The organism is Microbulbifer aggregans (assembly GCF_001750105.1).
Classification (GTDB): Bacteria; Pseudomonadota; Gammaproteobacteria; order Pseudomonadales; family Cellvibrionaceae; genus Microbulbifer; species Microbulbifer aggregans.
The window spans coordinates 3,310,244-3,540,929 of the sequence record NZ_CP014143.1; the positions used below are offsets into that span (position 1 = coordinate 3,310,244).

209 protein-coding genes, 4 tRNA genes and 1 pseudogene (2 of these 214 cut by a window edge) are annotated in these 230,686 nt (G+C 58.2%); 78 read left to right on the plus strand and 136 right to left on the minus strand.

Going from position 1 to position 230,686, the window contains the following annotated elements; all coding sequences use genetic code 11:
- The 4 genes in view from AUP74_RS14450 to AUP74_RS14465 are tightly spaced (at most 39 nt apart) and all read left to right on the plus strand, a layout consistent with a single transcriptional unit that may run on beyond the window.
- Positions 1-33, plus strand: partial view of an MFS transporter gene (locus AUP74_RS14450; RefSeq protein WP_069948163.1) — the 3' portion only. 1,299 nt of this gene lie to the left of the window's left edge; the window shows 33 of its 1,332 coding nt (coding positions 1,300-1,332); its start codon lies beyond the left edge, outside the window; it ends in the stop codon at positions 31-33.
- A 12-nt stretch (positions 34-45) separates the two neighbouring features.
- Positions 46-861 carry a hypothetical protein gene (locus tag AUP74_RS14455; protein ID WP_069948164.1) on the plus strand — a complete coding sequence of 272 codons (816 nt, stop codon included), beginning with the start codon at positions 46-48 and terminating at the stop codon, positions 859-861.
- Positions 862-900: 39 nt separating this feature from the next.
- Positions 901-1,767, plus strand: a complete 867-nt coding sequence (locus AUP74_RS14460; protein ID WP_069948165.1) for an isocitrate lyase/PEP mutase family protein — start codon at positions 901-903, stop codon at positions 1,765-1,767.
- A 14-nt stretch (positions 1,768-1,781) separates the two neighbouring features.
- Positions 1,782-3,254: an aldehyde dehydrogenase family protein gene (locus AUP74_RS14465; RefSeq protein ID WP_069948166.1), complete on the plus strand. Its 1,473-nt coding sequence runs from the start codon at positions 1,782-1,784 to the stop codon at positions 3,252-3,254.
- Positions 3,255-3,264: 10 nt separating this feature from the next.
- Here the strand turns inward: AUP74_RS14465 and AUP74_RS14470 are convergent, their stop codons facing one another.
- The 15 genes from AUP74_RS14470 to AUP74_RS14540 form a co-directional block, all read right to left on the minus strand.
- Positions 3,265-3,711, minus strand: coding sequence for a DUF2141 domain-containing protein (locus AUP74_RS14470; RefSeq protein WP_226999811.1), 447 nt, complete (start codon positions 3,709-3,711; stop codon positions 3,265-3,267).
- A gap of 65 nt (positions 3,712-3,776) precedes the next feature.
- Positions 3,777-4,694 (minus strand): hydroxymethylglutaryl-CoA lyase, encoded by a 918-nt coding sequence (locus tag AUP74_RS14475; RefSeq protein WP_069948168.1) that lies wholly within the window; start codon positions 4,692-4,694, stop codon positions 3,777-3,779.
- Between the two features lie 20 nt (positions 4,695-4,714).
- Positions 4,715-5,914 carry a CaiB/BaiF CoA transferase family protein gene (locus tag AUP74_RS14480; protein WP_069948169.1) on the minus strand — a complete coding sequence of 400 codons (1,200 nt, stop codon included), beginning with the start codon at positions 5,912-5,914 and terminating at the stop codon, positions 4,715-4,717.
- 48 nt (positions 5,915-5,962) lie between these two features.
- Positions 5,963-6,931 carry a hypothetical protein gene (locus tag AUP74_RS14485; RefSeq protein WP_069948170.1) on the minus strand — a complete coding sequence of 323 codons (969 nt, stop codon included), beginning with the start codon at positions 6,929-6,931 and terminating at the stop codon, positions 5,963-5,965.
- Between the two features lie 102 nt (positions 6,932-7,033).
- Positions 7,034-9,637 (minus strand): TonB-dependent receptor, encoded by a 2,604-nt coding sequence (locus AUP74_RS14490; RefSeq protein WP_069948171.1) that lies wholly within the window; start codon positions 9,635-9,637, stop codon positions 7,034-7,036.
- Positions 9,638-9,866: 229 nt separating this feature from the next.
- Positions 9,867-10,643, minus strand: coding sequence for a maleate cis-trans isomerase family protein (locus AUP74_RS14495; RefSeq protein WP_069948172.1), 777 nt, complete (start codon positions 10,641-10,643; stop codon positions 9,867-9,869).
- A gap of 63 nt (positions 10,644-10,706) precedes the next feature.
- Entirely contained in the window at positions 10,707-11,918 is a 1,212-nt protein-coding gene (locus tag AUP74_RS14500) for an MFS transporter (RefSeq protein ID WP_069948173.1), read from the minus strand.
- 33 nt (positions 11,919-11,951) lie between these two features.
- A complete protein-coding gene (locus tag AUP74_RS14505; RefSeq protein WP_083261016.1) occupies positions 11,952-12,785 on the minus strand; it encodes a maleate cis-trans isomerase family protein in 834 nt (277 codons plus the stop codon).
- Between the two features lie 72 nt (positions 12,786-12,857).
- Positions 12,858-14,072: an FAD-dependent oxidoreductase gene (locus AUP74_RS14510; protein ID WP_069948174.1), complete on the minus strand. Its 1,215-nt coding sequence runs from the start codon at positions 14,070-14,072 to the stop codon at positions 12,858-12,860.
- Between the two features lie 65 nt (positions 14,073-14,137).
- Positions 14,138-14,740, minus strand: a complete 603-nt coding sequence (locus AUP74_RS14515) for an isochorismatase family protein (protein WP_069948175.1) — start codon at positions 14,738-14,740, stop codon at positions 14,138-14,140.
- Positions 14,741-14,787: 47 nt separating this feature from the next.
- Positions 14,788-15,642 carry an alpha/beta fold hydrolase gene (locus AUP74_RS14520; protein ID WP_083261017.1) on the minus strand — a complete coding sequence of 285 codons (855 nt, stop codon included), beginning with the start codon at positions 15,640-15,642 and terminating at the stop codon, positions 14,788-14,790.
- Positions 15,606-17,048: an aldehyde dehydrogenase family protein gene (locus AUP74_RS14525; RefSeq protein ID WP_069948177.1), complete on the minus strand. Its 1,443-nt coding sequence runs from the start codon at positions 17,046-17,048 to the stop codon at positions 15,606-15,608. The genes AUP74_RS14520 and AUP74_RS14525 overlap by 37 nt, the downstream gene beginning before the upstream one ends.
- 11 nt (positions 17,049-17,059) lie before the next feature.
- The gene (locus tag AUP74_RS14530) at positions 17,060-18,343 is read right to left on the minus strand and encodes an acyl-CoA dehydrogenase family protein (protein ID WP_069948178.1); all 1,284 of its coding nucleotides are present in this window, start codon (positions 18,341-18,343) and stop codon (positions 17,060-17,062) included.
- Between the two features lie 57 nt (positions 18,344-18,400).
- On the minus strand, positions 18,401-19,147 hold the full coding sequence (locus AUP74_RS14535) for a hypothetical protein (protein WP_069948179.1): 747 nt from the start codon (positions 19,145-19,147) through the stop codon (positions 18,401-18,403).
- A 108-nt stretch (positions 19,148-19,255) separates the two neighbouring features.
- Positions 19,256-20,968 (minus strand): nitrilase-related carbon-nitrogen hydrolase, encoded by a 1,713-nt coding sequence (locus tag AUP74_RS14540; protein WP_069948180.1) that lies wholly within the window; start codon positions 20,966-20,968, stop codon positions 19,256-19,258.
- A 211-nt stretch (positions 20,969-21,179) separates the two neighbouring features.
- Between AUP74_RS14540 and AUP74_RS14545 the strand changes: the two genes are divergently transcribed.
- Entirely contained in the window at positions 21,180-22,508 is a 1,329-nt protein-coding gene (locus AUP74_RS14545) for an MFS transporter (RefSeq protein ID WP_069948181.1), read from the plus strand.
- 98 nt (positions 22,509-22,606) lie between these two features.
- Here the strand turns inward: AUP74_RS14545 and AUP74_RS14550 are convergent, their stop codons facing one another.
- The 3 genes from AUP74_RS14550 to AUP74_RS14560 all read right to left on the minus strand — a co-directional run bounded on the left by AUP74_RS14550 (position 22,607) and on the right by AUP74_RS14560 (position 25,031).
- Entirely contained in the window at positions 22,607-23,287 is a 681-nt protein-coding gene (locus tag AUP74_RS14550; RefSeq protein ID WP_069948182.1) for a hypothetical protein, read from the minus strand.
- A gap of 72 nt (positions 23,288-23,359) precedes the next feature.
- Positions 23,360-24,109 (minus strand): alpha/beta hydrolase, encoded by a 750-nt coding sequence (locus AUP74_RS14555; RefSeq protein ID WP_069948183.1) that lies wholly within the window; start codon positions 24,107-24,109, stop codon positions 23,360-23,362.
- Positions 24,110-24,224: 115 nt separating this feature from the next.
- Positions 24,225-25,031 (minus strand): SDR family NAD(P)-dependent oxidoreductase, encoded by an 807-nt coding sequence (locus AUP74_RS14560; protein WP_069948184.1) that lies wholly within the window; start codon positions 25,029-25,031, stop codon positions 24,225-24,227.
- Between the two features lie 120 nt (positions 25,032-25,151).
- Here AUP74_RS14560 and AUP74_RS14565 point away from each other — a divergent pair, with 120 nt between their 5' ends.
- The 4 genes from AUP74_RS14565 to AUP74_RS14580 all read left to right on the plus strand — a co-directional run bounded on the left by AUP74_RS14565 (position 25,152) and on the right by AUP74_RS14580 (position 28,993).
- Complete coding sequence (locus AUP74_RS14565; protein WP_069948185.1) at positions 25,152-25,784, plus strand: hypothetical protein; 633 nt, start codon at positions 25,152-25,154, stop codon at positions 25,782-25,784.
- Between the two features lie 156 nt (positions 25,785-25,940).
- Positions 25,941-27,389 (plus strand): FAD-dependent oxidoreductase, encoded by a 1,449-nt coding sequence (locus AUP74_RS14570; protein ID WP_069948186.1) that lies wholly within the window; start codon positions 25,941-25,943, stop codon positions 27,387-27,389.
- 112 nt (positions 27,390-27,501) lie between these two features.
- Positions 27,502-28,473: a hypothetical protein gene (locus tag AUP74_RS14575; RefSeq protein ID WP_069948187.1), complete on the plus strand. Its 972-nt coding sequence runs from the start codon at positions 27,502-27,504 to the stop codon at positions 28,471-28,473.
- On the plus strand, positions 28,463-28,993 hold the full coding sequence (locus tag AUP74_RS14580) for a flavin reductase family protein (RefSeq protein ID WP_083261018.1): 531 nt from the start codon (positions 28,463-28,465) through the stop codon (positions 28,991-28,993). The genes AUP74_RS14575 and AUP74_RS14580 overlap by 11 nt, the downstream gene beginning before the upstream one ends.
- Positions 28,994-29,108: 115 nt before the next feature.
- On the opposite strand, the gene AUP74_RS14585 is transcribed toward AUP74_RS14580, so the two are convergent.
- On the minus strand, positions 29,109-30,062 hold the full coding sequence (locus AUP74_RS14585; protein ID WP_069948936.1) for a hydroxymethylglutaryl-CoA lyase: 954 nt from the start codon (positions 30,060-30,062) through the stop codon (positions 29,109-29,111).
- A gap of 135 nt (positions 30,063-30,197) precedes the next feature.
- On the opposite strand from AUP74_RS14585, the gene AUP74_RS14590 reads away from it, so the two are divergent.
- The 4 genes from AUP74_RS14590 to AUP74_RS14605 all read left to right on the plus strand — a co-directional run bounded on the left by AUP74_RS14590 (position 30,198) and on the right by AUP74_RS14605 (position 33,927).
- A complete protein-coding gene (locus AUP74_RS14590) occupies positions 30,198-31,409 on the plus strand; it encodes a CaiB/BaiF CoA transferase family protein (RefSeq protein ID WP_069948188.1) in 1,212 nt (403 codons plus the stop codon).
- A 72-nt stretch (positions 31,410-31,481) separates the two neighbouring features.
- A complete protein-coding gene (locus AUP74_RS14595; protein ID WP_069948189.1) occupies positions 31,482-32,171 on the plus strand; it encodes a Crp/Fnr family transcriptional regulator in 690 nt (229 codons plus the stop codon).
- Positions 32,172-32,305: 134 nt separating this feature from the next.
- Positions 32,306-33,493, plus strand: coding sequence for a class I SAM-dependent methyltransferase (locus AUP74_RS14600; protein WP_069948190.1), 1,188 nt, complete (start codon positions 32,306-32,308; stop codon positions 33,491-33,493).
- Between the two features lie 38 nt (positions 33,494-33,531).
- Positions 33,532-33,927 carry a hypothetical protein gene (locus AUP74_RS14605; RefSeq protein WP_069948191.1) on the plus strand — a complete coding sequence of 132 codons (396 nt, stop codon included), beginning with the start codon at positions 33,532-33,534 and terminating at the stop codon, positions 33,925-33,927.
- Between the two features lie 59 nt (positions 33,928-33,986).
- Here the strand turns inward: AUP74_RS14605 and AUP74_RS14610 are convergent, their stop codons facing one another.
- Genes AUP74_RS14610 through leuC form a run of 7 tightly spaced genes read right to left on the minus strand, consistent with a single transcriptional unit; the run spans position 33,987 to position 42,560 of the window.
- Entirely contained in the window at positions 33,987-34,862 is an 876-nt protein-coding gene (locus AUP74_RS14610; protein ID WP_145924411.1) for an enoyl-CoA hydratase/isomerase family protein, read from the minus strand.
- Between the two features lie 28 nt (positions 34,863-34,890).
- Positions 34,891-36,276 carry an amidase gene (locus AUP74_RS14615; RefSeq protein WP_083261020.1) on the minus strand — a complete coding sequence of 462 codons (1,386 nt, stop codon included), beginning with the start codon at positions 36,274-36,276 and terminating at the stop codon, positions 34,891-34,893.
- A gap of 37 nt (positions 36,277-36,313) precedes the next feature.
- Positions 36,314-37,714 carry a phenylacetate--CoA ligase family protein gene (locus AUP74_RS14620; protein ID WP_069948193.1) on the minus strand — a complete coding sequence of 467 codons (1,401 nt, stop codon included), beginning with the start codon at positions 37,712-37,714 and terminating at the stop codon, positions 36,314-36,316.
- Between the two features lie 17 nt (positions 37,715-37,731).
- Entirely contained in the window at positions 37,732-39,126 is a 1,395-nt protein-coding gene (locus AUP74_RS14625) for an MmgE/PrpD family protein (RefSeq protein ID WP_069948194.1), read from the minus strand.
- Positions 39,113-40,480: an MmgE/PrpD family protein gene (locus AUP74_RS14630; protein ID WP_069948195.1), complete on the minus strand. Its 1,368-nt coding sequence runs from the start codon at positions 40,478-40,480 to the stop codon at positions 39,113-39,115. Before AUP74_RS14630 ends, AUP74_RS14625 begins: the two co-directional genes overlap by 14 nt.
- Positions 40,477-41,127, minus strand: a complete 651-nt coding sequence (leuD, locus tag AUP74_RS14635; protein WP_069948196.1) for a 3-isopropylmalate dehydratase small subunit — start codon at positions 41,125-41,127, stop codon at positions 40,477-40,479. Before leuD ends, AUP74_RS14630 begins: the two co-directional genes overlap by 4 nt.
- Positions 41,124-42,560, minus strand: a complete 1,437-nt coding sequence (gene leuC / locus AUP74_RS14640; RefSeq protein WP_069948197.1) for a 3-isopropylmalate dehydratase large subunit — start codon at positions 42,558-42,560, stop codon at positions 41,124-41,126. The genes leuD and leuC overlap by 4 nt, the downstream gene beginning before the upstream one ends.
- 102 nt (positions 42,561-42,662) lie before the next feature.
- Between leuC and AUP74_RS14645 the strand changes: the two genes are divergently transcribed.
- From AUP74_RS14645 to AUP74_RS14660, 4 genes are all read left to right on the plus strand, one after another.
- The gene (locus AUP74_RS14645; RefSeq protein WP_069948198.1) at positions 42,663-43,547 is read left to right on the plus strand and encodes a hypothetical protein; all 885 of its coding nucleotides are present in this window, start codon (positions 42,663-42,665) and stop codon (positions 43,545-43,547) included.
- 63 nt (positions 43,548-43,610) lie between these two features.
- Positions 43,611-44,384: a DUF3108 domain-containing protein gene (locus tag AUP74_RS14650; RefSeq protein WP_069948199.1), complete on the plus strand. Its 774-nt coding sequence runs from the start codon at positions 43,611-43,613 to the stop codon at positions 44,382-44,384.
- Between the two features lie 194 nt (positions 44,385-44,578).
- On the plus strand, positions 44,579-45,445 hold the full coding sequence (locus AUP74_RS14655) for an NAD-dependent epimerase/dehydratase family protein (protein WP_069948200.1): 867 nt from the start codon (positions 44,579-44,581) through the stop codon (positions 45,443-45,445).
- Positions 45,446-45,531: 86 nt separating this feature from the next.
- Positions 45,532-46,341 (plus strand): hypothetical protein, encoded by an 810-nt coding sequence (locus AUP74_RS14660; protein ID WP_069948201.1) that lies wholly within the window; start codon positions 45,532-45,534, stop codon positions 46,339-46,341.
- A 9-nt stretch (positions 46,342-46,350) separates the two neighbouring features.
- Here AUP74_RS14660 and AUP74_RS14665 read toward each other — a convergent pair whose 3' ends face one another.
- Positions 46,351-47,058, minus strand: a complete 708-nt coding sequence (locus tag AUP74_RS14665) for a hypothetical protein (RefSeq protein WP_145924412.1) — start codon at positions 47,056-47,058, stop codon at positions 46,351-46,353.
- 171 nt (positions 47,059-47,229) lie between these two features.
- Between AUP74_RS14665 and AUP74_RS14670 the strand changes: the two genes are divergently transcribed.
- The 5 genes from AUP74_RS14670 (at position 47,230) to AUP74_RS14690 (ending at position 53,272) form a co-directional block, all read left to right on the plus strand.
- The gene (locus tag AUP74_RS14670) at positions 47,230-48,210 is read left to right on the plus strand and encodes an alpha/beta hydrolase family protein (protein WP_069948203.1); all 981 of its coding nucleotides are present in this window, start codon (positions 47,230-47,232) and stop codon (positions 48,208-48,210) included.
- Between the two features lie 111 nt (positions 48,211-48,321).
- Positions 48,322-48,398, plus strand: a tRNA-Arg gene (locus tag AUP74_RS14675).
- Between the two features lie 423 nt (positions 48,399-48,821).
- Entirely contained in the window at positions 48,822-50,195 is a 1,374-nt protein-coding gene (ppnN, locus tag AUP74_RS14680; RefSeq protein WP_069948204.1) for a nucleotide 5'-monophosphate nucleosidase PpnN, read from the plus strand.
- A gap of 478 nt (positions 50,196-50,673) precedes the next feature.
- Positions 50,674-52,197 carry an adenylate/guanylate cyclase domain-containing protein gene (locus tag AUP74_RS14685; protein ID WP_083261023.1) on the plus strand — a complete coding sequence of 508 codons (1,524 nt, stop codon included), beginning with the start codon at positions 50,674-50,676 and terminating at the stop codon, positions 52,195-52,197.
- On the plus strand, positions 52,190-53,272 hold the full coding sequence (locus AUP74_RS14690) for a tetratricopeptide repeat protein (RefSeq protein WP_145924413.1): 1,083 nt from the start codon (positions 52,190-52,192) through the stop codon (positions 53,270-53,272). The genes AUP74_RS14685 and AUP74_RS14690 overlap by 8 nt, the downstream gene beginning before the upstream one ends.
- A gap of 167 nt (positions 53,273-53,439) precedes the next feature.
- Here the strand turns inward: AUP74_RS14690 and AUP74_RS14695 are convergent.
- The 11 genes from AUP74_RS14695 to uvrB all read right to left on the minus strand — a co-directional run bounded on the left by AUP74_RS14695 (position 53,440) and on the right by uvrB (position 63,730).
- A tRNA-Pro gene (locus AUP74_RS14695) sits at positions 53,440-53,516 on the minus strand.
- 128 nt (positions 53,517-53,644) lie between these two features.
- A complete protein-coding gene (locus tag AUP74_RS14700) occupies positions 53,645-54,007 on the minus strand; it encodes a MerR family transcriptional regulator (protein ID WP_069948206.1) in 363 nt (120 codons plus the stop codon).
- Positions 53,988-54,293 (minus strand): integration host factor subunit alpha, encoded by a 306-nt coding sequence (gene ihfA / locus AUP74_RS14705; RefSeq protein ID WP_067080158.1) that lies wholly within the window; start codon positions 54,291-54,293, stop codon positions 53,988-53,990. The genes AUP74_RS14700 and ihfA overlap by 20 nt, the downstream gene beginning before the upstream one ends.
- Positions 54,294-54,423: 130 nt before the next feature.
- On the minus strand, positions 54,424-56,796 hold the full coding sequence (pheT, locus tag AUP74_RS14710) for a phenylalanine--tRNA ligase subunit beta (protein ID WP_069948207.1): 2,373 nt from the start codon (positions 56,794-56,796) through the stop codon (positions 54,424-54,426).
- 109 nt (positions 56,797-56,905) lie between these two features.
- A complete protein-coding gene (pheS, locus tag AUP74_RS14715) occupies positions 56,906-57,919 on the minus strand; it encodes a phenylalanine--tRNA ligase subunit alpha (RefSeq protein ID WP_069948208.1) in 1,014 nt (337 codons plus the stop codon).
- 178 nt (positions 57,920-58,097) lie between these two features.
- A complete protein-coding gene (gene rplT, locus AUP74_RS14720) occupies positions 58,098-58,457 on the minus strand; it encodes a 50S ribosomal protein L20 (RefSeq protein WP_020413350.1) in 360 nt (119 codons plus the stop codon).
- Between the two features lie 36 nt (positions 58,458-58,493).
- A complete protein-coding gene (gene rpmI, locus AUP74_RS14725) occupies positions 58,494-58,691 on the minus strand; it encodes a 50S ribosomal protein L35 (protein ID WP_069948209.1) in 198 nt (65 codons plus the stop codon).
- Between the two features lie 180 nt (positions 58,692-58,871).
- The gene (gene infC / locus AUP74_RS14730) at positions 58,872-59,426 is read right to left on the minus strand and encodes a translation initiation factor IF-3 (protein WP_145924414.1); all 555 of its coding nucleotides are present in this window, start codon (positions 59,424-59,426) and stop codon (positions 58,872-58,874) included.
- Positions 59,427-59,436: 10 nt separating this feature from the next.
- Positions 59,437-61,371, minus strand: a complete 1,935-nt coding sequence (gene thrS / locus AUP74_RS14735; RefSeq protein ID WP_069948211.1) for a threonine--tRNA ligase — start codon at positions 61,369-61,371, stop codon at positions 59,437-59,439.
- Positions 61,372-61,502: 131 nt separating this feature from the next.
- Positions 61,503-61,579: transfer RNA gene (locus AUP74_RS14740), tRNA-Val, on the minus strand.
- A gap of 138 nt (positions 61,580-61,717) precedes the next feature.
- Entirely contained in the window at positions 61,718-63,730 is a 2,013-nt protein-coding gene (gene uvrB, locus AUP74_RS14745; RefSeq protein WP_069948212.1) for an excinuclease ABC subunit UvrB, read from the minus strand.
- Between the two features lie 254 nt (positions 63,731-63,984).
- On the opposite strand from uvrB, the gene AUP74_RS14750 reads away from it, so the two are divergent.
- Positions 63,985-64,060, plus strand: a tRNA-Asn gene (locus AUP74_RS14750).
- A 199-nt stretch (positions 64,061-64,259) separates the two neighbouring features.
- Here AUP74_RS14750 and AUP74_RS14755 read toward each other — a convergent pair.
- The 14 genes from AUP74_RS14755 to gyrA all read right to left on the minus strand — a co-directional run bounded on the left by AUP74_RS14755 (position 64,260) and on the right by gyrA (position 81,328).
- Positions 64,260-66,215: a polysaccharide biosynthesis protein gene (locus AUP74_RS14755; RefSeq protein WP_226999812.1), complete on the minus strand. Its 1,956-nt coding sequence runs from the start codon at positions 66,213-66,215 to the stop codon at positions 64,260-64,262.
- A 68-nt stretch (positions 66,216-66,283) separates the two neighbouring features.
- Positions 66,284-67,135, minus strand: coding sequence for an MraY family glycosyltransferase (locus AUP74_RS14760; RefSeq protein WP_158514573.1), 852 nt, complete (start codon positions 67,133-67,135; stop codon positions 66,284-66,286).
- 47 nt (positions 67,136-67,182) lie between these two features.
- A complete protein-coding gene (locus AUP74_RS14765) occupies positions 67,183-68,109 on the minus strand; it encodes an NAD-dependent epimerase/dehydratase family protein (protein WP_069948215.1) in 927 nt (308 codons plus the stop codon).
- A gap of 85 nt (positions 68,110-68,194) precedes the next feature.
- On the minus strand, positions 68,195-68,506 hold the full coding sequence (locus tag AUP74_RS17535) for a ComEA family DNA-binding protein (RefSeq protein WP_069948216.1): 312 nt from the start codon (positions 68,504-68,506) through the stop codon (positions 68,195-68,197).
- A gap of 127 nt (positions 68,507-68,633) precedes the next feature.
- Positions 68,634-69,341, minus strand: a complete 708-nt coding sequence (pyrF, locus tag AUP74_RS14775; RefSeq protein ID WP_083261025.1) for an orotidine-5'-phosphate decarboxylase — start codon at positions 69,339-69,341, stop codon at positions 68,634-68,636.
- Between the two features lie 70 nt (positions 69,342-69,411).
- Positions 69,412-70,605 (minus strand): lipopolysaccharide assembly protein LapB, encoded by a 1,194-nt coding sequence (gene lapB, locus AUP74_RS14780; protein ID WP_069948217.1) that lies wholly within the window; start codon positions 70,603-70,605, stop codon positions 69,412-69,414.
- Position 70,606: 1 nt separating this feature from the next.
- A complete protein-coding gene (locus AUP74_RS14785) occupies positions 70,607-70,915 on the minus strand; it encodes a LapA family protein (RefSeq protein WP_226999813.1) in 309 nt (102 codons plus the stop codon).
- Between the two features lie 100 nt (positions 70,916-71,015).
- Positions 71,016-71,324 (minus strand): integration host factor subunit beta, encoded by a 309-nt coding sequence (gene ihfB / locus AUP74_RS14790; protein WP_069948218.1) that lies wholly within the window; start codon positions 71,322-71,324, stop codon positions 71,016-71,018.
- A 141-nt stretch (positions 71,325-71,465) separates the two neighbouring features.
- Positions 71,466-73,145, minus strand: a complete 1,680-nt coding sequence (gene rpsA, locus AUP74_RS14795; RefSeq protein WP_069948219.1) for a 30S ribosomal protein S1 — start codon at positions 73,143-73,145, stop codon at positions 71,466-71,468.
- 182 nt (positions 73,146-73,327) lie between these two features.
- Positions 73,328-74,029 (minus strand): (d)CMP kinase, encoded by a 702-nt coding sequence (gene cmk, locus AUP74_RS14800; RefSeq protein ID WP_069948220.1) that lies wholly within the window; start codon positions 74,027-74,029, stop codon positions 73,328-73,330.
- A gap of 59 nt (positions 74,030-74,088) precedes the next feature.
- The gene (locus AUP74_RS14805; protein WP_069948221.1) at positions 74,089-76,320 is read right to left on the minus strand and encodes a bifunctional prephenate dehydrogenase/3-phosphoshikimate 1-carboxyvinyltransferase; all 2,232 of its coding nucleotides are present in this window, start codon (positions 76,318-76,320) and stop codon (positions 74,089-74,091) included.
- Positions 76,321-77,424: a prephenate dehydratase gene (gene pheA / locus AUP74_RS14810; protein WP_069948222.1), complete on the minus strand. Its 1,104-nt coding sequence runs from the start codon at positions 77,422-77,424 to the stop codon at positions 76,321-76,323.
- A 53-nt stretch (positions 77,425-77,477) separates the two neighbouring features.
- Entirely contained in the window at positions 77,478-78,557 is a 1,080-nt protein-coding gene (serC, locus tag AUP74_RS14815) for a 3-phosphoserine/phosphohydroxythreonine transaminase (RefSeq protein ID WP_069948223.1), read from the minus strand.
- 206 nt (positions 78,558-78,763) lie between these two features.
- The gene (gene gyrA, locus AUP74_RS14820) at positions 78,764-81,328 is read right to left on the minus strand and encodes a DNA gyrase subunit A (RefSeq protein WP_069948941.1); all 2,565 of its coding nucleotides are present in this window, start codon (positions 81,326-81,328) and stop codon (positions 78,764-78,766) included.
- Positions 81,329-81,583: 255 nt separating this feature from the next.
- Here gyrA and AUP74_RS14825 point away from each other — a divergent pair, with 255 nt between their 5' ends.
- The 4 genes from AUP74_RS14825 (at position 81,584) to AUP74_RS14840 (ending at position 85,257) form a co-directional block, all read left to right on the plus strand.
- Entirely contained in the window at positions 81,584-82,924 is a 1,341-nt protein-coding gene (locus AUP74_RS14825; protein ID WP_069948224.1) for a TRZ/ATZ family hydrolase, read from the plus strand.
- A gap of 116 nt (positions 82,925-83,040) precedes the next feature.
- The gene (gene ubiG, locus AUP74_RS14830) at positions 83,041-83,742 is read left to right on the plus strand and encodes a bifunctional 2-polyprenyl-6-hydroxyphenol methylase/3-demethylubiquinol 3-O-methyltransferase UbiG (protein ID WP_069948225.1); all 702 of its coding nucleotides are present in this window, start codon (positions 83,041-83,043) and stop codon (positions 83,740-83,742) included.
- Between the two features lie 15 nt (positions 83,743-83,757).
- Positions 83,758-84,432 (plus strand): HAD family hydrolase, encoded by a 675-nt coding sequence (locus AUP74_RS14835; RefSeq protein ID WP_069948226.1) that lies wholly within the window; start codon positions 83,758-83,760, stop codon positions 84,430-84,432.
- 69 nt (positions 84,433-84,501) lie between these two features.
- Entirely contained in the window at positions 84,502-85,257 is a 756-nt protein-coding gene (locus AUP74_RS14840; protein WP_069948227.1) for a YciK family oxidoreductase, read from the plus strand.
- Between the two features lie 13 nt (positions 85,258-85,270).
- Here the strand turns inward: AUP74_RS14840 and AUP74_RS14845 are convergent, their stop codons facing one another.
- Complete coding sequence (locus AUP74_RS14845) at positions 85,271-85,654, minus strand: VOC family protein (protein WP_069948228.1); 384 nt, start codon at positions 85,652-85,654, stop codon at positions 85,271-85,273.
- A 93-nt stretch (positions 85,655-85,747) separates the two neighbouring features.
- Positions 85,748-86,122, minus strand: a complete 375-nt coding sequence (locus tag AUP74_RS17340) for a hypothetical protein (protein WP_069948229.1) — start codon at positions 86,120-86,122, stop codon at positions 85,748-85,750.
- Between the two features lie 155 nt (positions 86,123-86,277).
- Between AUP74_RS17340 and AUP74_RS14855 the strand changes: the two genes are divergently transcribed.
- The 5 genes from AUP74_RS14855 to AUP74_RS14875 all read left to right on the plus strand — a co-directional run bounded on the left by AUP74_RS14855 (position 86,278) and on the right by AUP74_RS14875 (position 90,674).
- A complete protein-coding gene (locus AUP74_RS14855) occupies positions 86,278-86,697 on the plus strand; it encodes a hypothetical protein (RefSeq protein WP_145924415.1) in 420 nt (139 codons plus the stop codon).
- An 81-nt stretch (positions 86,698-86,778) separates the two neighbouring features.
- Positions 86,779-87,456 carry a YceI family protein gene (locus AUP74_RS14860; RefSeq protein WP_069948231.1) on the plus strand — a complete coding sequence of 226 codons (678 nt, stop codon included), beginning with the start codon at positions 86,779-86,781 and terminating at the stop codon, positions 87,454-87,456.
- A 235-nt stretch (positions 87,457-87,691) separates the two neighbouring features.
- Positions 87,692-88,813 (plus strand): sigma-70 family RNA polymerase sigma factor, encoded by a 1,122-nt coding sequence (locus AUP74_RS14865; protein WP_145924416.1) that lies wholly within the window; start codon positions 87,692-87,694, stop codon positions 88,811-88,813.
- A 145-nt stretch (positions 88,814-88,958) separates the two neighbouring features.
- Positions 88,959-89,468 carry an acyloxyacyl hydrolase gene (locus tag AUP74_RS14870; RefSeq protein WP_226999814.1) on the plus strand — a complete coding sequence of 170 codons (510 nt, stop codon included), beginning with the start codon at positions 88,959-88,961 and terminating at the stop codon, positions 89,466-89,468.
- Between the two features lie 159 nt (positions 89,469-89,627).
- Entirely contained in the window at positions 89,628-90,674 is a 1,047-nt protein-coding gene (locus tag AUP74_RS14875) for a glycosyltransferase family 4 protein (protein WP_069948234.1), read from the plus strand.
- Positions 90,675-90,859: 185 nt separating this feature from the next.
- On the opposite strand, the gene AUP74_RS14880 is transcribed toward AUP74_RS14875, so the two are convergent.
- A complete protein-coding gene (locus AUP74_RS14880; protein WP_083261026.1) occupies positions 90,860-91,963 on the minus strand; it encodes a glycosyltransferase in 1,104 nt (367 codons plus the stop codon).
- Positions 91,964-92,154: 191 nt separating this feature from the next.
- Here AUP74_RS14880 and AUP74_RS14885 point away from each other — a divergent pair, with 191 nt between their 5' ends.
- Entirely contained in the window at positions 92,155-93,075 is a 921-nt protein-coding gene (locus AUP74_RS14885; protein ID WP_145924417.1) for a TraB/GumN family protein, read from the plus strand.
- Positions 93,076-93,143: 68 nt separating this feature from the next.
- A complete protein-coding gene (locus AUP74_RS14890) occupies positions 93,144-94,421 on the plus strand; it encodes an OprO/OprP family phosphate-selective porin (protein WP_226999815.1) in 1,278 nt (425 codons plus the stop codon).
- A gap of 72 nt (positions 94,422-94,493) precedes the next feature.
- Here the strand turns inward: AUP74_RS14890 and AUP74_RS14895 are convergent, their stop codons facing one another.
- Entirely contained in the window at positions 94,494-98,048 is a 3,555-nt protein-coding gene (locus tag AUP74_RS14895; protein ID WP_069948237.1) for an indolepyruvate ferredoxin oxidoreductase family protein, read from the minus strand.
- A 284-nt stretch (positions 98,049-98,332) separates the two neighbouring features.
- Here AUP74_RS14895 and AUP74_RS14900 point away from each other — a divergent pair, with 284 nt between their 5' ends.
- Positions 98,333-98,803: an Lrp/AsnC family transcriptional regulator gene (locus AUP74_RS14900; protein ID WP_069948238.1), complete on the plus strand. Its 471-nt coding sequence runs from the start codon at positions 98,333-98,335 to the stop codon at positions 98,801-98,803.
- Between the two features lie 60 nt (positions 98,804-98,863).
- On the opposite strand, the gene AUP74_RS14905 is transcribed toward AUP74_RS14900, so the two are convergent.
- Positions 98,864-99,373 (minus strand): shikimate kinase, encoded by a 510-nt coding sequence (locus AUP74_RS14905; RefSeq protein ID WP_069948239.1) that lies wholly within the window; start codon positions 99,371-99,373, stop codon positions 98,864-98,866.
- 81 nt (positions 99,374-99,454) lie between these two features.
- On the minus strand, positions 99,455-100,177 hold the full coding sequence (locus AUP74_RS14910; protein ID WP_069948240.1) for an acyltransferase: 723 nt from the start codon (positions 100,175-100,177) through the stop codon (positions 99,455-99,457).
- 127 nt (positions 100,178-100,304) lie between these two features.
- Between AUP74_RS14910 and AUP74_RS14915 the strand changes: the two genes are divergently transcribed.
- Positions 100,305-100,922 (plus strand): class I SAM-dependent methyltransferase, encoded by a 618-nt coding sequence (locus AUP74_RS14915; RefSeq protein WP_069948241.1) that lies wholly within the window; start codon positions 100,305-100,307, stop codon positions 100,920-100,922.
- Here AUP74_RS14915 and AUP74_RS14920 read toward each other — a convergent pair.
- The 17 genes from AUP74_RS14920 to AUP74_RS15000 all read right to left on the minus strand — a co-directional run bounded on the left by AUP74_RS14920 (position 100,851) and on the right by AUP74_RS15000 (position 122,484).
- Complete coding sequence (locus AUP74_RS14920) at positions 100,851-101,960, minus strand: prenyltransferase/squalene oxidase repeat-containing protein (RefSeq protein WP_069948242.1); 1,110 nt, start codon at positions 101,958-101,960, stop codon at positions 100,851-100,853. The two genes, AUP74_RS14915 and AUP74_RS14920, sit on opposite strands and share 72 nt — an antisense overlap.
- Positions 101,957-102,709: a class I SAM-dependent methyltransferase gene (locus AUP74_RS14925; protein ID WP_069948243.1), complete on the minus strand. Its 753-nt coding sequence runs from the start codon at positions 102,707-102,709 to the stop codon at positions 101,957-101,959. The genes AUP74_RS14920 and AUP74_RS14925 overlap by 4 nt, the downstream gene beginning before the upstream one ends.
- A complete protein-coding gene (locus AUP74_RS14930) occupies positions 102,710-104,050 on the minus strand; it encodes a glycosyltransferase family 4 protein (protein ID WP_069948244.1) in 1,341 nt (446 codons plus the stop codon).
- Positions 104,051-104,227: 177 nt separating this feature from the next.
- Complete coding sequence (locus tag AUP74_RS14935) at positions 104,228-105,076, minus strand: OmpW/AlkL family protein (RefSeq protein WP_083261027.1); 849 nt, start codon at positions 105,074-105,076, stop codon at positions 104,228-104,230.
- A gap of 328 nt (positions 105,077-105,404) precedes the next feature.
- The gene (locus AUP74_RS14940; RefSeq protein ID WP_069948246.1) at positions 105,405-106,790 is read right to left on the minus strand and encodes a glutamine synthetase family protein; all 1,386 of its coding nucleotides are present in this window, start codon (positions 106,788-106,790) and stop codon (positions 105,405-105,407) included.
- 68 nt (positions 106,791-106,858) lie between these two features.
- Positions 106,859-108,208, minus strand: coding sequence for an aspartate aminotransferase family protein (locus AUP74_RS14945; RefSeq protein WP_069948247.1), 1,350 nt, complete (start codon positions 108,206-108,208; stop codon positions 106,859-106,861).
- 155 nt (positions 108,209-108,363) lie between these two features.
- Positions 108,364-109,791 (minus strand): aspartate ammonia-lyase, encoded by a 1,428-nt coding sequence (locus tag AUP74_RS14950; protein ID WP_069948248.1) that lies wholly within the window; start codon positions 109,789-109,791, stop codon positions 108,364-108,366.
- A gap of 63 nt (positions 109,792-109,854) precedes the next feature.
- A complete protein-coding gene (locus AUP74_RS14955) occupies positions 109,855-111,105 on the minus strand; it encodes a cyanophycinase (protein WP_158514574.1) in 1,251 nt (416 codons plus the stop codon).
- Between the two features lie 11 nt (positions 111,106-111,116).
- On the minus strand, positions 111,117-112,055 hold the full coding sequence (locus tag AUP74_RS14960; RefSeq protein WP_069948250.1) for a GlxA family transcriptional regulator: 939 nt from the start codon (positions 112,053-112,055) through the stop codon (positions 111,117-111,119).
- On the minus strand, positions 112,055-113,230 hold the full coding sequence (gene iadA / locus AUP74_RS14965) for a beta-aspartyl-peptidase (RefSeq protein WP_069948251.1): 1,176 nt from the start codon (positions 113,228-113,230) through the stop codon (positions 112,055-112,057). The genes AUP74_RS14960 and iadA overlap by 1 nt, the downstream gene beginning before the upstream one ends.
- A 9-nt stretch (positions 113,231-113,239) precedes the next feature.
- Entirely contained in the window at positions 113,240-114,676 is a 1,437-nt protein-coding gene (gene yfcC, locus AUP74_RS14970; RefSeq protein ID WP_069948943.1) for a putative basic amino acid antiporter YfcC, read from the minus strand.
- A gap of 183 nt (positions 114,677-114,859) precedes the next feature.
- Complete coding sequence (locus AUP74_RS14975) at positions 114,860-117,667, minus strand: TonB-dependent receptor domain-containing protein (RefSeq protein ID WP_069948252.1); 2,808 nt, start codon at positions 117,665-117,667, stop codon at positions 114,860-114,862.
- A gap of 598 nt (positions 117,668-118,265) precedes the next feature.
- On the minus strand, positions 118,266-119,660 hold the full coding sequence (locus AUP74_RS14980) for a Type 1 glutamine amidotransferase-like domain-containing protein (RefSeq protein WP_069948944.1): 1,395 nt from the start codon (positions 119,658-119,660) through the stop codon (positions 118,266-118,268).
- 196 nt (positions 119,661-119,856) lie between these two features.
- Positions 119,857-120,165: a DUF6122 family protein gene (locus tag AUP74_RS14985; protein ID WP_069948253.1), complete on the minus strand. Its 309-nt coding sequence runs from the start codon at positions 120,163-120,165 to the stop codon at positions 119,857-119,859.
- Complete coding sequence (locus AUP74_RS14990) at positions 120,166-120,837, minus strand: GntR family transcriptional regulator (RefSeq protein WP_069948254.1); 672 nt, start codon at positions 120,835-120,837, stop codon at positions 120,166-120,168.
- A complete protein-coding gene (locus AUP74_RS14995) occupies positions 120,834-121,940 on the minus strand; it encodes a hypothetical protein (RefSeq protein ID WP_069948255.1) in 1,107 nt (368 codons plus the stop codon). Before AUP74_RS14995 ends, AUP74_RS14990 begins: the two co-directional genes overlap by 4 nt.
- 103 nt (positions 121,941-122,043) lie before the next feature.
- A complete protein-coding gene (locus AUP74_RS15000; protein ID WP_069948256.1) occupies positions 122,044-122,484 on the minus strand; it encodes a VOC family protein in 441 nt (146 codons plus the stop codon).
- A 198-nt stretch (positions 122,485-122,682) separates the two neighbouring features.
- Here AUP74_RS15000 and AUP74_RS15005 point away from each other — a divergent pair, with 198 nt between their 5' ends.
- Together AUP74_RS15005 and AUP74_RS15010 are read left to right on the plus strand one after the other, a co-directional pair.
- Positions 122,683-123,855 (plus strand): hypothetical protein, encoded by a 1,173-nt coding sequence (locus AUP74_RS15005; protein ID WP_069948257.1) that lies wholly within the window; start codon positions 122,683-122,685, stop codon positions 123,853-123,855.
- Positions 123,856-123,955: 100 nt separating this feature from the next.
- Complete coding sequence (locus AUP74_RS15010; protein ID WP_226999816.1) at positions 123,956-124,681, plus strand: SIMPL domain-containing protein; 726 nt, start codon at positions 123,956-123,958, stop codon at positions 124,679-124,681.
- A gap of 65 nt (positions 124,682-124,746) precedes the next feature.
- Here the strand turns inward: AUP74_RS15010 and AUP74_RS15015 are convergent, their stop codons facing one another.
- The gene (locus AUP74_RS15015; RefSeq protein WP_069948258.1) at positions 124,747-126,078 is read right to left on the minus strand and encodes a metal-dependent hydrolase family protein; all 1,332 of its coding nucleotides are present in this window, start codon (positions 126,076-126,078) and stop codon (positions 124,747-124,749) included.
- 146 nt (positions 126,079-126,224) lie between these two features.
- Between AUP74_RS15015 and AUP74_RS15020 the strand changes: the two genes are divergently transcribed.
- Entirely contained in the window at positions 126,225-126,836 is a 612-nt protein-coding gene (locus AUP74_RS15020) for a glutathione S-transferase family protein (protein WP_069948259.1), read from the plus strand.
- Between the two features lie 33 nt (positions 126,837-126,869).
- Here the strand turns inward: AUP74_RS15020 and AUP74_RS15025 are convergent, their stop codons facing one another.
- From AUP74_RS15025 to AUP74_RS15040, 5 genes and pseudogenes are all read right to left on the minus strand, one after another.
- Positions 126,870-128,183 (minus strand): mechanosensitive ion channel family protein, encoded by a 1,314-nt coding sequence (locus AUP74_RS15025; RefSeq protein ID WP_069948260.1) that lies wholly within the window; start codon positions 128,181-128,183, stop codon positions 126,870-126,872.
- Between the two features lie 142 nt (positions 128,184-128,325).
- Positions 128,326-128,634, minus strand: a complete 309-nt coding sequence (locus tag AUP74_RS17445; protein ID WP_418287631.1) for a cation:proton antiporter regulatory subunit — start codon at positions 128,632-128,634, stop codon at positions 128,326-128,328.
- Positions 128,617-129,540: pseudogene (gene rimK / locus AUP74_RS15030) on the minus strand (30S ribosomal protein S6--L-glutamate ligase); the annotation flags it as partial. The gene AUP74_RS17445 and the pseudogene rimK, both read right to left, overlap by 18 nt.
- Before the next feature lie 402 nt (positions 129,541-129,942).
- Positions 129,943-132,765, minus strand: coding sequence for a M16 family metallopeptidase (locus AUP74_RS15035; RefSeq protein ID WP_069948946.1), 2,823 nt, complete (start codon positions 132,763-132,765; stop codon positions 129,943-129,945).
- 311 nt (positions 132,766-133,076) lie between these two features.
- Positions 133,077-134,150, minus strand: a complete 1,074-nt coding sequence (locus tag AUP74_RS15040; RefSeq protein WP_069948262.1) for a Glu/Leu/Phe/Val dehydrogenase dimerization domain-containing protein — start codon at positions 134,148-134,150, stop codon at positions 133,077-133,079.
- Between the two features lie 310 nt (positions 134,151-134,460).
- On the opposite strand from AUP74_RS15040, the gene AUP74_RS15045 reads away from it, so the two are divergent.
- The 5 genes from AUP74_RS15045 to AUP74_RS17085 all read left to right on the plus strand — a co-directional run bounded on the left by AUP74_RS15045 (position 134,461) and on the right by AUP74_RS17085 (position 140,158).
- Positions 134,461-136,410 carry a VacB/RNase II family 3'-5' exoribonuclease gene (locus AUP74_RS15045; RefSeq protein WP_069948263.1) on the plus strand — a complete coding sequence of 650 codons (1,950 nt, stop codon included), beginning with the start codon at positions 134,461-134,463 and terminating at the stop codon, positions 136,408-136,410.
- A 194-nt stretch (positions 136,411-136,604) separates the two neighbouring features.
- The gene (locus AUP74_RS15050) at positions 136,605-138,077 is read left to right on the plus strand and encodes an aminoacyl-histidine dipeptidase (RefSeq protein WP_069948264.1); all 1,473 of its coding nucleotides are present in this window, start codon (positions 136,605-136,607) and stop codon (positions 138,075-138,077) included.
- Positions 138,078-138,192: 115 nt separating this feature from the next.
- Positions 138,193-138,873, plus strand: a complete 681-nt coding sequence (locus AUP74_RS15055; RefSeq protein ID WP_069948265.1) for a zinc metallopeptidase — start codon at positions 138,193-138,195, stop codon at positions 138,871-138,873.
- 332 nt (positions 138,874-139,205) lie between these two features.
- Entirely contained in the window at positions 139,206-139,739 is a 534-nt protein-coding gene (locus AUP74_RS15060; RefSeq protein WP_069948266.1) for a hypothetical protein, read from the plus strand.
- A gap of 89 nt (positions 139,740-139,828) precedes the next feature.
- Positions 139,829-140,158 carry a YceK/YidQ family lipoprotein gene (locus AUP74_RS17085; protein ID WP_083261029.1) on the plus strand — a complete coding sequence of 110 codons (330 nt, stop codon included), beginning with the start codon at positions 139,829-139,831 and terminating at the stop codon, positions 140,156-140,158.
- 137 nt (positions 140,159-140,295) lie between these two features.
- Here the strand turns inward: AUP74_RS17085 and AUP74_RS15065 are convergent, their stop codons facing one another.
- The 3 genes from AUP74_RS15065 to AUP74_RS15075 form a co-directional block, all read right to left on the minus strand.
- The gene (locus AUP74_RS15065) at positions 140,296-141,312 is read right to left on the minus strand and encodes an L-threonylcarbamoyladenylate synthase (RefSeq protein ID WP_069948267.1); all 1,017 of its coding nucleotides are present in this window, start codon (positions 141,310-141,312) and stop codon (positions 140,296-140,298) included.
- A 151-nt stretch (positions 141,313-141,463) separates the two neighbouring features.
- A complete protein-coding gene (locus AUP74_RS15070) occupies positions 141,464-143,713 on the minus strand; it encodes a YbcC family protein (RefSeq protein WP_069948268.1) in 2,250 nt (749 codons plus the stop codon).
- Positions 143,710-145,146: an NADH-quinone oxidoreductase subunit L gene (locus AUP74_RS15075; protein WP_069948269.1), complete on the minus strand. Its 1,437-nt coding sequence runs from the start codon at positions 145,144-145,146 to the stop codon at positions 143,710-143,712. Before AUP74_RS15075 ends, AUP74_RS15070 begins: the two co-directional genes overlap by 4 nt.
- A gap of 101 nt (positions 145,147-145,247) precedes the next feature.
- Between AUP74_RS15075 and AUP74_RS15080 the strand changes: the two genes are divergently transcribed.
- The gene (locus tag AUP74_RS15080) at positions 145,248-146,135 is read left to right on the plus strand and encodes a LysR family transcriptional regulator (protein WP_069948270.1); all 888 of its coding nucleotides are present in this window, start codon (positions 145,248-145,250) and stop codon (positions 146,133-146,135) included.
- A gap of 41 nt (positions 146,136-146,176) precedes the next feature.
- Here the strand turns inward: AUP74_RS15080 and AUP74_RS17090 are convergent, their stop codons facing one another.
- The 12 genes from AUP74_RS17090 to AUP74_RS17095 all read right to left on the minus strand — a co-directional run bounded on the left by AUP74_RS17090 (position 146,177) and on the right by AUP74_RS17095 (position 155,041).
- A complete protein-coding gene (locus tag AUP74_RS17090; protein WP_083261030.1) occupies positions 146,177-147,028 on the minus strand; it encodes an alpha/beta hydrolase in 852 nt (283 codons plus the stop codon).
- Between the two features lie 400 nt (positions 147,029-147,428).
- On the minus strand, positions 147,429-147,803 hold the full coding sequence (locus AUP74_RS17315; RefSeq protein WP_069948272.1) for a hypothetical protein: 375 nt from the start codon (positions 147,801-147,803) through the stop codon (positions 147,429-147,431).
- Between the two features lie 190 nt (positions 147,804-147,993).
- Positions 147,994-148,563, minus strand: coding sequence for a hypothetical protein (locus AUP74_RS15095; RefSeq protein WP_069948273.1), 570 nt, complete (start codon positions 148,561-148,563; stop codon positions 147,994-147,996).
- A 171-nt stretch (positions 148,564-148,734) separates the two neighbouring features.
- A complete protein-coding gene (locus AUP74_RS17260) occupies positions 148,735-149,061 on the minus strand; it encodes a hypothetical protein (RefSeq protein WP_145924421.1) in 327 nt (108 codons plus the stop codon).
- A gap of 628 nt (positions 149,062-149,689) precedes the next feature.
- Entirely contained in the window at positions 149,690-150,247 is a 558-nt protein-coding gene (locus AUP74_RS17265; protein WP_145924359.1) for a hypothetical protein, read from the minus strand.
- Positions 150,248-150,930: 683 nt separating this feature from the next.
- Complete coding sequence (locus AUP74_RS15105; RefSeq protein ID WP_069948275.1) at positions 150,931-151,197, minus strand: hypothetical protein; 267 nt, start codon at positions 151,195-151,197, stop codon at positions 150,931-150,933.
- A 150-nt stretch (positions 151,198-151,347) separates the two neighbouring features.
- The gene (locus AUP74_RS15110) at positions 151,348-151,782 is read right to left on the minus strand and encodes a hypothetical protein (RefSeq protein ID WP_069948276.1); all 435 of its coding nucleotides are present in this window, start codon (positions 151,780-151,782) and stop codon (positions 151,348-151,350) included.
- A gap of 150 nt (positions 151,783-151,932) precedes the next feature.
- Positions 151,933-152,238, minus strand: coding sequence for a hypothetical protein (locus AUP74_RS15115; RefSeq protein WP_145924422.1), 306 nt, complete (start codon positions 152,236-152,238; stop codon positions 151,933-151,935).
- 180 nt (positions 152,239-152,418) lie between these two features.
- Complete coding sequence (locus tag AUP74_RS17270) at positions 152,419-152,832, minus strand: hypothetical protein (RefSeq protein ID WP_145924423.1); 414 nt, start codon at positions 152,830-152,832, stop codon at positions 152,419-152,421.
- A 158-nt stretch (positions 152,833-152,990) separates the two neighbouring features.
- On the minus strand, positions 152,991-153,317 hold the full coding sequence (locus AUP74_RS15120) for a hypothetical protein (RefSeq protein WP_069948278.1): 327 nt from the start codon (positions 153,315-153,317) through the stop codon (positions 152,991-152,993).
- Positions 153,318-154,299: 982 nt separating this feature from the next.
- Positions 154,300-154,641, minus strand: coding sequence for a hypothetical protein (locus AUP74_RS17275; protein WP_145924424.1), 342 nt, complete (start codon positions 154,639-154,641; stop codon positions 154,300-154,302).
- A gap of 112 nt (positions 154,642-154,753) precedes the next feature.
- On the minus strand, positions 154,754-155,041 hold the full coding sequence (locus AUP74_RS17095; protein ID WP_083261032.1) for a hypothetical protein: 288 nt from the start codon (positions 155,039-155,041) through the stop codon (positions 154,754-154,756).
- Positions 155,042-155,937: 896 nt separating this feature from the next.
- On the opposite strand from AUP74_RS17095, the gene AUP74_RS15135 reads away from it, so the two are divergent.
- The 4 genes from AUP74_RS15135 (at position 155,938) to AUP74_RS15150 (ending at position 159,243) form a co-directional block, all read left to right on the plus strand.
- Positions 155,938-156,873 (plus strand): integron integrase, encoded by a 936-nt coding sequence (locus AUP74_RS15135; protein WP_226999817.1) that lies wholly within the window; start codon positions 155,938-155,940, stop codon positions 156,871-156,873.
- A 206-nt stretch (positions 156,874-157,079) separates the two neighbouring features.
- Entirely contained in the window at positions 157,080-158,069 is a 990-nt protein-coding gene (gene rdgC, locus AUP74_RS15140) for a recombination-associated protein RdgC (RefSeq protein WP_069948281.1), read from the plus strand.
- Positions 158,070-158,089: 20 nt separating this feature from the next.
- Positions 158,090-158,557, plus strand: coding sequence for a GNAT family N-acetyltransferase (locus AUP74_RS15145; protein WP_069948282.1), 468 nt, complete (start codon positions 158,090-158,092; stop codon positions 158,555-158,557).
- Between the two features lie 119 nt (positions 158,558-158,676).
- Positions 158,677-159,243, plus strand: coding sequence for a DUF4136 domain-containing protein (locus AUP74_RS15150; RefSeq protein WP_069948283.1), 567 nt, complete (start codon positions 158,677-158,679; stop codon positions 159,241-159,243).
- A 92-nt stretch (positions 159,244-159,335) separates the two neighbouring features.
- Here AUP74_RS15150 and gndA read toward each other — a convergent pair whose 3' ends face one another.
- Positions 159,336-160,856, minus strand: a complete 1,521-nt coding sequence (gene gndA, locus AUP74_RS15155; RefSeq protein WP_069948284.1) for an NADP-dependent phosphogluconate dehydrogenase — start codon at positions 160,854-160,856, stop codon at positions 159,336-159,338.
- A 358-nt stretch (positions 160,857-161,214) separates the two neighbouring features.
- On the opposite strand from gndA, the gene AUP74_RS15160 reads away from it, so the two are divergent.
- Positions 161,215-163,020: an amidohydrolase gene (locus tag AUP74_RS15160; RefSeq protein WP_069948285.1), complete on the plus strand. Its 1,806-nt coding sequence runs from the start codon at positions 161,215-161,217 to the stop codon at positions 163,018-163,020.
- A gap of 20 nt (positions 163,021-163,040) precedes the next feature.
- Here AUP74_RS15160 and AUP74_RS15165 read toward each other — a convergent pair whose 3' ends face one another.
- Complete coding sequence (locus tag AUP74_RS15165; RefSeq protein WP_226999818.1) at positions 163,041-163,823, minus strand: crotonase/enoyl-CoA hydratase family protein; 783 nt, start codon at positions 163,821-163,823, stop codon at positions 163,041-163,043.
- A gap of 139 nt (positions 163,824-163,962) precedes the next feature.
- Between AUP74_RS15165 and AUP74_RS15170 the strand changes: the two genes are divergently transcribed.
- Positions 163,963-165,294, plus strand: a complete 1,332-nt coding sequence (locus AUP74_RS15170; RefSeq protein ID WP_069948287.1) for an erythromycin esterase family protein — start codon at positions 163,963-163,965, stop codon at positions 165,292-165,294.
- A 56-nt stretch (positions 165,295-165,350) separates the two neighbouring features.
- On the opposite strand, the gene AUP74_RS15175 is transcribed toward AUP74_RS15170, so the two are convergent.
- A complete protein-coding gene (locus tag AUP74_RS15175) occupies positions 165,351-166,631 on the minus strand; it encodes a Xaa-Pro dipeptidase (RefSeq protein WP_069948288.1) in 1,281 nt (426 codons plus the stop codon).
- 150 nt (positions 166,632-166,781) lie between these two features.
- Here AUP74_RS15175 and AUP74_RS15180 point away from each other — a divergent pair, with 150 nt between their 5' ends.
- The 5 genes from AUP74_RS15180 (at position 166,782) to AUP74_RS15200 (ending at position 171,220) form a co-directional block, all read left to right on the plus strand.
- Positions 166,782-167,105, plus strand: coding sequence for a hypothetical protein (locus AUP74_RS15180; RefSeq protein ID WP_069948289.1), 324 nt, complete (start codon positions 166,782-166,784; stop codon positions 167,103-167,105).
- A 27-nt stretch (positions 167,106-167,132) separates the two neighbouring features.
- Entirely contained in the window at positions 167,133-168,224 is a 1,092-nt protein-coding gene (locus AUP74_RS15185) for an alpha/beta hydrolase (RefSeq protein WP_083261033.1), read from the plus strand.
- Between the two features lie 212 nt (positions 168,225-168,436).
- Positions 168,437-170,041: an AbgT family transporter gene (locus tag AUP74_RS15190; RefSeq protein ID WP_069948290.1), complete on the plus strand. Its 1,605-nt coding sequence runs from the start codon at positions 168,437-168,439 to the stop codon at positions 170,039-170,041.
- Positions 170,042-170,103: 62 nt separating this feature from the next.
- Entirely contained in the window at positions 170,104-170,640 is a 537-nt protein-coding gene (locus AUP74_RS15195) for a DUF2058 domain-containing protein (protein ID WP_069948291.1), read from the plus strand.
- A gap of 7 nt (positions 170,641-170,647) precedes the next feature.
- Entirely contained in the window at positions 170,648-171,220 is a 573-nt protein-coding gene (locus AUP74_RS15200; protein WP_069948292.1) for a DUF1415 domain-containing protein, read from the plus strand.
- Here the strand turns inward: AUP74_RS15200 and AUP74_RS15205 are convergent.
- On the minus strand, positions 171,217-172,122 hold the full coding sequence (locus tag AUP74_RS15205) for a patatin-like phospholipase family protein (RefSeq protein ID WP_069948293.1): 906 nt from the start codon (positions 172,120-172,122) through the stop codon (positions 171,217-171,219). The genes AUP74_RS15200 and AUP74_RS15205 overlap by 4 nt on opposite strands.
- Positions 172,123-172,353: 231 nt before the next feature.
- Between AUP74_RS15205 and AUP74_RS15210 the strand changes: the two genes are divergently transcribed.
- The 9 genes from AUP74_RS15210 to AUP74_RS15255 all read left to right on the plus strand — a co-directional run bounded on the left by AUP74_RS15210 (position 172,354) and on the right by AUP74_RS15255 (position 183,611).
- Positions 172,354-172,779 carry an MAPEG family protein gene (locus AUP74_RS15210; protein WP_069948294.1) on the plus strand — a complete coding sequence of 142 codons (426 nt, stop codon included), beginning with the start codon at positions 172,354-172,356 and terminating at the stop codon, positions 172,777-172,779.
- 12 nt (positions 172,780-172,791) lie between these two features.
- Complete coding sequence (locus tag AUP74_RS15215; protein ID WP_069948295.1) at positions 172,792-173,289, plus strand: PH domain-containing protein; 498 nt, start codon at positions 172,792-172,794, stop codon at positions 173,287-173,289.
- 133 nt (positions 173,290-173,422) lie between these two features.
- Complete coding sequence (locus AUP74_RS15220) at positions 173,423-173,833, plus strand: hypothetical protein (protein WP_069948296.1); 411 nt, start codon at positions 173,423-173,425, stop codon at positions 173,831-173,833.
- A gap of 111 nt (positions 173,834-173,944) precedes the next feature.
- Positions 173,945-175,264 carry a tetratricopeptide repeat protein gene (locus AUP74_RS15225; RefSeq protein ID WP_069948297.1) on the plus strand — a complete coding sequence of 440 codons (1,320 nt, stop codon included), beginning with the start codon at positions 173,945-173,947 and terminating at the stop codon, positions 175,262-175,264.
- Between the two features lie 204 nt (positions 175,265-175,468).
- Positions 175,469-175,978, plus strand: coding sequence for a BLUF domain-containing protein (locus tag AUP74_RS15230; RefSeq protein ID WP_069948298.1), 510 nt, complete (start codon positions 175,469-175,471; stop codon positions 175,976-175,978).
- 107 nt (positions 175,979-176,085) lie between these two features.
- Complete coding sequence (locus AUP74_RS15235) at positions 176,086-176,799, plus strand: esterase/lipase family protein (protein WP_069948299.1); 714 nt, start codon at positions 176,086-176,088, stop codon at positions 176,797-176,799.
- Positions 176,800-176,917: 118 nt separating this feature from the next.
- Positions 176,918-177,913, plus strand: coding sequence for a mechanosensitive ion channel family protein (locus AUP74_RS15240; RefSeq protein WP_083261034.1), 996 nt, complete (start codon positions 176,918-176,920; stop codon positions 177,911-177,913).
- Positions 177,914-178,021: 108 nt separating this feature from the next.
- Positions 178,022-178,516 (plus strand): GNAT family N-acetyltransferase, encoded by a 495-nt coding sequence (locus tag AUP74_RS15245; protein WP_069948300.1) that lies wholly within the window; start codon positions 178,022-178,024, stop codon positions 178,514-178,516.
- Between the two features lie 100 nt (positions 178,517-178,616).
- Positions 178,617-183,611, plus strand: coding sequence for a tetratricopeptide repeat protein (locus AUP74_RS15255; RefSeq protein ID WP_083261035.1), 4,995 nt, complete (start codon positions 178,617-178,619; stop codon positions 183,609-183,611).
- A 36-nt stretch (positions 183,612-183,647) separates the two neighbouring features.
- Here the strand turns inward: AUP74_RS15255 and AUP74_RS15260 are convergent, their stop codons facing one another.
- The 3 genes from AUP74_RS15260 to AUP74_RS15270 all read right to left on the minus strand — a co-directional run bounded on the left by AUP74_RS15260 (position 183,648) and on the right by AUP74_RS15270 (position 186,687).
- Positions 183,648-183,977: a DMT family transporter gene (locus AUP74_RS15260; RefSeq protein ID WP_069948303.1), complete on the minus strand. Its 330-nt coding sequence runs from the start codon at positions 183,975-183,977 to the stop codon at positions 183,648-183,650.
- 65 nt (positions 183,978-184,042) lie between these two features.
- A complete protein-coding gene (locus tag AUP74_RS15265; protein WP_226999819.1) occupies positions 184,043-185,659 on the minus strand; it encodes an AbgT family transporter in 1,617 nt (538 codons plus the stop codon).
- A 20-nt stretch (positions 185,660-185,679) separates the two neighbouring features.
- Entirely contained in the window at positions 185,680-186,687 is a 1,008-nt protein-coding gene (locus tag AUP74_RS15270) for a tryptophan--tRNA ligase (RefSeq protein ID WP_069948304.1), read from the minus strand.
- Between the two features lie 402 nt (positions 186,688-187,089).
- On the opposite strand from AUP74_RS15270, the gene AUP74_RS15275 reads away from it, so the two are divergent.
- The 3 genes from AUP74_RS15275 (at position 187,090) to AUP74_RS17285 (ending at position 188,924) form a co-directional block, all read left to right on the plus strand.
- Complete coding sequence (locus AUP74_RS15275; protein ID WP_069948305.1) at positions 187,090-187,485, plus strand: hypothetical protein; 396 nt, start codon at positions 187,090-187,092, stop codon at positions 187,483-187,485.
- 105 nt (positions 187,486-187,590) lie between these two features.
- Positions 187,591-187,794, plus strand: a complete 204-nt coding sequence (locus AUP74_RS17280; protein ID WP_145924425.1) for a hypothetical protein — start codon at positions 187,591-187,593, stop codon at positions 187,792-187,794.
- A gap of 782 nt (positions 187,795-188,576) precedes the next feature.
- On the plus strand, positions 188,577-188,924 hold the full coding sequence (locus AUP74_RS17285; protein WP_145924426.1) for a hypothetical protein: 348 nt from the start codon (positions 188,577-188,579) through the stop codon (positions 188,922-188,924).
- A gap of 33 nt (positions 188,925-188,957) precedes the next feature.
- On the opposite strand, the gene AUP74_RS15290 is transcribed toward AUP74_RS17285, so the two are convergent.
- The 7 genes from AUP74_RS15290 to adk form a co-directional block, all read right to left on the minus strand.
- Positions 188,958-190,049: a tRNA-queuosine alpha-mannosyltransferase domain-containing protein gene (locus tag AUP74_RS15290; RefSeq protein WP_069948308.1), complete on the minus strand. Its 1,092-nt coding sequence runs from the start codon at positions 190,047-190,049 to the stop codon at positions 188,958-188,960.
- A 15-nt stretch (positions 190,050-190,064) separates the two neighbouring features.
- The gene (locus tag AUP74_RS15295) at positions 190,065-190,958 is read right to left on the minus strand and encodes an NAD(P)-dependent oxidoreductase (RefSeq protein ID WP_069948309.1); all 894 of its coding nucleotides are present in this window, start codon (positions 190,956-190,958) and stop codon (positions 190,065-190,067) included.
- Positions 190,959-190,961: 3 nt separating this feature from the next.
- Entirely contained in the window at positions 190,962-191,759 is a 798-nt protein-coding gene (locus AUP74_RS15300; RefSeq protein WP_069948310.1) for an undecaprenyl-diphosphate phosphatase, read from the minus strand.
- A 6-nt stretch (positions 191,760-191,765) separates the two neighbouring features.
- On the minus strand, positions 191,766-192,467 hold the full coding sequence (tsaB, locus tag AUP74_RS15305; RefSeq protein ID WP_069948950.1) for a tRNA (adenosine(37)-N6)-threonylcarbamoyltransferase complex dimerization subunit type 1 TsaB: 702 nt from the start codon (positions 192,465-192,467) through the stop codon (positions 191,766-191,768).
- A 228-nt stretch (positions 192,468-192,695) separates the two neighbouring features.
- On the minus strand, positions 192,696-193,442 hold the full coding sequence (locus AUP74_RS15310; RefSeq protein ID WP_069948311.1) for a hypothetical protein: 747 nt from the start codon (positions 193,440-193,442) through the stop codon (positions 192,696-192,698).
- 286 nt (positions 193,443-193,728) lie between these two features.
- Positions 193,729-194,739: a ferrochelatase gene (gene hemH / locus AUP74_RS15315; RefSeq protein WP_069948312.1), complete on the minus strand. Its 1,011-nt coding sequence runs from the start codon at positions 194,737-194,739 to the stop codon at positions 193,729-193,731.
- Positions 194,740-194,877: 138 nt separating this feature from the next.
- Positions 194,878-195,531 (minus strand): adenylate kinase, encoded by a 654-nt coding sequence (gene adk / locus AUP74_RS15320; protein ID WP_069948313.1) that lies wholly within the window; start codon positions 195,529-195,531, stop codon positions 194,878-194,880.
- 226 nt (positions 195,532-195,757) lie between these two features.
- Between adk and AUP74_RS15325 the strand changes: the two genes are divergently transcribed.
- Positions 195,758-196,753, plus strand: a complete 996-nt coding sequence (locus AUP74_RS15325) for a 2-hydroxyacid dehydrogenase (protein ID WP_069948314.1) — start codon at positions 195,758-195,760, stop codon at positions 196,751-196,753.
- 31 nt (positions 196,754-196,784) lie between these two features.
- Here AUP74_RS15325 and mazG read toward each other — a convergent pair whose 3' ends face one another.
- Genes mazG through cysM form a run of 3 tightly spaced genes read right to left on the minus strand, consistent with a single transcriptional unit; the run spans position 196,785 to position 200,780 of the window.
- On the minus strand, positions 196,785-197,600 hold the full coding sequence (gene mazG, locus AUP74_RS15330; protein WP_069948315.1) for a nucleoside triphosphate pyrophosphohydrolase: 816 nt from the start codon (positions 197,598-197,600) through the stop codon (positions 196,785-196,787).
- A gap of 27 nt (positions 197,601-197,627) precedes the next feature.
- The gene (gene relA, locus AUP74_RS15335; RefSeq protein WP_069948316.1) at positions 197,628-199,871 is read right to left on the minus strand and encodes a GTP diphosphokinase; all 2,244 of its coding nucleotides are present in this window, start codon (positions 199,869-199,871) and stop codon (positions 197,628-197,630) included.
- 18 nt (positions 199,872-199,889) lie between these two features.
- Positions 199,890-200,780: a cysteine synthase CysM gene (gene cysM, locus AUP74_RS15340; protein ID WP_069948317.1), complete on the minus strand. Its 891-nt coding sequence runs from the start codon at positions 200,778-200,780 to the stop codon at positions 199,890-199,892.
- Positions 200,781-201,796: 1,016 nt separating this feature from the next.
- Here cysM and AUP74_RS15345 point away from each other — a divergent pair.
- A complete protein-coding gene (locus AUP74_RS15345; protein ID WP_472436433.1) occupies positions 201,797-203,779 on the plus strand; it encodes a response regulator in 1,983 nt (660 codons plus the stop codon).
- A 17-nt stretch (positions 203,780-203,796) separates the two neighbouring features.
- Here the strand turns inward: AUP74_RS15345 and acpS are convergent, their stop codons facing one another.
- The 9 genes from acpS to AUP74_RS15390 all read right to left on the minus strand — a co-directional run bounded on the left by acpS (position 203,797) and on the right by AUP74_RS15390 (position 211,759).
- Entirely contained in the window at positions 203,797-204,192 is a 396-nt protein-coding gene (acpS, locus tag AUP74_RS15350) for a holo-ACP synthase (RefSeq protein WP_069948319.1), read from the minus strand.
- Positions 204,189-204,944 carry a DNA repair protein RecO gene (gene recO, locus AUP74_RS15355; protein WP_069948320.1) on the minus strand — a complete coding sequence of 252 codons (756 nt, stop codon included), beginning with the start codon at positions 204,942-204,944 and terminating at the stop codon, positions 204,189-204,191. The genes acpS and recO overlap by 4 nt, the downstream gene beginning before the upstream one ends.
- 45 nt (positions 204,945-204,989) lie before the next feature.
- On the minus strand, positions 204,990-205,418 hold the full coding sequence (locus AUP74_RS15360) for a GFA family protein (RefSeq protein ID WP_472436428.1): 429 nt from the start codon (positions 205,416-205,418) through the stop codon (positions 204,990-204,992).
- A 7-nt stretch (positions 205,419-205,425) separates the two neighbouring features.
- On the minus strand, positions 205,426-206,325 hold the full coding sequence (gene era, locus AUP74_RS15365; RefSeq protein ID WP_083261037.1) for a GTPase Era: 900 nt from the start codon (positions 206,323-206,325) through the stop codon (positions 205,426-205,428).
- Positions 206,326-206,430: 105 nt separating this feature from the next.
- The gene (rnc, locus tag AUP74_RS15370) at positions 206,431-207,111 is read right to left on the minus strand and encodes a ribonuclease III (RefSeq protein ID WP_083261038.1); all 681 of its coding nucleotides are present in this window, start codon (positions 207,109-207,111) and stop codon (positions 206,431-206,433) included.
- Positions 207,104-207,544, minus strand: coding sequence for a DUF4845 domain-containing protein (locus tag AUP74_RS15375; protein WP_069948322.1), 441 nt, complete (start codon positions 207,542-207,544; stop codon positions 207,104-207,106). Before AUP74_RS15375 ends, rnc begins: the two co-directional genes overlap by 8 nt.
- Before the next feature lie 61 nt (positions 207,545-207,605).
- Positions 207,606-208,361: a signal peptidase I gene (gene lepB, locus AUP74_RS15380; RefSeq protein WP_069948323.1), complete on the minus strand. Its 756-nt coding sequence runs from the start codon at positions 208,359-208,361 to the stop codon at positions 207,606-207,608.
- A gap of 29 nt (positions 208,362-208,390) precedes the next feature.
- Positions 208,391-210,196 carry a translation elongation factor 4 gene (gene lepA / locus AUP74_RS15385; RefSeq protein ID WP_069948324.1) on the minus strand — a complete coding sequence of 602 codons (1,806 nt, stop codon included), beginning with the start codon at positions 210,194-210,196 and terminating at the stop codon, positions 208,391-208,393.
- A 168-nt stretch (positions 210,197-210,364) separates the two neighbouring features.
- A complete protein-coding gene (locus tag AUP74_RS15390; protein ID WP_069948325.1) occupies positions 210,365-211,759 on the minus strand; it encodes a Do family serine endopeptidase in 1,395 nt (464 codons plus the stop codon).
- Between the two features lie 220 nt (positions 211,760-211,979).
- Between AUP74_RS15390 and mpaA the strand changes: the two genes are divergently transcribed.
- Positions 211,980-212,714 carry a murein tripeptide amidase MpaA gene (gene mpaA, locus AUP74_RS15395; protein WP_069948326.1) on the plus strand — a complete coding sequence of 245 codons (735 nt, stop codon included), beginning with the start codon at positions 211,980-211,982 and terminating at the stop codon, positions 212,712-212,714.
- On the opposite strand, the gene ycjG is transcribed toward mpaA, so the two are convergent.
- The 5 genes from ycjG to rpoE form a co-directional block, all read right to left on the minus strand.
- A complete protein-coding gene (gene ycjG / locus AUP74_RS15400; RefSeq protein ID WP_069948327.1) occupies positions 212,702-213,649 on the minus strand; it encodes an L-Ala-D/L-Glu epimerase in 948 nt (315 codons plus the stop codon). The genes mpaA and ycjG overlap by 13 nt on opposite strands.
- A 77-nt stretch (positions 213,650-213,726) precedes the next feature.
- On the minus strand, positions 213,727-214,167 hold the full coding sequence (locus AUP74_RS15405; protein ID WP_069948328.1) for a SoxR reducing system RseC family protein: 441 nt from the start codon (positions 214,165-214,167) through the stop codon (positions 213,727-213,729).
- Between the two features lie 4 nt (positions 214,168-214,171).
- Positions 214,172-215,230 carry a MucB/RseB C-terminal domain-containing protein gene (locus AUP74_RS15410; RefSeq protein WP_069948329.1) on the minus strand — a complete coding sequence of 353 codons (1,059 nt, stop codon included), beginning with the start codon at positions 215,228-215,230 and terminating at the stop codon, positions 214,172-214,174.
- A gap of 2 nt (positions 215,231-215,232) precedes the next feature.
- Positions 215,233-215,922: a sigma-E factor negative regulatory protein gene (locus tag AUP74_RS15415; protein ID WP_083261039.1), complete on the minus strand. Its 690-nt coding sequence runs from the start codon at positions 215,920-215,922 to the stop codon at positions 215,233-215,235.
- Between the two features lie 173 nt (positions 215,923-216,095).
- Positions 216,096-216,710 (minus strand): RNA polymerase sigma factor RpoE, encoded by a 615-nt coding sequence (gene rpoE, locus AUP74_RS15420; RefSeq protein WP_069948330.1) that lies wholly within the window; start codon positions 216,708-216,710, stop codon positions 216,096-216,098.
- A 177-nt stretch (positions 216,711-216,887) separates the two neighbouring features.
- Here rpoE and nadB point away from each other — a divergent pair, with 177 nt between their 5' ends.
- On the plus strand, positions 216,888-218,495 hold the full coding sequence (gene nadB, locus AUP74_RS15425; RefSeq protein ID WP_069948331.1) for an L-aspartate oxidase: 1,608 nt from the start codon (positions 216,888-216,890) through the stop codon (positions 218,493-218,495).
- Between the two features lie 10 nt (positions 218,496-218,505).
- On the opposite strand, the gene AUP74_RS15430 is transcribed toward nadB, so the two are convergent.
- Both AUP74_RS15430 and AUP74_RS15435 read right to left on the minus strand, forming a co-directional pair.
- Entirely contained in the window at positions 218,506-218,967 is a 462-nt protein-coding gene (locus tag AUP74_RS15430; RefSeq protein WP_083261040.1) for a protein YgfX, read from the minus strand.
- Positions 218,942-219,187 carry an FAD assembly factor SdhE gene (locus AUP74_RS15435; protein WP_069948333.1) on the minus strand — a complete coding sequence of 82 codons (246 nt, stop codon included), beginning with the start codon at positions 219,185-219,187 and terminating at the stop codon, positions 218,942-218,944. The genes AUP74_RS15430 and AUP74_RS15435 overlap by 26 nt, the downstream gene beginning before the upstream one ends.
- Before the next feature lie 249 nt (positions 219,188-219,436).
- Between AUP74_RS15435 and ygfZ the strand changes: the two genes are divergently transcribed.
- Positions 219,437-220,480 (plus strand): CAF17-like 4Fe-4S cluster assembly/insertion protein YgfZ, encoded by a 1,044-nt coding sequence (gene ygfZ / locus AUP74_RS15440; protein ID WP_083261041.1) that lies wholly within the window; start codon positions 219,437-219,439, stop codon positions 220,478-220,480.
- A 78-nt stretch (positions 220,481-220,558) separates the two neighbouring features.
- Here the strand turns inward: ygfZ and ung are convergent, their stop codons facing one another.
- From ung to AUP74_RS15465, 5 genes are read right to left on the minus strand one after another with little or no spacing between them, the layout of a single operon-like run.
- Positions 220,559-221,281: a uracil-DNA glycosylase gene (gene ung / locus AUP74_RS15445; protein ID WP_069948334.1), complete on the minus strand. Its 723-nt coding sequence runs from the start codon at positions 221,279-221,281 to the stop codon at positions 220,559-220,561.
- On the minus strand, positions 221,278-221,868 hold the full coding sequence (locus AUP74_RS15450; protein WP_069948335.1) for a uracil-DNA glycosylase family protein: 591 nt from the start codon (positions 221,866-221,868) through the stop codon (positions 221,278-221,280). Before AUP74_RS15450 ends, ung begins: the two co-directional genes overlap by 4 nt.
- Positions 221,865-222,848, minus strand: a complete 984-nt coding sequence (locus tag AUP74_RS15455; RefSeq protein WP_083261143.1) for an esterase-like activity of phytase family protein — start codon at positions 222,846-222,848, stop codon at positions 221,865-221,867. The genes AUP74_RS15450 and AUP74_RS15455 overlap by 4 nt, the downstream gene beginning before the upstream one ends.
- Positions 222,849-222,856: 8 nt before the next feature.
- On the minus strand, positions 222,857-223,339 hold the full coding sequence (locus tag AUP74_RS15460) for a YajQ family cyclic di-GMP-binding protein (RefSeq protein WP_069948337.1): 483 nt from the start codon (positions 223,337-223,339) through the stop codon (positions 222,857-222,859).
- 31 nt (positions 223,340-223,370) lie between these two features.
- Positions 223,371-223,907 (minus strand): YaeQ family protein, encoded by a 537-nt coding sequence (locus tag AUP74_RS15465; protein ID WP_069948338.1) that lies wholly within the window; start codon positions 223,905-223,907, stop codon positions 223,371-223,373.
- 87 nt (positions 223,908-223,994) lie between these two features.
- Between AUP74_RS15465 and AUP74_RS15470 the strand changes: the two genes are divergently transcribed.
- The 5 genes from AUP74_RS15470 (at position 223,995) to AUP74_RS15490 (ending at position 228,168) form a co-directional block, all read left to right on the plus strand.
- Positions 223,995-224,624, plus strand: coding sequence for a LemA family protein (locus tag AUP74_RS15470; protein WP_069948339.1), 630 nt, complete (start codon positions 223,995-223,997; stop codon positions 224,622-224,624).
- A gap of 18 nt (positions 224,625-224,642) precedes the next feature.
- Positions 224,643-225,392 (plus strand): TPM domain-containing protein, encoded by a 750-nt coding sequence (locus AUP74_RS15475; protein ID WP_069948340.1) that lies wholly within the window; start codon positions 224,643-224,645, stop codon positions 225,390-225,392.
- Positions 225,392-226,003, plus strand: a complete 612-nt coding sequence (locus AUP74_RS15480; RefSeq protein ID WP_226999821.1) for a TPM domain-containing protein — start codon at positions 225,392-225,394, stop codon at positions 226,001-226,003. Before AUP74_RS15475 ends, AUP74_RS15480 begins: the two co-directional genes overlap by 1 nt.
- Positions 226,004-226,032: 29 nt before the next feature.
- Positions 226,033-226,884: a PDZ domain-containing protein gene (locus AUP74_RS15485; RefSeq protein WP_069948342.1), complete on the plus strand. Its 852-nt coding sequence runs from the start codon at positions 226,033-226,035 to the stop codon at positions 226,882-226,884.
- A gap of 396 nt (positions 226,885-227,280) precedes the next feature.
- Complete coding sequence (locus AUP74_RS15490) at positions 227,281-228,168, plus strand: PDZ domain-containing protein (RefSeq protein ID WP_069948343.1); 888 nt, start codon at positions 227,281-227,283, stop codon at positions 228,166-228,168.
- 127 nt (positions 228,169-228,295) lie between these two features.
- On the opposite strand, the gene lysS is transcribed toward AUP74_RS15490, so the two are convergent.
- Positions 228,296-229,783 (minus strand): lysine--tRNA ligase, encoded by a 1,488-nt coding sequence (lysS, locus tag AUP74_RS15495; RefSeq protein WP_069948344.1) that lies wholly within the window; start codon positions 229,781-229,783, stop codon positions 228,296-228,298.
- A 96-nt stretch (positions 229,784-229,879) separates the two neighbouring features.
- The gene (gene prfB / locus AUP74_RS15500; RefSeq protein WP_145924428.1) for a peptide chain release factor 2 occupies positions 229,880-230,686 on the minus strand; it runs 289 nt beyond the window's last position. Within the gene, positions 229,880-230,686 belong to an annotated coding region that runs on past the window's edge; the region does not span the whole gene.

The window sequence follows — 230,686 nt, forward strand, 5'->3', positions numbered from 1 at the left end:
GTCCCGGAGTCCGCTATCGCAACCAGCCAATAACGAGTTATTGATATGGACACTACACAAAAACTGAGTAAAGAGTTTGTCGCGCATCTCGCCGATGAAATACATATCGATACCAGCGAGACTTTCGATGCGGTCATGACCACCCGAGACAAGGTGTGGGAAATGATCAAAAACAGCCTTTCCCTGAAGGAAGACAAGCGTTGTGCCGACCTGCACAGTTTCGATGACCTGAAGGGCGAACATGTGGGGCGGATGCGCACCTTCACTGGCGACACATCACCGGTAGACTGGATTATCCATTCCAATATCGGTATTCCCCAGAATACCTTCACCAACATCCACCTCACCATCTACCTGGATGACAGCGTGGAGGTTCCCCACCTGGGTATGGCATTCGGCACACTACCCAATGCGTTCTTCTACGTGGATCCCATGCCGCGCTACGAACCACTCAGCTACCCGGAGCACGTAGAGGAATACCTCTCGCCGCTGAACGACATCTACATGAGTCTGCAGGACGAACTGTTCGAGGCCGGCATCAAGCCGTTCAATGCCGCCATGCCCTTCATCCGCGCGTCGCTTTCACCAGTGGCTCTTGCCGGAGTGGTACCGCTGGACTTTTATCGGGAGAAGGTAGAGCCAAAGATTTTTGCCTATGTGGAATACTGGCTGAAGCTGGTGCACGCCGCCAAGAAAGTGGAAAACCCGGTTATCCGCACACAGCTCAAGCAACGTGACGCTCTGATTCGACGCAATATCGTGCACCTGGATCCGGCCAACCCCATTGCTGAACGCTTGGTAGGCAAGCCATTGGCGGACCGCCTGGTACGCATTCTCTGCGCTGAGGAACGCACCCAGTAACCGGGATTCCCATACTGCCCATACTGAGAGGAGCCAGGCATGGCTGAGACATTACGGAAAATGCTGGCAACAAAAGCGGTACTCTCAGTACCGGGCATCTATGACGGCCTGAGTGCCAGGCTGGTTGATTTGGCGGGGTTCGAGGCGGCTTTCCTCTCCGGCGCCTGCCTTTCTTTTGCACGCTTTGGCCGCCCGGATCTGGGGCTTGTCAGTGCCGCGGAGGTCGCCGAGACAGTCGCGGTCATCCGCGAACGGACCCCCCTGCCCCTTATCGTGGACATAGACACTGGCTTCGGCAATGCCCTCAATGTGCAACGCACCGTGAACACCTTCGAGCGTGCGGGCGCAAGTGCTTTGCAGATGGAAGATCAACTGATGCCAAAGCGCTGTGGGCATATGCGCGGCAAGCAGGTCATCAGTAGTGGAGAGATGGTCGGTAAGATTCACGCGGCGCTGGACGCGCGGCATAGTGAAGACACACTGATTTTTGCCCGCACGGATGCCCTTGGGGTGAACGGTTTCGAAGACGCCCTGGAGCGGGCCGAGCGCTATCTCGAGGCCGGTGCAGACGCGATATTTGTAGAAGCCCCAACAAGCCTGGAACAGATGCAGTGTATCGGCGAGCGCTTTGGTAGCCGCATTCCCCTGATTCACAACCTGGTTGAAGGCGGACGCTCTCCGGTTCAATCCGCCCGGGAACTGGAAGCGCTGAACTACCGCATCGCCCTGTTTCCCGCCTCGCTTCTCCACCTGCTGATCCCGACTGCGCAGAATATGCTGACGCAGTTACGCCGCGATGGCCACCTGGAAGATCTGCGCAACCAGATGATCGATCTTTCTGTAGTCAACGAGCTGCTCGGAGCCGAAGAGCTGCTGGCCAAGAGCAAACAATACGAGTATGAGTAAGACGGTAAGCCTTTATGAGCGGTAATTATCAGCTACCCGAACTGAAAAACTATATCGACGGGACGTTTTCGACACCCGCTGTTGACCGCGGTCACAGCCTACACGACGCCAATACGGGAGCGCTGCTGCAGCAGCGCCGAAGCTGCAACCACGAACAGGTACAGGCAGCCCTGCAGGCAGCAGATCGCGTCCACCGCGCCGGAACCTGGGAGAACACACCAGCCTCGGAGCGCGCCGAACTGCTGGACAAGCTCGCAGAAGAATTGGCCGGGGAGGAGACCGCGCGAACAATCAGCACCGCCGACAGTATCACCTCCGGTGCCGTCATCCGTACCACCCGGAAAATGGCCAACATTCTGCCGCTGGTTTTTCGGGGTGCCGCGGCCTATCTCCGGGAAGGACACCTGGACAAAAAGGTACCTGGCCCCTGTGGCGAAGTTGACTACCTGCGCAGACCCTGGGGGCCAGCACTACTGATTGCCCCGTGGAACGGCCCTACTGCCATCGGCTCTCATAAAGTAGCCAGCGCGTTGGCGGCGGGGGCGCCGTGTATTCTCAAGCCATCAGAATTTACCCCGCACTCCGCTATCATGATGGCGCGTGCAGCCCAACGGGCCGGCATACCCGAAGGTGTATTCCAGCTGACTCTGGGTGACCGTACCATCGGTGCACAGATGGTGGAGGACCCACGGATCAAGGCCGTATCCTTCACCGGAGGCCTTGCGGGTGGACGTGCGATTGCACGCGCCTGTGCGGATGACTTCATCCCCACCCAACTCGAGCTCGGCGGCAATAATCAGCTTGTGGTCTTTGCTGACGCCGATCTGGACCGGGCTGCCACGGGAGTTGTGTACGGCCTCACCAATCTCAATGGGCAGTGGTGCCGGGCTCTGGGACGCTTGCTGGTGCAGGAATCGGTCAAAGACGTGCTGCTGGATAAGGTGCTGAGCCTGCTGTCCACTATCCACCTAGGCCACTCGCTGGACGAGGAAAGCGATATGGGGCCACTGGTGCACCGCGGTCACTACGATCAGGTACTGTCGGATCTCGAGCGCCTGCAAAACCGTGGCGGGCATCTGCTCTCGTCCACCCCACTGCCGGACCTGGCCGGTAACTTTGTCGCACCGACCCTGGTCGATGGTTGCGACCCGGCAGACACGCGGGAGGAGATATTTGGTCCGGTAGCCGCTGTGCACAGTTTCCGCAACGATGACGAAGCACTGGCACTCGCCAATGGCACAGACCTCGGTCTGGCGGGCTATGTCTACAGCAGTGACGAGACAAAGGCGTTTGCCTTTGCCAGGAAAATGCGTACCGGTGGAGTCAAAATCAACGGCTATAGCCTGCTCAGCATTGGCGAGGGCACACCGCGGGGCGCCTGGGGGCTGTCAGGACTGGGGGAAGAAGGCCACGCTCAGTCGATAGAGTTCTTCACCGGCGCCCGAGTGATCGGCATATCACCCCAGGATGCCCTGGGAGGGCGCTAAGGCGCCCAGCTCAATCCACCAGGGCAATCTGCTCTTCTTGAAGCGGCTGTGAAATCTCGATGACGGCCTTGGAGAATTTAGGCGGCCCGAATCGCGGAACATGACCATTGGAGAGCCCCACGGGCTCCTTGGGAATGCCGATAAAATTACTGTCCATCTTGCCGTTGGCATTGTTGTCATGGTGAACACTGATCGCGTAGGACCCGTAGGGCAGCTTCAGCTCGATCGCCAAGGTGCCCTCTTCCATCCCTTCAAGCCCGACTACCTGTTCAATCACCTTGGTGTCGCCAAGGAAAGTGTCTTTGGAGTCGTAGACTGAGACGTACAGCTTGCCGACCTGTGACTGGATATTGGAAACCCTGAGCTTTACTGTCGCGGAGTTCTCATCCGCAAGAGCAGTGCAACTGAAGAGTGTAAATAGCAGGATTTGGAACAGCCGAACGTATGGATTAGTCATCGGTGAGATCCCCATTGGCACCGGCAGCCTGCCGGTGATCTTTTAGTTACGTCGCCAGGCAGACTTCAGATGAGCGGCGCACTTTTTTCGAGCTGCAACCGGCGCCAGGTATCCGCACGTCCCCCTGTGACAGTATGCAGCATCCCACCGACCAACGTCCCTGCATCCATCAGGGCCTCCAGGTCGATACCGGTATCAAAGCCCATTTGCTCCAGCAACATCACCACATCTTCACTGGCAGCATTACCCGTCGCGCCCGGCGCGAAAGGACATCCGCCAATCCCACCCACGGCGCTATCAAATTTTCGTACGCCCGATTCCAGTGCGGCATAGAGATTAGCCAGCGCCAGTGCCCGGGTATCATGGAAATGGCACGCAAGCCGTGCTGCACCGTACTCCCGCGCGAGTGCCCCCATCAGGCGGTTAACTGACTGCGGGTTGGCAGCGCCAATAGTATCGGCGATATTCACGTCAGCTGCCCCGAGGTCGAAGAGCTGGCCAGCGAGATCAAGCACCTTGCCCGGGTCAGTCTTTCCCTCAAACGGGCACTGCCACGCGACCGCAATACAACCCACCACCCGGATGCCATCCTTTTGAGCCACCCGGCAGATTTCCCCTGCCTGCTGCAGGGATGTCTCAATGGACATCCGCACATTACGCTGATTCATGGTTTCACTGGCACAGACAACCAGCACTACTGTATCGGCACCTGCGTTACATGCCAGCTGGTAGCCCTTAAGATTGGGAATCAATACCTGGCAATCAACCCCGGAATCCCTGGGCAACCCGGCGAGAACCTGATCGGTATTGGCCATCGCCGGCACGGCCTTGGGGGATACAAAAGCCCCCGCCTCCACCGACCGGACACCCGCTGCGATCAACGCCCGGATCAACTGAACCCGCTGCTCTACGGTCAATACCCGCGGCTGATTCTGCAATCCGTCTCGCGGACCCACATCATTGAGTAAAATCTTTTCACGCATCCTGTGCTCCGCCCCAAAAATCAGCCTGCATCACCGTCCTCTTTCAGAGCATCGATATCGGCCTGCGTATAACCACACAACTCAGCGAGGATTTGGTCCGTGTGTTCCCCGATATGGGGAGCCGGAGAGAAGGAGTCTTCGTGGGTTCGTGAGAGCTTGATCGGATTGCCGGGCGCTTTGGTCTTCTTGCCATTGGGGTGAGAGAGTTCAACCACCATATTGCGGTGCAGCACTTGCGGATCGCTGAGTGCGCGTTCAAGGTTATTGATCGGCGCACAGGGGATACGCTGCTTCTCCAGCTTTGCCAGCCACGCATCGGTGGTGTCAGTGGCGAATACTTCAGCGAGTCGCCCATCGATAAAGGCCTTATCCGCAAACCGTCCGGGCTGCCCGTCGTACTTCGGGTCGTCGAATTCCGGCACCATCACTACTTCCTTCAGATTCTGCCAGAAGTTGTCCGTGATCACGGCGATAATAATGAAACCATCGGCCGTGGAATAGCTGTTGTAAGGTACATGCACGAAATGTGCATTACCGATCGGGTATGGGTTCTTCCCACTGAGGAAGTGCATGGTGGCCATGTAGTTCAGCATGGAAATCTGGCAGTCCACCATGGAAATATCGACATGCTGGCCACGGTCACTGGTCGCGCGCTCTGCGATGGCAGCGAGAATCCCCATCACCGCAAACATGCCGCCTCCAAGATCGCCAATGGGAATGCCCGCACGCACAGGGTTTGCCGGGTCGTCTCCGGTAATGGACATTCCACCACCGTAGGCCTGGGCCACCTGGTCAAACGCCGGGCGTTTTGCTCCGGGACCATCTGAGCCAAATCCAGAGACACAACAGGTAATGATGCGCGGGTTGATTTCGCTCAGGCGCTCATAGTCGATACCCAGCCGCTCCGGCACGCCGGGACCAAAATTGCTGATGACCACGTCCGCCTCTTTGACCAGGTCATAAAAAACCTGACGGCCACGCTCACTCTTCAGGTTCAGCGCCACACTGCGCTTGTTGCGATTCAGGGTCAGGTAGTATGCGCCGAAACCATCGATAGAGTTTTCCGGGTCATTGGCGAGAAGTTTGCGGGTACCCTCCCCTGCCAGAGGTTCTACCTTGATCATGTCTGCACCGAGATCGGCAAGGATCATCGCGCCGTATGGTCCGGAGAGCATATGGGTCAAATCGAGAACACGAATACCCTTCAGTGCCTTATTCATCGGAAACACACCCCTGTACTTGCTAATTTTCTCAGGACACTATCGCTTTCAAATGGACTTTCCAGTTTGCGGATTGACCGGAACTTTCCAGAACAGGTACATCAGGCCGAAGTAACCCAGCAAGATTCCTGCAGTGGTGAGCGGGAAATCGGTGTAGTAAACCCATGGCTCTCGGAACAGCTCCCACAAGACGGCCTGCTCTGGCAGATACCAGAAGACACCACCTACTGCAATCGCGTAGCGAATCGCCAGACCGGCCTCTTTTTGTTTCATCTGCTTGGTAATGATAATCGCGGACCAGACCGCCACCAGGGCAAATGCCGCATAATTGACCGGATGATGCAGGCCCAGAATCCGTTCGTCATTGACCGCGAGCATTAATGTGTACATGAACCAGTTGACGAAGAACAATTCAGTAGCAGCCACCCGTGCATACTGCGGCTTATAGCCGGAGGTGGGCTTGCCCGGACGCAGGCCAAAAAGTTTGCGTACCCATAGAATCAGCCGGCAGCGAATGTCCTTGCTGAGCCCCATGTAAATCATCAGCATGAAGCAGAACAGAGTACTGCTCTGAAGAAAAAGGTGTGCGCCCATGAAGTACGGTCGCGGGACACTTGTATCACCTGAGAACAGTGCTGCGAGATCATCCTTCATCAGGTACGCGGGCCCGGACTCTGTCATTGCCAGGGCAAAGTTATTCTCTGTACCGATAAAATGCAGGTACATTTCAAACCAGAATACCCAGATCAGAGATCCACCGACAAAGCCCATCCAGGTGCCGCGCACCTCGTTCTGTTCCAGTCCTTTCCAAACCAGGACAAGTCCGAACAGGCCGATAACAAAGGCAACCGAGTAGGCGATAACCGAAGGAATGCCGGCATAGATCAGTGTCACGAGGTAGATATGCGCAACCATCTTTTCCAGTACCACCCAGGCGAGAGCGAGTAGGCCCAGATAGGGCGCACTGAGATAGCGGGATTTGGTTGCGGAGTTAGATTGAAGTACGGCGGTGGTCATTGCAGTTACCTCTTGTTATCACTGCATTTATTATTCTTTCTTGGCAACCTCTTTTACCGGCAACCCGCCCGCGACACAAGGTCGCGGGCGGACTTCCCGGAATCAGAAGTTGTAGCTGAGACGCAGACCCGTGGTTCGCGGTTCCGGCAATAGCAACTCTATCCCCTGGGGCGTAAAGGCTGCCCCCGGAAGATGTCCGTAATCCACATTATTGAGTCCGACTTTAACCTTGTCGTCATCCAGAAGATTATTGACATAGAGCACGAGATCGAGACTATCGAAGCTAAGGCCACCCTGGAAATCTACCAGCCAGTATTCCGGTAACCAGGCATTGTTGCCACGGTCGAGATAGCGCTTGGACTCATAGTTACCCAACAGCTCGGTGAAATACCCGACACCATTGGCAAACTCGCCGTCATACCGCATGGACAACATGGATGCGTGTTTGGCGGAATTCAGAAACTGCATGCCGGAGTAGTCGCCTTCGGCGGTGCCGGTCCACAGTTTGTCCAGCGTACCCGGCCTTCCCACATCGGCAATGGTGTAATCTTTCACTTCCGTGTCGCTCAGCACATAGCTGGCGAGGAAGGTCCAGTTCACCGTCGGGCGATAAATGGCACTCAGCTCGAGGCCCTGCAATTCACTTTTACCCGCATTGGTTACGACAGCATTCTGGGTGCCGGTATTTGGGTCGAATACGAAGTGAGAAATCTGCTGGTTGGTATAGTCATACAGGTAAATGGCGCCATTGACCTGCAGTCGGTTATCCAGCACATTGCTCTTGAAACCCGCCTCATAGACGGACAGCTCTTCGGGCTTGTACTCCCCGGTGGTGATAATGCCGTCACCGTCTGCCGTGGACATTCCGCCGGGCTTGAACCCTTCCGAGTAGGAGGTGTAAAGCATCAGGTTATCCAGTGCCTGCCAGTCCAAACTCACCCGTGGAACAAACGCGCGGTCAGTGCGGGAATAGGTCTGCTCACCGGGATCGGCCGGCATGAAGGTCACCGGATCCAGAACCGGAATGCCCATCAAGCCATTGAACTGTGTGCTCAGCGGCACACTGCGGTAGTCGATATCTTCCTCGAGATAGCGGCCTTCCGCAGTCACACGCCAGTCCTCGGCGAGGTTGTAGTTCAGCGAGAAAGCCACAGACACGTGATCGGTATCGCGCTTCATGGGAATCGGAAGCGGCACCGGTGACGTGCGATGATCCACCAGTCCAAAGCCGCCCATCCACTGATCCAGGTAAGCATCCCAGAATGTCTTGTCCACGCCCTCACGCAGCCACCACTGCTGGTTCATCACCGTATCCATGGTTTCGGACCAGTAGAGCGCGCTGGTTTGCCAGTCGAGTTTACCTGCGCTACCTGTCAGCCGGAATTCCTGACTGAACTGCGCGGATTCGAAAGTGGTGTCACTATTCGCATTTACCCCGTACTGGGTGTACTCACCGGGGAAGCCCGGCGGAATGAACATGCCGGATCCGGGACCCAGAGACTGGAGCGTAAAGTTCGTGCGGTCAAAGTCAGACTGTGTGCGGGAATCGTTGTAGTTGACCCCGGTGAGGGACAGGAACTCATAATTGTCCATCTCCAGCTTCAGCTCCAGCGAGGAGCGCGCACCGCGTACAGAGGTACCGGCAAAGTCGCGACCGGTCAGTGGATCGGGAGACAAGTCAATTTCGCTTTCTGAGGCACTGCTCAGTTCACCCACGATGACCGTGCCACATGCAGCCGGGCCCCCAACGAGATGGGCATAAGGGGAAGACATGGCACAGTCGGCGTCGGTGGTGCCGGTGCCGGCAATCGGCCGTATTTCCGCGTAAGGGCCAACGGAACCAAGGAGCGCAAAATCAAACGGAGAGGAACCGGTATGCACGACTGACTGGCGCTGCACGATGGGGCGCTGGGAATACTTGGCCTCACTGTATTCTGCTCGCCAGTAGGTGGAGAACTTCTCATCCGGGGTCCAGTTCACCGCTGCGGCAATGCCATCAGACTCTACGGTGCCGAGGTTACCCCCCGTATTGGGGTTGTCGTAGTAGCCATCGAATTCGGTTTTTGCCACATTGAGTGACGCAGCCAGAACACCGGGCACGATGGGCAGATTACCGCTCGCCTGCATCTTGCCATAGCCGTGCTCGGTGGCATCCACCGCAAAACGGGCTTCCGGCGCCTCGCCCGGGCGCTTGGTGATGTAATTGACTGCGCCGGAGAATGCAGAGCGGCCGTACACCGCGCTTTGCGGCCCCTTGACGACCTCCACCCGCTCCAGATCGAACAGGTCCAGGTTGGGCCCATTGCCACTGCCGCCAGTGGTCATGGATTCAGAGGAAACATCCACACCATCCACCAGCAACGCCACATTGGATCGACCACGGGAATTGGACAGCCCGCGCAGGGAAATTCGGGTGTCGTTGGGCAGCAGTCCGGTTTCGAAATCCAGTCCAGCCGTATAACGGGCAACCCCCTCCAGCGCAGAAATGCCTTTTTCCTGCATCTGCGCTCCGGTGAGCACGTCCACTGCTACCGGTACCGTTTGCAAAGATTCTTCCCGCTTCCGCGCGGTTACCACCACTTCCTCAATGGCAAAGTCGTCCCCGCGTGCGGCTTTTACTTCCCGAGTATGTTCTGTTTGCGCCATTGCACCCTGCACCGCGATGCAGGTGGCAATAGCGAGAGAGAGTTGGTTCCTGTTAAACATGGCCCCTCCATTATTCTTGTTTAGTTACAGCTCTGCGTTGGCAAATAAACCTACTGCTGTATATCGGCCACACTTTGGAATCGCCTGCCGACGAAACCTATTGTTATTATGTTATACTTTTATATCTTTTCAAAACTTTTTTCTGGTCAGGAAATCCAACTTTCATCTCCGGCGTACACACTGCCGCACACCCTGAGTTTACCTGGATAAGTAGCCAGGGGAAGACTGATCAAAATTCTTCGAGTAAGCGCCCCTTCCCCGTAATCCGATCCTCGATGCCACAGGCACGCAGCGCGTGCCATACAGTCGCAACGTTAATTGGGATCAAGGGTTTCTGAAGCCAGTGCTCCAGTATCGGGAATACATCCATCGTTGACAGGTTGGTGCCGCACTGGATGATTGCATCGACATCATCCCCATCGACCTCCCGAATGGCCTGCATGACCTCCTGAATGGAAGTTTCGGCAATGGCCGTGGCTGATGGCCTGTTCATGCCCTTGACCTTGACCACTTCAAAGCCGATATCGGAGAAGAAGCGCCTTACGTTGTCATCACCGACCGGCGGATAGGGAGTAATCACCGAAATCCGCTTGGCTCCAAAACAATTGAGTGCGTCTTTGGTGGCCCCGGCACCGGTGGTGAGTCCAAGCTCCCCGATCTGGTCACGGATTTCCCGCTCGAAGGCGATATTGCCCTCCAGCCCGCCCCAGAAAGTCTCGGCAGACATCCCCAACATGATGTGGGACACCTTGGCGGACAGGATATTGCGAATCGATACCGGGATTTCCCCGCGCATGATGTCAAGGAAACGCTCAAACACCGTATTTTCGTCATCGCCGGTGCGGGAAACCTCATCGGACCAGTTGCGCAGCTCGATCCAGAATCGGGATGGGTGCCAGGTAACACCGTCCAACCTGATCTGCTGCAGGTCGTATTCGACCCCGGTGTTGGTGGAAGGAATGATGACGCCGATCTGGGCGCGTCGAGCGATCTGATAATTGTCCATAGCAACTCCCGGAAATACTCAGGAAGTTATACCGGCCACCCTCGATGGCCGGGATGACAATTATCAAGAATTCCCGGTGGCGACTTCTGCGGCAACCGGGTCCACGAGCTGTGGCGTACGGAGGGTGAGTGCCAGTAACAGCAAGAGGGCCATCAACCCGGCACCAACATAGTAGGGAGCGTGAACGCCGACACCGGCAAAGACGGACCCCGTCAGGCCGGTACCCAGTGCCCTGCCCAGGGTACCGAGCGCGTTATAGATTCCCATTACGGCCCCGCGACTATGGGCTTCTGCTTCCTTGGAAGTCAGCGATTGCATGGATGTCAGCACCAGCGCGGCACCAATTGCCTGGCCCATCAGAGCCCCGGCTACCGCTGGCACACTGGCTGCAGAACCGGCGACCGAAACCAGCAGGGCCGAGATACCGAATATCACTGCACCGGCCCGCATCAGCCGCCGTTCCCCAAACCTTCTCGAAAGTGGCCCAATCAAGCCGCCCTGTACAATCACCATGGCAATCCCTGCGGCAAGCAGCACCGGAACCAGATCTTTGGGACCATGGGCGATATTGGTGGCGTCCGCCCAGATCGGAAACACTGACTCGACAAATCCTGCAGCCAGGTTGTAGACCGCCACAGCCGCCAACAACAGACACAGCGTCTGGCGGCCGGCGATCCAGGTCAGCATCTGCCTCGCTGACGGTGAGGCCCCTCCTGATTTCGCCGTATCCGGCAGACTTTCCTTGAGAAAGAAAACCACCACCATCAGAGCAGATAAAGTCAGCCCCGCAGACACCATCGCCGGCAACTGCAGGTTGGCATCGGCAAAACTGTCACCTGCGAGATACCCGCCCAGAGCCGGCCCGAGGATAAAGCTGATACCGAAAGCCGCACCCAGCATGCCCATCGCCTTGGCACGATCCTGATTGGTGGTGACATCAGCCACATAGGCCTGGGCCACCGAGAGATTCCCGGCCATGAGCCCGCTGAACAGGCGCGATAGCGCCACCATCCATACCTCGGTAGCAAAACCGAGCAGAACATATCCGCAGATGGCCCCCGCCAGGCTCAGCACCAGGATTGGCTTGCGTCCAAAGCGATCACTCAGCTTTCCCCAAATCGGGGTCGCAAAAAACATACCGACGACATACAACGCCATGCAGAAAGTCGCCATACCCGGGGTCGCCCCCAGCTGCAGCGCATAGTAGGCGAGGATAGGCAGCATGATCGCAAAACCAATCATATCCAGCAGGACGATAAACACGGCAATATACATGGTCGCTTCGCCTCCGGGCGATCAGTGAATTGCTCAGTGCTCTTCCAGCAGCCAGCCCATATTGTCAAATTGATCGCGAACACCACAGCTGCGCAGCGCATGCCAACAGGTTGCCACATTGATGGGCAGCACAGGCTTCTGCAGCATTTTTTCCATGGCCGGAAAAACGCCCAGAGTCGAGAGATTGGTGCCCACCTGGACGATCGCATCCACATCGTCTCCATCGATTTCGCGTACGATATCAAGCACTTGTGGCTCAGGTACGAGTGCGATCGCATCGTGGGCATTTGCACACCGCAGGCCCACCAGATGCTTGATGTTGTAACCGGCGTCCTCAAAGAAGAGACGCACATTTTTGTCCCCCACCGGCTGATATGGGGTGAGAATCGAGAGTGTCTTACCAGAGCCTTCCGGTACTCCCAGCGCCTCGAGGGCAGCGATCACCGCATTGGCACCGGTAGTCAGGCCGGTATCTTCCCCCACCATCTGCTGGATCCGATCCACAAAACCGTCGTTACCCTGGATTCCACCCCAGAAGGTCTCGGCTGACATGCCCATCATCACGTGGTCGGGTTTGCAGGTCATCAGACTCTCGATCGAACCGCCGATAGTTTCACGCAGTCTCTCCAGGAATCGCATGAAATTTGCATCATCGCTGAGATCCGGGTGATCGATCATGAAGCGAGTGGTGTGCCAGGTAACGCCTCGCGGTAGTATGCGCTGGCAGTCATATTCCACCGAGGTATTGGTCGAGGGGATCACGACACCGATCTTTGCACGGTGCCCGATATAGTTGTCTCGGTGACCATTGGTAACCTGTGAACGTTCACGGGTTTTGGAAAGGTCGATCTCAGTAGGAAAAGTCATTGGTGTCTCTCCGGGCACGGCAGCATGACCGCGCAACTATTAATTCCATTTTCAACCAGAAGCTATCAGTAGCTACGGCACAGTCAGGCTCTCGCGCACACAGTTGATCATCGACCTCTCGAGCAGGAAGGCTCTTGCCAGCTCTGGATCCGCTGCAGTTTCCATCAACATCTGCTGCCGCTTGCGCTGCACATCCGGATCGCGCGCCTCCATCAGCTTCTTGTTCTCTATTGTGTGGCGTTGGACAAATTGCACAGCAAGTTCACGACGCTGGCGATCGTAGAGGGAAAATGAGGCCTCTGGATCTGCGCCTGCAAGAAGCACTCGCTGTAATTTTTCCGCGAGATTGAAGGCATCATGCAGACCACCATTCATTCCCATGCCCCCCAGGGGGTTGTTGATGTGGCAGGCATCCCCTACCAACAGTACCCGTCCGCGGTAATAGGTCTCTGCGACACGCTGGTTGACGGCATAAATACTGCGGTGATGGATGTCGTAGTCGGTGTCACGTGGATAAAGACGCTTCAACCGCGACTGCACGAATTCGTCTGACAGGTAAAAAGCTTCCTCTTCCTCACTGGTGGGGAATACAGGAACCAGAACCCGCCAGAGTTTGTCGGTACGCAGGATCACGCACCACTCTTCGGGGTCTGACACATAATTCACATAGGAGAAGTCTTCGAATACTTCTTCGAAGGGAAAGCTGGTGCTGACCACCAGGAATTTCTCATCGTAGGTGAAACCCATGTAGCCGATATCGGATTGTTTTCGCACCACGCTACGGGCACCTTCGGCGCCAACAAGATAAGATCCCTGCAGGCGCTCCGTGCCGGAATCGCTCCCAACAATCGCGGTAACGCCAGTCTCGCCCTGCTCATAGGAGAGCAGCTCGCAACCGAAGCGCACCTCCGCACAATCGTATTTACTCAGGGCTTCACAGATAAAGTGGGTGAGCTCGTACTGCTCCAGCTGCAAACGGAAAGGAAAACGTGTTTGGTCCGCGATCAACGACATGTCGAAGGTAGCCACTTCCCCTGTGCCGCGGTCACGGTATTGATAGCGATCCGCCCGCAGGCCCCGCTCGAGCATTCTTGCAATAACGCCCTCATCCAGGTTTGCGATCATTTCCAGCGACGGCGGATGAAAAGTGGACGCACGCAGATCAATAGGGAGACTGTCACATTTTTCTAGCAGTCGCACAGGAATTCCCTGCTTTGCCAGGGACAATGCCAACACACAGCCGCTGGGGCCTGCACCGGCAATAATTACGGGATGCTCAATAGACATAACCACTCGCCAATCTTTATTGTTTGTTTTCTAGCACCGGGCTCAACAGCCAGACATGGCCCTGATCATGCCGTCTGGCATGAGGGCAAAAGGTCCATTGTTTCTGTCAACGACATAACATCGGCATACTTCGCATGCATATCGAACAAGTTGGCCTTGTGCGCCTCAGGGTTGCGATCACCCACAGCTTCCCGAGGTACAACTACCGGATAGTCGTACTGCAGGCCGTCGACCACAGTTGCCCGAACACAGCCACTGGTCGTCAGTCCGGTGACGACGAGCGAATCCACACCCTGCTCTTTCAGCCAGTCATCCAGGTTCGTCCGATGAAAACTGCTCGCCCACTGTTTGCCGATCACTGGTTCGCCCTGTCGCGGCGATAACCGCGGGTCCACCTGTACCCATTCAGAGTCTGGCGTGAGCAGGTTCAGGTGCTTGATGCGGTTGCGGAACACCGGGGCTTCACTTTCGTGGTGATACACCACTGTGGTAAACACCACTGGCAGGGCCAGAGAACGAAAGCGATCGAGTAACACGCGATTGGCTTTCACAACATCGGGGCAGTCGGTACCGAGTGGGCAGCGGCTGCTGGTAAAGCCAACGATCATATCCACCAGTAGCAACGCGGGCCGATTGCCGAGTCCCAGGCTGTTCCTCTGCAGATCCACGGATTAATCCCCCTTTTGAGAGTTCGGACAATGTCCAGATCGACTGATCAGCCAGCCTCGACAATTTCGAGAAAAAATTGCCGCAGAAGATCGGCTACCGCATCGGGCTGACGATCGCATACGTAGGTTCCCGCCTCTTCCGGCAACGCCGCCTCCCGGCCCTGCGGGAGCAAGCGCACAGAGGGAACCACAGCCGATCGCAATAAATCCCGACCGCCGGCAAATACCAACGTCGGACACTGGATGGTCGCCATCTGCCGGGCAACATCCTGCTCCGCCACCGCCCGGTAGGAGGCCTCGTAATAGTCACCGCAGGTAAATGCCAGCAGTGTCTCTCGCAGGGTCAGCGCCAGGTCCGCCTCCGGATCTTTGGCTCTCAAGCGCTGCCACATCTCCTGCCAGTGTGACCCTTTCTCATCGAGGCTTACTGCCTGCGCAGCGGATGGCAGAGCCTCCTTTTGGGCCTCAGTCAGCAGCGTAGGGCCGCTCAGCGCCAGGGCACGCACAAACTCCGGTTGGTCAAACGCCAACTGGACTGCGATAGCAGCTCCGGTGTGATGACCAAACACCAGCACAGGGCGATCGAACGTTCGGCTTACCGCCTTGAAAATAACCTCGGCGAAGGTGGCAATAGAGACATCCGCTGGTAGCGGATCACTGTTGCCAAATCCAGGTGTGTCCACCGCCAACACAAAAAAGTGTGGCGCCAGTAATGGCATCAGGCGCAGATACATGGCGGAGGAACTGGGGGTCTGATGTAACAAGATCAGCAACGGCAGGCTCTCGTCTCCACAACAGCGGTAATGCAGTTGACCGCTGTCGTGGGTCAGGTAACCCTTGCGGATAACTCCCGGCTTACCGTCCGTCAACGTGGCAAGCTCCCCACATCGACACTGATCCATTTCACCTCAGTGAATTCCTCAGTGCTGTAATGCCCTCCGCTGCGCCCCATTCCCGAGAGCCCTACGCCACCAATGGGGGCCAGCGCATTGCTCTGGAAGGTATGCATACCGATATGCACCGCGCCGGAGGCGATCCTGCGTGCGGCATGCAGACCCCACTGGATATTATTGGTCATGACTGCCGCTGATAGTCCGTAATCACTGTCGTTGGCAACAGCGATTGCCTCTTCGAGGTCATCTACAGCGACCACGCTGGCGACCGGACCAAAACTCTCCTCTCGCCAGGCGAGGCTATCGCGAGGCGGATCCAGCAAAATGGTCGGCTTGACGACCAATCCGTTCAGGACTTCACCCCCAGTCAGAATTTCCGCACCGGCCGCGACAGCCTCGCGAACATGCTCGAGCACTTTCTCTACTGCGCGGCTGTTGATCAGGGGGCCATATACGGTTCGCTCATCCCGCAGATCTCCAAGATAAAGGCCCTCAGCCTCTGCCTTGAGCGCATCGATAAACGATGGATAAATATCCCGCTCTACCACGATGCGGGAATTGGCCATACAGATTTGCCCGCTGTGGGTGAATATTCCCTGCGCTGCGATTTTGGCAGCCTGCTTGGGATCTGCATCCTTCAGGACCAGCAGTGCACTCTTGCCGCCGAGCTCCAACTGCATGCGCCGCATCCTGCTCAGACCAGCCTGCCCTACTGCGATTCCGGTATTGGTAGAGCCGGTCAGTGCAATGCAGCGTACAGCGGGGTGATTGATCAATTCCGCACCACATTCGGAGCCATACCCCGTCACTACATTGATCGCCTCTGACGGGACGCCCGCGTCCAGCAACAGGCGGCCGAAAGCCAGTGCCGTCAGGGGAGTTTCCTCTGACGGCTTGATCACCAGGCTGTTGCCCGCGGCCAACGGGAAAGCACACATCTTGGTCAGCAAGGACAGAGGCGCGTTATAGGGTGATACCACGCCCACCACACCCAGTGGTTCACGGATGACCATGGACATACGGTGGGGATCGTCGTTCGGGAATGTCTCACCATATAGCCGTCGCGCTTCGCCGGCGGCGGTGCGCAGCAGGTCTACGGTGTAAGCAATTTCTCCCCGTGCCTTGGTGATTGTGGAGCCGCTCTCGTCAATCAGCGTATCCAGAAAGCGCGTCTGTCCCTCGTTAGCCACAAGCTCCGCAGCGCGTAACAGCACAGCTTCACGCTCGGCGGGACGCAAACGGTACCAGGCGTCGAAGCCAATGGAAGCTGCCCGCACCGCATGATCAACGTCTGTGGCGCCAGCGCGGGGGACTTGCGCCAGAAGACTACCGGTGGCCGGAGCCGTTACTTCGAAGTAGCTCCCACTGGCTGCGGGCACAGCCTCTCCACCGATGAGCATATTGCGGTTCTGCATTCCAGTCTCACTCAGGTCTGTTGTTCCGCTGCCTTTTCCCCGACACCGAACAGGCTCTGCTCGGCGCCCTCAACCTCCATCTGCGCAGCCATTAACCGACCGCGCTCGGCCGGGAAGGCCTGAACGATGCCCATGGTCAGCTCACGCAGATAGCGCGCCGGATCACCCATGGTGCCTGAGGTGCCGCTGGCCTTGAGGGCATTGGCGGCAATACTGAAACCACACTCGGCCACAACGCCCTTGCACAACCGCCACTGTTTGACCACTTCGTGCTTGGAGGCAATCGGAGGCTCACTGGTTTCCAGCTGCAGCTGCCTCCGCAGCCACAAAATCGACGTCTGCAAGTCGACCATCATCTTGCCGATGAGCTCCTGCTGATAAGGAGCTGTGCCAATGGGTTTCCCGGTGTCCGCAAACTTTTTCTCTGTGAGGTGTTTCAGGACATTCTGGTAGGCAGTGTGTGCGGCACCGGCGTAGCCACATACTGCAGCCATCTGATTGCCGACAAAGCTGCCTCGGCTCATCTGCATGCAACGGGTGAACGCGCCAGGGATCGCGAGGGACATTTCGTCCGGAACAAAGTAATTCTCCAGCACGATGCCACCGGAGCTGGTACCGCGCATACCGATGGCATCCCACGGTGCCCGCGGGCGCACGCCATCGCCATCGCGATCGACGAAGAAGGTGCATAGCCCTTCCGCAGTGTCATATCCATCGAGGCTGGCGGTCACCAAATACTTGTCCGCAACCCCTGTGCCAGTGCCGAACGACTTGACGCCATTCAGAAGGTAACCGCCATCGACCTTGCGAGCCTCGGTACTGATGGTGACGGCGGCTTTTTCCGATTTCACCGATTCACTGGCAAAGTTCGCGAACCAGAAACCATCACGTCCCATGCCGTAAAGCACCCGCTCGGCAAATTGCCGCACTTGCCGGGCCTCCTCCTCAGAAAAGAGTCCTGCCTCAAGCGCCTCCATCGCCAGCAACCCGCGCGAGGCGGCACTGCAATGGAAAAAGAACGCGAGCGAGGTCGAGGGACAGGCGGAGCCCAAAGCGAAGCAGGCCGCCGCCAGATCTCTGAGACCACCACCGAGACCACCGTATTCCGTGGGTATGATCAGCCCGAGCAAGCCGGCCTCACTGAACTGGCGCACATGGGGCATATGAAACTGGGCGCTGGCATCCACCTCGCGCGCAGCTTCCCGCACCGCCGGCAGAACCGACTCCACAACTTCCGCGCGGGCGCGCTCGGCCTGGTTCATATCCTCGAGCAGTATTTCACCGGTGAGCTTCATTTTTATTCCCTACCCGTTTTCATCCTGTTTAATCAATCTGGCAAAGCCAGAAATTTCTTAGGTATTGTTTTTCAGCAGGGCACGCAGTGCTTCACTACTCTCGCTACCAATCAGCCCACCGATCTGATTCCAGACCTTGTCGACATCCGGGTCAAAAATAATCTCGCGATTGCGGCGATCTCGCTCTGCCAGCGCAGCACTGTCGACCGCCTCAAGTGCCTTGTCACTTACCCCTTTTTCCAGCACGGAAAACCAGTGTTCCAGGTATGCGTTGACAGTCCCATCGAGTGCCTTGAACGCATCCATGGTGGTGCGATGTACAAGCATCCATGGCGACATCACCGCCAACTGGCGAATATCCAGTTGTGCCTCGCTTAATCCTTCCATTGCACGTCCAGCTTTGCAGGCGTCTGTCAGGGGCGTATAGACCTCATCCATGTAGGCCAGGTTGGCCCCGAGGTCGAGACGGGGAACCAGATCGAGGTGGAATGCGCAGTGGCCGCCGGCACCAACCGAATCCAACGTGAAGTGTGGCACTGCGCTCTCGTCAGGAGTGAACGCAAATAACATATGGGAATCGAGGCCAATCTGCGGCACCACGATCGCACAGGTGACCAGCTGCTGCAGTGCCCCACCGGAAAAGACACGAACTTCACCAACTTTCCCCTGCGCCATCGGCACATGACTTTCGAGCGTCATGTACGGACCGCCATCGTCACCGGGGATTTCCGTGAGCCCGAGAGTTGCAATGATTCGGTCGCGGGTTTTCTGTGCCAGGGCCTCAGGAAGTGAAGCTGCGCTCATAGGTGACTCCGGGCTTCTTTTCGATGTTGTTGGTTAAGGATTGTGGGCAAGTCACCGCGGTGCCACATTGATAATTCTCAATAAGGCACCGCGCATTTTACCCCGCACTTATTGGCTGGTAATTGCGCCACACAACTTCCAGGGGCGACTGGCAACCAGGTCGGTGTTTCGGGAGACTTCCTTATTTCCGGCAGCCGCCGGGTGAATGGTGACGGCGAGCGATTGTGTGCCTGCCACCAGTCGATAAAGCTCGGGCTGACTGAGGAGGCCGTCGAAGGGGCGCTCTTTCCATGGTGTCATTACGGTGAAATCCCGCTGCAGGGCGGTCGCAAAACCCTGCCCCAGTGGCGAACTGATAGCGGCTGCCAGCAGGTTAATGCGGTTTTCCGCCGAGCGCTCCAGAAGCCCGGTTCGCAGCTCCCAGGCCTCCTGCGGCTCCAGAGGTACCACCGCGGTATCCACACCAGCCAGCGCCAGCAAACGGAAAGTTTCCGGATAGATACTGTCATCCGACGTGATCGCCGCGATACGGCCGAAGGGCAATTCCAGGGACTCGAACCCCACTGCCGGTATCGACCAGGCAAAGCGCTCACTGGGGTGCACCTGTCCCTGGCAGAACAAGACACCGGTCTCCCCCACCACCACCGCGCAATAGCGGAGCTGCCCGTCATCGCAGCGCATTGGCAGCGCCGTGGTAACGACTCCATCGCCGGCACAACACTGACGCAGTGACTCCACTATCTCACCCGAGAAGTCGAGTGCTGCGGGCAGATCCGCAGCAATGGCTTCTGCACTGAGAAGCGGCGGCACGGCTACCAGCTGGGCGCCAGCGACTACTGCTTCCCGCACCAGAGAAACCGCAGCGCGCAACCCATCCCGACCGTGCGTCAACGGATCGACAACAGTGGCAGCCACACTTTCAGCACCACACCATTGCGGATATGACTGTGTCGCCGGATCTGCGGCTATTGGCTGGTAAAGTTCCGGGCGGCGACTGGCAAAGATATCGGTACCATCGCCGCGGCGCTTGTCGTTCGCCAGCCCTGGCTGGATGTCGGCGTAGACTACCTCCTCTCGATCGGTAGACGCGCAGGCCAGCACAGTGCCATCCGGTGCAACGACCTGGCTCTCGCCCGCCCCACAGAGGAATTTCTGCGGTATGCCAGTGGCTTCACTCACAGGTACCAGCAGGGCTTCCGGCACCAGGGGCCCGACCTTATTGGCGGCAACAATAAACACATGATTTTCAGGCGCACGCACCGGCACATGAAGCGATCCTTCATCGCCAGCAAAAGAGTTGAGACTGTTGCATAGCAGCTCGGCGCCACGAAGTGCCAAAGTGCGCGGCGGCTCGTTGATCACACCGTCCATACAGGCATAGAGCCCGATGCGGCCCAGAGGTGTGTCCACTACCGGCCCCGGCTCTCGCGCCGACTCGAGAAAGTCATTTTCGTGACCGATATAGATCTGCTTGGTGTTGTCGGCAATCAGCTGCCCCTCGGGCGAGTACATCAAGCTTGAGCCGGTGATGGTGCCGTCATCTCGACGCACCGTGCAATTGACGACAACATGGATTCCCAGCGCACGTGCTTTCTCTGCTACTGCCTGCAGGAAGGCGCCATCGAGGGTGACTGATACCTCGGCGCAGTGCTCCTGGCTGTCGTACCAGGACAGGTGATTACAGAACTCCGGCAGCACCACCAGATCAGGCCGCACCTCGGCGGCCTGGTCCAGCATGCGCAACACCGTGCCCAGATTTTCCTCCACGTCGGTGCCCACATGGAATTGTGCCGCCGCCACTCGGATGGTTTTATTGTTCATGGGTGATCTGCCTCCCGGACAGCAAGGTCCCCGCCGGTCGGGGGAAAGCCAGTGAAAGCCACAGTTACGACTGGGCCACTACGATTTGTTATAAACTACTATCATTATATCTTTTTAACAATAATCCAAATATGATGCTGGGGCGTAAGGGGAAATAGGACCCCGACAGTACAAGTCAGCCACCTTTATACCCCATCAGAGAGGCGTCACTATGGCCAATCAACAGGCACGCCGGATTCTCGGCCTGCGTCTTGCGGATGACGTATCCGGCACCAACGTTCTGACCTTCTATTTCGCCTGTCTGGCGACCATCATGTTCGCCTCCTTCATTCCTCAGAGCCAACCCTTCCTGCTTACAGAATTTCTCGGCATCGCCCCGGAGCGGCATGGGATGGTCAGCGGACTGCTGAACTTCTGGGCGGAAATCGCCATCATCATCGCCGTGGCCATATTTGGCCCACTCTCGGATCGTTTTGGCCGCCGCCCTATTACCGGCTTCGGCTTCCTGGTGATGTCTGCCGGGATCGCGCTCTACCCCCATGCCCGGGACATCACGGAATTACTGATGGTGCGTCTTGCCTATGCTGTTGGCCTCGCGGCGGTTACCACCACCATCGTGGCGCTGATTGCCGACTATGTGCAGGATGAGAGCCGCGGGCGTGCCACCGGGCTGCAGGGCGTGATGAACGGCATCGGCGCCATGATCTGTGTTTTCCTGCTACTGCAACTTCCAGCCATCCTGCAAAAGGGCGGCGCCACAGCCCACGAAGCCGGCATCCAGACCTACAGTCTCGTCGCCGCCATCTCCTTCATCACCGGCGTTCTGATGCTGATTGGGCTGAAGCCCGGTGCGCGTACAAAAGGGGAACACAGCGAAAGCCTGCTGAGCATCACTAGAAATGGCCTTCACGCAGCGCGGGACCCCCTCATAGCGCTGGCCTATGGAGCCTCCTTTGTGGCACGCGGCAACCTGATGATTGTGGGGACCTTCTTTACCCTCTGGGTAACCAATTACGGCACCACGGAAATGGGGATGAGCCGTGCGGACGCACTGGCGCGGGCCGGCATGATCGTCGGTATCGCGCAGGGTTGCGCACTGCTAGCCGCACCGCTGTTTGGCATCCTGGCTGACAAAATCACCCGTGTGCGCGCCCTCAGCATCGCCCTGCTCGTCTCAGCGGTCGGCTACGGTTCGACGTTTTTTATTCATGACCCGTTCGCTACCGGGATGATCATTTGCGCAGCGCTGATTGGTCTCGGTGAGATCGGCTGTATCATCACCAGCGGTGTACTGGTCGCCCAGCAAGCTCCGCCATCTCATCGCGGTGCCGTCATCGGCTTCTTCACCCTGTCCGGTGCGGTCGGCATTCTGGTGGCCAGTGTGATCGGGGGATATCTATTCGATGCATGGCGGGCCTCCGGACCGTTTGTATTCTTCAGTGGAGTCGCGCTGTTAGTGCTGATTTGGGCCATCGTCCTTGAAAGACGTACAACACGAACCAGTTCGCAGAGCCAGTTGGTTGGTGACGTAGCGGCGTAAGAGAGACCTGCTCAGCAAAATAAAAAAAGCCCGCTGAAGCGGGCTTTTTTTGTAGCCTAAATTGAATCCAGAACTGCCCTGCTTACAGTCACCGGACCTTAGGACAATTGAAAAGCAGCCCGCTCCCCGGCCAGTGCGGCATTCCTCGCCTGGATGGCAGCTCTAAGGGTAGCGAAGAGGCTGATCACAAAGAGAAGCTCCGCTGTATTACCCGCAATGAAGCTCCAGTCGCGGCCGGCAGTAGCGCCATTGACTAAAAATATCTGCAAGGCACCAGCAAAAAGCCAGGGCCAGTTTGCCCTGCGCCACAACCAACCGCCGGCAACCACCACAACCAGGTTGACCAGGATAGTGGCAATAGGAGGCTGGCTGTCCGCAGCCACAAGGCGGGGGTAGTAATCTGCCGCTACCAGCTCCAGGGTAGCCAGGTCATAGAGGTAACCGTAGACCACAGCGAGCAACGCAAGAATCCATGCCGTGCCGAATAACCACGAGCGCGTCTGCGCACGCCTAATATAAAGACCCAGAACACTGGCAACAAAGACCAGTAAAAAAGGTAATAACATGGCATGCACCCAGAAACGCAGTGTGCTCATTGGCCAATAGATCGCGGATGTGTGCAGTGATGGACCCAGAGCAACCACCAGGTTGTCAAAAGCCAATGCCAGTACCAGGCAACGCAAGAACAGGAGAGGAAAGCCGGACGGCGGCAGCCGCAGGCTCCACAGGAACAGTCCGAGATGACAAAGTGCCAGCGCGGCAAAAATAGGGCTGAGCATGTGCTTGCCTCATAAAAAATAAGCGCCCTGCGACCCGATCAGAGTCCGCAAGGCGCCGATATGGCAGTGATCTCAGTTGAGCAGCACCCCGATTTCCTGCTCAACAATAGCCTGTTGCTGATCCCGGGAAATCTGTGCCGGGTTGTCACCATCCTGCAGGGTGTCCGTGTAGTAAAACTGAGTGTGGTTACCACCCTCGATACGGACGTATTTTGTATGGGACGGTAGTCGCGCCTTGCTGTCCTCAATATCCTGCTCGGTGGTTAAACCATCGACACCTCCCCAGATGGAGACCACAGGAATATCAAGCGTCGTCAGGTACGTCAGGTCATTGGAATAGGCTGCCAGAAGGAAGAGTGCATCGACCCGATCCCAGGAAGCGCGGTTGACGTTGACATAGTCAGCCGCAACGACACCACCCAATGAGTGGCCACCAATCACCCAGCCGTTTACCTCATCCCTCCAGTAGTGCTTCACATAATCAGCGTAGTGAGTGCCGAGGATTCCCAGATTAAAGGGCGGCGTTACCACAGCGGCATAGTACCCGAGATCGGCAAAGTGACGGGCGAGCGGGGCATAAGCGCGAGGATCCACAAATCCGCCCGGATAAATAATCAGCCCCCGGGAAGAGACCGGCTGGGCTGGCTCGAAACCGAAAAACAGGGAAACCCCGGTCCAGTCGCGCTTCTGGAACACTTTGACCGTGGATGAAGAGGTCATTGCGGCGTCCACTTCGGACTGGGCATCGGCAAAAGCGAGCGCGTGGAAACAAAAGATGAAAGCGAGAAGGCCTATATTCCGCGCAAAGTTGGTTTTGAACATGTCTCTCTCCCTGGTGAGTTTTTGTAGACAAAGCCTATGACTTTAAAAGCCCTAAACGCACAGCAATTTCGCCCCACAAACAGACCCCGGGACACAAACAGCCTGAAGGGACCATTCAGGCAGTACGGGATTCATAGTTCGAAAATAAATCCCGTTTGTTGAAGCCGGCCGTAAGGAAGCGCCAAAAGGCCTTGCGCCCGGTAAGCCATGCCACCCTGGTGCCTGATTTTTTTGCACTCAGCATTCCCTGCACCAGATATGGGGTGACCGTCTCGACGGTGTCGCCGAGGATATTGAGAATTTTTCGGGTTTTCTGCCATTCAGGCGATGAAAAATCGTAGTCGCCCACCAGCAGGTCCGTCACCACGATCCCGGGGCTCAGCGTATTGACCTGCACAGCGGTCCCTTTCACTTCCTTCTGTAACGCGGCGGTTAGGTAATTGAGCGCACGCTTGGTCGCGCCATAGGCGGCCATGCCGGCATTGGTCTGGCCGGTGCTGCCAAACCCCTCCATGTTCCAGATTTGCCCAGCCCCCTGTTTTTGCATGCCGGCCAACGCGACCTTGCAGGCCAAAAGCAGGCCGGTGAGATTGGTATCCACGATACGGCGCAGGTCTGCGGCGAATTGCTCGGCAAGGGGCTTGCGGACAATGCTCATGCCGGCGTTGTTGATCCAGATATCCACCGGACCGGCACTGCTAGCAAATGCCCACAGGCCCTCGAGGTCCTGCTCAGATGTGATGTCGCAGGCAATCCCTGCCACCGCATTGTCGCCGTGAATTGATCGCAGCTCCCGAACCGCCTCATCAACCTTGCTTTGGGACCGGGCACTGATAATCACCCGACACCCGCTCGCCAGGAAGTTTTCCGCAAGTCCTCGCCCTATACCGCGCGTACTGCCTGTTATCACTACCGTCTTCATGGATCCACCCCCGCTTTTTACACGCACCCTGTTTCAACGCACCGGTAACAGCTCTGGTCGCCGCCAACATTTTGAGCTATTGTTATATCAATAACATATTTAATTCAAGATCGTCACGATATGTCAAAGAGTTTGCCCGACATCAACACTCCCGCAGAAACCAGCTACCCCACCTTCCCGATCGGCTCGGTGGGTTACAACCTGATGCTGATGCGCGGTACCTGGCACGATCAGGTGGAGCTGTTTCACCTGGACGGCCGGCCGCTGGAAGACGATACCGCCGCAGGCAGTGGAACGCCTGGCCCCAGCCCTTTTGACAACCTGGTCTATCTGGACTTTGACGGCCACAGGCTGCAACTCACCAACGTCCACTTTCGCGGCCGCACACCAACCGCCAAAACCTTTACCGGCCAGTTGCGCGATAATCTGCTGGTGTTTGACCCGCTGGGCCCTGGGGCCTATGAAAATATCGGTGTGTCTGGAGGGGTAGGCATTCTGACTTTCAACGCCCTGCGCCTGAATACGGCCTGCAAGGTGTATATGGAGCCCGACTTCATCATGCTGACAGCACCCGGGCAGCGGGTGCGGCATACGGTTCTCTACCGGGATGGGGTCGCCACCCGTACGCTGACCGCTCGCGGCGTGCGCCTCTCCCCGACCTGTGACCGGCGCCACGAACTCGATCCACGTGGCAGCGACGGGCCTGTTCACGAAACCCCGTTCCGTTCCTCTATCTGGGCTCACCTCGGGTAACCATCAGGTTACCCGCCCCCTCTCTTCGCCAGCTTTTCCTTCATCGCTTGACAATTATCATCCACTGAGGAAAAACACCTTCTTATGCTGCGGACATAGTCCGTGGCGGTAGGCCTCTGTTGGCCGACAAAAACAATAACGATTGGGAAGTTACGAATGCAGGAGTATCGAGTCTGGGAGTGCCTGGTTTGCGGCTGGGTGTACGACGAATCCAAGGGTGCACCCGAAGACGGCATTGCCCCAGGGACTCGCTGGGAAGATATTCCCAGTGACTGGCAGTGCCCGGAATGCGGTGTGGGCAAAGAAGATTTCGAGATGATCCGGGTTTGCCATGCTGCGGCGGATGCAGCGGGCTCGGGCGAGCAGGAGAAAATTGCAAGCAGCCCCACCCCTGAAGCTCCTGCCGAAGCGGAAGCCGCTTTCGAGCACATCGACCACACTCGCGACCCGGTGGTGATTGTCGGTACCGGCCTGGCCGGCTACCACCTGGCAAAAGAACTGCGCAAGCTCGACCAGCGCACCCCGCTGGTGATCATCTCTGCCGACAATGGCGATAGTTACCACAAACCCCAGCTTAGTATGGCGTTTCACAAGGTACGGACCCCCGAGCAGCTCGTCAGTAACAGTGCGCGGGAAATGGCATTGAGTCTCCGGGCACAGATACTGACCTTTACCCAGGTCACGGCCATCGATTCAGCAAGCCGTTGCCTGACCCTCAAGGCCGGCCTACAGAGCCAGCGCCTGCATTACGACAAGCTGGTACTGGCACTGGGCGCGGAACCAGTGGAAGTGGCAGTTGGGGGCGATGCTGCGGGATGCGCTTTCCGTATCAATGATCTTCAGGACTTTCAGCGATTTTACACGGCCGCCGCCGGGACCAAGTCTGTACTGGTGATTGGCGGAGGACTGATCGGCTGCGAGTATGCCAATGACCTGATTCAGTCTGGATTCCAGGTGCATGTAATAGACCCCCAGACACACGCACTGGGCAGTCTCCTGCCGGACAATGCCTCCAGACTGGTCGAGAAATCGCTCAGCGAAGCCGGCGTGCAGTTCCATCTTGGTACGACGGTCATCTCCCTCGATTACTGTAGCGGCGGTATTCAGGCCGTTCTGGACAACGGCACACAACTTCAGGTTGACCGGGTAATCAGCGCTATCGGGGTGCGTCCACGGATCACGCTTGCACAGACGAACGGAATCCCGGTAAACCGGGGGATAGTCACCGATCGCTATCTTGCCACCGGAAGCGAGCACATCTACGCCCTGGGAGACTGCGCTGAAGTCGACGGCCACAATCTGTGCTATGTCGCACCCCTGCTGGCCGGCGCCCGCGCCCTGGCGCTTACCCTCACCGGAACACCGACACAGGTGACTTACGACAATATGCCTGTCAGCATCAAAACAACACTGTGCCCGGTCACCGTATCCGCACCGCCGCCCGGCACGGAAGGGCAATGGCAATATGATCGCGATGACGACAAAGGTGTGGCGGCCCGTTTTACTGACGGCGACCGGCAGTTGCTTGGCTTCGCTCTGGTCGGTGATGCCTGCAGCCAGTCGGCTGAGCTCAGCGAACAGGCGCCACCAATCATGCAGAATTGATTTTTGCCAAGGCGCAACCCCACACGTAGATTAGGATGACCCGAAGAGTGACCGAACCAGGCCCGAACCCGGCCATGGTGCGTCGCAGTCACGCAGAACCGGTAGCAGAAATATGAGCAACGACAAGAAACCCAGTAACTGGCAACAAGCCATCGAAGGTGAGTGGCACGGCCTGCCCTCACTGTTCGAAGCCGATGGCACGCACGTGGGCTACAACAAAGTCAGCCGCGCCAGCGAGTTTGAAAACGGTCGCACCACTTACTGGATGAATACCCGCTTTGATGCGACAGGTCCACTGAATGATCGCTTCGAAATTGGCTCGCCCTTCCGCTTTGGTGTAATCGACTCCGACATGGACCGGATTTATACCGGCCCTGACTTTTTCGGCAGTGGCCGCCCATATGGCCTGCTGGTGGATTCCAACTACTTTTCTCCCGGCTGGAACGTCAACCTGCGGACCATGAACCATGTGGTGCCCGAACTGGGAATCCAGGTCTACTCGTCTCAGCTATTTGAGGCCGATACGCTGGTGGGGGTTTTCAATGGGCTCTACGTCGTCACCCATGACCACCAAACCAATTCCACCACCCAGAAGCGCGTTGATGCATTTCTGGAGAAAGAAAAATCAGATGGTAAACGCCCGTTCAACCTACCGGTAAAACATGCTGGCAGATTCTCCGGGCGCTTTGAGGTGTATAACGACCAGCAGGAACTGGTGGGCCATAACGATGTTGTCATTCACCACAACCCCCTCAACCTGCTGCACTCGGAACAGACCATCGAAGTGAGCGGCGTAGTGAATGCCAGCTGGAAAGCCATGCGTACCCGCAATGGCAACCACCATCAATACCATGGCCCGGATATGTACGGCAATGGCATGTCATACGGACGCTATCTCTATTCCGTACGACATGTATACGGCGAGGCTTTCAAGCTGTGGTCGCGGGAAACGCAGGTGGATGAGGACTACACCCTGGTCTGCGCCTGGCAGTTTATGCAGTCACAGAAAGAAAAATATACCACCTTCGGCGTACTGCGCTGGGAACAGGGTGACCTGAAACTGGGAGCAAACCATGTCGATTGAAGCAGGACTACTGGCTCCGGCCATTCCCCATATTGCAGAACACCAGCATACTGTCGAACCCCTGCAATTGCGTCAGGTGTTCGGTCAATTCGCAACCGGAGTCACCATTGTCACCACCGGCAGTGAGACCGGTGAGGCTGTGGGGATGACAGTAAGCAGCTTTAACACCGTTTCTCTTGAACCACCCCTGATTCTCTGGTGTATCGACAAGAAAACGGGTTGCTTCGAGGCATTCAACCACTGCGAACATTTCGCCATTCATGTGCTGAGCCAGGAACAGGAGGCGCTCTCCAGCCTGTTCGCCCGCCGCGGTGTAGAAAAGTTTTCCAGCCTGGATCATCACTTCAGTGAACATGGGGTGCCGCTGCTGCATGAATACTGTGCCCGCCTCCAGTGCACACTGACAGCCCGCCATGAGGGTGGTGATCACCTCATCATGGTCGGCCGCGTAGACACCATGCACACCCAGGATCGCTCACCATTGATATTCCACCGCGGTCATTACGCCCGTATTGCCTGAATTCCACATCCCAACTCTGTCATACTTCGCCGGCAGTGATCCTGCCGGCCTTTTTATTACCCGCATACAAAAAAGGGAGCCCTTGTCAGGCTCCCTTGCGAAACAGTTTTCTCGCTCAGGCCAGTGCCCGGCGTTCGCTCGTCGCGTACTGGAACCCTTTCGGTAGCCCAGCATCGGGTATAAAACCGTAAAGCGGTTCCTCAGGCAGTGCATTGGAAAGGATTTCACGGGCTTGCATCAGCCGAGGGAAATTTATACCGGTTGGATATCCCATCGCCTCGAGCAGGAAGACCAGGTCCTCGGTGACGATATTGCCACTCGCCCCGGGAGCAAAAGGACAACCACCAATCCCGCCCATGGACGAGTCTACGGTAGTAATCCCCTCTTCTATCGCGGCGAGCACATTCGCCAATCCCTGGCCACGAGTGTTGTGTAAATGGACTCCGTGTAGCGCATCGCGTCCCAGATTTTCCCAGACACGACGAATCAGCCTGCGGACCTGTACCGGGTTCGCATAACCAGTGGTATCAGACAGTCCCACTTCATCACACCCTGCCGCAAGCAGGGCTTCCCCCAGACGCAATACAGCGTCTTCAGAGACCGGGCCCTCGAGTGTGCACCCGAAACATGTCGAGAGGCTCCCCTCGAAGCTTGGCCGCTGATCTGCGGGCATTTGTTCCAGCAAGGCGCGGATCCCGCGCACTTCTTCCAGAACCTGCGGGTGTGTCCTGCGCAGGTTCTTCAGGCTATGGGTCTCACTCACCGAGAGAGGAATGGTCAGCTTGTGCGCGCCCGCGGCCAATGCATCCTGTGCACCGCGCAGGTTGGGCACCAGCACCGCCACAGTCAGCCCCGGTATCGTTCTGGCATAGCGAACGATCTCGGCAGTATCGGCCAGTTGCGGCAAAATTTTGGCCGGGACAAAGGAGCCGACCTCGATTTCCCGGATACCCGCTGCAGCCAAAGCTGCAATCCAGCGCTTCTTGTCCTCTGTCGCCATGATGCTGGCAATACTCTGAAGGCCGTCACGCGGCCCTACTTCACTGATTTCAATTTGCTTATCGCTCAATGTCTTGTCGCCCCCCAATTACACTTACCGCAACGCCACCTGCCATTTCCGGACAGACTCTTGATCTATTGTTATATTATTATATCATATTCTTCAGCAGCGACGTAAACCTACGCTGGAAACTGGAGAGCCTCCATGGCGCATCAGGAAGTCTTGCCGCTAGCCGGTATCAAAGTGGTCGAATTTACCCACATGGTGATGGGGCCTGCAGCTGGGGGGATCCTCGCCGACCTGGGCGCGGACGTCACCAAGGTTGAGCCCTGCCAGGGTGACAACACCCGGCGTCTGCAGGGCTCCGGCGCGGGTTACTTTGCCATGTATAACCGCAACAAGCGCAGTCTGGCGCTGGACCTTAAATCTACCGAGGGCAAGGATGTCGCCCTGCGCCTGGTGGACGACGCGGATGTGGTCATCGAGAATTTCCGCCACGGGGCAATGGATCGACTGGGGCTCGGTTATGGAGAGCTGAGCGCTCGCAACCCTCGTCTGATCTACTGCTCACTAAAAGGGTTTCTCAGCGGTCCTTACGAGCATCGCACGGCGTTGGACGAAGTCACCCAAATGATGGGGGGACTTGCCTATATGACCGGCCTCCCCGATCGCCCCTTGCGCGCAGGAACTTCAGTGGTGGACATCACCGGCGGCATGTTCGGCGTCATCGCCATTCTCGCCGCCCTGCAGCAGCGCCACTCCACTGGGCACGGCCAGCAAGTGACCAGTTCCCTGTTTGAAACCACGGCCTACCTGGTGGGACAGCATATGGCGCAGCAGGCGGTTTCCGGCGAGGAGCCGCCCCCCATGTCGGTACGACGCAGCGCCTGGTCGGTATACGATATCTTCCATAGTGCCGAGGGTGAGCGGGTTTTTGTTGGTGTTGTGAGTGATACCCTCTGGCGCGCCTTCTGCAGCGAATTTAATCTCGATGATCTGGCCGCAGACCCCGCTTTGGCCAGTAACGCCGGGCGAGTGGCCGCTCGGGACCGCCTGTTGCCGCGTATCAAAGCACTGTTTGCCAGCTTGCCGAAAGCCGAGATGATGGCGCGGCTCGACCGTGCCGGCATCCCCTTTGCCCCCATCAACAAGCCCGCCGACCTCTTCGATGATCCACACCTGAACGCCGCTGGTGGTTTGGTGAAGGTCACCCTTGAAGATGGCCAGCGCATCAGCCTGCCTGCATTGCCTGTGGAATTCGATGGCCAGCGTCCCGGTGTTCGCCGCGATCTGCCCGCAGCAGGTGAGCATAGCGTGGAAGTGGCGCAGTCACTGGGATTGAGTGAGGCGCGGATCGATGCCCTCATTGAGCACGGGGTACTGAAGGGCAGCCGGCAGCCGGAGTCCACTAGCTGACTTTCCGCAACGTAGACAGGACAGAACTTTGCGTTTAGGCTGCTGGAAGATCAATTCTGAGGGCAGAGGACTGTGAACAGCCCCGTGCTGAAACCACCGGAGACATTTTTCCACTCCAAGCTATTTCGCGGCCTTGGCAATGAGGAACTGGCGGAACTGACGGCCATTTGTCAGCGCAAACGCTTGTCCGCAGGCGACAAACTGATCGAGCAGCATAGTGCTGCGCAAAATGTGTACGTGGTCGTTTCCGGAACCCTGATGATTGAGCGGCTGTCCCGCTCAGGCCGCCGCCAGGTTATCGCGTTCTCTTATTCCGGTGACTACATCGGATTTACCAACACCGAAGAATATGAATACAGCGTCGTGGCCCTGCGTGAGACTGAACTGCAGGTTTTCCCCCGTCGCGATTTCCTCACCCTGGTGGACCGCTTCTCCACGCTGAAGACGAATGCTCGTCAGATCGGCGGCAATGTACTGGCACAGACTCTCGACCAACTCTTCGCACTGGGACAGAAAAAGGCCCACGAGCGCCTGTGCTTCCTGCTCGCCCAGATCAGCCGCCGTCAATGCGGCACGCAAAATGCCGATATTGAACTGATTATGAGCCGTCAGGATATTGCCGATTATCTGGGCCTCACGATCGAAACTGTCAGCCGCGCCTTTGCCCGCCTTAAAACCATGCAGCTGATCGAAATCGTAAGCGCTCACCGCATTCGCGTTCTCGACCGCAGTGTGCTGGAAGAGCTGGCCAGCGTGAACTGACACCGGAATTCCTCCCGGCCAAGCTGCCATCTGCAGAGCTGGCCATGCGACCCGCCCAAGTTGACAATTGTCATGGGCAACCTCAAGCACATCGCTAGACTACGGGAAAATCCTCGCAAGTTGCGGAGTTTCCCATGGCAGATGCAGATCGGCAGGTGCCGCCCTCCTGGAACGTAGTCGGGCGTCACGGCGTCTTTCCAGAAGCCCGCCATGACGACGTGGCACGTTTCAACTTCCTGACCAATCTCAATATTCACCTGGCTTCCCAGGTGCTACCCGGTGTGCGCAAGGCTTATGATTATCGTGTTGAACGCGGTGCTACGCCAACAAACCGGCGCGAAGTGGGTGAATTACTCAAGCGCGAACCCATGTATCAGTTTTGGAGTAGCATGCGCCGCAACACCATGGAGATGCGACAGCAAAATAGTCGCGCCATGGTCTTCCGGCAACTACCCGAACTGGTAGAAAAAGCCCGCCAACTGAATCAGGACAGTGAGACTTTGCAGCTGGATAGCGCTGTGGAAATTCCCCGCTATATCAGCGCTGTGGATATTCACTGTATGCCCGGGGGCTATCACACCGAATACTGTGAAGACGATATCGCGGCGGGAGCCAATTACGACAGCGGGATTTTTGTCACCACTGCCGGCATGCTTGGCCGCTACAGTGATGGTGGCGGCCAGGCACTTGCCAAGTGGCTGCGTGACGAGGCGGAATCCGGTTTCCGGCCACGCCGCATTCTCGACATCGGCTGTACCGTTGGGCACAACATCGTGCCGCTGGCACAGGCTTTCCCCGATACCGAAATCCTTGCCATTGACGTCGCCCCGCCAGTGCTGCGTTATGCCAATGCCCGAGCAAAATCACTGGGCGTGGATAACATCACTTTCCGACAGGAAAACGCTGAGTCTATTAATGCCGAGGACGGCAGTTTTGATTTGATCATTACCTGTATGTTTCTGCACGAAACATCCAGTCGCGCCCTGCCGCGCATCCTTGCGGAAACCCACCGCTTGCTGGCTGATGGTGGCAAGGTGGTGCATATCGAACAGCCACAATTCAGCCCTGACATGCCGCTCTACGAACAATTCATGCGTGACTGGGATACCCGCAACAACAACGAACCCTTCTGGGGCACCCTGCACGACCTGGATCTGTTCGAGGCCATGGAGCAGGCCGGCTTCGAGCGGGAAAAAATCACTACCCAGGGGCTGTTTGCCGTGGTCGATGAGACGCTGTTTCCCAGCGCCGCCAAAGCGGCGACAGACAATGAGGACTACGGGCGTAAACCGGCCTGGCACGCTTATATTGCCAGCAAGTGACCTGAAACCGCGATCAACCAGTTATTCGGAGCGAGATCATGACGCTGGACCCGATCACCATGGCGGGCAACAAAGCCCGCGGCAAGCGCCCCTCCTATTTCAAGGAGGCTGACACAGACCGCCTGATGGCGATTCTAATGGCCTTGGCCGGAGAACTGGCTGTCACCCGCGAGCGGGTAGACACTCTCGAGCGATTATTGGCGGCGCGAGGCCTGCTAGAGCGGGAAGCAATAGAAAACTACGAACCGGACAGCGATGCGGCCCGGGAACGGGGACTCTGGCATCAGGACTTTATCGCCCGGATTCTGCGCGTTGTCCAACAGGAGATCGAACAGTTTGATGAAGACCGCCAGGCACGGCGGCAAGCGCGGGAAGAAAATGTCAGCGCCACGACTGAGCTCGAAGAGCTTATTGACGAGCTGGCAAGCACTTGACCTGAAAAAGGCGGGGCCATACTGCCCTCTTCTTTCCCTTCACAGCAACTTCCGCCAGTCTAGTCTTCTCCATCCTCAGGCCAGCGGAAGAAAGGCTTGCGGCGCTCACGGAAGGCCGAGCTGCCTTCGCGAAAATCACGCCCATCGAACGCTTCGTCGAACGCTTGCAGCAGTGCATTTTCCGCTGCCTTTCCATCCTCTCCTGTTGCACATTCAACGCCAGCAAGGAATTCCACAGTCGCTTTGCTCCAGCGCAGAGAGTACTGGGAGTTGTTCACCAGGCTCTCGACCAACTCTTGCTCCTTCTGCTGCAGTAGCGGCGTATCTGCCAGATGTTGAATCAATCCGATCTGCTGCGCGCGAGCTGCGGTCACGGGCAGCCCGGTCAACAACATATCTCTCGCATTGGCCGCCCCAACCGCATTTATCAACCGTTTGGTATCGGGCAGGCTGTACAGAATGCCCAGCTTTGCCGGGGTGATGGCAAAAGTCGCCGAAGTTTCCGCCAGCCGGATATCACAGGCCAGTGCCAGACCGCAACCGCCGCCATAACAGGCACCGCGAACGACAGCCAGTGTCGGGCGCGGCAACCGTTGCAGCTTCATTTGAACATCGCGTATCAGGGCGTTCTGTCGACGCATCTCCGCCGGATCATCCATTGCCACAGTCAGGTCATCGATACTTGCCCCTGCGCAGAACGCCCGATCGCCAGCACCCGTGACTACCAACGCCCTGATATCGCTATCAGCCGCAATACGATCGAGGAGCTCGGACAAGCTCTCCCACATGCTCACTGTCATGGCATTACGTTGAGAGGGATTATCGATGGTGACACGTGCCAGCGGCCCATCAGTTTGCAAGCGCACGGCCGCATCGTCAGAACCAGAGCCAGACTGTTCTTTCACAGGTTTTTTCTCGCGTAGCTCGGTTGTCACACCCAGTCTCCACCAATTAGTGAATTGATCACACCGTCACAAGAGCAACATTACTGTGAATCCATTCCTCGAGCGCGACACAGGTACTCAGCAGTCGCTCTTCGTCACCGGCCCGGGCGATGATCTGCAGTCCAAATGGCAGGCCATCATCCGCGACTCCAAGCGGAATACTGGCGGCAGCCAGCCCTGCCATATTGACACAACTGGTCAAGTTGGCCTGGTTGACAGGCACCTTGTCAGCGAAAGGAAACGCCGTTTGCAATGTGGTGGGCGTGAGCAGGAAGTCGACATCCTCAAGCTGAAGCTTCAACCAGGATCCGGCCTGCTCCACAATGTCCATTGCGCGTACCAGATCCGGTGCAGTGCGCTCAGCCCCCCACTGCAGCAAACGGCGTAGCTCGGGTGAAAACAGATCCGGCTGTGCCCGCAGCTCGCTCACGAAGGTGACATTGGCCTCGGCCTCACAAAGAAGCAGGCCGGCCCGACGCACCGTAGAAAAATCAACAATGGAGAAATCCCGACGCGCCTTGATTGCCCCAGGCAGGGACTCGGTAAAGTTCCGGAAAAAAAACGCAATTTCCTGATCAGCACCGACTTCATCGCAGCGATCAATCAGCCCCCAACGAATGGACGCCAATGACGGTGCGGGCATATTGCACTCAGTAAGAGGCTCTGTAGTTTCGGTCACCTCGTTGCCGCGAAGCATTGGCCACAGATCCCTGAGATCCCGGCTCGAACGCGCCAGTGGGCCCACAGTGTCGAGCTGTCGGCACAGGCGGGTGACGCCTGCAGCGTTGACTTGGTTTCGGCCCGGTTTCAGTCCGGAGACACCGCAATAGCTGGCAGGAATTCGCACGGAACCCATCGTGTCGGTGCCAAGAGCCAGTGCGCAGAGCCCGGCCGCCACGGCCGCAGCGGATCCTCCGCTGGAGCCTCCTGGCGTATAGCCCACACGCAATGGGTTCTCGCAACGCCCCCAGTGGGGATTATCATTGGTCGCCCCAAGAGCAATCTCATGCATATTCAGTTTGCCCAGAATAACCAGGCCGGCACTGCGCAACCTGGCGACAACAGGCGCATCCGCATCAGGGGTGGGAATGTCATCGTGGTACCCGAGTCCATTAGAGGTCGGCATGGCAGCGACATCGATATTGTCTTTTACCGCGATGGTCAGCCCATCCAGTTTTGACAGCGGCCGCCCTTCCCGGCGGCGCCTGTCCGAGGCGCGGGCCGCCGCCAGAGCTCCTGCCACATCGACAAAGGTATAGGCATTGATTGTGCTATTGGTGTCCTCGATTGCCGCCAGGGTTGTCGCCGTCAGTTTTTCACTGGTCAATTCCCCCCGCCGAAGTCGCGCTGCTAACGCATTAGCATCTTCCTGTAAAAGTGCACTGGGTAGTGATTTATGCAGCATTGTCAGCTCCCTGGCCCGGTCCGGGACTTCCGCAGTCTTAGCCGAAACGCCGATCGATCAGACGCAATGGCTTCTGGCGCCGTTCCAGCTCCGTCCACTGAGCGGTTTCGCCGGGCCAGACAAGTTCCACTCCCACCTCCAGCCCCAGCTTGCGTTTCAGTAGAGCACAGCTCTGCGCTGTGATCTGCGGATGTTCCGCCACCGGAGCGGTCACCTCGACCATGATCGTGAGCGTCTCTCGGCCAGTGTCATCGCGCTCGGCAATACAGACATATTCGCCGGTAAAACAGTCCATTTCTGCCAGCATCCCGCCTATCCCATGGGGATAAACGTTGATGCCGCGCAGCTTGACCATATTATCCGAGCGCCCCAGAAAGCCGCGAATACGCCGGAACGGTAAATGGAATGGATTTGCTCCCGGAATCTCCGCAGTGATATCACAGGTATTGAAGCGGATTACCGGATAAATGTCGTCCTTGTACAGGCAGGTGACGACCATATTGCCCGTCTCTCCGCTACTCACCGGCTTGCCGCTGTCCACGTCCAGCAACTCCAGGTAGTGAGCGTCCTCCCACACATAGAGCCCTTCCTGATCCGGCCCCTCGGCAGCTATGCAGCCGGTATCCGCGACGCCATACCAGTCGTACAGGGCGGCGCCGCCCCAGGCATCACTGAGTGCCGCGCGCGTTTCCTGCCCCAGATGGCCGATGATCATGTCGACCCGTAAATCCTCTCCCGGGACCAAACCACATTCTTCAGCCACACTGGCAAGTTTTTTAATGTAATCGGCAAACCCCACCAGGACATTGACGCCAAAGTCGTGCATCAGCTGCACTTGCTGGGCAGATCGTGTCTCGAGCCCTGTGCCTGCCGACAGAAACATTGCATTGGTATAACGAGTCACTGCCTCGCGAATGTAATGTCCTCCATTGATCATGCCATGCCCATAGGTGGACTGGACCGTCGCCCCGGGTTTGAGTCCCATAAAGCGGTAAGCCCGCGCCACCAGCATGGCCTGGATCTCTCGCCCGCGCGGTCCGAAGATGATTGGCTGTGGTCTGCCCGTAGTACCGCTCGTAGTGTGAAAGACCACCGGAGGCCGCTCTTCAGGGGCGAGCCCCTCCAGTCCGCTGAAGTCACCAATCGGTGGACATTGCTCCACACTCTCCATGATGTCGGACTTGGAAAACACCGGTAGTTTCTCGATGTCATCCAGACTCCTGATATCCCCGGGCTCGATTCCCGCTGCGCCCCACAGGCGCTGGTAAAACGGGATTTGCCAGCCGCGGACCATCAACTTGAGAAAGCGCTGATTTTGCAGCTCGCGCAATGCATCCCGGGACATGCCCGCATAAGCCTCCAGAAAACCATCGCCAAGCGGGTAGTCCGCCAGGGCCTGGTGCACATCAAAACTCTCGAAATAGCTTGGGTATGGCATGGAAACCGCACTCTTATTCAGCAGGTGGCATGGACGGACCGCGGCTCGGGCATGAGCAACTCAGTCAATTGGGTAACGGATGCCAGCTGATCCAGCTGGTCTATCTGCGTAATGATCTCGTGCGCCGCATCCGAGCCTATCGGCATGCGCGCCGACGCGAGACAACGGTAAAACTTTTCAAGCTGGCGTTCGCGGCACAAAGGGCTATCGGGGTGACCCAAAATCGATTTCAGCTCCTTGCGGTACTCAGCACCGCTGGCCAACTGTACGGTCACCACCTGGGGCGCCAGGGCATTGGGATCCTCGCAGTCCGAGGGGTGCATACTGATTCTGCGCGCTAGCGCCCCGCGCGCTGGGTCGGACAGAGCCGCGGCATCAAAGTCTGTCACCCCCACGTCGCCGGTTAATAACAGCGTCGCGGCTACGTAGCCAATACACAGCTTGGCATAGTTCGCACTCATCTCCTGTGTAGCCGGCCTATCCACCAGGCGTCGCACCAATGGCGGTGCCTCGATGCGGATACTCTCGATTTCCCGAACGCTAAACCCGTGCTCCACGCGTAGTTGCATCAGGGCATCCAGGGTGCCATGGGCAGCGCGTCCCGTTGGAAAAGGCTTATGGCTGACCCTGCTGATCTGCCATTCCCGTCCCAGCAGAGCGAAAGCCTCAGGCGCATTGCCGCAGGACTCCATAATGGAAAAATATCCGAAGTCGCCACTCAGGAACTGCTTGGGCCCCTCGAGTCCGAACCCTGCCATATCCACGGCGGTAACTGCATTGCGCGCATTGAATGCCACCTGCATTGGCAACACCGGTACACCCTCGCTATGCGCCTGCATGGTGCCGCCGGTCTGGCTGTAGGCAATCGACATGGCCTGTAAGATTTTTTCACGGCTGTAGCCGCGCAGATGCGCAAGACCCGCGGCTGCGCCGATACAGCCTGCGGTGCCCGGGCGGAAAAAGCGCATGGGACTGCTGGCACTCATCCCGAGCACAGTGGCGACATCCACTGCGAGAGCGACGGCCAGAAGCAACGCGCGACCGTCCACCTCGCGAGCCTCCGCATCGGCCAGTATTGCTGACAGGATGACGGCCATGGGGTGCACGACGGCCCGTTCATGCACGCAGTCGAATTCCTGGTTGTGGATCTGGTAGGCATTCACCATCGCCGCATTGGCCACGGGAAGCGAAACACCCGTGCCCCAGACGCTCGCCACGGAACCCTTTACTGCAGCACCCCAGCTATGTGCGGTCACCAGTAATTGGGCCGCCAGTGGTAAACGTGAGCCGCTAATGCCGACACCGATGGAGTCGAGAATAAAGGTCTTACAAGCGTCGACTGCGACTCTATCAAGGTCCTGGAATTGAGCCCCTGCCACATGATCCAGTAGCTTTTGCTCATAGCCGCCCACGATGATCTCCCAGAGTACGCACCAGGCTGAAGAGGCCGCTAAGATCGTCCTGTCGACATAGATTCAGCACTACTTCGACCACATCCCCGGCGGGTTTCTCTGGGATCGCTGCCGCGGCGAAAAGTGTCTGCGCCTTGTGGATGATGTCGCTCATTGAAAGGGGCCACTCCGGGTCACCCCATGCATCATTCAGGACGGTTTCCCGCGTACTGCCATCCCTAAGTGTCACCCGGGCCCTGGCCCCAAAGTGACCGGGGTAAGCCAGCTCGAACTCTTCACCGACCCGCAGCTCCACCCTGGACCTGAGCGCAATGACCTCTTCCCGCTGTAGATAATCCCGCTCAAAGTGACCGATGCCCGGCTCTCCATACAGCAAAGCCACCGCAGCGCAGTGCTGCAAACTGAAACGGGCCTCTGCGGGCGAAAGTGGCTGCAGACGATCGCAAAACTGCAGGGCGTCTGCATAAGTGCAGATTTGCAGCAGACTAACTTCGTCACTCGGCAAATCACCCAGTGCCCTCACTGCATCGATGGCCGGGTGGGTATGGCGACAGGCCGGCCAAGGCTTGAAGCTGCACTGGAAGAGCAACCAGTTATCGCTTGCGTTTTCGATGACGGCCAGAGGTAATGCCCGCGAAGAAGTCGCGGCAAAGAATCCCTGTGTCCCCTCCAGCAGGCTTGCGGGACCGCGCAACTGTTCGGAAGCCAGCAAAGCGGCCTGCACCCCTGCATGTGCCGCGGCAGCATTGTGCAGGTGCTTGGTCTCCACTGCTTCATGGCGCATTTGCCAGAAACCACCGGTACGGCTACCGGCATTGGCCAGCGCCCAGACGGTTTCCTCTGGACCGAGCGCAAGCATGTATGCCGCTGCTGCCGCCGCACCAAAACTGCCGCAAGTCGATGTGCTGTGGTACAGAGCATAGTGATCCCGGCCCAGGGCCCGACCGATGCGGATCATCGCCTCGTAGCCCACGACTATCGCTCCAAGTAACTTGCTGGGCTTCGCCCTGACCATCTCTGCGACCGCAAGGGCCGCGGGAATGATCACCGGCCCCGGGTGCAGGGTGGAGTTTCGATGGAGATCATCCATTTCGGATACACTGCCAAGAGCACCGTGGTACTGAAGCGCATCCTGCCAGCCCGTATCCTTCCCGCCCAGATTCCAGTTCTCACCGGCTGTCCCCCACTGTGCGAGATAACTTTGCAGTTTTCCAGCCATCTCACTGGTCGTCCCGTACACAGCACAGCCAAGCCAATCCAGCAGATGCAGCTGGGCCCTGGCCAGGGTCGACTCATCTATTTCACGAGAAAGTAGCGGAACCAGCTGTTGCAGAAGGGTTTCTGGTAACTTCATGACAGCATCCCCTCCACACAATCCTCCAACGGCGCATAAGCCCAGCGATGCGCCCTGCGACGCGCTTGTTCGAAACTATCGATCTTTATGTGGTGCTGCTGTGTCAAGGCTATGGGGTCGAGACCATTTAACAGCATGTGGCGAGCGGCCTCGTCGAGCACGAAATGCCACTCCCTTTCACCGCACCGGATCAAACACTGTTGGAGGTCGATGGTCACCAGATTCCCTTGTGGATCCCCACCCACCTGCTCTGCCAATTCATTGATGGTCCTTTCTTGCAGGCATACGGGCAACAGACCATTGCGAATGCAGTTGGTATGGAAAATCGCACCAAAACCACTGGCAAGCACCACGCGGATACCGTATTCCATTAACGCCCAGACAGCGTGCTCCCGGGATGAGCCACAACCGAAATTGTCGCCAGCAAGAATAATGGAAGCCCCCTCATATTCAGTTCGATTCAGCACGAATGACGGGTTGACCTCGCGGCTGCCTGGCAAGGTGTAGCGCCAGCCAGCGAACAACCCTTCACCCAGCCCGCGCTTGGAGACCTGCTTCATCTCCCGTGAGGGGATGATGGCGTCCGTATCGATATTCCGCTGCAGCAGAGGCACTGCGACGCCGGTATGAGAAAGAAACGGTTTCATGCAATCAATGACTCGCTATTTGCCAGCATCTCCGCTGAAGTGAATGACCCGGCAATCGCCGTCGCGGCCACCGTTTCGGGGCTGGCAAGGTGGGTGCGCGTATTGGGCCCCTGACGCCCCTCGAAATTGCGGTTGGTTGTGGAAATTACACGCTGGAATTCACCAAAAGTTTCACCCCCAGCGTAAAAGCACATCGAACATCCGGAGTCGCGCCACTCAAAGCCCGCTTCGGTAAAAATGCGGTCCAGCCCCTCCTGTTCCGCTGCCCTCTTCACCCGCCGGGATCCAGGCACGACAACGCCGCGTACACCGGGAGCGATGCGACGCCCGTTCACGATGGCTGCCGCCGCGCGCAGGTCGCTCAGGCGGCTGTTGGTACAGGAGCCGATAAAAGCCGCGTTGACTGCGATATCCACCATCGTCTGTCCGGCCTGCAAGCCCTGGTACTGCAACGCCTTAGCGGCCGCCTCCCGACGGTGAGGCTCAAGATGCTCGTCGGGGCCGGGAATGCGAGCGCTAATGCCAACAGCCTGCTCGGGGCTGGTCCCCCAGGTCACCACGGGCTCGATTTCCCCTGCATCGACAACCAACTCACGTTCAAAGGCCGCATTGTCATCGCTGCGCAAGGTTCGCCAGTATTCAACCGCATCGCGCCAGTGTTCACCCTTGGGAGCGAAATCCCGTCCGTCGAGGTAGGCCTCAACTTTTTCATCGGGCGCAATCAATGCGGTAAACGCGGAGAACTCCACTGCCATGTTGCACAGGGTGAAGCGGGCCTCCACTTCCAGCTGTCGTATCGCTGAGCCGGAAAACTCCACTGCATAGCCGGCAGCGCCATTCGCTCCAAAGCGTGCAATGAGGTGCAGTATCAAGTCCTTGGCGGTCACACCGGGGCGCAACGCCCCGTCCACGATCACCCGCATATTTTTTGGTTTGCGTACCCGCAAGGTACCGGTTGCCAGTGCGTGCTCTGCCTCACTTGAACCGATCCCCCACGCCAGAGCACCAATGGCTCCCTGAGTACACGTATGACTATCGGGGCAAACCAGGGTCAGGCCTGGCAATACCAGACCCTGTTCCGGGGATATCACGTGTACGATCCCCTGGTCAGCGTCATCGACATCGAAAAGCCGGATATTGGCTGTGCGGGTTTCACTGCGTGTCGCCCTGATAAAGTCAGCACCCGAGGGCATCAGTGTTTTATCACCGCGACCGGGGAAGGTATCGACAATATGGTCCATGGTGCAGAAGACGCGGCGGGCATCTCGCACGTCATAACCCGCTGAACGCAGACTCTGCAGCGCAACCGCCCCCGTGCGCTCATGGAGAAATACCCGATCCACGTACAGCAGAGTCTCCCCGTTTTCCAGATCGCAGACGGCGTGATCCGACCACAACTTGTCGAACAGGGTGCTCGCTCCCGATATCGCCATATTTAGCGCCCTCCTGTACCCTCAGAATCAGGTCAGATCTTTTATCTCATAATTTGATATATTATTATAACATTATAGCTTTGAGAACCGTAATTTATCCCGATGAGCACAAGCGAATCCCGCCCCGCCCTCGGCCCCTGCTCGGTGGCCACCCTCGCAAGCCCGGACGCACCGCGGCTGGTCGATGACTATTGCAGCCACCTGCACTGCCAGGTCCTTACCTGTGAAACTCTCACGGCGTCCATGACCCGCCAGTGGGGCTGCCCTGGACTCACTGGCAACCAGTATTGGCTGCTTGGAAATGCTCTCGGGCGCCCCTGGTTGCGCATCGTCGAAGATGCCTCTGCTGAGCCTGTCACCCCCCTATCTCGTGCGGGTTGGATGGCACTGGAAATACTGGTTGAGGACGTCGATGACCTCGCCGCCACACTGGAGGCCTCTCCGTTTCAGCTATTGCGACCCGCCGCCAACCTGGAACTCAGCGATAAGATCCGTGCCGCACAGGTTCAGGGCCCTGCGGGCGAGCTGTTGTACCTCACCCGCATCGCCGGTGAAGTCCCGCCTTTCCAGCTTCCCAAGGCTCGCTGCGCCGTCGACCACCTTTTTATTCCGGTGCTGGCCAGCACGGGTCGCGCAGCATCCCTGGCGCAATATGAAGCCTTGGCTCAGTACGATGGCTTGAGTTTTGACACCAGAGTTACAGTCATTAACCAGTTGCGCGGGCTACCAATGGAACAGCGACATCCGCTCGCGACTCTGCAGTTGGCAGACAATTCCCTGATAGAGATCGATCAGCTCGAAAATCTTGACGTTGCCCAGCAGCAAGGTGGCACTCTCGGCGGCGGCGTTGCCATGGTGACCTTTTTCATCGACTGCCTGCCTGCTGGCGTGGAGGCCTATCACCACAGCGCTGCTCCGTATGAAGGGCGCCGAAGTTGTACGCTCTACGGAAACGATGGCGAACGGATCGAGCTGATAGAGCGATAGCAATCGATATCAATACGCTCATCACTTCAGGAAGAACCAAAAAGCAATAACAAAGGAAAACCCATGCCTTACCGCAGTATTCGAGGACACATCCGTTACACCAGCCGCAAGCCTGACCGGCTCGGCCACGAGCGGGGTCGGGAGTTTTTCAGCATTTCCCAGCAAACGGATGGCGTCGACGTATTGCAGGCACATTGTGAAATCGATGATGCCCCCAGTGTTACCCGGGACATTGTGCAGGCCATGCGCCACTCTGACTCGGCACCGCTGGATTGCTCCGTGCGCCTGACTGTGGGAGACGAATTTGAAGGCAGCGGCTGGTTTCGCTTTACCGACAAACTGGCCGAATGCGAAACCTTCAACCAGCGCGACGGTCGCATCAGCCAGTGCATTGAGCTGGCCGCACCTGTGCAGTGGATGCAGTGCCACCCGATCGCGGGCGACGGCCTGCTGATGCGGCTTTATGACCTTTCCAAAGGCCCCGGTAAACAACACTTCCCCCACATGATGCTGTCCTCACCAGATCATCGCGGTGCAACCGGTCCCCTGCTGTTTAAAATGGGCTTCTCACTGGTTTACCTTGGGGAAACGGATATTACCGTTGAGGCTGGAACCTTCCGTGCACGACACTTCCAGGTGACCGACACCGCCGCAGACCTGCCCGAAGAGCACCCGCCCTACAATGTCTGGTGCACGGCTGACGATGACTATCTGCTCCTGCGAGCCGAAGTGGAGGGGTATATGCAAACCCGTTACGAGCTGGCAGAACTGCAATACTTTGAAACCACAGCCGGCATCACCAAGGCCCGGCAACCAGTGGCAGAACCGCTGGTTTAACCCGCTTCTTTTCATTCCATTTCAGTCCTCGGGTGGCGACTCTACGCGACCCGAGTTCTGCACTCGCATCCTCCCCCAATCCTGCAGCTCACTCTGCTTCTCTGCCTCACCGAATAAATTGACAATCATCAATGCAGCCCGACCCTGCCGCAAAATAACAATAGAGGGTTAAACAACATACTGCGGAGACAAGAATGAAAATACTGATACTGGGAATGGGGCATGTGGGGAAGGCCCTGGGCAGCAGGCTCCGCAGCAAGGGTCACCAGGTGGTCGGGAGCACGACCACCCCAGAAAAGGCACAGGGTCTGAGAGCGTTTGCAGACGAAGTAGTGGTACTCAAGGGGCACGAATCCGAGAAGGTCGCTGCGGCAGCCAGCGGCGTGGACCTGATCATCGTTACCGTTGCGCCAAACGTAAAAAATACCCGCACCCCGGAAGAGCGGCACCGGCACTACCGCCAGACTCTGGTTGAAACCTGCTCCAGCGCAGCTGCGAGTTGCGACCGCCTGATATTCCTGTCCTCGTTCTCCGTGTACGGCGACGGCGGTGAAGGTAGCAGTGCCATTACCGAGGAAACGCCTACCAGTAACCACGAGGAACCCTCCTCGCTGTATTACCAGAAGGCAGAACAGAAAATCCTCTCCCAGGCAGGGGGATGTGTCCTGCGCTTCCCGGATATGTATGGTGCGCCCGGGGATATGAGCTTCCCTGAACGGGTGAAGCTGGCACATTCCTATTTCGGTGGTAAAGCCTTGTTTGGTGCCGACGCCCTGCTGTACGCGATTCATTTTGAAGATGTGGTCAGCGCGGTCGTTCATGCCATCGACCACAAACTGCAAGGTATCTTCAATGTATGTGATAACGAGCGTATACCCGCCACGAACGCCAGGGTATTCGATGCCATCTGTGATCACGAAGGATTGTCACGACTCGAATTTCTGAATCAGATCAAGGCACCGAATCGAAGGATTTCGGCTGCCAAAATCTACCAAACAGGCTATCGCGTAGCGCACGGGGACCCGAATGCAAGCTACCTGACGGAAGCTGAGACCCACTGAGGTCTATCCCGGGACACATGGTTATGAGTAGCGCCTAGTGCCCGCCTAAACACTTTTCACCAATTGAGTACTCAATGAGGCAAGTTATGCATTCGGATACAAAAACCATCGACCAGTTCCTGGCAGAAAGCCCAGACGTGGATGTAAGCAAAGCCTGGGAACGTTGCTGGGGCATCCTAACCGACATCAAGGGAACCATTGCCAGCCGTTTTACCGGTCTACAGCTGGACCCGAACTGCAAAGACAGGGAGTACTACACCTCCCCCAACGGCGAGTTCGAAGGATCATTTCAGGCCTGGAGTGGCGGCGACTGCGAGTGGCTGGTGAATTCCTGGCTTGGCAACCGCAAAGCCAGCATTCTCGACATGAATGCCACTGCCTACCTGGGACAGAACACCGATGTACCCCACTTCGTCATGGTATTCGGCACCATCCCTAAACTCTTCTTCTACTTTGATTTTATGCCGCGGCGGAATCTATTAGTGGACAGTGACTATCTCGACAAGTACTACGCTCCCATCAACGAGGAGTACCTGGCCCTGCGTGGACACAGCAATTTCCAGTGGTCGGTCAGCCATGGCCCCTATATGAGAGCGCTGATCAATCCCTCCACCCAGAGCCTGATGGCAGACCTGAACAACGAGAACATCGACATTCTGGAAGCCTATGCCCGCAAGATGCTCGATCACTGGCTGGGCTGGTATGACAATGCAGAGCCATTACCAGAGAGCGAACGCACAGCATTGCGCCATGACGATCATCAATTGCGGCGCTTGTGCTACGAGCGCGACCCGATGAACAAGCTGGCCACCCGGGTGTTCGGAGAAGAGGGGGTTCAGGAGATGTTAACGCTGCGGATGGGCGCGGAGCAGATGCGCCGCGCTGTCAGTGCCTGAAGCAGAACCTCAGTCCATCAGGGGTGGGGCCTCGACCTCACCCCGCAATAGCTGCGCCAGGTATTCTGGTGCAATCATTGTGCAGTAGTGGGTACCCATGAAACTATTCGGCACTGGCATCAGGCGCCGGTATTCCACATGCAGGGCCTTGCTGCGTAAATTCAGGGTATCCCCCTCGCGATAGGCAACCTGGTACAGCTCCGGACGCAACCAGAAAGGTCCGATATACACATTGTTCTCGTCATCCAACGAGACTCGCTCCCGGGGCAGCAAGTCAGTATCGCCCTGCTCTTCCAGCGCCCGGTAGATATCTGTCAGCATCACGTCCAGCCATTGCTGGCACTGTCGATCCTGATCAGCGACTGTCAGCTCACCTGCCGATCCATGGGCGGTGCGAATACGCTCCGCGGTTTTCATCTTGCAGGCGACAGTGACCGGAAACTCCACGCGCTGGCCATCGGAAAATTGATAGCCCACATACTGGTGGCTCGTCAGCGGCTTAGCTGTGGGCTTCGACTCCTTGAAGCTGGTCCAGTAACTGCCCCGCTCGTAAAGTACATTGTCCACGGCCAGATCGGTACCGGCGATGAACTGCTGCACCCGAGCACAGAAAGCATCGTCTGACGAAAGCGGGTACGCGACGGTAGGCGCAGCAAGGAAACTGCCGGTCAATCCCAACAGGATAGGGAGAGCAGCAAGGCAACGGGATATCTTCACTTTATCAACCTCACGGGTTTGAATTTGAATTGATGCTACGAACCGATTACGCCAGAACCAGTAACACAGTTCATGGATACCCCACTTGATGTCGGCGCAAATTGACAATTATCAATCTGTGACAATAGATAGCTACCTAAGCTCACCTTCAGGGACCAAGAGAGACTTTTAATGTACCTGACACGCTGTATTTTCGATGCATTCAAAGTGGAAGCTCTCGCCCCTCCATACGATACGGGCATTGCCAGGATTTACTATCCGGCACGATACGGGGACTCTTTTGAAGAGCGGAATACTGGCGCCGTGCCCGTAGATGAGACACTGGCCCCCTGTCCGGTCCTCATTCTATTCCATGGTATCAATATCGATCCCAGTGGTTATCGCTGGCTGGCAGAAACGCTGGCCGCCGAGGGTATTGTTACCGTGTCTTACCAGCTCGTTGCAGAAGAAATGCCTGGACAGTTAGCCGCAACGCCGGGTATCGACCTGCAGGCGCTGACGCCCGAGCACTTTGGCAAACGCACGTCCGCCCTCGCCATGCCGGCACTCCTGTCCATGCTCGAGCGCCTGAACAACAGGAGCGTGTTGGCGGGGAAACTCGATCTGAAGCGGCTGGCCTTCGGTGGCCACAGTGCCGGCGGGACGCTGGCCCTGCTCAACGCCAACCGTGACTGGTTCCCAGCACTGCGTGCCGTCTTTGCCTACGGCGCACATACCGGCGGCTCCACCGCCCTGGGGTGGCCAGAGGAAACGCTGCTTCCGATCAGCAATGGCGTGCCACTTCTCATGATTGGCGGCGAGCAGGACGGCTGCATTGCCAACAGTGCACACCGCTATGAGTCCAATTCAGCCAGCACAACCGCGCGTATCGAACAGACCTTCGACATGGCCGTCCCAGACAATGGCGGCGACAATGTCCTGCTCCTGCTCAGGGACGCCAACCATTTTTCCGTGTGCACCCCTGCGGATGAAACCTGTGGCCGTGGCTTCATCGACCTTCCAGTAGAAACAGATGAGGCCCGTAACGTCGCCGGCCAGGCTGTCCGCCTGTTCTTGCGGGGATTCCTTTGCGACGACCCGGCAGCGCTCGGCGCGTACCGGGAAATGCAGGGCGTCGATCACAATATGATCAGCAAGCTGCTGCAAAAGTGAGCCTTCTTTGATCAACACACTCTGGAACCAGGCTAACCCTCTGATTCTCATAGAAAATCCAATTGCTCTCTTGACCTGAGCGGGCAACACCTCTATTGTTCGCCCCGCTGCGCGCTCGTAGCTCAGCTGGATAGAGTACCTGGCTACGAACCAGGCGGTCGGAGGTTCGAATCCTCCCGAGCGCGCCACTTACGAAGGGCCCGATCCGCAAGGATTGGGCCCTTTTTGTTTGTGGCTTGGACAGGAAGCCCCCGGACACAGTCAGCTCGCAATAGAGGGTGCTGCCCCCCATCTCCGGCAATCTACCCTCATGGCCCTCCCAGCAGAAGTAGCACCGAAGCACTTGGCGAGAGCCTTCCGAGAGCACCTGGCCCCTCCCTCATCATTCGGCATTTTCATCCTGACCGATTCCGGCCCGACTACCTCAGACGGCTTGTCCCGGCATGACAGTTCGAGGATCAAGAGGTGCCAATGCTTGCCCCGGCCTTTCATTACTCGGACTGATGGCGCAATATAAAACCGAGAGCATTCACAATCGTAGATTAGACTTCTATGTCACCTGAACAGTGCAACCTGTTCCATAGAAGCTTCCAGCACCACGCGAGGGTTGTATGTCCAATGATCTCGTCGATGCACAAGTCTCACCCACCGGGCAGTTCGATATTCTGTCCAAGTACGAAATCCACAAACTCAGCGACGAAAGCCGAGGCCCCCAGTACCAGATTTTTCGTAACTGCTCCCTGGCCGTACTGAACAGCGGTGGCTATCTGGATGACGGCAAGGAGCTTCTGGAAAAATATTCTGACTTCAATATTTCCGTTATCCCCACCGAACGCAGTGTAAAGCTCCAGGTCAGAAACGCTCCCGCCAGCGCATTTGTCGATGGCAAAATGATCCGCGGTGTCGCCGAGCACCTGTTTTCTGTGCTCCGCGATATTATCTATGTGAATAGTGAAATTACCGGCGATCCTCGCTACGACCTGGTTTCCGCTCGGGGCGTCACCGATGCGGTATTTCATATCCTGCGTAATGCCGACACTTTTGACCGGTCCCGCTCACCAAGACTGGTGGTGTGCTGGGGGGGACACTCCATTTCATCGGAGGAGTACGATTACACCAAAAAGGTGGGGTATGAGTTGGCGTTGCGCCACCTTGATATCTGCACCGGCTGCGGCCCGGGCGCCATGAAAGGCCCAATGAAAGGTGCAACCATAGGCCATGCCAAGCAGAGGGACCGGCGCGGGCAATACATCGGCATTTCCGAGCCGGGTATCATCGCGGCAGAGGCACCGAATCCGATCGTCAACCAGCTTGTCATCATGCCGGATATCGAGAAACGCCTGGAGGCATTTGTACGCACAGGGCATGGAATCATCGTATTCCCAGGTGGTGCCGGCACCGCCGAAGAAATCCTCTACCTGTTGGGCATTCTGCTGCACGAGGAAAACCGGCAGCAGCCGTTTCCGGTGATTTTTACTGGCCCTGCCAGCGCTTCAGACTACTTCATCCGTATTGACCAGTTCATTGGCTCAACCCTGGGAGAGGCGGCCAGATCCCGATACCAGATCATTATCGACGACCCTGCGGAGGTGGCACGGCAAATGGCGGCCGGCATTGAGGCCGTGCGGCAATACCGCAAAGAATCCGGCGATGCTTATTACTTCAACTGGCAGCTAAAGGTATCGACCGAGTTCCAACGGCCATTTGTCCCCACCCACGCCAACATGCGCAGCCTCGCATTGCACAAGAACCAGGAGCCCTATTTGCTCGCCGCCAATCTTCGCCGGGCGTTTTCCGGCATTGTCTCCGGCAACGTAAAGGACGAGGGAATTCGCAACGTAGAGAAAAACGGTCCCTATGAGCTGCATGGCGACCCCACACTGATGCGTAGCATGGATACCCTGCTGGAGTCGTTCGCAAAGCAGCAGCGTATGAAACTGCCCGGCAAGCAGTACATCCCCTGCTACCGGATCAATGCTGAATAAAGGCTTCCGCCGGCTCGAACAAGTGACAGCGACATGCGCCATGGGTTGTCTTCCACCGGCTTCCATGCACAGCTGGCATTGTTAGATGGGAAGCCTGATGAGGCTGTGAGGATCCTCTTTTTCTCTGACACTCGGAATCACTCGAAGGGGCTACAATTCTTCTGGGTAAGAAGCTTCGCCTGAAGAGAGTGCTATGGAAATCGTCACGTCGCCGACCAATAAAGCAGCTCGGAAATCACCCAAAGAGGCGAAATAACAACCACCCTTTACTTGCCACTAACGACGTGGATTACACGCTCCGCAGAGGAATTCCGTCGCTCGTATTCTAGAGTTTGTGGACATTCTTTCTATTTCGCGCCGGTCACTGTCGACTGACCGGTCAATAGCCAGAGCGGGTCATACAACCGTCCAAGAACTGGTATAGTGACGTAAGTCTCACTAGCCGGGTAAAGGTAACAATAAGAAGGAGAGCCTCCCGTTGATCAACAAGGCCAAAGGCACTTTGCGGCGCACCGCCAGCGGTCTAAGGGTGCGCCTGATCCAGCTATTACCCCGCCGCATCCCAATCGCATTCAAACTGGCACTGGTCATGACCCTGCTGCTGGTGCTGGGGATGACGAGCCTGGGCTTGTTTATCAGCGATAACCAGAACCGCCTGATTCGGACTCAACTGCATGAGTTCGGTAACACCATGGCGTTGCAGCTGGCTAAACTGGCCGGTGAACCGATTTTGTCGGAAAACAGCCTGAACCTGCGGATGCTTACCACCAACCTTGGCCAGGATGAGAAAATCCTCGGCGCAGGTATCTACTCGCGCGACGGCGAACTGCTGTCGGCGACCGGTATCCAGCCAGACCTGACCGGTTCCCCTTTCCAGACTGGCGGAGTTATCTCCCGCCCCTGGTTCCGAAACGCGGCTGATGGTTCCCAGGAACGGTTGCTCAGCTTTATCGCCCCGGCCACTTACCTCGACGTGCAGGTCGGCTCGGTAATAGTCACCCTGTCGGCATCGCAAATGGACCAGGCAGCAACCAGCGCCCGCGATGCCATTATCTACGCCACCCTGGCCATGACGGTACTCGCTTCCCTTCTGGCCTATTGGTTGAGCCGGCGCCTGTCACTACCGATCCACCATTTGATGAAAGCCACCCAGGCCATCGACCGTGGCGACCTGGCCACCCGGATCGACCAGCAGCGCAATGACGAAATCGGCTATCTGTTCGAAGGGTTCAACAATATGGCGGCGGGGCTGCTGAGGAAATCACAGGTCGAGCAGGTGTTCTCCCGCTATGTATCAAAAAACGTCGCCGACAAGGTACTGGCCAACCTGGACGAGGTCCGGCTGGTCGACCGCCCGATCGAGGCAACGGTGCTGTTCGCTGATATCACCGGCTTTACCGCGATGTCAGAAAAGCTGCAGCCCAGCCAGGTTTCCGAGCTGTTAAATGAATATTTCTCGTATATCTCACAAGCCTGCTCAATGTATGGTGGGGTCGTCGACAAGTTTATCGGCGACTGCGCGATGCTGGCGTTTGGGGTACTGGAGGACGATACCGACCACGCGTTCCACGCAGTCAGCTGTGCGGTGCTGATCCAGCAACTTGCGGCGCGCTTAAACGAGCAACGCCGTGCCAACGGCCGGCCCGAAGTACATTTCCGCATCGGCATCAATTGCGGTGCGATGCTGGCCGGCAACCTGGGCTCCGACGAGCGGATGGAATACACGGTGGTCGGTGATGCCGTCAACCTGGCATCCCGCTTGTGCAGCGAGGCTCAGTCGAATCAAATCATCATTCAAAAGAAAATGTTCACCATGCTCGAGCCCCGCATCATCGCCCGGTCCGAGCGGACACTGGCGGTCCGCGGCAAGTCAGCGCCGGTGGGGATCTATTCAGTGCAGGATATCCATCGCAATGATCAGGCACAGCTGCGTGCTAACCTGCAGAAAGTGCTCAACAGCCGGCCCCACCAACAGCGCCGGCAGGCAGTCGCCCATGTCTAGACACCGGTTAGCACTTTTATGGGTTTTGTTGGTATCACTGCTGCCGGCCTGCAGCCTGATGCCGACACAGCAGCAGGCGCTGGAGGGGTTCCCATCGGATGCAGTAGAGAATGCTCGCCAACAGTCCGAGCAACTCGAACATCTGCAGACCTTGGGTGGTGCGACAACAGCCCAGCAACAACAGATCCGGCAATTGCAGAACAGCCTGCGACAGTTTGAACGCAACGCAATTCACACGGCGAGCCGTCTGGAAAAACAGGACGACTGGCACGGCGCCGAGCGCGTTTTACAGGTTGCCACAGACGTACTGCCAGGCAGCCGGGCACTCAACACTGCACGGCAGCAGTTTTCAGAGCGGCGCCAGTTGCGTGAGGAACGGGTGCGTATGGAGCTGGCAATCCAGCGTGGCGAACAGCTGCTGAACGAGGCCGAGGCCTACCAGCGCCTGCAGCAGCTTAAAGGCCCCGACATGCTGACCTGGCTCGAGCTGAAGAACTTTCACCGCAAATGCCGTGGGACGGCACAGGCGCTGGAGGACCACGCACGACGGGCGCTGCAACGGGAAGACTATGCACTGGCTACCCGCGGACTGAAGGTGGCACGGCAACTGTACGGCAACGACCTTCTCCACGAAGCTGACCAGCGCGAAAAGATCGATCAGCAGCTGGCCCTGGCCAACCGCCACCTTGGCCAGCCGAAGCGCCAAGTGGCCAGCAGCTCCCCGAAAAAAGATCACAGGGTTCCCGTGCAGGAACTACAACAGGCACTGGACGCTGGCGACCTCCTCAGCGCGCGGCAGCACCTGAACCAGCTACAGCAAAAATCCCCGCAAGATCCGCAACTGTTACCCCTGCAATCGCAGTTTCGGACACAGCTCAACGCCCGCGTCGAAGCTGCCATCAAGCGGGGCAACGACCTGTACAGCGAGGGCAAAATCGAGCGAGCGGTGGAAATCTGGCGTGAAGCCAAAGTCCTGGATCCGGACAACAGCGAATTACTGACCAATATCGCCAGGGCCGAAAAAGTACTGGAGAACCTCAAGGCTCTGTCGGCATCGCCCGAAGGAGACCGTTAAGGCGCATTCAGATTTCTGTGCCCCCTCTCGCAGAGCGAGAAGTGCAGGCCCATGAACCAACCTGCACATCCGCAAACTCAAAAAGACTTTGAATCGCATTGATGGTCTTGGTTTTAAGTTTCGGACATAAAAAAGCCCGCTTTTAAGCGGGCTTTTTTAATGAATAATGGTCGGAGTGGCCGGATTTGAACCGACGACCACCACACCCCCAGTGTGGTGCGCTACCAGGCTGCGCTACACTCCGACGAAGGGGAATCAAGCGCCTAAAACATTGCTAAGTGCTTGATTTTTAAGGCATCGCATTGCGATGAGGCGCAAATCATACATCAGTGGGCGGGGAATGCAAGCCCGGATTTGTGCCGTTCTGAAACTTTAGTTGGGGGTCTCCAGCAGGGCCAGTACACCTTCCAGCTCGGCGATCATCTGTGGCAGAACCTGCTGCAACTGCACGCCCTGGACCTTCTCAGTACTGGACTCCATCTGCAGGCGGGCGCCACCGATGGTGTAGCCCTCCTCGTACAGGAGTGCGCGGATCTGGCGGATAAGGATGACATCCTGGTGCTGGTAGTAGCGGCGATTGCCGCGGCGCTTGACCGGACTTAGCTGGGGAAACTCCTGCTCCCAGTACCGCAGTACATGGGGCTTCACCGCACAGAGCTCGCTGACCTCGCCAATGGTGAAGTAGCGCTTGCCGGGGATCGTTGGCAGTTCGCTGTTATTGCTCGCTTCCAGCATGCTCTTCTACTCGCGCCTTGAGTTTTTGTCCCGGTTTGAACGTCACTACGCGCCGGGCGGAGATCGGGATCTCTTCGCCGGTTTTGGGATTGCGGCCAGGCCTCTGGCTCTTATCCCTCAGGTCGAAATTGCCGAAACCGGAAAGCTTTACCTGCTCGTTGTTTTCCAACGCGTTGCGGATTTCCTCGAAGAAAAATTCGACGATTTCCTTAGCTTCACGCTTGTTGAAGCCCAGCTCTTCGTACAGCTTTTCGGCGAGCCCGGCCTTGGTCAGTGCCTCTGTCATTGGTTCCTACCAATAAATTCAGAGGCGTCGACTCCAGATCGGAAGCGGCCCAAACCGCGGCGGCTTTCAACCCGGTAGCAGACGCTCTCGGGGTGCCATGCAACCTGCACCCCGGAGCGTTATTGCCGGATCAGCGCAAGCTGGCGTTGTATTTTTGTTCTAGTTGTTTGACTACCGCATCAACGGCGGCATTGATTTCGTCGTCGTTAAGGGTGCGCGACGGATGCTGAAAGGTCAAGCCCATCGCAACACTTTTTCTATTGAAATCAATGCCTTTGCCCTGATAGACGTCAAAAATCTTGAGGTCCGTCAAAGTTTCGCCGGCGGCCTCGGCCGCAGTTTCCACCATACTGGCGGCCGGTACGTCGGCGTCGATCAGCAGGGCCAGGTCACGTCGCACTTCCGGGAAGCGTGATAACGGCTCGAATGCCGGCAGTGCGGCCTCGCCGAGGGCTTCCAGGCTGAGTTCGAACAGGTAAGCGGTCTTGGGCAGTTCCAACTTCTTCTGCAGCTGCGGGTGCAGCGCACCGACCACACCCAGGTCACGCCCATCGCGGGTGATACGCGCAGTCTGGCCCGGGTGGAGGGCGCTGTGCTCACCGGCCTGGAACTGGAATTCCACCTCGCCGAAGTGGGCCAACAGAGCCTCAACGTCACCCTTGATGTCGTAGAAGTCGACAACGTCCTTGCCGCCGGTCCAGCTTTCGCCCTGGCGGCCGCCATAGATCAGGCCGGCAATCATGGGCTCCTGGCGGAGCTCTTCGCCGGGAACGAATCGCAGGCCGGTTTCGAACAAGCGCACGCGGCTCTGCTGACGGTTGAGGTTGTACTGCAGGGCCTTGCACAAGCCAGGCATCAGGCTGGTACGCATCACCGCCAGATCGGCGCTGATGGGATTCTGCAGGGCTACTGGCTCTGCCTTCGGGTCGAAGAGTGCGGCGGAATCGCGGTCGATAAAGCTGAAGGTGATCGCTTCATGGTAACCGCGGGCCAGCAGCGTCTGCTCCAGGGCCTCCTGGTCTACCAGGGACTCCTTTTGCGGCACGATATCGAGCGCCGCTGTGAAGCTCACACTGGGAATGCGGTTGTAGCCGTATACGCGGGCCAGCTCCTCCAGCAGGTCAGCCTCGATGGCCAGGTCGAAACGGAAGCTGGGGACCAGGAAAGTCCAGCTTTCACCGTCTTCACCTATTTTCTGCAGACCGAGGCGGGTCAGGATATCGACGATCTCGTCATCGGCGATCTGTACGCCGAGGCCAGAGGCAACGCGGGCACTGCGCAACGTGATATGGCGCTCGGCCGGCATGGCCTCCTCCAGCTCACGCAGGTGCACCGGACCCGGTTCACCACCGACGATATCCAGCAGCAGCTGGGTAGCGCGCTCTACCGCCTGCTCCTGCAGGCGATAGTCGACACCGCGCTCGAAACGGTGAGAGGAATCGGTGTGCAGGCCATAGGAGCGCGCCTTACCGGCAATTGCCAGCGGATTGAAGAAAGCGCTCTCAAGGAAAATGTCACGGGTCTGATCTGAGACCGCAGACTCTTCACCGCCCATGATGCCCGCCATGGCGAGGGGCTTTTTCTCATCGGCGATCAGCAGGGTGCCCTCTTTCAGCTCCACTTCCTGGCCATCCAGGAGGGTCAGCTTTTCGCCGTTTTCAGCAAAGCGCACCTTGATGCCGCCGTCCAGCTTGGCCAGATCGAAAGCATGCATGGGCTGGCCCAGTTCCAGCAGAACATAGTTGGTGACGTCTACTACCGGATCAATACTGCGCAGACCACTGCGACGCAGACGCTCCTGCATCCACAGGGGAGTTTCGGCCTTCACATCGATATTACGAATCACCCGGCCGACATAGCGCGGGCAGGCTTCGCCAGCCATCAGGGAGACCGGCACGCTGTCATCCAGCTTGGCCGCCACCGGCGCCATGTCCGGGCCCTGTACCGCACAGCGGTTCAGCACACCCACTTCCCGTGCGATGCCGGCAATGCCCAGGCAGTCGGAACGGTTGGGGGTCAGGTCAACCTCGATGGCCTCGTCTTCGAGCCCCAGGTATTCCCTCAGATCCTGGCCGGTGGACGCATCGCTGGGCAGCTCCCAGATGCCATCGCTGTCTTCACCCAGTTCCAACTCGGTCTGGGCGCAGAGCATGCCGAAACTCTCGACACCGCGGAGCTTGGCTTTCTTGATCTTGAAGTCGCCGGGCAGCTTGGCACCGACCAGGGCAAACGGGATCTTGATACCGGCGCGGGCATTGGGCGCACCGCACACCACCTGCATTTCGCCTTCCGGGTGGCCGGCAACCGTGCAGACGCGCAGCTTGTCAGCATCCGGGTGCTGCTCGCAGGCGAGGATCTCACCCACTACCACGCCGGAGAAATCGCCGGCGACCTTTTCGATACCATCCACTTCCAGTCCGGCCATGGTGATCTGGTCGGCCAGTTCCTGTGCGGTCAGTTGCGGGCTGACCCATTCCCGCAGCCAGGCATTGCTGAATTTCATAGTCTGTCTCTTTCTCTTCTTTCCTTGTGCGCCAGGGATTCAGTCTTCCGGCGCCGCGCGGCCTGCTTAGTTGGGGCTGCGCTTCAGCGTTCGTTTTGGTTTCCGGGTGTTAAAACTGCTTGAGGAAACGCAGGTCGTTATCGAAGAACAGGCGCAGGTCGTTGACGCCGTAGCGAAGCATCGCCAGGCGCTCTACCCCCATGCCGAATGCAAAGCCAGAGTAGGTATCGCTGTCGATATCGCAGGAGGCGAACACATTCGGATGCACCATGCCGCAGCCCATGACTTCCAACCAGCCGGTGCCGGAGCACACACGGCAGCCCTCGCCACCGCAGGCGGTGCACTGGATGTCCACCTCGGCAGAGGGCTCAGTGAACGGAAAGTAGGACGGACGGAAACGTACCGGTACGTCGGCTTCGAAGAAGGCCTTGAGGAACTGATCCACACAGCCTTTCAGGTGCGCGAAGCTCACGCCCTTGTCCACCACCAGCCCTTCCACCTGGTGGAACATCGGCGAGTGGGTCACGTCGGAGTCGCAGCGGTAAACGCGGCCCGGGCAGATAATCCGGATCGGCGGCGCCGTCTTCTCCATGGTGCGGATCTGTACCGGAGAGGTATGGGTGCGCAAGACAGTGGACGGATCGATGTAGAAGGTATCGTGCATGGCCCGCGCCGGGTGGTGGGCGGGAATATTGAGCGCCTCGAAGTTGTGGTAGTCGTCTTCGATCTCTGGCCCCTCTTCAACGGAGAAGCCGAGGCGCACGAACAGCTTTTCGATACGGCGCAGGGTGCGGGTCACCGGATGGGCACTGCCCTGCTCCTCACCACGCCCCGGCAGGGTTACGTCGATGGTTTCCTCGGCCAGCTTGGCGGCAATGGCAGCCTCCTCCATCGCCACGCGACGGGCGTTGATCTTCTCCTGCACCTGCTGCTTGGCTTCATTAATCTTGGCACCGGCAGCGGGGCGCTCTTCCGGGGAAAGCTTGCCCAGGCCTTTCAGCAGTGCAGTGAGATGGCCTTTCTTGCCCAGGTAGTCCACGCGCACCTGGTCCAGTGCCTGCAGGCCGTCCGCCTGTTCCACTTGCTCCAGTGCCTGTTCGGTGAGGGACTGCAATTCTTGCATGGAGTCGTTTCCGTCTGAATAAATGCGTTCTTTTTAGTGAGTTGCGCCGGCTTCAGTGCCGGCAGCCTCGGGTACTGCTCATCACGAGCGGCACCGGGAATCCTATAAAAAAATAGGGAAGGACTTTGCAGCCCTTCCCTATCTTTAATAGCGCTCAGTCTTTCAACTGAAAGACGACTTAAGCTGCCAGGGCTGCCTTGGCTTTTTCCACTACGGCAGCAAAAGCGGCTTTGTCGTATACAGCCAGATCGGCCAGGACACGACGGTCCAGAGCGATGTCGGCTTTCTTCAGACCGGCGATCAGGCGGCTGTAGCTCAGGCCTTCAGCGCGGGACTGTGCGTTGATGCGGGTGATCCACAGCGCACGGAAGTTACGCTTCTTGACACGACGGTCGCGGTAAGCGTACTGACCAGCCTTGATAACAGCTTGCTTGGCAACGCGGAATACGCGCGAACGCGCACCGTAGTAGCCTTTGGCCTGCTTCAGAATCTTCTTGTGACGACGACGCGCCTCTACACCACGTTTTACACGGGCCATAACTCTATCCTCTTAACTCTTTGCGAATGGAGCCAATTACTTGGCGCGCAACATACGATCGACCAGGGTGGCATCAGACTTGTTCATGGTCTGTGTGCCGCGCAGCTGACGCTTACGCTTGGTGGTCATCTTGGTGAGGATGTGGCTCTTGTTAGCGTGCTTGTGCTTGTAGCCCGCAGCCGTCTTCTTGAAGCGCTTGGCGGCGCCACTGTGAGTCTTTGCTTTAGTCGGCATTTTGTACTCCAGTTTTAATTAAGGTCACCTGTTGACAGGTGCCCGGTCGGTATTGGCCACTGGACAATCCGGCGGCATTGCGGGAGTGAGGAGGCAGCCGTCGCCCAATCACTTCCCAGGCAGGTTGCCGGCACTGGGCCGGCCCCTGCGAAACGAGTCCCCGCGGTTACCCGCCGGAACTCACTTCTTCTTCTTCGACGGCGCGATGACCATGATCATCTGGCGGCCTTCCATCTTCGGCCGCTGTTCCACCGTACCCAGCTCTTCGAGGTCTTTCTCGATGCGCTGCATCATTTCCATGCCCAGCTCCTGGTGGGCCATCTCGCGTCCGCGGAAGCGCAGGGAAATCTTGGCTTTGTCGCCCGCCTCCAGGAAGCGGGTCAGGTTGCGCAGCTTGATCTGATAGTCCCCGATATCGGTACCGGGACGGAACTTCATTTCCTTGATCTGCTGCTGCTTCTGCTTCTTCTTGGCAGCATTTTTGGCCTTCTTGGCTTCAAAAATGTGCTTTCCGTAGTCCATGATCTTACAGACTATCGGATCTGAATCCGGCGCGATTTCAACGAGATCCAGACTGGCCTGCTGAGCTAGCTCCAGCGCTTCATCCAGGGAAACAATCCCTACCTGTTCGCCGTCGGCGCCGATCAGGCGTACCTGCGATGCCTCAATCTGATCATTAATGCGGGCCTTCTTGGACCGTCCCTTGCTGTCTCGTTTAATAGCTATCGTCTCCAGTTACCAATAATCAATTGCGAGAATCTTCAATAGCAGTACGGCCGCGGCGGCTCACATCCTGCTCGAGGATCTCCAGGAACGACTCGAAAGTCATGGTTCCGAGGTCCTCTCCGCTGCGTGTCCGCACGGCGACCGTCTGGTTCTCGACTTCCTTATCGCCGATGACCAGCAGATAAGGGACACGCTGAAGCGTGTGCTCGCGGATTTTAAAGCCGATCTTCTCGTTTCTCAAGTCGGCTGCAGCCCGATAGTTCAGGGCCCCCAGATGCTGTTCCAGATCGCGGCAGTAATCGGCCTGGCGATCAGTGATGTTCAGCACCGCCACCTGCTGGGGCGCCAGCCAGGTGGGGAAGGCCCCCTCGTAGTTCTCAATCAGGATGCCAATGAAGCGCTCGAAGGAACCCAGCGCCGCACGGTGTAGCATAACCGGGGTCTGGCGGGAGCCATCTTCCGCCACATACTGGGCATCCAGCCGGCCCGGCATGGAGAAGTCCACCTGGATAGTGCCGCACTGCCAGACACGACCCAGGCAGTCCTTCAGGGAGAACTCGATCTTGGGCCCGTAGAAGGCACCCTCGCCCGGCAGCTCTTCCCACGGCAGGCCAGCGGCATCCAGCGCATCGGCCAGGGCCTTCTCTGCCTTGTCCCAGCTCTCATCGGAGCCCACCCGCTGCTCCGGACGGGTGGAGAGGCGGTAGATCACCTCCTCAAAGCCGAAATCCTTGTAGACCGCGTGCAGCAGGTCCATGAAGTCGGATACTTCCGACTGGATCTGGTCCTCGGTACAGAAGATGTGGCCATCGTCCTGCACAAAACCACGCACGCGCATCAAGCCGTGCAGGGAGCCGGAGGGCTCACTGCGGTGGCAGGAACCGAACTCCGCCAGGCGTAGCGGCAGATCGCGGTAGCTTCGCAGCCCCTGATTGAACACCTGCACATGGCAGGGACAGTTCATGGGCTTGATGGCGAACTGACGCTCCTCACTGGTGAGCGAGAACATGTCGTCACCAAACTTGTCCGCGTGTCCAGACTTCTCCCACAGGGTGAAATCCACCAGCTGCGGCGTCTTGATCTCTTTGTAGCCGGCCTTGCGCTGGCGCTCGCGCATGTACTGCTCGATGGTGCTGTAAATGGTCCAACCATTGGGGTGCCAGAACACCATGCCCGGCGCCTCTTCCTGAATATGGAACAGGTCGAACTTCTTGGCCAGCTTGCGGTGATCCCGCTTTTCCGCCTCTTCGATGCGGTGCAGGTAGGCCTTGAGGTCTTTCTTGTTGCCCCAGGCAGTTCCGTAGACACGGGTCAGCATTTCGTTGCTGGCATCACCGCGCCAGTAGGCACCGGCCACCTTGGTCAGCTTGAACGCCTTCAGGCGGCCGGTAGACGGTACGTGCGGGCCACGACAGAGATCCTCGAAGTCGCCCTGGCGGTAGAGGGAGATATCTTCGTCAGTGGGGATATCGGCAATAATCTGCGCCTTGTACTCCTCACCCATATCACGGAAGTACTGCACCGCTTCCTTACGCGGCATCAGGCGACGACTGACCGGGATATCCTCCTTGGCCAGCTCCTCCATGCGCTTCTCGATCTTCTCCAGGTCTTCCGGCGTAAACTGGCGCTCATAGGCGAAATCGTAATAGAAGCCATCTTCGATCACGGGGCCGATGGTGACCTGAGCACCGGGGTACAGCTGCTTGACCGCCTGGGCCAGCAGGTGTGCAGTCGAGTGACGGATAATTTCCAGGCCTTCCGGCTGGCGATCGGTGATGATCGCCAGCTGCGCGTCCTTTTCAATCAGGAAGCTGGTGTCCACTTCTTTGCCATCCACAACACCGCCGAGGGCAGCCTTGGCCAGACCTGGACCGATATCAGCAGCCACATCATGAACGGTAACGGATTCAGAGAAGACGCGATGGGAACCATCAGGGAGAGTAACAACGGGCATTGCCTGTCCTTTATCAGTGGCGATCCCTACGAAAGACCGCGTGACTGCTGCCCGAAGAAATGTCTGCCTTGCGGGCAGTGGCCCAGCCTATGGGCCAGAAAAAACCCGGCGCGATGCGCCGGGCGAGAATCTGGTAGACCCGAGCAGATTTGAACTGCTGACCTCCACGATGTCAACGTGGCGCTCTAACCAACTGAGCTACGGGTCTAGAGGTTTGCAGCGGGAGCACCCTGCTGCAGAGGACGCGAACTTTAGCACCCGTTTTCAGTGTTTTCAACAACTTAGTGGACCCTGACGGCAAAAATTTTCCCGCCAGCAGAACCGAGCTGGCAGAGCGTGGCCATGCCTATTGAGGCCCCTCTTTCAGCCGCGTGATCTCATCGCGCAGCTTCGCCGCCTCTTCAAATTCCAGATTCTTGGCGTGGTTGTACATCTGCTCTTCCAGGGCCTCCACTTTTGCCCAACGCTCTTTATCAGACAGAGGCTCAGGTTGAACCTTGTAGGCACCCTGTCCTTCCGCCACCTTGCGTCGCCCCCTGGCCGGCACACCAGGCGCGATGGCGCCCTCCATGATGTCCGCCACACTTTTACGGATGCCCTTGGGTGTGATGCCGTGCTCTTCATTATGAGCGATCTGCTTGTCGCGACGGCGCTGGGTCTCATCCAGGGCGCGGCGCATGGAGTCGGTCTCCTTGTCGGCATACAGAATCGCGCGCCCCTCCAGATTCCGGGCTGCGCGGCCGATGGTCTGAATAAGGGAACGGTCAGAGCGCAGGAAGCCCTCTTTATCTGCATCAAAGATGGCCACGAGCGCCACCTCGGGCATATCCAGGCCCTCACGCAGCAGGTTGATCCCCACCAGCACATCAAACTCACCGATGCGCAGATCACGGATAATTTCTACGCGCTCCACGGTATCGATATCCGAGTGCAGATAGCGAACCCGTACACCATTCTCACTCAGGTATTCAGTGAGATCCTCGGCCATGCGCTTGGTGAGCACGGTGATCAGCACACGCTGTTCGGCCTCAACACACTGATGGATCTCCGACAGGCAATCATCCACCTGGGTAGAAGCCGGGCGCACCTCCACCACCGGATCCACCAGCCCGGTCGGTCGCACCACCTGCTCGACCACAGCTCCAGCGTGCTCCTTCTCGTAGGGACCCGGGGTGGCGGAGACAAAGATGGTCTGGGGCGCAAGTTTCTCCCACTCTTCGAACTTCAGCGGCCGGTTGTCCAAGGCCGACGGTAGGCGGAAACCGTATTCCACCAGAGTCTCTTTGCGGGAGCGGTCGCCGCGGTACATGCCACCGATTTGCGGCACCGTGACGTGACTCTCGTCAATAAACAGCAGCGAATCATGGGGAAAGTAATCAAACAGGGTGGGCGGCGGCTGCCCCGCATCTCGCCCGGACAGGTAGCGGGAATAGTTCTCCACACCATTGCAGTAACCGAGCTCCTGCATCATCTCCAGATCGTACTTGGTGCGCTGCTCCAGGCGCTGGGCCTCGACCAGCCTGTCGTTATCACGCAACTGCTTCAGGCGTTCGCGCAACTCTTCTTTGATCTGGTCAATGGCGCTCACTACGGTCTCTCGTGGCGTCACATAGTGAGACTTGGGGAAGATGGTGATGCGGGGCACCTTCCGCAGCACCTCACCGGTCAGTGGATCGAACAGGGTCAACTCCTCGATTTCCTCATCGAAGAGGGATACCCGCACCGCCTCCAGATCCGAGTCCGCCGGGTAGATATCGATCACATCACCACGCACCCGGTAAGTGGCACGGCGGAAATCGGTATCGTTGCGGGTGTACTGCAACTCAGCCAGGCGACGCAGGATAGTCCGCTGATCCACCAGATCACCGCGATCCAGGTGCAGGACCATTTTGAGATACTTGTCCGGATCACCCAGGCCGTAGATGGCAGAGACCGTAGCCACTACGATGACATCACGGCGCTCAATCAGGGCCTTGGTGGCCGAGAGACGCATCTGCTCGATGTGCTCGTTTACCGAGGCGTCCTTTTCGATAAACGTGTCCGACGACGGGACGTAAGCCTCCGGCTGGTAGTAGTCGTAATAGGAGACGAAGTACTCGACCGCGTTCTTGGGGAAGAACTCCTTGAACTCACCGTAGAGCTGGGCGGCCAGGGTCTTGTTGTGGGCCATCACGATCGCCGGGCGCTGCACGCGCTCGACAATGTTGGCCATGGTGAAAGTCTTACCGGATCCGGTCACACCCAGCAGGGTCTGGTGACTGAGACCATCCTCCACTCCCTCTACCAGCGCTGCAATTGCGGCTGGCTGGTCTCCTGCCGGTTCGTACTTGCTGGCCACCTTGAACGGGCGTGACTCCATAAACTTTCACCCTTGTAGTCCTTAAAGCAATCGGGGATTGTAGGCCCTCCCCAAGGACGCCACAAATCAACCCCGCCAATTTGACCGAGCGTCCAACGTTGATTTTGGCGCCTTTTTGGGCAAGTCGCTCAAAAAAAGTAAAGCCTGACAAATCAATAAGTTAAAGTGCAAAAAAGGGGTTGACGCTCCCGGGGGGCGCCTATAATATACGCGCCATCTGAACGGCACGGCACACAAGCCAGCCGCTAAGAAATTCCGCCTTAGCTCAGTTGGTAGAGCAAATGACTGTTAATCATTGGGTCGCTGGTTCGAGCCCAGCAGGCGGAGCCAAATAAAGAAAAGCCCCTTAGCGAAAGCTGAGGGGCTTTTTTGTTTCAGCCCTAAAACTGCCGCGCCGCCGCCACAAAGCCAGAATAAGCCAGCAAAGGTGGCCCCGCACCTTGAGCGCCCGCCCCGTTAGCAACGCCAACACAAAAAAGGCCCACCGTATCAACCGGCAGGCCTTTTTGTGCCAGGAAAATTCGAGGGCTTATCCGACTTCACTCTCCCGGGTGATCGGCAGTCGTTCGACCTGCCCCGTTCGAGGCAGAGTTAGCGGCTGCTGCTGCTGCGCCCAGACTGCATCCACCAGCTGCTGCTTGGGCGCATAGTCCTGCACTGCCTCCCGCAGAATCCGATGCACGCCTTCACAATCGTGCCGGGCACAGGCATCGCGCAGATCACCGATCAACACCTGCAGGCGCTCAGTGGTAAGGCGCTCCTCTTCGGCCCGCATAATCATCGGGTGCTCGGTGCCAGCAACATTGTCACCAAGGAGCAGCTCCTCGTAGAGCTTCTCTCCGGGACGAAGCCCGGTAACCTGAATCTCGATATCTCCGTCGGGATTCTCTTCATCCCGGACAGTGTGCCCCATAATCTGGATCAAGCGACGGGCCAGGTCATAAATCCGCACCGGTTCACCCATATCGAGTACGAACACCTCCCCGTTGCGGCCCATACTCCCCGCCTGCAGTACCAGCTGAGCTGCCTCGGGAATGGTCATAAAGTAACGGGTGACCTTGGGATGCGTCACGGTAACCGGGCCACCGGCATTGATCTGGTCAGTAAACAGCGGAATCACCGAACCAGAAGAGCCCAGAACATTGCCGAATCGCACCATGCAGACCTTGGTCCGCCCAAAACGGCGCCCGAAGTCCTGGCAAATCAGCTCGGCAAACCGCTTGGTAGCCCCCATCACATTGGTTGGCCTGACAGCCTTGTCAGTGGAGATCAGCACAAATTGTTCCACCCCGAGGGCCTCTGCGGCCTCGAGTACCGAGAGCGTTCCAAGAACATTATTCTCCGCACCCAGCACCACATTCTGCTCAACGAGAGGGACATGCTTGTATGCGGCGGCGTGGTAGATTGTCTGAACGGCAAAGCTCTGGATGATCTCCGCCATCCGGGCGCGGTCGCGAACGTCACCCAAAAGCGTCGAGACAGGAATCTGCAACCCCTCATCCTGCTGGATCTGGTATAGCTCCCGCTCAATCTGGTAGATGGCGTACTCCGAGGACTCCACCAAAATGAGCTGAGCCGGCCCCCAATGGACAATCTGACGGCACAACTCGGCACCAATGGAACCGCCGGCCCCGGTGACCAGAACGGCCTTGCCGCTGATAGAGGAGGCGATCAGCGATTTCTCCGGCTCAACCGGCGCACGACCAAGCACGTTTTCGTAGATCTGCGACACATCAGCGGATCCACGCCCTGCGCCATCAACCAGCTCCTCCAGACCCGGGATCACCTTGACCACCAAACCGCGATCACGCAGTCCCCGGGTGATCTCCCGACGCCGCCGCTTGGGAACACCAGGCATGGCCAGCAAGACCTCAGAAATATCCCGCTCCGCCACTACATCCAGAATATCGCTGGGGTTGTAGACGAGAACGCCATCGATGAGGGTATTCTGTTTTGAGGCATTGTCATCGAAGAAAGCCACCGGCTTATAAAGCTCACCGTGCACCAGCGCCTTGTAGAGCTGCAGTCCAGCGGTGCCAGCACCGTAAATCGCGACCCGAGTCTTGTGGATCTCGAGGGCCATCTGATAGTAGAGGCGCACCAGCCAGCGCGAGCCGCCAACCGCGATCAGGGCGAAGCACCAGTAAATGACGGGTACCGAGCGGGGCACGCCGGCATAGGTAAGATAGGAGGCCACCGCCAAGACCACCGCAGAAGCGGTCACCCCTTGCAGTACTGCCACCAGAGCCTGTTGGCCCATATAGCGAATGACAGTGCGATAAAGGCCAAGGCGGAGAAATATGAAACTACTCGATGCCAGAGTGAAGCCGAGACAGAGCAACGTCTCCCTCTCGAACAACTGGGAAACCCCATTCCAACGAATGGTCATCGCAGCAGCGAACGCAACCGTCAGCATCAGCAGGTCATACCCCACCATCAGCGTCGGCTTGTAGTTTTTCTGTACAGTGCGCATCACTCGCTTCACTGCAGTCCCCCGTTAGGTGTCCCTAACTTCGCCCCCAGTAGCGAAGTCACTCCATATTAAAAGCGCATTTAAGCTACGCCGATTAGCGCAAGCAACAGCGCCATAGCCGATGCCAGCACCATTATGGCCAGCTCTGTCAGCAGCGCGCAACGAACTCCGACGAGTAGTGCTCGCCGCTGATACCAGTGCTCCCGGTGTGCCTCCCACCAGCGCTTCCCTGCCAACATCCTTTTCATCAGTGTCAGAGTCGCATCGAGCCAGAAAGGGGCAAAGACGACGAGCGGCAACAACAAACTGAAAGCGCCCTGCCGCCAACCGAACAAGCTGATGGCAACTGCCGCCAAGCCCAATACGGTGGACCCCACATCTCCAAGAAAAATCCGCGCGGGGGGCCAATTGTAACGCAGGAATACCAGAGTGCTGACCACCAGTAACCCGCAAATCCCCGCCAATTCACCATAGCCCCGCCAGAAACTGACCAGGCCGAGCGTGGCAAAACCAAAAACGGTCATGCTCCCGGCAAAGCCATCCATCCCATCCATAAAATTGTATAGATTTATCACCCAAACACCGCCAATTAGCAGGATGGGATACGACCACCAGGGCAACGTATCAGGGAGGGCCAGCAGAAGCAGCGATACCGAACCCATATGAACGGCAAAGCGCAGGCGAGCCGAAAGATCCCGCAGATCATCCAGGGCTGAAACCGCGATCAGCAGCAGAAAGGCCACTGAGACCATTGGCTGAACAGCCAGTGGGCTGATCGCCAAGGCCCCCGCCATACCGGCGACCAGCGCCCAGCCTCCCGTCCGGGGCACGGGAGCCGAATGAAGAGAACGGTGATTGGGCACATCCAGGGCAAACTCAAACAGATTGGACAGGAGCAGCCACATCACGCCAAGACTGATTGATGCCGCCAATATCAGTGGCAGGCCCCACTCCCCCATCAGAAACAGCCCTGTATCGCTCACACCTCACCCCGCAAATAATCCCCATATCGACTACGGGCCCGCCAATTCAGCGCGGCGCGCAGACGCGCGGCACTATAGAGCTCACAGCGCTCCACCTCAAGAAACCGACGCACCGAAGCCAAGCGAGCCAGGGGGCGTAACGGCGACAGCAACCAGCTCGTCAGGTGCCGATTGCTGCGCACTCTGCGGCCGCTGACCACTGAAGCGATTCCAGCCAGATCGTAAAAACATGGCTCTGCAGCAATGAAGGTCTGGCGATCGCAACCCGATTCACAGGCCACACCCTCAATCGCGGACACCAGGTCTTTGATGTGCACTGTTGAGCGCCGACCACTGGCAGGCAGCAGGGGACAAATCCGACCAAGCAGTCGCAAAACGGACCGCAACTTCGTCGCGGCACTGCCCGACTGACGCGGGGCACCCAGCTCCCCGTAGACCGCCGCAGGCCGGATCACATTCACCCGGCAAGAGCCCCGTGTCGAGAGCAGACGCTGCTCGGCAAGCCACTTACTGTGTCCATAACTATCAGTTGCAGGTTGCCCGGTATTTTCGCAGGCAAGGTGATCGGGCGGGGGGATCATCGCTTTCACACTGGAAAGATAAGTGAAAGACTCAGCGCCAGCAGACTCCGCAGCGCGCAGTACAGCCAGGGGACACTCGCAATTGAGAATTTTGGCCTGGTCAGGATTGCGCTCGCAGGCCTTGCGACTGGCAAGCCCCGCCGCGTAGACCACGCGATCACCGGGACGAAATAATTGTTCAAAGTCAGTGTCTTTGGTCAGATCAAGGGCAAGATGCTCACAACCATCAGGGCCATTGTCGGAACTAGAGATTGAAATGACCTCGCTACCTCGAGCGACGAGCTGCAGACACAGAGAGGCACCAATATAGCCGGTGCCACCGAAAACAACCCATCTCCCCATTTATTTTTTACACCGTGTTGAACAATTAACCCGGACACTAGCCGACCGCTCCACTGGATACTGTCGACTGTGCCCGGTTTGTAGACTAGAGCTGGATACGGGCGCGATTCTTCTCCAGAGTCGCCATACCGATACCTTTCACCTCCAGCAGCTGCTCCACGGAGGTAAAGGGCCCGTTATCTTCGCGATATTTCACAATCCCCTGCGCGCGGACTTCGCCGACACCATCCAGCTTGTCAGCCAGCTCCTGGGCCGAGGCGCTATTCAGGTTGACCGTGATTGCCGCGATTTGCACATCTTGTTTTGTATCGGCGTCTTCGGCGAGAGCAGTCGCTCCGGACAAGACGAATAAGAGTGCGGCGAAGATTGAAATCAGTGGTGAACGAAAGGCTTTCATAGGCTTTTCCCCTTGACGTTATCGTTATTGAGACGTCGGGACTGCTTTTACTTCCCCAAGCGCGGCCACTTTATCAGCTTAGAAAGGCCTTGGAAGCCATATCTCATTACACGCCATTACACGAACATCAGCCATTCAGCTCCGCCAGTATCTTTTTCAGCGCCTCCACCGGCTCAGGGGCGGCAGTAATCGGCCTGCCGATGACCAGATAGGTAGAGCCCCACTCCAGTGCCTGCACCGGCGTAACGATTCGCCGCTGATCATCCGCCGCCGCCCCTGCCGGGCGGATGCCAGGTGTCACCAGTGCAAAGTCCTCACCGCACTCGCGCCGCAATACCGCCGCTTCCTGGGCCGAACATACGACCCCATCCAGGCCACTCGTCTGGGCCAGGGAGGCCAGGGCCAGCACCTGATCCTGCAGGGGGCGACTCACGCCCACCTCCGCCAACTCCTCCGGTGCGGTGCTGGTCAGCACGGTCACACCAATAAGCAACGGCTTATCTTCCCCGTATGGTTCCAGAGCTTCTGCTGCAGCTTTCATCATCCGGGCGCCGCCAATGGCATGTACGTTCACCATCCAGACACCCAGCTCAGCCGCCGCCCGGACCGCCGCCGCAACGGTGTTCGGAATATCGTGAAACTTGAGATCGAGAAATACTTCGAAGCCTCTCTTCACCAGTTCCCGGACCACCTCAGGGCCAGCGATGGTAAACAGCTCCTTGCCTACCTTCACACGGCAAAGTGCAGGATCCAGCTGGTCCGCCATGGCCAGGGCGGCTTTGGCGTTATCGTAATCAAGAGCGACTACGACCGGAGAAGAAACATTCGATTGCAAAGGGGATACCTCTCTGGGGTGCGAATCACACCAATTGGTTTCTATCTGTGACCGGGACTCCGGGGCTTTGTTACTCGCCTTCAACCCCTTTCACCGAGCGCACCGTGTCCCAGTGCTTGCAGCTGGGACAGAGCCAGTGCAGCTGGTTACCGGAAAATCCGCAATTATTGCAGCGGTAATGGGGACGGCTGGCGATCAACTGGTCGACCAGGGTTTTCAGAAGCGAGAGGTTCTCCCGCGCCCTACCCTGGGTACTGTCGATGTGCAGGTCGAGAAAGTGTCCCAGCCCACGTAGCGATGGACGCAAAGCCAACTGCTTGCCCATGAAGGCGGCGGCCTCAGCCTCGCTGCGCTGTTGTTGAATACGCTCCGTCAGCGCGATCAGCACACTGTTGGACGGATGCTCACGCAGCAATGACTCCAGGTAGCTATCGAGCCCGGTCTCATCGCCCACCGCCTGATAACAGGTAATAAGTAGATCCAGGATCTCAGGAATGTAATCCGGGTTCTGCTTGGGGATACGCTGCAGGACCTTGATCGCCTCCTGCGGCCGCCCCAACTGATACTCCAACCTGCCCCACAACAGATTCGCCCGCACGGAACTGCGATCGTAGCCCAGTGCCGAGTCGATATGCTTTCGGGCACTCAGGTAGTCCTTTGCCGCGATCGCCTCTTCCGCCAGCTCGCAGCAAAAATGGGCCTGTATCGGCGCCCACTCGGAGGAGAGCCGCTTGAAGCGCCGCCCGTGCAGCAGGTTGACTGCGTGAATAGCCTTGGCCCACTCGCGCTCATCCCGATACACCTCCACCAGGTGCTCCAGGCTGGTACTGCGTAACTCGGAGGATGTCTCCACCAGCTCCTGCAGCAGGCGCTCTGCCCGATCCAGCCATCCAGCGGCGATATAATCCCGCGCCAGCTCCAGCTGGGCTTTTTGCTGACTGTTTCGAGCGAGACTGGGGCGCGCCAGAAGATTCTGATGAACACGAATTGCCTGGTCGTGCTCACCTCGCTTGCGCAACAGGTTACCCAGCGCCAGATGCGTGTCGAAAGTGGCGCTGCTGACCTCTAGTGAATCGATAAACTTGTCAATGGCATCGCCGTGATGCTCGTTCAGGAGGTAGTTGAGCCCCTGAGCGTAAGAGCGGGCCAGCGACTGCTGCTGCTCGCTGCAGTCCGGCTTCTTTTTCTTGACACTCCTGCGCCCGAGCAGCCAGCCGATGGCAATGGCAGCGAGCAGGAAGAAGAAGAAAGTCAGATCGGCCAAGTTAGTCTCCGGACACCTTACGACGCACCGTGTAAAGCTCCTGTTCAGTACGATGCAACTGGCGTTCCAGCCCCCGGGCTCGCCGGCGCTCGGCGTAGAACGGCAACAGGCTGACGATAAAGCCCAGAATGACTCCGGACAGGAGCGCCCCGATCAACCAGAAGCCGACACTGCCTTCCGGCATCGCATGACCGACAAAGCTCGGCGTAATCAACTGCGGATTATCAACCGCAAAATAGACACCAACGGCAATACAGAGAAGGGCCAGTACGCCGTAGAAAAGACGCAATAACCAGCGTAAGAAAGACAAGGTCGACCTCCACCAGCAGGAAGGAGTGATTCTCTCAGAACTTTAGTCTGCCCAAAACCTCTGACAGAGCTCCGGTGAGCGTGTGATCAGGGGTGACGCCCTATACCTCAGATACCGTCTCTTCATGCATGCTCTGGTTTACCCGATCACGCAATTCCTTACCCGGCTTGAAATGCGGCACATATTTGCCCGCTAGCTGCACCGCATCCCCGGTCTTGGGATTGCGCCCGGTGCGCGGTGCCCGATAGTGCAGGGAGAAACTGCCAAAGCCGCGAATCTCGATGCGCTCCCCCTGAGAGAGAACATCGGACATCGAATCCAACATCACCTTGACCGCCAGCTCCACATCTTTCACTGGCAGCTGGTCCAGCCTCAACGCGATCCTTTCGATCAGTTCCGACTTGGTCATGCGCCCCGCAACCTTGTGTAAGTCATTGATTATTCTAGATTAGAGCGGCAATCATCTAATAGAAAGCCGGACTGGGCAACCCAGTCCGGCTTTCGAATTGCCCCAGACAATCAGTCTAGGGCATTTAACAAGCAAAGACTATTAGTCTTTGTTGTTCATCTGGGCCTTGATCAGGTCACCGATAGTCGCCGGCTGAACCTGCTCAGCCTGCTTCTTGCTGTGATCCTTGATGGCCTGCTTCTCGTCGTCCTGATCCTTGGCTTTGATGGACAGGCTGATCACGCGGTTCTTGCGATCCACGCTGGTGATCTTGGTCTCCACCTCTTCGCCTTCTTTCAGGACATTGCGGGCATCTTCCACCTTGTCGCGGCTGATTTCGGAAGCGCGCAGAACGCCTTCTACTTCATCCGCCAGGGTGATTACCGCCTGCTTGGCGTCAACTTCCTTGATGGTACCGGTCACGATGGTACCGCGGTCGTTGGTTGCCACGTAGTCAGTGAACGGATCGGATTCCAGCTGCTTGATACCCAGGGAGATACGCTCACGATCGGAGTCGATACCCAGGATAACGGTCTCGATCTCGTCGCCCTTCTTGAACTTGCGCACAGCTTCTTCGCCGGCTTCGTTCCAGGAGATATCGGACAGGTGAACCAGACCGTCGATGCTGCCGTCCAGACCGATGAAGATACCGAAGTCAGTGATGGACTTGATCTTACCGGAGATCTTGTCGCCCTTAGCGTACTTACGCGCGAAGGCATCCCACGGGTTTTCCTGACACTGCTTGATACCCAGGGAGATACGACGACGCTCTTCGTCGATATCCAGGATCATCACCTCGACCTCGTCGCCAACAGACACGACTTTGGACGGGTGGATGTTCTTGTTGGTCCAGTCCATCTCGGAAACGTGTACCAGACCTTCCACACCCTCTTCCAGCTCGGCGAAGCAGCCGTAGTCGGTCAGGTTGGTGACAGTCGCCTTGACGCGGCTGTTCTCCGGGTAACGCTGCTTGATGGATACCCAGGGATCCTCGCCCAGCTGCTTCAGGCCCAGGGATACGCGGCTGCGCTCGCGATCGAACTTCAGGACTTTTACGTCGATCTCGTCGCCAACATTCACGATCTCGCTCGGGTGCTTGATGCGCTTCCAAGCCATATCGGTGATGTGCAGCAGGCCGTCGATACCGCCCAGGTCTACGAAAGCACCGTAGTCGGTCAGGTTCTTGACGATACCCTTGATGGTCATGCCTTCCTGCAGGCTGGCCAGCAGAGCTTCGCGCTCCTCGCTGGTAGCAGCTTCCATAACGGCACGGCGGGATACCACAACGTTGTTGCGCTTGGCGTCCAGCTTGATGACCTTGAACTCGAGCTCTTTGCCTTCCAGGTGCGCGGTGTCGCGAACCGGACGTACGTCTACCAGGGAGCCCGGCAGGAACGCGCGGATGTTGGCAACGTCGACAGTAAAGCCACCCTTGACCTTGCCACTGATAACACCCTTAACGACTTCGTCAGCAGCGTGAGCTGCGTCGAGGATCTTCCAGGCTTCAGCGCGCTTGGCTTTCTCGCGGGACAGACGGGTTTCACCGAAACCGTCTTCGACTGCTTCCAGGGCTACCTGAACTTCGTCGCCCACTTGCAGGTTTACTTCCCCGTTCTCATCAGCGAACTGGGAAGAAGGGATAACGCCTTCAGACTTCAGGCCCGCGTGAACGGTAACCCAGTCTTTGTCTACGTCGATTACCACGCCGGTCACAATGGAACCGGGGGCCATCTCTACGCTCTTCAGGCTCTCTTCAAATAAATCAGCAAAGCTCTCGCTCATTACATTACCTATATATATGGACCCAAGCCGGTGGCAACGTTGAAGTTTAGTCAACCGCCAGCCCAGGTCCCACCGCGCTGCCAGTACGCGGGTCGGATTACAACAGCGGCCGGGCAATTCTGGCTGATCCCGGCCGCTGTCGTTTTAAAATCTGTTTTCGTCTGCTTTACGACAGATCCGGGTCATCCCGGCCTGGAGATGCCGATCCGCTCGCGCACCAGCTGCAGCACAGTCTGCAGGACACTGTCGATCGCCACCCCGGTACTGTCCAGCTCAACCGCGTCTTTCGCGGGTGCCAGCGGGGAGGTCTCGCGGTTCATATCCCGGGCGTCCCGGGCGCGGATGTCCTCCAGCAGGTCGCGGAGGCTAACAGAAACCCCCTTCTCCCGCAACTGGGCCTCGCGGCGGCGGGCGCGCTCTTCCGCACTCGCGGTCAGAAAGACCTTGACCGGTGCGTCGGGGAAAACGGTCGTGCCCATGTCACGCCCATCAGCCACCAGCCCCGGGGCCTGCCGAAAGTCCCGCTGCCGCTGCAACAAAGCGGCCCGCACGCCGGGCATGGCCGCAACCTTGGAAGCGGCCATACTCACGCGCTCCATACGAATATCGTGACTCACATCCCGCCCCGCCAGCAATGCCGCCACTTCGCCGTCCCGCAGCTCAAAGCGGATATCGAGATTGGCAGCAATCTCGGTCAGAGTCGCCTCATCGGTCAGATCCGCACCCTGCTCCAACGCCGCCAATGCGGTCAGCCGGTAGAGAGCCCCGGAATCCAGCAAGGCAAAGTTCAGCCGGTCGGCCAGTAATCGGGCAATCGTCCCCTTACCGGAGCCGCTGGGGCCATCGATGGTAATCACCGGCGGCAACTCGCTCGTGTCACTCATAGTCAATATCACTGCCTCTATCCAATAACGCGTCGACCCGGGGCACCCCCATCACCGACTCATGCACCCTGCAGTCGCAACCCGGCCCGCCTTGCCAGCTCGGCAAACCCGGGGAAGGACGTCGCCACGTTGGCACAGTTCAGGATGCGAATGGTATCGCCTGCGCGCAGAGATGCCACTGCAAAAGACATGGCGATGCGATGATCGCCGAGGCTATCCACGGTACCACCACCAAATACGGCGCCCTCTCCGCCCCCCTGAATCACAATGCCATCGGGCGTTGGTTCCGCCCTGACACCCAGGATTTCCAGCCCGTCCGCCATCGCCTGGATGCGGTCGCTTTCCTTGACTCGCAGCTCTTCCGCCCCGGTCAACACCGTCTCGCCATCAGCACAGGCCGCCGCTACGAACAGGGCAGGAAACTCATCGATCGCCAGCGGCACCTGGTCTTCCGGGATACGAATCCCTTTCAGGGGCCGGTAGCGAACACGGATATCCGCTACCGGCTCGCCACCCACTTCACGGCGGTTGGCCAGCTCGATATCCGCACCCATCTGACGCAGGATGTTGATGGCCCCGTCCCGGGTTGGATTGATACCGACATGCTCGAGGAGCACGTCAGATCCCGGCGCAATAGCGGCCGCCACCATAAAGAAGGTGGCGGAAGAGATATCGGCGGGTACATCAATTTTTGTTGCAGTCAACTTGCCGCCACTGCGCAGACTCGCGCGGGCGCCATCACGCTGCACCTCATAACCGAACCCGGCCAGCATCCGCTCGGTGTGGTCCCGGGTGGGAGCCGGCTCCAGGGTACTGGTCTCACCCTCGGCATACAGCCCCGCCAGCAGCACACAGGACTTAACCTGCGCACTAGCCATCGGCAACTCATAGTCAATGCCCTTCAGCGGCTGGCCGCCCTTGACCAGCAATGGCGGCCGCCCTTCCGGGCCGGTCTCGATAACCGCTCCCATCTCACGCAGCGGTAGCGCCACCCGATTCATCGGCCGCTTGGTGAGCGACTCGTCGCCGGTCAGTGTTACATCGAAATCCTGACCGGCCAGCAGTCCCGCCAGCAGGCGCATGGAGGTTCCCGAGTTACCCACGTAGAGAGGTCCGGCAGGTGCCTGCAGCCCGTGCAGGCCGACACCGTGGATCACCACACGTCCATCGACAGGCCCTTCGATCACCACCCCCATATCGCGGAAAGCCTGCAAGGTGGCCAGGGCATCCTCCCCCTCAAGGAAGCCTTCCACCTCCGTCACCCCTTCGGCCAGGGAGCCGAGCATGATGGAACGATGGGACATGGACTTGTCTCCGGGAACCCGCAAGGTTCCACTGACAACACCCCCCGGTTGCGCGATAAAGGTCACTTCCTGAGCTTGCATGGTTTCTGTATACGCTTTTTTTGCCAACATTCTTGTAAAGTGATCCCGCGCCGCCTTGGCCCGGGTAAAGACACCCATCAGGTAATCGCTATCACCACGGTCGATCGCACCGCGAAGGGCATCGAGATTGCCACGGTAGAGGTCGATGGCGTCAAGGATGGCCGCCCGGTTTGCCACCATAATGTCCCGCCACATCACCGGATCACTGGAGGCAATCCGGGTAAAGTCCCGGAAACCGCCAGCGGCATAGCGAAAGATATTTTCGTTTTCCGCGTCGTGCGCCAGGGTATCAACCAGCCCGTAGGCAATGACGTGAGGCAGGTGACTGGTAGCCGCCAGCACCTCATCGTGCTCCCCCACCGGCATATTCAGCACCTCGGCACCCACGGCCTGCCACATGGCACGAATCCGACGCAGGGACTCCTCTGCCGTATTGTCCAGCGGAGTGAGGATTATCCGGTGAGCACGGTACAGATCCTCGCGGGCGGCGGTGACACCGCTCTTCTCCGAGCCGGCAATGGGGTGCCCTGGCACGAGGAACTCGGGCACCTTCCCCCACACAGAGCGCGCCGCCTCGATCACGCTGCCCTTGACACTTGCACCATCCGTCACCGTTACGCCGGCAGGCAGCCGTTCTTTCATCTCGGCAAACACGGCTTCAACGGCGAGGGTCGGCACCGCGACGAAGATCACGTCGCCGGACTCCAGCTGCGGCAGAATGTCTCCCAGATCAGTGACCGCGCGATCGCAGATGCCGAGCTCTACGGCCTGCTGACCGGTTCGCTCACGGCGGGCTACACCGATGACTTCACGGCAGGCACCTGCCGCCTTCAGTGCCAGCGCCAGACTGCCGCCAATCAGCCCCAGACCGACAACGACGAGCCGCCCAACCAATGGCTCAGTCACTCAGAGCACCCCCCGCGGGTAGGAACCCAGCACCTTCATATCTGAAGCGCAGGCACCGACCTCCTTGAGCGCCTCGGCAATATCCGGAGTATCCCGATGGCCGACGAAGTCGATAAAGAAGACATAGGTCCAATTGCCGGACTGCGAGGGGCGCGTCTCCACCCGGGTCAGATCAACGCTGTGGCGACGGAAGGGCTCCAGCAGATCATGCAGGGCACCCGGCTCGTTGCGCATGGAAACCATCAGTGAGGTCTTGTCGTCGCCGCTCGGCGGTACGGCCTGGGAGCCGATGATCAGGAAGCGGGTGGAATTATCGGGGCGGTCCTCGATTTTTTCCGCCAGCACCTTGAGGCCATACAGGTCCGCCGCCATGTCACCGGCAATCGCGGCCGCGTTCCACTCTCCTTTGACCCGCTTGGCTGCCTCGGCATTGCTTGCCACGGCCACCCGCTCGACATTTGGATAGTGGGAGTCGAGCCATTTGCGACACTGGGCCAGGCTCTGGGCATGGGAATAGATCCGGGTGATGGCGTCAGGCCGGGTGATCTCGGAGATCATCAGGTGATGGTGAATGCGCAGCTCCACCTCTCCGCAGATGAGGAGATTGGAGGTCAGAAAATTGTCGAGGGTGTGATTGATCACGCCCTCGGTGGAGTTCTCCACCGGTACCACACCGTAGTTGACCGCGCCGGCCTCCACCTCACGGAACACCTCGTCAATCGCCGCCAGCGGACGGCTATGGGCGGAATTGCCAAAATGCTTCAACGCAGCCTGCTGGGTGAAGGTGCCCTCAGGACCGAGGTAAGCCACTTTCACCGGCTCTTCCAGGGCGAGGCAGGCAGACATGATTTCGCGAAACAGCCTGGCCATTTCTTCATCGGTGAGCGGCCCCTGGTTTCGCTCCATTGCCCGCCGCAATACCTGCGCTTCACGCTCGGGACGATAGTAGAGCGCGTTTTGTCCATTCGCCTTTTTGACCTCGGCCACCTTAAGCGCACACTCGGCCCGCTCACTGATCAGCTGGGCGATCTCACCGTCGATCTGGTCAATACGATCCCTCAGCTGCGCCAATTGCTGATCGCTGTTTTCCTTTAGTTCAGACATCCTGCTGCCTTCTACTCCCGCTCGGATAACTATCAAAACGTGTAACGCTGTCGTCAGGCGACGCGCTTTTCAAAGTCCGCCATAAAGGCTACCAGGGCCTCCACCGCCTCCAGGGGTACGGCGTTGTAGAGAGACGCGCGCATGCCTCCAACAGAGCGATGCCCTTTCAGGTTGAGCAGCCCGGTCTCCTCAGCTTCGTTCAGGAAGCGGGCGTCGAGCTGCTCATCGGCAAGCACAAACGGCACATTCATGCGCGAGCGACTGGCCGGATCTACCGGGCTCGAGAAGAAGTCACTGCGGTCGAGGAACTCATACAGCAGACCGGACTTCTTCAGGCTCTGCTCATACATCGCCTCCACGCCACCCTGCGCCTTGAGCCACTGAAACACCAGCCCGGATAAATACCAGGCAAAGGTCGGCGGCGTGTTGTCCATGGAGCCCGCTTCAGCAGCGATCTTCCAGTTCAGGCTGCGCGGGATATCCGACATCGCACGATCCAGAAGGTCTTCGCGGACGATCACCACCGCGATGCCGGATGGACCAATGTTCTTCTGAGCGCCGGCATAGATCATGCCGAATTTCTCTATCGGGATTGCCTTCGAGAGAATATTCGAAGACATATCTGCAACCAGCGGCGCCTTCACCTCCGGAACGTAATTAAACTCCACGCCACCGATGGTCTCGTTCGGCGTGTAGTGGAAATAGGCAGACCTGTCGCTTTCCTGCCAGGCATCTGCAGCGGGCGCATAAGAAAAATTGCGGTCCTCGCTGGAGGCGACGACATTCACCTCGCCGTAGCGACTCGCCTCCTTGATGGCCTTGCCGGCCCACTGTCCCGTATGAATGTAGTCGGCCCGCTTAACACCGCCGCCAAACAGGTTCCAGGGGATAGCACTGAACTGCCCGGTAGCACCGCCCTGAACAAACAGCACTTTGTAGTGCGCGGGTATCGACAGCAGGTCACGAAAATCCTGCTCGGCCCGCTCGGCCACCTCAGTGAACTCCGGGGAGCGGTGACTGACCTCCATCACCGAGCATCCGCGACCACCCCAGTCCAGCAGCTCCTGCTGCGCCTGCAGAAGCACCGGCTCGGGGAGAGCGGCTGGACCCGCACAGAAATTAAACTTACGCATAAACAAGTTCCACAAACAGAAAGATACTTGCCCGGGCACTGGTCAAATTCAGTGGCCTTTGCAGTGATCGAAGGAAGTCGAGATAAAACGACGCACAACCGGGCGATCCCCAAAAGGTCTGTCACACTGCCAGGCAATTTTTAATGCGGCAGAGTCAAAAAAGGCCGCGAATCTTCGCAGCCTTTTCTGTCTTTAGGATGATGGGCTCACTCGCCGGCGCCCTCTTCCTCATCCTCGTCGTCACTCTCCTGGATCCGCGCCAGCCCGACGAGATTCTCGCCCTCCTTGAGCCGGATTACGCGAACGCCCTGAGTGTTGCGTCCGAGAACAGAAACCTCGTCCACCCGTGTGCGCACCAGAGTGCCCTGGTCACTGATCAGCATGATCTCCTCACCCGGATGCACCTGACAGGCACCGACCAGCTCACCGTTACGTTCGCTCTCCGCGATGGCGATCACGCCCTGAGTACCGCGCCCCTTGGTGGGGAAGTCTGCCGTAGTGGTGCGCTTACCATAACCGTTCTCAGTCACCATCATCACCGAGCCACCCTCTTCCGGGATGACCATCGCGATGACATACACGCCATCAGCCATGCGGATACCGCGCACACCGCGGGATACGCGACCCATGGAACGGACATTTTCCTCGGCAAAACGCGCGGCCTTACCGGCGCTGGTCAGCAACAGAACATCGCGGCTGCCATCGGTAATGGCTGTGGCAACCAGACGATCGCCCTCTTCCAGCTCGATTGCGCGCAGACCGACAGAACGCGGGCGCGCGAAAGCCGTGAGCGGAGTCTTCTTGACGGTGCCGTTAGCGGTGGCAAAGAAGATGAAGTGGTCCTCATCATACTCCGACACCGGCATCAGGCTGCTGATACGCTCATCTTCTTCAAGCGGCAGCATGTTGACCATCGGACGACCGCGAGAGGCCCGGCCGGCGGTCGGCACTTCATAAACCTTGAGCCAGTACACCTTACCCTTGTTGGAGAAACACAGGATGGTGTCGTGTGAATTTGCGATCAGCAGGTGTTCGACAAAGTCTTCATCTTTCACCTGGGTGGCAGATTTACCCATACCCCCGCGACGCTGGGCCTGGTAATCGGCCAGGGGCTGGCTTTTCGCATAACCGCCATGGGAAATGGTTACCACCTTGTCTTCCGGGGTAATCAGGTCCTCAACGGTCAGATCCTGGCGAGAGGCCACGATCTCGGTACGGCGCTCATCGCCAAATTCTTTACTGAGCACTTCCAGCTCTTCACGGATCACCTCCATCAGGCGCTCAAAGCTGCCCAGGATATGGAGGTACTCGGCAATCTGCTCCAGACGCTCCTTGTACTCGCCCAGCAGCTTGTCGTGCTCCATGCCGGTGAGGCGGTGCAGACGCAGTTCCAGGATCGCCTGAGCCTGTGCCGGGGAGAGATAGTAGGAGCCATCATCGCGCATGCCGAATTCTTCCGGCAGGTCGTCCGGACGGCAGGCATCGGCTCCGGCCCGCTCGAGGAACTGCTGTACCTCGCCGACTGCCCAGCCCTTGGAGAGCAGGGCCTCACGGGCATCCGCTGGGGTGGCCGAAGCCTTGATCAGCTCGATCACCGGATCGATATTGGCGATGGCAATCGCCAGGCCCTCAAGGATATGACCGCGCTCTCGGGCCTTGCGCAGCAGGTAGACCGTACGGCGCGTCACAACCTCCTGGCGATGACGGATAAAGTGCTCAAGCAGCTCCTTGAGGTTGAGCACCTTGGGCTGGCCGTCGACCAGCGCCACCATATTGATACCGAACACGCTTTCCAGCTGGGTCTGGGAATAGAGGTTGTTCAGGACCACATCACCCAGCTCGCCACGCTTGAGCTCGATCACCACGCGCAGGCCGTCCTTGTCGGACTCGTCGCGCAGCTCGGAGATACCCTCGATCTTCTTCTCTTTGACCAGCTCGGCAATGCGCTCGATCAGGCGGGCCTTGTTCAGCTGGAAGGGAATCTCGTGAATGATGATGACGTCGCGCTTCGACTTTTCATCATGAATCACCTCAGCACGGGCGCGCACATAGATACGTCCGCGACCGGTGCGATAGGCCATCAGGATACCGGCGCGGCCATTGATGATGGCGCCGGTGGGGAAGTCTGGTCCCGGAACGTGCTCCATCAGCTCATCGACGCTGAGCTCAGGGTTCTCGATTAGCGCCAGGCAGGCATTGATCACCTCGCCCATGTTATGGGGCGGAATATTGGTCGCCATACCCACGGCGATACCGGAAGAGCCATTAACCAGCAGGTTCGGCACCCGCGATGGCAGAACTTCCGGCATCTGCTCGGAGCCGTCGTAGTTGTCGATGAAGTTGACGGTTTCCTTGTCGAGATCGGACAGCAGCTCGTGGGCCAGCTTGTCCATGCGGATCTCGGTGTAACGCATCGCCGCGGGGCTGTCGCCGTCGATGGAACCGAAGTTGCCCTGCCCGTCCACCAGGGTGTAGCGCATGGAAAAGGGCTGGGCCATACGCACGATGGTGTCGTAAACCGCAGAATCACCATGCGGGTGGTACTTACCGATCACGTCACCGACCACACGGGCCGATTTCTTGTACGGCTTGTTCCAGTCGTTCTTCAGCTCGTTCATGGCGAAGAGCACACGCCGGTGTACCGGCTTCAAGCCGTCCCGCACATCGGGCAGGGCCCGCCCGACGATTACGCTCATGGCGTAATCCAGGTACGACTGCTTCAGCTCTTCTTCGATATTGATCGGAGAGATTTCTTTGGCTAACTCGGCCATATTTTCCGGCATTCCTTGAGAATCGTTATTACCGCCGCGTCGAACCCCGCTATCGCCTGACAGCCCGTCAGCGGCCATTAAATACCGCCTGCTCAGGCCCTGGACACTGGTGTCCGCTGCCAGCGGACCTCCGGGATTCAATCAAGCGCGCAATGTTACCATACTTGGCGCCGGGGAGGACGCCCGCCGGTCGACTTGTTACCGCAGCGGCCCGCCGCTAAAGTCTACCGCCCGTCCAAGATCACCGAGCAACCCATGGCCGCAGACGAACAAGCTTCTCACGTCGACACACTGATTCACGCCCGCTGGATCATCCCTGTCGTTCCCGGCGGAAAAGTGTATGAAAATTGCGCAATCGCAGTCCGTGACGGCAAGATCCTCGCCATCCATCCCTCAGCAGAGGCGGAGAAACGTTATCGGGCCGATCAGGTCGTCCACCTCGACCGACACGCGCTGATTCCGGGGCTGATCAATACCCACACCCACGCAGCCATGACCCTGCTGCGGGGCTATGCAGACGACAAACCCCTGATGGAGTGGCTGCAGGAGCATATCTGGCCGGCCGAGCAGAAATGGGTAGCGTCGGGCTTTGTCGCCGACGGGACCCGGCTCGCCGTGGCAGAGATGCTTCGCTCGGGAACAACGACATTCTCCGACCAGTATTTCTTCCCCGAGGACACCGCCCAGGTCGCTCGCGAAACCGGCATACGGGCACAGATAGCCTTCCCCGTGATTGACGCCCCCACTCCCTGGAGCCGCAACGGCGAGGACGCCCTGCAGAAAGGGTTGTCACTGCGGGATGACTACCGGGCCCACGACCGCCTCGATGTCGTCTTCGCGCCTCACGCTCCCTATACGGTGGGAGATGAGACTCTGGAGAAAATCGCAGTCTATGCCGCCGAGGCTCAGATCCCGGTGCAGATGCATTTGCATGAAACTGCCACTGAGGTTCAACGGGCCTTAAAGGAAGGGGGCGAACGACCGATCGAACGACTAAACAGGCTGGGGCTGCTCTCACCCCAGACCCTGTGCGTACACATGACGTCGGTAGAACCCAGTGACATTGAGCTTTTACGGGAGAGCGGTGCCCACGTAGCCCACTGCCCGCGCTCCAATCTCAAACTCGCCTCCGGTTTCTGCCCGGCAAGCGAGCTACTGGAAGCAGGTATCAATGTTGCGCTCGGCACCGACGGTGCCGCCAGCAATAACGGGCTCGACCTTTTTGCAGAAGCCAACACGGCGGCCCTGCTGGCCAAGGCCGTCAGCGGACGTGCCGATGCCCTGCCCGCCCGGCAGGTGCTTGCCATGGCCACCATCAATGGCGCTCGCGCCCTGGGACTGGAGGACAAGATTGGCAGCCTGGAGTCGGGCAAGTCTGCAGACCTGACGGCTGTCGACCTGGGTGGACTCGAGCAGCAACCCCTGCACGATCCGATTTCCCAACTGATTTATACCGCCAGCGCGCACAATGTCAGCGACGTCTGGGTCGCCGGCCGGCAGCTGCTGGCCGAGCGCAGGCTCACCACCCTCAATGAGACAGAGCTGGTGCAACGGGCTCAGGACTGGCGTGCTAGAATCGCCGGCTTGTCGATCTAGGGTCTCTTTCCAGAGGAAGGAGGGTCGCCTGATCGAGCCGAGGCTCGGTGTCTTCGCACTTGAGCTTCAGGAAGCCAAGGAAACAATCCATATCGGGGGACAACGACGGATATCCCATGACCAATGTAGATCCGGCAGAAATCGCCAAATTTGAACAGCTGGCCAGCCGCTGGTGGGATCGCCAGGGCGAGTTCAAACCCCTGCACGATATCAATCCACTGCGCGCCAACTATATTGACCGGCACGCCCCGGTAGTGGGCAAGAGGGTGCTGGATGTTGGCTGTGGTGGGGGCATTCTCACTGAAGCCATGGCGCAGAGAGGCGCAGACGTTACCGGTATCGACCTGGGCGAGGCGCCCCTGAATGTGGCCAGGCTCCATGCGCTGGAGAGCGAGCTGCAGATCAATTACCGACAGGTTTCCGTGGAAGAGCTGGCAGAAGAGCAGCCGGCCAGCTTTGACACGGTCACCTGCCTGGAGATGCTGGAGCATGTCCCCGATCCGGCCTCGGTTATCCGCGCCTGTGCCACTCTGGTAAAGCCCGGCGGAAACCTGTTCTTCTCCACCATCAACCGCACCGCCAAAGGATGGCTGTTTGCAGTCGTGGGAGCCGAATATGTCCTGCGCCTGCTGCCGAAGGGCACCCACGAATACAGCAAATTTATCCGCCCCTCGGAGATGGGCGCCTGGATCCGGGCGGCGGGCCTGGAGACAAGGGACATCACCGGAATGACCTACAATCCGCTCACGCGCACCTACAAACTGGATCCCAGGGATGTGGACGTGAACTACCTGGTGCACGCAACCAGGGCGCCCTGATCCAACGGAAGTAGCATGAAAGCAGTTTTATTTGATCTCGACGGCACGCTGTTCGATACCGCGCCCGACTTTATTGTGGTGCTGAACCAGTTGCGCCATCAGGAACAGTTACCGCCGCTCCCCGGGGAGGCGATCCGCGCCGTGGTGTCCAACGGCGCCAGGGCCATGGTCAGACTGGCCTTTGGCCGCGACGAGGGAGACCCGGGTTTTGACTCACTGCGACAGCGGTTTCTGGACCTCTACCTGGCGCACCTGGCCGAGCACACGGTGCCGTTCCCGGGTATCGAAGATCTGCTGAAAAAATTGGCCAACCACGATATCGCCTGGGGAGTCGTCACCAACAAACCCGCAGCCTATACGATCCCGCTCATGCGGGCGTTTTCCCATTTCCCCGAGCCAGGCGCCATTATCTGCCCGGACGATGTGGAGAATCGCAAGCCCCATCCGGAGCCAATCTATCTCGCCTGCTCTCGAATTGGCTGCAAACCGGAGCAGGCGGTCTATGTCGGCGACCACGAGCGCGATATCGAGGCCGGCAAGGCCGCAGGCATGCCGACCATCGCCTGTAGCTACGGCTATATCGATGCCGGAGACAGCGCCGCCAACTGGAATGCAGATCATCTGGTGGATAGTGCGGACCAGATCTGGCCCCTGCTCATGGAGCACTACATGACGAACAGCAACCGCTGACAGCATCCCAGATAGAAAAACAACGCATCCAGCGCACGAAAAGCCGACCAACGCAACAAAAGGATTCCCATGTCTGAGACCATCGGCAACTACACCCCTGCTCCAGACCTTCTCAAGAACAAGATCATCCTGGTGACTGGCGCCGGCGACGGCATTGGCCGGGCCGCGGCCAAGACTTTTGCCGCCCACGGGGCTACCGTGATTCTGCTGGGGCGGACGACTGCAAAGCTGGAAGCCGTATATGACGAGATCGAAGAAGCCGGCGGCCCCCAGCCGGCGATATTCCCCATGGATCTCAACGAGGCAAAGATCGAAAATTTCGAGCACTTTGCCGAAGCCGTGGACCAGGAATTCGGTCGGCTCGACGGCATCCTGCACAGTGCAGGAGTCCTCGGCCAGCGCACTCCCATCCTGAATTACCACTACGCGACCTGGGAACAGGTGATGCGGGTCAACGTCAACGCCGCCTTCGGCCTGACCAAGACACTGCTGCCGCTGCTGGAGAAGTCTGAGGCGGCCTCGGTGGTGTTTACCGGCTCCAGCGTCGGCCTCAAGGGCCGCGCCTTCTGGGGCGCTTACGCGGTTTCGAAGTTTGCCACCGAAGGCCTGATGCAGGTGCTGGCAGACGAGTTGGACGGCGTCTCCAACATTCGCGTTAACAGCCTCAACCCGGGTGCAACACGCACCAATATGCGCGCTGCGGCGTACCCCGCCGAGGACCCCAGAACGGTGACTCGGCCTGAGGACATCATGCCCACCTACCTTTACCTGATGGGAGATGACAGTCGCGGAGTCAGCGGCAAACAGTTCAACGCGCAGGGCTAAGCGCCCTGCCCCATCACGGCTCGCGAATCTCCGTGCGCCACGGCGGGTTGAGGCGGTCCTCTCCCGCCCAGTAGAGCTTCACTTTGTTGCCGCTGGGGTCGAATAGCACCGCCTCCCGCCAGCGCCAGCGCATATCCTGTGGCAGCTGGGCAAATTCCAGACCGCGCTGCTGCAGCGCCTCTACCAGCTCATCCAGTTTCTCGTGCTCAAAATAGATCACAGCACCGTTGCGATATTCCTCCTCACTGAGTTGCAATGAGAAAGTCGCACCTCCCTCTGTACATTCGAAGCGAGCATAGTGGGGTGTATCGACAATCTGGACAAAGCCCAGCCTACGGTAAAAAGCCGCCGCTTCTTCCATGTCGCGGACTGGAAGGGTTACCTGGTTCAGGTTCACAAAAAACTCCTGCTGCCTATCGACAGGCCGGCCAGCGTACAGGCAAAAAAATACCCGGGCACTGCCCGGGTATCGAGATCATCAATGGAGTGTTCACTCCTCGCTGTGATCGATCGCCTCCTCGGCTTCGTCGGCGACCTCTTCGGCCACTTCTTCAGCTTCGTCAGCCACGGTGTCCATGGCCTCTTCGGCGGAGTCCATGACCTCATCAGCCGCCTCTTCAGCGGTTTCCATCATGTGCTCCGGCGCATCGGCGAAAACGTCACCCTCAGAAGGTGCAATACCGGCATCCTTGGCTGCGACTACCGCTTCTTCACCCGTTTCCTCCACCGCGGCACCGGCCTCTTCAACGGCGGACTGGACCTCGCTGGCAATCTCAGCCTCAGCGCCTGCAGGCTCCATGTTCTGGTAGTAGAGATATCCACCGACTGCGGCGATCACGATTGCGGGAATAATGATTTTCTTCATTTTCCACCCCCTGAAAGTGTGAATTTATGGTTATAAGAGTCCAGTATTGTTCCACGGTGATGGGGGGCAAAAACGTGAATACCCGCACGTTTTCATTTGTCCGCAGCGGGGCTCTGAGGCAAAATTATGTGAAATCCACCTGACCAACTGTCAATATGAGAACACCTCTCTTTCTTGCACTTCTTTTGCTGGCATCCAGTGTCAGCGCGGACTCCTTCACCAAACAGATGCGCGGTTGTGCATCCATCGAGTCGGATCAAGAGCGTCTCGCCTGCTATGACGCATTGAGCCAGAGCCTGGACGAGCGGGCAGAGCAGATCTTCGGCCACGAGCAGAAACGGATCGTGGAAGAAGCACCGGAGAAAATCACCGCCCAGATAACGGAAGTCCAGGAAGGCGCTTACGACAAGGCGATTATCACCCTCGACAACGGGCAGATCTGGCGCCAGAACGACAGCGGCCGCGTTTCCTGGAAGAGCGGGGACAAAATCGTCGTGGAACGCGGCCTGTTCGGCTCTTTCTTCATGAAACCTGCCGAAGGCGGTCGCAAGATCCGCGTGAAACGCGAGCGCTGAAGCAACTTACTGTTAACAGAACTCCCTCACTAAGCTGCATAGCGAGCAAAACCCGCTCCCACCCTTAGTGAGGTTCTCGATATGGTATTCAGCCAGCCTTCTTCGAAAGGCATCCCGCGAACTCGCTACGGGCTGACCCTGGCCCTCGCTCTGATCGTAGCCCTGCTTGCCTGCCCTCTGGCGGCGCAGCAGGTGCTCCCCCTCTCCGCCTCTTCCGATATCCACTGGCGCGTGTACCGCAGCGGCCCTATGGCACACCTGGGACATAGCCATGTGATCCGCGCAACTGGCATTCGCGGAACCGTGACTCTGTACGAATCCCCGCGACCCTCAGAATTTGCGCTCGAGATCCCCGTGCAGCGGCTGGAGGTCGATCCACCGGCACTGCGCCAGCGCTACGGCGCCGAGTTCTCGTCGGAACTGAGCGCCAAAGATATCGCTGGCACCCGCGCCAACATGCTGGGGCAGCGTCAGCTGCAAGCCTCTCGCTTCCCGGTCATCCGCCTGTCCGGCAAGGCCAACCTGCCGGACACCCGGGAGCCGCAGCGGGTGCTCATTGCAACACAACTGCAACTGCGCGGCCTGACCATACCACTGACCCTGCCCGCGCTAGTCACTGTGAAGGGAAACAGTGTTCGCGCCAGCGGCAGCTTCACCCTGTCCCACCAGCAGCTGGGGCTGGAGCCATTCAGCGCCGCGCTCGGAGCCCTGCGGGTAGATCAGCGTATCGACTTTACTTTCGATATCCGCACAAAGTGACCACAGCAGCCTGAAAGTTTCCCCCCTGCCAGAACACAACATTCATCAACAGGAAAGCGCTGTCAAAACACCATAAACAGTTTACTTATTGAACTTCCAAGTCACCTTTAGCACGGCGCGAATTTCTACCCTCACCTATAGTCAAAAAGAAAGAGGCGCCAAGCGCAGCAGCTGTGCTGTTGTGCATGGCGATGGTGTACTCAACAGAAGGTGTATTCAGTTGTCCCGAGAAAATATGTACTCAAGGGATGAAGCATGGCTGAAGGACACAGACGAACTGGTTTCCGGTAGTCAGCCCGAAAAGGCAATGGCAAGTAGTGAACCGGAAACTGAACAGGTAAAACAGCAGGCCGAACCGTCCGGGGAATCCGGCAGTACGCCGATGCAGAGCTATCTCAAGCATCTGTACCGGCTCGACCTGCTCACTCCAGAGGAGGAACACACGACCACCTGCCTGTTGCGGGAGCTGGAAGACAAGATCATTGCACTGCTGCAAAAGCGCGGTGTGGAACTGGTCGACCTGCGCAGTGAAGGTGTAGAACAGCGAGGCAGCACCGGGGCCTACGACCACGGCCTGATCATCGCCAAGGCGGAGACACTGATGGAGAAAGGGAAAATCTCCCAGCGTGACCGCACCGCTCTGCGCAGCCTCCTGCGCCGCTTTCAGGAGCAGCGCAAGAAGCTTATTCAATGCAACCTCCGCCTCGTGATCGCGATCGCCAAACGGTTTCGCAATCCCGCGGTGCCATTTATTGATCTGATTCAGGAGGGCAATGTCGGCCTGATGAAGGCCATCGAGCGCTTCAAACCACAGATGGGATACCGCTTTTCCACTTATGCCTATTGGTGGATCCAGCAGGAAATCCAGCTGGCGCTGCGCCGCAATGACGACATCGTGCGACAACCGGCAAACGTTCAGGATGACCTGCGAGCGATTTATCGCGCGATCAGTGAACTTCGGTCCCGTGGCTCCGCCGCCTCCGACGAACACATCGCGACGCAGGCAGGCCTCGATCTGGAACGGGTACAGAGTCTGCTCAAGTTGCCCGGTCCCACCGGATCTCTCGACGATCCGGTAGCCGAGGACCAGAGCAGTACCAAACTGGATTACGCGCCAGCCGATGAGATCTACAACACGGATGAACTGGTCACCAACCAGGAGCTCGCCGAGCGCTTGCGTGAAGCTGTGGAACGTTTGCCCCCGCGCCAGCGTACCGTGCTCAATCTGCGCTACGGATTGATCTCAGACAGGGACTGCTCCTTCCGCGTCATTGGCGAACAGCTGGGGCTCAGTCAGGAGCGTGCCCGTCAGCTGCACTCGGATGCCATCCGGCAACTGCGGCGACAGTGGCGCTAACCCCGCTACCATAAACCGTTCCGCCGTCGGCACTTGCCAAGCGGTTGCAAGCAGCTAGGCTGTTATCTGCTTATTCTCAACAAACAGATAACAGCCTGGTCTGCCCGCCATGCGATTTTTCCCCAGCTTGCTATTTTGCATTTTGATGACAGCAAACCATGCCAGTGCCGAGCAGGAAGTAATTTTCAGCGCAGGCAAAGGGCTGGGCGATGCGCTGATCCAGCGAGATTCCATTTCCAGTGCGGAAATGGCCGGCATCAACTACGCGATCAATTTCGCTGAATTTCCTCTCACTACAGGACTCTGGCAATGGTGGGCTCAGGGCAGCTATTCCCACTTGCGCCTGAATTACCGCGGTGAGCGCCAGGAACAGAACGTGTTTGAACTGAAACCAGTTTTACGCTGGTATCCACGCCCACGTGCAGAAGGTTTTTTCGGAGAGGCCGGTGTCGGTGCAGCCTACCTGAGTGAAAAGAATTTCGGCGATATCGAACTCACCACCCATGGCAACTTTGCCCTGCACTTCGGCGCTGGTTATCGCCTTCAGGGCGGTTCAGTTGCGTCAGTGCGATACAGCCATTTCTCCAATGCCTATACCAACACACCAAATCCGGGTTTTGATTTCGCCTCGCTGAACTGGCATTTCAATTTCTGAACTCGCACGCGTCACCAAATAGTCATATTTCCATAAAACCTTTGTCATCGGTCACTGGCAACAATGTGTCCATAAAAAAGCGTGCCAAGGCGGCTACGCAATATACCGGCCCTGTCTAGCTCTCCGCGAGCCGACAAGCGCCGGACACGGAACTGACCAATGATCAAAAGAATTTGCCACCTGATCGCCAGCCGCGAGTTCGACGGTCTGGCTCGCCACGTGGCGGTATTGTCAGGCTGGCAAGCGCGCAACACAGAAGCTGAGATCGCTGTCATTGCTCACCCCCGTTACCGGGAGAGCCTCGATTCTTCCGTGCGATTTCTGGCACTCAACACCGATCGTGACCGCCACCATCCCAACCTGATCTGGCGCCTGGCCAGCCACCTCAGAGGTGGCGAATTCCAGATCGCGCATGGCCACGGCAGCAAGTCCGCCCAATTGCTCGCAGCGGTCAAGAAATACTCCGATGCACGCCAGGTCATCACCCGACACAATTTGCGTCACCCACGCGACAAGCTGTCCAGCGCTTTCGATGCCCGGATCGCCATCAGTCACTCCGTAGTCGCGAATTCCCGACTCGACTGGCATATCATTCCCAACGGTGCAGAGTCCGATGCCAACGCCTTGGCGATCCGCGAAAGACAAAACCTAGCTCACCCCCATCTGCTTTTTTCAAGCCGGCTGGTGAAGCTCTGCGGCCTCGACCACCTTCTGCTGGCACTCTCACGGCTCCCAGGGGTGAAGCTGACCGTCGTCGGTGATGGGCCCGAGAGTGACACCATGAAATCATTGAGTGAGGATCTGAATCTCACTGATCGCGTCCGCTTCATGGGTGACCAGGCCTCACTGACGGAGTGGCTTTCTAGCGTGGACCTGCTGATTGTGACCAGTTGTGCCGGCCCCCCCCCATTCGACTGGATCGAGGCACTCCTGCACCGCTGCCCGGTCATCACGCCCAATACCGGCGACGCTGATCGTTACCTCCCGGCGGACTACCTACTCGAGAATATTCATCCACTCTATCTGGAGCAGAAACTGCGCCATGCCCTCAACAATCGCCAGTCATTGCCTGCCCAGTTCCATGACAGTTTCCGGCGAGCGGCCACCGAGCTCACCCTGAACTCCATGGGGCAGGCCACCTGGCATGTCTATATGCAGTTATTTGACGGGATTACCGAGGGCCACGCGACCTCTGCCTCCCCGTGAGGGAAAGCCCGGTGCTGCAGATCACGCCCACAGGGCTGAGGAGTGGCGAGGGGAAGAAACGCGGGGAACTATCGACAGCCTCAGGGGGAGACGGGCTCGGAGAGCACTTCCGAAGTGCCCGATTTCACTATTGCTGCCGGCGAAAGCACCAGCATGCCACTGCCGCGCTCGCAGCCGGACGCAGGTCAGGCCCGAGCATAGAGGGCCAGCACACGCGCCGACATATCCTCGAGACTGAGACCATCCGAGACGACCTGGACGGGACGCTTGAGAACTTCCATGCTCGCCTCAAGCAAGGCCTCCGTGTCGCCGGCGTCTACGAGCCCCTGGGGGAAGCACTGTTGCAGCAACTCCGTGAGTCCCCCGAGGCGGTAGGCAATCACCGGGCAACCCATTGCCAGCGCCTCGGCGGCAACGCGACCGTATGCAAGTGGCCGCTCACCCAGGCAGAAAGTAATGCGGGCACTGGCATAGAGTTCGCGCATATCCCGGCGTGGCCCCATAAAGAGCACCTTATCACTCAAGCCGAGGTCCAGCGCCAGCCGCTCGAGTTTGCGCGCATACTTGACGTCACCCGGCGGCACCTCCCCCACGATCAATCCAAACACGTCGTCACGCTGCTGGCCCAGCATCGATAACAGCTGAAGAAACTCCCGGTGCCCATTACCGGGGCTCAGCGCCGCAGGCATCAACAGCCAGTTTCTCCCCTCCAGCTGGGGGAAGTCATTCAACAAGCGCTGGTGCCAATACCCCGACACCGGCGCAGAGCGATCAAACTCGCGGGTATTTACACCACCGGGCACGATCTCTGGGGCAGAGGCCAGTTTCCTGCTGAATTGTTTGCGCAGCCTTTCCCCTGCAAAGCCGGAAACCGCCATAACCTGTTGGCCCGCAGCCATGATGCTGTTAAAAAAACCACCCCCATACAGGCGGTGTACCGAAGTGACGAACCGGGGGCGTTGTCCCTCGGGAATACCGCGGACTGCGAGCCAGAGCAACCATCCGGGGAGCGGTGCGCGGGCGTGCACCACATCCACCTCAAGTTCCCGGATCAGCCTGCGCAGCCGCCGCACAAGCCTGAGAGACCACAGGGAGCGACGATCCAGTGGTATTTCAATGTGACGCGAGCCCCGTAACACCAGGCGATCCATCAATTCGCCACCTGCTGAGACTACGATCGACTCGTGTCCAAGGCGCACAAGTTCCTGGCCCAGATCGAGGGTGGCGCGCCCTTCCGGCGACTTATCGATTTGCGGCACCGCCTGTAATACCCGCATGATACTGATCAACCTTTGTACTTATTTTTTCCAAGATATCCCGCAGGCGATATTTTGCGCCATTCAGCAAATCCTGCCGAGTCATGCACCACATTTTTCACAAATGCTCCAGGTAAAACACCCCTCCCACTCGCTGAGACCGGCAGTGGAGCACTAAGATAATGGCCTGAAGGCAATAACAGAGATCAGACAGGAGACATACCATGCCCCCTCATATTGCCGACCGAGGTATGCACGCTCGATCGCTGCTGACAGCATTCGGACTGCTACTGCTTTTGCTGTTTTCCAACGCATCCCGGGCTGCCGGAGACCAGGGGTTGTTCTGGGTGGCAGAAAAAGGGGATCAGCAGGTCTACCTGCTTGGCTCCATTCACCTGGCGACTCCAGATTTTTACCCCCTGCACAGCAGGATTCTCGAGGCTTTTGAAAGCAGCGATGCGCTGGCGGTGGAGGCAGATATTTTGCAGGCTGAGCGGGATCCGGCGCTGCAACAGCAAATTATGCGGGAGTCACTTTACACCGGCGGCAGAAGCCTGCGAGAAGACCTGTCCCCGGAGACCTACCGGCGGCTGCAGCAGTGGCTCTCCAGCCGGCAATTACCTGAGGCCATGTTCATGCGCCAGCGCCCTGCCATCGCGATGATCACGCTCAGCATGATGGAAATGCAGGCCCGTGGACTCGATCCCAAGTTCGGCATTGATCGCCACTTTCTCCAAAGAGCTCACCGCCAGGGCAACAAGAAAGTGCTCGAACTGGAAGGCGTGCTGGAGCAGCTGGCGCTGCTCAACAATCTCGAAAACCCCGACCTGCTACTGCGTCAGACCCTCGAACAGCTGCAGGATATCGACAAGTTGGTTCCAGAGATGATTTCAGCATGGAAAAGCGGAGATCCCGAGGCCATGCATCGCCTGGTGATCGCCGATGAACTGCGGGAAAACCCCGAATTTGCCTCGCTGTATGAGGTCATGTTTTTTAAACGCAACCGTAATATGGCAGCGGGGATATCCGCGGCCAGTGAGAACCACGACACGCTATTTGTCATCGTCGGCGCAGGCCACCTGGTTGGCGAAAAAAGCATTTTGAAAGAGCTGGAAAAGCGCCAATTTAGGGTTAGCGCACTCTAGCCATTGCTAGACTCTGGATGTCCGCGTCATGCGGGCCCGCCAAAAACAGACGGTACATGGAGGTACCCGTGAACACTGCCCTGCCGATCAGCTTACTTCTCGGCGCCACCCTGAGCATTTCCGCTTGGGCAGACGAGGCAAAAACCAAAGGAGGCCTGGAGATTGTCTCTGACGATGGCAATTTCTCTGCGGAGCTTGGTGGCCGCATTCACTTTGATACCTACCTTTTCGATCCCGACATCGAGGATCCTGTCAGCACCACCGAATTCCGGCGCGCGCGAATCACCCTGCAAGGCGAGGCCTACACGTTTCAGTACAAACTGGAACAGGACTTCGCCGCCGGCAATACCTTGTCCGGGTACCGGGAAGTGTGGATTGGACACGACTTCTACGGGGGCACCATCCGAGTCGGCCAGTTCAAACCATTCCGGGCCATGGAGGAGTTGACCAGCTCCAACGAGATCCTGATGCTGGAACGCCCCTTTACCACCGCCACGGGTATTTTTGATGGTCGGCAATTCCAGCAGGGCATTGGCTGGAACAACCATTGGGCCTGCTACACCGCCGGAGTCATGGCCTTCAACTTACGCAACGCCGGCACACCCAGAAATGAAGGTGTCGGCGCGGCGGGCCGGTTTACCTGGGCACCGATCAATGAGGAGCTCAGCACCGTTCACCTGGGCTTCTCCTACAGCTATGAAAATGCGAACCGAAACTCGCTAGCACTGGAGGCGGATGCTGACTATGCCGGCCGACGCGGCCCCAGCCAGTTGATTGCCCTTACCCCGGGAGACCGGGTGTTCTTTTTTGGTAACGTTGATGATGAGGAGTTCTTCCAGGGGCGCCAGGGTGGCTCGGTCGATATTGCAGGGCTAGAGCTGGCCGGCACCTGGGGACCGTTCTACGCGCAGATGGAATATGCGTATGGAAACTATGATGGCGATTATTTCCTTTCTGAACTGTTTTTTGAGGAGTTGTTCGACGCTCCCCCAACTTTTGAGTGCGACCCGGACTTCGGCTGCTATATCGGTGACCAGGACGTGCACGCCTGGTACCTTCAGGGCAGCTGGCTGATCACCGGTGAGCACAAGCCCTACAACAGCAAAAAAGGCGTATTCAAGTCGGCCAAACCCACGAGCCCATGGGGCGCCTGGGAACTCACGGCACGCTACGAAGCCATCCAGAACGATGAAATCTCCGAGCTGGATGCCGACAGCTGGATTGTCGGCATCAATTACTACCACAACCCCAAAGTCCGCTTCATGCTCAACCTGCGCTTCGGCGATGACGACTTCACCGGCGACGGCACAGACCAGCTGGGCATTCGTGCACAGATGAGCTGGTGATTTTTTCAGTCTTACCGCGGACATAAAAAACGGGGCCGAGGCCCCGTTTTTTGTCACCAATTGCTGACCGAATCAGCCAACCTGCTGCGCAGTAGTCGGGTCGAAGACCTCCACCGTGCCGACAGTGGCACCGGCCCCACCGCGCGGGTTCTCAAACCGCTCCAGCGCCGCATCCCGGAGCGCACGCGCCTTCACCAGATTCTCGTCCTTGACCGGGCCGTAGCCACGAATCAGGTCCGGGTAACTGAGCAGCTCGATGGCCGCGGCGTGATTCTCCGCATTAAGGGCACCAGTCACGCGGTCGACCAGCGCCTCATATTCACTGATCAGCTCTCGCTCCATCTTACGCTCCGCGGTATAACCGAACAGATCCAGTGGAGTGCCGCGCAGGAACTTCAGTTTCGCCAGCACACGGAATGCCTTGAACATCCAACCGCCGAACTTCATCTTGCGCGGCCGCCCCAGTGCTTTGTCATAGCGCGCCAGCAGTGGCGGGGCCAGGTTGAACTCCAGGGTGTAATCGCCGGCAAAGTTCTCTTTCAGCTCCTCGATAAAGCGGCCATCGGTATACAGACGGGCCACTTCGTACTCATCCTTGTAGGCCAAGAGCTTGGCATAGTTTTGCGCTACCACCTCGGCCAGAGCCTCACTACCCGGCACCTTCATAATCTCTGCGGATTTCACCCGGTCTACCACGGTGCGGTAACGGGCAGCCAGAGCATCGTTCTGGTAACCACTCAGGTGGGCAGAGCGATGGGCGACAATCGCCTCCAGTCCTTCAGGGAGGCGCTTCTCCGTCTTTTCGGCTGACAACAACTGGTCCAGGGCTGGCCGGTTGCCCGCTGCGAGACGACCCGCTGCGAAGCCCTGCAGGTTGGCCTCGACTGCCACCCCATTCAGTTCGATGGCCTGCAGCAGGGATGCCTGATCCAGCGGAATCAGCCCCTTCTGCCAGGCAAATCCGAGCATAAAGATGTTGGCGGCGAGTGTATCGCCAAGCGCCGCGCTGGTCAGGCGGTGCCCCTCCACGGTATCCATTTCACTGACAGCATCACGGATAGTATCCAGCACCGCCTGCGGCGAGTGAGTATCCTCTCGGCCGAGAACCGACGCTGCCGTGGGACTCAGATGGGTATTCACCACTGCGCGGCTGTGGGTCTCATCCAGCTTGGCCAGACAGGCCGGCAGGTTGCCCGCGGCAATCAGGTCGCAGGCCAACAGCGCATCCGCGCGACCGTCGGAGATCCGCACTGCCTTCAGGTCCTCCGGGCGTTCACCAAAGCGAACATGGGAGTAAACTGCACCACCCTTCTGGGCCAGACCGGTCTGATCCAGGGTGCTGCTCGCCTTACCCTCGATATGGGCAGCCATGGCCAGTAGTGCACCGATCGTGACTACCCCGGTACCGCCAACGCCGGTCACCAGCAGGTTAAAGGGCTGCTCCAGTCCGGGCAGCTGCGGTCGATCCAGCTTTTCCGCCTCGGTGCGCAGCACATCGCCCACACCGGCACGCTTGTTCAGGCGTCCACCTTTGACGGTGACGAACGATGGGCAGAAGCCGTTGACACAGGACATGTCCTGGTTACAGGAGGTCTGGTTGATCCTGCGCTTGTCGCCAAGCGCCGTCTCCACCTTTTCTACCGCGATACAGCTCGATTGCTGCACGCAGTCACCACAGCCCTCACAGACCCGCTCGTTGATAAACGGGCGTCCCTCGGCCTTGGGCAGCAGGCCCCGCTTGCGCTTACGGCGCAGCTCGGTGGCGCAGGTCTGGTCGTAGATAATGACGGTACAACCCGGCACCTCGCGCAATTCCTCCATCACCCGGGGCATCTCGTCCCGATGGCGGATATCCACCTCGCCGGGGAACTTCAACGCGCCGTGGTACTTGTCCTTGTTGTCCATGACCAGCACCACTTTCTGCACGCCCTCGGCGAGCACCTGGCGACAGATCATGTCCGGATGCAACTCACCGTCATGCGGCTGGCCGCCGGTCATGGCGACGGCGTCATTGAAGAGAATCTTGTAGGTGATATTCACCTTCGCGGCGATGGACGCGCGAATGGCAAGAATGCCCGAATGGAAATAGGTTCCGTCACCGAGGTTCACGAAGACATGCTTCTCACTGGTGAATGGCGCCTGCCCTACCCAGTTCACACCCTCGCCCCCCATCTGGGTGAAGGTATAGGTCTCGCGATCCAGCCACTGGGCCATGTAGTGGCAGCCAATGCCCGCCAGAGCGCGGCTGCCTTCCGGCACCTTGGTGGAACGGTTATGGGGGCAGCCGGCGCAGAACATTGGCAGCCGGGATACGCTGGAGCCAGCCTGCCTAGAAATACGCTCTGCCAGGGCATTCAGTCGCATCAGGCGGTGGCCTGCGCGCTCGTCGAGCTTATCGCCCAGCAGTTTGCCCAGTACCTGCGCCACTACTGCCGGCGATAACTCGCCATACATTGGCATCAGCGGACGGTCGTTTTCATCGACCTTACCGATGATGCGGGGGAAATTGGGGTCCTTCAGATGAACGTTGTACAGCTCTTCTTTGAGCTGTACCTCCATCAGACTCCGTTTCTCTTCAAGAACCAGCAGGTAATCCAGGCCGCGGGCAAACTCCTGAATGCCGGGCACATCCAGCGGATAGGTCATGCCCACCTTGAGGATACGGATGCCCAGCTCGCGCGCCTGCTGCTCGTCGATGGCCATGTCTTCCAGGGCCTGCATCAGATCCAGGTGCGCCTTGCCGGTGCTGACGATTCCCAGCGTCGCTTCCGGGTTATCCAACATCACTCTATTCAGGTGGTTTGCGCGCGCGAACGCCAGCGCTGCCGGCCGCTTATAGCGCCACAGACGCGCTTCCTGCTCCAGCGGATTATCCTGCTTGCGGATATTGAGCCCGCCTTCGGGGCGCTCTACTTCGGGATAGGAAAACTGTACGCGGTCAGGATCCACCTCCACGGTGCACGCGCTGTCCATGTTCTCGGCCAGCGTGATCATCGCCACCCAGCAGCCACTGAAGCGGGACAGCTCCAGCCCGTAGTGGCCATAGTCGAGGACCTCCTGCACCGTGGCAGGATTCAGTACCGGAATGTGCATGTCGACGAAAGCGAATTCGGACTGACCGGGATAGGAAGAAGACTTACAGCCGTGATCATCACCGGCGATGATCAGGGCACCGCCTTTCGGCGAGGATCCGGCTGCATTGGCGTGGCGGAAAGCATCACCGGAGCGATCGACACCCGGGGTCTTGCCATACCAAATACCACAGACGCCATCGACCTCAGCACCGTCAAACAGGCCCACCTGCTGGGAGCCCCAGACAGCAGTCGCCGCCAGCTCCTCATTGACGCCAGGCTGAAAGCGAATATTGAATTCATCCAGGTGTTTTTTCGCGCGGGTGAGCTGCTGGTCGTATCCGCCAAGAGGCGAACCACGATAACCGGAAATAAAGGTGGCGGTGTTCAGGCCTCGGGCCCTATCCATCCGCATCTGATCCATAGGCAGGCGCACCAGTGCCTGGATACCTGAAAGGAGTACCTGACCCTTGAGGGTGGTGTAACGGTCGTCCAGAGAGACCTGCTTCCTGCGCGGTGACTCTACCTGCTGCGCGTTGCGCACTTCTTCACTCATATCACTACTTCCGGTTATGTCCCTAGTTCGATGGATCTCGGACTATTGATCGTTATTCTTCCGGCTTACCTGCCACGCCCGGGGAGCTGTCTGCGCCCTCGCTGGCGCGACTCTCTTGCCCCCGCCGGTCGCTGAAAGCGATAATCTTCGCCTTCACCCGCGACGGGCTGGTCAGTTCATACTAGATGCTTAAGGGCAATAGAGCATTGCTTTATTTACGCTTTAGCGCGTAAAATTATGACAGTCATCTCGATTAGAATGAAATTTGTAGGATGGGAGTTTTTATGAAGCGTTCGACAGACCTGGACGATTTTGACCGCAAGATTCTGCGAGCGCTGCAGGAGAACGCCGATTATTCCATGGCGGAACTCGGAGACAAAGTGGGACTTTCCCACACCCCCTGCTGGCGCCGCATCAAACGCCTCGAGGCCGAGGGCATCATCCGCGGCCGGGTGACACTACTCGACCCCCAAAAGCTCGACTTGGGAGTCACAGTACATTGCTACGTGACGATTCACAACCACGATGAAGACTCTCTGAACAATTTCGAGTCTGCGGTACAGGATGTTCAGGAGGTGGTTGAGTGCTACTCCACCAGTGGTAACAAAGACTACCTGCTGCGCGTGGTAGTGGACAGCGTGGCTCACTACGAGCAGCTGCTCAAGCGCACCCTTGTGCATCTGCCCAACGTCGCTTCCGTCAACTCCACCTTTGCACTGAAACAGGTGAAGTACACCACACAACTACCGCTCTGAGTGCGCAGCCTGCGCGGCGGCCCCGGCCGCCGCTCTGCCCTTCCATGGCGCCAGCCGGACTCACACGGCATTGAGTTCCTGCAGTACAGCATCCAGAACCTGCTGAAGACTGCGACCATCACACTCCACGGTAATATCCGCGTACTTGCGATATAGCGCCTGCCGCTCCTCAAACAGGTCGGCAAACGACTGCCCGGGCGCTTTGGCGATGCCACGGCTCTCGTAGTTGTGGATACGCCGACGGAGTTCATCCGCTGAGCAATTCAGGAAAACGATCGGCCCAAACCTGCCCAGGTTGGCCATCCCCTCTTCGCTGTAGACGGCACTACCTCCGGTCGAGATCACATGCCCAGGCAACTCGGCCGTAGCGATTACCTCCCCTTCAATACGCCTCAAGTTGAGGTAATCACTTTCATTCATGATGTCCTGGAGGGTTTTCCCCTCACGGGCCTGAATCAGGACGTCAGTATCGACGAAGTCCAGCGCCAGCTCCTTCGCCAGCAATACACCCACTGTGCTTTTACCGGCACCCGGCATCCCGATCAGGACAATACTCTTTTTGTTGTTCATTGCTTTTGCTTTGCCACTTCAATCAAAACGACGATTGCCCCGTTTACCCGATGAATGAGCCATACAACTCCTGCGTTTCCTTCAGTCACCGGATCGCGGGAATAAGACCGAACGCAGCCAGCCAAACAGGGAATTCCCTTCCAGCAACATGCGATCCAGATCATCCATATTGCGTGTCTGGCGGAAAGCATCCGCAAAAAGCGCTTCCCGGGTAATCATCCGTCGGCGAGGATTAATCGACTTGATCTCCCGAGCTGGATTACCCGCTACTACGGTGTTGGGCGGCACACTCTTGGTAACGACACTCCCTGCGCCGATCACGGAGTTGTCCCCGATCGAGACTCCCTTGCACACGATGGCACTATCACCGATCCATACATTGTCGCCCAATGTTACCGGAGCAGTGCAGCGAAAGGGGCGCGTGCGATTATACAAACCGTGCCAGTCGGAGTCGGAAATATAGACATTCGCAGCGATCATACAGGCATCTCCGATGGTAATGGATTCTGCCGCAGAGATACGCACACCCGGAGAAATCAGTACATAGTCACCAATCGTGATATACGCATCTCCACCGCGGTGCCCGAGGGTAGTGAGACGGATACAGTTATCCGGTGTCGATATGAGATGCGGGTAGTTACCAACGCGAATATTTTTTCCGAACAATCGCACCGATCCAGGATCCATAATTTCCGGCTCACAGCCAATCGCATCAAACTGCGGCACCAGGAAATGCCGCATTCGCCACTTTCTCAGGCGAAGTTGCCAGTGTTTCAGCCAGTAGGGACGATGGTCTTTACGCATTCAGGATAACCCCGGCGCAATTTCAAATGCAGAAATCGAAGTGGAGAAGAAAGCAGCACTGACTCGATTGCTTTTGCCACAACGGCGTTTTACTGTTGCAGCAAACTTGCCGGGGTTACATTTATCCATGTCTATTCAACTATCCGTCGATATCGACAACATCAAAGGTTTTCTCGCAGCCAGCGAGGGCGAGGCGCTTTTTCACCTCGCAACAAAGGCAGCACCACTGGGCGCCTGCCTGGAAGTCGGCAGTTACTGTGGTAAATCCTCTGTTTATCTCGGCTCAGCCTGCCGAGAAAGCGACAATATTCTTTTTGCCATCGATCACCACCTCGGCTCCGAAGAACACCAGCCGGGCGAGGAATATCACGATCCGGATCTGTTCGATAACGGCGCCCAACTGATGGACAGTTTTCGCACATTTCGCGCAAATATCCGCGCTGCAGAACTGGAGGAGTTTGTAGTTCCGGTTGTCGCGCCGTCGGCTATCGCTGCGCGCCGCTGGAACACACCTCTGGGTCTCGTGTTTATCGATGGCGGCCACTCCCGCGAAGCGGCATTGACCGATTACCGCTGCTGGGCCAGGCATATCGTGCCGGGCGGGTTTCTGGCCATTCACGATATCTTTCCAGACCCGGCCGATGGCGGACAGGCCCCGTTTGAAATCTACCAGTTAGCCCTGGCCTCCGGCCAGTTCGAACTCGTGGAGATGGTCGACACCCTCGGCATCCTGCGCCGAATCTGAAGCGAGGCCACCACCGGTAAAGAGATCGCTGGCAGGCGTAAGGTCGGCCAGCGCATCCGCAGCCAGGAGCATCGCCCCCACGGTCCAGGTGGTTTTTTCCTCCGGCCAGATCGCCCGATCAGGATACACATAACCCGTCCAGTACCCGCCATCACTATCAGCCCAGCGGTGCAATCCACGATAGAGACTGGCTGCCCGTTTTTTCTCACCCGCAGCCAACAGGGCCATGGTCAGCTCGCAGGACTCGGCCACCGTCACCCATGGCTCGTCACTGACGCAGCGACACCCCAGCCCTGCAACAACAAATTCATCCCAGCGCGCCTTTAACCGGGCACGGGCTTCTTCACCGTTGAATACACCGGTGAGCACGGGATAGAACCAGTCCATGGAAAAGCGTGCCTTGCTTTCCCAGGTGCGATCAAACCGGTAAGGCTTGCTCCGCAGTGCCTCGCCCAGGCATTGGTGTGCCTGTTTCCAGTCCGGGCGAGGGTGTCCGAGGGTTTCGGCCATTCGCACGGCACACTCCAGACTCTTGAAGATGGAGGAACAGCCAGTGACCAACGCATCCTTCATGGGAGCGCCGTCGCCATCCACCGCCCAGTGAATTTCACCCTCTTCCGTCTGCAGACCCAGGACAAACCCAATCGCCCGCTCGACGGTCGGCCACAGCGCCTGCAGAAAAGTGCGGTCGGCGGAAACCAGGTAGTGATGCCAGACACCGGTGGCAACGTAGGCAACAAAATTCGTTTCCCGGCGCTCGCGGTTGTGGATGCTGCCATCTTTGTAGGCCGCCCACCAGCTTCCGTCCTCCAACTGGTTATCCGCGAGCCAGCGGTATGCGCGCTCTGCAGCAGGCCACTCGCCGGCAATGCTGAGCCCCATGGCGGCCTCGACGTGATCCCAGGGATCGCCGTAGTGCCCCCGGAACCAGGGAATCATGCCATCTTCCTGTTGCTGGGCCAGGATGTAGTCAGCGCTCGCGCGCAGAAGATGTTCGGGGAACGGGGTCACCGCGCTTGCGGCCACAGAATTCGTCACGCGGTGGCCTCCAGTGGGCGAGAAGCTGTATCTGGCTGGGATACCGGCGGCTTGACGAAGTACAGCACCGTGCTCTTTCCAAGCAGCGGATTGAGAAGTTTTTCCAACCAGCGGGTAAGCCTGGGCTTTTTCATCAGATCCCACACCAACAGGCGGTGATAGGCATCCAACAGCCGGGAGTCGACTCGGTGCCACAGTAAGCACTTCAGCCACCAGTAAGGCGCATGCAACGCGTGAGCCCGGTGACGGGCGAAAAAACGGTGGCCCAGGGACTCGATACTTCCCCGTAACTGCCGTTCGCGGAAAATACGCACATGGCCCCCCTCAACCTGGTGGTACTCGTCGCTGAGCTGCCAACAGACCCACTCCGGGAAAAAACTGGGTACGCTGGCCGCAAAAATGCCGGCGGGCTTCAGCACCCGATCGATTTCCGCGAGTACAGCTTGGTAATCATTGATGTGCTCAAGCACTTCCGAGCAAATGACCACATCGAAACTGTTATCGGCAAACGGCAGGGACATACCGTCAGCAACACCGAGGAGCAACCGGCCGGCAACATCACCGCTCTCAGCAAAAGGCCGCGCTCGCTCGGATGCTGTGGCCACATCGTTGAAGTTCAAGTCCACACCAACCACTTCCACGACATCGGTCAGCCAAAGGTGGATAGCGTGACGGCCCTCGCCACAACCCAGGTCGAGCACCCGCTGCCCTGCCTGCAACTGCAGGTGATGGGGATCTACGGTGATCATTCAGGCTGCCTCCGCGCGATCGATCTGGCGGGCTGATTCACCGTCGGACTGAAGCGTCGACGGCGCTTCACTGATCAACCCCCGGTAATAGCGTGTAAGCCGTTCGGCGGCGAGCTTCCACGAAAACTGCCGCAAGATTCTGGCTCTGCCCTGCTCTGCCAGCCTGCTGCGAATGTCTTTATCCTCCAGCAGTGTTCGCAAGGCGCCCGCGAGCGCCTCGCTGTCGCCGGCGGGGACAACGATACCGGCATCGCCAACCACCTCTGGCAAAGCGCCACCGTCACTGGAGACCACCGGTACACCACAGGCCATGGCCTCTCCCGCCGGCAGGCCAAAGCCCTCATATAGTGAAGGACAGGCGACCACGGTCGCCTCGGCGTAATAATTCACCATCTCGTCATTGGAGATACCACTAACGAACTGCACAGAGTCACGTAGCTGCAGCTGCTCGAGCAGTTTTTCCGTATCGCCCCCTTCCTGCAGTCGTCCAACGACCAGGAGCTCCAGCTGCGGAAAGCTCTCGCGCAACTGCGCCACTGCGTCGAGAAGAAACCGCAGGCCTTTGAGTGGCTGGTCCGCTGAGGCCGTTGTCATGATGCGGAACGGGCGCTGTGCAATGTCTGGCCGGGGACGAAACAAGGCGGTATCGATCCCGTTGTGAACAAGGGTGATGCGATCCGTATTTACCCCGAACTGGTCGACAATATCCCGCCGCGACTGCTCGGAGACAGTGACGATGTTTCGAAGGCGACGAGCTACACGGATTTGCATACGCAGGAAATTGTGCCAGCGGCGCACCAGCAGCCGGTAGCGCCAGTCCGGCGCGGCATCCAATGCCAGCTGACGATCGCGAGTGATCGGATGATGGATGGTTGCCACAACGGGCAGCCCCTGTCGCTCGATATCCAGCAGGCCATAGGCGAGGCACTGGTTGTCGTGCACAATGTCGTACCGGTGCCCGTGGCGACGAAGATATTTGGCCACCCGGCGCCCGAACGTGTAGGGCTCCGCAAAGCCCCCGGTCAACTTGCTCCACCACTCGAAGAAGTCGGTCCAGGAAAGCAGATGACGCCAGCGCAGCGCCCTGGTGGGGTTTTCACACTCGAAAAGGTTGAGCCCGGGCATCTTGATCAGCTGTACGCGCGGATCCAGCTTGGGATACGGCTGACCAGAGATCACATCCACCTGGTGGCCGGCGTCCACCAGAGCTTTGCTCAGATAATGAAGATATACGCCCTGCCCTCCGCAGTACGGGTGACTGCGATACCCGAGCAGGCAAATACGTAAGGGCCGCGAATCCGCGGCGGTGGGACCGTCGGCAAAATTCCCCAAGGCGGTCATGGCTTCCCCGTGTCGTTAGTATTCTGCGGTGGCGGGTAAAAGCGAAGAATACACCGGGCGGACAGTGACCGCTAGGCGAAATCCGTTCGCTCGTACTGGCAAAACCTTTATGTTAAGGCAACAAAAAAAGCGAGAGTGCATCCTGCACTCTCGCTTTCATGGTGGCTGTTGCTCCGATCAGAAATTGAACTTGTAGCCGATGCCGAGATTGAAGGACCAGGCATCGAGATCCAGATCGGCGTCCCGCACTCTCACCGAGCTGACCACGGGATCATCAAATCCCGGAATGTCAGTTTCGGTATCGAAGCCGATGGAGAAGTCTGGCGAGGCATCCAGGTACATGGCAGAGGCATTGACAATCCAGTTGCTCTCGCGCCCGAGCACCACATCTACCCCGACCTGGGCCGCCCAACTGAAGTCACTGCCAACACCGATTTTGCCGGCACCCCAGCGATTGTCATTCGTGAAAACGGGACGGATGAAGTCTTCATCGACATCGGTGTACACCGCTCCCAAGCCCACGTAGGGCTGCCAGAGGCAAGTCGGATCCAGGAAATACCAATCAACAAACAACTTAGTGTAGTTGGTATCGAAATCCCCCAAGTCTTGAGTGAACTCACCGATAAACTCACCATCGAAGAACGCGTCAGAGAAGAGCGAACCCTCAAAGCTCACATCGTCCGCATAGTGGAGCTCTACTGCCCAGTGATCCAAAAACACATAGGTTGCACTGATAAACCAGCTGGTATCGTCATCGATATCGATAAAGGTACCGACATCCAGGGGGATTTCCTCGACCTCTTCCGTAGTCGGATCATCCAGGAATGAGGTAGTCACATTGCTGACAGTGTCTTCGTCCGGGTCGACATAGGCCGCCCCTACGCGAACCGCAAAAGTCCCTGCACCCCAGACTGGGGGAGTGGATTGAACCACCGGGTAACCTGAAGGGCCCGCCAACGCGGACTGAGCGGCGAGGCCGGCAAAACCCGCCACGGCCATGGGAATGAGGAGAGGCTTGAATCTCATTGGTAACTCCTTGTAACGCTAAATCGCTCCTTCGCCGCAGTCGCGGTTACTTCAGTATAGGCAGGGTTTTTCGGATTCAAGCAAGGCTCGACTAACAGAGAGGCCAAGGAAAGGAAAAAATTCTGTCAGAAAAATAGCAACCAAAAAAAATGCCCGCCAAGAGGCGGGCCAGGTTTCTCGAACACACTTTCAGGAGGAGAGTTGCAAGCGCCACTGCGCTTAACCTTAGGTATAGCAGAGGTTTGCTTTACGCTCGTCCTCGTGTCGTCAAAGCCATCGAATCGCACCGGGTTTTTAGGACCAGCGCACAATCCGCCAGGGCTAAATCTCACACCCGGTGCAGATAGCTCTGGTACTCCACGTCAGTCACGCGGGAGGCGATCTCCAGCAGTTCCTGCCGCTTTAAAAGAAGGAAGAGTTCGATAAACCGCGGGTCCAGGTATTTCTGCCATAGGGGGCTCTGCTCGAACCGCCGCAAGGCGCCACTCCACGTATTGACCAACTGCTCACTTTCGACCTGGTATGCATCTCCGGTCACCGGTTCTGGCGCTTCCAGGCGATTTTCCAGACCATAGCAGACACCGCTCAGGATCGCCGCCAGGACCAGGTAGGGATTCACATCTGCGCCCGCAATACGGTGCTCGATGCGACGCGCCGCCGGTGCACTCGCAGGCACCCGCAGGGTGGTGGTGCGGTTGTCATAACCCCAGCAGAGGTTCAGGGGAGCGTGGGAACTCTCCTGAAAACGGCGATAAGAGTTGGCGTGCGGCGCGAAAAATGCCATCGCGTCATTCGCAGTGGCCAGCATACCGGCCGCCGCCTGGCGCAACAGCTCTGAGCCTTCGTCGCTGCCATCGTTGAAGACATTGTTGCCCTCGGCATCGACCAGACTCATGTGCACGTGCATGCCGTTACCGGCCTGGTCCCCAAAGGGCTTTGCCATGGTGCTTACACGCAGGCCATGGCTGCGCGCGACACCCTTGAGCAGATGCTTGAATAACAGCGTCTGGTCCGCCACCTTCAGCGGGTCATCGCAGTGCAGGAGGTTGATCTCAAACTGTCCGGGGGCGCACTCAGAGAGAATCGAGTCCGCCGGGATGCCCTGGGCTTCACAAGCCGTGCGCACGTCAGTGAAGAAGTGGCGCTGGGCGTCCAGTTCCGACAGATCGTAGACATCCGTGGAGGGAACCAATTCGGCGTCGTTGTCACTCACCGGACGGGGGCGCGCCAGATGGTCAACGTCCTCACGCAACAGATAGAACTCCAGCTCTGTGGCCACTACCGCCCGGTAGCCCAGGTCCTCCAGACGCTTCACCACTCGCTGCAACTGGGCCCGCGGGTCGGCGTAGAGCGGCGAGCCATCGGCTTCGTAAAGCTGCATATGGAGCTGTGCCGTTTTCTCCCTGTGCCAGGGAGCCTGCGCCAGAGGAGAGACCGGCACGCAAACACCGTCACTATCGCCACTGGCAAACACCAGAGGGCTGTTTTCGATGTCACGCCCCCAGACATCGAGGCTGACCGCACTGCGGGGCATCTGCAGGCCACCGCCCAGCAGCTTCTCTGCCGACTCCGCAGGCAACCACTTGCCGCGGGGAATTCCGTTGATATCGAACACGAAACCCTCGACCCATTTCAGGTCGGGATTCTGCTCCAGAAAGTTTTGCGACTCACTGAGCACTTCAGGGGACGGGGAAAATTTTTGTTGTAATGACATACACTGCCCGGGAATTTTTACTTGCCATAACGCAATGCGGGCACCGGCGGTGCCCGCATTCAGCCATTCTACGCCAGAGCCTTGGCAGTATCATCCAGCGCCCGGTGCGCCTTCTCCACCAGCTCGTCGACCTGCTCGGTGGTGATGATCAGCGGCGGCGCGATAATCATGGTGTCACCGGTGGCTCGCATGACGAGACCATTCTTGATGCTCATATCGCGGCACACACCACCAGCGGTGCACTTGTCGTCGAAACGGGCACGGCTGCCCTTGTCCTTGACCAGTTCCAGAGCACCGACCATACCCAGACTGCGGGCCTCGCCCACGATCGGGTGATCCCCCAGCTCCGCCCAGCGCTTGGCCAGGTAGGGACCGGTGGTTTCACGCACGTTGTCGATGATCTTGTCGTTGCGCAGGACATTGAGGGTCGCCAGTCCGGCCATACAGGCTGCCGGGTGTGCAGAGTAGGTGTAGCCGTGGGTAAATTCGCCACCCTTGGCCTTGATCACCTCGGCCACACGGTCGCTGACCATGGTTCCGCCCAGCGGGAAGTAGCCGTTGGTCACAGCCTTGGCGAAGGTCATCAGGTCAGGCTTCAGGCCGTAGTAATCGGAGCCGAACCATTCACCAGTACGACCAAAGCCGAAGATTACCTCATCCATCACCAGCAGGATGTCGTACTTCGCCAGCACTTTCTTCACTTCAGGCCAGTAGGTCTCCGGCGGGATGATCACACCACCGGCACCCTGAATCGGTTCAGCAATAAAGGCCGCCACGTTGTCCGGGCCCAGCTCCTGGATTTTTTCATCCAGGCTGCGAGCGGCCTGAACCCCGAATTCCTCGGGAGACATATCGCCGCCCTCACCAAACCAGTACGGCTGCTGGATGTGGGTGATGTAGTCCAGCGCCTGGAACTGCTTGTGCATCCCGCTCATGCCACCGAGGCTGGCACCACCGATGGTGGAACCGTGGTAGGCGTTGGTGCGGGAAATGACGATGCGCTTGTTGGGCTGCTCTTTCAGATCCCAGTAACGGCGGATAATACGCAGGTTGGTATCATTGGCCTCGGAGCCGGAACCGGTAAAGAAGACATTATTCATGCCTTCCGGAGTCACTTCAGACAGGGCGTCGGCCAGCTCGATGGACGGAATAGTCGTGCACTGGAAGAAGCTGTTATAGAACGGCAGAGTCTTCAGCTGCTCGTAAATCGCATCGGCGATCTCGGTACGGCTGTACCCCAGGTTGCAGCACCACAAGCCGGACATGCCATCCAGCATACGGTGGCCGTCAATATCGGTGATGTAGGCACCGTCGGCATTGGTAATTACCCGGGTGCCCTGCTTGCCCAAGTCGTGGAAATCGGTGAAGGGGTGCAGCAGGTGCTCGCGGTCTTGTTGCAGCAGTTGACTCTTGTTCATCTCTCGCTCCTGGCTTTATCGGTAGAGATGCGCGCCGGTCGGTCCGGGCCTCGGCACAGACCTTTACGGGGGCACCTCCAAATTTGTGATCACATTTTAGAGGCGGCCCCGCTTCGAGTGCAAGATCTATCGAGCCGAATGAGAGAACTTTAAGGTCAGGCGAGCGCTTTTACCTCCTGTAAAGCTGGGCCCAACATGGCCTCAGGCCGCAGCAACCGCTCCAGTTCCGCTGGTGTCATCAGCTTCTCCTCAACGACTAGTTCGGCCACGCTGCGACCGGTCAGCAGTGCCTGCTGGGCAATCCTTGAGGTCACTCCATAACCGAGATGCGGGTTGAGAGCGGTTACCAGTCCGATGCTGCGCTCCAGATAACCCCGACAGACGCTCTCATTAGCGGTAATACCGACCACGCAGTCGCTTCTCAGGGATTCCATTGCCGCGCCCAGATAGCGGATCGACTCGAGCAATTTATAGCCAATCAATGGTTCCATAACATTCAGCTGCAGCTGCCCTGCCTCAGCAGCCATGGTGATGGCGGTATCGTTTCCGATGACCGTAAATGCCACCTGATTCACCGCCTCGGGAATAACCGGATTGACCTTACCCGGCATGATCGAGGAACCCGGCTGCCGCTGCGGCAGGTTGATCTCGTTCAATCCGCAACGCGGACCGGAGGAGAGCAGACGCAGGTCGTTGCAGATCTTGGAGAGTTTGACGGCCGTGCGCTTGAGCATGCCCGATAGCAGCACGAATCCGCCCATATCGGACGTCGCCTCCACCAGATCCTCCGCGGGGGTTACCGCCACGCTGCTGACTTCGCGCAGGTGTGCAATGGCCAGCTCACGGTATTCAGCCTCGGTATTCAGGCCGGTACCGATGGCCGTGCCACCCAGATTGACCTCCATCAGTAGTGCAGCCATCTCCCCAAGCCGCGATACCTCTTCACCGATGGTGGTAGCAAAGGCGCTGAACTCTTGTCCCAGAGACATGGGCACAGCATCCTGCAACTGCGTGCGCCCCATTTTCAGAACCCCGCAAAACTCTGCCCCCTTTTCGGACAGCGCCGTTTGCAGTGAGCGCGTCGCCTGCTCCAGCTGCCGCAACCCGAAGATCATCGCCAGCCGCAACGATGTCGGATAGACATCGTTGGTGGACTGGGACATGTTCACGTGAATGTTGGGATGCAGGTGCTCGTATTCCCCCCGCTGCCGCCCCAGAAGCTCCAGGGCCCGATTTGCGATCACCTCGTTGCTATTCATATTGGTGGAGGTGCCGGCACCGCCCTGGATCATATCGACACAGAACTCACCGTGGAGCTCTCCCGTGATGATTTCATCACAGGCCCTGTCGATCGCGTCAGCCTGCTGCTGATCCAATTTACCGAGATCGCGATTGGCCCTGGCACAGGCCTGCTTGACCATCACGAGAGCGGTTACCAGGTCGGGAAAGTGACTGATGGGAATGCCACTGATGTTGAAGTTTTCCAGCGCCCGCAACGTCTGCACGCCGTAATAAACTGCTGCTGGTACTTGTCGTTCGCCCAGCAGATCCCTTTCCACGCGATAATAGGTGGAATCACTCATAGCTATGTCCAGTTGAGAGAAGACGAGAGGAGGGGCGCGTGAGTACGCGCCCCGGAAGTGCTTTTACTGCTTGATGCTTACCGTGACCGGCTCGATGGAAAGGCGCACTCCCTGAATAGAGTACTGATCCTTGGTGCCAGACCCGTAGCGCCAGAAGCCCTGACTATCTTCAGCCTGCTCAAAACGGAACAGCACTCCGGGCCCATTTTCGGCAAAGGCATAACGGCGCAGTTCATCGGTTTCACTGTTGTCCAGAAGTGAGAATCCCAACAAATGGTCCAGGCGACCATTGGGCAGGGTCAAGCCAGCGCCCTGCTCCGCCCTGTAGCCAAACGCCTCTTTGCCGACAGTTGCGGCGCCCTCAAGGTTCATCTTCCCGCTGCGCCAGTTATAGCGGTCGCCCTCACTCAAGACCGAGAGGGAGAGATTCTTTACGGCGAAACGGGGGCTATTTTCTGCGAAATCTGCATGGCGGGCATCTACCAATACCAGGGTCCCGCGACCAAGCACTGTCATCTCCCCGGAATTGAGATCGGCCAACACCGCCGTATCCTCGTCAATACCATAACCGCGGCGCATTTCCGCTGCCATGGGCGGCTCCAGTGCCCGGATCAGTCGACCCAGACGACTCTTGCGATCAAAGTGCTGGTCGACAATACCCGCATCAAGAAAGCCGAGGCCGTTTTTTATCATCAGCTGGCCGGACTCCTGGGATTGCATGCCGGCATATTCCTCTGACCGGGGCTCAGTGAGCGCGCTCAGAGAGTCACCAGCCGCTATCATCGGGCTGCTCATAATGGCGGCGCCCGCACTGGTGCCACCGACAATGCCACCCTTCACCAGTTGCTTGCGGATGGCCGCCAGCAATGGGGAATCGGCTCCGTCTTTCTGAACGAGCGTGTCGGTAATACGGGTCTGGTCGCCGCCGACAAACCAGATACCGCCGACAGTCTTCAGTTTCTCTACCACTTTGGGGTCATAAGCACCCTCTGACCAGGTGCTTTCATCGACGCTGTCGGTCGAACTGTCATCCTTTACCGCCACCGGTAAAACATGTATTTCGCCGTTGAATCCGAACTTCCGCAAATCCTGTTCAAATTGCTGCGCATAGTACGCAGGGCGACCGGAAGCCGCCGGCACAATCGCCACATCGGGCCAACGGGACGGAATCGCATCGATATAAGCACGGTAGACTGCCTCGTTGTCGCTGCGCAATGCACCGCCCACGATCATCAGCTTGCCCGCAGTATGCCCCTGACAGGCAACCAGCCCCAGAGAGAGGAAAACGATTAACTTGGAAACCAGTAACTTCATTGTTGCTATTCTCAACCTGCGATACATGTACTATTACCTGCGCTCCAGCCGATGCCGGACTCCACAACAGAGACAAACTGTTGGCGCTCCGCCCTTGGGGTGCAGCCAAAATGATTACGAAATGCGCGACTGAAGTGCGACGGAGAACTGAAGCCACAGCGCTTGCCGATATCCTCGATACTGAGGCTGCTGTGGTGCAGCAGGTCACGGGCCAGAGATAGCCTGAGGCCAATGTAAAATCTCGCTGGCAACTGCCCGACAAATCGCTTGAAAACCCGCTCCAGCTTTTTGCTCGAAATACCCAGGTACCCCGCGATTTCACCAGTCGCCAATGGCTCTACAAGGTTATTGCGCATCAATGCCTGGGCCTCAGCAAGCATCGAGCGGTCCTCGACCTCACTCTGAAACTGCAGACCCGCGTCGTCCCCTTCCCCACTCCAGACCGGCAGGAGGGCGTCCAGCATCAATGGCAGATTGTCCTCGCTGGAGCAGGTCCAGACATTCTCATCCCGGGTAAACGGACCACCCTCAGACACCACCGGGCGACCGATGTGTCTCAGCTGGTGCCGTAATGATTCCCCCAGATTTGCCCGGTGACCATCCAGGAGGCCAGCCTGTGCCATCAAGAGCACACCGCTACCGATGCCGATCCGGTAGGTCGCCGCCCGGGCATGCCGCAGGATCTGCTCACAGGCCTCACGAGGGGCGTGGGTAAAATGCTGGCCACCACAGAAAATCAATGTGTGGGCAGCTAGCGGCAGGGGCGGCAATACCTGGGCCTGGACCTGTACACCATGCTCAGCAGCCACCATCTTTTCGCCACAGCTACTGAAAATCAGGGGAGAGGCTCCGCCGGCAAGGGTAAATCGTTCCATCAGCACACCGAGCGCCCCCATTGGAAAGCCCGGCAACAAAATAATGGCAACGGAAGTGGCGGCATCCTGTTTCATTACTTGGCAAATGCTCCCTGGAAACGCACCTGGCGATCGAAATATTGCCAACGACCCCGGGCCATCACGTGTTGTAGTTCAAAGCTGGTGGGATCCACGATGCTAAGATCAGCATCGAGGCCGGGAGCCACAGATCCCTTATGTCGTAGGCCAAGCACTTTGGCCGGATTGGCGGTAACCGAGTGCAGCGCTTTGACGAAATCGACCCTTTCATCGCGAACCGCCCGGCGGAACTCATCGAACAGACTGGCCACCGAGCCCACCTCGATATCCTGCAGCGTCCCGTTATCACAGAAGTTCGTCATCGATCCCTGTGCATCGGAGGACATCGTCAGACGGTCGGCGGGAGCACCGGACTCAAGGGCAACACGCAGTGCGCGGCTCGCACGCAGCTCGCCACTGGCGAGAATTTCTGGCGTGGTGGATGTAGTGAAATCGATAAAGCCGCCCGCATGCGCAAATTCGATCCCGTGCGCAAGCAAGTTGTCGTTGCGGTTCAAGTGGGTGGGATAAAACTGGCTGATAGGTAAATCCGAAGACGCCACTGCGTCGAACAGCGGCTGCAACCGTCCCTTGCAATCACCCACGTGAATACTGATCACACCACCCTTACCACTTAGCAAGCCAGCTACACGGGCATCAGAAGCGACCCTGACCAGTTCAGCAGTGGTTGGCTGAGAGGAGCGATGATCGGAGATGGCAAGCTCGCCGACACCAATGATGTTGTGCACCAGCATGATATCCGTGCGCACACTGCCCGTGAGCGTGTTCACCGGAAACTGGTAGGAACCGCTGTGCATATAGCAGGACAGCCCCTGCGCATCCAGGGCGCGTGCCTTGCCATACAGTTCATTCAGGGTGCGAGTGGTGGCATCAGTACCGAGCACACCAATGACCGTCGTTACACCGGATTTAAACGCTTCCCGTGGATCCAGCTCCGGGGTGCGGGAAGCAAAGCCGCCCTCACCACCGCCGCCGCTAATATGTACGAGAGAATCCACCAGACCGGGGATCAGCCAGGCCCCATCGGCATCTACCGTCTCGCCAATTGCCGCAGGTAGACTCAGGCCCTGGTCGATCTTTTCAATTTTTTCACCCGCGATCAGGACATCGCACACCCCGAGATCTCTCGGGGCAAATACGTGGGCGTTTTTAATAAGTACGATTCTTGACATAAATACTGCTTAAAATCCGGTTAGAGCGGCGATAACGACTGCCACAGAGGCCAGGGCGAACAGCCAGGCCATCAGCGGCAAAGCGAAACGGATCCATATTCCCCAATCGAGGCGCGCAGCACCGAGGCAACCCATCAGCGCAGCAGAGGTGGGAACCACTACATTGCTGAAGCCATCCCCCAACTGGAAGGCGAGAACAGCGGTCTGACGGGTAACACCAACCACATCAGCCAGTGGCGCCATGATGGGCATAGTAAGCGCGGCCTGTCCGGACCCGGAGGTAATGAAGAAATTGAATACGGTCTGGAACGCCAGCATGCACCAGGCAGAAACCGTGCCCGACACATCAGCCAGCCCTTCGCCAGCCCAATTCAGGATGGTATTGAGTACGCTGGGGCTGCTAGGCTCATCACCACCGAGGAGAAGTACGATACCTTTGGCAAAAGCCACCACCATGGCTGCCGGCAACAGTTGCTGGGCGCCCTCTTTAAAGGCCGCGGCAGCTTTATTTGCGGTCAATCCATTCAGGCCAAAGGCTATCGCCACAATGGCAATCACAATGCCCATGGTGAAGAACTGGCTGGCAATTTCCGGCAGGAAATACTCCCGCTCCACGACACCCCAGATCATCCAGGCGATACCTGCAACGAAGAGCAGCAATATCCAGCCGTCACCCCGCACCATCGTCTGCAGGGAATCGAGGGACTGCCGCTTACTGCGGTGCACCGCGTCCGACTTGAAAGCCAGAGAGGATTCAGGATTTTTCCGAATGCGCTGGGCATAGCGAAGCGTAAACAGCGCAAGGAAACTGGTCGCGATTGCCCACAGAATCATGCGGGGCACACTGCCGGACATCAGCGGCACATCGGCAATACCCTGGGCAATACTGACACCGAAAGGATTCATCCACGAGGTAGCAAAGCCCACCTGCGTCGCCACATAAGTAACCAGCAGCGCGGTAATACTGTCGTAACCCATGGCGACCAGGAGCGGCACCACAATCAGAGTAAAGGGGATCACCTCCTCACCCATCCCGAACACGGCTCCGCCAGCGGAAAACATGAAACAGAGGATGGCCAGGTAGAGGCTTCCCGCCTCGCGGTTGCGGGCGATCACCTGGAAAAGGCCTCGCTCGACAGAGCCACTGGCGAAAATCAAACCAAAGGCCCCGCCAGTGAGCAGGATAAATGCAAAGACACCGATGGAAGCGCCCCACTTGGAGCCGGAAACCATCCCCTCAAAGGCAAAGTTCAACAGCCCGATATTGCCACCTTCGGCGAATACCGCCATGCCTTGGGGTTCTTCTGTCACCTGTTGATAGGTGCTCGGATCCACAACCGTGCGCTCATTGACCACCATGGTCTCGTAAGTGCCGGCCGGAATCAGGAAATTCAGCGCAAACGCGAACAGTGCGACAAACAGCAAAATCAAATAGGTATCCGGCATGGCCCACTTGGGCTCTGCCGAAACGCTCTTATGCTTTTGGCACTCGACTTCAGATGCAGAAGCTTGCATAGAGATACACCAGAGGGAATTTTCTTATTCAGTCAGCCGGAGCAGCGAGCATTCACTTTGCCGCTCCGGCTACCGGGGCGGCGCCCTCAGGCACCGCCCTTCCTTCAGCTTCGCTTAGAAGGCGTAGCTGTAACGGAGGGTCATAAAGCGACCCATGGAGCTGTGATTGAAGTGATCCACGTTGGCACCGGTACCCAGTACCAGAGGCGGCTCTTCGTCCAGCAGGTTGTTGATACGCAGACTCGCATAGCTACCGTTGTTGAAGTCGCGGCTCAGGCTCAGGTCAAACACGGTCCAGGAATCCACTTCAACCTCAGCGTTGTCCGGCAGACCAACGGCCTCAAGAACCCGCGGGCTCGGGTCATCCATATAGCTATGGGTGTAGCGGGCACCAAGCTGGGCACTCCAGTCCTCATAGCGCCAGCGCAGGGAGGTGTTGGCCAGCCAGCGCGGGTAGGTGTACTGGCCGGCTTCACTCACGATTCCCAGAGCGTCGGAAGGCAGCTTGTCGAACTCAGTCAGATAAGTGCCATCCAGAACAAAGCGGAAGCTGCCCCAGTTTTCGGTATCGAAGTACTGGGTGAACGCCATGTCCACACCATTGGTTTTCTGCCAACCCAGATTGGTCAGCTCGAAGTGGGAATCGATCACGAAGCCATTGGCAACCTCGAGGCCCGGTTGACCGGTAGGCAATTCACCCTCGCCTACTACCGGGTATTCGCCACTCAGGGCGCGCAGGATGAAGTCATCCTCTTCTACGCCTACCAGGTTTTCGTGTTCGATATTCCAGTAGTCGATGGTCAGCTCGGTGTCAGCAAAAGGCTTCAGCAGGAAACCAGCGCCCCAGGTGGTCGCAGTCTCCGGCATCAGATCATCATTGCTCACTTCCTCGGACAACAGTGCCTCACCATCTTCATCGGCAAAGCCATCACAGGCCGCCGGGGTCACAGAACAATCCACTGTGTAGCTGCTCAGCAGAGTGCCAGCACCGACCTGCGCCAGAGACGGCGCACGGAACGAGGTGGACCAGTTACTACGGAAAATAATGGCATCGTTGAATGCGTGGCGCAGGGCGATTTTCGGGTTGGTGTCACCACCAAAGCTGTCGTAGTAGTCGTAACGGACAGCCACTTGCAGCTCGGTATTCGCCGCCACCGGAATCATCTGCTCCATGTACACCGCCCACTGGTCGCGTTCGGCGTCGGCGGAAGTGGAGCTAAAGCCGAGGATCGGCTCCGGATTCAGGGTAGTGGATACCGCATCCCCTGAAGGCGTGTCTTCTACGGTTTCGCGACGGAACTCCGCCCCCACAGCGACCTGGATGGCGCCAGCAGGCAGCTCGATCCAGGAACCCGACAGGTTGCCATCGATAGCGTAAAGGCTGGAAACACCCTCACGCTTCGCATCGGTACGCACGTAGTCGTTTACAACATCGAGCTGTTCTGCCTGTCCATCGAAGGGGTTGTACCACGCAGTGGTTTTACCATTGGCTTCACAGGTTTCGCCGCTGAAGCTTGCACCCGGACGAACCAGGTCCACATCCCAGCGATTAACGATTGTGCCATCGGTGCACAGGTTGCCCAGCGCAGCATTGTAGAAAGCTTCCGAGTTATAGAGGCCGGAAATGCCGCGCTGCTCGGACTCGCTGCGACCAACATTGGCTGCCACTTCCCAGTCCCAGCCATTCAGGTCACCACGCAGGCCCGAAACCAGGCGCATGGACTGGCTTTCTACTTCAACGGCACGCGGGTCGGGGAACTTACCCCAGGAAAAAATTGGGAACCCGTAAAAATCGCTGAATTCATCTGTCGGAGCGTCCGGGCTAAACGAGCCCTCTTCGACGATATCTGCCTTCAATTCTTCCGGCCACAGAGGGCTCTCCGGATCAAAAGGCGCACGGCTGAAATTAGCCGGAGAGCCTGTTCCCTGGGACTGGTTCATTTGCACCATGGCAGTGTTGAACCACTCCACGTTGTCGGTCAACTGATAGTTGAAGGTGCCGACCAGGCTGGCACTCTCGTACTCGTCTTGGGTAGCGACATACGCATTGGTATTGAACTCGCAGTATTCACCGAAGCTACCAAAGCCGAACTGATCTTCCGGGCAGCCACCAGTTGCCGGAGCTTCAGTCTGGTCGTAGTACATGGAGTACAGGTCGTTAAAGCTGGGATAGATCCCCTGCTGGCTCGGACGGATGGAGTTGGCGGTAATATCGCGGTCACGATCATACAGCGCATTGCGAGTAAAGAAGTCCGCCACCAGCATGGTGTGGCTGCGCTCGCCCTTGTGGCCCCAGACCCAGTTCAGATTGTATTTACCTTCATCGGAGCCTGCGGTGGAGTTACCGTGAGTCAGGGTAATTTCGCTGCCTTCAAAATCGTCACGCAATACAAAGTTGACTACGCCAGCAACCGCGTCTGCACCATAGGTTGCAGCGGCACCGCTCGGCAGAACTTCAACGCGCTCAATCGCAGAAAGGGGAATGGAGTTCACATCGACGAAGGACTCCTGTCCCTTGGCGAAGGAGCTGACGGAGACCCGGCGGCCATTCACCAGCACCAACGTTGAAGATGCACCCAGACCACGCAGGGAAACGCCCGCTGCACCCGGGGGAGTATTGCTGGACAGAGGACCAGCCGTGGCGGTGGAGAAAGTACCACTGCCGCCACCGGTCTGGGTCAGCTCCTGCAACAGTTCAATCGGAGAGGTCGCGCCGGATGCTTCAATTTCATCGCGGCCGATCTGAACAACCTGTACCGCCCCCTCAGTGTCCAGTCCCTTGATATGAGTACCGGTGACGACTACCTCTTCAACGGCCTCCTCTACGGGTCGCGGCGCTTCCTGTGCATAAACGCTACCGCTAACCAGAGAACAACCGATTGCCACGCGAATGGCCTGGTAGAGATGGGTTCTCTTATTCATTGTGATTCCCTCATTGTTGAAACCTTTGGCCTTTTTATTGGTGAATTCTTTGCAGCATTGCGGGCAATGCAGCCTAACGGAATCGGCTCACCGGTAACGGGCACAAGGCACCATGCTCAAGGCATAGCTATCTTGCGTTGGGTTGCTTGGCAATAAGGCGGGGAAACAGAAAATCCGACTTATAGCTTCCTTGTGCTCGGCAGCACGCTCAACACTTCAGAGCGTCCGGTCGTGCCGAAGGGAAGCTACTCGTCAAACCACTCGCTGAGGTAGTAGTTGGCAGAGCAGCGCTCGACAGCAGCAGTTATTACCACATTGCTTGAGTTCATAGCGCTTGGAGTTGGCTGGTTTAAGTTCTTATGAGCAAACTTCAGAGTTTTTGTATCACGGTGACAAAATGCTGTAAAGCCTTTCTGATAGAGCACAGAAGTCGGCGGTTTCAGTCAGTTAAAACCAAATTATCTTTCGCTTCAGAACAAAAAATATACGACCTCCCAGGTCTGACAGAGGGGGAACATCGTCACTAAAAGCGAAGCCGGCTTGGGAATTTCACCCAAGCCGGCTACAGGAAAGTGACCAGCCCTTCAGGGCTGTACTCTTACTGGTACGGCTGATTGATGTAGAAGCTATTATTGCGACCGTCAATACCGATCCGCTTGGGCGATACCGTCGTTGCCCCGGTCAGAATGTTGTACTCATCAAATTCGGATAGCTTGTAGCGCAGCACGTCTTCATAAATGACCGGAGAGCCACAACTGGCCTGAGTGCGTGAGCTGGTCGCATCCTCGGCCAGGACATAGACATTACCGCTGCCGTCCACGACACCCTGACCATCACTGGTGAAGAAGATCGAAGTGGCCTCGTCTACACCGATCCCACGGATGCCATTGGGCAAACCTGCCATAAAGGCCATCAGGCGCCCCATGCGATCACGCTCGGCAAAGTGGGTATCGACGATCACATCCTTCATGGTCGGGGCGCTGAGGAAGCTAGTGGAAATATTGATGTACTCGTGACACAGGTCCGTCACGGCTTCAGAAGAGTAGGCGCCCAGGACGCCATCCGGATCATAGATATGTTCCGATTGCACCGCGGCACCGGCAGAAGTACCTCCCAGAACGCCACCGCGAGCCAGTACCTCATCGAGGGCCGTCTGCAGCGCAGTGCCCTGCCACTGGTTGAGGTAGTCGGACTGGTCGCCACCAGCAATCCACACGAATTCGGCTGTGCGAACTGCCCAGGCCACATACTCACTTTCCGCATGCTGAGCCCGGTCCACAATCAGTGTCTCCACCGAGTCAGCACCCAGAATATTGAGCAGATAGTCATTGTAGGCGTCGGTACCCGATGTTCTCAGCACCACCACATCCCCACCGCCGATCAGCGGCTTCACACGACGGGTAAAAGCATTATCCACGTCGGTACCACCACCCATCACCAGCAGGCCACCACCGGACTGAGATACACAGACATCCGTGGCGTTGCCAGTAATAGAGCTGGTCAGCCCACCGGGCTTGGACGGGCGGGCACCCTGCTCACAACTGCCGCCGGTATCACCGCCCCCTGTGTCTCCACCACCGCTACCAGCTCCAGGTAACCCCGCCACATCCAGAGAATACGCGCCCTGTCCACGGTAACGGGTGACTTTCAGGGTATAGAGGCCAACACCATCGACACTGACACTGGCCGCTTCAGGCACACTGCTTGTTTCGGCCGAGTAAAGCCGCTGCTGCGGATCGTACAGGTACCAGTCGAAGTCATCGCTACTGTCATGGTCGAGCGAGATGTTCAGGCTAGCGGGTTCATTGATGTCGAAGTAATACCAGTCCTGATCACGGCGACTGTCGATATCTCCGCTGACTACCTGCGACGAACAGACGGGACCATCGGCGTCCGCCTCGGCATCATTGGATTCAGTTTCCTGGGAGATGCAGGCCAGTACCCCTTGGCTCGCCAGAGTGAGGGAAAACAGCAAAGCAGTTCTCGCGAACATGGTGCGCTCCTTGATGTGCAGTGCCGGCAGTTTCACCGGCTGGTTATTGTTCTGTCATCAAAGGTTAACTGCTTTGTGCTCAACCACCGCGAACCAGTCGCCCCGGGGTCAAAAACAGGCAAATTCAGGGAATTAGAAGAACATTTTGGAGGGCCTCGGCGCTCTCCCCAAGCGAGAACACCGAGTCAAGAGGTGCTTACAGGCCGCAACCCAGAGCATCCACCAGCATATGCAGCACCAATCCGATACCGAGCAAACGCACAGGCAACCAGGGCAGGAACATCATGGCCCCGTATAGCGAGATTGGCAGCATTGTGTGCAGAGGGTAGGCATTGATTGCACAGTTTGTCGGTGTTTCAGCAGCTGCAAAAAAGACGCGGTCCAGCGCCACCAGGTTGGCCGCCACCATGATGAGTGCGGCTCGCTTCCATTGCGAGCGGAAGAAAAACCAGGCCACCGCAATCGGCGCGGCCAGATGCAAAGTCCAGTTGAGGAAAGGGGGCATTCAGAGAAGCTCCTCAGCAGAAATGGAACCAAGACCCTCTTCGATGTCCTGTCGCACGGCGGTGCGCACCCGGTCAGGGTCTCCGGAGGCGATAGCCTCAATCAGGTCCTGATGTCGATCGGGAAGCTCCTGCACACCAAAGCGCTGGAACACCAGGTGCTGAAGCGGTGCAGTCTGCAACCAGAGACTTTCGATCAGGGAGAGAATGATATGTGGGTTGCCGAGCCGGTAGAGCGTGAAATGAAATTCGAGGTTGGCCGTCACGTACTCTTCGATATCCTTCTCGGCCAGGGCAGTGGTCACCCGTCCATCCAGTTCACGCAACTGCTCCAGCTCTTCCGGGCCGACATTGGGCAGTGCCTGCTCCGCCGCCTGACACTCCAGAGAAACCCGCGCAGCGCAAATCTCTGCCAGTTTCTCAGGGGTCATTGTGGGCACCGTTACACGGCGGGTATCGGAGAGTTCCAGCGCCCGCTCAGAGGTCAGTCGGCGCAGTGCTTCACGCACCGGCATCGGGCTGCAATCGAGTTCGGCGGCCAGTCCACGGATGGTAATGGCATGCCCTGGCAGAAACTTTCCCCGCAGGATGGCATCCCGAACCTGGTAGTAAACCCGCTCCTGCGTAGTGCGGTACTCTTCCTGGGGGACATTGAACTCCTGCGAGATGGTCATGCGGCACTCACCCTTGGCAGACGGTGGAGGACATCATCGGCCCCTACCTCAATTATGTGATCAGCAATCCTGCCAGTCTGCCACAGTTCATGAAAATCCTCCGCTACCTGTCGGCTGGCATCCACAACAGCGTGCCAATACTTCAGGCGCTCCTCCGTACTCAAACGGACGAAATCATCCCTATCCGGGATCTTGCCGTAGGGCAGACCCGCCACGAATCCGGGCGAGGGAGCGATCAGCAGCGTGTTCTCCATCGCGCCACCCCGCACCCAGCGCCATGTCAGGCTCTTGTCGAACCAGCCAGGTACCATGTATGGGAAGAAATGCGGGTACAGCGCCAACCCTTCGGGGCGCTCAAACCCCAGGTCGAAGTGGTAATCGGTAATCCCGCCATCGCGATAGTTGCCGGGAGGCGCACCATGCGGATCACGAATTCCCGCCATCACCAGCGGAATGGAGCCACTGGCGAGCACTGCCGGGCAGACGTTTTCCTGATTCAGGGTCACATCCATTGTGCGGAGATTGCGAAACCGCACCCGCGATTCAGCACCGGCGTGGAATACCACCCTGTCCCAGAAGGCACTGAGGCTATTGCGGGTCACGGCATTCGCCAGGGCTGAAGTGAGCAGGGCCGGCGCCAGCACGGCACGGCGCTCACTCGCCAGTGGTCCCCGGCCACGCACCGTCACGAAATGACTCTGCCAGATGGTGTTTTCAGCCACCTGACGGGCACCGTCACGCCCCAGTACGCCATCGAGTATTTTGCCGGCGGCTGCGGTGATCTCCGCCGGCATGGGCTTGCCGGAATCATAGATCTGGTTGATGTATCCGTGCTCGAGCCGCTCCAGTGCTGACATGGGGTCATCCATGGCGTAGCACATGTTGCGGAAACTACCGATGGAGGAGCCGAGAGTGACGATGGGATCCCGCCGTTCACGGAAAAACTCGCCGATCAAAACCCGGTCGAGCTGGCTGATCACCAGCCATTTGGGCCCACCCGACGCACCGATGAGGGTAGATACCTGCTGGGGTTGCAATCCCTCTTCACGAATACGCCGGGCCGCATTGGAGCCCGCCAGCAATACACAGCTTGGCTTTTTCACTAAAAATCTCTATTACACGCGACGACCTTGTCATCGCATATTCTCATTCTGTTTCGGTAGCGGCTCGGCAGGTAAGGCGCCTCTCCCCAGCGCCCTACCCGGCTTACCACTCGCCGGTGTTTTCCATGGATGCCCAGGGCTCCTGGGGTTCCAGGGACTCCCCCTTCTGCAGCAGCTCGATGGAGATGCCGTCTGGCGAGCGAACGAATGCCATGTGACCGTCACGGGGCGGACGGTTGATCGTCACACCTTCATCCATTAGTCGCTGGCAGATGGCGTAGATATTATCCACACGGTAGGCGAGATGGCCAAAATTGCGCCCGCCGCTGTAGCTTTCCGGGTCCCAGTTGTAGGTCAGTTCCAGTAGCGGTGCCTTGTTCTCGCGGGCGCTCTCCGCGTCGCCAGGGGCCGCCAGGAATACGAGGGTGAAGCGCCCCTTGTCATTATCCATACGGCTGACTTCCTGCAAGCCCAGCTTTTCGCAGTAAAACTTGAGAGACTCCTCAAGGTTCGCAACGCGTACCATGGTGTGCAGATATTCCATCGGATAACTCCTCATCAGGTTGGGAAAAGAGCGCATTAAACGGCGCCATCGCCGCCAAGGCCAATTGATTGCGTAGATTCCTTCAATAGACCAGGCGAATTGCTGACTGGGTGGCTCAACGCTGTGCGATTATAGTGGCGGAAAGGCTACAATCGCCGCAGCACAATAAAAGTTCACCGGACCGGACACCAGTTCCAAATGTATCAGAAATACTATCGAGAATTTTTACAGGCCTCAGCAGCGGCCCCGGATGCCAAGTACCCGACCCTGCATATGGCCTGCCACTCCCACCACTTTTGGCCCGACGTGACCCGGGAGGCCATGCTGGATTACTGGAGCGATGCTGCACAGCACGTCGACAGCAAGTGGGAACTGATTTTTGGTGAAAAAATCCCCGACTGGCAGCGCGCGGTTGCACAGACACTCAATCTCCCTGCCCCGGAACGCATCGCCATCGCGCCCAATACCCACGAGCTGGTCTACCGCCTGATCAGCGCGTTCGACCCGACCAGACCGCTGCGCATCCTGACGACAGATGGAGAGTTCTACAGCTTCGCCCGCCAGTTACAGAGGCTGGAGGAAGAGCCCAACGTCGAAATCACCCGCGTCCATCGGGAACCATTCGACACCCTGGCTGAGCGCTTTGAACAGGAACTTCACCGCGGTGATTACCAGCTCGCCTACGCAAGCCAGGTGTTTTTCGGCTCCGGTGTAGTATTCCCGCGCCTACTGGAAATCGCCGCCAACAAGCCAGAGCGCACCGAGTTCGTTATCGACGGTTATCACGGCTTTTATGCACTGCCCACTGATCTCGGCGCAGTGGCTGACAAGATATTCTACACCGCGGGCTCCTACAAATATCTCGGCGCCGGCGAGGGGCTCTGCTTTATGAGCATTCCCAAAGACTGCACCCTGCGCCCGCGCAACACCGGCTGGTTCGCCGAGCTCGCGGAGCTTGAAAACCGCGCAGACCGTGTGGGTTATGCCGATAACTGGCTGAGGTTCGCCGGCGCCACGATGGACTACACGGCACTGTACCGGGGGCTCGCGGTCATGCAGCAGTTCGCCCGCGATGGGGTGACAGTGGAGAAGATCCACCAGTACGTGAAACAAGCACAACAGCGCTTCCTTGAGACCATGGACAGCGCAGAGCACCCACTGTTAAACCGCGACAACCTGATTCATCACGACCTGCAGAATGGCCACGGACATTTCTTCACGTTCGACTGCACCACTGCAGAGAAATCCGGGCAACTCCAGGAAGAGCTATTGCAACGCGGAGTTCTGTGCGATCGACGCCAGCGCTTGCTGCGCCTTGGCTTTGCAATTTATCACGGAGAGAAAGAGCATTACCGGCAGGTTTTTGACTGATACTCGATCAGCGCACTCAGCCAGCGTTCAGCTTGCAGAGACTAGGATGAGTTTTTCGATGGCCCGTCAGCCGGGCTGCCATTTAATAAAGGAAGATGTCATGAAAATGGTAAAGATCTCTATCGCCGCCCTGCTCGCACTCGCCCTGACGGGCTGTGGCAATGACAGCGCACCGTCTGCCCACGGCACACTGGTCTCGATCTCTGCCAGCGGTGAAGCGACCAGGGTACCGGATGTCGCCGGCCTCAGTGCAGGAGTCGTCACCGAGGCAGAAGACGGTGACGCAGCCATGAAAACCAATGCCGAGCAAATGGAAAAGGTGATCAAGGCTATCCGCAAGGCCGGTATCGAAGAGAAAGATATCCAGACCTCCGGCATCAGCCTGACACCCCGCTACGAGTACCCGCCCAATACCGCCGGCAGCCCCAACCGCCCCGGTCGCACACTGGTCGGCTACATCGCCCGCAATACCGTCAACCTGAAGGTACGCGAGATTGGCAAACTGGGGGATGTGCTGAACGCGTTGACCGAAGCCGGCGCCAACCAGATCCACGGACCCAGCCTGGAAATCGGTGAGCCGGAACCCGTACTGGCCGAAGCTCGTCAACAGGCACTGGACAAGGCTCAGGCCCGGGCCAAGACCTATGCCGAGGCGCTGGGGATGAAGGTGCGTCGACTCGTCAGCGTCTCCGAGAGTGGTAGTGCAGGTATTCCCCGTCCCATGATGCGGGCGGAAATGGCCTCAGCGGACGCCCGTGCGCCGGTGGCACCGGGTGAAACTACGCTCAGCGTTAACCTCGATCTGGTGTTCGAACTGGAAGACTGACTCAAAGTCACAAACTCAAAAAAACAAGGCGCCAGAGGGCGCCTTGTTTTTTCATGTATCTAAAACTACTGGTCAGCCTCGGCGGCTTTAAATACCTTCCCACCTTTCATCACAAACTGCACCCGCTGCAGCTCGGAAATATCCTCCAGCGGATTGCCCTTCACCGCGATGATGTCCGCGTGTTTACCGGGGCTGATACTGCCCAACTCGTCCTCCATATGCAGCAACTGAGCCGCATTCCAGGTCGCGCTGCGGATCGCATCGGCCGGAGACATGCCTGCTCCGACCATCAGTACAAACTCCCGGCCGTTATCCCCGTGAGGGCTGACTCCGCTGTCGGTACCGAAAGCGACCTTGACCCCGCGTTTGTAGGCCTCAGAGAAGGTATCGCGGATCAGCGGCCCGATGGTGGCCGCCTTGGTGCGGACCACCTCGGGGAAGAAGCCATCGACTGCCGATTTCTCCGTAACCCACTCCCCCGCCAGCATGGTCGGCACGTACCAGGTATTGTGGCGGCGCATCAGATCCATGGTCTCGGTGTCCATATAGGTGCCGTGCTCAATGGAGTCGACCCCGGCGCGAATCGCCCGTTCCATCCCTTCCTTGCCATGGGCGTGGACCGCGACAGTGAAACCGTAATCCTTGGCGGTTTTGACGATGGCGTCCAGCTCATCGGCCATGAACTGGGGGTTCTGGCCGCTCTTGGCCACACTGAGGACACCACCAGTGGCGGTGATTTTGATCAGATCGGCACCATCCTTATAGCGCTGCCGCACTGCCTGCCTGGCACTGTCGGTGCCATTCACCACCCCGTCAGCCGGACCGGGACTTCCCATCAGGGTATGGCGGTGTCCATTGGTTGGGTCCGCATGACCACCGGTCGTAGCGATGGACTTACCCGCGGTGAAGATTCTCGGCCCGACGATGGTGCCCGCGTTGATCGCATTGCGCAGGCTAATGGTCACATTGTCCTTGTCCCCGAGATCGCGCACGGTGGTGAAACCGGCTTCCAGTGTCCGCCGGGCGGAATCTACGCCGCGCAGGGTGTAGTCAGCGGGGTTCCAGGTAAACGTCTCCATGTAAGCCCGCGAGCCAAACTCATAGACCAGGTGAGTATGCATATCCATCAGCCCGGGGAGCACCGTATAGTCCCGCAGGTCTACGAGCCGCTGCCGATCGCGCTTGGCAAACCCCGCCTGCACGGACTCCACGCGCCCATCGACGATATGGATTGTGCGATTCGACACCAGCTCACCGCTCTCACTATCGAACAGCTTGCCCGCGTAGACGGCAAGCTCCTCGGCAAGGGCCGTTCCCGAGGTAATAGAAGCGCAGGCAATGGCCAGCGCGGACAAAATCCGGGTGCGTAGGCTGTGGCGTTTGGTATTTGTTGTCATTGTGGGTGCCCTGTGACTGACATAAATTCTGGACAAGACGTAATCCGGTAGCAGCGCCACACCCGGCAAAGCCATATTGGCAACTGACGAGTGGCGCACCAAAAGTCCTACAATCTACCGCAATCGCGGAGCGGAGAGAAAGCCCAATGAAAATCTACGAATTCGCCCAGGCACCCAACTGTCGCCGGGTGCGCATGTTTCTCGCTGAAAAAGGCATCAAAATGGAGTATGTGCATGTAGATATTGGCAAGGGTGAAAACCTGGCCGAGGACTACCGGCGCAGAGACCCAAATGCCAAGGTGCCAGTTCTGGAGCTGGACGATGGCAGCCACATCGCGGAGTCTGTCGCCATCCAGCGCTATTTTGAGGAAATGCATCCCGAGCCGCCCCTGTTTGGCCGCGACGCCAAAGAGAAAGCGCTGGTGGAAATGTGGACCCGCCGCGGTGACTTCAACATGATGTTCAACGTGGGGATGTGTTTTCAGCACACCACCGGATTCTTTTCCGACCGCATGCGGGTATTTCCCGAATTCGGCGAGGAAAGCGGCAAGAAGGCGGTACAGTTTTTCTCTGTACTCGACCAACATTTGGAAGAGAATCGCTATCTGGTCGGCGACTATTTCTCGGTGGCCGACATTGGCATGCTCTGCTCGTTGGACTTTGGCAAAGCCGTCAAGCTGCGCCCAGACCCCGCACAATATCCTAATCTGGTTCGCTGGCGGGAAGAACTCAATGCCCGGCCCAGCGCTTCAGCCTGACCGGAGCCAGTGGTAGCGGTGCCCGGAACCCGGCTAGAGTTCCGGTACCGCCTTCTCGAGAATACGTACATCCCGCTGCGGGAATGGAATTTCGATACCGTGCTCTTGCAGCGTTTCCAGGATAATCAGCAGCAAGTCTCCCCCGACCCGGTTACGACCATCGTCCACCCCCAGCATCCAGAATTCCACGAACATATTGACGCCGTTATCTCCAAAGCTGTCGATCTCACAATCCGGCCGCTCTTCGATGGGCAGTTCATCCCCACTCAACACCTGCGGATGCTTCGCCACTGCCGCCTTCACGATCTCTACCGTTTCGCGCACATTGGTGCTGTACGACACGGAGAAATCAACCCTGTAACGCTGCTTCCTGTTTTTCTGCGTCCAGTTGACGAATGATTCAGAAACGAACTTCTCGTTGGGGACAACGATATCCTTGCCATCATAGGTCTCCAGAGTCACCGCACGCAGGCTCAGCTTGGTGACCGTCCCACACCGACTGTCGGCCAGTTCGATATAGTCACCGAGGGTTATTGAGCGATCGAGGATAATGATCAGGCCAGAGATAAAGTTGGAGGCGATGTTCTGTAACCCAAAACCGATACCGACGCCCACAGCACCACCGAAAACGGCCAGTGCTGTCAGGTTGATCCCCATCAGGTTCAGGATCAGGATAAAGACCAGCGTGAACAGGACAATTTCAAACAGCTTCGCAGCAACTTCACGGGTGCGGTAATCGAGAGCCTCCTGGTTGCGAATAATGGTCTGCCCGGTGGAATTCGACACCCGTCCGAGCCAGAACAGCAGCGAGCCGAAAATGATCGCCCGGGCAATACCATAGGCGGAGATGCGGATATTGCCGAGCTGGATCGCCATCGACTCCAGCACCTGCACTATGTCATCCAGAGCACCGATGACATACAGGAACAGGATGGGCGTGCCCACCCAGCGAAATACCGTGGCCACGGTGGGCCGGGTGATCACCAGTTTTATAAAGTCATTGAAGAGAAGCAGGATGGCGATGGCGAGTGCCGCCTGCACCACCCAACTCTCGCCGAGAACCTGGGGAATAAAAGCCAGGTCAATCCGCAGGAAGACGATTGCCAGTAGCGGGAACAGCAGTCTACCGCACCGGTAGACCAGCATGTGGATGGGTGCCTGTTTCGGCTTTTCCGGTGGGCGACGGAACCAGGGAACCAGCTTGACCAGACGATGGGCAATCACATAGGCCAGCGCGTAGATCGCGAGGATGACCCCCAATTGCCCGAGCACTTCCATTCGGTCGGTGGACGTCAGGACCTCACTGGCACTTTGTTTTAATTCATCCAGTAACTCTTGGGTTTCCATGCATCCATTCCGCAAGAGGACAGGCTGCCACCCAAGAGGTAGCAACACATCTTTTTGATTATTATGCCGCCCGCTTCACTCCACTCAAACTGCTTGCAGGTGTTCCCCACTGCCCGGTTGACCGGGGCCGGTTCGGGTCGACTCAATCGGAGACTTCGACCGCACCAGCCTGCACTGCATCCGCGGGCAGATCGGAAATCTCCGGCCGACGACGACGACGTGTCTTGACCGGGACCATGCCGCGCATGGCCTCCAACTTACCGAAACACAGCAGTTTGTCATTGGGTTCCAGTACACGCTCCGGCTTGGGATTGGGAATCACCTTGGCGCCACGGTAGAGGGTAAGCACATTGATATCGTGCTCGTAGAGCTGGGTGCCACGAATGGTCTTGCCGACAAACTTCGATCCTTCCGGGACATAGATTTCGGACACCCCATACCCCTTACTCACTGTCAGGCGCTGACGTACGTCGATCTCGGGGAAATCCACCTGAGCGGCGATGTATTCGATGACCGCGCCAGCCACATCGAGACCGGTACAGGTTTCAATGCCCTCCAGTCCCGGCGAGGAATTCACCTCCATGATCTGCGGACCGTTATGACTCTCCAGCATGTCCACACCGGCTACCTGCAAGCCCATAATCTGGGTCGCGCGCACGGCGGTTTCGACATATTCCGGAGGTAACTCGACCCGCTCCGCGATACCGCCGCGGTGGACATTGCTGCGGAACTCCTGCCCCTGGGCCACGCGACGCATCGCGGCGACGACGCGGTCGCCCACCACAAAGGCGCGGATATCACGTCCCTTGCTCTCGGCCACAAACTTCTGAATCAGCACGTTTTGTTTCTGGCTCTGCAGAAGCTCGATGATGGCTTCCGCCTGCTTGACGGTATCGGCCAACAGCACGCCGATACCCTGCGTGCCCTCAATCAGTTTGATCACCACCGGAGCACCGCCTACCCGCTCGATGGCCGGCAGCACATCGCGCTTGCTGTGTACGAAGGTGGTTCGCGGAATACCGATATGGTGCCGACTGAGTAACTGCAGGCTGCGTAGTTTGTCCCGGGAATTGTTGATACCGTGAGCAGTATTCGCGCAGAAAACATCCATCTCCTGGAACTGCCGCACCACGGCCGTACCGTAATAGGTGATCGAAGCGCCAATCCGCGGCAACACTGCATCGAAATCTTCGATCTGCTTCCGCCGGTAATAGAGGTCCGGCGCACCGCGCTCCAGATCGATGGCAAATTTGATGGAGTCCAGCACCTCTACATCATGCCCACGATTACGGGCCGCTTCGGTAAGGCGAGCAGTACTGTAACAATCGGGACTTCTAGAGAGGATGGCAAGTTTCATGAGGTCACCTTTTTATTTTGTGGCAGCTACCTAGGGCAGCTTGCCTAGATGCATGACCATGCATACGGCGCCCAAACGAAAACAGACGTCCATACACACAATTTGACGCAATTCCTGCCCGGTTATTTTGTTTGCACCATTGAATCAGCAGGAGCATTAATCCACAGAGAGAACGTTGATTACTACCCTGCCCTTCAGCGTGCGTATAACAGGGAACGTTTTCCTGCACCTGTACAGGAATCAGGCACGACACGAGCTGGCGCAGGATTTTGTTCTTCTCCAGCACCTAGCCTAATAGGAATTCTGCAGATTACCAGTGCATCGATGGCAACGGCTCAGAAAAACGGGAATACACCCACAGTGCTGAGTCACGTAATGAGCATACCGGTGCACCGGATTGACTCACAGCTCGTGATCGAGGACCTGCACCGGTCCCAGGTCCAGAGCTTCGATCTCAGGCCGGATCTTGTCGAGATCCCCGACAATCACCCAGGTAAACTGGTCTGGCGCCAGGAACTCCCGCGCTGCGGCCATCACTTCCTCCTTCGTCAGTGCCGCCACCCGTTGCGGGTACTCCGCGATGTACTCTGGCGGGAGTCCCTTTTCCAGTTGCCAGTTAATGGTTGAGAGAAGCTGGCCTTTGGTCTCGAAAGCACCACTCTGTTTAAGCACTTCGTCATCCCGATAATCCGCCAGCTCCTGCTCTGTGATGGGACGCTTCCCAAGAAAGGACCTGTACTCCTTCAAAAGTTCCTGTAAAGCCGCACCGGTCTTGTCTGTCTGCACAGGGGCAAAAAGGATATACGGGCGATTGCCCTCGGTATCCAACGTCATCGCCTGGGCGCCGTAGGACCAGTGTTTGTCCTCCCGCAGGTTCATATTGACTCTGGAGGTAAACTTGCCGGCAATCACCGAGGCCATGGCATCGAAGGCTTCTGCGCCCTCTTTTTGCCACGGTGGCAGCAGGAGACCAGCGAGAATATAGCTCTGCTCGGCACCGGGTCTATCCAGAAGAAAAATACGTGTGTTCTCCGGCCGCTCCACCGCCGGCAGCGCGATGGTCGCCAATGACGATTCCGGAGCGTCCCAGCCGGAGAATACCTGGTTCAGCATCGGCTCCAGTTGCTCGCGGGTCACATCCCCCACCACAGCAAGGGTGGCGTTGTCAGGACGAACCCACGCTTCGTGAAAAGCCACCAGGTCGTCACGGCTGATCGCCTGAATGCCGTCAACAGTGCCGGAACCCGTCAGCGGTGAGCCATACGGATGGTTCTCCCCGAACAGCAGAGGCGGCAGCTCTCGCAGCGCCAGCCCCTGGGGCCGCGCCTTTTCCTGCGCGATGGCGTCGATACGGTTGGACTTCACCCTCGTCAGATCCTCCTCCGGGAAGCTGGGCCGCATCACCACATCGGCGAAGAGTTCGAGTGAAGGTTTCAGCTGTGTGGCCAGTGCACTCAGGCCAATGGTGTTGTAATCCAGGCCACTGCCGGCAGTAATGGTCGCACCCAGTTCCTCCTGGCGGGAGCTGAATTCCAGACTGTCATAGTTGCCGGCACCCTCGCTGAGCATCCGGGCTGCGATGGACGCCAGACCCGGTTTACCACCATCGGCGGCCGCGCCACTGCGGAACTGCAGGTTCAGGAAGATGGCCGGCGTGTCGTGCCGCTCGGCGAGAATCACCCGCAGGCCATTTTCCAGGGTAAATTCCTGTTGTTGCGGTAATTCCAGCTCCACTGTTTTGTCCACCGGCGGTAGCTGGCTGCGATCGGCTCCTTGCTGGGCAGCGGAATACTTCTCTTCAGGCTTGATGACCAGGGTATAGCTGTCTTCGGAAAGCCAGCGCTTGGCCACGTCCTGTACCTCTGCCGCAGATACCCTGGCGTAATCCTCCAGACCCGCCACCAGCGCCCCCGGGTCGCCGTAGTAAAATTCCGATCGCGCCAGAATGTCGGTCTTGCCACCGAAACCGCCCACCTTCTCCAGTCCCTTGACCAGGCTGGCAAATTCGCTCTGCTTGATCCGCTTCAATTCCTCAGCACTGACACCCTGCCGGGCAAATTCCCGCAGTTCCTCATCCAGCAACTGCTCGACTTTATCCAGCGGCACACCGGGCTTTACGTCTACCATCAGGATGATCTGACCCGCCAACTGGCGTCCGTAGTAAAACGCGCTGACACTGGTTGCCAGCTGTTCGTCGCGCACCAGGCGGCGATAGAGCAGTGAGTTTTTTCGGTTGGCCAGCAGTGATGTCATCAGATCCAGCGCATTCTCTTCCTCACTGCCAATGGCGGGTACGTTCCACACCCGGTAGATCCGCGTCTGCGGCACCTGGTCAGTCATCACCTCGCGCTTGTTGATATGCATGGGTATTTCCCAGTTTTGTACCCGCGGCGGCACGCTGGTGCTGGGAATATCACCAAAGTATTTCCGCGCCATCGCCATGGCTTCTTTCACGGTGATATCGCCGGCGATGACGAGGATGGCATTGGCCGGCTGGTAGTAGTCGGCAAACCACTGTTTCACGTCCGCGAGACTGGCGTTATCCAGGTCCTCCATGGAGCCGATCGTGGTCCAGGAATACGGATGGTGCGGTGGAAAGGTGCTGCGGGCGATAGTCTCGAAGGCCTTGCCGTAAGGCGCATTTTCCCCCTGGCGCTTCTCGTTCTTGACCACACCGCGCTGCTCATCGAGCACCTCCTGGGTAATCGCGCCGCTGAAGTGCCCCATGCGATCCGACTCCATCCACAGGGCCATGTCGACGCCCCCCCTCGGAACTGTTTCGAAATAGTTGGTGCGATCGCTGTTGGTGGTGCCGTTCATATCGGTGGCACCAGAACGCTGGAACGGCTCGAAATACTCGCCGGGATAGTTTTCGGTGCCATTGAACATCAGGTGCTCAAACAAATGTGCAAAGCCGGTCTTGCCCGGCTGCTCGTCTTTGGAACCCACCTTGTACCAGATGTTGATGGCTACGACCGGCGCTTTCGGATCCTCGTGCACGATCACAGTGAGGCCGTTATCCAGCCGCTCCTTGTGGAAGGGAATCTCAAGTTCAGGCGCCTCCACAAACGCATCGCCGCTGGTGGCGGCAGCCTTGCTGCTTGCCGCTGCCTCTCGGTCCACAGTCATGGCCCGGTGGGTTTCCTCACCGCCACGCTCGCCACCACAACCTGCGAGCAACATAAACACCAGGGCCACAGAAGACAGAACTGAGGGGTTCGCCATGTCCTTATCCGGATTTAGAGAGGTGGAAAAATCTGCAAACAGCAGCGGCCGAAAATCGATCAGCACACAAGGAGACTCAGCACCTTCACAAAAGTTCTGCGGGCGGAGTCAGCCTGCTGGCTAAGTGTAGTAACAGGGACTGATTGGAGGACTGCAAGGAGAAAGCCCCGGGCAGGAGCATCGAGGAGGCAAAAAAAATGGGCGCCACTGGCGCCCATCAAATACCTCACGAGAGTCGCGACGATGCACTCGTCACCGGGAGAAACCCGTTGCTAGAAGCGCCACCGGACGGCGAGCGCTTCCGAATCCGATCAGGCTGCCGCCGTATCGTTTTTCAATGTGTCTTCGTGACCGAAACGCTCTTCGGCCACCCGGTCTGCCACATGTGCAGTGGTTTCACCGGTCTCGTCAGCGCGCTGGAAGACTTCCTGCATGGTGCTGCCGATCGTATCGATGTGCTCTTTGACCTGCGCAGGCTTGTAATCGCCCTGCTGCTGGTAATAAACGTCGATGATGCCGCCTGCATTGATCACGTAATCCGGCGCGTACAGGATGCCCTTTTCACGCAGCACTGCCGCGTGACGCTCTTCCGCCAGCTGGTTGTTGGCTGCGCCGGCAATCGCACCCACCTTCAGGCGGGCAATGGTGTCGTCATTCAGGATCGCGCCCATGGCACAGGGGGCGAACAGGTCCACATCCAGGTCGAAGATCTCATCGGCACCAACAGCGGTAGCACCCAGCTCATTGACGGCGCGATCGATGTTGTCCTGGAAGATATCGGTCACAAACAGTTCGGCACCCGCCTCTTTCAGCAGCTTGGCGAGACGGAAACCCACATTGCCCACGCCCTGCAGGGACACTTTGAGGCCGCTCAGGTCGGTTTTGCCCCAGCGGTGTTCAGCGGCTGCTTTCAAGCCCACGAAAACGCCATAGGCAGTGGAGGGAGACGGGTCGCCGCCGTGTTCGGAGCCTTCGATCACACCGGAGACGAACTTGGTGCGCTCGCCGATCACGTGCATGTCTTCGACACTGGTGCCCGAGTCTTCGGCGGTAATGTAGCGGCCACCCAGGGTGTTGATGAAGTCACCCATGGCACGCAGCAGTTCCGGAGACTTTTCTTTGCGCGGATCGCCGATAATCACAGACTTGCCACCGCCCAGCTTCAGGCCGGCCATGGCAGATTTGTAGGTCATACCGCGGGACAGGCGCAGTACGTCGTTGAGGGCCTCGCCGTCATCGGCGTACGGCCACATGCGACAGCCACCCAGTGAGGGTCCCAGATTGGTGTTGTGCACCGCAATAATCGCCTTCAGGCCGCTTTTGGCATCCTGATAGAAAGCAACTTGTTCGTGCTTGTCATAGGCGGGATGGGAAAAAATACTCATTCTGTGTTCCTCTCCGGAGACCGGTTCTACAGCTGGGGAACGACCACAGCCCGTTTCTGTTTTTATCGGAAGATAAGATTATATCTAGCGATGGGATATAGAGTTTGCAAATTTTGCACAATCCGACGCTAGACGGGCGAAACCATCACGTCATCAAGCAATTATTAGGATGAGGGGTCACACAGGAACAAACCTGCCCGCGCAGTCACTCTTGCTGTGACCTCGACGTCAAGCTGTCACTGGCCCCTCCGTGTTGGTCTGGTAGAATCCGCGCCCACTAATGACCCCGAATACCCGCAGAGACTCCGCAATGCTGAATGCCGACGCCCTCAAGCAACTCTCCCAATTGAAGACCGATATCCGCTCCACCAAGGAGTTTGCCGAGGGCCAAGTGCGCGGCAGCAATGGCAAATTCGGCTTTGTCACCCTGGATGACGGGCGCGAGGCCTTCCTGCCCCCGGCAGAAATGGAACGCGTTTTCCCCGGCGACCGGGTACGGGTCAGCCTGAATGACGAAGAGAAAGGCAAGCTGTCCGCCGAACTGGACACCCTGCTGGAGTCCGAGCTCAAGTACCTGGTTGGGCAATACGTTCAGCGCGGCCAGGGTCACTTTGTACAACCGAGTCTGCCGGGCTTCACCCGCTGGATCTTCCTGCCACCCAAAGGCCGTGGCAAAGCCCAGCCCGGTGACTTCATCGCCTGCACCATCAACCGGCACCCGTTCAAGGATGGCCGTTCCCAGGCCAGGGTAGAAACCGTGATCGGCAAGCCGGATATGCCCGGCATCGAGCACGCCTATGTAGTGGCTCAGCACCGACTGCCTGAAGCCTTCGGCAAAGCGGCCCTGGAGCAGGCACAGGATATTGCCGGTAAGCTGGAATCAGTGGTCAGCCAGCGCCAGGACCTCTCGGGGCTGGGCTTCGTCACCATCGATGCCGAATCCACCCGCGATATGGATGATGCCCTGGCAGTAACCGCTCGAGATGGAGGCTGGACCCTGCATGTGGCCGTGGCCGATCCCTCCAGCCTGATCGAACCGGGCACCCCGCTAGACAAAGAGGCCTTCAAGCGCGCCCACAGCCAGTACCTGCCCGGCGAGACCCTGCCGATGCTGCCCCGGGACTTGTGTGAGCACCAGTTCTCCCTGCTGCCAGGTGAACTGCGCCCGGTACTGGTACTGCATGTCGATGTCGATAGCGACGGCAGCCTCGGCGAGTCCAGTTACGAGTTTGCCGCCATTCGCTCGCAGCACAAACTGAGCTACAACCAGGTGGCTAAGTTCCTCGAGGGAGACGACAGTGCAGTCCCGGCGGAACAGCAGGAGAGCCTGCGCAACCTCGCCACCATGGCAGAATCCCGCACTGCCTACCGCGCCGGCCACTCACTGATGATGGAAGACCGTCCGGATTACGCGATTTACCTCAACGAGCAGCGCAAGATTGCCCGCATCGAGAAACTGGAGCGCAACGCCGCACAGCGCATCGTGGAAGAGGCCATGCTCGCCGCCAATATCTCCATGGGGCAGAAGCTGGCGGAACTGAACCAGGGCTGCTTCTCCGTGCACCTGGGCTTCCGCGATGAGCGCATGGGTGAGGTGAAGAGCCTGCTGAAGGAATACCTGCCAGAGCACGCCGAGAAAGACCTGCACCAGCTGGACAATTATCTGGCACTGGTGAAATACCTCGAGACTCACGACGAGCCGCAGATGCAGAACCTGCTGGCCGTCCTGAAACGTATGCTGCGCCCCGGCCAGCTGTCCAACACTCCCGGCGCCCACCTGGGCCTTGGCCTGGAAAGCTATGCCACTGTTACCTCGCCGATCCGCAAGTACAACGACCTGCACAATCACCGCGTGCTGCGTACCGCAGTCGAAGAGGAGCAACTGCCAGCCCTGGACGACACAAATGTTGAGGCCCTGCAGCAAAGCCTGATCTGCGGCCGCCAGGCCAATCGTGCGCTGGAGCAGTGGCTCTACTGCCAGTTCATGCAGGACAAGGTGGGCCAGGAGTTCACCGGCAAGGTCACGCAGGTCAACGGCGCCGGCATCGGTGTGCGCCTCGATGCGAACGGCATCGACGGCTTCGTGCGTATGAACGGCGACAAGAAGAACCCGCCGGAATTCGACGGCAAACACCTGACGCTCACCCACAAGGGCCAGACCTTCCGTCTGGAGCAGCCGGTGACTGTCAAAGTCAGCGGTGTGGACGTGGACAAGCGCCGCATCGCCCTGGAAGTATTGGAATCCGCTTCGGCCCAATAACCGAGTTCCATCGGGCGGGCACGCCCCGTGCCCGCCAACCTACACTTTCGTCATTCCGGCGAAGGCCGGAATTCAGTACCACTGGACTCCGGCACTGACTGGCCACCGCCACAACCGGTTGGCCAGCAACCAGTAAATTCCAAAAGAAACACTGCTAGAAGCAATAGCCAGCAACAAATACAAGGGGCCCAATAATGACCAGTATTGCCGAGCTCAACCCAACACCACTGTGGAAGCATTTCGCCAAACTCTGCGAAATCCCCCGCCCCTCTAAGCACGAAGAAAAGGTGGTGGCCTACATCCTCGACTTCTGTAAAGAGCGCGGTCTGGACGTCAAGCTGGACCAGATCGGCAATATCATTATCAAGAAGCCCGCCACGCCGGGCATGGAAGACCGCAAGACGCTGGCCATGCAGAGCCACGTGGACATGGTGCCGCAGAAAAATGCCGACACCGACCACGACTTTCTCAAAGACCCCATCAAAGCGTATGTTGAGGGCGAATGGGTAACCGCTGAGGGCACTACCCTGGGCGCCGACAACGGCATCGGCGTCGCCGCCATCCTCGCCCTGCTGGAAAGCACCGACATCCCGCACCCGCCGCTGGAAGCGCTGCTCACCATCGATGAGGAAGCCGGCATGACCGGCGCCAAGCACCTGCAGCCGGGCCACTTCGAGGCAGAATTACTGCTAAACCTAGATACCGAGGACGAGGGCGAACTGTACGTGGGTTGCGCCGGCGGTGTGGATATCAATGTCACCCTGCCCTATTCCGCCACTGGTATGCCGGCGGATCACAGGGCATTCAGGCTGAGCGTGCGCGGTCTGCGCGGTGGTCACTCCGGCCTCGACATCGACAAGGGTCGCGGCAACGCCAACAAGATCGCCAACCGCATTATTGATATCGCCCTGCGCGAAATCACCGACCTGCACACCGCGAGCCTCGACGGCGGCAGCCTGCGCAACGCCATTCCGCGTGAATCATTCAGCACCATTACCGTACCGGCAGAGCACGCCGAACGGCTGATGGAAATCGTGCTGCAGGAAACCGCCGTCATCAAGGCGGAGCTGGACAACGAAGCCAAGCTGGAAATCACCATCGAGGAAACCGACAGGCCCGCGAGCGTGATGGACCCGGCCACGCAACAGAAGTTGATCCGCGCCATTCGCTGCTGCCCCAACGGGGTCGCCCGCATGAGCACTGACCTGGAAGGCATCGCCGATACCTCCAACAACCTGGCCCGCGTCGTCACCGAGGAGGTGGACGGCCAGCATCAGGTACGCATCCAGTGCCTGGTACGCAGCCTGTCCGACAGCGCCCGTGACGACCACGGCCTCAACGTTGCCGCCACCTTTGAGTTAACTGGTGCCAAGGTATCACTGGACAACGCCTACCCCGGCTGGACGCCCAACATCCACTCGCCGCTGCTGAAGTTGATGAAGGATGTCTACCAGGATATGACCGGCGAAGAACCGCTGGTGAAGGTCATTCACGCCGGCCTCGAGTGCGGCCTGCTGGCCAAGCCCTACCCCCACTGGGACATGGTCTCCTTCGGCCCCACCATCCGCCGCGCGCACTCGCCGGAAGAGCGGGTACATATCGAGAGCGTGGGGAATTTCTGGGAGTACTTCCTGAAGGTGGTTCAGGCCATTCCCTCCCGCCATTGAACCAGCCCTTCAAATCCAGAGGTTGATCCACCCTCCGGTTTTTCGGATAGACTCTTGGCCCGGCGCCCGGGAATTCCTCCCCGGCGCCGGACTGTTCAGCAACGGGATACCGGCCATGATTTTCGGACTGGGGGCACTGCTCTTTGCACTGCTGGTGTACGGCCCATCACTTTGGGTGCGCTTCGTGATGTGGCGCCACTCAAAACAGGTGGAAGCCATGCCCGGGACCGGCGGGGAGCTGGCGCGCCACCTCGTGGAGCGCTTCGCGCTGGAGGGTGTCACTGTCGAGCGTGGCCAGCCGGACCAGGATCATTACAACCCTGCGGAAAAGATCGTTTCCCTCAGCCCCCGTGTCCATGATGGCAAGTCACTGACGGCGGTCGCCGTGGCCGCACACGAGGTGGGCCATGCGATTCAATTCATTCGCAACGAACCTGTCAGCCACCTGAGACAGAAACACCTGGGCAAGGCATTCTTTATTCGGAAAATCGGTACAGGCCTTCTCCTGTTTCTCTCGACTGTCGCCCTGGTAGTAAAAATCCCGCACCTGTTTGCCCTGGCCATCGGCCTCGGCATTATCACGATGCTGGCCTCGGCCTTGATGTATGCCGCCATCCTCCCCGAGGAATACGATGCCAGCTTCAACAAGGCACTGCCGATACTGGAAGAAGGGTATGTGCCGAGGCAGCACCTGCCGGCAATCCGCTCGGTGCTGAAGGCCGCAGCACTGACCTATTTTGCAGGTGCTCTGGCGGAGATTCTCAGCTTGTGGCGGTGGCTTCGTTTTATCCGCTGACTCTCGTCACCGATGCGAACACCCAGACATCCAGGAGACGAACCGCTTTATCGCCCTCGGATCGAGCACACTTGCTGTTGCCCTTGGGCCCAGTGCGCCCCCCACTGAGCGGTCTCCGGCAGAGCTATCTCCCCCGCTCTATGGCGCTGGCTACCAGCAGCAGATTCCTGCACTCCGACAGTGGGCGCACAGGCCAGGCTAGAACGGAGCCTTGCTCCCGCCTTGCCAAGCGATGGGACCAGCGATAAATTCCTTTATTTTAATTTTTTTGTAGAACTTTTTACCCAGCAGGTACATCAGAGCATTGCCTAATCACGTTACAAGGAAGCAAAATGAAACAGCTGGCTCTGCTTGGCGCACTGCTGCCCTCCCTGGCCATGGCCGATATCGACACGAGTTTTGGGCTCGGACTTGGCACGCAGTACGGTGGTTTCGCTGGTATCAAGTACTCAGCGGGCATCAATACCAATAAATTTTATGTGGGGGCCGGTTTTGCAAACCTACCTCGTGCTCACGATGATGAATACGGGTTAACACTGGGCTGGGAAAAAGCGCTTTTCGACAGGCACAGTCTCGGCCTCGCCATCCGCACGAAAAAGGACGATATACCAGGAGGATTCTATCCCGACCCGGCATCAGATCAGCCCACCCTGGTCCCATACAAGGACACCTATCGAAGCTTCATCGCCGCCACGTATACATTTTATTTCAACAGCTACGACGAGGCCGGCTTTCTTACAGGGCTGAGTGTTGGCAAAACCTATCGACACAACAGTGTCACCGATCATCCGGAATACTTCCTGGAGCCTCGGGAAGGGTTTGATTCAGGGGTAGAATACGGCCTCTATTTCGGCTACCAATTCTGACAGCACAGCCACCCTGACTGGTGCCTAAGGCTCAAGCCACGTTTCCTTCTTCGGGCGTGGCTTTATCTTGAGGATCAAGGATTAAAATAATGAAGCAGTTTTCGATTTTTGTTATGCCCGTCCTTCTGACAGCATGCGGCACAACGACGACTCTAACCAGTTCAGACAGGGAAATAGCGGCAAACCTCAAACGTCAGGAATCGAATTGCGAGTCTCTACCGAGAATCTACAGCGGTGTCGCTTACAACTTGTGCAAGATGAACTCCAACAACAATTCGATTTACTTCAATTGGCAGCTTGGGCTATATTTTGTCGACAGCGTCGCCTCCGCAGCGACAGATACCATTGTGCTGCCATTGACTGCCTACAGCCAGGCAAAAAATGGCAGCCTGCAAATTGATGAGCAATACCGGCCATAACGCTGTTGAGGGTTATCACTACAGCGCTTTAGAACGGGAGGAGCAGATCGAAATCCTGCGAGGACAGCCCCGGAGCCCTGCTCCTGGGCTGGTCACCCGCCGATATAAATCGGGATCTCCTCTCCCGACCCTCTCCCCTAACCGGCTTTCACCGCTTGCAGCTGCAGCGCCTCATTGATCACTCGAGCTTCGGTGGCAACGGACAGGGCGGCACGGTGCAGGCGGTCATGGATGGCGGACCAGGCGGCATCTGCCGGTGGCTCCTCGACGAGGATCGCCTCGCAGCCACTCTCGTCCATGTTTCGCATCTGTCTGTAGAGGAGCGCTCCGAAATCCTGTGCAGCGGGTGGCATCTCGATGCAGCGACCCGTCGGAGGCCGGTTACCCGGCATGTGAAGCACACCGAATCGCTCTGACTCCACCTGGCCTACCACCGCATTGAGGGCCCCCGCTGGCACGAGCCAGACCGGCGCCTGGGGACGATAGTGCTCGCGCATATTGCCCGCGACGGCGACCGAATGCTCCAGCGGCTGAATTACCGTCTCTCCCAGGCACGCCTCGATCTCCATGGCGCTAACAGGCCCCGGACGCAGAATACGTGGCGAACCGGTTAAATCGAGGATTGTCGACTCCAGCCCCAATGCACAGTCGCCGCCATCGAGCACCGCCCCGATGCGGCCGTCCAGCTCGCGCTGCACGTCCCCCGCCGATGTCGGACTCAGGCGCTTGTGGAGATTGGCCGACGGTGCGGTAACCGCGCGGCCCAGCCGCTTCAGCACCAGGAGGAACATTGGGTGTGCTGGCAAACGCAGGGCGACGGTGTCGCGCCCACCGGTGATCACATCTGGAACCCGCTTTCCTTTTCGCAGCAGCAGTGTCAGCGGGCCCGGCCAGAACCTGTTCGCCAGCGCCCAGGCTTCCTGAGGTACTGACGCCGCCCAGAAAGCCATCTCTTCCACACTACTCAGGTGCACGATCAACGGGTGATCCGCCGGCCGCCCCTTGGCCTGAAAAGTGGCGGCGACCGCCGCCCGGTTGCACGCGTCGGCCGCCAGGCCATAGACAGTTTCAGTGGGCAGTGCCACCAGCTCCCCAGCGGAGAGCAATTCGGCTGCCCGGTTGATGGAACCCTTGTCGAGATATTCGGTTTTCACAAGCCACACCCTTCCGGAACCAGCTGAGCGGGTTATCCGGTTAACGATTGAAAAGTTTAAACCCTAAATGACGCCTGCCCGACAATGCATCGAGAGAAGCTCCCATCTGCACTGCTGTGTCATGGCCAGACAAAACCTCCCTGCCAGGTTGTTACAAAACCTCCTGTCGAAATTCACCGCGGTAAAGCCGGAATAAATTGCCGTCCTCATCGAGGCGCAAAAGGGTCAGCCAGTGGTTATCCACCAACTGACGAACTACGCCGTGCTTGCTGACCAGCGCCCGCAGCGGTTCTGCCGGTGCCGCGACCACTACACACAGTCGCTGTGGGCGGTGCTGCCAGTTCTTGCCGTCGTTCACCGCCTGCAGGGAGAGACCAATCCGGAGATCCCCGCCCTGCCCTTCGAGCACGCCGAGGTTGTCGACCAGGTTATGCAAAATCTTGTTGCCGCTGCCGTAGCGCTGCGGATCGGTTACCGAGGCGTTGTACTGCATGTTGATCCAGTGGGTGACCAGCATCGGCGCCGTCAGTAGTGTTTCCAGCTGGCGGTAGCCGCTATCCGCTTCCCAGTCGTAATCGTGCAGGAATACCCGCCCGCCCAGGTTCGCATTCCTGGTCAGTGCACGCGGCGCGATCACAAAAGCAGCATTGCCGGCAAGCCCCCATTCGGGCCGGGTCTGGGACCAGTCCCAACCCCGCCGCTCAAGAGACTTACCACTGGCCTCGCCGAAGCGCGGCGCCCGCTCCGCACGGGCCTGCTCGCCCGCCCGGGACAACCATTCCTTTACCTCGGCATCCACCTCGTCGAAACAGTGAATATTGTCGGCGGTGGTATCGTGCAGAGCGGCCACAAAGCGGCTGCCCGGCGGCAGAAAAATGCCATGAGTTCGGGCAAGCTTCTCCCGCACCGCCGGATCATTGGCCAGCTGGGCCAGCACGCGCACATTGAGTTCGCCGCTTTGACCACCGCAGGCACCGCAATCGAGCCCCGCGGCATGGGGGTTGTTACAGGTGCTGCTGCCATGCCCGACAAGCAATACCAGTGGTGCGGGCTCGGTGAGCCCCATCGCGTTGAGCACCCCGGCCAGCAACTCAGCCTGACGCTCGACGCTGAGGGGGCCGCTGGCATCCTCCAGTACAAATTCCCCTCGGGACTCCCTCAACAGCCGGTTCACCGGTTGCTGCGGCGCGCTCGGCCAGAAACTGCGCTTTACCAGGCGGGCGGCATAGGCAAGGCCCGTTGCCTCCACCGCACCAAAGGTACCGGGTGAGGCCGCCATCAATCGCTGCCAGTAAGTCTTGCGCTTTAACTTGATTGGGCCGGGCTTGGCCGGCTGTGCCTCGCGCACCCAAATCTGCGGCGCCAGCAGTCCAGGCAATTGCGGACGCTGGTACTTTCCGCCGGCGGGACGATAGCCGAGCGGCAGGCCGAAGAAGCCGGCGAAGCCCCGCGTTTCGATCCCCGCGTGCTGTGCTTCCAGCGCCCGACGCATCGGCTCTGAGCGCACATCGATGCAGAAGACCGCCTGCAACCTCGTGCTTTGCTGGGGCTCGGCCGGCTGTGCCAGTTCACGAGCCAGGCCGTGCTGATAGTCGAGCTCAGCGGCCCTCTGCCAGACCCAGGCCAGGCGCTGATGTGATCGGTGCGCCTCGATCAGCAACGGAATGGATTGCTGCTGCCAACTGGCCAGCAGCTCTTGCCCTGCCAGCTGCAGGGTCAGCCACTCCCAGGCCAGCCGGATCGCCAACAGTTGCTGAAGGCACTGGCGCTCCTCACCAGCCAGATCGGCCTGCCAGTGCTGGTAGGCTGCGGCAGACGCCCAACCGTTGATCTCCAGTAGCCAGCCGTGACCCAGGGAGCAGGCATCCTCCTCGCGGATGCCCAGCGCAGTCTGCGCCAGCTCCAGCATTGCCTCGGCATTATCAGGCAGCTTTTTCAGTAATTTTCGCAACTCGGGGCAGCCCATCAGCAAGGCGAGCCCTTTTTCATCGCGGGTATGTGCCAGCCAGTGTCGGTAGAGCTGATCCGCTTCCTGCCAGTACATGGCACAGCAGCGACTGATCTGGTCGACGATCGCATCGCGCCAGCTGAAGGCTTCACTCTGTTGATGCATTGCTGCGAGCGACTGCCAGTGCCGCGGTGCCGCGGTGTCGCGGCAGGTCTGGACTTCAGCCAGCGGCACGCCCTGCTCCTCGGCCGCAGCGGCCAGCGCGACCGCACTGATATTCTGAGACCGGTAGTGATCCACACTCATCAGGCAACGCACACCACCCAGTGCAGCCAATCGTGCCGAAACTTCCGGCATGGGCTGATCCACCAGCGGCCACCAGGGGTTGACCGCGATCAGCTGATCCAGCGGCCACGCCGGGGCAATGCGGGCACAGGCATCGGTAAGGCTCATGACCAGGACTCCTTGTTACGTTTTGCAGCGGAGAGAAGCGCAAGCTGCTCGATGGGGGCGGGCCAGACTGCCAGCGTCAGGCGCGTCGCCCAGTGATCGAGGAACAGGCCGGCGTGCAGCCAGTGCCTGAAACGGACGCGTTTGGGATCGCCCTGGGCCATAAAGCCGGCCAGTAGCAGCAGTGCTATCACACACACCCAGAGGGTCTCCGGCCAGCTCGGTGCAAAGGGGCTGGGCAACAGCGTTTCAAACAGGGTTTTCTGGGCGAGGTAGGCAACAGCGATCAGCAATCCGCCCAAGGGACCGACCATAACCAGGGTCAGCGCCAGTAAGGCCAGCGCGACCGGGGTAACCCCCAGCAGCCAGAGGCCGAGACTCAGGGCCAGCACCGGCAACACCCGGTAGCGCCAACGGGGTGGCCCGGCCAGCTTCTGCGCCAGCACCTTGTTCATGTTGTCGGCGGCAGCGAGGAAGCCGTGCGCCTTGTAGCAACTGTGCGCTGCCAGGTGCAGCAGTGCCAGTGCATGGAGACCAAGGGCACACTCCAGCAACATCAGGCCCATCTGCGCACTGGTCGACCAAGCCAGCCGCTCTTTGACGCTGGTCTGCAGACACATGGCAAGGGTGGCCACGACCACCGTGAGCCCGGCCACGACCAACACCAACCACTGAGCTGCCGCCGACACCGCCAGCAATGGCGCGGCCAGAATCAGCAGGTATCCGCCAAGGTTGATCACGCCGGCGTGCAGCAGTGCCGACACTGGCGTCGGCGCCTCCACCACCTGGATCAGCCAGCCGTGCACCGGCAGCTGGGCACATTTGATCAGTGCCGCCACCGCGATCAGGATGATCGCTACCTGCTGTTGCAGCGACAGCGCATCAGCCGTGGAGAAGATATCGCTGAGCCAGGGGCTGCCGTGATGGAGGTAGAGCAGTAACAGGGCAATCGCCAGCGAGAGTTCAGCCAACCGCGCCAGCAGGAACTTCTTGTGCGCCGCCAGCTGCGCCCGCGGGCGCTCCGGGTAGAAGAGCAAAAGGCTATGCAGCGCCAGGCTGATGCCGACCCAACCCGCCAGCAGCATCAGCGCATGGTTGGTGGTCACCACCAGCACGACGCCACCCAGCAACCAGAGAACACGGCGCTGGAAGACGCCCAGCCGCGGCTCACCCGCGAGGTAATTGCGGGAGAAGCGCAGCACCAGGAAGCCGATGAAAGTAACGATCAGAGCCACCACCGGGCTCGCCGGGTGGGGGCTGAACCAGCGGCCCGGGGCGAGATCAGTCAGCCACTGCAGAGTCGCACTGCCAAGACCCGCAGCCAACGCCAGGCCGGCCATGCCGATCGCCACCGACCAGCGCACACGCAGCAGCGCCGCCAGCGGATAGAGCGATACCAACAGTGCCAACAGCCAGTCCAGAAAGTGTGCTTGCATCCCAGTCCCCATGGTTGATTTGCGACGGGGCGCAGTATCCACAGGCACAAGGGTTAGGTAAAATTGATATTAATTTATCAATCGTTCTCTAAAGCAGAACTATGAGCCGACTGAACTATCACCATCTCTACTACTTCTGGCAGGTGGCCCGGGGTGGCAACCTCACCCAGGTCGCCAATCAGCTGCACGTCTCCCAGTCGGCGTTATCCACACAGATCCGCCAGCTGGAGGACAATCTCGGCCAGCAGCTGTTCCACCGCCAGGGGCGCAAGCTCCAGCTGACCGAGGCGGGGCAGCAGGTACTCGCCTATGCCAACGACATTTTCAGGAAAGGTGAGGAACTGGAAGCGCTGGTGCGGCAGGGAATCAATCCGGTGCACCAGACTTTGCGCATCGGCATGGCGGCCACCATGTCGCGAAACTTTATCGAGGTATTCATCGCCCCGCTGCTCAGCGACCCGGGACAGCGATTCAGCCTGCAGAGTCTGCCCATGCCATCCCTCCTGGACGGACTCGCCAATCACGAGCTGGATCTGGTCCTGACCAACACCAATGTCGGCGATGATCCGCGCCGCCCCTGGCAGGTACAGCGGGTAGCCAGCCAGCCCCTCTCAGTCATCGGCCCGCCCGACCAGAAGCCCGACAAAGCCTTCCCGGAGAACTACGCCGACCTCAGGTGGCTGCTGCCCGGCCAACGCAGTGAGATGCGTCAGGCCTTCGACGCCTTTTGCAGTCTTTGGCAGTTCGACCCGCAGATCCAGGCCGAAGTAGACGACATGGCCATGCTGCGACTACTGGCCCGCGACAGCGGCTCGGTGGCCGTGATGCCGAGTGTGGTAGTGAGAGACGAGTTGGCGAGTGGAAAACTGGCGACCTACTTCACCCTGCCGGATGTGTACGAGCACTTCTACGCAATTACCGTCAATCGGCAGCTGCAGCCAGATGCGCTGGAACTGTTACTGAGTCAACAGAGGCGGGGGTTTGACTAAGTCACCAATTAACGGCTTTCACGAGCGACGCTATTGTCATCTTACATGTCAATAAAGCCACGCTGCTCCAGAAAGCTCATCAGTTTCTTTCGACCATCCTTAACAAATTTGGGGTCGGGATCGAAATCACTTTCTTGGTTTTCCAGGTTGCGAGTCAGCAGGTGGCCAACCCCCTCATAAAGATTCAGCTCACAAATACCGTTCACAGCCTCGACCTTTTCGCAGAACTCGGCGGCACCAGACATGGGAGTGAGCGAATCCAGCTCCCCCTGCACGACGGATACTGGAGGCATGGCCCCGGTCAATGTTGCAATCGGAGAGTTATCAGCGGCAGAACTCTTTCCGAGCAACAGCTTTTTGAACCAGCCATCTCGCTCCACATCAAGCGCTGGCGACCAAAGTAAAAGAAGATCCGGTCCACCATTACTCAGTGAGCCAAGCTCATTACCACAACCCTTAGTAGCTGCAAGAGCACTTAAATGTCCACCCGCCGAGACACCATACGCAGCAATTTTATGGGGATTCACTGAAAGCTTCTCCGCCCGCTCCCTGACCCACACCAGCGTTTCGCAAACATCTTCCAAAGCCTCGACGGGAGTTACGTCATTGTTTGAGAGCCTGTAAGCTACAGCAACGGCCAACATGCCAGCATTTGCAAACATCTCCGCGGCATTGAATGTCCACTCAGCCTTGCCCCACCTCCAGCCGCCACCGTGCACTGTGATCACTGCACTACCGGAACGAGCGGCATCTGCGGGTTCAAACACATATATCTTATAAGCCTGATGGTTGGCTGTAGTGAGCTGATACTCTTTTGGTGATTTACGCTCCTCGCTACCGACCGAACCAGAAAAAATGGCCGAAACAAATAAAACGATAGTTATCCTTAACAAAACCCTGCTCCGTTACAAATAGACAATAGTGGTTTCTACCACAAGGTGACGAGCAAACAAAACCCTCTCCTTGCGTCAAGCAACATGAACTGCTGCCGCCAGGAAATATCTTAACTGCAAGACTGGCCCAGCTTTTAAAACGACTGAAGAACATTGATTCCAAATGGCCAACCCTGGAATCTTCTCATACCATGGCCATCTCGTTCACCGAGTGCATGCCAATCCAGCCGGATCGCGCCTCCAAAAGGCTGAGCGCAGTCGCCCCCCCGAAAACGAGAAATACGAATTCTCTTAACGCCCGGCTTTGGGGCGGACTTGGAACTGCGAAGCAGCGGAGAGGCCTCCCAGCCTCGGAGGGGAGATAACAGCCGATTGTTAAAAGTGCGAACGCTCGCAGCTGTCACAACTCACATGAACCAGTTTTTGCACCTAATGATAGGACCTCCAGAACGATAAGCTCTCTTTCGCTTACCCCAAAGTGTCCATAGTAGCCACGCTCGCTTAAAGTACCCACTAGCTCCATATAAACTGGCTCGTATTCGTCGGATACTCTTTCATATTCTTTGTAAAGTGCTGATTTTTCATCAGTGCTCACCCACCAGTATCCATTCTTATCACATGGAATGAAACTGCTCATTTCGAATCCTGCAGCATAATGACCGCGATATATATTATCTTCGCTGTAATGATCGAATAGCTCCGCGTAGTAAAGAGCGACACCGAGAAATATGGTCATCACACCACATATAATTAGCTGGGCAACGATGTTCTTCATTTTGACTTTTAACGCCCGGCTTTGGGGCGGACTTGGAGCTGCGAAGCAGCGTAAAGGCCGTCCCAGCCCCAGAGGGGCGATAACAGCCGTTTGTTATGTGCACTCCAAGCTGTGATAATCCCGCATTATCGAGTGCAAAATCCCAAAGAAAAATTTCCTACAGAGTTCTAACGCTAACTTGCTACGGTTGTCACTTGCTTTCCCTAAGCTTCTCACGCCTCTTTCTAAATTCTTCCAAATCATTAAAACCCGGATCATACTCTTCTAGGCGTCGAGCGCGGTATTCACCAGGACTGTACAAATCGGGGCCATAAGCTTCCAGCTCGAAATCGATCGCTCTGTACCCGACAAGCCAATCGGAGTGCGTCTTCCCGATATAGATCGATTGTTTTTGAACTTTAGTACTGCGACGGAGAATTTTTATTGAGTAAAGTAATTTTGGGCTTCTTCGATCTATATCAATCTGAAAAAAACTAAAGCGAGCTCCATACATATCTTCCCAACTAAGCTTGCCTTTGATACAGATTTTTTTAGAGCTGATTTTTTCATCTAAAACTGAGAAGTAGCCGATAGGTTCACCATGACAGTGTTTCATTTGTTGGCAAGAATTCAAAACCAACTCAAAGACTCTCCAGAAAGATCTAACGACTTCTTGGGGACTAACGACCGAATTTACATCAGATTTCGTATCTAAATAACCTTTGATTTCCTTCTCATATTCAGATGCATTGACCTCTTCAAACGGCACACTATACATCATGCTATTTCCACCTCCTTTGTGGAAAATCCTTACACATAACGCCGCCGGCAGGGGCAGCTTATCCTGTGCACTTTTTGTGCAAAAATGGGAGTGTAGCGACCTGCACGAAAAGTGCACAAGGTAAGCTGTCCCGCAGAGGGCCGAAGGCCCGCAGCAAATTGCCCGGCCTTGTTAACTGTCTTCGAGGCATTGGAACACACCTGACACTGACGCAGGAAATTTAGGAGCCTCGTATTTTCCGGTTGCCGGATTTAGCGAAAGTGCATCCCCGTACATTTCATGCCGCTCAGAGTACTGAATAATATTGAATTCTTTAAAGTTACATTTTTCTTGGACTCTTTGAAACCATAGTGCCCTTACGTTTGAAAAACTTTCACCATCCGGAACTGCGATAGAGAGATTTTCTTTCTCTCCTGGAACTTCCTTCTCCCTCGGGATTGCAGCATTTGCATGGGCGATGAAAAGCATGAGTAACAGAGCATTTATATATTTATTCACTTCCAGTCACTTTACAGTTAACGCCGCCAGCAGAGGCAGCTTATCTTGTGCGCGTTTTGCGCGAAAATGGGAGCGCAGCGACCGCGCAAAACGTGCACAAGATAAGCTGTCCCGCGGAGGGCCGAAGGCCCGTAGCAAACTGCCTGGCTTTGTTATGCGCGTTCACCTTTAAAGTGTGACTTAAGTAAATTTGGATTGAGCAAATAAAAGCAGCATAGCCGTAAAAACCTAACATTAGACCAATGATAACTATCTGCTCTACGCTGACAGAACTTGAAACAAGTGAAAGCACACCTACGAGCACCGCTAGTGCTGACAATACCCCCATAACCCAGCGCGACCACGAATAGCCTAAGTAGAGACATACACTTAATGCGACCCCAAGTGCAGTTCTCACCAAATCTTTAAGTTCCGGATTAGGAAACCAGCTAGAAACTGAGAATAAAGTAAAACCAAACACTATTCCCAAAACTATCTTTTTATCTCTTGTCATGTTCTTCTCGATTACGCATAACGCCGCGCTCAGGCGCGGCTAACTTTGTGCGCTTTATGCGCGACAATAGGAGCGTAGCGACCGCGCATAAAGTGCAAAAAGTTAGACGTCGGCCTGCAGCGCATTGTTATGCTTTTACTTTACCAAGGCGGCCTTACCCGCTTCTACACTCCAGAGGCCGGTAGAAGTGCTGACATAAATTGGTTTTTCGTGGTAAAGACTCAAAAACACATGGAATTCAGTTGGCACGTTAGAAACCAGGTGTGTAGAGAAGGGAATGCTATCTCCCTCAGCAGGGACCAATAAACAGGTTTTTGTAGATGGAGATACATCTACAATATCATTTGTGCCTAACCTGAACCGAAACTTCAGGTGACGCCCAAATTGAACACCAGAGTCCTTCTCTGGACTTAGTACCAGATATATATTTTCAGTTTCAAACTTTTCATCTACTACAGATACGGCCTTGTACTTTCCTTCACACACAAGATCTTTAGACATTTCTAAAAGATCTTGCTCTCTGCTTGTGTAGGGCGAGCTTCCATCTTCCGAAAGGACAGCATCGTAAAGTTTTTTCCCTAAGTATTCCAAGTGTGCTATTTGGAATGCTGTATCTACATCATTTTTTACGGACGTGGTTTTACAGCCAGAAACAGCCAAAATGGTGAAAGTTATTGAGATTATTCTTTTCATGTTGTTTTCTCTGAATGAAGCATAACGCCCACAGCAGGGGCGGCTTACCTTGTGCGCATTATGCGCGAAAATGGGAGCGAAGCGACCCGCGCAAAATGTGCACAAGGTAAGACGTCTCGCGGAGCCCCGAAGGGGCGTAGCTCTATTGCCTGTGATTGTTATACATGGGGGGCTCCAGTAATGTGCCAGACCAGTGAAACCCCAAAAAGTACCCATGCCACACGAGTACCCCAAGTCGAAAAAGCTCTATATTTGTTTTCATTATTGCGCTTATCGTAGTGATCCAGTACGACAGAGAGCAAGACGACTGAAGCACAACAAAATGCAATGTAGTGAAGGATTGCGGGTCCATCTTGAAGATGTAACCAATTTCCGCGTCTAGTAGGTAGCGCAAGATCGTTAACGTATACCCCATACCCTCCATAGATCAGCAGCGCCAGCGCGATTAATGTATTGAACCATCGAGTAAACAAAGGTATTTCGTTCGGCTTGTATTTCATATTGTCTTGCCGCGACTTATGTATAACGCCGCCAGCAGGGGCAGCTTACCTTGTGCGCTTTTTACGCGAAAATGGGAGCGCAGCGACCTGCGCAAAATATGCACAAGGTAAGCTGTCCCGCGGAGGGCCGAAGGCCCGGAGCATACTGCCTGGCTTGGTTATGCGTGACGCACTACCATTGAGCTATTGAGCCTCTGAAGCCAAGGGCTGCACTTTCCACTCAAGCTCTGACTGCGTTTTACCCAAGCCAACCTCTACATTGGCTAGGCGAGCTTCGAGTTTTTCAATTTTCTCTGTTAGCTCACTAATTTGCGTTTTATTGCTCTCTAATTGCATCTTCAGGTCAGCCATATCAGGAGAGCCATTTTGTGACGCTTTTACACCAGCAATTACTGCGATTACCGTAAAAGCTACGACTGCTATAGCTGAAAAAAATTTAGACTTCATCATTGAAACTCCATTTCACTCTGAATTTATAGACGCATAACGCCGCGCTCAGGGGCGGCTTGTTTTGTGTAGTTTATGTGCAAATATGGAGCGAAGCGACTGCACATAAAGTGCACAAAGTAAGCCGTCCCTTTGCAGCGCTTTGTTATGCATTTACTTGAGGGACCTGATTTTCTCGAGCTTTTTCTCAACTTCAGCCCCCTCAATGTTAAAAGTTGACAGCTCGACGTCACAAATAGTGAGCCAAGGGTATTTGGCATACTCGTTGCTCTCACCGACAAATGCCAAATAATAGATGCCCGGGATCAAACCAACCAAACCAGTACCATACCCCAAGACCTCTACAACTTTACCCTCTTTCTCTTCCGATCCTTTAAAGGACTCAATCAAGCGGTATGTAGCCTGGCTGTATCCAATTTCTTGCCCATCAAATTCTGTGGTCTTTAACTCTGTAGCCACTACCTGGAACAGCAATACAGATTTGGATTCTTTAAACTTTTCTTCTTCGCCCTTCTCAGGCCCACACTGAAATCCAAAGGAGAGAGACGAAATAAGTGAAAATGTGATTGTTGCTATGATTTTTTTCATGATTGCATAACGCCGCCGGCAGGGGCAGCTTACCTTGTGCGCGTTTTGCGCGAAAATGGGAGCGTAGCGACCTGCGCAAAATGCGCACAAGGTAAGCTGTCCCGCGGAGGGCCGAAGGCCCGGAGCAAATTGCCCGGCCTTGTTATAACTCTACCAGTGTTCATAGTTACGGAGCGCATCTTCACATTTAGCCAAACTACAGTTTTCTTCCAATATATACAGCAAAGTATCAGAGGCTTCTGTTAGTTTTGATTTGGCCTCCTCAAGTTTACCTTCATCTAGCAGCGATTGAATCTCCGCGATTAGCTTAAGCTGATAGATCGTATTATCTGATAACGCTTCCTCAACGATTACACCAGATTTTTGGTCAATATGCTGATTGAGAACTTTGACCCCCAAATACCCACCGACCATTACAAGTAGAAAAGCTATAGAGCAAATATATATTCTTCTCATACGAGCTCGATAATTACTCTTGAGTTATAACGCCGCCAGCAGGGGCAGCTTACCTTGTGCGCATTTTGCGCGAAAGTGGAAGCACAGCGACCAGCGCAAAAGGTGCACAAGGTAAGCTGTCCCGTGGAGGGCCGAAGGCCCGGAACAATCTGCCTGGCCTTGTTAAACATATCAGGCGCCTTAATCGGCAAACCAGATTTTCTTTGAGTCAGAAAGAATAATTTTCTCCGCCTCGACGGTAGTAACCGCGCTTGAGCCACATAATACATAACCACTTACTTGCGAAATTATGTAACCCATTTCTCCTGACGAAGAAATATGCTCATAATCTGCTTCTTCATTTTTTAATACTGTGTAATCTTCGCTGCCACATAGCTCTACTGCTCTACGGTTAAAGGTTTTGTATGCACCAGAATAGTTAACCCAAGGCTTGAAGTTAGTTTTAGCAATTATGAAGTACATCCCTTCATCAACTTCCCGGTCTTGAAAGCCACCACCGAAGGGATTGGCCCCATGTTCATTTATGTTGTGATAAGAGGAGCTACACGCCGTGCACAATGCTAAAAGAACCACACAGAATATTGTTTTTCGCATCCTAGATCTCAATGTTTAACGCCCGCAACAGGGGCGACCAATGCTGTGCACATTTTGTGCGAAACTGGGAGCGCAGCGACCCGCACAAAATTTGCACAGCGTTGGGCGTCCCGCGTAGGCCCGAAGGGCCGGAGCATCCTGCTTGCGTTTGTTATATATCACCCTACCACCAGCCTATACACCGCACTAAAAGATACCAACGCGGAGTAACTTGCGATTACTAGAGCAAAAACACCAAGGATGATGTATCCGAACTTCTTTACAGGCGACGCCGCACCTGCCTTCGTTCTTAGCCGAAATATCATAAAAAACGCGAAAATTGAAACGACAAACAAGAGTAATAAAAGAAAGAGGATGACCTCTTCTAGATAGCCATTGAGTACCGCGAATACAATTAATAGAGGAGCACCTACTGCCGATACTGCAAACAGCAAGCTAGTCAGTGCACTTAAAAATTTACGCGTTTTTTCTGCTTGGCTATTCATGATATATAACGCCCGCCGCACAGGCGAGCAACTTGTTGCGAGTCCATAGCGCGTAGCGCGTCTTTGTGCCGGCGCTTGTTAGGTTACGGCCAGAACCTCCAATCGCCGGCATTAGCCTTCAACATCTCTTGAGTGATGAAACCTATTCCGCACGTATCGCAATAGAACCCATTCACAAACTGCTGATAGGTGTCACCCTTCAGGTACTCTGGCTTCACATATTTACAGTCAACTGATCTCGGTAGTGATGGAGGAGGAGTCCTATCCTCCCAAAATGAGTAATAGATATCGTCACCATCCATCAAGAGCAAAAGCTTAGGCCTCACTTTTGAAGAGCTCTTACACTTTGGGCAATCAGCCATACTCATTCACTTTGTAACCTAACGCCCACGGCAGGGGCGGATTACCTTATGCATGTTTTGCGCGAAAATGGGAGCGAAGCGACCGCGCAAAACGTGCATAAGGTAAGCCGTCCCGCGGAGGCCCGAAGGGCCGGAGCTCCATTGCCCGTGATTGTTATGCATTGATGACACGAAAGACTACGTACAGCACCACACCAGCCAGGGGTACCCACAAAATAGGTGAGCAATATACCGGAACCGGAGCAGATTTACCTAAACGAAGCCTTTTCGTCTCCCACCATGGGAAGAACGCCATTAAGAAAAGAAATGTGAGAATACTTGCTAGAACTGACCACGCTGCAATGTAGCCGATAAGAGCATTCTAATCATCGCTGATTGCCTTCGCAATACATTGCCCCACGCCAACTCCGAGAGGAATTAGCGCGTAGTTTCTAGACTGTGTCAAAAAATCCTTTTTCATATCTCTACTACGATGCTAAAGATGCATAACGCCGCCAGCAGAGGCAGCTTATCTTGTGCGCGTTTTGCGCGAAAATGGGAGCGCAGCGACCGCGCAAAACGTGCACAAGATAAGCTGTCCCGCGGAGGGCCGAAGGCCCGTAGCAAACTGCCTGGCTTTGTTATGCGCGTTCACCTTTAAAGTGTGACTTAAGTAAATTTGGATTGAGCAAATAAAAAGCAGCATAGCCGTAAAAACCTAACATTAGACCAATGATAACTATCTGCTCTACGCTGACAGAACTTGAAACAAGTGAAAGCACACCTACGAGCACCGCTAGTGCTGACAATACCCCCATAACCCAGCGCGACCACGAATAGCCTAAGTAGAGACATACACTTAATGCGACCCCAAGTGCAGTTCTCACCAAATCTTTAAGTTCCGGATTAGGAAACCAGCTAGAAACTGAGAATAAAGTAAAACCAAACACTATTCCCAAAACTATCTTTTTATCTCTTGTCATGTTCTTCTCGATTACGCATAACGCCCACAGCAGGGGCGGCCGAAGCGTAGCGTAGGCCGTACCGCAGAGGCCCGAAGGGCCGGCGCAACCTGACTGTGATTGTTATGTTTTTTTACCCTACCGGAACTGTACACTGCTCAAGCTCCCCCCTGCTTTCAATATTTTTTAGCGCGCGCTCGACAATACTTTCTGATATATCGGACACCAAAATCATATGCGGGACACCATAATGAAAACGAACATGGGTGCCAGGTATCCAATCTCCACATGCAGCCATACCTTCCGGAGTGAAGAAGAAGCACCACCTCTTTTCTCCAGATCTTGTGGTAATTAGAACCTCAACTGCCCCCTTTGTGTGATGCTCAATGGGGTCTTCAATTTCAATGGACTCAATATTCATCGAGAAACATAACGCCCGCAGCAGGGGCGACCAATGCTATGCACATTCTGTGCGAATATGGGAGCGCAGCGACCCGCACAAAATGTGCATAGCGTTGGGCGTCCCGCGGAGGCCCGAAGGGCTGGAGCAAGCTGCCTGCGTTTGTTAAACGCTTCAGGCACGGGCTCCCGTACTCCACAGATGATTGACACAGTACGCGCTACCTTTTACTTGCTTAACGGTACAGCCCGACCATAAGCACTCTGCGCTGGTTAAGCCGTCGTGATTTTCTATGATTTTTGCTTTTATTAGAGCTGTGCTATCGAATTCTTCCCAGCTCTCTTTAGCAGAAATTTTGACGGCATAGGATTGCTGGTACTTGTCCCACTCATCAACTTTCCAAAGTTGCTCGCACTCTGGGCACTGCATAAGAAATACCCAATCACCAGTTTCAAGCAGATCTAGTTTGGACTTGAAATCCGTGTGCGAGTTACTGATATCGACTAGTTCTAGTTGTAATTTACAGTTGCACATTATTTTTTATGGGCATTTAACATTTGTATCTTGGTCATCACGACGACTATCCCAACGACGCATATCTCAAAATAGATTTCCCGCCAGAATGCGCCCAAAGCCCCGCAGCGTCAAGGTTCCAAGCAATTACACCGTATTACACGCCTGGGCAAAACGGTCGCTACGACCACTATCCCGATTTTTACATACCACCGATAACTAATTGATCTTTAATGCATTTCTTGTGCTCCGAAGTCCAGCGGCAGGAATCACGCTCTTGAAGACTGCAATATCATCCCGGTATTGGTCACAAGACACCTATACTGTATAAACAAACAGTTTTCTGGAGGGTGTTGCTTATGGATGACATACCCGTACCAATTCCGGCACAACCGGTCCGTTTTATGGATAGACTCCGCGCATTTATGCGTGGACGACAGCTGGCATACCGGACGGAAAAGACCTATTGCGGCTGGATACGCGACTATATTCGCTTTCACAAGATGCGCAGGCCCGAGGAGATGGGCAAGGCCGAGGTGGATGCGTGGTTGGGGCACTTGGCCTCGCAGCGGAATGTGTCTGTGAATACACAGAAAACAGCCCTGAATGCCATTGTATTTCTGTATCGCCAGTTCCTGAACATTGAACTTGGCAAGCTGGATTTCGACAGAACCAGTAAGGGGCAACGTCTCCCGGTCGTATTTAGCCACGAGGAGGCAACCGCGGTGATCGATAAACTGCAAGGCCACCACCGATTACTCGTATCGCTAATGTATGGTGCAGGCCTGCGGGTCATGGAAGCGGTCAGGCTGCGGGTGCACGATGTGGACTTTGGCCACCAGTGCATTTTTGTGCGTGAGGCCAAAGGGGATAAGTGGCGTCGGACATTGCTACCCAAATCTCTTGCCCCCTCCCTGCAGGCACAGATCGAATTGGCGCTTTCGATTCATAAACGTGACCTGGAGGAGGGTTTCGGGGCGGTGTATCTGCCCCATGCGCTGGCGAAAAAGTACCCGAATGCGGCCACCAGCCCCGGTTGGCAGTATATTTTCCCGGCGCCGGACCGATCGATGGATCCACGCAGTCAGGTGATGCGCCGGCATCACCTGGGGGAACAGCAGGTGCGCAGGGCCGTGGCTAAAGCATTGTCAGAGACAGGCATCCGCAAGAAGGCCAGCTGCCACACCTTTCGACACTCTTTCGCAACAAGGCTACTCGCTTCGGGTACGGATATTCGCAACATCCAGGAGCTGCTCGGGCACAGCGACATCAATACCACGATGATCTATACCCATGTCATTGGCATCCATGAGCGTGGTGTGGTCAGCCCAATCGATTGATCTGGCCACTTCTGCGATTCCGACCCACACCCGCCCCTGTTGATCACAATTTAAGCAGCCGTATCGTTCATATCGCGGCACGGTAACGCGGGATCACATCGTTGACTCGGCAGTTACTCAGAACTCCCGGTTTACCCTAGCCCCTCCCGCCGCGATTCCGCATAATTGCCGACCGACGAAAAGAATCCCAACAGACGGCCCGATGTATGTGGTTTAAGAATCTGCGCGTTTACCGCCTCACCAAAGAATTTGACCTCACTGCTGAAAAATTGAACGAACTGCTGGAACCGCAGGCGTTTGTGCCCTGTGGCAGCCAGGATGCCGCTCGCTATGGCTGGGTGCCGCCGCTGGGCCGCCACGGCAGCGAGCTGGTGCATGCCACCAACGGTTACCTGATGGTCTGTGCCAAGAAGCAGGAGAAGGTCATTCCTGCCGGCGTCGTCAATGAGAAGGTGGAAGAGCGGGCCCAGGCCATCTCCGAGAAGGAGCACCGCCAGGTGGGCCGCAAGGAGAAGCAGAACCTTAAGGACGAGGTGCTGCTGGAGATGCGCCCGAAGGCGTTTGCCCGCTCCCGCCTCCACTACGCCTATATCGCCCCGCGGGACGGCTGGGTGGTAGTGGATGCTTCTTCCGCATCTGCGGCGGAAGAACTGCTGGAACACCTGCGTGAGGCCCTCAGCAGTCTGGCAGTGATCCCCCTGTCTGCCAAGAACCTGCCCCAGCAGGCCATGACCCACTGGCTCACGGCTCCGGAAGCACCGGCCAGGTTTGAGTTCGGCCACGAGTGCGAGCTGCGCGACCCCAAGGACAGCGGCAGCGTGATCCGCTGCAAGAACCAGGACCTGTGCGCCGAGGAAATCCACAACCACCTGGTGGCCGGGATGCAGGTGCACAAGCTGGGGTTGGTGTGGAACGGTGGTGTCGAGTTCGTGGTCGACCACCAGCTCTCCCTCAAGCGGGTCAAGTTCAGTGACGAGTTGGTCGAAAAGGCAGACAGCGCCGACAGCGAGAATGCCGCCCAGCGCTTCGATGCCGATTTCTCGGTCATGACCCTGGAGATCTCCGCCCTGCTCACCGATCTGGTGGCTGCGTTCGGTGGTGCCGGCGAGGGCGCCAGCGTCGAGGAGATTGTCGCCCGTGCCAACCGCGCCGAGCAGGATCAACTGGCGGCAGAAGTGGAGGAGGTGATGCTCTGACGCCCCACCCCAATGCCCCGATGCGTATAGAAGACCTGCGCGATCACTCTGGCGCCGTCGAGACGCTGGCCGGCTGGCACTTTGACGAATGGCAGCATCTCTACCCTGACCAGACCCGGGAGGACTTTGCCGATGACCTGCGCCGATCACTGGAGAGCGGCACGGTCCCGGCCACCTGGGTGCTTGTCGATGACGAAGGCGTCTGGGGCTCCGCCTCAGTCCTCGAGCAGGACATGGACACCAACCACGAGCTTGGGCCCTGGCTCGCCAACGTCTATGTGCACCCGCAGTTTCGTGGCCGCGGCCTCGGTAGCGAGCTGATCCGACATGTGATGGAACAATCCGCAGCCAACGGCCTGGAGGTACTCTACCTCTTCACTCCCGGCCAGGAGGCTTTTTACGAGTCGCTCGGCTGGCAATCGCTTCGCGGCGAGCGCTACCACGGCGAAGATGTCACCATCATGCAGGCCTGCCTCGGCGGGAAGTGACCCCACCCTTCCCTCTTCGACCATACCCGTATGAACTAAGCTGATTCTTGATTCAGCGGGGATCGCAGCCCGTAGCCGCGCCTGCGCGCAAAGCATCGCGATGGAAAGGAGTACAACCGATGAAAGGCCGGATCGCTTTCAGGGAAATGGTCAACACTGCCGTAATCTTGGCGTTGACGCTGCTCGTCGCTGCCTGCGCGGGCACATCCACATCATCCGGCGCTGCGGCTGAGGGGCGCTGGGGCCAGTACCGCACATTCGGTTTTGTGCGGAGCGGGGATTCGGTCCGCTCCGGTGAGGTGGCCGCCATCCTGCGCGCGGAAGTGACACGGCAGATGAATGCCCGTGGACTCACCCAATCCAGCAACCCGGACCTGCTGGTGCATCTCGCCGTCGATACAGAGCAGCGCGTGCAAGTACCCGGAGCACGAAGTACCGGTGGAGCCGCAGCCAGGTTTCCCTTCCTCGAAGAATATTACAGTCAGCTTCCTCCGGGACACGCCACGGACCTGAACCGCGTCACCGAAGGCCGCCTGACCATCGACGTTCTGGACGTACAGCAGCGACAGCTGGTGTGGCGCGGCCGGGCGCAGCGAAAGGTAACGTCACAAATGATGGCGAATCCCCAGCCGGCACTGGCAGGTGCTGTGGACGATATTTTCCGAAGATTCCCCAAGACCAATTGATCTCCAGTACAGGCTGATCAACACCAACTGTTGGTTTGGACTCTGAAATAAAAAAAGCCCCGGTAAACCGGGGCTTTTTTTCTAAGAGTGACTCAGACCTTCACCATCGGCCGGCCTTTCTCACTCCACTGTACGTGGTATTTCTCATTCTCGGGGCGATCGACCCGGGAGAAGGTATGCGCCCCGAAGAAATCCCGCTGGGCTTGCAACAGGTTGGCGGGCAGGGATTCACGGCGGAAGGCATCGTAGTAGCTGAGTGCGGAAGACAGCGCCGGTACCGGGATGCCGCGCAGGCTGGCGTCCGCCACCGCCCGACGCCAGTTGCCCTGGTTGGAAGCGATCTGCTCGATAAAGAAATCATCCAGCAGCAGGTTGGAGAGTTTGATATCCCGCTCGTAGGCGTCGCTGATCGACTGCAGGAATACCGCGCGGATAATGCAGCCGGCACGCCAGATACGGGCGATCTCGGCAAAGTTCAGTTGCCAGCCCTGCTCTCGCGCCGCCAGCTTCATCAGGTCGAAGCCCTGCGCATAGACACAGATCTTCGCGCAATACAGCGCGTCGTGCAGCTGCTGGATCGCTTCGGCGCGCTCGGCCTCCGGCACCGGCCCGATGTCGGGGCCGTGCAGTTTCTTGGCGGCGCGACCGCGCAATACTTTACGGGTGGAAAGGGAACGGGCAAAGACCGCCTCGGCGATACTCGGTGCCGGGCAGCCGACTTCCAGGCTACTCACTGCGGTCCACAGGCCGGTGCCCTTCTGGCCCGCACGGTCGAGAATGATATCCACCAACGGCTGCTGGGTCTCGGCGTCCACCGTGGCCAGAACCTCGGCGCTGATATCGATCAGGTAGCTGTTCAGCTTGCCCTCATTCCACTCACGGAAAACCTCGGCGATCTCTGCCGGAGTCATCTCCAGCGCACTGCGCATCACATCGTAAGCCTCGCAGATCATCTGCATGTCGGCATACTCGATACCGTTGTGCACCATCTTTACGAAGTGGCCCGAGCCGATGGGGCCGATGTAAGCAGCGCAGGGTTCACCCTCGGTGACCGGGTTACCCGGCTCGAAGCGCTCGATCGGCTGGCCGCTCTTCGGGTCCACCTTGGCGGCGATGGCGTGCCAGATGGGCTCGATGCGCGCCCAGGCATACGGGTCGCCACTGGGCATCAGGGAGGCGCCGAAGCGGGCACCCACCTCACCACCGGAAACGGCAGTGGTAAAGAAGATCAGCTTGCCCTCATAACGCTTGCAGCGCGTCACCGAGTCAGTCCACAGGCTGTTGCCGGTATCCACCACGATATCGTCCGCCTTGAGGCCGGCATCCAGCAGCTTGTTGCAGACATCGTCCACCGGGGCGCCGGCGGGTACGGAGAGAATCACCAGATGCGGAGCCTTCACGCGGGAAAGCAGCTCGGTGTAGGAGTTACAGGTCTCCACGCGGGCCGGCTGGTCGCCGCGCTCGCGGGCGTCCTGTTCCAGCAGGGCATCCAGTTTGTGGTGATCCAGGTCGAAGGCACATACGCGGTAGCCGTTGTCGGCCAGGTTCAGGATCAGGTTCTTACCCATCACCCCCGCGCCAATAAAGCCAATATCGCACAATGAATCAGACATGGATCTCTCCGGAAAACTTTGGTGCTGCTGTCAGGGGCGCGGAGTATAGCAACAGGAAGCCCCTCTAGGGAGGCTAAAATATCGCCAAATGCCGCACAGGGCCGGCACAAACGGGGCTCTTGCCAAAACTTTAGAACAAAAGACCGCGTTCCTGCGCCCATACGTCATTTCATGCTGCCGGGCATCAGGTAAGGGTTCCCGCATGCACAACCGCATCGTGATATTGCGGAGGCTTGCGGGTACGAGGCCATCACTGGTCAAAATAGGCCAACTCCAGTGGCCTGCCACTTCCCGGTCCATGTTTGTTGATAGACTCGCCGGGACTGGCCTCCAAGCTCCACCAGACCCAACAAGAATAATGAATAGATCCATCCACTGTGGTTCCCTCCGGTTCCCGCTCGTCGTCGCGCTGACCCTCCTCCTTGCCGCCTGCCAGCCTGAACAAAAAACTGACGTAAAGCCACCACAGCACGCTGAGAAAATTCTTTATGGTGGTGACATCGTCACGGTGGACCCGGACAACACGTTCGCGGAGGCAGTCGCGGTCAGTGAGGGGCGCATTGTCGCCGTGGGCAGCTTCGCCGATGTTTCGCAATTAGGCGGTGAAGACACCGAGATGATCGACCTCAAGGGCCACACTCTGATGCCCGGGTTTATCGACATTCACACCCACCCGATCCTGTCGGCCATGATGGGTGAGGTGGTCGATGTTTCAGGTTTCACACACAATAACCGTGCGGAAATATTCGCGGCACTAAAGCGGGGTATAGAACAGAAGAATCCCGGTGAGTGGGTACTCGCCTATGGCTGGGACCCGGCCATTCTCGCGGACCTTGAACCGCCGACTCTGGCAGAACTTGACCGACTCGCGCCGGAAAATCCGCTGCTGATCATTGCCCAGACGCTTCATTCCGCATTTGCGAACAGTCTGGCATTCACAGCGGCCGGCATCGATCGAGACACGCCGGACCCCGAAGGCGGTTATTTCGCGCGAGATGCACGGGGCAACTTCACTGGCCTGGTGATGGAAGTGGGGGCAATGGCAAAGTTTACCGCTTCCACCCCCAAATACCCCCTGCCGGCCTACCTCTACCTGCTGACCAATCAGTTGGAAACCTATGCGACAACCGGCTACACGACGATTGCCGCACCTGGGTTGCAGCCCATTATCCCGAGGCATATCGAGGCTCTCCGCACAGTTGCCCAACACCCGGATGCACCGGTTCGGGTGCTCACTTATCCGCTTTTCGAGCAGCTCGATAAAACCCGCTTTGAACCCGACAGCGGAGACGGGGCATTCGAGGTCCGCGGCCCGAAACTCTGGGTCGATGGCTCGCCTTACGCCGGCGGCATGGCGATGGAATCGCCCTACCTGGATAACGATTTCACCCGCAATCGCCTGGGGATCGAAGCCGGCAGCCGTGGACACCTGACTTTCAGCGATGAGCAATTGCAGGCGCTGGTACTGCGCTACCATCGCGAGGGATGGCAGATATCTGCCCACGCACAGGGTGAGCGAGCGGTAGCCCAGTTTCTCGATGCAGTAGAACTGGCGCAGCAAAAGTACCCGCGAGAAGATCACCGGCACCGAATCGAACACGCCGCCCTCATTACCCCCTCACAGCTGCAGCGCGCGGCCGAGCTCGGCGTGACACCCAGCTTCTACATCGATCATATCTACTACTACGGCCACGCTCTCTCCAGATCCATCGTCGGCCCGCAACGTGCCGAGCGCTTTATGCCGATCAACAGCGCGAAAAAAGCAAACCACCGCTTTACGATTCACACGGACTCCCCTTCCTCACCGCTCGGCCCGACCCGCGCGATGCGAACAGCCGTCTTGCGGCAAACCCGTAACGACAGCGAGCTGCTCGGTGAAAGGGAACAGATCGACGTGGATGCCGCCATTCGCGCGATCACCATCAATGCTGCCTGGCAGATTCACCAGGAGCAGAGCCGTGGCAGCATCGAAGTGGGTAAGCTGGCGGACTTCACCGTGCTGTCAGAGAACCTGAGAGAAGTGCCAGCGGAACAATGGCAGCGTATCGAGGTGACCGGCACCTATCTGAATGGCGAGCAGGTGACCCCGCAAAAATGGTCTCTGCGAAAACTGGAGCTGGTATTGCAGGCAGGCTGGGAATTGCTACTCCACAAATTCGATTAAACTTTTTCGGTGCCTGACGGTTACTCTTCGGATTCGCCGTGCCGGCCAGCGCCTTTGCTGAACCGCTCCGCACCCGCGATCGCTTCCTCGAAGACCACCGGATACCCGGCCTGCCCCTCCGCTTCGAGCGCTTCCTTCAAAGAGAGGTCCCACTGGCGATAGGCGGAGGCGCGGTCTGCGCGCAGGCATTTCTGCGGCAACCGCGCAATCTGTGCGGCTATCTCCTGCGCAGCACCGAGTGCTTCGCCCGCGCCAACCAGTCGATTGACCAGGCCCATCTGCAACGCCTCTTCCGCAGCCACCGGACGACCGGTGAGAATCATGTCCATGGCGCGGCCGTGGCCGACAATGCGCGGCAGGCGCACGGTGCCACCATCAATCAGCGGCACCCCCCAACGCCGGCAGAAAACCCCGAATACCGCAGTGGCATCCGCCACGCGCAGGTCGCACATCAGCGCCAGCTCCAGACCTCCCGCCACCGCATAGCCGGAGATGGCGGCGATGACCGGTTTGCTGGGCAGCATGCGCGTCGGCCCCATCGGCCCTGCCACTGTACCCGTGGACTCAACGGTATTACGCCGCTCGGGGTCACCGAGCGCCTGCAGATCGGCACCGGAGCAGAAATGACCTTCGCTACCGGTCAAAACCGCCACGGCCAAATCATCCCGGCGCTCAAATTCCTCGAAAGCCTCTCGTAACAGATCCGCGGTGGGGCCATCCACCGCATTGCGCACATCCGGTCGATGCAGGCGAATGGTAAAGACGGCGCCATTGGTGTCCGTGAAAACGGATTGTTGGTTCACAGCGTGCTCACTCATCACGGGAACAGGGGCCCATGCTAAACCGCCCGGTCACCGGAACAAAGTGCCAGCCCGCGAAGCGCCGCCCCTCACCCTACAATCCGTTGCAACCGACAGGCAGGAGACAACCGCAGGGCTATATATGGCGGATTCATCCCCTTCTACGGAGGCGATTCGAGCGGCGGCACAACGCCTCTCCGGCAACTCGTCCGATTATCGGCCACTGCTGCAGCGCGCCGGTCATTGCGACACGGTGCTGCTGGGTGAAGCCAGCCACGGCACCCACGAGTTCTACGAAATGCGCGCCGCCATTACCCGGGCGCTGATCGAGGAGCAGGGTCTGGATGCCATCATCATCGAGGGCGATTGGCCCGATGTCGCCCGCATCAACCGCTATGTGCATGGACTCGATCGCGACGACTCTCCCGCGGAGGCCCTGGCAGATTTCGAGCGTTTTCCCCTGTGGATGTGGCGCAATACAGAGATGGCCTCCTTCGTGCAGTGGCTGCGCCTGTGGAACAGCCGCCAGGAGCGGGCACACCAGACCGGCATTTACGGCATGGACCTGTACAGCATGTACCGCTCTGCCGCGGCGGTGGTGCAGTACCTGGAAACCGTCGATCCGGACGCGGCGCGGCGCGCACGGGAGAGATACGCCTGCATGGATCACCACCATGATCCGCAGCGCTACGGATACCGGGCCGCCATGGGCATCAGCGAGTCCTGCCAGAAAGCGGCCGTGGAGCAGCTGCTGGAAATGATGGAGCGGCGCAGCCAGTGGCTGTTGCGCGACGGGCCCAAGGCGGAAGACGAGGAGTTTTACGCAGAGCGCAATGCGCGGGTGGTACACCATGCGGAGGCCTACTACCGCGGCATGTTTTTTTCCGACGTGAATACCTGGAACCTGCGCGACCGCCACATGGTGAATACGGTGATGGATCTGCGCCAGTATCTGTCCAAACAACGCGACCGGCCGGCAAGGATCGCGCTCTGGGCACACAATTCGCACCTCGGTGATGCCCGTGCAACTGACGCTGCCCTGCAGGATGAAATCAATGTGGGACAACTGGTACGGGAAAAGCTCGAAGAACAGGCTCTGCTGGTGGGATTTACTACCTACACCGGCCACGTCACCGCTGCGCGTGAGTGGGATCAGCCCGCGGAACACCGCTGGGTGCGGCCCGCCCTGGAAGGCAGTGTGGAAAAGCTGCTCCATGAGACCGGGCTCGGGGACTTTTATCTCGACCTGCAGTCGGTCGGTGAGTGCGCGCTGCACCGGCCGCTGCTGGAGCGGGCTATCGGCGTTATCTACCGACCGGAGACCGAAGGCCAGAGCCATTATTTCCGTGCGAACGTGACGGAACAGTTCGACGTGCTGTTCCATCTGGATCAGACCCGGGCCCTGGAGCCACTGGATATCCCCGAGCAATGGGAAGCCCGCGAGCCCCCGGAGACATGGCCCTACGGCACCTGACCGATAGAAGCCCTGCGCGGCGATCAGAATCCACCGCGCGTGGCATAGAGTGGAAGTTAGAAGGTCACGGCATCGTTTTTATAGACGGTGCCGTCTTTCATCACGAACTGCACTTTTTCCATCACACCGATATCCTCCAGCGGGTTACCGGGGACGGCGACGATATCCGCAAGCTTGCCCTCGCGGATACTGCCCAGATTCTCCTGCTGACCGAGTAACTCGGCGGCATTGATGGTCGCCGCCTGTAGTGCCTGCAACGGCGTCATACCAAATTCCACCATGCGCGAGAACTGGCGCGGATTCTCGCCGTGGGGATAAACGGCGGCATCGGAACCGAACACCATCTTCACACCGGCATCCACGGCTTCACGGAAGCTCTCGCGCTGGCGGCTGCCGACGCGGCGCTCCTTCTCCAGGCTCTCGGGCAGGATGCCAGCCTTCTCCCCCTCGGAGAGAATGTATTCGGTGACATAGATATCCATGGACAGCACAGTGCCGTGCTTCTTCGCCAGGCGAATGGCCTCGCTATCCAGGAAACTGGCGTGCTCGACGGAATTCACGCCGGCGCGGATCGCCGCCTTGATGCCCTCAGTGCCGTGGGCGTGGGCCGCCACGATCACACCCCGGTTGCGGGCCTCGGCAACGGCGGCCTGCATTTCCTCCAGCGCCAGTTGCTGCGCGCCGGGCTCGGTGCCCTTGGACATCACCCCGCCGGTGGCACACAGCTTGATCAGATCGGCGCCAAATTTGAGGTTCTCGCGTACCTTGGCGCGTACGCCCCATGGACCATCTGCCACGCCGCCGCCCTTGGCATCGAATTCATGCGTCAGCAGGTTGTTGTCGCAATGGCCACCGGTGATGCCGATAGCGGGGCCTGACACGAAAAGGCGCGGCCCTGGCACATCGCCGTCATTGATGGCATCACGCAGGGCGACATCGGCATAGCCCTGCGCCCCCAGGTTACGCATGGTGGTAAAACCGGCATCCAGAGAGGTTCGCGCATTTTTGACCCCGGTGATGGCGGAGCGCACCGCGGTGCGAGCGAGGCGGCGATAACCGTGCTGATCCGCAGAGCCAGTCAGGTGCACATGCATGTCCATCAGTCCCGGTAACAGGGTGGCCCCCTGCAGGCGAATGGCACCCTCGGGAGGAGTGGCATCAGGGAGTACCGAAACGATGCGGTTGCCGTCGATGGTCACCAGTGGCGACTCGATGACGCGGCCGTTTTCCACGTCGATCAGCCGATCCGCACTCAGGTAGGTGACCGCCGCTGCGGTCTGGGCCAGCAGCGCACCGGCGGCCACAAGCAGGGCAAAGAGGGCATTTTTCTTGTACATTCTGGGTTCCCACATAAAAAATTTTGCACTTAAGCTGGCGTTTTTTACCGTATTTTTGCCGCCAGTGACAGCGCTGCGGAGATTTCAGGCCAGAGCCTGCCAGTGCACTCGGGGCAGTGAAATACACGGACTCAACAGGAATATCGATTGATGACGGAAGAGGCTCTGATTCATTTTTACCTCACACACCAGTGGCTGGTGCTACCGCTGTTTTTGGTGTTCGTAGTAGGGCTGGCAATCTTCTGGTTTGGCGGCCTGGTGGCGGCATTGGTGGCACTGGGCAACAAAGACTGGCTGTGGGGGATTCCGTCGATTTTTCTCGGGCCCCTGACCGGCCTGCCCTACGCCCTCCTCCACGGCGAGGCGGAATACGCAAAAACCCTGATGCTGCGGGGACTCGCACTCATACTGGCCGCCCTATTGCTACTGCTGTTGGTGTGGTTCTTCACTCAGGGAGCGGGGCCCACGGAATAAAGGCGCCCGCTGTCGGGGCAGAATGCTATGACAGAAGATGGTCGGGACAACCATCCCCAGCCACCCAACCAGCGCCGCCTGCGGCCCCTGGCCGTCGTCACCCTGTTACTGCTTGCCATCACCGGCTCGATCTTCGCGGCGTTTGAACTCTCCCCCCGGCCGTCGGCCATTCTGATACGGCAGGCGTTCGATAAGCAGACCACGCAGCTAAACGCTGCCCTGGCGCCGCTGAGACCGCCCTATGTCCGCGCCCAGGAAAATATTCCCTACGATCCGGACGATCCGGATGCATTACTCGATCTCTACCTGCCAGACCTGGGCGGCGGGCGCCTGCCCCTGGTGGTCTGGATCCCCGGGGGCGCCTGGGTCGCGGGCAGTAAAGAGGGGATCGCCAATTACAGCGCGCTGCTTGCCGGACACGGCTACGCAGTGGCGGCTCTGGATTATTCGCTAGCGCCCGCAGCGCACTACCCGAGACCGATAGAGCAAGTGAGCCAGGCACTGGAGTTTCTGCAACGGAATGCCGAACGCCTCAGTCTCGATACGGCGCATGTTTTTCTCGCTGGTGATTCCGCAGGTGCCCAGATTGCAGCGCAGGTTGCCAACCTCATTGCGTCGCCCGCCTATGCCGATCTACTTGGTATCGAATCGCCACTGCACAGGCGCCAGCTTTCGGGGGTATTGCTCTACTGCGGCGCCTATGACCTGGAACAGCTGGATTTCAACGGTCCCCACGGTGAATTCCTGCACAGCGTTCTCTGGGCCTATAGCGGCGACCGCAACTTCCTCGACAATCCTGATTTCGCCACTATCTCCGTACGGCAATACCTGACGGCTGACTTCCCGCCGACATTTATCTCCAGTGGCAACGGCGATCCGCTGCAGGATCAGTCCCGCGCTATGGCGGAGACACTCAGGGAGCTCGGTGTCCCGGTCACCCCCCTCTTCTTCCCCAGTGACTATTCCCCGGCCCTGCCCCATGAATACCAGTTCAACCTGGGCATTCCAGCGGGAAGGCTGGCGCTGCAGCAGTCGCTGCGCTTTCTGTCCCGTCAGGTCAACGCCACCTGGGCCCGCGGGGACGAGCCGGTCGACCCCCTCCCGCAGGTCGCTCGCTAGGCCACCCGGTAGCCGTGTATGGGAGCAGACGATCGCCGTCGCAATCGAGAATGACTGAAATACAACCAATGGTCAGATCGATTGGCGTTCAGTCCAACCGCGGTTTTGTGTATCATTTGCGGCTTTTAGCACAATTTTTAGCCAGCCCGACCCCGTCCAGAAAATACGGGGGCCGGAGAAAAGAGTCAGGCAAAGAACACCGGAAACCGATAATGAGTACCACCGCATCATCCTCCAGCGAACAGCAGAACCAGTCCCCGACCCAGAGGAAGGCATTCACCCGTTTCCTGGATACCGTGGAGTGGCTCGGTAACCTGTTGCCGCATCCGATTACCCTGTTCGCCATGTTCGCTGTCGGCGTCATCCTGATCAGTGGCGTTGCCTCTTACTTTGGCCTGTCTGTCGCCGATCCGCGCCCGGTGGGTGCCGCCGGTCGCGCCCCGGACGGGGTCATCGAAGTCTTCAACCTGTTTTCCGGCGAGGGGCTGCGTTACATCGTCACCAGCCTGGTCACAAACTTCACTGGCTTTGCTCCCCTGGGCACCGTGCTGGTGGCCCTGCTCGGCGTCGGTATCGCGGAGCACTCCGGGCTGTTGAGTGCCGCAGTGCGCGGACTGGTGCTGCAGGCCTCCCAGCGCACCGTAACGGTGATCGTGGTGTTTGCCGGTATCCTCTCCAATACCGCGTCAGAGCTCGGCTATGTGGTCCTGATTCCCCTGGCGGCGATGATTTTCCACTCCCTGGGCCGCCACCCGCTGGCAGGCCTCGCTGCGGCCTTTGCCGGCGTCTCCGGCGGCTACAGTGCCAACCTGCTGATCGGCACTGTCGACCCGCTGCTGTCCGGGATTACCGAGTCCGCCGCCCACATGATCGACCCCACTTACACCGTCGGTCCGGAGGTGAACTGGTTCTTCATGATCGTCAGCACCTTCCTGATTACCGCCGTGGGCAGCTGGGTGACCCTGGCGATCGTCGAGCCCAAGCTGGGCAAGTACGATCCCAAAGAGGCATCGGTGGACCTCTCCCAGGACAAGATGGGTGCTCTGACCGACGCCGAAAAACGCGGCCTCAAGTTCGCCGGACTGGCGGTGCTGGCTGTTTCCGCCCTTTTCGCCCTCTCCATCGTTCCCGAGTGGGGCGTACTGCGGCACCCTGAGACAGGCGAGGTCGCCGGCTCCCCGTTCCTGAAAGGCATCGTGGCGCTGATCGTGGTGTTCTTCGCCATTCCCGGCTTTGTCTTCGGCCGCGTGACCGGCTCCATGAAAAATGACCGCGACGTGATCAATGCCATGTCGAAGAGCATGGGCAGCATGGGTATGTATATCGTGCTGGTGTTCTTCGCCGCGCAGTTCGTGGCCTTCTTCAAGGTCACCAACCTGGGCACCATCTTTGCCGTGGTCGGCGCCGACACACTGCAGAGCATCGGCCTCACCGGCCCGGTTCTGTTCCTGTTCTTCATCATGATGTGCGGTTTCGTGAACCTGATGCTGGGCAGTGCCTCGGCCCAGTGGGCAGTGACCGCTCCGATCTTCGTACCGATGCTGATGCTGCTGGGCTACGCACCGGAAGTCATTCAGGCCGCCTACCGCATCGGCGACTCGGTGACCAATATCATCACCCCGATGATGAGTTACTTCGGCCTGATCGTGTCTTTCGCCACCCGCTACAAGAAAGATCTGGGCATCGGCACCCTGATTGCCACCATGATCCCCTACTCGATTTTCTTCTTTGTTGGCTGGACCGCGCTGTTCTTTATCTGGGTATTTGCTTTCGGCCTGCCGGTGGGACCGGGCGCAGCCACTTACTTCGGCAACTGATACCGCTAAAATACCGGGCCGTACCGTTTGGTACGGCCGTTCACAAGTGAGAGTCCAATCCCATGAGTTCACTGCAGGATCAACTGCTGAAAGCGGGCCTGGTTGATACCAAGAAGGCCAAGCAGGTCAATAAGGAAAAGCGCAAGCAGAACAAAGTGGCCAAGAAAACTGGCCAGCCGCAGGTCGATGAGACCCGCGAGGCGGTAGAGCAGGCACGTGCCGAGAAGGCCGCCCGCGACCGGGCGCTGAATGCGGAGCGGGATGCCGCCGCGCGGGAAAAAGCCATTGCTGCCCAGATCAAGCAGCTGGTGGAGAGCAACAAGCAATCCAAAGGCAACGGCGATATCGCCTACAACTTCACCTTCGAGCGCAAGATCAAGAAGATCTATGTCTCCGAGGCAGTGCGCGACCACCTGGCCGCCGGCCGACTGATGATCGTGGGCCTGGACGAGAATTTCGAACTGGTGCCGCGGGTTATCGCCGAGAAGATCAGTGAGCGTAAACCCGATGCCGTGGTACAGCCTCCAGCCGACAGCAACCAGCCGGAGGAGGATGATCCCTACGCAGAGTTCCAGATCCCCGACGACCTGATGTGGTAAGCCGCGCTTGAACCGCGAGCAGGAAATACTGAGTGCCGTACAGCAGTGGCTCGCCGATGTGGTGGTGGGCCTGAACCTGTGCCCCTTCGCCCGCAAGCCCATGCGGGCAGGCCAGATCCGCTACGTCATCAGCGATGCCCGCTCTGACGAAACGCTGATGACGGATCTGCTGGCGGAAATGGAACGTCTGGATCTGGAACCCGCCGAGAAGCTGGAAACCACACTGCTGATTGTTCCCTCGCACCTCAATCGTTTCGATGACTTCAACCAGTTCCTCGATCTGGCCGAGTGGCTGATCGAGCGCCGGGGCTATAGCGGCGTGTACCAACTCGCCACTTTCCACCCCGATTACCAGTTCGCAGGCACCGAAGCCGAGGATGCGGAAAACCTTACCAACCGGGCCCCTTACCCCATCCTCCATCTGATCCGGGAAGCCAGCATCGAAAAGGTGCTGGAGAGATACCCAGATCCGGAAGCAATCCCCGAGAACAATATCCGGCGTGTCAGTGCGCTGACCCCGGAAGAGTCGGCGCGCCTATTCCCCTACCTGTTCCAGGACCGCAGCCCTAACCGGCATTAATCGCTGGTACTGAGCTGAGATTCCCGGCCGGCAACGGCCTTCGCGTCGATACCCGCAGAGTCACTCAGATGTGTAATACCCGCCTGCAGACCAATCTCATAACCACGCTGCAACAAATCGGGTTCCTGTGTGAACCGGGCGACGGGAAAATCTGCCGGGGGTGAAATGACCCGAACCCGGCAGCCCTCTGGTGGTGACTTTATAAACTCCAGCGCACGGTTGTAGCGCTCAGCCCGCCCCAGTACAGATTCAAACAGGCTGGCGTGATCCTGAAACAGCTGTTTCATAAATTGCGGTGCTGGTGTTTCCCTTTTGCGGTAACCCAGGGGACGGGAGAGCAGAACCGTGATGTCCCGGGCGCCCTGCTCGTAAGCACGGATCACCGGGATGGAGTCCGCCAATCCGCCATCCGTCATCGGCTCACCATTGACCCGCGGGAAACCGCGATAGGCAAAGGGAATGGCGCAGGAAGCGGGAAACACCTCATGCATGTTTTCCGCGGTCACTTCCAGATAGTGGGCCTGGCCCGTGTCGATGCTGGTGGTGACGGCATAGAGCGGCACCCCGCCGTCATAGTAGCGTTGCACGTTGAGCGGCACTTCATCAAAGGAGGCGTGCCAGAGCCAGCCGACATCGCAAAAGTGCCCGCCCTTGAGAAAGCGGCGCCAATTGATGAAGTCTTCCCGCCGCGCATGATCCATCAGGATGCGGCGACTGCGACCGTGATCCCCAGACAGATAACCAATCAGGTTGGTTGAGCCGGCGGAAACGCCGATCGCGAAATCGAAAGGCAGAAAGTCGCGCTCGATAAAGGCATCGAGGACTCCTGCGGCAAAGATCCCCCGCATCGCCCCGCCCTCTACCACGAGCGCGGAATGTGAGACTGCGCGGTCTTGATTCATTGACTCTCCAGATCTGCATTCGCAGCTGCAATTTCGATTCTGATTCAGATTGTATATTTGCTGTCCGCCACTGGCATTCGCCTTCCCGCTCAAATCGACTGACCAGAGCGCCATCTGGCGCTGCAATTCCGCCGACTGCAGGCTGACAGAAATCCCTACGCCAGTTAGAGTATCGCCACCGCAGACCTATCGGTCGCCAAGCTACCAAACCAATCAAGAAACAGGGTCCCTATGCCGAGCCATTCTCCGATACTGCTTCCAGTTGTCGCGCTGGTCGCCTGGTCACTGGTCATGTGGATCTGGATGTACGCAACGCGCCTGCCGGCAATTCGCGCTAGCGGTCTGGAGCTGGACCCCACTGCCCCCCAAGGCGAGCTGATGAAGCAGCTGCCCGCCCAGGTGCGCTGGAAAGCCGACAATTACAACCACCTGATGGAGCAACCGACACTCTTCTATGCCATTGCTCTGGTCCTCGCTCTTGCGGGTGAAGGTGGCGGCCTGAATCTGGCCCTGGCGTGGGCCTATGTGGGTACCCGGGTGGTTCACAGCCTGTTTCAGGCCTTGGTCAACAAGATCGAAGTCCGCTTTGCGATCTTTGTTCTCTCTTCTCTCGTGCTGTTCGTGCTCACCGCTCGGGCCGCCCTGGCACTGAGTTAAACGGAGGTTCTCTTGCACACTAAAGTAAAGTTCGGCGCGCCCTGGAGCCGCCAGCTGAAGATTCTGACCTCCGTGTTTACCCTGTTTCTGCTGGGGCTGCCGCTGATCCTGATGAACCGCGCACCGGAGAATCCTCCCACTATCTATCTGGTCAGCATCTGGCTGCCGGTTGCCATCCTGCTTCTGAGTGCCCCGTTTGCAATTCGCGGTTTCGTGATTGAAGACCGCCGGCTTCTGGTATTGCGCCCACTGTGGAAGACCAGCGTGTCTCTGCAGGATCTGGAGAGCGCGGAGCAGGATCCACAGGCAATGGATGGTTCCATCCGCACTTTTGGCAATGGCGGCCTGTTCGGTTTTATCGGCCTTTTCCGCAACAAAAAACTCGGGCGCTACAGGGCCTTCGCCACCGACCAGAAAAATGCCGTCGTACTGCGTTTTCCCACCCACACCCTGGTAATCACTCCGGACAGGCCGGAGCGGGCTGCCGAGCTTCTAAACCGGCAGACGTGATCCCCGTAAAGATCTGGACGCACTCTCAAACCTCCACAGCCTCCCGGTTCCCTGCCTGAGGATCTGAGCTAAGGTTTTCCCAGGGCATCGAAGACCTGCACCTCTGTCGATCCAGGTTTACCGGGAAACCGCCATGAAGCCATTACTACTGATTTCTGCCGTCTTGCTCCAGTTGGTGCTCGCGTGCAATGCCGCGGGCAGCAAGTCACATGAAATCCGTTTTCCCCCGGGTAGCAGCAGTACTCAGGTCAGCGGCTCTGTCAAAGGCTACGACTTCGTCACATACCAACTGCGGGCACAAGCAGGCCAGCAGATGCGCGTGGTCATGGACACCAGCCATAGCGCCAGCTACTTCAATATTTTTCCTCCCGGCAAGGGGCCGGGTGATGCGGCGATTTTCATCGGTTCCACCAGTGGCAATCGGTTCTCCCAAACGCTGCCGGCGGACGGCGTCTACACAATCCAGGTATACCTGATGCGGTCCGCCGCCAGGCGTGAGGAGAGCGCGCGATACACCCTGGATATTGCGATCACAGGTCCCTAGCCCACTGCAGGCCAGCGCTGGTCCGCTTGCCCTTTCGGACCGTGCAGTCCCGATCAGAACTTCCATACTGAGAAGGCAACCGGCGATGCATGATTAGCCCAAAGGATATCCATGCCATTTGACCAACAGGGTAACCGTCTCTCAGGCGCCAGCCCCACTGCGATCGAGCATTACCAGCGCGCCCTGACCTCCTTCAACCTGTACCGGGGCGACCCTTTTGTACCGCTGGAAGAGGCCATTGCCGAGGCGCCGGGGTTCGCCATGGCGCATATTCTCAAGGCCTACCTCTATGCCACCAGCACCGAGCCGGCCGCCAATATCGCCGCACAGAAAATTCTGGTCTCCACCCAGGTGCTCCCCCTTTCCGAACAGGAAGCTTCCCATGTCGCCGTGCTGAAATCCCTCACAGGCGGTAACTGGACTGAAGCGGCGCTGGCGCTCGACTATCACAGCAACCGCTTTCCGCATGACCTGGTAGCGATTCAATGCGGGCACCTGATGGACTTTTATCGCGCCAATAGCCGCAACCTTCGCGACCGCATTGCCCGCGTACTGCCGCAGTGGTCAGCGGAAATCCCCGGCTATTCGCTGCTGCTGGGCATGTACGCCTTTGGACTGGAGGAATGTGCCGACTACGAGCGCGCCGAGGCATACGGTAACAGCGCACTGGAACTGGAACCGTTCGATTGCTGGGCCCACCATGCCGTGGCCCACGTACTGGAAATGCAGGGGCGCCCGGCCGAGGGCATCACCTGGATGCAGAGTCGCGAACCCTTCTGGGCCGAAGAAGACAATTTTTTCAAGGTTCACAACTGGTGGCACCGTGCCCTCTACCACCTGGATCTCGGCGAAACCGAAAAGGCCCTGGAAATCTATGACGGTCCCATACGCCGTGATGCGAGCGTTATGGCGCTGGATCTGGTCGATGCCGCGGCCCTGCTCTGGCGACTGACATTGGCCGGTTGCGATCCCGGTGAGCGCTGGCAGGAACTCGCGAACTGCTGGGATCCACTCGCCGATGGCCATCACTACCCGTTTAATGACTGGCATGGTGCCATGGCATTCCTGGGTGCCGGCAGACAGCAAGCGCTCGAACGAGTGGGCAACTGCCTGCGAGCCGGGCGCGATAGTCACCGAGAGGTCTGTCGCTGGGGCTGGGAAACCGGTCTGCCGCTCGTCGAGGGCTTTACCGCCTTTTGGGAGGGGGATTACGGCAGCGCCCTTCATCACCTTCACAGTGCGCGCTATATCGCCAACAGCTTCGGCGGTAGCCATGCCCAGCGCGACATCATCGACTGGACACTGACGGAGGCAGCCATCAGAAGCGGTGACCGAAGCACTGCCGAGGCCTTTACCGAGGAGCGACTGGCGCTCAAGCCCAACAGCGCCATAGTGAAGGAGATGGTCGCCCGAGCGAGCCGCCCAGTTTAGCTGCCCCCCGCAGCGAAACTTATTCAGCAATTCGACTACCTCCGATCGCCGGGGAGAGTCCAATCCCACCAACTACGCACACCTGCGCGCAATTCAACTAACCTCAGAGTGTGCGTGTGTGAAACGCAGCATGGTTGATCCGGATCCATTCCGGCAACGTAACTGTGCGCTATAGCACACAAAAATGAACTTAGGGGATTCACCATGGGCGAACTGGTCCGCCTGGTCTACGCCAGCAAGGCTTCCTTCTTCCCGCTACCTGCCAAAAGCGGAGTCGAGCCCACTGTGGCCCGCATTCTTATGCAAAGCCGCCAGAATAACAGTCGTAGCGATGTTGGCGGCATCCTGTATTTCGGCGATGGCTATTTTTTCCAGGCGCTCGAGGGCGAGCGTGCAGTCGTCAATGAGACTTTTCAGCGCATCTGCGCGGACAGCCGTCATCACCAGGTAACCACTCTGTCCCTGAAAAAAGTGCCATCCCGATTGTTTGCAGACTGGTCGATGAAATATGTCCCGGCCGAACAGTCCCTGCGGGAATTTCTCGGCCGTAGAGGGTATACGCGTTTCCAGCCACTGAGATTCTCCGAAGAGGAGGCCGAGTCGTTGGTACAGTTTTTCGAACACGCCCGGGATGAAAGCCAGTCAGCGCTGGAAAAGCCGCGCCGCTTTAACCTGCGGGCACTCTTTTCCCGCAAATCCCGCCTGGCGAATTAGTCCCGCGCCCTCTCCTTCACTGCTGCAGGCGATGGGTTTCGGCGGTATAGTGCACTCCGCATCCCCAACCGGGATCGGAAAGCCTCATTGAGCCGGAACCCGCCCACATGAAAACTCTGCGCGCCGCATTCGCTTGCCTGCTGTTACTTTTTCCTTCGCTCGCAAGCGCCACCTGCACCATTCTTCTCCATGGACTTGGTCGTTCCGAAGGCTCCATGGAGAAGCTGGCCGACAGACTGGAAGAAGCCGGTTTCCAGACAATCAATGTGGACTACCCCTCCACTGTCTACCCGATCGAGGCCCTGGCAGGCAAAGCCATCGCGCCAGCCCTGGATCAGTGCGCAGGGAATGATGCCGTTCACTTTGTCACGCACTCCATGGGCGGCATCCTCGTGCGCCAGTATCTGAGCCGTGTGACCGTTCCCAATCTCGGTCGGGTGGTCATGCTGGGCCCGCCGAACAAGGGGAGCGAGGTGGTAGACACCCTGAGGGACGTTCCTGGTTTTCACGCCATTCTGGGTGACGCCGGCCTGCAGCTTGGTACGGAGGAAGAAAGCGTGCCCAATCGCCTCGGCCCGGCGAATTTTGAGGTGGGCATCATCGCGGGCACAAGAAGCGTCAACCCGGTTCTCTCGCAGATCATCCCTGCCAACGATGATGGTAAGGTCTCGGTAGAAAGCACCCGGCTCAAGGGTATGAGCGATCATCTGGAGATGCCGGTGACACATGTGTTTATGATGCAGAGCGACGAGGTCATCGCCCAGGTTATCCACTTTCTGCGCTTTGGCCGCTTTCAGCGTCCTGCACCGCCAAGGACTTGAGCGCCTGCCCCAAAACTTTTACTGACCTCAATATCAGCCTGTGACTTCAGGCACTCAACTAAACTGCGCCCAGGGGAATCGCCAACTTCCGAGCGTTTCCCATCACTGAGTAGCGGCGATGGCGGCACAGCAGGACAGCGCGGAAGCAATCAAGGAGCTGCCGGAACAGGTAGACAAGGGGGTGAATACGGCCCTGGATAAGGTCGACGCCTGGATCGCCGAAGGCATTCAGCATATTCCCAATTTCGTCGCTGCTCTATTTCTGCTTCTCGTCTTTTACCTCCTCGGACTCCTGTTCGGCTATCTCACCTGCAGGCATTTTTCCCGCCGTGATCGCGCCAATCTGGGTGAGGTTCTGGGTGGGCTGGTCAAATGGATAGTGGTGGGTGTCGGGTTTCTGCTTGGCGCCACTATCGTCATGCCAACGCTGAATCCGGGGGACCTGGTAGCTGGACTCGGCGTAGGATCGGTCGCTTTCGGCTTTGCCTTCAAGGATATTCTGCAAAACTGGTTGGCGGGCCTACTGATCCTGATCAAACACCCTTTTCGGGTCAACGACCAGATTCGCGTGGGAGAATTCGAGGGCACGGTCAAGAGAATCGAAAACCGCGCAACACTTCTGCGTACTTACGACGGCCAGCGTGTGGTGATCCCGAACAGCGATATCTACACCAATGCGGTTGTGGTCAAAACAGCACACCCACTGCGACGTAGCGAATACGATGTGGGGATCGGTTATGGAGACGGTATCGACCGGGCCTGCGAGGTACTGGTAACAGCCGTGAGTAAAGTGGAGGGCGTGCAGAAAAGACCGCCAGTAGAGGCACTGCCCTGGGAGCTCGCTGCCAGCTGGGTCACCATTCGCGTGCGCTGGTGGACCCACAGCCGCCAGACAGATGCCAACCATATCGGTTCGGACGTCATCCGGGCCATCAAGCTGGCTCTCGACGAGGCTCACATCGACATGCCCTACGAGACCCAGGTGCAGCTTTTCCACGACCAGACCGAAGAGAGTGATGGTGACCGCGGCCGACAACGCGAGGGATGGCCAGCCCCACAGAAGGGCAGCACCCGACCCCGCTGGCGCGCGCAGGTGGGCGAGAAACAGCCTTGAGCAGGTTAAACGGCTTGCGCAGCGAGCTACCACACGGTGCGTCGAGATTTAGCCACGGGAATCCGGTATCCTGATCCCTTCACCCAGGCAACAGAAAAACACTCCTCCATGCACGACTGGCAGTGGTCCCGTTTCGAAGATTTCACCCTGCAGCAGCTCTATACCATCCTCCGACTCCGGCAGGCAGTTTTCGTGGAGGAGCAGGACTGTGCCTATCAGGATGCTGACGGCTTGGATCAGCTCAGCTGGCACCTGGCAGCCTGGAAGCAGGGCAATGGGGAAGCCGAACTGCAGGCTTACCTCCGTGTGGTAGACCCGGGACTGAAATATGCGGAGCCTTCCATAGGGCGGGTCCTGACTGCGAAGGCCGCACGAGGGACCGGGCTCGGCCGGAAGCTGATGGCCCGGGCACTGTCGCTGTGCGAAGAACAGTTTGGCCAATGCGCCATTCGCATCTCTGCCCAATTGTACCTGGCCGACTTTTATCGGGAATTTGGTTTCGCCCAGGTTTCCGAGCCCTATGACGAGGACGGCATTCCCCATATCGAAATGCTACGCCCGGGCAAACAAGTTCAGACATCGACTACTCATCAGCGTGAATGATACCCGCCCCGCTTGCCGGGAAAGTAAAAGAGGCCTACCGGTAACAACTCCCGGGGACACTAATAAAAACGCTCTGTAAGACAAGGAAATAACAATAACAATGGAAGTTACTTCATCGATCAGCACAAAAAGCCCGACAAAAGATCAACTGGAATGCTATCGGGACCTAGTGAAATGCGGCCGCCCGCTAAGCGCGCTGGAAGCTGCTGAGCAAGATCATGGTCCCAGCAATCAATGGACGGATATTGATCTCCTGGTGCTTGCGATCCGGTGTCTCTGGCAGCAGGGCAGAGACCGAGACTCTGATGCCCTCACCTATCGAATCTGGCGCAAGTATCAAGGCGATGCACGGATTATTCCGTATTTCCTGATCACGCTTTTCTCTCGCAGGGGGCCATTGAAAGCCTGGGAGGAGTATCAACGCCTGGAAAGTGACGGCTTTCCCGGAGATGCTGATCAGCAATATCTCCTTTGCATCAAGGCGGACATCCTGTCTGCCTTCCGGGATTTCCGCGCTGCGGAGCAGGCCATGGCTGAAGCCCTTACTCTCGGCAAAGCCGACTGGGTGCTGATGCGTAAGGCCCAGCTTCTTCATGAGAGTGATCGCCACGAAGAAGCGCTGAGTCTTGCGGAGAGAATCCATCGTGAATCACCTGGATCTCTCAATGCCGCCAGGCTTTATGCCTCTTTCCTGCAACGAGACGATCAAAACCAGAAGGCTCTGGACCTACTGCTCTCCTACCGGGAACAGAGCCAGTCGATGCTGCTGGCTTTCCAGACCTGCCAGCTGGCAGTGGAAATGCGCGCTTTCCCCGAAGCATTGGAGAGCATCCGCGGAGCTGAAGCCCTGGCGACGGGAGAGTGCCCGGCATATCTCCGCCGGGGACTGAATAACGCCTGGGCCGACCTGTACTGCTCGTGGGGGCGGTATGAAGAGGCCCTGCCGTACCTGGAACAGAAATCTCCCTACCATGCCAGCCTCAAGGCATCGATTAGCGTGCGGGGAGAGGATCACAGCAGGAAAATCCTGGAGCTACCCTTCGTCCAACAGCGCCATATGACCTGCGCGCCAGCTAGCATCGCGTCGGTTCTGAAGTTCTGGGGAGAGGATATCAGTCAGGACGAGATCGCCAGAGAGATCTGTTACAACGGAACCTACACCCATGATCAGCGCGTGTGGCTTAACCGGCGTGGCTGGCACGTGATTGAGTTCGACCTCAACTTTCCGCAACTCAAGCAGTTGATTGAGCTGGGTATCCCCGTCCTGCTGTCTACCGTAGAACCTGGAAACTCCCACCTGCAGGTGATTGCTGGATACGATGAAGCGACTGGCACTTACATTCTCCGCGACCCCATGTCCCCGAGGTTGGTCGAAATGTTGGTCAAGGAAAGCGAAGTCTATTACGCCTCGTCCGGCCCGCGGTGCATGGTGGCCGTCCCCGGGGGAGAGGCCGGCAGGGTTTCAGATCTCGGGCTTGCCGCATCAGAACTCTATGATGGGATGTACCGTTTCAGGGAGGCCCTCGAGTCGCACCAGCATGAAAAGGCAGCAGACATCCTTGCCCAATTGGATACCGCGGACAGTGACCACCGTATTACGCTCAACTGCAAGCTGGAGATGGCGTACCACAATCGCGATGACCGCCGTGCCCTGGCATGCACCGAGCAACTTCTGGAGAAATACCCCGAGGATGTCAATTTCCAGCTCGGCAAAGTGCAGTTATTGAGTAATCTGGGGGCCGCCAGTGCCTCTCTTGAATTCATGGAACAACTGGAGGCTGCAGGCAAAGCCGACTTCCTGATTCTCAGCAGGCTTGTGGACGCCCTGCGTTTTGACCATCGCAATCAGGAGCGGGTGCAGCAGATTCTCGAGCAGCTTATCAAGAGGCGTCCCCTGCACCCCCAGACCCTCTACGCACTGGCGGGAGTGACCTGGGATAGCGGAAACTATGCTCGAGCCAGGGACCTTTACCGATTCGTGACCTGCCTGGAGGACACCACCGAGTCTTACGCCAGCAGCTATTTCAAGGCGGAACGCTTCCTCCAGCAGACAGAAGCTGCCCTGGATTTCCTGCGGGATCGGGTCAATCGCTTCGGTAAGAAGTCCTCCGGACCCGTGATCTCCCTCTTCCATGCACTCGATGCCCTCGAGAAAACAAATGAAGGGCTCGAAGCGTTGTGGAACGGTATTGAACAGCGCCCCGAAGATGGCGACCTGATGCTATTTACTGCACGCAGGCTCTTGCGCCTGAACAGGATAGAAGAAGCTTCCGCGCTTGTTGAGCGGGCGCAGCCGCACATCAACAAGACCAGGCACCTGGAAATTGTCGCGGAGGTCGCTGCCCACCAACTGGACCGGGAGAAAGCGGTCAGCCTGTGGCGACAGGTCCTCGAGGCAGAGCCCCTCAACTATGACGCCAGCCACACCCTGGTCCAACTGCTTCTCGAGCAAGATAAATATGCTGAGGCCATCGATTACCTGGACCGCAAGATCGGAGAGTTCCCGGGTAATTACCAGCTGCAGAAAATGCGCCTCAATGCACTGGCGGAGGATGATGTCGATCGGATCGAGGAGGGTTACCGGCAGCTCATCCAAACCCACCCCGACGACAACTGGGCTTACATCAAGCTGAGCCATCTCTGCGGCCAGCGTTTCAAGTTGGAGGAAGCGCTGGAGTATGCCTCGGAAGCCACCCGCATCTCGAGGCGTGATGCCCAGGCCTGGACGCAACTGGGAAGAACCTATGCACTCAGCCAACAGTCCGCGGACGCGCAGCGAGCGTTCAAGCAGGCGATCGAACTCGACTGTGACTGCACCCAGGCCTATAACCCCCTGCTCCAGACGGTCCATGAAGTCGGGCAGAAAAAGCAATTACTGAAGTTTATCCATGATCGTCTTATTCATGATGTCACTTTTGGGGATGGCATCCTCTGCTATGGGGATATCGCGAGGCAATGGCTTGCGCCCGATGAACTGAATGCTTTCCTGCACAGTGCCATGGAGCAACGCCCAGATTTGTGGCAATCGTGGTTAGCCCTGGTATCCGGTTATTGCGAGCAAGGGCTGCTGGATAAGGCAAATGACACCATCCGCCTGGCGATCAGGCGCTTCCCGCTGGTGCCGCGCCTGCATCTTGAACTGGCAGAAATATTGAGGCTGCAGGGCAATTCCGCCGCCGCTATCAGTACCGTAGAGGAAGTCATCGCCTTGAATCCCTTCTGGTCCCAGCCTTACACCAGAAAGGCGGACCTGCTGGAATCCGACGGACACTATGACGAGGCCATTGAGGTGCTCAGGAGAGCAATTCAGCGGCTTCCGGAGGATTCAGTTCTTTACGTCTATCTGGCTGATTTGCTGGCAAAGCGGGAAAGGGACCAGGAAGCGATCGAAGCACTGGTGAAAAGTCTGCAGTTCTCACCCTTCTATGGCTGGGCCTGGGAAAAGCTGGCAGCACTTTGTGGAAAAACCGGACAGGTATCCCTGGTCCGGGAACGCATGCAGGCAACCCGCCAAAGCTTCCCCAACAACGCGGTGCTCGCGAAACTGGACGCTGAATCCCGCGACGCCCTTTCCGAAAGACTGGAGGTGCTGGCTGACTTTATCCGGCACCATCCCAGGAATGTCGAGCTCGTTGACCTCTATGCCAGAAGTCTTGCCGAGGCATCCCGTTTCCGGGAGGCGCTGGAGATCTGTTCGTGGGAATACTGGGACCACGAGACACCACTGGACCTCCGTGCCCGCCACGCGTGGCTGATCAACAAACAGGGCAATACCAGGCTTGCCATCGAGGAAATCCAGAAAGTCACCGAATCAGCACCGCACTACTACACGGGGTGGTGGATGCTGGCGAACTGGGCTCTGGACGAGGAACAGAAGGATCTCGCCTGCGATGCTCTCGAACAGTGCCGGCGCCTGCGACCAAACGATGCCAATGCCCTGACATTCGTTGCCGAATCCCTGCAAAGGGCGGAACGCAGCTCGGAAGAAATCACCCCGGTGATTCAACGGGCCTTTACGCTCGCCCCCTCGGACTCGTATATCGGCCTTACTTACCTGGACCAGTTGATTGAGGATGAACTCTGGGAGCAGGCAGGCGAGATACTGAACCTGGTCAAGCTACACAATGTCGACGCATTCATCCTGACGCGGGAGCTCCAGATCAGGGCCGGAGCTGGTGCCGCCCCAAATATATTGCTCTCCTTATGGTCGACCCTGCTGACAAGCCGTGATGCCAATGACTGGGTTGTTCATACAGGCTGGCAGCTGTTGCGTGACGCCGGGCTGACTGGCGATGCGACTTCAATCGTTCTGGAACGCCACAATCAGGGAGAGCCCATCCATGAGCATGCCGGCTACTGCCTCGCAGCTGAGCAAATAGGCACCAGCGGGCTGGGAACGTTTGAAAAGAACATCGCCAGTTTCGATCAGCCGGACGCCTTTACCCAGCGGATGCTGGAATGCTACCTGGACAGGCTGGTCCGGGAGGAGCGACTTCCAGGAAGAAACCGGGCAAGACTTGAGCACTTGATCTCGGACCACTGCGATAACTGGGGCACATATGGCCTGCTGCTCTGCCAGAAAGCCCACTGGCATCATGCCCGCAGCTGGTTCTCCAACTGGGAGTCCTTTGAGGAACCCTCCCCCTGGATGCTTTTTCTGGCCAGCATGAGCTTCAGGGAGGCCGGATCTTACGAGGAGGGGGCAGCGGCCATGGAGGCCGCTTACCAGCTGCCAGCAGATCACTACAGGGGCGACATTGTCTGCTGGCACTCGCTGGACCAGCTTCTGCTCAAGGGCGAGTCTTCGGGCAATGATCTGGAATACATCGACCGCGGCAATCTGACCGCTCTGGCAGAGTATGCGCTCAGGCTCTGCGAGGCACTGATGGTTCTCGGAACCAATGATTTTTCATCGAAGTACAGAGACGTCAGCCCGAAGTTGCGGTTTGCCCAACAGCGTTATCAATCGGTCTGTAACAACCAGGCCGCCAAACGCGCCAAAAAGCTTGCCCACCGCAGGGTCAAGGCAAGCCTGCAAGTGGACGGACTGCTGCGCAAACTTTACTGGCGCTGGATGATTTCCAATCACTTCTGACGGTCAGCCGGGGCAGTCGCCACTGCCCCGTGCCGCTCAATGGGCGGATGTTTTGGAAAACAGGTTGATGATGACCACACCGGCAATGATCAATGTCATCCCGATCACAGCGGGCCAGTCCGGCACTTCCCGGTAAATAACGGCGCCCGCCAACGCCACAAGCAGGATTCCAACACCCGCCCATATGGCATAGGCAATCCCCACCGGGATGGTCCTTAGCACCAGCGCCAGCATATAGAACGCCAGTCCGTACCCAAATATCACCAGGGCCGAGGGAAGTGGGCGGGTAAACTGCTCTGAAGCCTTCAGCGCCGTTGTAGCGGCAACCTCCGCCAGGATGGCAATCGCGAGATACAGATAAGCCATTTTTTCATCCGGATAAAAAATGGGGGCCCCAAAGCCCCCATCGACTGGTCAATGCATAAAGGTACTCAGGGGTAGGTGTAGCTCGCCTGCAGCCCCAGCGGAAGTCCCAGCGACCAGTAGATCACCAGGAAAATCGACCAGCACAGCAGGAAGACCACCGAGTACGGCAGCATCATGGACACCAGGGTACCGATGCCCGTGCTCTTCACGTAACGCTGACAGTAAACCACCACCAGGGGGAAATACGGCATCAGCGGCGTGATGATATTGGTAGAAGAATCACCTACCCGGTAGGCTGCCTGGGTAAGGTCCGGGGAGAAACCCACCTGCATCAACATCGGCACAAAGATCGGGGCCAGCAGTGCCCATTTGGCGGACGCGGAGCCCACAAACAGGTTCACAAAACCGACCAGCAGGATGATACCCATCAGCGTCACCGGACCCGGCAGCGCCATAGTCGCCAGCAGGTTGCCGCCTTCTACGGCCAGCAGCGTGCCCAGCCCGGAGCGGCCAAACTCTGCAATGAACAGGGCGCAGAAGAATGCCATGACGATGTAGTAAGACATGGAGCCCATGGTCTTCGACATGGCATCGATGACGTCCTTGGACTTCTGGAAAGTACCCGCGGCATAGCCAAACACCACCCCAGGGATAATGAACAGCAGGAAGATCAGCGGCACGATCGATTTCATCGCCGGGGCACCGAAAGCGGCCAGATTACCGGCTTCGTCCCGCAGTGCTGAATCCCCCGGCAGCATCCAGGCGATCAGGGCACCGATGCCGATCACCATTACCAGAGTCGACAGGCGCAGGGCTCGACGCTCGCGAGTACCGACCTCCTGCATGACCGGCATCTCTTCCGGGTCGCCGTCGATGGCCACGTTCTTCAGTCGCGGTTCGATGACCTTGTCGGTCAGCCACCAGCCCAGCAGCACAATCACCAGACAGGAGGCGGAAGTGAAGAACCAGTTATTGAGCGGGTTCAGCTGCAACTCGGGGCTGACAATCTGCGCTGCGGACTGGGTAAAGCCCTGCAGCAAGGGATCGATGGCCGATGGCACAAAGTTGGCGGAGAAACCTCCGGATACCCCGGCAAAAGCCGCCGCAATCCCTGCCAGAGGGTGGCGGCCGGCCGCGTAGAAAATGACCCCGCCCAGTGGGATCACCAGCACATAGCCAGCATCCACCGCCGTGTGACTGACAATCGCCACCAGGATCAGCATGGGAGTCAGCAGCATTTGCGGAGTCACACCGAGCAGCTTTTTCAGCACGGCGTTGATAAAGCCGCTCTGCTCCGCCACACCCACCCCCAGCATGGCCACCAGTACCACGCCCAGGGGGGCAAAGCCGGTAAAGGTGGTGACCATGTTGGAGAGGAAGTAGGCAAAGTTGTCCCCGGACAGCAGGTTGGTGACCTGGACTGCCTCGCCAGTAGCCGGATGGATGGCGTCAAAGCTGACTCCGGACAACAGGAGTGAAAGGACCCAGACTGTCACCATCAGGATCAGGAACAAGACGGCCGGGTCCGGCAGCCTGTTGCCTACCACCTCGATAAAGTTCAGCGCGCGATCGACCCAGCCGCCCTTGCCGGGACCGTTTGGCGTATCCATGGGGGCGGCAGTATTCGCCGGAGACTCACTCATCGGTTTATCCTCGTTGTTATTGTTCTGTTTGCCAGCCATAGCGCGTCCCTCTATCGATGTCAGCCTATTTTGCGGATGCCGACTGCGTGACGCAGCTTGTCGATAAACGGCGCAGAGTAGGCACGGGCCTTCTCCGCACCCTTCTCCAGTTCTTCCTCGATCTGCGCGGGATTCGCCAGCAGCTCATTGTAGCGCTCACGTGCATCGCCGATCTGGCCGTTGATCAGTTCGAACAACTGCTTCTTGGCTTCACCCCACGCAATCCCCTCTTCGAATGCCTTGCGCATCTCGGCGGTCTGATCCTGAGTGGCAAAGGCCTGCCAGATCTGGAATACCGTGGAGGTGTCGGGATCCTTCGGCTCACCCGGCTCCAGTAAATTGGTTTTGATCTTGTTGATGTGCTTTTTCAGCTGCTTCTCGGTCAAAAACAGCGGAATGGTATTGCCGTAGCTCTTGCTCATCTTGCGGCCATCGAGGCCCTGCAAAACCGCCACATGGTCGTCCACCACCGCCTCCGGCAGCGCGAAGTGCTCGCCGTAGTGATGGTTAAAGCGCTGGGCGATATCCCGCGCCATTTCGATATGCTGGACCTGGTCCTTGCCCACCGGCACCTTGTTGGCATTGAACATCAGGATGTCCGCGGCCATCAGGATCGGGTAGCTGTAAAGGCCCATGGTGATGCCAAAGTCCGAGTCCTCGCCGTCGGCGCGGTTCGCATCCACCGCAGCTTTGTAGGCGTGGGCGCGGTTCATCAGGCCCTTGGCGGTCATACAGGTCAGCAGCCAGGTCAGCTCCGGAATCTCGTGGATATCGGACTGGCGATAGAAGACTACATTGTCGGTATTCAGCCCCAGCGCCAGCCAGGTGGCGGCGATCTCGAGGGTGGACTGGTGCACCTGCTCGGGGTCCTGACACTTGATCAGCGCATGGTAGTCCGCCAGAAAGTAGAAGGACTGGTTGTTCTGATCCTGGCTGGCGGCAATTGCCGGGCGAATTGCGCCCACATAGTTGCCCAGGTGGGGGGTACCGGTGGTGGTAATGCCTGTCAGTACACGCTGCTTACTCATATACGCTATCAATTCCGTGCTGCAATCTCGGGAGTTAAGGGCGAATAATACCCTTTTCGAACATTCGATTGTACGCCGCAAGCCTTAGAGCGCAGGTACATCGCAACGCTGGAAAGCCCTAACGGTGAGCAAAAAACAAACAATCAACATACAGTACGTCTGATTCAACGGTTTCCCGCTGGCTGTCAAAGACCGCGCTTGCACCTACTCCCTCGCCGCGGCCTGTGCGTCACCCAAAGAGCGTGTTCTGCGAGAAAACATCAGCAGTCATCGTTCCCCTGCAGGCCATCGCCTCAGGCATTAGCCCGACCTAACCCACTGATATCTGGCTAGATTTGCTTCTCTCTAGACGTCCCGTTAGGAGAAGCGACATCGAGGTGATATAAATTCCACAGATAATGGATGATCGACCTGAAAAAAGGCTGTCTTCGAGGGAATATGAAGATAAGAATCACTAAAAGCCAATTGCGATTGGTCATATTCTGGTCTCTCGTCATTTTGGTTGCCCCGTTCGCACTCGAAACGGTTATGCTCGCAGAGTTGGCAGGGGCGGAATTTGCGATTGGTTTTCTGCTGCTTTATTTGAAGCAGTCAATGTTGGCTCTAAGGGATAAGGTCGCTCGGCTCAAGAGGTATCTGGGAAGCATCGCCGAAATATTAGCCAACCACTTAGCTTTTAGCGAAAGGCAATTTTTGTCCCATGCCGGGTTCTCTCTGGCCGCTATAGCGCTGGGCTCGCCAATTTTCTTTACCGCCGTCATCTGGTACCCGGTGCTTGTGACCGGCACATATACATAGCGCTACCGGGGACCGGCTGGGAGAACCGGCAGGCATCTGACGGGCATTCTGCTGTTTCAGCCTCGTCCAATGAGCATTATCAATTTTCACCTTGGGAGTTTCACAATGAAAAGGAATTCCACGGTAGTTCGAGCAATTGGCATGGCAGCAACGGCAGTGATGATGACTCTGCTTGCCACGTACATGTTTATCCTGGTGAAAATTCAAGAGGAACTCAGTACCGGATTATTTATTGCGTTAGAGGGACTGGGTGTAATTTCGTTATTGATACTGATCAAACCGTTTCTTGAAAAGCGCGAAACACGGTAACTGGAAACCAACGATGCGGAATATAAACGGTACTTACCCGCTGCAACCAAACCCAAAACGCACATACCAGTCAACCGCTGCCAACTATCCTTAAACTGCAACCACCACTGCTTGCGGCTCCGGGAGAAATTGACGATCTGATGAATAATCAAAACAAGGAAAAACCCATGAACCGCACTGCAATTGGCATAGCCATCGGAGCAGGGGCTGGCTCTGCTATAGGTTTGGCCATTGGCAACGCGGGGTTAGGAATTGGAATTGGAGTAGCGATCGGCGCAGCGATCGGAGCCAGCATGAGCAGGAAGGAAAATGGTACGGACAATGACTGCCAGGGCCCTGGATCAAAGTCAGGTTAGTCCTCTTTCCTCGCCTGCCATTAACCGTAAGGAAGTATCCAAGCACTTCCGGACAAGCTGATCGAGGCATGGCAAGAAATATCGGGCTGTCTGCAGAAAGCCAGTAACCAGGCCCAGAGCTTTACCCACCCCAGGAATTGAACAGACCAACCACAGTTCATCCTTGAAAGGCCCCCTATGACCCGAGCTTTTCTTTTCACTCTCAGCTTACTAGTCACCTGCTTTTTCCCCCGGCCAGCCCCTGCAGCTTCTACTGACGGCAACACCACGGAAAAAATGGAGGAAGAACACAGAAAACGCAGACTCTTGGCGCGAAAATCCAGAACGATATACCCCTCCAAACCACGTCGCTTCTCGGGCTCACTCCGAGAGGAAAACCTGAACGATATCGAGGTCCGAAAAATTGTCAGTGAAGCACAGAGGATTATGCCCGGCTCAATGGTCATGATCGACGGCGTTAAGGATGGCTGTCCATGTGCGGAGGGCCCTCACTGCAGTGCTCAGGTATGGGTGGCGACCTACAAGGATGGCAAAAATACGGGACTGATGCTGTCTAAGATCGACGACCAGTGGACTCTCGGGTATGTCCAGGCGTGGTGGCTTGAGTTTGAGGCGATCCGTGAAGAGCAGAGGTTACTCGCTCGTACTCCGCGGCCACGTCCCGAGGCCATTCAGGAAGCGCTGGATGAGGCCACAGCCTTGCTGCGACTGCTGTGGGAAGAGTTTCCCTCCTGCGAGGAAGATGAGCTTCAGGCCCGCGACAAGGGTTCCTGAGCGGCTGGACAAGAAAAACCGAACCCGCTGAGCTCAACCTGCGGATACCGCATCCTCAAATGCCTGTCGGTATCTGGGCGCGAGCAGCTCCCAGCGCAGGGGCGACATATCGACTTCGGGCAGGGCTCGGCCCTCTTTCAGGGACATCGCGAGCCTGGAAAGTATTGTGACAGCCTCATCGACCGAAGCGTAACGGCAGGCAGAGGGATAGTAATCCGGATAAGCCTGTTCGTCCGGCACCACTGGCGAGCAACCGAGCGCGCAGGCCTCCATGACTGCCAGCCCCTGGAACTCATGGTAGGCGGTACTCAGGAAGACATGACTGCCGCCCAGGATCTGGCGATAAGCTCCAGCCGAGGCCTGATAACCCACTGACTGCAGACGGGCAGCGAAACGCTGACGAATCTTCTCAAACTCTTCGGGGCTGTTGCGGAAAGACTCCCCGAGCAGGTTCAGTCTGAAGTCGACCCCGCGATCTTCCAGCCCCTCCAGAATCTGCAGCAACCGATCCGGGCCCTTGTCGTATTCCCAGCGCGCGGCCCAGCTGAAAACCAGTGGCCCCTGCTCCGACCGACGCCCAACGGCATCTTCCGGGAACAGGCTGTCTTCCAGCGGCACCGGTAGCACCCGGGATTTTCCTGCAATCTCCTCACAGATACCTTGCGGCACGCAATCGGGGAAACGCTTCAGCAGCCGACGTGCCCCCTCCAGGAGGGAACGGCGATTGAACTCGGAGTTGAACAGCAGCAGGTCGCCACAGAGCGCGGTGTAGATATTCAGTAATTGCGGTTCGACGGACTGGAAAGCGTCTTTGGTGCGGGGGTAAGCGAACTGGTTTTCATGGAAGTAGACCGCTGTCGGCACTGTGGCGATCTCAGGCACCAGGCCCCGCAGGGCGGAGAGATCAGTCATCGAGGTGGCCACGACCAGATCCCAGTGCTGGCAGATTGTGGCCACCTCCTCTCCCCTGCTCCAACTGAGGCTGTTGCCCCGAATCCGCCAGCTGAAATAGCGCGGTGGCAGGGAGAGTACGGTCCAGTCCCATTCCGGTATCGCATCCACCAGCCCGTGCCGCCAGCGCTTGTGGCTGCCGGCGTCGTAGGCGGACAGGAGCAGGACTTTCATGGCGATGGGACCAGGCTACTCCGCCTCGTCTTCAAAGGAGCGCACATTCGTCAGGCGCGCGAACAGGCTGGAGGTATCCCAGCGGCCGCCACCCAGTGCCTGCACCTCGCTGTAGAACTGGTCCACCAGCGCAGTGACCGGCAGTAGCGCGCCGTTACGCTGGGCCTCGTCGAGCACGATGCCCAGATCCTTGCGCATCCAGTCCACCGCAAAGCCGTGCTCATATTCACCGGCCAGCATCGTCTTGTAACGATTTTCCATCTGCCAGCTCTGTGCAGCACCCTTGGAAATCACTTCCACCACCTGTTCCGCATCCAGCCCGGCGGCCCTGGCAAAGTGAAGCCCTTCGGCAAGGCCCTGGACCACGCCGGCGATACAGATCTGGTTGACCATCTTGCACAGCTGGCCACTGCCCACCGGGCCGAGCAGATTGGTGGCGCGGGCATAGCATTGGATGAATGGCAACGCGCGCTGGTAGTCCGCCTCTTCACCACCGACCATGATGGTCAGCGCTCCGTTCTCGGCGCCAGCCTGGCCGCCGGAAACCGGCGCATCCAGAAAGCCGAGCCCCCGTTCGGCGCCGATGACAGCCAGCTCACGGGCTACATCCGCCGAGGCAGTGGTGTGATCTACGAACAAGCTGCCGGATTGCATCCCCGCATAGGCACCCTGCTCCCCGTTAACCACCTCTCGCAGGTCGTTGTCATTGCCCACACAGGCAAACACCAGCTCTGCGCCTCTGGCGGCTTCTGCCGGGGTTGCGAAGGCTTCACCGGAGTATGTTTCGAGCCACTGCTGTGCGCGGCTAGCAGTGCGGTTGTAGACACGTACCTTGTGGCCCGCTTTGGCGAGGAACCCAGCCATGGGGAAACCCATTACGCCGAGCCCTAAAAACGCGACAGTAGCCATAACTTACCCCCAGATCATCCATATCAGTGCCGCACCCAGTAACAGGCGATAGATGGCGAACGGCGCCATGCCGATGCGGCTAATAAATTGCAGAAAAAAGTGGATACACAGATAGGCGCTGATTCCGGAAAGGACAGTGCCGAGCAGAATATCTCCCCAGGGCACGGCCTCGAGAGAGAGCAGATCAAACGTCAGCAGCATGGCGCTCAGGGCGATCACCGGGATCGACATGAGAAACGAGAAACGCGCGGCATCTTCCCGCTTCATGCCCAGCATCAGTCCGGCAGTCATCGTAATTCCGGACCGGGATGTACCGGGAATCAACGCCAGCGCCTGGGCCAGGCCGATCGCAAGTGCTTTCTTCCAGTTGAGCTGCGCCAGGGTCTCTTGGCGCCGGCCAAATACATCTGCCCACCACAGCAGTAGGCCGAAGCCGATGGTGGTGGCGGCAATCACTGCTGCCGAGCGCAAATGCGTTTCGATGAAGCCCTTGAATGCCAACCCGACCAAACCGGCCGGGATCGTGGCCAGCACGATCAACCAGGCCAGGCGGCCATCATCGGTAAAACGATTGTTTACCAGGCCACCCAAACCGTCACGCAGGAGCGCCCAGACTTCGCTGCGGAAATAGATAATCACCGCAGTCAGCGAGCCAAAATGCACCGCAACGTCAAAGGCCAGCCCCTGGTCCGGCCAGCCCAGCACCTCTTTCGGCAGAATCAGGTGTGCCGAGCTGGAGATGGGCAAAAACTCAGTGAGCCCCTGGATCAGGGCCAGGATTACGATGTGAAAGAATTCCATGAATGATTACTGCGAACGGATTTTTTGTCGTTTTTGCCAGGTGATTTCGTCGCGTAAATAGAGCGGCTCCAGCTCCTCTGCACGCATCGAAACCCCGTTTTGCCATAACAGCGCCCCCAGCTCAGCAATATCCCGAGCATGAATCAGGGCTTCGGTGTCCCGGACCTTGACCGGTGCCTGCTCGAGTGCCGGGTAGTGCCAGCCTGGCCCCGCGCCATAGAGCTCCCGTGGCAGGTCGGATTCGCGGAGTACGTGAACCGCCTGTTCTGGATCCTGTACCGCCTCCGGCAGCAGACTGCAGTTTGGCGCTTTCGGCGAGTAAACACCCCAGTATATCTGCCCCATGCGGGCATCCAGGGCCGAAACCACCGGAGCCTGCTGCCACTCGGGATGCTTGCGACGGGCGCCGGCAGCCAATGCCGCCAGGCTCGATACGGGGACTACCGGCTTGTCCGCTGCAAAGGCCAGCCCCTGCACACAACTGATCGCAATACGCAGGCCGGTGAATGATCCCGGACCGCGACTGACCGCGAGAGCATCCACTTGCGCGAGTTCCAGCTTCCCCTGGGCCAACACCTCGTCAACCATCGGCAGCAGTCGACGGGTATGGTCTCTCTCAGCCTCGACGAACTGCTCGGTAATGCGGCCGTCGTCATATAGGGCAACTGAACAGGCGCCAGAAGTGGTATCCAGGGCTAATAGCTTCACGGGTGACTCGATTGACAACTTCACGGGAGCGAATTGTGGCACGGTCCGGAGAGAGAGTCATGTGTGGCTAGAACCGCACTGGAGGGGGTAGGTAGCCTCAGCGCCCCGTCATGAAAAGAAAAAGCCCCGCTGAGCGGGGCTTTCCATTCACCGGTCCATTTGCCGGTCCATCTGCCGATCCACACCCTTCGGCTCCGCAGGGAAGCCAGGACGAGAACGGGAAAGAACTTACTTCTTCTTCGGCGGACGACCGCGACGAGCCATGGTTTTCTTGGCTGTGGCCTTGGTCTTGGCCGCCTTCGGTGGACGACCGCGGCGGGCGGACTTCTTCGGCCGACCTGGAGTCTTCTTCGTGGCGGCTTTCTTGGCAGCGCTTTTCTTGGGACGACCAGCCTTTTTCTTGGCCGACTTCTTGGCTGCCTTTTTGGCTTCTGCCTTGGCCTTGGCTGCGGCCTTTTTCTCCAGAGCCTTGGCCTTGGTTGCCGCTTTCTTGGCAGCGGCCTTCACCTTGGCCTGGGCCTTTTTCTCAGCTGTCTTGACCTTCTTGGCATCAGCTTTGGCGCGGGTCTTTCTCCAACGGCTTTCAAATGCTTTTACCGCAGCAGCCAGATCCTTCTCGGCCTTGTCGGAAAGCTTGTCAGCCATCTCACTGATTTTTGCCTTCGCAGCTTCTTCGGCCTGGCGGACGGAATCCATCGCCTTGGCCTTGGCCAACTCAACCTTTGCCGCCGCCGCTTTGGCGCGTAAATCTTTCGCCTTGGCATTGGCATTGGTCAGCGCTTTCTTCGCTGCAGCAGTGCCGGTTTTCTGTGCCCGCTCCCGTGCCTTGGCAACCCGATCCATCTGGGCATCCAGGGATTTGGTCGTTGATTCCACAGCCTTTTCGGCTTTGGTGACGACTGGTGAAACAGCTGCGGTGGCTTTTGCCTTCGCAGGGCGCTTGGCCTGTTTTCTCTTCTTTGCTACTCGTGCCATCCCTTGTCTCCTGTCAGAGTCGGAAAACTACCTCTGCAATCAATCTAAAAGTGTGCTGGCAGTATTGCCGTTTTGCTGCCCCGGGACTTTTTACCCATCTCCCGAGTAGAAGTAACAGCAAGCCGCAACGATTTTAACGATGCAACCATATCAAAGTTAATAAAAAAAAATTGCTTTGCAAGGGAAAAGGGGAAAAAAACGGTTTTTTGGGCAATAAAAAATTGCTTTTCCCAAAATTTGCCGCCGCCCGGACACGAAAACGGCGGCAAAGAGGATTCTCTATCATTCAGCCGGACTGTTTTGAGGGGACCGGTAACTTTTCTTCGACAATCCTGGCCAAGGCTTCGATATGATCCGGCCGTAGATTGAGAGCGGGGATGTAACGATATTCCCCACCCCCCGCTTCGACAAAATTAGCGCGATTCTCTTCTGCAATTTCCTCGATGGTTTCGAGGCAATCTGCCGCGAAGGCCGGGCAAATCACATCGACACTGCCCACGCCCTTTATGCCCCACTCTTCCAGGGTTTTGTCCGTGTAAGGCTGAAGCCACTCCGCCTTACCAAAGCGGGACTGGAAACAGAGCTGCCACTGCTGCTCGTCGAGCCCCAGCTCCGCCGCCAGATGCTCGGCGGTCTCGCGGCACTGGAGATAATAGGGGTCTCCCTTGTCAACATTCGCCTTGGGGATACCATGAAATGACAGCAGCAGTTTTTCGGCTGCGCCATGCTTATCCCAATGCTCGCGCACTGAGTTTGCCAGGGCTCGCACGTACATCGGGTGGCGGTAGTAATTATGCACCACAGAGATATTCGGAATATTCCTGTTAGTGCGATAGATCTGCGCCACCTGGTCGTAAATCGAGCCCGTCGTCGTGGCGGAATACTGCGGATAGAGCGGAAAAACCATAAAGGAATCAAAGCCTTCCCGCTGCAGGCGCTCCACCACATCAGCAAGGCGGGGTTCGCCATAGGTCATGGCGAACTCAACACGAATATCCGGCCGGTTTTCCCGTAACTGCTCCTGCAACAGTTCCGACTGCCGACGGGTGTAATAAAACAACGGGGCACCCTCTACGGGAGCACCATCGAGGCCGGTATCCCAGATTTCTGCATAGGCTGGTGCGATCCTCCCCGGCCTGAGGGGCAAAATGATCCCGTGGAGGATAGGCAACCAGACCAAACGTGGAATTTCGACTACTCGGGGGTCGGAGAGAAACTCTCGCAGAAATTGCCGCACTGCCGGGGCACTCGGCTCCGCAGGCGTTCCCAGGTTCATCAGGATAACCGCTGTCGACATGTATTTGATCCTGTTGGTGATAGGTCTGAGCAGAGAACCATTTACACAAAAGGCTACACTATCGCCCACTTGCGCGCTCAACGGGCACAAAAAAGCCCCCGAATGGGGGCTTTCTTACGAAGGGAATCGTGGTACGGATCAGCTCAGTGCTTCCAATACCTTCTCACGGATCTCATCCATGCTGCCAACACCTTCCACCTTGCTGTATTTGGGTGCAGCATCAGGCATACGCTCTCCCAATTCCCGATAGAAACCAACCAGCGGCGCAGTCTGTTCGTGGTAGACCTTCAGGCGGTTGCGAACGGTCTCCTCGGTATCGTCAGCACGCTGTACCAGCGTGTCACCGGTAACATCGTCCTTACCCTCTACTTTCGGCGGGTTGTAGATCACATGGTAAACACGACCAGAGCCCTCATGGACACGGCGGCCAGACAGGCGTTTGACGATCTCTTCGTCGTCAACGGCGATCTCCAGAACGTTATCGATGGCAACGTCTGCATCGAGCAGCGCCTGTGCCTGCGGAATGGTGCGCGGGAAACCGTCAAAAAGGAAACCCTTTGCACAGTCAGGCTGAGCGATGCGCTCCTTGACCAGAGCGATGATCAGATCATCGGATACCAGCTTACCGGCAGCCATGATGTCCTTGGCCTCTAGACCGAGGGGAGTACCCTCTTTCACGGCGGCTCGCAGCATGTCACCAGTGGAGATCTGCGGAATGCCGAATTTCTCTGTAATGAACTGAGCCTGGGTACCCTTACCGGCCCCCGGCGCCCCCAAGAGAATGATTCGCATAGTCAGATTGCCTCCAGATTATCGGACGTGCCAATGCCCGGCGCGCCAAAAGAGCGCTACCTTACACGCTGCCCCTGACTAGGGCAAGGCTGCCGAGTGGCCGTGAGCCGGGGGACGCAGCCAATCACGACGTCTTATGGACGCTCGGTCACACAACCAGCGCTATGCTCTTTAGCGGACACGGGCAACAAGCGCTGAGCTCCCTACCCATCAGAGGGATCAAACGATGAAAATCGCCATCTTTAATGCGCGGGAATATGACAAGCGTTGTCTCGACCGTTATAACCGCCAGTACCGTCACGAACTGCATTACGTCGACACTCACCTGGACGAACAAACCCTGGTGCTGGCCGACGATGCCAAAGCCGTCTGCGTTTTCGTGAATGACCCGGTTCCGAGATCCCTGCTGAAGCGGATGCGGAGCCAGGGCATTCAGATGCTGGCGTTGCGCTCTGCAGGATTCAATCACGTTGACATCTCAGCAGCCAACGAACTGGGCATTCTGGTTGCCAATGTGCCCGGATATTCCCCCTACGCCGTGGCCGAACACGCTACAGGGCTGATTCTCGCCCTGATCCGACGGCTGGTGCGGGCACAGGCCCGGGTTCGCGAGGGAAATTTTTCCCTGGAGGGGCTGATGGGATTCGACCTCCACGGCAAGACTGTCGGGATCGTCGGAACCGGCAAGATTGGCTCCGTATTTGCGCGGATCATGCACGGCTTTGGTTGTGAGCTACTGGGGACTGACCCCGTAGAAAGTGAGGAATGCCGCAAGCTGGGAATGCGTTACGTGAATTTCGAGACGCTGTGCCGCAACTCGGACATCATCTCCCTGCACTGCCCGCTCCTGCCCGATACCAGGCACCTGGTGGACGAGAAGGCAATCAACGAGATGCGCGATCGGGTTTGCCTCATCAACACTTCGCGTGGCGGTGTGATCGACACGACAGCCATTATCCGCGGGCTGAAATCAGGCAAAATCGGCTACCTGGGACTGGATGTTTACGAGGAGGAGGAAAACCTGTTTTTTGAGGATCACTCCGACTCAGTAATCAGTGATGACATATTTGCACGTCTTCTCACCTTCAACAATGTGATGGTCACGGGACATCAGGCGTATTTCACCCACGAGGCGATCAGCAATATCGCCAGGACCACTCTGGAGAATGTCGGGGAATTCGAAAAAACCGGCAGTTGCTCCAACCAGCTGATCGCCAGGTAACCGCTGCGGCGACAGGCTGAAGCCCAACGCATCAATTCTTTTCTTGTTCTTTCGCCCGGTTCCAGAGCTGGTCCAACTCTTCCAGAGAGGCATCGGAAGGTTGGCGCCCCTGCGTCCGCAACGCTCTCTCGACCGAATTGAAGCGCCGTTCAAATTTGCGGTTGCAGTCCCGCAGCGCAGTTTCCGGGTCGACGCGCAGGTGGCGAGCGGCATTCACGCAGGAGAAAAGCAGGTCTCCCAGTTCTTCCCGGGTATGCGCCTCATTTTCTGAGGCGATCGCAGCGCGCAATTCAGCGATTTCCTCTTCGATTTTTGCCAGCACACCGTCCACTGCCGGCCAGTCAAACCCAACCCGGGCGGCCCGTTTCTGCAGCTTGGCAGCCCGTGTCAGCGCCGGCAGCCCCACCGCCACGCCATCGAGCGCACCGGCCTCGCCCTTGGCACTGCGCTCTTCCGCCTTGATGGCCTCCCAGTTCTGCTTTACCTGCGCCTCATCGACGGCTCCGGCATGGTTATCGCCGTAGAGTTCACCACTGGGAAAAACATGGGGATGGCGCCGGACCAGTTTGCGCACCAGGGTGTCCACGATTCGGGAGAAATCAAAATGCCCGGCTTCGCGCCCCAGCTGCGCATAGAAAATCACCTGGAAGAGCAGATCCCCAAGCTCCTCGTGCAGGTGGTCGAAATCTTCGGCTTCGATGGCTTCCGCCACCTCGTACGCCTCTTCGATGGTGGAGGGCACAATCGTGGAAAAGTCCTGTTTCAGGTCCCAGGGGCAGCCGCCGTCCGGGTTGCGTAACTGCACCATCAGGAACAGCAGGTCGTCAACGGAATAGTGTTTTTCCATGGTGCGCTCCCTTTCCACGTCGGGCCGTCAGTGCAGCATGCGCCGCTTGGCCGAGGCCACGTTCGGCAACTGGTTGATGCGATGGAGCACGCGACTCAGCTCCTCGAAGTTGTGAATTTCCGCCGTCAGCACCATGTCCACCGTATGCTTGTGCTTGTTGGAGCGGGTTTGCATGGCGGTAATGTTGATACGCTGGCTGTCCAACATGGCAGTGATATCGCGCAGCAAGCCGTGGCGGTCATATGCCTCGATCATAATTTCCACCGCGTAGAGTTCCTTGGGTTTTTCCGCCCACTCCACCTGCAACACCCGCTCGTGCTCGTCCGCATACATGCGCAACATGTTGGGACAGTCCTTGCGATGGATTGATACCCCGCGGCCAAGGGTGATGTAACCCATGATGTCGTCACCGGGTACCGGGTTACAGCAGCGGGCAATATGGGTCATCAGGTTGCCCACACCGTCGATATAAACATCGGTCATGCCCTCGCCGCGCGCCACGGAGGCGGTAAGGGAGGGAGTCGGCTCCACACGGTCGACCTTGACCATGCGCTGGGCCGCGTTGAGCACCTGCCCCACGCCAATATCCCCGGCGCCGACCGCCGCGTAGAGATCGTCGAGGGAGTGCATATTGAGCTTCGCAGCCAGTTTCTCGAAATCGAAGTCAATCAACGCCAGCTGTTTGAATTCACCATCGAGGATGCTGCGGCCATCGGCAATATTCTGGTCACGGGCCTGCTGCTTGAACCAGTGAATAACCTTGGCGCGGGCCCGGGAAGTCGTGATATAGCCCATGCCAGGTGAAAGCCAGTCACGGCTCGGCGCCTCGCGTTTGCCGGTGAGAATTTCCACCTGGTTGGCCGTCTGCAGCTCGTGGTTCAGCGGCACGATGCGACCATCCACCTTGGCGCCGCGGCAGCGGTGGCCGATCTCGGTGTGAATCTTGTAGGCGAAGTCCAGGGGCGTCGCGCCCCGGGGCAGGTCCACCACATGGCCATCGGGCGTGAACACGTAGATGCGAGTGTCGACGTCGCTGGACTGCAGGTCGTCCTGCAGGGGATTGCCGCCGACCTCCTCGTGCCAATCCAGTACCTGCCGCAACCAGGAAATTTTCTGCTCGTAGCCGTCCTGGCCCTCGGACTTCTGGTCGGTACCCTTGTAGCGCCAGTGCGCGCAGACCCCGTACTCCGCTTCCTCGTGCATGGCAAAGGTGCGGATCTGCACTTCCAGCACTTTACGCTCCGGACCGATTACTGCCGTGTGCAGGGAGCGGTAGCCGTTTTCCTTTGGCGAGGCGATGTAATCGTCAAACTCGTTAGGAATGTTTCGCCACAGGTTGTGCACGATACCCAGTACTGCGTAGCAGTCGCGCACAGTGGGCACCAGGATTCGCACCGCACGGATGTCGTAAACCTGCGAAAAGCCGATATTCTTGCGGCGCATTTTGCGCCAGATGCTGTAGATATGCTTGGCACGGCCGTAAACATCGCCCTCGATGTCCGCACGCTGCAGTTCACTGCGCAGCAGCTCAAGTACCTCGTCGATGTACTTCTGCCGGGCAAGGCGCTTTTCGTCCAGCAGCTTGGCAATCTGCTTGTAGTCATCCGGTTCCAGGTAGCGGAAGGAAAGATCTTCCAGCTCCCATTTGATATGGCCGATGCCCAGGCGGTGGGCCAGCGGCGCGTAGACATCGGCCACTTCCCGGGCCACCCGCCGGCGCTTGGCCGGATCGGCATTCTTGGCCGCGCGAATTGCGCAGGTGCGCTCGGCCAGCTTGATCAGCGCTACACGGACATCGTCAACCAGCGCCACCAGCATGCGGCGGATATTCTCGGAGTGCTCTTCGACCGCCAGGCTCTGCTTCTTGCCCGTCTCCGCACTCTGGCTGCGGATGGCCGCCATTCGCAACACACCGCGGATCAGCTTGGCGACGGTCTTGCCGAACTCTTCCTCGACTTTCTTGAGCGGCAGGCGTTTTTCACGTACCGCCCGGTAAAGAACCGCCGCACAGAGCGCCTCCCCATCAATCTGCAGGTCGGCGAGAATCTCGGCCATTTCCAGGCCGGTCAGAAAACTGCTGGCACCCTCTGCCCAGATATTCTCGGCGGCAATCGCCTGCTTTTCTGCCTCGGCACTCATCTCGGCCGCGCGGCGCAGGGTTACCAGCGCACCACCGTCCAGGCTCGCCAGGGTCTGCACATGACGCAGCCAGGACTCGAGATCCAGCTCGCCGTCGGAGCCGATGGAATGATGTTTGCGGACTTGGACCATGACTAATTCGCGACCGGTTTACTGACTGAACAATCCGGAGGAGAGGTAACGGTCTCCCCGATCGCAGATGATGGCAACGATGGTGGCGTTTTCCACCTCAGCAGAAACCTGCAAAGCCGCCGCAACTGCACCACCGGAGGAAACACCGGCGAATATGCCCTCTTCGCGGGCCAGGCGCCGTGTCATTTCTTCTGCTTTCGCCTGATCCATATCGATCACCCGATCCACCTCTTCAGGTACGAAGATCTGTGGAAGATAAGCCTGTGGCCAGCGACGGATGCCGGGAATACTTGAGCCCTCCGTGGGCTGCAGGCCAACGATCTGGATATCCGGATTCTGCTGCTTGAGGTAACGACCACAGCCCATGATGGTACCGGTGGTTCCCATGGAGGAAATGAAGTGAGTCACCTCACCGCCGGTCTGGCGCCAGATCTCCGGGCCCGTGCCCTCCAGATGCGCCAGCGGATTGTCCGTATTGGCGAACTGGTTCAACACAAGCCCCTTGCCCTCGCGCTGCATTTCCAGGGCCAGGTCGCGGGCACCTTCCATGCCCGCCTCACCGGATACCAGAATCAGCTCCGCACCATAGGCCGTCATGGCTGCCTTGCGTTCTTCAGTCGCGGTTTCCGGCATGATCAGGATCATGCGATAGCCCTTGATCGCCGCGGCCATGGCCAGCGCAATGCCGGTGTTGCCACTGGTGGCCTCAATGAGGGTGTCGCCGGGCTTGATCTGGCCGCGCGCCTCGGCGTGGCTGATCATGGACAGGGCAGGCCGATCCTTGACCGAGCCCGCGGGATTATTCCCTTCGAGCTTGAGAAGAATGGTGTTGCTGGTGTTCCCTGGCAGGCGCTGCAGCCTGACCAGCGGCGTATTGCCGACACAGTCGGCAATCGTTGGGTAATCCATAAGCGAGCTTGTTCCAACGAAAAGCGGAGCGCCATTCTACCTTCCAGGCCGGCCACCCGCGACCTCCCGGTGCCGACAATGACGTGCGCCTATCAGTCTCGGGCCCAAGGAGGTAGAATCGAACAAAAATAACACGATCATCAATCGGGGGTTCCCCCATGGCCGCAACCCATTCTCCAGGGCAGGCAAACCAGCCACCGGCCCACCTTCGCTCCCTGCGGGCTCTGGTATTCCGCTTCACATTGGCGCCTGCGCTGGTGCTCGCATTGCTTCTGGGCATACTGTTCACGCTGCAGCAGATGCACGAACGCCGGCAGCTGCTGCTGTCCCACGGCAGCGCCAGTGCCGAGCAGCTGGCCGAGCTGATCGACCTGAGCGGTGAGCACCCGACGCATCTGCGCGTCGAGTGGCTCGATAAGAGCCTGCTGGCGCTGATGCTAGAAAAGGATATGGTCCGCTCAGCCCGCATCTACTCCGCCAAGAATTTAGCCGCGTCAGGGCAAGGCACACTGGAGGTACTGGCCAAGGCAGGGCCGCGCCCGCGGGTGGAAGTGACTGCCCAGGACGTAGCGCGCAGCGGTCCGTTCATCTTCGAGCAGGGCGAAAGCCTGCAAGTGCTGCACCCCCTGAAAGGCCTGGAGGTTACCTGCTGGATCAGTATCGAGCTACACCGCCCCTATTTCACTGTCGGTACCTATCAAGTGGTTCTGGTCACCCTTTTGGGACTGATCCTCTGCACACTGGGCGCGCTGATCTGGTCCACGTTTATTTCCGAGCGGTTCGCGCGGATGCTGGAACGGCTTGGCGACCGAATAGAATCAATCGGTCGCGGCCACTTTGAAACCCGGGACGAGGACATGGACAACCGGGAACTGCACCGACTCGCCAGCCGCATCAACAACATGGCGGACAACCTGCGAACCTACCAGGACGAATACAAGTCCAATGTGCTGCAGTCGATGGAGGATCTCCGCCAGTCTCTCGACTCGATGGAAGAGCAGAATATCGAACTGGACATGGCGAGGAAAAAGGCGGTCGAGGCCAGCCGGATCAAATCCACTTTCCTGGCCAACACCAGCCATGAGATTCGCACCCCCCTCAATGGCATTATCGGCTTCACCAATCTGCTGCTGAAGACCGAGCTGGACGAACTGCAACAGGACTACCTGCAGACGATTCTCCGCTCCTCCGAGAACCTGCTGACCACCATCAACGACATCATGGATTTCTCCCGAATCGAATCGGGCAACCTGGTGCTCGAGCACAGCCCCATGGACCTGGGCCTGGTACTGGAGGAGACCCTGCAGATCCTCGCGCCATTCGCCTACGACCATCGCCTGGAACTGGTGCCCCTGATCGACAAACAGCTGCCGCGCACCTTGATTGGCGATCCCTTGCGCATCAAGCAGATTTTCACCAGCCTGGTGGGCAATGCCGTGCGCCAGTCCGCGGATGGCAATATCCCGGTCCGTATCAGTGTTCAGAGCAGCAAGGATTCCGAGCTACTGGTTCGTGTCAGTGTCACCGACCTCGGCAATCGGGCGGCAGGGCGCGATCGACGCGAACTGCATCAATTGTTGGAGGCCTCTCCCCATGAGCAGGGCCAACAGATCAGCAGCACTGGCCTGGGGCTTGCGATCGCCCGCAGCCTGATCATGCAGATGGGCGGCAGTATCGGTGTCGATGAGGCTGCAGGTGGCGGTGCCACCTATTGGGTGCACCTACCCCTGGGCCTGGAACGCAACCGCACAAGCCCGATCCGTGAGCGCTTCCCCGGTTTGCGGATTTTACTTGCGGACCCCAACCGGATGACCCGTATGCAAGTTGCCCAGATGCTGCAGCACTGGGAGGTGGAACCGGTCGAGCTCTCCGAACCGGATACCCTGGAGCCCGCCATCGAACAGATGTGGCGTCACGACGCGCTGCCCGATGCTGTGATCATCGATACAGCCATGGCTGCCGGCAATTTCGAGCCCTTTATCCGCTGTGTGCAGTGTCTCGCAGATACCTATCAGTGCCGAATCATCGTGCAGGGCTCCCCGGTGGAGCTACGCCGCTGTTACGAACCGCTCCGTACCCGCGCCCTCGCATTCCTTGCCAAACCGGTGACCAGGGACAATCTGTTGCGCGCCCTGCGCCGCGCCGTGCCGCATCAGAACACACTCAAGCAGACCGGACTCCATCCCGCCCTGCCCGGCCCGGCAACGACCCGTGTGCTGGCGGTGGATGACCACGAGGCGAACCGCCTGCTGATCAGTGAACTGTTGCGGGGCCTCGGTGTTGAAACGAAAGTCGCCGCCAGTGGGGAAGAGGCGCTGGAGCTGTTCCGCCAGAATTCCTTCGACCTGATATTGATGGATATCCAGATGCCCGGTATGGACGGCATTGAGACGACCCAGCAGATTCGGGCCGAGGAGGCAGACCAGCGCACCCCCATCATTGCGCTCACTGCTCACGCCGGCAGTGAGGAGAAGGCGCGACTGTTGGCAGCGGGCCTGGACGATTACCTGAGTAAACCGGTCAGTGAGGGGCAACTCACCCACACCATCCAGCGCTGGATGAAAATACTTGCACCCGAGCGCACTGAACGTCAGCACCTGGATATTCCAAGACTTGTGGACATTGGTGAAAGCCTGGAACTGAGCAACAACGATGCCTCACTCGCCAGGGATATGCTGCAGATGCTGATCCGTGGTCTGGTTGCCGATGAGCAGGAGTTACACCGCCTCTTCGCTGCCGGGGATCACCGCGGGCTTTACGATCTGGTGCACCGGGTGCACGGCGGCTGTTGTTACTGCGGTGTGCCGCGTTTGCGTGAGGCAACGGGCCACCTGCAGGAGCTGCTGCGCCCCCTGCAACAGGAAGACGAGGCGGCAATCGATGAGCGCGCTGTGGATGCGGTGACCCGTGAAATCCGGGCCCTCCGCGAGTGGGCTTCAGAGCAGGATCTGGACGTGCTGTTTGGGCTGGTGGAGTTGCAGGAGGCCGAAAACATTTAAAAGGCCCTGCATCCGCCCTAGTGTCCGGGACGCCCCTCGAAGATGACGAAAGCGAGGGCGAAGTCTTTCTCGTCGGAGAGTGTCAGGTGAATGCTGTCGACACCGAGGACATCGGCTCGCCGGCGGGCCTCCCCCTGCAGAATAACCTTCGGCCCCAGACCCCGGCGGCGGCGCACCTCGATATCCTGCCAGGAGATGCCGGCGCCGATACCGGTACCCAACGCTTTACCCAGGGCTTCCTTGGCGGCAAAGCGCTTGCAGAGATAGGCGGCCCGGTTGGGCACGGCCAGCTTGAAGAACGCCTCGCGCTCCGGGGCACAGAGCACCCGCTCGACGAAGCGATCCCCAAAACGGCGCCAGGCGGCTTCGATGCGGGTATAACTGCAGATATCTGTACCGATGCTGACGATCACTGTTTACCGTAAACCTGTCTGAATAATTCCCGACTCTGGAGCGGTTTTTCGCCGAGCAGCGGCCTCAACAACAGACCTGTCAGGCGCTTCGCCACAGCCAGCTGCGCGGGTGGAAAAGAATCACTTTTCAGTGCGCCGTGCAACCCGAGCAAATCCTCGCCGATAAACTCGTCGGCGCGGGACACGGCCCCCTTTTGACGGTGCACGGGAACAAAGCCCGTTTCGCGTTCAAGCCGGTAATTTCCGGTGGGATCCAGCGGTCCCTGAGTCAGCGCACAATAGTTCAGGGACGGGCAATTTCCGAGGTCTTCGAGGAGCTTCAATTCAAAAAGTCGCAGGGGCCCCAACAATTCGCGCGAATCCTCACCTACAAGCGCGTTAAGACCTCGCAATAAGTCCTGATACGCTGCGAAAACCTGATACTGGGATTCTCCCACAGGTAACAACCGTACGAGTAATTCGTTGGCGTAGAGGCCACCGTAGACTGCCCGGCCCCGCAGCCAGTGGGCGCTGCCCGCGCTCTCCACCGGCCCGAGAGTCTTGAGGTCGCCTCGCCCCATCAGCGTCACCAGCAACGGACTGAAAGGCTGCAACGCCTGCTGACGGCGCTGTTTGTCCCGGCGCGCACCACGGGCCACACAACCGATCCGCCCGTATTCTGGAGTCAGAAGCTCCAGAATCAGGCTCGAATCCCGGTAGGGGCGTGAGTGCAGGATATACGCCGGCTGCAGCGGTGTTTGCGGTTGCGCCATTGAGTTGATGCGGTCGATCTCTTTATTGAGCGACCATTCTACCCGTCACTGCCAGTGTTCGATATCTTCCGGCAAGGAGATCCAGTGATGGCGGTGTTGTTCGTAGATGGATGCCGGTGGTGCGGGAAAATCCGGGTCGGCAAAAGCGCCCACCGGGACGCCGATCAAATCCGGCTCGATATCCAGCGTCAGATACACAGTAGAGCCACATTCCGGACAGAAGTGACCGGTAATCTGATTGCCGCTATCGGCGCTGCGCCGGTAGGCTTTGCTCTGTCCTTTTATCGTGATCCCGTCAGCGGGAAAGCGCGCCTGCACCCCGAAAACACTCCCCGTTCGACGCTGGCAGGCCAGGCAATGGCAAACAGAGATACGCACCGGCGCTCCGCGAACCACCAGCTGTAGCTGACCACAACTGCACGCTGCGCTTCTTTCCAATCCCGCCGGCTGCCGGCCCGTCACAGGCATACTCATGCCATCCCTAGTCGTCGCGATAGCCGAGACTGCGCAGGGCACGTTCGTCGTCAGACCAGCCGGATTTCACTTTGACCCACAGGTTCAGCATGACCTTGCTGTCAAACAGGCGTTCCATATCCAGACGCGCCTGACTGCCGATCTGCTTGATACGCTCGCCCTTGTTGCCGATGATGATCCGTTTCTGGCCGGAACGCTCCACCAGAATGGCGGCACTGATATGTAGTATTGGCCCATCCTGGCTGAATTCTTCCACCTCCACCGTCACCTGGTATGGCACTTCCGCACCGAGCTGGCGCATGACCTTTTCCCGCACGATCTCCGCTGCAAGGAAGCGGGAGCTGCGGTCGGTAATCTGGTCTTCGGGGAAAAAGTGTATGCCCTCCGGCAGACGCTCGATAATGACCTTCTCCAGGGTATCCAGATTGACGTTGCGCAGCGCCGAGATCGGCACAATCTCGGCGTTGGGATGCTGGTCGGCGAGGGCCTGCAACTGCGGCAACAGGTCGGCCTTGTCTTCCAACTGGTCCACCTTGTTAACGGCGATAACCAGCGGGCATTTGAGACCGCGCAGCTTATCCGCCACCAGCTGGTCGCCCTCGGTCCAGCGGGTCCTCTCCACTACGAACACCACCACATCCACATCCCGGGCAGCGCTGCTGGCGGCGCGGTTCATGTAGCGGTTGATGGCCTTGTCCGCATCCGCGTGCAATCCCGGTGTATCCACGAAAATGATCTGGTTGGTACCGTCGGTTTTGATACCGAGCATGTTGTGGCGGGTGGTCTGGGGCTTGCGCGAGGTGATCGCCAGCTTCTGACCCAACATATGGTTCAGCAGAGTGGACTTACCCACATTCGGGCGGCCGACGATGGCCACATAGCCGCAGCGGGGGGATTGTTCAGTCAAGGTGTTCTCCAATGGTTTTACCGTCACAGGACAGCACTACGCCCGCCGGGGCACGGACCGCAAGTCAGAGGCCGGGCCTGGTGGACGTCAAATAAGAGTGTAAGGTCAATCTTCGCCGGCAAGGCGGTTGTAGGCCTCGGTAGCGGCAATCTTCTCCGCACTGCGGCGACTGCTCGCCTCCCCGCGAACGGGGGCGCTGAGGCCTTTCACACGGCATTCCACCACGAATCGCTGGGCGTGCTCGGCACCGGATACATCGACCACGGTGTACTCTGGAAGGGGGCGCTGGCGCGCCTGCAGCCACTCCTGAAGGCGGGTCTTGGGGTCCTTGGCGGTTTCAAGGGAGAGATTTTCCAGTCGGCTGGCAAACCAGGCCAGTACTCGCTGGCGGGCTGGTTCCAGACCGGCATCGAGATAAATTGCCCCGATCAGGGCTTCAACCGCATCGGCGAGAATCGAGGCGCGGCGAAAGCCACCGCTTTTCATCTCACCTTCGCCCAGACGGAGGCAATCGCCGATTTCCATCTCACGGGCCAGTTTCGCCAGGGTCTCGCCGCTGACCAGCTGCGCGCGCAAGCGGCTCAGCTGCCCTTCCCGCCCCTGGGGGAATTTCTCGAACAGGGCTGCGCCGATGGTAAAGCCAAGAATGGAATCGCCGAGGAATTCGAGCCGCTCATTGTTGCGGCTCCCGGCAGAGCGGTGGGTCAGCGCCAGTTCAAGCAGCTCGGGCCGTGAAAATTGATGGCCGAGCCGCAGGCACAGACGCTCGAGAAGAATATCAGTCACGTTTACGGAATTGTTCCAGGTCTACCAGCGGCTCACAGCAGAGATCCGCCTTGGCGGTGTTGAGCTGCTTGTTAAACTTCATTACCACGTCGATGTTGTAGATCAGCGGCTGGCGCAATTCATAGTCAACGCTTACCAGCATACTGTCCGCCCCGCGGATCACCTGAACCGCTTTGGTGGGCTCGCCGCGCACATTGTTGATCAGGAAAAAGCGGTCCAGCTCACGCTTGATCTCGCCACGGTTCAAGTCACGCAAACTCGGATTCTCGGCCAGCTTTCGCAACCCTTCATCCACATAGTAGGCGTCGATATAGGCCGGCCCCATTTTGGAGACACAGGTGAGCACGAAGCCGAACACGGCCACTACCATCAGCCAGCCCCAGTAGCTCATGCCGCGCTGGCGGCGCAGGGAAGTTTGCAGTTGCCCAGACATGGAAAAGCCCTCGATTTTGTTATTGTGTCTAGTATCTATCCGATTCCACTCAGAAACAGGTCTACTGGATCGAACCCGCCCGGTCAAAACTCGGCAGGCTGAACAGTTCATCCCAGTGCATCCAGATGGCAAACGCCTTGCCCACGATGTCACGCTCGGGGACGAAACCCCACTCACGGCTGTCGAGACTGTTGTCGCGGTTATCACCCACCATAAAGTAGTGCCCTTCCGGCACGACTGCATTGAAATTGGCAAAGCGGCTCGGCACTACGTGCTTCGCCATCAGGTGGCGCTCACCATCGATTTCCTCCCACATAACCTCAACCTGGGGGCTGGCCGGAGGCAGTGCCTGGATCAGTTCCTGTGAGGCGCGCTTACCGTTAATGTAAAGCACATTGTCCTCGATGCGAATTTCATCCCCGGGGAGACCGATTACCCGCTTGATGTAGTAGGTGTCGTTCATGTGCGGGGGGAAGAACACCATGACATCACCGCGTTCAGGCTCGCCGATATCGAGCACTTTCTTGCGGGAGACCGGCAGCCGCAGCCCGTAGGCGTACTTGTTCACCAGGATAAAGTCACCCACTTCCAGTGTCGGCACCATGGAACGGCTCGGAATCTGGAACGGCTCCACCACAAAGGAGCGGAGAATAAATACAATCGCCAACACCGGGAAAAAGGACTTGGCATACTCCACCAGTGCCGGCTCCTCGGCATCCCCCTGACGGTGGCGGGCAAAAAACAGGCTGTCCACCAGCCAGATAACGCCGGTGATAATCACCAGCCACAGCAGGATCAGCGGGAAGTTAATATCCATTCATCGTTCTCTTGTTGTTCCGGTGGATTCTACTGGTCCACCTTCAAGACCGCCAGAAACGCCTCCTGCGGCACTTCCACACGGCCCAGCTGCTTCATGCGGCGCTTACCGGCTTTCTGCTTTTCCAGCAGCTTCTTCTTACGGGTAACGTCGCCACCGTAGCACTTGGCCGTCACGTTTTTGCGCAACGCCTTGACCGTGGTCCGCGCCACCACCTGGCCGCCGATGGCAGCCTGGATGGCCACATCGAACATCTGCCGCGGAATCAGCTCCTTCATTTTCTCAGCCATCGCCCGCCCTTTCTGCTGGGCGTGATCCCGGTGCACGATCAGCGCCAGCGCGTCCACGCGGTCGCCGTTGATGAGGATATCGAGGCGTACCAGTTTGGCCGGTTCAAAGCGATCAAAACTGTAATCCAGTGAGGCAAAACCGCGGCTGACGGACTTGAGGCGGTCGAAGAAGTCCATCACCACTTCGCTCATGGGCAGTTCGTAGCGCAGGGAAACCTGGCTGCCCACATACTGCATATCCTGCTGGATTCCGCGCTTTTCCACACACAAGGTGATGACGTTGCCCAGGTACTCCTGCGGTACCAGGATGTTGACCTCAGCGATCGGCTCGCGCATTTCCTCAATCGAGCCCACTTCCGGCAGGCGCGAAGGGTTGTCGACACTGACCACGGTACCATCAGTCTGCAACACTTCGTAGACCACCGTCGGCGCGGTGGTGATCAGGTCCAGGTCGTATTCCCGCTCCAGCCGCTCCTGGATGATCTCCATATGCAGCATGCCGAGGAAGCCACAGCGGAAACCGAAACCGAGGGCGTCGGAAGTCTCTGGCTCATAGAACAGGGAAGCGTCGTTCAGTGACAGCTTCTCCAGGGCATCGCGGAAAGCTTCATAATCATCGGAACTGACGGGGAACAGTCCGGCATAGACCTGCGGCTTCACCTTCTGGAAGCCGGGCAGCATGCTCACTTCCTCGGCGCCCTTGGCATGGGTCAGGGTATCACCCACCGGCGCGCCGTGAATGTCCTTGATACCGGCCACCACAAAGCCCACCTCACCCGCGCGGAGCACACCGGTCTCTTTGCGCTTGGGCGTGAAGATGCCGACGCTGTCCACCACATGGGCGCGGTTAATGGACTTGGTGACGATCTTTTCCTTGGTCTTCAGGGTGCCCTGTACCACACGCACCAGTGACACCACCCCCAGATAGCTGTCGAACCAGGAGTCGATAATCAGCGCCTGCAGGGGCGCATCCACGTCTCCCTCGGGCGGCGGCACCTGGCGCACCAGGTCCTCCAGCACATCCTCGACACCCAGGCCGGACTTGGCGCTGCAGCGGGTGGCCTCGGTGGCATCGATACCGATAATGTCTTCGATTTCCTCGGCGACCTTGTCCGGATCTGCCTGCGGCAGGTCCATCTTGTTCAGTACCGGAATCACCTCCAGCCCCTGCTCGATGGCGGTGTAGCAGTTGGCCACCGACTGGGCCTCTACGCCCTGAGCGGCGTCCACCACCAGCAGCGCGCCCTCACAGGCCGCCAGGGAACGGGATACCTCGTAGGAGAAGTCCACGTGCCCGGGGGTATCGATGAAGTTCAGCTGGTAGGTCTTGCCATCGCGCGCCGTGTAATCGAGGGTCACGCTCTGGGCCTTGATGGTAATACCGCGCTCCCGCTCCAGATCCATGCTGTCAAGAACCTGCTCGGCCATCTCACGGTCAGTCAGGCCTCCGCAGACCTGGATAAACCGGTCGGCCAGGGTCGATTTGCCGTGGTCGATATGGGCGATGATGGAGAAATTGCGGATATGGGAGAGATCTGTGGCCACTGCGGATTAGAAACCCTATAAAAATCAAAAAGTTAGGCCGGAACGACTCCGGTTGCGTGGCGCAAGTCTATCAGAACTGTGGATCAGTAGTGAGTGCCCGGTGACGCTGCCGCATTTCAGCGGCCAGCGACCCGGGCTTCCCGGCGGGACAGGCCCGCCCGGGCAGAATCACTCGTCAATCTGGATGGTACGGAAAGTGGGCTGGCCACCACGGAAAAAGCGGATCGGCAACAGCTCGTCGCCGGGCAGCTCCTTCGCCACCCGCTGGAAGTCATCCAGGTCTTTGACCTCGTCAAAGCCCAGCTGCGCAACGATATCACCGCTGCGGAGACCGGCGCGGGCACCGGGTTTACCGGGCACCACCTGCTTCACCAGCACACCGCTCTCAACACCCCAGCGCTGCTTCACTGCGGCCGGGATCTCCTCCACGACCAGACCCAGGCGACCGCCGACGTCGTTGGACGGATTGACGGACGCCTGCTGGGCCGGCTCTTCTTCACCGGGCAGCGCACCAACGGTGACCTGTACCCGCACGCTCTTGCCCTTGCGCATCAGGTCCACCGGCACTTCAGCACCCGGACGCGTCTGACCCACGACATGGGGCAGGTCCCCGGATTCCATGATCCGCTCACCGTCGAAGCGGGTGATGATGTCGCCCGCCAGAATACCGGCATCAGCTGCGGGGGTACCGGTTTCAACCTGGGCCACCAGGGCACCGGCAGGCCGAGAGAGGCCCATCGCCTGCGCCATGTTGCGGTCCACATCCTGGATGCCGACGCCCAGCCAGCCGCGATCCACCCGGCCCTTCTCGCGCAATTGAGCGACGACATCCTGGGCCAGGCTCGCCGGAATGGCGAAAGACAGTCCGATTGAGCCGCCGCTGCGGGTGTAGATCTGGCTGTTGATGCCGACCACCTCACCTTTCAGATTGAACAGCGGCCCGCCGGAGTTACCCGGGTTGATCGCCACATCCGTCTGGATGAACGGCACATAGTTCTCTCGGCTCTCATTCGGGATGCTGCGTCCCATCGCACTGACAATACCGGCACTGGCGGAGTAGTCGAGGCCAAACGGGGAACCGATGGCAACCACCCACTCACCGACTTCCAGGTCCTCGGAATTACCCCAGCTGGCCGTCGGCAGGTCATCTGCGTCGATCTTCAGCAGGGCCAGGTCGGAACGGGCATCGGTGCCGATCACCTGCGCGTCGTACTCGCGACGGTCGGTCAGGGTGACGACCACCTGGTCTGCACCTTCCACCACGTGGTTATTGGTCACCACATAGCCGTCTTCAGAAATAATGAATCCTGAGCCCATACTGGCCACAGGCCGCCTCTCCCGACCACGGGGTTCCAGCAGGTGCCGGAAGATATCCGGGATGTCCTGCTGGTACTGGGGCGGTACGCCCCTGGTGGCGCGGGTGCGCTCCACCGTGTTGATCTTCACCACAGCCGGTGAATTCTGCTCGATCAAGTCCGTCAGCTCGGGCAACCCCCGGGCAAAGGCGGATGCTGAGATCATCAGGCAAAGAATGAAAAAGGAATGCGTAACGCGCTTGAGCATCGGTTTGTTACCTTTGATTATCCCATCTACTATCCAATCGAAGTGTCGAGAAATCGACCTCAACCACGGCGTACCCACTGTGTGGTGCGGGTTAACCGCGGTGAGCCACGGGTTTTCGGTAACCGTTTAGTGGCGTTTTGGCCGCGAAAGTTCGCTTCTTCAGTGTAAAGCAGTGTAATGATTCACTGAACACTGGAGCAGCCATTTGCCAGGACTCACTATGCCCACCATGCGCCCCCGGCCCGAACGGGGCCAGTTCACACACCCCCGGGAACAGTACGGCGAGTCTGTCCTCGGTGCGCCACTGCTGCACTTCCCCGCTCAACATGGTCGGAACCCCGGACTGATCATCGCCGGTACCCACGGAGATGAGACCGCCGCAGTCATCGCACTCTCTTGCGCCCTGCGTTCATTGCCACCGGAACTGCTCAGGCACCATGTGGTACTGGCTGTGAATCCCGATGGATGCCAGCTGGGGCTGCGGGCCAATGCCAACGGCGTGGACCTGAACCGCAATTTTGCCACCAGCAACTGGACCGCCGAGGGCAGCGTCTACCGCTGGAATAGCCAGGCCGAGGAGCGCGATGTACGCCTCAAGACCGGCGCCAGCGGCGGCTCAGAACCCGAAACTGAAGCACTATGCCAGCTGATCGACAAGCTGGCCCCCGCTTGGGTAGTCACGATCCACGAGCCACTGGCCTGTATCGAGGATCCGGACGAGAGCGACCTTGGCGTGTGGCTGTCAGAACGACTCAAATTGCCTCTCGTCACCGAGGTCGGCTACCCGACACCCGGCTCGTTCGGGACCTGGTGCGCCGAGCGCGACTTGCCGTGTATCACCGTCGAATTTCCGCCGATTTCCGCCGATATCGCCAGTGAGGACTATCTCCCCACGCTGTTTGACCTGCTGACATACGACTACGACAGCAACGACACCAGAGATCAGTCCCAGTAAACCCGCCCGCCGCTGAAGCGCAATGGCGGCTCGACATCCCTGGCCAGCCAGGTGGGACCATCGAGATCGCGAAAACGCACTTTCGCTCCCACCGGCCAGGCGGCTCGAATCGCGCGGGAGGTACACAGCATACAGCCCAGCATCAAATCGAACCCCTGCGACTCCCCGGCTTCAGCGAGTGCCAACGCCTCCGTAATACCACCGGTCTTGTCCAGCTTGATGTTGATCATCTCGTAGCGTCCCAGGAGACGCTCCAGATCCGCACGGGTATGGCAGCTCTCGTCCGCGCAGATGGGTAGTGGGTGGGGGAAAGAGGCCAGGAAGTCGTCATCATCGGCCGGTAGCGGCTGTTCCAGCATAGCGACCCCCAGTTCGGCGATCTGCCGGCAGCGATCAATGAGGGTTTCGCGGGACCAGGCCTCATTGGCATCGATGACCAGCTGAGCCTCTGGGGCGGCCTCACGCACTGCCCTGACCCGCTCCAGTACCAGCCGATCATCCAGTTTCAGCTTCAGCACTTTTACACCATCTGCAACAGCAATCCTGGCAGCCCCGGCCATCGCTTCCGGCTCGTCCACCACCAGCGTTTGCACAGTTGTCAGGGAGCTGGGCTCGGCCCTTGGCCCGCCGCTCTCAGCTGCCTCCAGATCCGCCAGCGCACAATCCAGTGCATTGCGCGCAGCTCCCGCGGGCATCCGGGCCTGTAACTGCTGACGATCCAGGCCGGCTTCCACCTCCTTCAGAAACGGCTCGAGCTGGGCCAGGACCGAGCTGACGCTCTCGCCGTAACGGGGATAGGGCGTGCATTCACCAACACCCTGGAGCCCATGAGACTCGAGTTCCACCACCACGACCTCGGCGTGGGTGCGGGCACCGCGGGAAATAACAAAGCTGGTGCGCAGGGGCCAGGTTTCCGCATAGCAGCGAGCGCGCATTGGGGTCTCCGAGCGATCCGGGTACCGCGGCCGCGGCCCCTGCTCCCAGTTTAGGTGCTGGAGGACAATCGGACCGCTTACTGGGGCTCGATACGCAGGAGTAAGGGGGAGAAATTCGGGTCGCTATCGTGGCGGCGACTGAACCACCGCACGGCCACCGCGCCCAACAGAAGACCAGCGACTGCACCGCCGATCGCGCCGGGCTCTCCGGCTGCGAGATGGCCCGCATATGAGAGGAGTAGCAATCCCAGCAGGGGAACCAGATAGACCAGCAGCGCGGCCGTGGTCAGGGTGTGCTCGGCGATCCCGATCACGGCGATATCATTGAGGCAGATGCGCTGGGGATCCCAGCTGTTGAGCGAGACACGGATTCTCGAGGCGCTGGCCCAGTAGTCTCCCAGCAGGCCGGTGCCACAACCTGACTTGGCTGCGCAGCCGTGACAGCCGCTGCGCTGTATCGTCTCCACCCAGATGGCATCGGATTCAATCGCAACGATCCGACCGCGCTCCTCAACCACCGACTCAGCCCCCGGTAGTGGTCACTGCCCGCGCCACCAATTGCGCAGTGCTGTCGGGGATTTCACCGACGACGGTGACGGTGTAATTGACTCCCTCGGCTTCCACTTGATCCATGTAGGCCACGGTAGCACCTCGGATGGCGCGACCTTTGAAGTTCAGCTCAGGACCAAGACGTTGGACGAAAACGGTGAACACACTCAATCCGTCACTGAATACCAGCATGTCGCCATCGGTGAGGGTCTGCACTGCCACCGGGCGGTAGCCCTCAGGTACCCAGCCCAGGCGCCAGCGGCTCTGCGCGGCGATACAGGGGTTGCTGTTGTCGATGCGCCTTGCGGCTGCAGACTGCGCTTGCAGGTCGCTGTCCTCTACGGGAGACAGATCCAGCCGCACAAACTGATACCGTTCCAACACCTTGCCCTGCGGCCCCACCAGCATCGACTTCAGGGGCAGGCCGGTCTCCTGGTCCAGATTGACCACCATCCCCAGGCGGTGGCGATCACGTGGACGCGCTTCAATGATCACTGTGGGGCGATCGGCGATCCGCTCTTCTCCCCGCACAATAAACTGATAGGCCTGCTGCAGGCGTTCCTGGCCAGCAGTGCTCAGAAGAGCGGCACGATTAAACGGCCCACCGGTGCCTTCGCATGCACGGGTACTGCCATGACTGACCAACTCTCTTGGATCGCCGCTGAGATAGCGCACTCTTTCCACTTGCTGGCCGTCCCGCACCGCGTGGACCACCTCCAGTGTCTCCAGGGTGCCGGTGTGTTCGAAGGTCACAAGGCCGGAATATTCCAGCTCTTTGACTGCCCGCCCCAGCTTCTCCAGCCATACCGCCGCACCATTCGCGGGCGCCTGCAGCGCCTCCGCTGGCACAGATGATTGGGGCGCGGACTCCTGCTGGGGGGCCACCACCGTTCCCGGCCCAGGGGATTCCTGCGCCGGCTCCGGTACAACGGCGGCCTGCGCCATCAGAAGGGAGGGAAACGCCCACAAGCACAAAGCCAACAGCAGGCTGTTGGCTTTAGGGGTAGTGTTGAAAAGTTCAGTAGTGCCCAAGGCTATTGACCGTCTTGCTCGCCATAAGTAGCACGGGCAAACGGCACCATGCCCTGATTGCCCACATGAGCAGCCTGTTCAGAATGCTGGATCATGACCCGGTTAAGGTGACGCATCAGTTCCGGAGTTGGCACCTGCTGAATCATATTCGCCTGCCCGGGTGTACCGCCCTGAGGCTCGAACATCACGCGGGGACTGGCCGTGCTCACCGCCCGGGTACTCGGCCCGGGAACATAGATGCTGCTGGGCTGCGCCGCAGGCTGCGGTACTTGCTGCTGTACCGGGCGCTCGGCCTCAGCGACCAGTTCCTGAGTGACGTCAGGCTGCGTGACCTGCTGCACGCCGAGGATCGCGGCAAACGCGACTGTCGCGGCAACGGCACCACGGGAGAGCATCTGGCGCCAACGGTGGCCGGAATCATTTGCAGCGGTAGCAGGACCAGATGTCTGCTGCAGCGGCTCTTCACTGGCGACCGCGGCAGAAATCCGCGTAGCCAGGTCGCCTTCAGGCCTGGCTACAGGTTCCTGACGCATGACGCTCGCCGCCAGCTGGTAGCGCGACCAGCGCTGGCCAGCCTCAGAGCCAGCGGAACTGGCCTTCAGCAACCGCTGCAATTCCAGTTCACTCGCCTCTCCGTCCATCAGCGCAGACAGGGACTCGTTTAGCCGATCCTGGTGATTCCCGTGGGACATACGGGCCAATCCTCTCTGTGAAATATGGTTTTCGACCGCGGTACGGCATTCCGTTCTCGGTCTGTTTTTCGGCCAAGCTTAACGCTGGTTAACACTTCTGACCGGGCGCGGATGAATTTGTTTCGCGCCTTGAGTAAAAAATTACGTCAATTATCGCAACGTGAGCGCAAAGCTCAGCTTCGATCCCCCAGGGGCTCCGGTTCGCCCGCCAGAACCGCCTGAACAGTCCGGTCGATAGCCTCACGGGCACGGAAAATACGCGAGCGCACTGTACCTACCGGGCAGTCCATGACCTCGGCGATCTCCTCGTAACTCAGCCCCTCCATTTCACGCAGGGTCACTGCAGCACGGAGATCCTCGGGCAGTGCCCGGATAGCATCGTGCACAGCGGCCTCCAGCTGGTCGCGAAAGAGCTGGTTCTCGGGCGTCTCGTTATCCCGCAGCAGGTCGGCACCCGAATAGAATTCCGCGTCCTCCAGATCCACGTCTGACGACGGCGGACGCCGACCCCGGGATACCAGGTGGTTCTTGGCGGTATTGATGGCGATACGGTACATCCAGGTGTAGAAGGCGCTGTCGCCACGGAAATTGGCCAGGGCGCGGTAAGCCTTGATAAAGGCCTCCTGCGTAACGTCCTGCACCTCCGCATGGTCCTTGATAAAGCGGCTTATCACGGCGACGATCTTGTGCTGATATTTCAATACCAGCAGGTCAAAGGCGCGCTTGTCGCCTTTCTGGACACGCTCCACCAGCTGGCGATCACTTGGTGACGCCTGTTGCGATGTCATCCCCTACCCCCGTTACCAGCTGCACCGCGGGAAATGGCCCGGGCATTTCCGGAGCGGACGGCGCAAGCGTATTTTGTATTGTGTCCAAGACACTGGCGATAGGACATAAGTTCCGTGCCAAATCGACGAATTTGAAGTAGGCGCTATACTACGCCACCCCTTTTAACAATGAAAATTATGAACGCTCAGGCAAATTACGATGTTCTGGTAATCGGCAGCGGTGCGGCGGGGCTGACCCTGGCACTGCATCTGGCGGATCGCTACCGGGTCGCCCTGCTGTCCAAACAGCGCCTGCGCGACGGCTCCACCTGGTTCGCCCAGGGGGGCATTGCCGCCGTGCTGGATGACACGGATTCCGTGGAATCCCACATCGCTGACACCTTAGACGCGGGTGCAGGCCTGTGCCACCCGGACGCAGTGCGACACACGGTCGAGAACGGAACCGCCGCCATTCAGTGGCTTATCGACCAGGGGGTGAGCTTCACCCGCGAGGACGGCGATTACCACCTCACCAAAGAGGGCGGCCACAGCCACCGGCGCATTATCCATAGCGCTGACGCCACGGGCATGGCGGTCCACAGCACCCTGATCGAACGGGTCCGCGCCGCCGAGAATATCGATTGTTTCGAGCACCATATCGCCCTGGATCTGATCCGCCAGCCCGATCCTCAGCGCGGTCGCTTTCGCTGTGCGGGCACTTACGTCTACAACAAACAAACCGACGAAGTGGAGCTGTTCCAGGGGCGTGCGGTAGTGCTGGCCACTGGCGGCGCCAGCAAGGCCTACCTGTACACCAGCAACCCCGACGGCGCCAGCGGCGATGGCATCGCCATGGCCTGGCGGGCCGGGTGTCGGGTGGCGAACATGGAGTTCAACCAGTTCCATCCCACCTGCCTGTACCACCCCAAGGCAAAGGCAATGCTGGTCACCGAAGCCCTGCGCGGTGAGGGTGCGCAGCTAAAGCTCCCCGACGGACAGCGGTTTATGGACCGGTTCGACAAGCGCGGTGAACTGGCGCCGCGGGATATTGTTGCCCGCGCCATCGACCATGAGATGAAACGGCTGGGTGCAGACTGCCTCTACCTGGACATTTCCCACAAAGATGCCAAGTTCGTCCGCGAGCACTTCCCCACTGTCTACCAGAACTGCCTGCAGTACGGCATCGATATAACAAAGGAGCCGATTCCGGTGGTGCCGGCAGCCCACTACACCTGCGGTGGTGTGATGGTGGACGAACACGGCCGCACGGACCTGGACCAGCTCTACGCAATCGGCGAGACCACCTTTACCGGTCTGCACGGCGCCAACCGCCTGGCGAGCAACTCGCTGCTGGAGTGTGTGGTTTACGCGCGCGCCGCGGCACTGCACATTGATGCCACCCTCTCAGAAGTGCAGCCGCCGAGGCTGGCGCCGGCCTGGGACGCCTCCCGGGTCACCGACTCGGATGAGGACGTGGTGATCTCGCACAACTGGGACGAGTTGCGGCGATTTATGTGGGACTACGTCGGAATCGTGCGCACCCGCAAGCGCCTGCTGCGAGCACAACATCGGGTCAAAATGCTGCAGGGTGAAATCCGCGAGTTTTATGCCAACTACCGCATCACCAGCGACCTGATCGAACTGCGCAACCTGGCACTGGTGTCCGAGCTGATCATCCGCTCGGCGCTGGACCGGCGCGAGAGTCGCGGCCTGCACTACTCACTGGATTACCCCAACCTGCGCGAGCTGGCTATGGACACCATCCTGGTGCCAGAGAACTTTGCCGACCAGCGGCAGTTCATCTGAGAAAGTCGAGTCAACGGGAATAGCGCAGCGCCACCTGCAGACGACGCCAGTCAGTGGCCGCCACACTGTCGCGGCCCAGCACGAGGCGCCGGCGCTGTCCGCTCGCATTGCGCCCGTTGATCACAATCAGCCAGGGCCATAGCACCAGCTCACCGCAGACCGAAATCTCCTCCAACTCCCCGCAGGCATCCCGCCAGAACCAGCGTCGCTCGGACGTGGACAGCTCCCCGCGGTTGCGCTGCAGCCGGCGCCACTCCCTGATACCAAGGGCAATGACCAGCAAGGTCGCAGGTAACAGCAGGCTCAGGGCAAAGCCACTAAACCAGAGCACCAACAGTGCCTGCAGCACGATCAGGGCAAGAAGGAGGGAGAGCAGTCGGGAGGGGAACACGGGGCAGCGCAGCAGAGCGCTGCGCCCGGCGTTCTGGGGATTACGCGGACCCGCGTTATTCCTGCAATCCGGTGTTGTCACGGATAATCTGCACGATTCGCATCAGCTCCGGATCAGAGGGATCCTCGCGACGCAGGAACCAGGCGAAGAGATCCTGGTCCTCACTCTCCAGCAACTGGACGTAGCGTTGTTGATCGGCCTCATCAAGGCTGTCATAGACATTCTCGAGAAAAGGCAGCAACACCAGGTCCAGCTCGAGCATGCCGCGGCGGCTGGCCCAGAAGAGTCGGTTACGATCCATACTTCAAATCCCGGTATCTACGACCGGCCGGAGCCGGCGACGACGCGACAGCGCGCCGTTTTGCAATGCAATGTGTGATTTGCGCGCAGTATAACTGCCGCCCACTGCCGTGAATAGCCAGCGGGAGGCTAAGAAGCGGCAGCCCCGGAATCGTAAGCCGGGCTCAGAAACACCGCTACCGAGCTTGAAAACGACGGGTTCAACCCAAGATACTCCCCTCCACAAGCAGTAAGGAACAGCGAGCAGGCTATGGATCGAAAAGTGTGGCAGGAATTCCTCTCCGGCGAGGGGGCCAAATGGGAGGGCGACAGGGCCCACTTCCCCGATGCCCAGTCGGATCTGCACCTTGTCGATCTCAGCCCACTGGGTGCCGTGTCCGTGCACGGCCCCGACAGCCAGAAATTCCTGCAGGGGCAACTGACCTGTGACCTGGTCAATCTCCCCGACGGACATGGGACACCGGGTGCCCACTGTAACCCCAAGGGCCGCATGATCAGTGCCTTCAATGCCCTGAAAAAGGCGCAGAACGATATCCTGCTGAGCCTGCCGCGGGATCTCGCCCCTATCGCATTGGCCGCCCTGGCCAAATACGTAGTGTTCTTCAAGACCGATCTCAAGGAGCTGACCGACAGCCATCACTGGCTCGGTCTACAGGGCACCGACGTCGCGGCTCGAGCCGCGGACCTGCTCGCACTGCCGGAGCTCTCCCATCTGGAGCCCGGAGCTGCTCACCCGTTCAAGTTCGACGGGCAAGAGGCTCTGATCCACGTGCTGAATCGGGAGCAAGTAGCGATATTAGTGCCAATGGAAGCCGCTCCTGCCCTCTGGAAAAAACTGTCGGCCGGCGCCACCCCGGCCGGTTTCTGGCACTGGCAACAGCGCCTGATCAGCGACGGCGTGCCACAGTTGCACACTGAAACCAGCGGCATCTTTATTCCGCAGATGCTGAACCTGCATCTGCTGGGCGGAGTGAATTTCAAGAAGGGCTGTTATACAGGTCAGGAAGTGGTAGCGCGACTGCAGTACCTTGGGCAGGCCAAGCGCCGCATGTACCGGGCCCGCTGTGACGCCGGCAACTTGCCCGCCCCTGGCCTGTCGATTGTTGAAGCCGGGAGCCAGAAAAATTGCGGTGAAGTGGTCATTGCCGAGCGCAGCGAGCATGGCATTGACCTGCTGGCGGTGCTCGCCAACAGCAGCGTCGCCGCCGGCTCCACGCTAGAGCTCGAGGATGGCCGTCCCGTGGAGCTGCTGGAACTGCCCTACGATGCCGACGCGGACCCGCTGACAGACTGACTGCTCAGCACCTTCGACCCTTTCGACCGCTTCGCCCCGTCCTCAGTGAGCACGGTCAAATCGCCGATCTCGCTCGACTCAGATTTCCACCGCCACCCGCTGCAGGGCGGAAGCCTCCGGCAGCGCCCACTCGATAGGCGCCTGGCCGTGTTGCTGTAGCCAGGCATTCGTCTGGGAAAAGGGACGTGTGCCAAAGAAGCCCCGATGGGCCGACAGCGGCGATGGGTGCGGGCCTTTTAAGACCAGGTGCCGGTTGCCATCGATGAAGGCGCCCTTCTTCTGCGCATAGCTGCCCCAGAGGATAAACACCAGTCCTTCCCGCTGCTCCGCCAGTGCGTGGATTGCCGCATCCGTGAACTGTTCCCATCCACGGCCCTGGTGGCCGCCTGCCTTGCTGTCTTCCACGGTCAGCGTGGCATTCAGCAACAACACCCCCTGTTCCGCCCATGGCTGCAGGCAACCGTGATGTGCCGGCGGAATACCGAGGTCCGACTGTAATTCCTTGTAAATATTCTTCAGTGACGGCGGGATGCGCACACCAGGCATCACCGAAAAGCACAGGCCGTGCGCCTGCCCCTGCCCGTGGTATGGATCCTGTCCGAGGATCACCACTTTTACAGCGTCAAAGGGCGTGGAATTGAACGCGTTAAAAATCTGTGGCCCCGGCGGATAGATCTGCTTGCCGGCCTGCTTTTCCTCGCGCAGGAATTCCCTCAGCTCGGCCATATAGGGCTTGCAAAACTCCCCTTCGAGCACCCGGCGCCACGAGGAGTCGATCTTGATATTCTGATCTGCCGTCATGATTCTTCCCGGAAGATTCTTTTTACTTCTTTTTGCAGCGCCGGCACGACTTCCTGTTCGAACCATGGACGCTGTTTCAGCCACAGCGTATTGCGCGGGCTGGGGTGCGGCAGCGGAAAAAAACCCGCAGGTAGCGCATCGCGATAACGACGAACATTCTCGGTAATGCTGCCATACCAGTGCGGCAGGTAATAGCGCTGGGCGTACTGACCAATAAGCAAGGTAAGTTTCAGGTCGGGCAACTGCTGCAGCAACTGCGCATGCCAGGTCGGCGCACACTCTTTTCGCGGTGGCAGGTCACCGCCCTTACCACGGCCGGGGTAGCAAAATCCCATGGGAATGATGGCGATACGGGATTCGTCGTAGAAAGTCTCCCGGTCCATCTGCAGCCACTGGCGCAGCCGATCACCGGAGGGGTCATTCCAGGGGATGCCTGTCTCGTGCACTTTGGTCCCCGGTGCCTGACCGATAATCAGTAGGCGCGCCGTCGGTGAAGCGCGGAGCACGGGGTTCGGGCCGAGAGGGAGCTCACCCTCGCAGAGGCGACAGGAGCGCACCTCCTCGAGCAGGGGAATCAGTTTGCTCACGGGCGGTCGGGGTGAGCGAGGTGCATCAGGAGTGCGCGTTGGTCCGAAGGATCCGCCGCGCGGGCTACATTGTTATTGTCCAGCACAACGAAAATACCGCGCTCGTTGACTGCAAGCCCCTCCCCTTTGCCAAAATGGGTATCCGCATAGACGAACTGCGGCGCCTCCTCGACATCGCCGTAGTCGATGCACCACTGGGCCTCGAGACTTTCCAGGGAGCGGCGACAGACAGCGAACGCGTTGCGCTCGAGGGTGTACAGCCCACCCTCAAATACATCGAGGCCGGTTAGATCCTCTGGTCTGCCGCGAAAACTCAGCCCGCTGACAGGGGGAAGCTGCAGTAACCGCAACTCCTTCGCGCCGGCTCCGTCCTTTAAAGCCGTCGTGATCCGTAATAGCCCGCGGGGCTTTCGTTCCAGGGCAACCCAGAAAACAGGCGCTGCTGGACTTCCGGAGAGGACGATGCCCTCGCTTCCCGCATTAAAGATGGTCAGGTAACCCTGCTGTACTGCCATCTCCCGCCAGCGCAACGGCAGCCACTCGGCCTCCGCCCGATCACCTTCACCAGACAGCCGGGCAATGCGCTCGTGACGCTCGCTGACCAGATAGGGCGTAGAGCCATCACAGGTAATGCCTTCGAAGTCCATCTGCGCGTCGGGGCGCACCAGCGCCGCCAGCCGATTGACCAGGCCGCCCCCATCAGGTGCCTCCGGTGCCGGAAACTCCCGGAATAGATCCAGGCTGGCAACCCGCACCTCTTCCGAGTCCGGCAAGCGCACCCGATAGACGCGGTCGTCGCGCTTGTCTGAGATGGCTAGCAGCTGGCCATTACAAAAGCTAAGCCCGGAGATATCCAGCCCCGCACTTCCCTCCAACCACCAGGCGCCCAACAGTTTTGCCGGGCGCACTGTTTCAGCCGGGCAGGACAGCGTCCAGCCAGCCAAAAAAACCGCGGGAAGAAAATGCAGCCAGCGGGGCATGAAATCGCTCAATCGCGGAAGTTATTGAACTGCAGCGGCTGACCCAGGTCCTTCTCCCGCAGCAGGGCAATGACCTGTTGCAGATCGTCACGCTTCTTACCGGTGACACGCACCTGGTCCCCCTGAATGGAGGCCTGGACTTTCATTTTCTCGTCCTTGATCAACTTGGTAATTTTCTTTGCCAGCTCTTTATCAAGCCCGTTCTTCATGGTGACAGTCTGCTTGACCACTTTGCCGGACTGTTCCATCTCACCGATCTCCATGGCCTTGGGGTCGATATCGCACTTGATCAGTGCCCCACGGAGCATATCCACCATCTGTGTCAGCTGGATTTCAGCCTCGGCGCGGATCAGCAGGGTGAATTCGTTCATCTCCACCTCTGCTTCCACGCCCTTGAAATCGAAACGGTTTCCGACGGTCCTGTTCACCTGGTCTACGGCATTGGTAAGCTGGTGTTTGTCTACTTCAGACACGATGTCAAAGGAAGGCATTGGCTTCTCCGTTCTCTTGTATTCGGGCTGTTTATTTCAGTTGTTCAGGCACGACTTCCACACTCTGGGAGTCTGAGTTCATCCAGATATGGCCGTCCTGGATGGTCACCTGCAATTCCATATTGCGGTCTGCCAGGGCAGCGAGCGCGTCACAGGCATCGGCGGGCAGCAGGAAAACACTCAGGTTATCGAAGCGATCCAGCGCCGCACTCTGCTTCTGCCACCATACCGGAGCGGTGCGACGACCGTAACTGTACACCAACACCTGCCCTGCGCGGGCACAGGCTTTGCGTATCCGCTCCTCTGAAGGCAAGCCCACCTCTATCCAGGTTTCCAGCTCCCCGCCAAGGCTCCACTGCCACAGATCCGCCTCATCGTCGGAGGACAGGCCACGGGTGAACTCCAGGCGCTCGCCGGCATTGAGTGCAAACGCCAGCAGGCGCACCATCATTCTTTCATCGGTTTCCGAAGGGTGGCGCGCCAACGTCAGTTGATGGCTGTCGTAATACTCCCGATCCATATCGGCGATTTGCAGTTGGGCTTTGAATATTGTCGCTTTCAGTGCCATTCGGTTTCTCGTTTCCTGCGCGCGGCTGCTACCACCCCGCCGGGGGCTATTATTGTTCGGCTCACATGGAAAAAGCGGGTAGCAGCTATGTTCTCAGTTAGATCCAGCGACCGTGACAGTCGGTACTGGCGATTCATTTTCTGGCCACTCCTGGCGTTGTTCGTCGTCTCGGCAAGCGGTTGTGGCATCAACAATATTCCCACCATGGACGAACAGGTAAAGGCCGCCTGGGCCCAGGTGGAAAACCAGTACCAGCGCCGTGCCGATCTCATCCCCAACTTGGTCAAGACCGTGAAAGCCTATGCAGACCAGGAACGGGAAACCCTGCAGGCGGTTACCGAAGCCCGGGCCAAAGTCAGCTCTATGCAGGTGGACGAGAACATCATTAACGATCCAGCCAAGCTGCAGCAATTTGAGCAGGCGCAGCAGCAGTTGAGCGGCGCGCTCTCGAGGCTGATGGTCGTGGTAGAGCGCTACCCTGATCTCAAGTCCAACCAGAACTTCCTCGCTCTGCAATCACAGTTGGAGGGCACGGAAAACCGCATCAGCGTGGCCCGGCGCGATTATATCTCCGCCGTACAGGGCTACAACACGGAAATCCGCACCTTCCCCGGCCTGATCTGGCACAAGATCCTCTACAGTGACATGCCACTCCGCCCGACCTTCGAGGCCACCAAAGAGAATGCGGAGGAAGCACCGGAAGTGGACTTCCAGTAACGGCTATCAGAAGCAGCGATGATGCAATGCCGCAAGACTATCGCTATTTTCGGGATATTTGCTGCCCTTTGCGCTGCATTCGCCTGGGCCCAACTGCAGTTTCCGACGCTTTCCGGCCGGGTGGTGGACAACGCCAACCTCCTCAGCCCGAGCACGGAATATCAGCTGACCGAGCTGGCCCAGGCTCATGAGAAAGAAACCAGCAACCAGTTGGTCATCGTCACGGTACCAGACCTGCAGGGGCAGACCATTGCCGAATATGGCTATCAACTGGGGCGGCACTGGGGCATCGGTCAGGAGGGCAAGGATAACGGCGTCTTGCTGATCGTCGCCCCCAATGAGCGGCAGGTGCGCATCGAAGTGGGTTACGGCCTGGAGGGCGCACTGACCGACGCCCTTTCCTCCAACATCATCCACACCAAGATACTGCCCCGCTTTCGCAACGGCGATTTCGACGGTGGTGTGATGGAAGGTGCGCTGTCGATCATCGCGGCGATCAAAAACGAATATGTAGCGGAGCCCACCGAAACGGGCATGGATCGCAGAGTCGCATTGCTGGTCGGGCTCTTTCTGCTGCTGATCATGCTGCAGATTTTCGGTGGCTCGATGATGGGGCCTCCCCCCAGCCGCGGTAGCTATCGGCGCGGCCGCTACGGTGGCTACTACGGGGGCGGCGGCTTCGGCGGAGGATTCGGGGGTGGCTTTGGTGGAGGTTTCGGCGGTGGCGGAGGTGGCTTTGGCGGTGGGGGCGCCTCGGGAGGATGGTAATGCTCACGAGCCAGATGCGTCGGCGGATATCCGACGCCATCAAGAAGGCAGAATCGCGCACGGACGCGGAACTGGTTACTGTGCTCGCGCGCGAGTCGGACAACTACCTGTATATCTCAACTCTCTGGGCCGCGTTCCTGGCCCTGTTACTGGCACCCTTGCTGCAGTTCCTGCCCTGGTGGATCGAGTTCTACGAAGCATTCACACTGCAGTGGATTCTGTTCATCCTGCTGGCACTGCTTTTCCGCTGGCGCCCCCTGACTATGCTACTGGTGCCGAAAAGGGTGAAATACTGGCGCGCCGCCAATGTAGCCCGGCGGGAATTCCTGGAGCAGGAGCTCCACAGCACCGAGGGGCGCCTGGGCCTTTTGATCTTCGTCTCTGAGGCCGAACACTATGTGGAGATTCTGGCGGACCGCGGTCTGGCGGAGCATATTGGCGACGAAACATGGCGCGAGGTCGTCGAGCAGTTTATTGGCGAAGTTAAGCGCGGCAGAACAGCAGATGCCTTTCTCCACTGTATCGAGCGCTGCGGCGATCTACTCGAAGAGGCAGCGCCACTGACCGGGGCCAAGAATGAGCTACCCGACCATCTGGTAGTACTCGAATAGTGAGGTAGGACATGTGGGATAAGAACCCAATGAACAAGCGGCGCGCGGGTGCTCTTGTCGCTGTCGCTGCAACCCTGACTGTCGCAGTTGGCGCCCTCTCAATGCACTTCAGCAGCGGGACCACGGAAACTACAGCGGGTTCGGCATCCTCTGATAGCAACCCACTCAGCCTTGAGCAACGGATTGCCATACTCGAGCGGGAATTGCGCGATTCAAGTCGCATCCAGCAGCAACTGCTTGAACTGGTCGAAGAGTTACATCGGTCTACTGCGGGCGAATCGCGCTCTCTCCATGATGAAGAAAGGAATGCAATCGCACCTACCCTGCATGGTGATTCCCGTCGTCATCAAGAGGCACAGGTCCGCAACAGACGGGCGAAACAATATCGCGATTCCCAGTTACAGCGCCTGATCGATGCGGGTATGAATCCGAGCCGGGCCCAGTTTGTGCTGGAAAAAACCGAGCGCTTCCAGTTCGAGCATACAAAGCTCTCCTACCAGTACCGTCACCTTGCGGACAAGTCCTCTGAAGAGGCCCTGGCCCTGCGCAAACAGCTGGAAATCCATAGCAATCCGCGCCAGATGTTCTCCCACCTTTTAAGCCCCGAAGAATTTGAACTCTACCTGCAGGCCAATGGCGGTGGACAGGAGGTCAATATCAATCGCATCGTGCCCAATACACCGGCACACAACGCGGGACTGCAGGCCGGGGACAGAATCGTTTCCTACAACGGGCAACGCATTTTCCATATGGGGGATCTGCGCCAGCAGGTCTATCGCGTACCGCCCGGCAAGACCGTCGCTGTGGAAATTCAGCGTGCGGGTAGCAACAACCGCGAGACCATTTACGTGCCCAGTGGGCCGCTGGGCATACAGGGGTAGACAATTGAGCGTATCCCCGTCAGGGCGACGGCCGTGAGCATGCCGATACCCGTCACTCCAGCTCCAGCTCCAGCTCCAGCTCCAGCTCCAGCAACCAGTTTGTGATCCCGGGTGCTTGCTGCTCAGCCGTACTTTCATGCCGATGTACCAAGCCGGCAACGTGGAGCTTTCCGCCATGGCATGACATGTGGCGCGAAACACCTTGGCGTAACGGAGGCTTAGAAATCCAGCTGAACCTGATAGCCCAGGAAATTGCATTATTGGCGCCTTTCCCCACTCTAAAGCAGAACCTCAATGACTTCCGGCAATCCGAGCATTAACAGCGCCAATCGGTCTTCCAGCAATTCAATAGGAAACTGCTGTTAACTGGACAAACAATAAAATCATGGAGCTGCCATGCGTTCGCACCTGCAACGCGCGATCCCGATACCCGTTCTACTGGTGATCGCTGCGATTACCGGCTTCCTCGTCAGTATGCCAATAGTATCAACACAATCGGTAGGCAATAGCCGACCTATAGGAGCGGCAACAAGCGATGCGCTGGAAAAGCGTATAGCGCAACTCGAGAGCACACTGGCCGAAACCAGGGCAATCCAGGAAAACCTGTTGACGCTTTTAGAGGAAGTGCATGGTCAACAGGTCGAAACCAAGCGTCCCGGGATGCTCCAGGGGACCGTTTCAGCTGGAGCCAGTACCACCGGGCAACCGCCAGCGGCGACCAGCCCCAGGAAACGCCGCCTTGGTGTGACTCGGAAGGAACGCTTGATGGATGCCGGTATCAGTCAGGAGAGGACCAACTATATCCTGGGGCGCGAGTGGCAACTTCGCTACGAGCAGCAGCAACTCCGCCATCAGTATGATCATCTGGACGATCAATCTTCCGCCGAGGCAGCCGCGATCGCACGGGAACTGGAGCGCTACGACAACATCGCTGACATGCTCGAGAGCGAGTTGAGCCCGTGGGAATACGAGCGGTATCGAGAGGCGATAGCACCGAGGGAGAGGACCTTGATCACTGCGGTTCTCGAGGGCTCGAACGCAGCGAAAGCCGGAATAAGCCCGGGAGATACGGTCTTATCCTATAACGGCGTTACCGTCACGGACCCGCGCACCATGCGATCGCTACTGGCCGAGGCAGTGCCAGGCAGCAGCGTGCCTGTAGTAGTCAGGCGCCAGCAGAGCAACCTCGAGGAAACGCTCTATGTGACAGCTGGGCCACTGGGCGTAGAGAGCATATTCAGCGCGTATCCGCCCAGGCAGGATTCAGACGGGGAAGCGCCTTAACCGACCACTGCCCGCGCTGCACGATTTCGGTAGCGCAGTAGGTGGTTGCCGCATCGCTTCAAGCACTGATCCCGGAGTAGGCAGGAGCATTTTTCTGCGCCCACGCTACCCCGGCACAAGGCCCAGGTTACTCGCCTGTGACCTCGGGTCGCATATGCGGGAACAACAGCACGTCGCGGATTGAGGGTGAGTTGGTCAGCAGCATCACCAGGCGGTCGATACCGATTCCCTCACCCGCTGTCGGCGGCAGGCCATACTCCAGCGCACGGATATAGTCCGCGTCGTAGTGCATGGCCTCGTCGTCACCGGCATCTTTCTCGGCCACCTGGGCCTTGAAGCGCTCGGCCTGGTCTTCGGCGTCATTCAGCTCGGAGAAGCCGTTGGCGATTTCGCGGCCGCCGACGAAGAACTCGAAGCGATCGGTGACGAACGGGTTGTCGTCATTGCGACGGGCCAGCGGAGAAACCTCGGTCGGATACTCGGTGATAAAGGTCGGCTGGTCCAGGCGGTGTTCCACGGTCTTCTCGAAGATCTCGATCTGTACCTTGCCCAGGCCCCAGCTGTCTTTCAGCGGAATACCCAGGTCTCCGGCCACTTTGCGGGCGCTGTCGATATTGTCGATATCGGAATGAGACAGACCCGGGTTGTAACGCAGGATGGAGTCAAACACGGACAACCGCGCAAACGGCTTGGCGAAATCATAAGTGCTGCCCTGATACTCCACCGTAGTTGAGCCCAGCACATCACTGCAGATTCCGCGCAGCATCTCTTCAGTCAGATCCATCAGGTCGTTGTAGTCGGCATAAGCCTGGTAGAACTCCAGCATGGTGAACTCGGGGTTGTGCCGGGTGGACAGCCCTTCGTTGCGGAAATTGCGGTTGATCTCGTAAACCCGTTCGAAACCACCGACCACCAGGCGCTTCAGGTAAAGTTCCGGCGCCACACGCAGGTACATATCGATATCCAGCGCGTTGTGATGGGTAACGAACGGTCGCGCAGTAGCGCCACCGGGGATCACCTGCAACATCGGTGTTTCCACCTCCATGAAGTGGTGGCCATTCAGGAAGCTGCGAATGTAATTGATCACCTGCGAGCGGATGCGGAACACGTCGCGCGACTCCGGTGTGGCGATCAGGTCCACATAGCGCTGGCGATAGCGCAGCTCCTGGTCAGCAATACCGTGGAATTTCTCGGGAAGCGGACGCAGCGCCTTGGTCAGCAGCGTGTACTCCTCACAGTTCACGTACAGGTCGCCCTTGCCGGACTTGTGCAGTGTGCCCTGCACCCCCACGATATCGCCGATATCCCAGCCGCCGAAGCGCTCCTTGAGGTTTTTCTGGGTCGCCTTGTCCGCATAGAGCTGAATGCGCCCGGAAACGTCCTGGATCACCATAAACGGACCACGCTTCGCGAGGATCCGACCCGCCACGCAGGCGGATTTACCCAGCTCCTCCAGCTCTTCCTTGCTCTTCTCGCCAAACGCCTGCTGCAGATCGGCTGCCAGGTTCTCGCGGCGGAAACTGTTTGGAAACGCATTGCCCTTTTCGCGCATCGCGCCAAGTTTTGCACGGCGTTCGGCAATCAGCTTGTTTTCGTCTTGCTGGATCTCGGTCATGGGAACTTCCAATACGGAATGGTAAATGGTGAAAGCGATTCAATCAGATTGATCGGGCGCCTTTAGCTACTATGGCTACTGGCGCCCTGCCGGGGATCAGAGACCGGCCTTGAGACTGGCCTCGATAAACTGGTCCAGATCTCCGTCCAGCACCGCCTGGCAGTTGCTGGTCTGTACGCTGGTACGCAGGTCCTTGATGCGCTGGTCGTCGAGGACGTAAGAGCGAATCTGGCTGCCCCAGCCGATATCGGCCTTGCTGTCTTCCATGGCCTGTTTTTCGGCGTTGCGTTTGAGCATCTCCTGCTCGTACAACTTGGCTCGCAGCATCTTCCAGGCTTTATCCCGGTTCTGGTGCTGGGAACGCTCGCTCTGGCAGGCCACCACGATTCCCGAGGGAATGTGGGTCAGTCGCACGGCGGAGTCGGTCTTGTTCACGTGCTGACCACCGGCGCCGGAAGCACGGTAGGTGTCTTCGCGCACCTGCGATTTGTCCACCTCGATCTCGATGTTGTCATCGATCTCCGGGGAGACGAAGACAGAGGTGAAGGAGGTGTGACGACGGTTGCCGGAATCGAACGGCGACTTGCGCACCAGGCGGTGGACACCGGTCTCGGTGCGCAGCCAGCCAAACGCGTGATCACCGACGAAGTGGATAGTGGCACTCTTGATGCCCGCCACGTCGCCCGCAGAGGCCTCCTCAAGGGTGGTCTTGAAACCATGCGCCTCGCCCCAGCGCAGGTACATGCGCAGCAGCATTTCAGCCCAGTCCTGGGCTTCGGTGCCACCGGAGCCGGCCTGGATTTCCAGGTAGGCATTGTTGGGGTCGTTCTCGCCGGAGAACATGCGGCGGAATTCCAGTACCCCCAGCTGCTTTTGCAGCCCCTCGATTTCTGCGGCCACTTC

Excerpts from the sequence above, each read along its gene's own strand:
- AUP74_RS14455 (WP_069948164.1), top strand. The coding sequence starts at position 46 with ATGGACACTACACAAAAACTGAGTAAAGAGTTTGTCGCGCATCTCGCC.
- AUP74_RS14460 (WP_069948165.1), top strand. The coding sequence starts at position 901 with ATGGCTGAGACATTACGGAAAATGCTGGCAACAAAAGCGGTACTCTCA.
- AUP74_RS14465 (WP_069948166.1), top strand. The coding sequence starts at position 1,782 with ATGAGCGGTAATTATCAGCTACCCGAACTGAAAAACTATATCGACGGG.
- AUP74_RS14470 (WP_226999811.1), bottom strand. The coding sequence starts at position 3,711 with ATGACTAATCCATACGTTCGGCTGTTCCAAATCCTGCTATTTACACTC.
- AUP74_RS14475 (WP_069948168.1), bottom strand. The coding sequence starts at position 4,694 with ATGCGTGAAAAGATTTTACTCAATGATGTGGGTCCGCGAGACGGATTG.
- AUP74_RS14480 (WP_069948169.1), bottom strand. The coding sequence starts at position 5,914 with ATGAATAAGGCACTGAAGGGTATTCGTGTTCTCGATTTGACCCATATG.
- AUP74_RS14485 (WP_069948170.1), bottom strand. The coding sequence starts at position 6,931 with ATGACCACCGCCGTACTTCAATCTAACTCCGCAACCAAATCCCGCTAT.
- AUP74_RS14490 (WP_069948171.1), bottom strand. The coding sequence starts at position 9,637 with ATGTTTAACAGGAACCAACTCTCTCTCGCTATTGCCACCTGCATCGCG.
- AUP74_RS14495 (WP_069948172.1), bottom strand. The coding sequence starts at position 10,643 with ATGGACAATTATCAGATCGCTCGACGCGCCCAGATCGGCGTCATCATT.
- AUP74_RS14500 (WP_069948173.1), bottom strand. The coding sequence starts at position 11,918 with ATGTATATTGCCGTGTTTATCGTCCTGCTGGATATGATTGGTTTTGCG.
- AUP74_RS14505 (WP_083261016.1), bottom strand. The coding sequence starts at position 12,785 with ATGACTTTTCCTACTGAGATCGACCTTTCCAAAACCCGTGAACGTTCA.
- AUP74_RS14510 (WP_069948174.1), bottom strand. The coding sequence starts at position 14,072 with ATGTCTATTGAGCATCCCGTAATTATTGCCGGTGCAGGCCCCAGCGGC.
- AUP74_RS14520 (WP_083261017.1), bottom strand. The coding sequence starts at position 15,642 with ATGGATCAGTGTCGATGTGGGGAGCTTGCCACGTTGACGGACGGTAAG.
- AUP74_RS14525 (WP_069948177.1), bottom strand. The coding sequence starts at position 17,048 with ATGCAGAACCGCAATATGCTCATCGGTGGAGAGGCTGTGCCCGCAGCC.
- AUP74_RS14530 (WP_069948178.1), bottom strand. The coding sequence starts at position 18,343 with ATGAAGCTCACCGGTGAAATACTGCTCGAGGATATGAACCAGGCCGAG.
- AUP74_RS14535 (WP_069948179.1), bottom strand. The coding sequence starts at position 19,147 with ATGAGCGCAGCTTCACTTCCTGAGGCCCTGGCACAGAAAACCCGCGAC.
- AUP74_RS14540 (WP_069948180.1), bottom strand. The coding sequence starts at position 20,968 with ATGAACAATAAAACCATCCGAGTGGCGGCGGCACAATTCCATGTGGGC.
- AUP74_RS14545 (WP_069948181.1), top strand. The coding sequence starts at position 21,180 with ATGGCCAATCAACAGGCACGCCGGATTCTCGGCCTGCGTCTTGCGGAT.
- AUP74_RS14550 (WP_069948182.1), bottom strand. The coding sequence starts at position 23,287 with ATGCTCAGCCCTATTTTTGCCGCGCTGGCACTTTGTCATCTCGGACTG.
- AUP74_RS14555 (WP_069948183.1), bottom strand. The coding sequence starts at position 24,109 with ATGTTCAAAACCAACTTTGCGCGGAATATAGGCCTTCTCGCTTTCATC.
- AUP74_RS14560 (WP_069948184.1), bottom strand. The coding sequence starts at position 25,031 with ATGAAGACGGTAGTGATAACAGGCAGTACGCGCGGTATAGGGCGAGGA.
- AUP74_RS14565 (WP_069948185.1), top strand. The coding sequence starts at position 25,152 with ATGTCAAAGAGTTTGCCCGACATCAACACTCCCGCAGAAACCAGCTAC.
- AUP74_RS14570 (WP_069948186.1), top strand. The coding sequence starts at position 25,941 with ATGCAGGAGTATCGAGTCTGGGAGTGCCTGGTTTGCGGCTGGGTGTAC.
- AUP74_RS14575 (WP_069948187.1), top strand. The coding sequence starts at position 27,502 with ATGAGCAACGACAAGAAACCCAGTAACTGGCAACAAGCCATCGAAGGT.
- AUP74_RS14580 (WP_083261018.1), top strand. The coding sequence starts at position 28,463 with ATGTCGATTGAAGCAGGACTACTGGCTCCGGCCATTCCCCATATTGCA.
- AUP74_RS14590 (WP_069948188.1), top strand. The coding sequence starts at position 30,198 with ATGGCGCATCAGGAAGTCTTGCCGCTAGCCGGTATCAAAGTGGTCGAA.
- AUP74_RS14600 (WP_069948190.1), top strand. The coding sequence starts at position 32,306 with ATGGCAGATGCAGATCGGCAGGTGCCGCCCTCCTGGAACGTAGTCGGG.
- AUP74_RS14605 (WP_069948191.1), top strand. The coding sequence starts at position 33,532 with ATGACGCTGGACCCGATCACCATGGCGGGCAACAAAGCCCGCGGCAAG.
- AUP74_RS14615 (WP_083261020.1), bottom strand. The coding sequence starts at position 36,276 with ATGCTGCATAAATCACTACCCAGTGCACTTTTACAGGAAGATGCTAAT.
- AUP74_RS14620 (WP_069948193.1), bottom strand. The coding sequence starts at position 37,714 with ATGCCATACCCAAGCTATTTCGAGAGTTTTGATGTGCACCAGGCCCTG.
- AUP74_RS14630 (WP_069948195.1), bottom strand. The coding sequence starts at position 40,480 with ATGAAGTTACCAGAAACCCTTCTGCAACAGCTGGTTCCGCTACTTTCT.
- leuD (WP_069948196.1), bottom strand. The coding sequence starts at position 41,127 with ATGAAACCGTTTCTTTCTCATACCGGCGTCGCAGTGCCTCTGCTGCAG.
- leuC (WP_069948197.1), bottom strand. The coding sequence starts at position 42,560 with ATGGCGATATCGGGAGCGAGCACCCTGTTCGACAAGTTGTGGTCGGAT.
- AUP74_RS14645 (WP_069948198.1), top strand. The coding sequence starts at position 42,663 with ATGAGCACAAGCGAATCCCGCCCCGCCCTCGGCCCCTGCTCGGTGGCC.
- AUP74_RS14650 (WP_069948199.1), top strand. The coding sequence starts at position 43,611 with ATGCCTTACCGCAGTATTCGAGGACACATCCGTTACACCAGCCGCAAG.
- AUP74_RS14655 (WP_069948200.1), top strand. The coding sequence starts at position 44,579 with ATGAAAATACTGATACTGGGAATGGGGCATGTGGGGAAGGCCCTGGGC.
- AUP74_RS14660 (WP_069948201.1), top strand. The coding sequence starts at position 45,532 with ATGCATTCGGATACAAAAACCATCGACCAGTTCCTGGCAGAAAGCCCA.
- AUP74_RS14670 (WP_069948203.1), top strand. The coding sequence starts at position 47,230 with ATGTACCTGACACGCTGTATTTTCGATGCATTCAAAGTGGAAGCTCTC.
- ppnN (WP_069948204.1), top strand. The coding sequence starts at position 48,822 with ATGTCCAATGATCTCGTCGATGCACAAGTCTCACCCACCGGGCAGTTC.
- AUP74_RS14690 (WP_145924413.1), top strand. The coding sequence starts at position 52,190 with ATGTCTAGACACCGGTTAGCACTTTTATGGGTTTTGTTGGTATCACTG.
- AUP74_RS14700 (WP_069948206.1), bottom strand. The coding sequence starts at position 54,007 with ATGCTGGAAGCGAGCAATAACAGCGAACTGCCAACGATCCCCGGCAAG.
- ihfA (WP_067080158.1), bottom strand. The coding sequence starts at position 54,293 with ATGACAGAGGCACTGACCAAGGCCGGGCTCGCCGAAAAGCTGTACGAA.
- pheT (WP_069948207.1), bottom strand. The coding sequence starts at position 56,796 with ATGAAATTCAGCAATGCCTGGCTGCGGGAATGGGTCAGCCCGCAACTG.
- pheS (WP_069948208.1), bottom strand. The coding sequence starts at position 57,919 with ATGCAAGAATTGCAGTCCCTCACCGAACAGGCACTGGAGCAAGTGGAA.
- rplT (WP_020413350.1), bottom strand. The coding sequence starts at position 58,457 with ATGGCCCGTGTAAAACGTGGTGTAGAGGCGCGTCGTCGTCACAAGAAG.
- rpmI (WP_069948209.1), bottom strand. The coding sequence starts at position 58,691 with ATGCCGACTAAAGCAAAGACTCACAGTGGCGCCGCCAAGCGCTTCAAG.
- thrS (WP_069948211.1), bottom strand. The coding sequence starts at position 61,371 with ATGCCCGTTGTTACTCTCCCTGATGGTTCCCATCGCGTCTTCTCTGAA.
- uvrB (WP_069948212.1), bottom strand. The coding sequence starts at position 63,730 with ATGGAGTCACGCCCGTTCAAGGTGGCCAGCAAGTACGAACCGGCAGGA.
- AUP74_RS14765 (WP_069948215.1), bottom strand. The coding sequence starts at position 68,109 with ATGGGGAGATGGGTTGTTTTCGGTGGCACCGGCTATATTGGTGCCTCT.
- AUP74_RS17535 (WP_069948216.1), bottom strand. The coding sequence starts at position 68,506 with ATGAAAGCCTTTCGTTCACCACTGATTTCAATCTTCGCCGCACTCTTA.
- ihfB (WP_069948218.1), bottom strand. The coding sequence starts at position 71,324 with ATGACCAAGTCGGAACTGATCGAAAGGATCGCGTTGAGGCTGGACCAG.
- rpsA (WP_069948219.1), bottom strand. The coding sequence starts at position 73,145 with ATGAGCGAGAGCTTTGCTGATTTATTTGAAGAGAGCCTGAAGAGCGTA.
- cmk (WP_069948220.1), bottom strand. The coding sequence starts at position 74,029 with ATGAGTGACACGAGCGAGTTGCCGCCGGTGATTACCATCGATGGCCCC.
- pheA (WP_069948222.1), bottom strand. The coding sequence starts at position 77,424 with ATGTCTGAACTAAAGGAAAACAGCGATCAGCAATTGGCGCAGCTGAGG.
- serC (WP_069948223.1), bottom strand. The coding sequence starts at position 78,557 with ATGCGTAAGTTTAATTTCTGTGCGGGTCCAGCCGCTCTCCCCGAGCCG.
- gyrA (WP_069948941.1), bottom strand. The coding sequence starts at position 81,328 with ATGGCCGAGTTAGCCAAAGAAATCTCTCCGATCAATATCGAAGAAGAG.
- AUP74_RS14825 (WP_069948224.1), top strand. The coding sequence starts at position 81,584 with ATGGCCGCAGACGAACAAGCTTCTCACGTCGACACACTGATTCACGCC.
- ubiG (WP_069948225.1), top strand. The coding sequence starts at position 83,041 with ATGACCAATGTAGATCCGGCAGAAATCGCCAAATTTGAACAGCTGGCC.
- AUP74_RS14835 (WP_069948226.1), top strand. The coding sequence starts at position 83,758 with ATGAAAGCAGTTTTATTTGATCTCGACGGCACGCTGTTCGATACCGCG.
- AUP74_RS14840 (WP_069948227.1), top strand. The coding sequence starts at position 84,502 with ATGTCTGAGACCATCGGCAACTACACCCCTGCTCCAGACCTTCTCAAG.
- AUP74_RS17340 (WP_069948229.1), bottom strand. The coding sequence starts at position 86,122 with ATGAAGAAAATCATTATTCCCGCAATCGTGATCGCCGCAGTCGGTGGA.
- AUP74_RS14855 (WP_145924415.1), top strand. The coding sequence starts at position 86,278 with ATGAGAACACCTCTCTTTCTTGCACTTCTTTTGCTGGCATCCAGTGTC.
- AUP74_RS14860 (WP_069948231.1), top strand. The coding sequence starts at position 86,779 with ATGGTATTCAGCCAGCCTTCTTCGAAAGGCATCCCGCGAACTCGCTAC.
- AUP74_RS14865 (WP_145924416.1), top strand. The coding sequence starts at position 87,692 with ATGTACTCAAGGGATGAAGCATGGCTGAAGGACACAGACGAACTGGTT.
- AUP74_RS14870 (WP_226999814.1), top strand. The coding sequence starts at position 88,959 with ATGACAGCAAACCATGCCAGTGCCGAGCAGGAAGTAATTTTCAGCGCA.
- AUP74_RS14875 (WP_069948234.1), top strand. The coding sequence starts at position 89,628 with ATGATCAAAAGAATTTGCCACCTGATCGCCAGCCGCGAGTTCGACGGT.
- AUP74_RS14885 (WP_145924417.1), top strand. The coding sequence starts at position 92,155 with ATGCCCCCTCATATTGCCGACCGAGGTATGCACGCTCGATCGCTGCTG.
- AUP74_RS14895 (WP_069948237.1), bottom strand. The coding sequence starts at position 98,048 with ATGAGTGAAGAAGTGCGCAACGCGCAGCAGGTAGAGTCACCGCGCAGG.
- AUP74_RS14900 (WP_069948238.1), top strand. The coding sequence starts at position 98,333 with ATGAAGCGTTCGACAGACCTGGACGATTTTGACCGCAAGATTCTGCGA.
- AUP74_RS14905 (WP_069948239.1), bottom strand. The coding sequence starts at position 99,373 with ATGAACAACAAAAAGAGTATTGTCCTGATCGGGATGCCGGGTGCCGGT.
- AUP74_RS14910 (WP_069948240.1), bottom strand. The coding sequence starts at position 100,177 with ATGCGTAAAGACCATCGTCCCTACTGGCTGAAACACTGGCAACTTCGC.
- AUP74_RS14915 (WP_069948241.1), top strand. The coding sequence starts at position 100,305 with ATGTCTATTCAACTATCCGTCGATATCGACAACATCAAAGGTTTTCTC.
- AUP74_RS14925 (WP_069948243.1), bottom strand. The coding sequence starts at position 102,709 with ATGATCACCGTAGATCCCCATCACCTGCAGTTGCAGGCAGGGCAGCGG.
- AUP74_RS14930 (WP_069948244.1), bottom strand. The coding sequence starts at position 104,050 with ATGACCGCCTTGGGGAATTTTGCCGACGGTCCCACCGCCGCGGATTCG.
- AUP74_RS14935 (WP_083261027.1), bottom strand. The coding sequence starts at position 105,076 with ATGAGATTCAAGCCTCTCCTCATTCCCATGGCCGTGGCGGGTTTTGCC.
- AUP74_RS14940 (WP_069948246.1), bottom strand. The coding sequence starts at position 106,790 with ATGTCATTACAACAAAAATTTTCCCCGTCCCCTGAAGTGCTCAGTGAG.
- AUP74_RS14945 (WP_069948247.1), bottom strand. The coding sequence starts at position 108,208 with ATGAACAAGAGTCAACTGCTGCAACAAGACCGCGAGCACCTGCTGCAC.
- AUP74_RS14950 (WP_069948248.1), bottom strand. The coding sequence starts at position 109,791 with ATGAGTGATTCCACCTATTATCGCGTGGAAAGGGATCTGCTGGGCGAA.
- AUP74_RS14955 (WP_158514574.1), bottom strand. The coding sequence starts at position 111,105 with ATGAAGTTACTGGTTTCCAAGTTAATCGTTTTCCTCTCTCTGGGGCTG.
- AUP74_RS14960 (WP_069948250.1), bottom strand. The coding sequence starts at position 112,055 with ATGAAACAGGATGCCGCCACTTCCGTTGCCATTATTTTGTTGCCGGGC.
- iadA (WP_069948251.1), bottom strand. The coding sequence starts at position 113,230 with ATGTCAAGAATCGTACTTATTAAAAACGCCCACGTATTTGCCCCGAGA.
- yfcC (WP_069948943.1), bottom strand. The coding sequence starts at position 114,676 with ATGCCGGATACCTATTTGATTTTGCTGTTTGTCGCACTGTTCGCGTTT.
- AUP74_RS14975 (WP_069948252.1), bottom strand. The coding sequence starts at position 117,667 with ATGAATAAGAGAACCCATCTCTACCAGGCCATTCGCGTGGCAATCGGT.
- AUP74_RS14980 (WP_069948944.1), bottom strand. The coding sequence starts at position 119,660 with ATGTTCGCGAGAACTGCTTTGCTGTTTTCCCTCACTCTGGCGAGCCAA.
- AUP74_RS14985 (WP_069948253.1), bottom strand. The coding sequence starts at position 120,165 with ATGCCCCCTTTCCTCAACTGGACTTTGCATCTGGCCGCGCCGATTGCG.
- AUP74_RS14990 (WP_069948254.1), bottom strand. The coding sequence starts at position 120,837 with ATGACCATCTCGCAGGAGTTCAATGTCCCCCAGGAAGAGTACCGCACT.
- AUP74_RS15000 (WP_069948256.1), bottom strand. The coding sequence starts at position 122,484 with ATGGAATATCTGCACACCATGGTACGCGTTGCGAACCTTGAGGAGTCT.
- AUP74_RS15005 (WP_069948257.1), top strand. The coding sequence starts at position 122,683 with ATGTATCAGAAATACTATCGAGAATTTTTACAGGCCTCAGCAGCGGCC.
- AUP74_RS15010 (WP_226999816.1), top strand. The coding sequence starts at position 123,956 with ATGAAAATGGTAAAGATCTCTATCGCCGCCCTGCTCGCACTCGCCCTG.
- AUP74_RS15015 (WP_069948258.1), bottom strand. The coding sequence starts at position 126,078 with ATGACAACAAATACCAAACGCCACAGCCTACGCACCCGGATTTTGTCC.
- AUP74_RS15020 (WP_069948259.1), top strand. The coding sequence starts at position 126,225 with ATGAAAATCTACGAATTCGCCCAGGCACCCAACTGTCGCCGGGTGCGC.
- AUP74_RS15025 (WP_069948260.1), bottom strand. The coding sequence starts at position 128,183 with ATGGAAACCCAAGAGTTACTGGATGAATTAAAACAAAGTGCCAGTGAG.
- AUP74_RS15035 (WP_069948946.1), bottom strand. The coding sequence starts at position 132,765 with ATGGCGAACCCCTCAGTTCTGTCTTCTGTGGCCCTGGTGTTTATGTTG.
- AUP74_RS15040 (WP_069948262.1), bottom strand. The coding sequence starts at position 134,150 with ATGAGTATTTTTTCCCATCCCGCCTATGACAAGCACGAACAAGTTGCT.
- AUP74_RS15045 (WP_069948263.1), top strand. The coding sequence starts at position 134,461 with ATGCTGAATGCCGACGCCCTCAAGCAACTCTCCCAATTGAAGACCGAT.
- AUP74_RS15050 (WP_069948264.1), top strand. The coding sequence starts at position 136,605 with ATGACCAGTATTGCCGAGCTCAACCCAACACCACTGTGGAAGCATTTC.
- AUP74_RS15055 (WP_069948265.1), top strand. The coding sequence starts at position 138,193 with ATGATTTTCGGACTGGGGGCACTGCTCTTTGCACTGCTGGTGTACGGC.
- AUP74_RS15060 (WP_069948266.1), top strand. The coding sequence starts at position 139,206 with ATGAAACAGCTGGCTCTGCTTGGCGCACTGCTGCCCTCCCTGGCCATG.
- AUP74_RS17085 (WP_083261029.1), top strand. The coding sequence starts at position 139,829 with ATGAAGCAGTTTTCGATTTTTGTTATGCCCGTCCTTCTGACAGCATGC.
- AUP74_RS15070 (WP_069948268.1), bottom strand. The coding sequence starts at position 143,713 with ATGAGCCTTACCGATGCCTGTGCCCGCATTGCCCCGGCGTGGCCGCTG.
- AUP74_RS15075 (WP_069948269.1), bottom strand. The coding sequence starts at position 145,146 with ATGCAAGCACACTTTCTGGACTGGCTGTTGGCACTGTTGGTATCGCTC.
- AUP74_RS15080 (WP_069948270.1), top strand. The coding sequence starts at position 145,248 with ATGAGCCGACTGAACTATCACCATCTCTACTACTTCTGGCAGGTGGCC.
- AUP74_RS17315 (WP_069948272.1), bottom strand. The coding sequence starts at position 147,803 with ATGAAGAACATCGTTGCCCAGCTAATTATATGTGGTGTGATGACCATA.
- AUP74_RS15095 (WP_069948273.1), bottom strand. The coding sequence starts at position 148,563 with ATGATGTATAGTGTGCCGTTTGAAGAGGTCAATGCATCTGAATATGAG.
- AUP74_RS17265 (WP_145924359.1), bottom strand. The coding sequence starts at position 150,247 with ATGAAAAGAATAATCTCAATAACTTTCACCATTTTGGCTGTTTCTGGC.
- AUP74_RS15105 (WP_069948275.1), bottom strand. The coding sequence starts at position 151,197 with ATGATGAAGTCTAAATTTTTTTCAGCTATAGCAGTCGTAGCTTTTACG.
- AUP74_RS15110 (WP_069948276.1), bottom strand. The coding sequence starts at position 151,782 with ATGAAAAAAATCATAGCAACAATCACATTTTCACTTATTTCGTCTCTC.
- AUP74_RS15115 (WP_145924422.1), bottom strand. The coding sequence starts at position 152,238 with ATGAGAAGAATATATATTTGCTCTATAGCTTTTCTACTTGTAATGGTC.
- AUP74_RS17270 (WP_145924423.1), bottom strand. The coding sequence starts at position 152,832 with ATGCGAAAAACAATATTCTGTGTGGTTCTTTTAGCATTGTGCACGGCG.
- AUP74_RS15120 (WP_069948278.1), bottom strand. The coding sequence starts at position 153,317 with ATGAATAGCCAAGCAGAAAAAACGCGTAAATTTTTAAGTGCACTGACT.
- AUP74_RS17275 (WP_145924424.1), bottom strand. The coding sequence starts at position 154,641 with ATGACAAGAGATAAAAAGATAGTTTTGGGAATAGTGTTTGGTTTTACT.
- AUP74_RS17095 (WP_083261032.1), bottom strand. The coding sequence starts at position 155,041 with ATGAATATTGAGTCCATTGAAATTGAAGACCCCATTGAGCATCACACA.
- AUP74_RS15135 (WP_226999817.1), top strand. The coding sequence starts at position 155,938 with ATGGATAGACTCCGCGCATTTATGCGTGGACGACAGCTGGCATACCGG.
- rdgC (WP_069948281.1), top strand. The coding sequence starts at position 157,080 with ATGTGGTTTAAGAATCTGCGCGTTTACCGCCTCACCAAAGAATTTGAC.
- AUP74_RS15145 (WP_069948282.1), top strand. The coding sequence starts at position 158,090 with ATGCGTATAGAAGACCTGCGCGATCACTCTGGCGCCGTCGAGACGCTG.
- AUP74_RS15150 (WP_069948283.1), top strand. The coding sequence starts at position 158,677 with ATGAAAGGCCGGATCGCTTTCAGGGAAATGGTCAACACTGCCGTAATC.
- gndA (WP_069948284.1), bottom strand. The coding sequence starts at position 160,856 with ATGTCTGATTCATTGTGCGATATTGGCTTTATTGGCGCGGGGGTGATG.
- AUP74_RS15160 (WP_069948285.1), top strand. The coding sequence starts at position 161,215 with ATGAATAGATCCATCCACTGTGGTTCCCTCCGGTTCCCGCTCGTCGTC.
- AUP74_RS15170 (WP_069948287.1), top strand. The coding sequence starts at position 163,963 with ATGGCGGATTCATCCCCTTCTACGGAGGCGATTCGAGCGGCGGCACAA.
- AUP74_RS15175 (WP_069948288.1), bottom strand. The coding sequence starts at position 166,631 with ATGTACAAGAAAAATGCCCTCTTTGCCCTGCTTGTGGCCGCCGGTGCG.
- AUP74_RS15180 (WP_069948289.1), top strand. The coding sequence starts at position 166,782 with ATGACGGAAGAGGCTCTGATTCATTTTTACCTCACACACCAGTGGCTG.
- AUP74_RS15185 (WP_083261033.1), top strand. The coding sequence starts at position 167,133 with ATGACAGAAGATGGTCGGGACAACCATCCCCAGCCACCCAACCAGCGC.
- AUP74_RS15190 (WP_069948290.1), top strand. The coding sequence starts at position 168,437 with ATGAGTACCACCGCATCATCCTCCAGCGAACAGCAGAACCAGTCCCCG.
- AUP74_RS15195 (WP_069948291.1), top strand. The coding sequence starts at position 170,104 with ATGAGTTCACTGCAGGATCAACTGCTGAAAGCGGGCCTGGTTGATACC.
- AUP74_RS15205 (WP_069948293.1), bottom strand. The coding sequence starts at position 172,122 with ATGAATCAAGACCGCGCAGTCTCACATTCCGCGCTCGTGGTAGAGGGC.
- AUP74_RS15210 (WP_069948294.1), top strand. The coding sequence starts at position 172,354 with ATGCCGAGCCATTCTCCGATACTGCTTCCAGTTGTCGCGCTGGTCGCC.
- AUP74_RS15220 (WP_069948296.1), top strand. The coding sequence starts at position 173,423 with ATGAAGCCATTACTACTGATTTCTGCCGTCTTGCTCCAGTTGGTGCTC.
- AUP74_RS15225 (WP_069948297.1), top strand. The coding sequence starts at position 173,945 with ATGCCATTTGACCAACAGGGTAACCGTCTCTCAGGCGCCAGCCCCACT.
- AUP74_RS15230 (WP_069948298.1), top strand. The coding sequence starts at position 175,469 with ATGGGCGAACTGGTCCGCCTGGTCTACGCCAGCAAGGCTTCCTTCTTC.
- AUP74_RS15235 (WP_069948299.1), top strand. The coding sequence starts at position 176,086 with ATGAAAACTCTGCGCGCCGCATTCGCTTGCCTGCTGTTACTTTTTCCT.
- AUP74_RS15240 (WP_083261034.1), top strand. The coding sequence starts at position 176,918 with ATGGCGGCACAGCAGGACAGCGCGGAAGCAATCAAGGAGCTGCCGGAA.
- AUP74_RS15245 (WP_069948300.1), top strand. The coding sequence starts at position 178,022 with ATGCACGACTGGCAGTGGTCCCGTTTCGAAGATTTCACCCTGCAGCAG.
- AUP74_RS15255 (WP_083261035.1), top strand. The coding sequence starts at position 178,617 with ATGGAAGTTACTTCATCGATCAGCACAAAAAGCCCGACAAAAGATCAA.
- AUP74_RS15260 (WP_069948303.1), bottom strand. The coding sequence starts at position 183,977 with ATGGCTTATCTGTATCTCGCGATTGCCATCCTGGCGGAGGTTGCCGCT.
- AUP74_RS15265 (WP_226999819.1), bottom strand. The coding sequence starts at position 185,659 with ATGGCTGGCAAACAGAACAATAACAACGAGGATAAACCGATGAGTGAG.
- AUP74_RS15270 (WP_069948304.1), bottom strand. The coding sequence starts at position 186,687 with ATGAGTAAGCAGCGTGTACTGACAGGCATTACCACCACCGGTACCCCC.
- AUP74_RS15275 (WP_069948305.1), top strand. The coding sequence starts at position 187,090 with ATGATCGACCTGAAAAAAGGCTGTCTTCGAGGGAATATGAAGATAAGA.
- AUP74_RS17280 (WP_145924425.1), top strand. The coding sequence starts at position 187,591 with ATGAAAAGGAATTCCACGGTAGTTCGAGCAATTGGCATGGCAGCAACG.
- AUP74_RS17285 (WP_145924426.1), top strand. The coding sequence starts at position 188,577 with ATGCCCGGCTCAATGGTCATGATCGACGGCGTTAAGGATGGCTGTCCA.
- AUP74_RS15290 (WP_069948308.1), bottom strand. The coding sequence starts at position 190,049 with ATGAAAGTCCTGCTCCTGTCCGCCTACGACGCCGGCAGCCACAAGCGC.
- AUP74_RS15295 (WP_069948309.1), bottom strand. The coding sequence starts at position 190,958 with ATGGCTACTGTCGCGTTTTTAGGGCTCGGCGTAATGGGTTTCCCCATG.
- AUP74_RS15300 (WP_069948310.1), bottom strand. The coding sequence starts at position 191,759 with ATGGAATTCTTTCACATCGTAATCCTGGCCCTGATCCAGGGGCTCACT.
- AUP74_RS15310 (WP_069948311.1), bottom strand. The coding sequence starts at position 193,442 with ATGGCACGAGTAGCAAAGAAGAGAAAACAGGCCAAGCGCCCTGCGAAG.
- hemH (WP_069948312.1), bottom strand. The coding sequence starts at position 194,739 with ATGTCGACAGCGGTTATCCTGATGAACCTGGGAACGCCTGCGGAGCCG.
- adk (WP_069948313.1), bottom strand. The coding sequence starts at position 195,531 with ATGCGAATCATTCTCTTGGGGGCGCCGGGGGCCGGTAAGGGTACCCAG.
- AUP74_RS15325 (WP_069948314.1), top strand. The coding sequence starts at position 195,758 with ATGAAAATCGCCATCTTTAATGCGCGGGAATATGACAAGCGTTGTCTC.
- mazG (WP_069948315.1), bottom strand. The coding sequence starts at position 197,600 with ATGGAAAAACACTATTCCGTTGACGACCTGCTGTTCCTGATGGTGCAG.
- relA (WP_069948316.1), bottom strand. The coding sequence starts at position 199,871 with ATGGTCCAAGTCCGCAAACATCATTCCATCGGCTCCGACGGCGAGCTG.
- cysM (WP_069948317.1), bottom strand. The coding sequence starts at position 200,780 with ATGGATTACCCAACGATTGCCGACTGTGTCGGCAATACGCCGCTGGTC.
- AUP74_RS15345 (WP_472436433.1), top strand. The coding sequence starts at position 201,797 with ATGGCGAGGAAAAAGGCGGTCGAGGCCAGCCGGATCAAATCCACTTTC.
- recO (WP_069948320.1), bottom strand. The coding sequence starts at position 204,944 with ATGGCGCAACCGCAAACACCGCTGCAGCCGGCGTATATCCTGCACTCA.
- AUP74_RS15360 (WP_472436428.1), bottom strand. The coding sequence starts at position 205,418 with ATGAGTATGCCTGTGACGGGCCGGCAGCCGGCGGGATTGGAAAGAAGC.
- AUP74_RS15375 (WP_069948322.1), bottom strand. The coding sequence starts at position 207,544 with ATGTCTGGGCAACTGCAAACTTCCCTGCGCCGCCAGCGCGGCATGAGC.
- lepB (WP_069948323.1), bottom strand. The coding sequence starts at position 208,361 with ATGGATATTAACTTCCCGCTGATCCTGCTGTGGCTGGTGATTATCACC.
- AUP74_RS15390 (WP_069948325.1), bottom strand. The coding sequence starts at position 211,759 with ATGCTCAAGCGCGTTACGCATTCCTTTTTCATTCTTTGCCTGATGATC.
- mpaA (WP_069948326.1), top strand. The coding sequence starts at position 211,980 with ATGCCCACCATGCGCCCCCGGCCCGAACGGGGCCAGTTCACACACCCC.
- ycjG (WP_069948327.1), bottom strand. The coding sequence starts at position 213,649 with ATGCGCGCTCGCTGCTATGCGGAAACCTGGCCCCTGCGCACCAGCTTT.
- AUP74_RS15415 (WP_083261039.1), bottom strand. The coding sequence starts at position 215,922 with ATGTCCCACGGGAATCACCAGGATCGGCTAAACGAGTCCCTGTCTGCG.
- rpoE (WP_069948330.1), bottom strand. The coding sequence starts at position 216,710 with ATGACATCGCAACAGGCGTCACCAAGTGATCGCCAGCTGGTGGAGCGT.
- nadB (WP_069948331.1), top strand. The coding sequence starts at position 216,888 with ATGAACGCTCAGGCAAATTACGATGTTCTGGTAATCGGCAGCGGTGCG.
- AUP74_RS15435 (WP_069948333.1), bottom strand. The coding sequence starts at position 219,187 with ATGGATCGTAACCGACTCTTCTGGGCCAGCCGCCGCGGCATGCTCGAG.
- ygfZ (WP_083261041.1), top strand. The coding sequence starts at position 219,437 with ATGGATCGAAAAGTGTGGCAGGAATTCCTCTCCGGCGAGGGGGCCAAA.
- ung (WP_069948334.1), bottom strand. The coding sequence starts at position 221,281 with ATGACGGCAGATCAGAATATCAAGATCGACTCCTCGTGGCGCCGGGTG.
- AUP74_RS15455 (WP_083261143.1), bottom strand. The coding sequence starts at position 222,848 with ATGCCCCGCTGGCTGCATTTTCTTCCCGCGGTTTTTTTGGCTGGCTGG.
- AUP74_RS15460 (WP_069948337.1), bottom strand. The coding sequence starts at position 223,339 with ATGCCTTCCTTTGACATCGTGTCTGAAGTAGACAAACACCAGCTTACC.
- AUP74_RS15465 (WP_069948338.1), bottom strand. The coding sequence starts at position 223,907 with ATGGCACTGAAAGCGACAATATTCAAAGCCCAACTGCAAATCGCCGAT.
- AUP74_RS15470 (WP_069948339.1), top strand. The coding sequence starts at position 223,995 with ATGTTCTCAGTTAGATCCAGCGACCGTGACAGTCGGTACTGGCGATTC.
- AUP74_RS15475 (WP_069948340.1), top strand. The coding sequence starts at position 224,643 with ATGATGCAATGCCGCAAGACTATCGCTATTTTCGGGATATTTGCTGCC.
- AUP74_RS15480 (WP_226999821.1), top strand. The coding sequence starts at position 225,392 with ATGCTCACGAGCCAGATGCGTCGGCGGATATCCGACGCCATCAAGAAG.
- AUP74_RS15485 (WP_069948342.1), top strand. The coding sequence starts at position 226,033 with ATGAACAAGCGGCGCGCGGGTGCTCTTGTCGCTGTCGCTGCAACCCTG.
- AUP74_RS15490 (WP_069948343.1), top strand. The coding sequence starts at position 227,281 with ATGCGTTCGCACCTGCAACGCGCGATCCCGATACCCGTTCTACTGGTG.
- lysS (WP_069948344.1), bottom strand. The coding sequence starts at position 229,783 with ATGACCGAGATCCAGCAAGACGAAAACAAGCTGATTGCCGAACGCCGT.